This window comes from Staphylococcus sp. HMSC072H03 (genome assembly GCF_001809305.1).
Lineage (GTDB): Bacteria > Bacillota > Bacilli > Staphylococcales > Staphylococcaceae > Staphylococcus > Staphylococcus hominis.
On the sequence record NZ_KV796881.1, the window covers coordinates 168,585 to 346,992 of the forward strand.

A 178,408-nucleotide genomic window follows, 5' to 3' on the forward strand; every position below is an offset into this window, starting at 1 on the left:
TATTTCAATGTAAAATTACATATAAATACAAAATATTTTGGCAAGACTCTTGAGAGAACAGAACAAGCTGAAGACTGCAGGCTGAAGCTATTCCCTAAAAAAGCGAGCCAACAATACGCAGTATTGTAAATAAAGAAGCCAGTAAATGAATTTATAATAAACTCATTTACTGGCTATTTTTCTAGTAATTATGACTCAGGCTCTTTTTATTTTAATTGATTTTTTCGTTTTAAATATCTGCTAAATATTATACTGCTTATTATTCCGATAACGCTCAAAATTAATAGTATATAAAAATGTGGTGGTGTATAAGATAATTCAATATGAGTATCATTTTTCTTGACTGGAATAGCTGTCATAATACCGTTAGCTTGTTTTACATCTACATCGTGTCCATTAACACGTGCATGCATACCATTAGCATAGGCGATTGGTACCACTAAGTATCCAGAAGTTCCTTTAGGTTTAGTGAATGTATAGCCACTTCTAAATTGTGAAATAGTCACAGGTTTAAGTGATTTAGAAGCTTGTTTCAATGTATGATAATCTTCTCCATAGATACCTTTAATAGATAATCGATAATGTCCTTTAGTAAGACGAATCTTTAATTGATCCGAAGCTTTTACTCTCATTGTTACAGGCGTTACAAAACGTCGATATTTATAACTTAGCATATTACGATTTTGAGCATATTCATTTACTCCTATAGAATGCTCAATATCGGGAGCTAACAATTCTACATCCATTTCGACATACATATCTTTATATTGATTAGCTAACGTTTTAGGTAATGTCAATGTGATACCACCATTATTTTTTTCTACGTTTAAATGAGTTTTATCTTTCCAAGTAGCATTATTTGTAGATTGATATGCTTTACTTAATAGGTTTTTATTTTGAGTGAAAGAAGTATTCGCTTTGATTGAATCATCATCTAATACTACACCTTGTAGCATCGCTTGCTCACGATCTAATGGCGATTTGAGATCATGTTTATTAAAAATCTTATTAGTAATATGCGTGGCTGGATAATTAATAGTATTTTCTGAATGAATTAATTTATCTGAACCATTATTGATAGTATCTACCTTTTTAAAACCATAAGGCATATTCAGATCATTAGGATGTCGGAATCGATCTTGAACATCCCACATGGCTTCTAAATTTGCTCGATTCCCTAAGTATCGATATGTACTATTTTTATCAACAGGCATATTAATTTGCATTTCTTTATCATAGTATTTTAATATGTCACCATCAAAAATACTTGAGTAAAGTGAAATGCCATTATAATGGTAAATAAATGGTGAATTGAGTGCATAGGCTGACATGTAATCGATACGATGGAAAGGATTTTTATTATCTTTTTGTTTTTTAATATTATTAATTTTTTTAGCAAGTTTATGATTATAATAACTTGAATCTGTTAATGTTTTCGTAGTCGTTGCATATGGATCAATAGTACGGGCTCGTGAATCGTGTGTCATTATAATTTGTTGTACAAAGAATAGTAATACAATAGCTATTAGTATATAAGGTTGATATAACCATTGTTTTTTCCATACTACAAAGATTAAAACGATGATTAAAAATAATGGTACAATCATCCAATTGACATAAGCACTTGCAAATATATAGTGATATAAACCAAATATAAATACCGGAATTGCTACAAGTAAATATTGTTTTAATGTAAGTTCAGATAAATATTGAATATATAATGCAATTAAGATACTAGTTGAAATAGATAAAAAGTATACCCATCGACGTTGTGGTAATGAAAAGCCATTAAATGCACTATCAAAGTATTGTGATAACGATCCAATAAGTAAAAACCAAGTGATGATAGCAAAAATTTTATAATAGTAGTGACGATATAACTTAAACGTAAATAAAGCCATTAATGCAATAATCGAAACTGTGATATAAAAACCATCAGAAAAAATATGATATTTACTTTGTGTTAAATCTGTAAACAATGTAATATTAAAGTCATCATTTTGGGCTCTATCATTGTTTAGGAATGAAGATACACCTGTATAGAATCCTAAAATACTAGATAAAAGCGCAAGTATTGCACCAATAACGAGTAAATAAAATTTTTCCCATCTTGATACGATATCACAACGATATTTAAAAATGACTCTTAATATGAAATAAATCCCTAATACAATAGCTTGGTAGTAACTGAAATAAAAATTAGAAAATAAGGTCAGAGCAACTGAAAAGATAAATAGCCCTATTCTTCTTTTTTGGAAGAAACGTTCCATTCCCCATAAAGATAAAGGTAATAAAATCAATAAGTCTCCATAAAATGACCATGTATAGTTATAGTAAAGCACAAGAGTGGATGCACCATATAAAATAGTAGCGATAAGCAATGGCGCTGTTTTCAACTTTAGCCATTTTAAATAGTAAAATACAACAATAATTGTAATAATCGTTCTAGCGTAAGCGATTATTAATTGGTTAGTTGCCCAAAAGGCGATATGACTCGTTTGCCAATGAAATAAAAAATGACTTACCCAGATTATAAAAAAATTAATCCACATTATGGGAGATAAAGAATAATAATAGGCCAACCCCTTAATGTAATCTCCGCCTAATCCAAAAGATTGATCATAGGCTCCTTTGAACTTACTGTAATGTTCATATAAGTACATTTGAAATGGCATCATTTGTCTAAAACCATCTCCAGAACCACTAAATACAAATCCTTCTTTGAAATAATCTTGAATAAATGGATAATAAATTGCTAAAGAAATGATATTAGCAATTATAAATATAGATAAAAAGGTCAATAATCGATTGGACCGAATTTTATTGATCAATGTTTTTCCTCAACTTTCTCTTTTTGGTATTAACAAATCTAACAAATACAACACTTATTACTATACTGATGAGTGAGATTAAAATCATAGTATTCCAATAAGGTGGTTGATATTTAATAATTATTTTTTTAGCAGATGAATTAACAGGAACGCCTGTCATCATGTAATTAACTTTCATAGGTTTAATACGGTGTCCATCAACATACGCTTGCATCCCTTCTCTATAAGGAATATTAATTGAAGCAATCCCTTTATCATGTTTAGCTAAGTTGACTTCAACGCCGTTTTTAATATCTTTATATTTGTTATTAAAATCAGCTTTTTTATGCATTTGTTTTAATATTTTATAGTTTTCACCATTTAATTGTTGAAGGTTTAAATAAAATGTTCCTTTAGGAGATAAAGTGATATTAATGTTTCCCTTATTATCAGGTTGTGTTCGATAAAGTTGAGTATCAATACCAGTACGATAAGTAGAATTGTTAAATAATCGGTGATTTGCATAATTATTTACAGAGACTGTGTAATTACTATCAGGATTACCACGCTTTATTTTCATCGTAACGTAAAAATCATCATACTTTTGGCGTAATGATTGAGGTAAGTGTATCGTTAATGTTCCACCTTTATCTCCAATTACTTTATAGACATTACCATTTAAATGTTTTAAATTTTTATAACTCAATGATGATTGATTTAATAAATTAGGAGCTTTAGCTTTATAACTTGTGCCTTCATTGTTTAAAATCACACCTTTTAACATTGCATGTTCTCTATCAATTGCAGTCGTCAATTTTTTACTATTGTATATAGAATCAGTTACTTTAACAGATGGTAAGTTAAGTGTATTTTCATAAATACCATATTGTCCGCTTGATTTTATTTTTTTGAAGTAGGAAGGTAAGTTATTTTGATAATTTTTTAGCATCATATAACGCACTGAAAATAGACTCGCGATATTTTGTCGTCCATTCGTTGATTGATATCTACTCAATGACTCCTCAGCTAAATTAATTTTTAAAGCATCGTAATAATAATCGAGTATATTATGATGAAAAATACTTGAATATAAACTTAACCCTTTAAAATGTTGATACATCGGTGTATTATCTTGCTCGTTGACTCTCCAATCGATACGTTCATCTTCATGCTTATTTTGATTCATTTCTTGAACAAGTGCACGTTGTAAGTCGGAACTATATAAACTGGAATTAATATAAAACGTATTTCCACGATCAGTGTGATCTTTATAGTAAATTTGATTTTTAATAAATACTATAGAGACCAAGATACTTAATAATATAATTGAAACACTATATAAATAACTTAATTTAAAACGATATGTACGATCTTTAATGATAAGAACCATCAATCCAATCAAAGATACAATAGGGACTAATATGAACCATGCTAAAAATTTATGATATATCATAGCACTTATAAATATAACTAATTCTGCAATAATATTACTTATTAGATAAGATTTTGTAGTTAGTGTTTTGAAATATTTTAAAAATAATCCGATTAATAGTGTGGAATTAAAAGCTAAAATAAAATGCCAACGCTTTTGAGGCGCTGAAAAACCATTAAATACTTGGTCGATGAAAGGTATAAAACTAAATATAATAAATACAAAGGTAAGGATAGCAAATAAACGATAATAATAATGTTTATATAATTTAAAACTTAAAAGAGCTTGAATGGTAATAAATAATAATACAATTAAATAATTATCAAAGAAAATATTTGTATTAATATCTAATTTTTCAAATGTATCAACTGCTCCAGAAAAAGGTACACGACGGTTATTTAAAAAGCTTTGAGCACCATGAAAAAAGATAAATAAACTATTACCTAAACCTAACAGGGCACTAATGATTAAAGTTAAAAATGCTTTACTTCTTGAGAGAATATCTTTTGGATGTCTAAATATTATACGAATCAGTATATAACCCGCACCTATTAAACAAAGATAGTATGCAAAATAAAAGTTATTAATTAGTATTAAAGAAACAGTAACAATGAATAGTCCAAACTTCTGTTTTTGTAAGACTCTTTCAATAGAGAGTAATAATAACGGCATCCAAACAAACACATCACTAAAGAAGGGCCAATACACTGTAAAGCGATAATATAAGGGTGACATAACAAATAAAAACGCTACAACTAAGCTTAACCATTTGTTATTTGAAATGTATTTACTATATAAATAAGTGCAATACATGGCAATCATTGCTTTAATCATGGACATAATCAGTGCATTAATCATCCAAAATAATACATTATGCGTATGTAAAGGAATAAAAATTTTAATAAGTGCAATAAATACTACATTTATTATAAATAAAATATTTGTGGAGAAGTAGTAACTAAGATCTGTAAAGAAATCGCCACCTAATCCAAAATCAGTGGAATAAAACAAATTGCCACTACTCCATTTATCAAATAAATACATTTGAATTGGAACCATTTGTTCCATTCCATCATTTGGACCTGTAAATAAAATACCATCGTGAATAAAACGATAAATGACATAACTATGTCCTATGATGGACAGTGCTATAAAAAGTCCTAGATAAGTAAAGAATTTTTTCATATTAAACCTCTATAGTTAGAATGTACTATTCATAATTAAAAAATGACTACATACTAAATTGTAGAGTATTAAACTTCTTAATAAAAGTATTTATATGTTTTATAAAAAATTAGAAATTTGTTTTTAATATTAGCGATTTAATGAATATGAAATAGCATGTTAAAATATAATAGAATTGATAATAGTAGTGAAGATTTTAAATATTGATTATAATCGAACAGTTGAAATAAATTTAATGAAAGTAGGGTGAATGTCATGGTGATTCAATGGTATCCAGGGCATATGGCAAAGGCCAAAAGAGAAGTGACAGAACAACTTAAGAAAGTAGATGTGGTATTTGAACTTGTTGACGCACGTATACCGTATAGTTCAAGAAATCCAATGATTGATGATGTCATTAAACAAAAACCACGCGTAGTTATTTTAAATAAAAAAGATATGTCGAATTTAAATGAAATGCAAAAGTGGGAACATTTCTTTACTGATAAAGGTTTTTATCCTGTAGCAGTTGATGCGAAACACGGCAAAAATTTAAAAGGTGTAGAATATGCTGCAATTGAAGCGACTAAAGAAAAATTTGAGAAAGAAAAAGCGAAAGGACTTAAACCTAGAGCAATACGTGCCATGATTGTTGGTATACCTAATGTGGGGAAATCTACATTAATTAATAAGTTAGCTAAAAAAAATATTGCTCAAACAGGAAATAAGCCGGGAGTAACGAAACAACAACAATGGATTAAAGTAGGTAAAGCATTACAACTACTAGATACGCCAGGTATTTTATGGCCTAAATTTGAAGATGAAACTGTAGGTAAAAAACTAAGCCTTACTGGTGCCATTAAAGATAGTATCGTACACTTAGATGAAGTAGCAATATACGGTTTACACTTCTTAATTAAACATGATATTGAAGGATTGAAGAATCATTACAATATTGATGTAGAAACTGATGCAGAAATTTTAGAATGGTTTGATGCTATTGGACGTCGACGTGGGTTATTACAAAAAGGAAATGAAGTCGATTACGAGGCTGTCATCGAATTGATTATTAATGATGTGCGTAATGCTAAAATTGGAACTTATTGTTTTGATATTTATTCAGAAATGAAAGGGGACTTAGATTATGCCTCAAACAATTAAAGAGATTAAAGCATTATTAGACACAATTGATTCAATTGAAGCACTTGAACAACATGAATTAATGAGTGATACAAGAAAAGGGGTACAGCAAAATATAGTACGACGTCGTAAACAGCTTTTAAAAGATCAAGAAACACGAGAACATTATCAACAAATGAATAAATATGAAAATGAAATATTAAAGGACAATCCTAATGCTTTAATATGTGGGATTGATGAAGTAGGTCGTGGTCCACTTGCTGGGCCTGTTGTAGCTTGTGCAGTCATTTTAAATAAAGAACATCAATATTTAGGATTAGATGACTCGAAGAAAGTTTCAGCAACAAAGCGAAAAATACTTAACGAACAATTAAAAGAAGGCGTTTATGATTATGCTTACGGGATAGCAAGCGCTGAAGAAATTGATGAGTTCAATATTTACAACGCAACCAAATTAGCTATGAAACGTGCTATTAATCAATTAACAGAACAACCTAACCATTTACTTATTGATGCTATGACATTGGATAATGCAATTCCTCAAACTTCTATTATTAAAGGAGATGCTAAAAGTGTTTCTATTGCTGCTGCTAGTATCATGGCAAAAGAATATAGGGATGGTTTAATGGCGGAAGTAGCACTGAAATATCCTGGTTATGATTTTGAAAAAAATGTAGGATATGGCACTAAATCACACCTTCAAGGATTAAAACAATTAGGCATAACGCCATATCATCGTAAAACGTTTGAGCCTGTTAAATCAATGATATAATTAAATAAAAATAAAATTATTTGAATTTAAAAACTATTGCAAAAAGTATAACACTTTCAGTTTACAAAAGCGCTTACATTTTCTATAATTAAAGTGAACTTAACCTAAGAAACAGGAGGATGGAAGATGAATATCCACGAGTATCAAGGTAAAGAAATATTTCGTGCTATGGGTGTAGCCGTTCCAGAAGGACGTGTAGCATTTACTGCTGAAGAAGCGGTGGAAAAGGCAAAAGAATTAAATTCAGATGTTTATGTAGTGAAAGCACAAATTCACGCTGGGGGTAGAGGTAAAGCAGGTGGAGTTAAAATTGCTAAATCACTGTCTGAAGTTGAAACTTATGCTAATGAATTATTAGGCAAGCAATTAGTAACGCATCAAACTGGGCCTGAAGGTAAAGAAGTTAAACGCTTATATATCGAAGAAGGTTGTGATATTCAAAAAGAATATTATGTAGGCTTTGTCATTGATCGTGCTACTGATCGTATTACATTGATGGCTTCTGAAGAAGGTGGAACTGAAATTGAAGAAGTTGCAGCTAAAACGCCAGAAAAGATCTTTAAAGAAACAATCGATCCAGTGATAGGGTTATCACCATTCCAAGCACGTCGTATTGCATTCAATATCAATATTCCAAAAGAATCTGTAAATAAAGCAGCAAAATTCTTACTTTCTTTATATAATGTTTTTGTTGAAAAAGATTGTTCTATTGTTGAAATTAATCCACTTGTAACAACGGGTGATGGTGATGTTTTGGCTTTAGATGCGAAATTAAATTTTGATGATAATGCATTATTTAGACATAAAGATATTTTAGAATTACGTGATTTAGAAGAAGAAGATCCAAAAGAAATTCAAGCATCTAAATATGATTTATCATATATTGCTTTAGATGGTGACATTGGTTGTATGGTTAATGGTGCCGGATTAGCCATGGCTACAATGGATACAATTAATCATTTCGGTGGTACTCCAGCTAACTTCCTAGACGTTGGTGGCGGTGCTACAAAAGAAAAAGTAACTGAAGCATTCAAAATCATCTTGGGGGATGATAATGTTAAAGGTATTTTTGTAAATATCTTCGGTGGAATTATGAAATGTGATGTGATTGCAGAAGGTATTGTAGCAGCAGTTAAAGAAGTCGAATTAACTTTACCTTTAGTTGTTCGTTTAGAAGGCACAAACGTTAAACGTGGTAAAGAGATTTTAAATGAATCTGGTCTAGCAATTGAACCAGCAGCAACAATGGCTGAAGGTGCACAACAAATTGTTAAACTTGTTAAAGAAGCGTAAGGAAAGGATGGGAACACTAAAATGGGTGTATTTATAGATAAGAATACTAAGGTAATGGTGCAAGGTATTACAGGGTCTACTGCCCTTTTCCATACAAAACAAATGCTTGATTATGGCACACAAATTGTCGCAGGGGTAACACCAGGTAAAGGTGGACAAGTTGTTGAAGGCGTGCCAGTGTATAATACAGTAGCTGAAGCTAAAAAAGAAACAGGTGCTAACGTATCAGTAGTTTACGTACCAGCACCATTTGCTGCAGATTCAATTTTAGAAGCAGCTGATGCAGAATTAGATATGGTGATCTGTATTACTGAACATATTCCAGTTGTTGATATGATTAAAGTGAAACGTTATTTAGAGGGTAGAAAAACACGTTTAGTTGGACCGAACTGTCCTGGTGTAATTACGGCAGATGAATGTAAAATTGGTATCATGCCAGGTTATATTCATAAAAAAGGGCATGTAGGTGTTGTTTCTCGTTCAGGTACTTTAACATATGAAGCAGTACATCAATTAACTGAAGAAGGTATTGGTCAAACCACAGCAGTAGGTATCGGTGGGGACCCAGTTAACGGTACAAACTTTATCGATGTACTTAAAGCATTTAATGAAGATGAAGAAACAAAAGCTGTTGTTATGATTGGCGAAATCGGTGGTACTGCTGAAGAAGAAGCAGCTGAATGGGTCAAAGCAAACATGACTAAACCAGTGGTTGGTTTTGTTGGTGGACAAACAGCACCTCCAGGAAAACGTATGGGCCATGCAGGTGCAATCATCTCAGGTGGTAAAGGAACTGCTGCAGAAAAAATTAAAACGCTTAATGAATGTGGTGTTAAAACAGCAGATACACCATCAGAAATTGGTACAACACTAATTGAAGCGGCAAAAGAAGCAGGCATTTATGAAGAACTATTAACAGTGAAGTAGCAATTATGTAATTAATAATTGAATTCAAACTGTCAACAATTACTGAAATTTGTTGGCAGTTTTTCTTATATATATCGTAGACTACAATATATTATAAATGACTGAACGCTCTATTTTTCACATGTTATGAAATCAAAAAGTATACATAATCTTTTAATATTATTACTCCTTACATTTATATATCAAATTTGTCTTATAAATGAAATTTTACTGTTAATGATTCACGGTATAATAAATTAAAAGGAGACATTTACTTCATGAATGATTTTATTTTATTAAAAATGAGATGGATAGGGTATACGACCCAACATATTCATCATTTACTCAATGTATTTCCAAAATTTTTCAATGTTAATGAACATGATCAATTTGAAATGATCAATGAATGGGAATCTCTATATTTAAAAAAGAAGCGTTTTACTCAATTAACAGAGATTTCTTACGATTATATTCAAACCCAACTTTCTAGATATCAGGTTAACTATGTTACTTCATTTTCTTCTCAATATCCTTCATTGCTTAAAACTATTTACGACTATCCTTTTATATTATTTTATCGTGGAAATATACATTTATTATCATCTACGTATACTTTAGGTGTTGTAGGTTCACGTGAGGCCACAAATTATTCTAAGTGTGCACTAGATTATCTATTTCCTCACTTTATAAATATTCCACTAACGATTGTATCCGGTTTAGCGAAAGGTGCTGATAGCATAGCTCATCAATTCGCATTAAAACATCATCTTCCAACTATTGCAGTTCTAGGTTTTGGTCATTTAAATCATTATCCAAAGGAAACACGAAAGTTACGCAATATAATTGAAGAAACTGGTTTAGTCATAAGTGAATATCCTCCTTTAACAAAAATAAACAAATATCAATTCCCTGAAAGAAATCGTCTGATAAGCGGGTTGTCTCGTGGTGTATTAATTACTGAAGCTAAAATTAAAAGTGGTAGTCAAATTACAATAGATTGTGCTTTAGATCAAAATAGAAATGTTTATGTACTGCCTGGATCGATGTTTAATCCTTTGACAAAAGGAAATTTATTACGTGCTCAAGAAGGTGCAATGATTGTTTCAGAAGCAGAAGATATATTATATGATTATCGCTTTTTAAACGATTAAATATATAAATAATTAATTGTGAAAATTCAAAGGATATTTCACAAAAAAATATCTATATTGGATTAAAATATTGACAAAAACAAAATTAACCGTTTATCATTTATCTTTAGTAATTGAAAAAGCAAGGGGGAATTCACTTTGGCAGATAATTTAGTCATCGTTGAGTCGCCTGCAAAAGCGAAAACCATTGAAAAATATTTAGGTAAACGATATAAAGTTATTGCTTCTATGGGACACGTACGAGATTTACCAAGAAGTCAAATGGGTGTAGACGTAGAAGATAACTATGAACCAAAATATATAACTATTCGAGGTAAAGGTCCTGTTGTTAAAGATTTAAAAAAATATGCGAAAAAAGCTAAAAAAGTTTTCTTAGCTAGTGACCCTGACCGCGAAGGTGAAGCGATTGCTTGGCATTTATCAAAAATTTTAGAACTTGAAGAATCAAAAGAAAACAGAGTTGTATTTAATGAAATCACTAAGGATGCAGTAAAAGAAAGTTTTAAACATCCTCGTGGTATTGAAATGAATTTAGTTGATGCACAACAAGCGCGTCGTATTTTAGATAGACTTGTAGGTTATAATATTTCTCCAGTACTATGGAAGAAAGTAAAAAAAGGATTGTCAGCTGGTCGAGTACAATCAGTTGCTTTAAGATTAGTCATTGACCGTGAAAATGAAATCCGTAATTTTAAACCAGAAGAATATTGGTCAATTGAAGGTGAATTTAGATATAAAAAATCAAAGTTCACTGCTAAATTCTTACATTATAAAAACAAACCGTATAAATTAAAAACAAAAAAAGATGTTGAAAAAATTACATCCGAATTAAATGGTGATGAATTTGAAATCACTAATGTAAATAAAAAAGAAAAAACGAGATACCCTGCAAATCCATTTACAACGTCTACGTTACAACAAGAAGCAGCACGTAAACTTAATTTTAAAGCACGTAAGACTATGATGTTAGCACAGCAATTATATGAAGGTATCGATTTGAAACGACAAGGTACAGTTGGATTAATCACATATATGAGAACAGATTCAACACGAATCTCACAAACTGCTAAAGATGAAGCAAAATCATATATTGAAGAGAAGTATGGTACTGAGTATACTTCAAACCGTAAAACAAAAGGTAAACAAGGGGATCAAGATGCCCATGAAGCTATTCGTCCAACAAGTACATTACGTACACCAGATGAAATGAAAGCATATTTAACACGTGATCAACATCGCTTGTATAAATTAATTTGGGAACGTTTTGTAGCAAGTCAAATGGCTCCTGCAGTTTTAGATACTGTGGCTTTAGATGTAACACAAAATGACATTAAATTTAGAGCAAATGGACAAACAATCAAATTTAAAGGCTTTATGACATTATATGTTGAAGCAAAAGATGACAAAGATAATGATAAAGAAAATAAATTACCAAAATTAAATCAAGGTGACAAAGTAACTGCAACACAAATTGAACCGGCACAACATTTCACTCAACCACCTCCACGATACACAGAGGCACGATTAGTTAAAACATTAGAAGAATTAAAAATTGGTAGACCTTCAACATATGCTCCAACGATTGACACAATTCAAAAACGTAATTATGTTAAACTTGAAAGTAAACGTTTTGTACCAACTGAACTAGGAGAAATCGTGTATGAGCAAGTGAAGGATTACTTCCCAGAAATTATTGATGTTGAATTTACAGTTAATATGGAAACCTTGCTCGATAAAATTGCAGAAGGTGATATCGGTTGGAGAAAAGTTATCGATAATTTCTATGGTAGTTTTAAATTAGATGTTGCACGTGCAGAGGAAGAAATGGAAAAAGTTGAAATTAAAGATGAACCAGCCGGCGAAGATTGTGAAGTATGTGGAGCTCCTATGGTAATAAAAATGGGACGTTATGGTAAATTTATGGCGTGCTCGAATTTCCCAGATTGTCGAAATACAAAAGCTATTGTTAAAACTATTGGTGTCACTTGTCCAAAATGCAAAGATGGCGATGTAGTTGAGAGAAAATCTAAGAAAAATAGATTATTTTATGGTTGTTCGAATTATCCAGAGTGTGATTTTATTTCTTGGGATAAACCAATAGGAAGAGATTGTCCAAAATGTAATCATTACTTGATGCAACATAAAAAAGGACGTAGTTCTCAAGTGATTTGTTCTAATTGTGACTATAAAGAAGAAGTACAAAAATAGAGTTTTATTAAAGGAGAATGTATATGAGTCAAACTGTTAATGTTATAGGCGCAGGATTAGCTGGTTCAGAAGCAGCTTATCAATTAGCAGAACGTGGTATTAAAGTGAATTTAATCGAAATGCGTCCTGTTAAACAAACGCCTGCCCATCATACAGATAAATTTGCTGAGTTAGTATGTTCTAATTCACTACGTGGTAATGCATTAACAAATGGTGTAGGTGTGCTTAAAGAAGAAATGCGACGTTTAGATTCATTAATCATCGCAGCAGCTGATAAAGCTAGAGTTCCAGCTGGTGGTGCATTAGCAGTAGATAGACATGACTTTGCTGGTTATATTACAGATACATTGAAAAATCATCCTAATGTAACTGTTTTGAATAAAGAAATTCACAGTATTCCAGAAGGACATACAATCATTGCAACAGGCCCGTTAACAACTGAACATTTAGCTAAAGAAATTGTAGAAATTACAGGTAAAGATCAACTATATTTCTACGATGCAGCAGCTCCAATCATTGAAAAAGATTCAATTGATATGGATAAAGTCTATTTGAAATCACGCTATGATAAAGGTGAAGCAGCATATTTAAACTGCCCTATGACTGAAGAAGAATTCAATCGTTTTTATGATGCGGTATTAGAAGCTGAAGTTGCACCTGTAAATGAATTTGAAAAAGAAAAATATTTTGAAGGATGTATGCCATTTGAAGTGATGGCTGGTAGAGGTCATAAAACATTACTATTTGGTCCAATGAAACCAGTAGGATTAGAAGACCCTAAAACTGGTAAACGTCCATATGCAGTAGTGCAATTACGTCAAGATGACGCAGCTGGTACGCTTTATAATATTGTCGGCTTCCAAACACATTTAAAATGGGGCGCTCAAAAAGAAGTCATTCAATTAATTCCAGGTTTAGAAAATGTTGATATTGTTAGATATGGTGTGATGCATAGAAATACCTTCATTAATTCACCTGATGTTTTAAATGAAAAATATGAATTAATTAATAATGATAGAATTCAATTTGCAGGACAAATGACAGGTGTGGAAGGATATGTTGAAAGTGCAGCAAGTGGACTTGTAGCAGGTATCAATTTAGCGCATAAGTTACTTGGAAAAGGAGAAGTGATTTTTCCAAGAGAAACAATGATAGGCAGTATGGCTTATTATATTTCTCATGCTAAAAATGAAAAAAACTTCCAACCAATGAATGCTAACTTTGGTTTATTGCCGTCACTTGATCGCCGCATTAAAGATAAAAAAGAACGTTATGAAGCACAAGCATATCGTGCACTAGACTATTTAGAAAATTTCAAAAAAACGTTATAGATTTAAATTATAATAAAATATTTTGAAGGAATTTTTAAATTATTCACAAATTCTCAAAAGATTTTGAATTCTATAGCTAATTATTTTAGTCCCCCTCAGTTTATATGCTACAATGCATATGATGGAGGGGATTTTTAGTGGAAGAAATCCAAAAGAAATTTTTGAATATGCTTAAAGTTGAAAGAAATTTCTCCGACCATACATTAAAAGCGTATCATGACGATTTAGCTCAATTTAATCAGTTTTTAGAACAAGAACTGTTAAATTTAAGAACGTTTGAATATAAAGATGCAAGAAATTATCTAAGTTATTTATATTCCAATAATTTGAAACGTACTACTGTATCAAGAAAAATATCAACATTAAGAACATTTTATGAGTTCTGGATGACTCAAGATACATCTGTAAATAATCCTTTTATACAACTTGTACATCCTAAGAAAGAGCAATATCTTCCTCAATTTTTTTATGAAGAAGAAATGGAAGCATTATTTAATACTGTTTCAAACGATGCAAAAAAAGGATTAAGAGATAGAGTAGTAATTGAATTATTATATGCAACAGGCATTCGTGTTTCAGAACTTGTGAATATAAAGGTTATGGATTTAGATATGAATCTTCCAGGGGTAAAGGTATTGGGTAAGGGAAATAAAGAACGATTTGTGCCTTTTGGAGAGTTTTGTAGACAAAGTATTGAACAATATTTAGAAAAATTCAAACCACTTAAAGGTAAAAGTCATCCTTATTTAATTGTTAATATGAAAGGTGATCCTATTACTGAGAGAGGTATTAGATATCTTCTCAATGATGTAGTTAAACGTACAGCGGGGGTAACTGAAATCCACCCTCATAAATTAAGACATACATTTGCTACACATTTATTGAATCAAGGTGCAGACCTAAGAACAGTTCAATCTTTATTAGGACACGTTAACCTTTCTACAACTGGTAAGTATACACATGTATCTAATCAACAATTGCGCAAAGTGTATTTAAATGCACATCCTCGAGCAAAAAAGGAGAGTAAATAAATGAGTAAGACATCATTACATGCTACAACGATATATGCTGTAAGACACAATGGAGAAGCGGCAATGGCTGGAGACGGTCAAGTTACACTTGGTGAACAAGTAATTATGAAGCAAACAGCTAGAAAAGTAAGACGCTTATACGAAGGTAAAGTGTTAGCAGGATTTGCAGGAAGCGTAGCCGATGCATTTACATTATTTGAAAAATTTGAAACTAAATTACAACAATTTAGCGGTAATTTAGAACGCGCTGCTGTAGAACTTGCTCAAGAATGGCGTGGAGATAAGCAATTACGTCAACTGGAAGCCATGCTTATCGTAATGGATAAAGATGGTATTTTAGTGGTAAGTGGTACAGGTGAAGTCATTGCGCCTGACGATGATTTAATCGCTATTGGTTCAGGAGGAAACTATGCATTAAGTGCAGGAAGAGCACTTAAACGTCATGCTTCACATATGACTGCTAAAGAAATGGCATATGAAAGCTTAAAAGTGGCTTCAGATATTTGTGTATTTACAAATGATAATATTATTGTTGAGACTTTATAAATAACATATATAAACAAAACGGAAATGAATTGATATGGACATACATTAAGGTGGAGGTAATAGTAAATGGATGCAAACGGTATAAAATTAACACCTAAAGATATCGTATCTAAATTGGACGAATATATTGTAGGTCAAGAAGATGCAAAACGTAAAGTAGCAATCGCGTTAAGAAATAGATACAGAAGAAGTCTTCTTGATGAAGAAACTAAGCAAGAAATTGCACCCAAAAATATTTTAATGATTGGCCCAACTGGTGTAGGTAAAACAGAAATTGCACGCCGTATGGCAAAAGTCGTAGGTGCACCATTCATTAAAGTAGAAGCTACAAAATTCACTGAAGTTGGATATGTTGGACGTGATGTAGAAAGTATGGTTAGAGACTTGGTGGACGTGTCTGTAAGACTCGTAAAAGAGCAAAAGAAATCATTAGTTGAAGATGAAGCAACACAAAAAGCTAATGAAAAATTAGTAAAATTACTTGTTCCTAGTATGAAGAAAAAAGCAGCTCAAAATAATAATCCACTTGAATCTCTTTTAGGTGGTGCTATTCCTAATTTTAATCAGAATGACGAGGAAGAAGAAGCCCCTACAGAAGAAATCAAAACAAAACGGTCAGAAATAAGACAACAACTTTTAGCAGGTAAGCTAGAAGAAGAAAAAGTTAGAATCAAAGTTGAACAAGACCCTGGCGCATTAGGAATGTTAGGCACGAGTCAAAATCAACAAATGCAAGATATGATGAATCAATTGATGCCTAAACGAAAAGTAGAAAGAGAAGTACCAGTAAAAACAGCACGTAAAATTCTTACTGATGATTTTGCAGATGAATTAATTGATCAAGAAACTGCTAATCAAGAAGCTTTAGAATTAGCAGAACAAATGGGAATTATCTTTATCGATGAGATTGATAAAGTCGCTACAAACAATTCCAATAGTGGTCAAGATGTATCAAGACAAGGTGTTCAAAGAGATATATTACCAATCCTTGAAGGTAGCATGATTCAAACTAAGTATGGTACTGTAAATACTGAGCACATGCTATTTATTGGTGCTGGCGCTTTCCATGTTTCTAAACCAAGTGACTTGATTCCTGAGTTACAAGGGCGTTTTCCAATTCGAGTTGAACTTGAAAGCTTAACAGTCAATGATTTCTATAGAATATTGACTGAACCTAAGTTATCTCTTATAAAGCAGTATGAAGCACTGTTAAAAACTGAAGAAGTTACGGTCAACTTCTCTGATGAAGCGATAACACGATTAGCTGAAATGGCATATCAAGTGAATCAAGATACAGACAATATTGGTGCACGTCGATTACACACTATTTTAGAAAAAATGTTAGAAGATTTATCTTTTGAAGCACCAAATATGCCAAATGCAGTAGTAGATATAACACCACAGTATGTTGATGATAAGTTGAAATCTATTTCAACAAACAAAGATTTAAGTGCATTTATTTTATAATATAAATAAAGGAGAAATTTTATGAGCTTATTATCTAAAACTAGAGAATTAAATACATTATTACAAAAACATAAAGGCATTGCGGTAGACTTTAAAGATGTTGCTCAGACTATTAGTAATGTAACTGTTACAAATGTCTTCATCGTTTCTCGTAGAGGTAAAATTTTAGGTTCAAGTTTAAATGAACTTTTAAAGAGTGAACGAATTAGTAATATGTTGACTGAAAGTAAACATATTCCAAGTGAATACACTGAACTACTTATGCAAGTTCAACAAACTAAAGCGAATATTGATATTGATTCAGACTTGACAGTATTCCCTCCAGAACACAGAGATGTATTTATTAATAGTAGAACAACCATCTTCCCGATTTTAGGGGGAGGCGAACGCTTAGGTACACTGATTCTAGGAAGAGTTAAAGATGACTTTAATGAAAATGATTTAGTGCTTGGCGAATACGCTGCAACTGTTATTGGTATGGAAATTTTACGTGAGAAACATAATGAAGTTGAGAAAGAAGCACGTGATAAAGCTGCTATTACAATGGCAATCAATTCATTATCTTATTCTGAAAAAGAAGCGATTGAACATATTTTTGAGGAACTTGGTGGTAATGAAGGTCTATTAATTGCATCTAAAGTAGCAGATAGAGTAGGTATTACACGTTCTGTAATTGTAAATGCGTTACGTAAATTAGAAAGTGCTGGTGTAATAGAATCACGATCGCTTGGCATGAAAGGTACATTTATTAAAGTTAAAAAAGAAAAATTCTTAGATGAACTTAATCGAAGTGAATAAATATTTTTTAAAACTACTATCTATCTATTAAAATTAAGATAGTAGTTTTTTATTTTATGCAGTTAAAAAATGTTGCGTAATGATTCTAGATATGATATTATTATTGACGGCTATAAAGCCAATACACACGTAGTGAATGTAAATATAAAGGGTGCAGTCTTAAGTATTGTCTTTATATTAGTTTACTATGGAGGTAATTAACCAATAGGAGGAATTTAACATGGCAGTAATTTCAATGAAACAATTACTAGAAGCCGGTGTTCACTTCGGTCACCAAACACGCCGTTGGAACCCAAAAATGAAAAAATATATCTTTACTGAAAGAAATGGTATTTATATCATTGACTTACAAAAAACAGTAAAAAAAGTTGAAGAAGCTTATAACTTCTTAAAACAAGTATCTGAAGATGGCGGTAAAGTCTTATTCGTAGGTACTAAAAAACAAGCACAAGAATCAGTTAAAGCTGAAGCAGAACGTGCTGGTCAATTCTACGTTAACCAAAGATGGTTAGGTGGAATCTTAACTAATTATAAAACAATCTCAAAACGTATTAAACGTATTTCTGAAATTGAAAAAATGGAAGAAGACGGTTTATTTGACGTTTTACCTAAAAAAGAAGTTGTTGAACTTAAAAAAGAATATGACCGTTTAATCAAATTCTTAGGCGGTATTCGTGATATGAAATCTATGCCTCAAGCATTATTCGTAGTTGACCCTCGTAAAGAGCGCAATGCGATTGCTGAAGCACGTAAATTAAATATCCCTATCGTTGGTATCGTTGACACTAACTGTGATCCTGATGAAATCGACTATGTTATCCCAGCGAATGATGATGCTATTCGTGCCGTTAAATTATTAACTGGTAAAATGGCTGACGCTGTCTTAGAAGGTCAACAAGGTATTTCAAACGATGAAGTAGCTGCAGAACAAAACATCGATTTAGATGAAAGTGAAGAAACTCAAAAAGCAGAATCAACTGAAGAAAATACTACTGTTGAATCAAACTAAGATATAGTTTAAATGGGTGATAAGATGTAATGCTTATCGCCCTTTTTTTAAAATATTTATTTAAAATGGATAGTAAATTGGGTATAAATATAAAAGATAAATATTCAATTATACTTTTAAATCAGATTTTATTTTTAAAATAACCTTAATTTAAAAAATTATTAATAAATCGTAATAGAGTATTGGAAATAATAGTACCTTTAATGGTAATATTTAAATATCATCTATTATTACAATTAGACATATTGGAGGAATAATTAATGGCAATTTCAGCAAAACTTGTTAAAGAATTACGTGAAAGAACTGGCGCAGGTATGATGGATTGTAAAAAAGCGCTAACTGAAACTGATGGAGATATCGATAAAGCAATCGACTACTTACGTGAAAAAGGTATTGCTAAAGCAGCTAAAAAAGCTGATCGAATCGCTGCTGAAGGTTTAGTACATGTAGAAGTAAAAGGTAATGAAGCAGCAATCGTTGAAATTAACTCTGAAACTGATTTCGTTGCTCGAAACGAAGGATTCCAAGAATTAGTTAAAGAAATTGCTAATCAAATCCTTGAAAGTAAAGCTGAAACAGTAGAAGCTTTATTAGAAACTAAATTAGCAAGTGGTCAAACAGTTGATGAAAGAATGAAAGAGGCTATCTCAACAATCGGTGAAAAATTAAGCATCCGTCGTTTTGCTATTAGAACTAAATCTGATAACGATGCTTTTGGTGCATACTTACACATGGGTGGACGTATCGGTGTATTGACTGTTGTTGAAGGTTCTACTGATGAAGAAGCAGCTAAAGATGTAGCAATGCACATCGCTGCAATTAATCCTAAATATGTTTCTTCAGACCAAGTAAGTGACGAAGAAATTAATCACGAAAGAGAAGTATTAAAACAACAAGCATTAAATGAAGGTAAACCTGAAAATATCGTTGAAAAAATGGTTGAAGGTCGTTTACGTAAATATCTTCAAGAAATTTGTGCTGTTGACCAAAACTTCGTTAAAGACCCAGATCAAACAGTTGAAGCTTTCTTAAAATCTAAAGGCGGTAAATTAGCTGACTTCGTACGTTATGAAGTAGGCGAAGGTATGGAAAAACGCGAAGAAAACTTTGCTGATGAAGTTAAAGGTCAAATGAAATAATTTGTTCACATTATTCTAACAAGAAAGAAGACACCTTTAAGGAATTCTATATAATAAAATTCTTTTATTATAGAAGACCATTAGTGTCTTCTTTACTTGTATATATTACATATCATTAATCATAGAGAGGAAAAAATAATGGCGCAGACTTCTAAATATAAACGTGTAGTACTGAAACTTAGTGGTGAAGCACTTGCAGGTGAAAAAGGTTTTGGTATCAATCCTATCATCATTAAAAGTGTAGCAAAACAAGTCGCTGAAGTAGCTAAAATGGATTGTGAAATAGCTGTTATCGTTGGTGGCGGTAATATTTGGAGAGGTAAAACAGGTAGCGATTTAGGCATGGACCGTGGTACAGCTGATTATATGGGCATGCTTGCTACTGTAATGAATGCATTGGCATTACAAGATAGTTTAGAGCAATTAGATTGTGATACACGAGTATTAACTTCAATTGAAATGAAACAGGTTGCTGAGCCTTATATTCGTCGTCGCGCAATTAGACATTTAGAGAAAAAACGCGTAGTTATTTTTGCAGCTGGTATTGGTAATCCATACTTCTCTACTGACACAACTGCAGCACTACGTGCAGCTGAAGTAGAGGCCGATGTCATTTTAATGGGTAAAAATAATGTTGATGGTGTGTATTCTGCCGACCCAAAAATTGATAAAAATGCTGTAAAATATGATCATCTAACACATATTCAAATGTTACAAGAAGGCCTACAAGTTATGGATTCAACTGCTTCTTCATTCTGTATGGATAATAACATTCCATTAAATGTATTCTCTATTATGGAAGAAGGCAATATTAAACGTGCCGTTATGGGCGAAAAAATTGGTACATTAATTACTAAATAATTAGAGGTGTAAATGTATGAGTGAGATAATTCAAGATACAAAATCTAGAATGAAAAAATCAATTGAAAATTTATCACGTGAATTAGCTAATATTAGTGCGGGTAGAGCGAATTCTAATTTATTAAACGGAGTAAATGTTGATTATTATGGTGCCCCAACACCAGTTCAACAGTTAGCGAGTATAAACGTGCCTGAAGCACGCTTACTTGTCATTTCTCCATATGATAAATCATCTGTAGCTGATATTGAAAAAGCGATTATTGCTGCTAACCTAGGTGTGAACCCTACTAGTGACGGTGAAGTTATTCGTATCACTGTTCCTGCTTTAACTGAAGAACGTCGTAAAGAATTAGTTAAAAATGTTAAAAAAATCGGTGAAGATTCAAAAGTTTCAATCCGTAATATTCGTCGTGATATCAATGATCAATTGAAAAAAGACGAAAAAAATGGAGACATTACTGAAGATGATTTAAGAAGCCAAACAGAAGATGTTCAAAAAGTAACAGACAATTCAATTAAAGAAATTGATAATTTAGTTGATGAAAAAGAAAAAGATATTATGTCTGTTTAATATTTCATCATACTCTTCTATGACAAGATTATAAATTGTTTTAGTCTAAACTGTGCCAAGTCAGACTTTGGTACAGTTTTTTAATTTGCTTATTCAATGCCATTATTTAGTATGATAAAATGATAGATGATTTCTTAAATAACCTATATAATATAACAGAAATGATCAGGCTCGGAGGAAAGACCATGTTTAGAAAGCTAATAAAAAGAAATAAGACTAAAATCAATCAAAATGATGATTTAGATATACATAATTTACCTGAACATATAGCAATTATCATGGACGGAAATGGTCGTTGGGCAAAAAAGCGTAAAATGCCTAGAATTAAAGGTCACTATGAAGGTATGCAAACCATAAAAAAAGTGACACGTGAAGCAAGTCATTTAGGTATTAAATATTTAACTTTATACGCTTTTTCAACGGAAAATTGGTCAAGACCTGAAAGTGAAGTTAATTATATCATGAATTTACCTGTGAATTTTTTAAAAACATTTCTACCAGAACTTATAGAGAAAAATGTTAAGATAGAAACTATTGGTTTTTTAGATGCAGTACCCCAATCAACAATTGAGGCGATTAATTATGCTAAAGAAAAAACCAAAAATAATACAGGCTTGAAATTAGTATTTGCCATTAATTATGGTGGACGAGCTGAACTTGTTCAAAGTATGAAATCAATTTATGATGAACTTCAACGTAATGGTCAAAACAGTGATGATATTGATGAATTGATGATTTCCAAACATTTAATGACCCATCCAGATCCAGATCCAGATTTATTAATACGTACATCTGGAGAACAACGCCTTAGTAACTTCTTAATTTGGCAGGCTTCGTATAGTGAATTTATTTTTAATGAGAAGTTATGGCCAGACTTTGATGGTGAAGAATTAAAACAATGTATAAAAATATATCAATCTCGCCAAAGACGTTTTGGAGGATTAAGTGAGGAGTAAATTATGAAAGTAAGAACATTGACCGCGATTATAGCATTGCTTATTTTTCTACCTATATTATTAAAAGGTGGAACTATTTTAATGCTTTTTGCTTATTTGCTGGCGCTCATTGCTTTAAAAGAATTGTTAAATATGAATATGATTAAATTTTTATCAATTCCAGGTATTTTCAGTGCTATAGCGCTTATTATTATTATGCTTCCTCAGTCTGCCGGAGATTGGGTGAGTGATGTTCAATTAAAAAGTTTAATTGCAATGAGCTTCATACTATTAAGTTATACTGTACTTTCGAAAAACAGATTTAGCTTTATGGACGCTGCATTTTGTTTAATGTCTGTAGCATACGTTGGAATAGGATTTATGTATTTTTATGCTACACGTTCTTATGGTTTACATTATATACTTTTTGCATTTTTAATCGTATGGTTAACAGATACTGGCGCATATATATTTGGACGATTAATGGGAAAACACAAACTATGGCCAGTTATTAGTCCAAACAAAACGATTGAAGGTTTTATTGGAGGACTCATTTGTAGTTTAATTGTTCCACTTGTAATGATGTTTTTTGTAGATTTTCATCTAAATATTTGGCTGTTATTATTAATTACAATTATTTTAAGTGTATTTGGTCAATTAGGTGACTTAGTAGAATCTGGTTTTAAACGTCATTTTGGTGTTAAAGATTCAGGCAGAATCTTGCCAGGACATGGCGGTATTTTAGATAGATTTGATAGCTTTATGTTTGTTTTACCACTGTTAAACATTCTATTGCTACAAATGTAATAAAAAATTAACGTTTTATTTATTTATGAAAAGTATATAATGATATAATTGAGGAGTTATTGAGTTCACATTTGATTAATATTATACAATCGTGTACTTTATAGCTCTTTTTTAAAACTGTTTTTTTATACTAGAAATTATTATAAAATTTAAAATCTAAAATCTTATAATCTAGATAATTTAAATATTAAAATTAATTGAGGTGTTGTAAGTGAGTTATTTAATCACAATCGTCTCATTTATTATCGTATTTGGTGTACTCGTTACAGTACATGAATATGGACATATGTTTTTTGCAAAACGTGCAGGTATTATGTGTCCAGAATTTGCGATTGGAATGGGACCCAAAATTTTCAGTTTCCGTAAAGATGAAACGTTATATACAATACGTTTACTTCCAGTTGGTGGGTATGTAAGAATGGCAGGAGATGGATTAGAAGAACCACCCGTTCAGCCAGGAATGAATGTTAAAATAAAACTAAATGAACAAGATGAAATTACACATATTATTTTAGATGATCAACATAAATTCCAAAAAATTGAAGCGATTGAAGTTAAACGATGTGATTTTAAAGATGATTTATATATTGAAGGTATTACAGCATATGATAATGAAAGACATCATTTTAATATTGCTAAAAAAGCTTACTTTGTTGAAAATGGTAGTTTAATTCAAATTGCACCAAGGCATCGTCAATTTACACATAAAAAACCATTACCTAAGTTTTTAACTTTATTTGCGGGCCCATTATTTAACTTTATTTTAGCTCTCGTACTATTTATTGGCTTAGCTTATTATCAAGGTACGCCTACCCCTACAGTAAAACAATTAGCAGACAATTATCCAGCACAAGAAGCTGGATTAAAAGCTGGAGATAAAATTGTTCAAGTTGGACACTATAAAATTAACGATTTTAGCGATATTCAAAGTGCACTTAATAAAACGAAAGACCATCAAACAACAATTAAAATTGTACGAGATGGTCACACCAAATCACTAGATGTTACACCTAAAAAACAAGTGATTAAACAGACAAAATTAAATTCTAAAACTTCTTATGTATTAGGTTTTCAACCTGCGAATGAACATTCACTATTTAAGCCATTAGCATTAGGCGTACAACAATTTTTAGATGCAAGTGTACTTATTTTTAAAGCAGTTGGAACAATGATTGGAAGTATTTTCACAGGTGGCTTTACTTTTGATATGTTAAATGGTCCAGTGGGTATTTATCACAATGTAGATTCTGTAGTAAAACAAGGTATTATTGCATTAACATACTATACGGCATTGCTGAGTGTTAACTTAGGGATTATGAACTTATTACCTATTCCAGCTTTAGATGGTGGTAGAATTTTATTTGTTATTTATGAAGCGATATTTAGAAGACCAGTAAACAAAAAAGCTGAAACTGCAATTATTGCTGTTGGAGCTATATTTGTAGTGATTATTATGGTCTTAGTCACTTGGAATGATATACAACGTTATTTCTTATAATTTAGGAGGATAAAAAATGAAACAATCGAAAGTCTTTATACCAACAATGAGAGAAGTCCCTTCTGAAGCTGAGGCTTTAAGTCATCAGTTGTTATTAAAAGCAGGTTTAATTAAACAAAGCACAAGTGGTATTTATAGTTATTTACCCTTAGCAACACGTGTACTAAATCATATTTCTAAAATCATTCGTGAAGAAATGGAAAATATTGATGCAGTTGAGATTTTAATGCCAGCATTGCAGCAAGCAGAACTTTGGGAAGAGTCGGGACGTTGGGGCGCTTATGGTCCTGAATTAATGCGATTAAAAGACCGTAATGGAAGAGAATTTGCTTTAGGACCTACTCACGAAGAAGTAGTGACTTCTATCGTTAGAGACGAATTAAAGTCTTATAAACAATTACCATTAACATTATTCCAAATTCAATCTAAGTTCCGTGATGAAAAACGTCCACGTTTTGGTTTATTACGTGGAAGAGAGTTCATCATGAAAGATGCTTATTCTTTCCATGCTGATGAAGCATCATTAGATCAAACATATCAAGAGATGTACAATGCTTATAGTCGTATTTTTAAACGTGTTGGAATTAATGCGCGTCCAGTAGTAGCTGATTCAGGTGCTATTGGCGGTAATCATACACATGAATTTATGGCTTTAAGTGAAATTGGTGAAGATACGATTGTGTATAGTGAAAATAGTGATTATGCAGCAAATATTGAAAAAGCTGAAGTTAAGTATTATCCAAATGAGAAACATACAGACATTAAATCACTAGAAAAAATAGAAACGCCAAATATTAAAACAGCTCAAGAATTGGCTGACTTTTTAAATCGTCCAATTGATGAAATTGTAAAAACAATGATTTTCAAAGTGGATGGAGAATTCATGATGTTTTTAGTAAGAGGCCATCACGAGCTCAATGATGTGAAGGTGAAAGCATACTTTGAAACTGATAATGTGGAAATGGCGACTCAAGATGAAATTGTAAATTTACTTGGAGCAAATCCTGGTTCATTAGGACCTATTCATAATAAAGACATTAAAATTATTGCTGATAATTTTGTTAAAGATTTAAATAACATAGTGGTAGGTGCTAATGAAGATGGCTATCACTATATTAATGCAAATGTTGAGCGTGATTTTAATATCGATGAATACGGAGACTTTAGATTTATTTTAGAAGGTGAACCGTTAAGTGATGGTTCTGGAAATGCAAAATTTGCAGAAGGTATTGAAGTTGGACAAGTATTTAAACTGGGAACGAAATATTCTGAAGCAATGAATGCTAAATTTTTAGATAATCAAGGTAAAGCGCAACCTTTAATTATGGGTTGCTATGGTATCGGAGTGTCTAGAACATTAAGTGCGATTGTTGAGCAAAATAATGATGAAAATGGTATTATTTGGCCAAAGTCAGTCACTCCATTTGATTTACATTTAATTACAATCAATCCTAAAAAAGAAGAACAACTTGAATTAGGAGATAAATTATACTCAGAATTACAATCTAAATATGATGTACTTTATGATGATCGTAAAGAGCGTGCAGGCGTTAAATTTAATGACGCTGATTTAATTGGTTTACCGATAAGAATTGTTGTAGGTAAAAATGCAAGTGAAGGTATTGTTGAAGTTAAAGTGCGTCAAACGGGTGAAAGTGAAGAAGTTCATGTTAATGAATTAGACAATCACATTGCTTCACTCTATGAAAAACTATAGGTGCACATGAATAAAAATGGTTGGAACATTTTGTTGTTTCCAACCTCTTTTATTGTTTTTATTAGTTAAACTGTAATCATGAAAAATAAATGTGAAAGTAGTATAATATAAATCAAGTTTTTTAAAGTAAATGATAAGTTCGAAATAAGGTGGTTATTCTTTGTGGCAATGACAAGTCAGGAAAAATTTAGAGTACTTGCCGATCAAATTAAGATTTCAAATCAATTGGATAAAGAAATACTTGAAAAAGGTGAACTCACACGAATAGATGTATCAAATAAAAATAGAAGTTGGGAATTTCAGATTACGTTACCTTATTTTCTTTCAAATGAAGATTATTTAATCTTTACTCATGCAATTAAAGAAGAGTTTAAAGATATTGCACATGTGGACTGGCATTTTACAATTCAAAATACATCGAATCAAGATGAACATGTGATTAAATATTTTGGACATTGTATTGAACACACAGCTTTATCACCAAAAGTGAAGGGTCAACTTAAACAAAAACGTTTAATTATGTCAGGTAATGTTTTAAAAGTAATGACTTCAAATGATGTTGAAAGAAATCATTTTGATAAAGTATGTAATGGTAGTTTAGTAAAAGCATTTCAAAAATGTGGCTTTGATATAGATAAAGTAATATTTGAAACTGATGATTCGAATAGAGATGAAGATCTTGCTTCATTAGAGGCACATATTCAAGAAGAAGATCAACAAAGTGCTAAAGAAGCTACAGAAAAAATTGAAAAAATAAAAGCTGAAAAAGCAAAACAACAAGATAATAACGGCAGTAGTGTTGAAAAATGTCAAATAGGAAAGCCAATTCACGTTGAAAATATTAAACCTATTGAAACAATTATTGAAGAAGAATTTAAAGTAGCCATTGAAGGGGTTATCTTTGATATTAACATTAAAGAACTAAAAAGTGGACGTCACATTGTTGAACTTAAAGTGACAGACTATACAGATTCTTTAGTATTAAAAATGTTTACTAGAAAAAATAAGGATGATTTAAATCACTTTAAAGCCTTAAGTGTAGGTAAATGGGTACGTGCACAAGGTCGTATAGAAGAAGATACGTTTGTACGTGATTTAGTCATGATGATGTCAGATATTGAAGAAATCAAAAAGACACCTAAACAAGATAAAGCAGAAGAGAAACGTGTCGAATTTCATTTACATTCATCAATGAGTCAAATGGATGGTATTCCAAACATCAGTGCGTACGTTAATCAGGCTGCAGCATGGGGACATAAAGCAATAGCTGTTACTGATCATAATGTGGTTCAAGCTTTTCCTGATGCTCATAGTGCAGCGGAAAAAAATGGAATTAAAATGATTTACGGGATGGAAGGCATGTTAGTCGATGATGGTGTGCCTATTGCCTATAAACCTACTGATAGAGATTTAAAAGAAGCTACATATGTAGTGTTTGACGTCGAAACAACAGGTTTATCTAATCAATATGATCAAATTATCGAACTTGCTGCTGTCAAAGTTAAAGACGGCGAAATTATAGATAAATTTGAAAGATTTAGTAATCCACATGAAAAATTATCAGAAACAATAATTAATCTGACACACATTACAGATGACATGCTAGTGGATGCACCAGAAATTGAAGAAGTACTAACAGAATTTAAGGAATGGGTAGGAGATGCCATTTTTGTAGCGCATAATGCTTCATTCGATATGGGCTTTATTGATACAGGGTACGAACGATTAGGTTTCGGTCCATCAACTAATGGAGTGATTGATACTCTTGAATTATCACGTACCATTAACACTGAATATGGTAAACATGGATTAAATTTCTTAGCTAAAAAATATGGCGTTGAACTTACTCAACACCATAGAGCGATTTATGATACTGAAGCAACGGCTTATATTTTCATTAAAATGGTTCAACAGATGAAAGAACTAGGTGTGACTAATCATAAAGATATTAATAAAAAGTTATCAAATGAAGATGCCTATAAACGTGCACGACCAACCCATGTCACACTCATAGTTCAAAATCAAGATGGACTCAAGAATTTATTTAAAATCGTAAGTGCTTCTTTAGTAAAATATTATTATAGAACACCTAGAATTCCACGAACATTATTAAATGAATATCGAGAAGGCATTCTAGTAGGTACAGCTTGTGATGAAGGGGAATTATTTACAGCTGTGATGCAACGTGATCAATCTGAAGTTGAAAAAATAGCAAAGTATTATGATTTTATAGAAGTACAACCACCTAAACTTTATCAAGATTTAATTGATCGTGAATTAATTCGTGATACTGAAACATTGTATGAAATATATGATCGTATTTTAAAAGCAGGAGAAAGTACAGGAATACCTGTGATAGCTACTGGTAATGCTCATTACTTATTTGAGCATGATGCTATTGCTCGTAAAATTTTAATTGCATCACAACCAGGTAATCCATTAAATCGTTCCACACTTCCAGAAGCACATTTTAGAACAACAGATGAAATGTTAGATGAATTTCATTTCTTAGGAGAAGATAAAGCCTATGATATTGTTGTTAAAAATACGAATGAATTAGCAGACCGAATTGAGAAAGTAATTCCAATTAAAGATCAATTATTTACGCCACGTATGGAGGGCGCTAACGAAGAAATACGTGAATTAAGCTATACAAATGCGAAAAAATTGTATGGTGATGACTTACCGCAAATTGTCATTGATCGTCTCGAAAAAGAATTAGATAGTATTATTGGTAATGGCTTTTCAGTTATCTATCTCATATCACAACGGTTAGTTAAAAAGTCATTAGATGATGGATATTTGGTAGGGTCACGTGGTTCTGTAGGTTCGAGCTTTGTTGCAACGATGACAGAGATAACAGAAGTGAATCCGCTCCCTCCACACTATATATGTCCACATTGTAAGACGAGTGAATTTTTTGATGATGGGTCGGTAGGTTCAGGATTCGACTTACCTGATAAAACATGTGAAACATGTGGTGGCGAATTAATTAAAGAAGGTCAAGATATTCCATTTGAGACTTTCTTAGGATTTAAAGGAGATAAAGTACCAGATATTGACTTGAACTTTAGTGGTGAATATCAACCGCATGCCCATAACTATACGAAAGTACTTTTTGGAGAAGATAAAGTATTCCGAGCAGGTACAATTGGTACAGTGGCTGAAAAAACGGCATTTGGCTTCGTTAAAGGATATCTAAATGATCAAGGTATTCATAAACGTGGTGCGGAAATCGATAGACTTGTCAAAGGATGTACAGGTGTTAAACGTACAACTGGACAGCATCCAGGAGGAATTATTGTAGTTCCTGATTATATGGATATTTACGATTTTACACCGATACAATATCCAGCAGATGATCAAAGTGCATCTTGGATGACCACACACTTTGATTTCCACTCGATTCATGATAATGTGTTAAAACTCGATATACTTGGACACGATGATCCTACAATGATACGGATGTTACAGGATTTATCGGGTATCGATCCTAAAACGATTCCTGTTGATGATAAGGAGACAATGCAAATATTTAGTAGTCCGGCTTCTTTAGGTGTAACAGAAGAGGATATTTTATGTAAGACAGGCACATTTGGTGTACCTGAATTTGGTACAGGTTTCGTTCGTCAAATGTTAGAAGACACTAAGCCAACAACATTTTCTGAACTTGTACAAATTTCAGGTTTATCACATGGTACCGATGTGTGGCTTGGTAATGCACAAGAGTTAATTCGCTCAGGCATCTGCGATTTATCCAGTGTAATTGGTTGTCGTGACGATATTATGGTATATCTTATGTATGCTGGGCTTGAACCATCAATGGCCTTCAAAACAATGGAGTCTGTGCGTAAAGGTAAAGGACTTACGGATGAAATGATAGATGCGATGAAAGCGAATGATGTACCTGATTGGTATTTAGATTCATGCTTAAAAATTAAATACATGTTCCCTAAAGCTCACGCAGCTGCTTACGTACTTATGGCTGTACGTATTGCATACTTTAAAGTGCATCATCCGTTATACTATTATGCAGCATATTTTACAATTCGTGCATCAGACTTTGATTTAATTACAATGATTAAAGATAAAGAAAGTATTAAGAACACAGTTAAAGATATGTATTCTCGTTATATGGATTTAGGAAAAAAAGAAAAAGATGTATTAACAGTATTAGAAATAATGAATGAAATGGCACATCGTGGATTTAAAATGCAGCCGATTAGCTTAGAAAAAAGTCAAGCTTTTGATTTCATTATTGAAGATGATACATTGATCCCACCATTTATTGCTGTGCCAGGATTAGGTGAAAACGTAGCTAAACGTATTGTTGAGGCACGTGAAGACGGTCCATTTTTATCCAAAGAAGACCTTAATAAAAAAGCAGGTTTATCTCAAAAAATTATTGAATACCTTGATGATTTGGGTTCATTACCAGATTTACCAGATAAAGCACAATTGTCCATTTTTGATATGTAAATGGACAACTTAGAAGTATTAATAGTAGCTTCATTTGTTTAAGCATATAAAGTATGTTATAATTAGTTTGTGTAAAAATTTAGACTCAGGCAGAAAGAGTGGGCATATACCCGCTCTTTTCTATTTGCCAAAAAAGGAGGCCTGTATGAGTAAAATTACTGAAGAAGTAGAAACTATCATTACTCCCATTTTAGATGATTTAAACTTTGAATTAGTTGATGTTGAATATGCAAAAGAAGGCAAAGATCGTTTTTTGAGAATCTCTATTGATAAAGAAGGTGGCGTGGATTTAAATGATTGTACGCTTGCTTCTGAAAAAATAAGTGAAGCAATGGATCAAAATGATCCTATTCCTGAAATGTATTATCTTGATGTAGCTTCACCTGGAGCTGAACGTCCACTAAAAAAAGAAAAAGATTATCAAAATGCGATAGAGCAACCTATATTTGTATCTCTTTATGCGCCAATTGAAGGTGATAAAGAATGGTTAGGCATTCTGAAGTCTGTCGATGATGACACAATAACTATGGAAGTTAAAGAAAAAGCAAAGAAAAAAACAATTGAGATACCAAGAAATAAAATTGCAAAAGCACGTCACGCTGTAATGATTTAACGTGATGAGGAGGAATAATTGTGGCAAGTAATGAATTATTATTAGCAACTGAATACTTAGAAAAGGAAAAGAAAATTCCAAGAGAAGTTTTGATTGATGCAATTGAAGCAGCTTTAATTACTGCATATAAGAAAAATTATGATAGTGCTAGAAACGTCCGTGTAGAATTAAATATGGATGAAGGCACATTTAAAGTCATCGCACGTAAAGAAGTTGTAGAAGAAGTATTTGATGATCGTGAAGAAGTTGATTTAAGCACAGCTTTAGTTAAAAATCCTGCTTATGAAATAGGTGATATTTACGAAGAAGATGTCACACCTAAAGACTTTGGTCGTGTGGGCGCACAGGCTGCTAAACAAGCAGTAATGCAACGTCTAAGAGATGCTGAAAGAGAAATTTTATACTCTGAGTTTATTGATAAAGAAGAAGATATTTTAACAGGTGTGATTGATCGTGTTGATCATCGATATGTGTATGTTAATTTAGGTAGAATCGAAGCGGTTTTATCTGAAGCTGAAAGAAGTCCTAATGAGACATACATTCCAAATGAAAGAATTAAAGTCTATGTTAATAAAGTAGAGCAAACAACAAAAGGTCCACAAATTTATGTGTCAAGAAGTCATCCGGGTTTATTAAAACGTTTATTTGAACAAGAAGTTCCAGAAATTTATGATGGAACTGTTATTGTGAAATCAGTTGCACGTGAAGCAGGAGATCGTTCTAAAATTAGTGTATACTCTGAAAATCCAGATATAGATGCAGTGGGAGCTTGTGTAGGTGCAAAAGGTTCACGTGTTGAAGCGGTTGTTGAAGAATTAGGTGGAGAAAAAATCGATATTGTTCAATGGGATGAAGATCCAAACGTTTTTGTACGTAATGCTTTAAGCCCATCACAAGTTTTAGAAGTTATTGTTGATGAAGATAACCAATCTACTGTAGTGGTAGTACCTGATTATCAATTATCATTAGCTATTGGTAAACGTGGACAAAATGCGCGCTTAGCTGCCAAACTTACAGGATGGAAAATTGATATTAAATCTGAAACAGATGCTCGCGAAGCAGGGATTTATCCTGTAATTGAATCTGAAGAAAAAGCTGATGAAATAGTATTTTCTGAAGATAAAGATATTGAAATTGATGACATAAATTTAGAAGAAACAAACTTAACAACAGCTGAATTATCAGCGGAAGTTGATGAAACTTCAAATGAAGCACAAGACGCTTCAGATAATAAAGAAGAACATTAATACGTTTAAGCATATGGGGTGAGTAGTAAATGAAGAAGAAGAAAATTCCAATGCGCAAATGCATCATCACGAATGAAATGCGTCCTAAAAAAGACATGATTCGAGTAGTAATTAATAAAGAAGGCGAAATTTTCGCTGATGGTACTGGAAAACAACAAGGTAGAGGTGCATATGTTTCAAAAGATGTTAAAAGCGTAGAAGATGCTCAAAAAAATGGTGTACTCGAGAAGTACTTTAATGAAAGTCCTGAAAAATTAGATCCTGTATATAAAGAAGTAATTCGATTAATTTATAGAGAAGAGATTCCTAAATGATAAAAGAACAGATATTTAATTTTTTAGGCTTAGCGATGAGAGCTAGAAAAGTTAAAGTTGGAGAATCAGTACTCATATCTGAGATAAAAAAACGTAATATTAAACTTGTGATTTTATCTACTGATGCTTCAGATAACGCTAAAAAGAATATAAAGAATAAATGTGACACATATCATGTTCCGTTTAGAGTTTTCGGTACGAGAGTAGAATTAGGACAATCATTGGGCAAAGAAGAACGTGTAAATGTTGGCGTGACAGATTCAGGTTTTGCTAAAAAACTTATGTCGATGATTGATGAATATTGTAAGGAGTGATTATATGAGTAAAAAGAGAATTTACGAATATGCGAAAGAATTAAATGTTAAAAGTAAAGAGATTATAGATGAGTTAAAGAAAATGGACGTTGAAGTATCCAATCACATGCAAGCATTAGAAGATGGCCAAATTAAGATGCTTGATAAAAAGTTCAAATCATCACAAAATGAAGAAAATAAAAAACAAAACACTCAAAATAATCACCAAAAACAACAAAGTAAAAAAGATAATAATCAAAACAAATCTAATTCAAAGAAAAAAAACAATAAAAATAGCAAAAACAATAAAAACAACAAAAATAATAATAAAGGTAAGAATAACAAATCTGCTGCTGAACCTAAAGAAATGCCTTCAAAAATCACGTATGAGGAAGGTATTACAGTAGGAGAACTTGCTGATAAATTAAATATCGAATCATCTGGCATTATTAAAAAATTATTCTTGTTAGGTATTGTTGCTAATATTAACCAATCATTAGATGAAGAAACATTAGAACTTATCGCAGATGATTATGGTGTTGAAATTGAAAAAGAAGTTGTTGTTAATGAAGAAGACCTAACAACTTATTTTGATGATGAAGAAGACGATCCAGATGCAATTGAACGACCAGCAGTTGTAACAATTATGGGACACGTTGACCATGGTAAAACAACATTACTAGACTCAATTAGAAATACTAAAGTCACAGCAGGAGAAGCAGGCGGTATCACACAACACATTGGTGCATATCAAATTGAAAATAATGGTAAAAAAATTACTTTCTTAGATACACCTGGACATGCAGCTTTCACAACAATGCGTGCACGTGGTGCTCAAGTAACAGATATCACTATTTTAGTAGTAGCAGCAGATGATGGCGTTATGCCTCAAACAATTGAAGCAATTAACCATGCTAAAGAAGCGGATGTACCAACAATTGTTGCGGTCAACAAAGTTGATAAACCAACTGCAAATCCAGACCGAGTGATGCAAGAGTTAACTGAATATGGTTTAATTCCAGAAGATTGGGGTGGCGACACAATCTTTGTACCACTTTCAGCATTAAATGGTGATGGTATTGATGACTTATTAGAAATGATTGGTTTAGTTGCCGAAGTACAAGAATTAAAAGCTAATCCTGATAAGCAAGCAGTAGGTACTGTTATTGAAGCAGAATTAGATAAATCACGTGGACCAGCTGCGTCATTATTAGTTCAAAATGGTACGTTGCATGTAGGTGATTCAATTGTAGTTGGTAATACGTATGGTCGCGTAAGAGCTATGGTAAATGATTTGGGTCAAAGAATTAAAACAGCTGGGCCTTCTACACCGGTTGAAATTACTGGTATTAACGATGTACCTCAAGCAGGTGATCGCTTCGTTATTTTCAAAGATGAAAAACAAGCGCGTCGTATTGGTGAAGCTCGTCATGAAGCAAGTGTGATTCAACAACGTCAAGAAAGCAAAAATGTTTCATTAGACAATTTATTCGAACAAATGAAACAAGGAGAAATGAAAGATCTTAATGTCATTATTAAAGGTGATGTACAAGGTTCTGTAGAAGCTTTAGCTGCATCTCTTATGAAAATTGATGTTGAAGGCGTAAATGTTCGTATTATTCATACAGCTGTAGGAGCAATCAATGAATCAGATGTTACATTAGCTAATGCTTCAAATGGTATTATTGTTGGATTTAACGTACGTCCTGATGCAGGTGCGAAACGTGCAGCAGAAGCTGAAAATGTTGATATGCGTCTTCATAGAGTCATCTATAATGTTATAGAAGAAATTGAATCAGCGATGAAAGGTTTATTAGATCCTGAATTTGAAGAACAAGTTATCGGACAAGCTGAAGTACGTCAAACATTCAAAGTTTCAAAAGTTGGAACCATTGCTGGTAGTTACGTGACTGAAGGTAAAATCACTCGTAACGCAGGCGTACGTGTCATTCGTGATGGTATTGTTCAATTCGAAGGTGAACTTGATACGTTAAAACGTTTTAAAGATGACGCTAAAGAAGTATCACAAGGTTACGAATGTGGTATTACAATTGCAAACTTTAATGACATTAAAGAAGGCGACATTATTGAAGCATTCGAAATGGTAGAAATTGAAAGATAACTAATTTGTAAGAGGCTAAAGTGTATATGATATAGGTAGGCACTTTAGCATTCTCTTCTAATCATATGTTAAATAATAAAGAGGTGACATATCCATGAGTAATATGAGAGCTGAACGTGTTGGCGAACAAATGAAAAAAGAAGTTATGGATATCATTAATAATAAAGTAAAAGATCCAAGAGTAGGATTTATTACTATTACTGACGTTGAATTAACAAATGATTTATCACAAGCCAAAGTTTTCTTAACAGTGCTTGGCAATAAGAAGGAAGTTAATGATACGTTTAAAGCTTTAGATAAAGCAAAAGGATTCATTAAATCTGAGCTAGGTTCAAGAATGAGATTACGTATAGTACCAGAGTTATTCTTTGAATATGATGAATCAATTGAATACGGTAATAAAATTGAAAAAATGATTCAAGATTTACACAAACAAGATAAATAATACTTTATCATTGTTATTAATCAGTGACATTCAATCAAATAACTTCAGAAAAAGAAGTTTAGATGCAACATATGATGGGGGTAGGACGATAACATTTACATGAATTCAGTCCTACTCCTTTTTATATGATTAATACTGATAAAATATGGATAAGACATTAGATGATTTAATAATACATAGTGAGACATAATAAACTAAAGGGTGTGAAAAAATGTACAACGGTATATTACCAGTGTATAAAGAACGTGGTTTGACCAGTCATGATGTTGTATTTAAACTTAGAAAAATCTTAAAAACTAAAAAGATAGGTCATACTGGAACATTAGATCCTGAAGTTTCAGGTGTACTACCTATCTGTATAGGGACAGCAACAAGAGTAAGCGACTATGTCATGGATATGGGGAAATCTTATCAAGCAACCATTACATTAGGTGAAAGTACGACAACTGAAGATCAAACTGGAGAAGTAATAGAAAAAGTAAATATATCATCGAATACGATTACTTCTATAGAAGTTGATCGTGTTTTAGAAGAATTTAAAGGAGTAATAGAGCAGATTCCTCCAATGTATTCCTCTGTAAAAGTAAATGGAAAAAAATTATATGAATATGCTAGAAAAGGAGAAACTATTGAACGGCCAAAACGACAAGTTAAAATTGATGAAATTGAACGAATATCTGATTTAACATTTATAGAACAAACATGTCATTTTGATATAAAAGTAACGTGTGGAAAAGGCACCTATATCAGAACGTTAGCAACAGATATTGGCAAAGCTTTAGGCTATCCTGCTCATATGTCGTTGTTAACTCGTATAAATTCGGGTGGATTTAATATAAATGAAAGTTTATCACTTGAAAAAATTTCTGAATTACATGAGCATGAAACATTACAACATTATCTATTTCCTATAGAATATGGTTTGAAAAGTTTACAACATGTAGTCATTGATGATGACACTTTAAAGTATAGAATCTTAAATGGTCAAAAACTCCTAAAAAAAGATTTTACTCTATCATTAGAAAAGCAATTTGTGTTTATTGATAAGATAAGTGAAAAAGCATTAGCCATTTATGAACATCATCCTGACAAAATTAATGAAATAAAGCCTAAAAAAGTATTTAATTAAAGGAGCCTTTGATTGATATGAAAGTGATAGAAATAACACATCCAATACAAAATGAACAACTCATAAAAGAAGATGTTGCAATGGCATTTGGTTTTTTTGATGGTATGCATCGTGGTCACAGTAAAGTATTTGAAGCATTAGATATACGTGCAAAAGAAAAAAATTTAAAAAAGGCAGTAACAACATTTGATCCGCATCCATCAGTAGTATTAAATCCTGAACGTAAACGTACAGATTACTTAACGCCACTATCTGATAAATTAGAAATGATAGAACAGCATGATATTGATTATTGTATTGTTATCAATTTCTCATCACGTTTCGCTAACGTCACAGCTGAAGAGTTTATCAAAGACTATATTATTAATAATCATGTTAAAGAAGTTGTTGCTGGATTTGATTTTACATTTGGTAAATTTGGTAAAGGAAATATGGCCGTGTTAAATGAAATAGATGAATTTAATACTACAATAGTCGGTAAATTAGATTTAGATTCTGAAAAAATTTCAACAACATCAATTAGACAAGCGTTACATGAAGGCAATCTACAAAAAGCTAATGATGAATTAGGGTATTTATATCGAATTAAAGGCACAGTTGTTCAAGGAGAAAAAAGAGGTCGAACAATCGGTTTTCCAACAGCTAATGTCCAACCTAGCGATGATTATGTCCTTCCTAAAAAAGGGGTATATGCGGTAAGTATTGAAATAGGTGCCGAACACAAAATATATCGTGGGGTAGCTAACGTAGGTGTTAAGCCGACATTCCACGATCCATCTAAAGCAGAAGTAGTGATAGAAGTAAATATTTTTGATTTTGAAGAAAATATTTATGGAGAACGTGTAATCGTATATTGGCACCATTATTTAAGACCAGAGGTAAAATTTGATGGTATAGATGCTTTAGTAAGTCAAATGAATGACGATAAAGAACGTGCAAAATATCTTTTAGCAGTTGATTTTGGTGATGATGTATCGTATAATATTTAAAGTTGAGTTTTTGAAAAACTTATTACTATTGAATCCTTTATCTTGGCAGGTTGAAACTCCGACGCCTTGCTCAGATTAAGGTGTAAACAAAAATTAGGAGGAATTTAATTATGGCTATTACTCAAGAACGTAAAAATGAAATTATTAAAGAATATCGTGTACACGAAACAGATACTGGTTCACCAGAAGTACAAATCGCTGTTTTAACTGCAGAAATCTCTGCATTAAACGAACACTTACGTGAACACAAAAAAGATCACCATTCACGTCGTGGATTATTAAAAATGGTTGGTCGTCGTAGACACTTATTAAACTACTTACGTAGTAAAGATATTCAACGTTACCGTGAATTAATTAAATCATTAGGTATTCGTCGTTAATTTTAAATATATTGAAGGGAAAGCACCATTTAGATTGGTACTTTCCTTTTTTTGTATTTTTATCATAAACACTAATATAAAAATATATAAATAAATGATATGATGTAAGTATTAGATTTCAGAGAGGAGATTCATAATGTCTCAAGAAAAGAAAGTGTTCAAAACTGAATGGGCTGGAAGATCGTTAACGATTGAGACAGGTCAATTAGCGAAACAAGCTAATGGTGCAGTTTTAGTACGTTATGGTGATACTGTTGTATTATCTACAGCAGTTGCTTCTAAAGAGCCACGTGATGGTGATTTTTTCCCCTTAACAGTTAACTATGAAGAAAAAATGTATGCGGCTGGTAAAATTCCAGGTGGATTTAAAAAACGCGAAGGTCGTCCTGGAGATGAAGCGACACTTACTGCACGTTTAATTGATAGACCAATTAGACCATTATTCCCTAAAGGTTATCGACATGACGTTCAAATTATGAATACTGTATTAAGTGCGGATCCAGACTGCTCCCCAGAAATGGCAGCAATGATTGGATCGTCAATGGCATTGAGCGTGTCTGATATTCCATTCCAAGGACCAATTGCCGGTGTAAATGTAGGATATATTGATGGAAAATACGTGATTAATCCAACACTTGAACAAAAAGAAGTATCTCGTTTAGATTTAGAAGTTGCTGGTCATAAAGATGCTGTAAATATGGTTGAAGCAGGTGCGAGTGAAATTACAGAACAAGAAATGCTTGAAGCGATTTTCTTTGGTCATGAAGAGATAAAACGCTTAGTTGCTTTCCAAGAAAAAGTTGTTGAGCATATTCAACCTGTAAAAAAAGAATTTATTCCTGTTGAACGTGATGAAGAATTAGTACAACGAGTAAAATCTTTAACGGAAGAAAAAGGATTAAAAGAAACTGTATTAACATTTGACAAACAACAACGTGATGAAAATTTAGATGCACTTAAAGCAGAAATCGCTACTGAATTTGTAGACGAAGCGGATCCAGAAAATGAGTTGCTTATCGATGAAGTATATGCGATTTTAAATGATTTAGTAAAAGAAGAAGTTCGTCGATTAATTGCAGATGAAAAAATTAGACCTGATGGACGTAAACCAGATGAAATTCGTCCGCTTGAATCAGAAGTTGGTTTATTACCACGTGCACATGGTTCTGGATTGTTTACCCGTGGACAAACTCAAGCATTATCTGTACTTACTTTAGGAGCATTAGGAGACTATCAACTTATTGATGGATTAGGACCTGAAATTGAAAAACGTTTTATGCACCACTATAATTTCCCTAATTTCTCAGTAGGTGAAACGGGTCCAGTGAGAGCGCCAGGTCGTCGTGAAATTGGTCATGGTGCACTAGGTGAAAGAGCGCTTAGATATATCATTCCTGACACTACAGAGTTCCCTTACACAATTCGTATTGTGAGTGAAGTATTAGAGTCAAATGGCTCATCTTCACAAGCTTCAATTTGTGGATCAACATTAGCGTTAATGGATGCTGGTGTGCCTATTAAAGCTCCAGTAGCTGGTATTGCTATGGGTCTTGTCACTCGTGAAGATAGTTATACAATTTTAACTGATATTCAAGGTATGGAAGATGCTTTAGGTGATATGGACTTCAAAGTTGCTGGAACTAAAGAGGGAATTACTGCGATTCAAATGGATATCAAAATTGATGGTTTAACACGTGAAGTGATTGAAGAAGCTCTTGAACAAGCTCGTCAAGGTCGTTTAGCGATTATGGATCATATGTTACAAACAATCGATCAACCACGTAGTGAATTAAGTGCATATGCACCTAAGGTAGAAATTATGCATATCAAACCTGAAAAAATTCGTGATGTCATTGGTCCAGGTGGTAAAAAAATTAATGAAATTATTGACGAAACTGGCGTTAAGTTAGATATTGAACAAGATGGCACTATCTTTATTGGCGCTGTTGATCAAGAAATGATAAATAGAGCTCGAGAAATTATTAATGAAATTACCCGCGAAGCTGAAGTTGGCCAGGTATACCATGCAAAAGTTAAGCGTATTGAAAAATATGGTGCTTTTGTAGAATTATTCCCAGGTAAAGATGCTTTATTACACATTTCTCAAATTTCTAAAGATAGAATAAATAAAGTTGAAGACGTTTTAAAAATCGGTGATACGATTCAAGTTAAAATTACAGAAATTGATAAACAAGGCCGTGTAAATGCGTCTCATAAAGTTTTAGATGAATAAATGAATGAAGTTAAGGTTAGGACAAAATGAAGTCCTAACCTTCTTTATATATATAAAGAATGATTTTATGAAAGTATATATATTTTTATTAAAGGTCTTTTACTCCTTAGTTACAACACACTTTAATAGTGTACATCCTTCGTAAATTAAATTATAATAAATTATGAGTTTATATGGACGGGAATTAATTATAGGAGGTAACATTTTGAGTTTAGTAAAGAAAAAGAATGACGATATTCGCATTATTCCACTTGGGGGCGTAGGCGAAATCGCTAAAAATATGTATATCGTCGAAGTAGACGATGAGATGTTTATGTTAGATGCAGGATTAATGTTTCCTGAAGATGAAATGTTAGGAGTAGATATTGTTATTCCTGACATCCAATATGTAGTAGAAAACAAAGATAAATTAAAAGGGATATTTTTAAGTCATGGTCATGAACATGCAATTGGTGCAGTGAGTTATATTTTAGAGCAAGTTGATGCACCAATTTATGGTTCAAAACTTACTTTAGCTTTAGTTAAAGAAAGTATCAAAGAAAGAAATATAAAGAAAAAAGTACGATATTATACTGTAAATCATGATTCAGTGATGAGATTTAAAAACGTCAATATTACTTTCTTTAATACATCACATAGTATTCCAGATAGTTTAGGTATCTGTATTCATACTTCACACGGTTCAATTGTATATACAGGTGAATTTAAATTTGACCAAAGTTTACAAGGGCATTATGCTCCTGATATGAAACGCATGGCTGAAATTGGAGAAGAAGGTGTTTTTGCTTTGATTAGTGATTCAACTGAAGCAGAAAAACCTGGTTATAATACTCCAGAAAATGTCATAGAATCGCATATTTATGATGCATTTGCTAAAGTAAAAGGTCGTTTAATTGTTTCATGCTATGCATCGAATTTTATTAGAATTCAACAAGTATTAAATGTTGCTAGTAAATTAAATCGTAAAGTATCTTTCTTAGGAAAATCTCTTGAAAGTTCATTTAATACTGCACGCAAAATGGGATATTTTGATATTCCTAAAGATTTATTGCTTCCAATCAATGAAGTTGAAAACTATCCTAAAAATGAAGTCGTTATTATAGCAACAGGTATGGAAGGCGAACCTATTGAAGCGTTGAGTCAAATGGCCCAACATAAACATAAGATTTTAAATATTGAAGAAGGCGATTCAGTTTATTTAGCCATCACTGCTTCAGCAAATATGGAAGTTATTATAGCCAATACGTTAAATGAACTTGTTCGAGCAGGTGCACATATTATTCCAAATAATAAAAAAATTCATGCCTCTAGTCATGGTTGTATGGAAGAATTAAAAATGATGATTAATATTATGAAACCTGAATACTTTATTCCTGTTCAAGGTGAATTTAAAATGCAAATTGCGCATGCAAAATTAGCAAATGAAGCAGGCGTTGCACCTGAAAAGATTTTCCTTGTCGAAAAAGGTGATGTGATTCATTTTGATGGCTCACACATGGTATTAAATGAAAAAGTAAATTCAGGTAATATTCTCATCGATGGTATAGGTGTAGGAGACGTTGGAAATATTGTGTTAAGAGATCGTCATCTTCTTGCAGAAGATGGTATCTTTATTGCAGTAGTAACATTAGACCCTAAAAATAGACGTATAGCTGCTGGACCTGAAATTCAATCACGCGGATTCGTTTACGTACGTGAAAGTGAAGAATTAATGCAAGAAGCGGAAGATAAAGTTCGAGAAATTGTGGAAGCTGGACTACAAGAAAAACGTATAGAGTGGTCTGAAATTAAACAAAATATGCGCGACCAAATTAGCAAGCTTTTATTCGAAAGTACAAAACGTCGCCCAATGATTATTCCAGTTATTTCTGAAATTTAAAAGATATACATTTAATAAAGAGGTCGGGACAATATCACTTTTATAAAATAATTAAAAATATAAACGTTTATCATTCTTATTTATAGATTCATTGATGTATTAAATTGAAAGTATATAAAAGATAAGACATTTACCCTAACTTTTATAGTGAACTCTATAATTTTAAAAGATGATTTGACTCATTTATTTTTAATTATTTAAAAATGGGCTTAAAGGTCTATGTGATACATATTGTCTCAACCTCTTTCATACTTTTAACTCTAAAACATAACTTACATTTTTTTATATTTTTGAAAATGTCATTATTATAATTAAAAATAAAAGAAGGTGTAACATTTGCCACGAACTAAGAAAAAAACAACGACTAGAAAAACCAATTCAAAGTCGAAAACGAAAGCACGCCAAACTAAAAAGAAAAAGCAACAAAAAACAGATAGTTCTGTAAGGTATATTATTGCTATTGTAATTGTGATTATATCTATTTTAGGAATATTTCAATTAGGGCTTTTTGGTAGAATGATTGATAGCTTTTTCAATTATTTATTTGGCGCAAGTCGTTACCTTACATATATTTTAGTAAGTTTAATTACAATTTATATTGCAATGCAAAGACATTTTCCAAAAACACGTCGTACATTCGGTCTCATTTTATTACAATTTGTATTACTGATTGTTTCTCAACTCATTTATTATTTTTCTAAAGGAGAAGTTGCGAAAAGAGAACCGGTATTGTCTTACGTTTATAAATCTTATGAACATACTCATTTTCCAAATTTCGGTGGAGGTATTATTGGCTTTTATTTATTAAAATTATTTGTACCTTTAATCTCTATTGCTGGGATTATCATTGTGACTTTGATTTTACTGATATCAAGTTTTATCCTATTACTAAAATTACATCATAGAGATGTGGCGAGAAACACAATTGATTATTTTAAACGTTCTACTCAGAGTGCCTCATCTACTTTAAAAGAAAAAAGAGAAGCAAATAAAATTAGAAGAGAAGAACGATTACGTGAAAAAGAAGAACAGCGTCAAGCATTGGCACACCAAAGAGAATTAGAAGAACAACAAAGGAAAGATGAAGTCATGAAAGATGTGAGTGACTTCCCAGAAGTGAAACAGCAACATGAAGATATTCCTATATATAGCCATCATGCAGCAACGGATGAAGAAAAAGTACGATCTAAACGTAAAAAACGTCAATTTGACATAGACCATCAAGATAAAGAACCTACGCATGTGTCTGCGTCAAATTCTATGAAAAAAGATAAAATAAAACACGTTTCTAATGATGACGATACGAATAATAGTTCGATCATAGAAGCAGGAGAAGTTGGCAATGTAGCCTATCACATTCCTCCTTTATCATTACTTAAACAGCCAACAAAACAAACGACAACTTCAAGAGCTGAAGTACAACGTAAAGGTCAAATATTAGAATCAACCATGAAAAATTTTGGAGTTAATGCTAAAGTGACTCAAATTAAAATTGGACCGGCTGTCACTCAATATGAAGTTCAACCAGCTCAAGGTGTTAAAGTAAATAAAATCGTTAATTTACATAATGATATAGCTTTAGCACTTGCTGCGAAGGACATTCGTATTGAAGCGCCTATACCTGGACGTTCAGCTGTAGGCATTGAGGTTCCAAATGATAAAATTTCTTTAGTTACGCTAAAAGAAGTTTTAGAATCAAAGTTTCCAGCAAAAAATAAATTAGAAGTCGGTTTAGGACGAGACATCTCCGGAGAACCAATGACTATTGAATTGAATGAAACACCTCACTTATTAGTGGCTGGTTCTACAGGTAGTGGTAAGTCAGTATGTATCAACGGTATTATTACGAGCATTTTATTAAACGCTAAGCCACACGAGGTAAAATTAATGTTAATTGATCCTAAAATGGTAGAATTAAATGTATATAATGGTGTTCCACATTTATTAATACCTGTAGTAACAAATCCTCATAAAGCATCACAGGCATTAGAGAAAATTGTAGCTGAAATGGAACGTCGTTACGATTTATTTCAACATTCGTCTACTAGAAACATTGAAGGATACAATCAATTTATAAGACGTCAAAATGAAGAACTTGATGAAAAGCAATCAGAACTTCCTTATATCGTTGTCATTGTTGATGAATTAGCAGATTTAATGATGGTGGCAGGAAAAGAAGTTGAAAATGCAATACAGCGTATTACACAAATGGCCCGTGCAGCGGGTATACATTTAATTGTAGCAACACAACGTCCTTCTGTAGATGTTATCACGGGGATTATTAAAAATAATATCCCTTCAAGAATTGCATTTGCTGTAAGTTCACAAACAGACTCTAGAACAATCATAGGCTCTGGAGGAGCAGAGAAATTATTAGGCAAAGGCGACATGCTTTATGTTGGTAATGGTGAATCCACACAGACACGTGTTCAAGGTGCATTTTTAAGTGATCAAGAAGTACAAGAAGTTGTAAATTATGTAGTTGAACAACAAAAAGCAAATTACGTAAAAGAAATGGAACCTGATGCTCCTGTAGAGAAATCAGAAATGAAAAGTGAAGATGCACTATATGATGATGCATACGCTTTTGTAATTGAGAAACAAAAAGCAAGTACGTCGCTTTTACAAAGACAATTCAGAATTGGATATAATCGTGCATCAAGATTAATGGACGATTTAGAGAGAAATAATGTTATTGGTCCACAAAAAGGCAGTAAACCAAGACAAGTTTTAATAGATTTTGAGAATGAAGAGGTGTGAGTATGACTGAATTGAACTCAGTTTTTAAAGTAAAAGAATATATTTTTAAAAAAATAAAAAATCATTCTTTAAAACCTGGTGATAAACTTCCTAGCAATTTATCCATTGCTAGAGAAGTTAACGTTAAAACAGATGATGTCTATGAAGCGATTGGAGAACTTATTATTGAACAAGTTTTAACTGATAATTTTGAAGAAGGAACAAGTATAAAGGCTCTACAGCCCTTTTATTATCCTTTAAATAAATTATTTAGTATTAGTGAAATGATTAAAAAAGCGGGATATGAAGCAAGTACAGAATATTTGAGTTTAGAGCAGCAACCCGCTTCTTTATTAGATGCAAAAATGTTAGATATTAAAGATAAGCAGCCTATAACAATTATTGAAAGACTACGTACTGCGAATCATCATCCAGTTATTTATTGTTTAGATAAGATTGCTGAACATCATTTAACTTGTACCGAATATCAAGAAAGTGATGGATCGATGCTTAATGCAATTGAACTTAATACTGGGCATAAGGTAGCTTCTGCTGAAACTGAAATTGAAGCAATCAGTTATGAACCTCATATTTCTAGCATATTGAATGCTGAACCACATGAGGGATTAATGTTATTAAAGGTTGTCCATTATGATGAAATGGGTAAACCTATTTTATACTCATTAAATTATATAAAAAGTAGCCTAGTGAAGTTTAAATTAACACGCACAAAAATTTAATAACAGGTAAAGGAGTGATTGATTATTTTGAAACAACATACTAATCATCAAATACATATTGATATTCTTCCAACTGAGAAATTTAAAACAACGATGATCACATTTAAATTTATAGCACCACTTGATTACGAAACAATTACTGCTCGTTCATTACTAAGTAAAGTATTGGTTCGTGCCACAAAAAAATGGCCAACAGATAAATCATTTAATAAACAATTATCAGAGCTTTATGGAGCTTATATTAATAGCTTTGTTTCTAAATTTAAAGATAAACATGTCATTACTATTTCTTTAGAAATTGTAAATGAACATTATCTTAAAGATACTACACCATTATTTGAAAAAGGTTTGAATTTATTAAAAGAAGTCATCATGAATCCACTTGTTGAGAATAATTCATTCAACTCTACATTTGTTACTCAAGAAAAATCATTATTACATAAAAAAATAGAAGCGATGATTGACAATAAAGCGCAATATTCATTTATTAATTTATTAAAATATATGTTCAAAAATGAAGCTTATCGTTATTTAGCTATAGGTCAAATAGAAAATATTGCGCGTATTACAAATGAAAGTTTGTATGATACATATAAATCTATGATAAATAATGACATGTGTTCAGTGTATGTAGTGGGAAATGTAAATGAAAAAGAAGTTACATCACTCATAGAAAATTCATTTAGTCTTAGCTCAACGACGTTTGACTTTAATCATAATGTAAATACTGACTGTACCGACCAATCTACTGAAACAATCATTGAAAAAGATACCGTTGACCAAGCTAAATTAAATTTAGGTTATCGTTTTCCAACTCATTATGGAAACGAAGATTACTATGCACTTGTCGTATTAAATACTATGTTTGGCGGTGATCCTTCTTCAGTACTATTTAATGAAGTACGTGAAAAACAAAGTCTAGCTTATTCTATTCATTCGCAATTAGATGGAAAAAATGGCTATTTATTTGTATTAAGTGGTGTATCTGTTGAAAAATACGATATTGCAAAAACTACAATTATTGAAGAATTCGAGAAGTTTAAAGTAGGAGATTTCTCTGAAGAAAAATTAGCATTAGCTAAAAAAATTATCATTTCACAACGACAAGAAATTGCAGATAGACCTAAAGGTATTATTGAAGTCATGCAAAATCAACTACTTTTAAATCAGCCTCAATCAGATAAAGAATACATGGAATTAGTTAATAAAGTGACTAAAGAAGATGTCGTTAAAATGGCAAATCAAGCCTATTTAGATACGATATATGTATTAACGAAGGGAGGTCAATCATAGTGCAAGAACAATATTATGAATTGATTGATGAACGCGTCTATAAACATGAACTAAATAATGGATTACGCTTATTTGTAATTCCTAAAAAAGGATTTCAAAAAACATATGTGACCTATACAACTCAATTCGGTTCGTTGGATAATACATTTAAACCTCATCATAAAGATCAATATGTGACTGTACCAGATGGAGTAGCACATTTTTTAGAGCATAAGTTATTTGAAAAAGACAATGATGAAGATTTATTTACTGCATTTGCCAATGATAATGCTCAAGTCAATGCATTTACAAGTTTTGATCGTACGAGTTATTTGTTTAGTGCAACTGATCAAGTTGAACGAAATATTCTACGTTTACTTGATATGGTGGAAACACCCTATTTTTCAAAAGAAACAGTAGACAAAGAAAAAGGAATTATTGCTGAAGAAATTAAAATGTATCAAGAACAACCAGGATATAAAATTATGTTCAATACATTACGTGCAATGTATCATCATCATCCAATTAAAGTAGATATTGCAGGTAGTGTTGAGAGTATTTATAGTATCACTAAAGATGATTTATACTTATGTTATGAAACGTTTTATCATCCATCCAATATGGTATTATTTGTCGTAGGAGATGTGGATCCTAAACGTATTTGTAATGTTATTGAAGAACATGAAAATCGTCGTCATAAAACAAATCAACCTTCTATTCAAAGAGGAGCAATAAAAGAACCAAATGAAGTAGTTCAATCATTTATATCTGAAAAAATGAAATTACAGTCTCCACGTTTAATGCTAGGGTTTAAAAATGAACCTTTGGATGAAGCACCTGAGAAATATGTTCAAAGAGATTTAGAAATGACTTTATTTTTTGAACTCGTATTCGGTGAAGAAACAGATTTCTATCAATCTCTTCTTAATGATGATTTAATTGATGATTCATTTGGATATCAATTTGTTCTTGAACCTACTTATAGTTTCTCAATTATTACAAGTGCTACTCATGAACCAGATCAATTAAAGGATAGGTTACTTACTGAATTAAAGAAATATAGAGGAAACTTAAAAGATTCAGAAGCGTTTGAATTATTGAAGAAGCAATTTATTGGTGAATTTATCTCTAGTTTGAATTCCCCAGAATATATTGCAAATCAATATGCAAAATTGTATTTTGAGGGTGTAAGTGTATTTGATATGTTAGATATTGTAGAAAATATTACTTTAGATAGTATTAATGAAACTGCTAAACAATATCTAAATATTGATCGTCTTGTTGATAGCCGTTTGGAGATAGATTAAATATGAAGGCATTAGTATTTGGTGGTTCTGGTAGTATTGGTAGTGCGATTGTAGATCGTTTATTAAAAGAGGGATATGAAGTAGTACTTCAATATTATCAATCTGATATTTCATCCTTAGAAAAAAAGTATAAAGGTGAAGCCGTAGAATTCATTCAAATGGATTTGACTCATGATATTGATTTAAATGATATATTTAGTCATATAAAACAGTTAGACTGTTTAATTTATAGTAGTGGTACATCATTATATGGCATGCTACAAGATATGAAAGATAAAGAGATAGATGAATGTTATCATATTCATGTCAAACAGTTGATTCGATGCTGTCGATATTTCATAGACCTATTGAGAAAAAGTACAAATGGTAGAATTATTGTTATCTCATCAATTTGGGGCGAGACGGGAGCAAGTATGGAAACTATTTATTCAGCAATGAAAAGTGCTCAAATTGGATTTGTAAAGGCCCTCAGTCAAGAGCTAGCATTGACGAATGTCACTGTGAATGCTATAGCACCTGGTTTTGTTTCAGGACGTATGGCTAAAGCATTCAGTGATGAAGAAAAAGCAGTTATCTTATCTGAACTACCACAACAAAGAATGATAGCTCCACAAGAAGTAGCACATGTGTGTGCTTATTTATGCCATCCTAATGCTAAGAGTATTACAGGAACAGTCCAAAAGGTTAATGGTGGTTGGTATATTTAAAAAGTATCCTAAATTTTAAATGCAGATTTGACGATTCGTTTTTTATAATCAATGATATAATAAATTTAATTATATAAGGGGAATATTTCAAATTGTATTTAAACAAGGGGTTGGTTAGATGACTGTTGCTAAAAAAAAGGAATGGTATTTAGAATACGAGATAATTGTTAATCGGGCTGGACTTTTAGGCGACGTATCGAGTTTACTTGGTATGTTAGGAATTAGTATTATTACTATAAATGGTGTTGATCAAGGGCGTCGTGGATTACTTATTAAGACAGATAGTCTTGAAAAAGTCACACGTTTTGAAAATATCATTCATGAATTGAAAGAAATAGAAATAACAAAGTTAAGAATTCCAGAGTTACGTGATCGTTTAGCAGTGCGTCATGGTCGCTATATTGAACAAGATGCTGGTGACAAAAAAACATTTCGTTTTGAACGTGAAGATTTAGGTTTACTTGTCGACTTTTTAGCAGAATTATTTAAAGAAGATGGTCATAAATTAATAGGTATTAGAGGGATGCCTCGTGTTGGAAAAACAGAATCGATTGTCGCAGGTAGTGTCTGTGCGCATAAACGATGGCTATTTATAAGTTCAACATTAATTAAACAGACAGTTCGTAGTTCTCTTATAAAAGGTGAATATGATGCTAATCATGTTTATATTATTGATGGTGCGGTAACTGCTAGAGAAACAAATCCTAAACATCAACAGTTAGTTGAAGAAGTGATGACTTTACCGTCAATAAAAGTAGTTGAGCATCCAGATTTATTTATAGAAACAAATCAATATAGCATCGATGATTTTGATTATATTATCGAGCTACGTGAACATGAGAATCAAAAAATTGAATATGATCACATGAAACAACAAGTTAAACAACAAGCAATTAAAAGCAAAAACACATTAGATTTTGGAGAAGATGTGTTTGGCGGTGGCTTCGGTTTTTTTGAGTAATGAAGGTGGAGGCGTCAAAAGTGAAAACAATTGGTGAAACCTTAAAAGGTAGAAGAGAAAGATTAGGAATGACATTAACAGAATTAGAACAACGTACACAATTAAAGCGAGAAACGTTAAAATATATTGAAGAGAATAAATTTGATCAACTTGCCAAAGTGGATTACGCTGAAGGTTTTATTAGACGTTATGCAAGTGTAGTTAATATGGATGTAAATCAACTCATTAAAGTGCATCATGAAGAAATTCCTAATCAACATAATCAACTCGATACACTTTTACATCATTATCGACACAACGAAGTGCCCGAATATCGTACTAAAAATAAAGAACCTATTCAATTATTGATTATGATTAGTATTGTTATAATTATTACTTTTATTATGTGGGTATTAGCAGTATTATTAATATAATATACATATAAATTAAGAAATGAGGTATTAAAATGAATATACCTAACCAGATTACAGTTTTTAGAGTGATTTTGATTCCAGTATTTATATTATTTGCTCTAGTAAACTTTGGTTTTGGAAGTGTATCTGTATTAGGTGGATATGACATAAGAATAGAGCAACTTATTGCTGCTATTATTTTTATTGTAGCTTCTTTAAGTGATTTTTTAGATGGTTATTTAGCAAGAAAATGGCAACTTGTAACAAATATGGGTAAGTTTTTAGATCCATTAGCGGATAAATTATTAGTTTCTAGTGCTCTTATTGTTATGGTTCAATTAGGGCTAACTAATTCAGTTGTAGCAATTATTATCATTGCTCGTGAGTTTGCGGTTACAGGTTTACGTTTACTTCAAATTGAACAAGGATTTGTGAGCGCAGCAGGCCAATTAGGTAAAATTAAAACAGCTGTTACAATGGTAGCAATTATTTGGATTTTACTTGGTGATTTATTCTCAAACTGGATTGGATTCCAATTAGGACAAGTATTATTATACATTGGCGTATTCTTTACAATATTATCAGGAATTGAATATTTCTATAAAGGTAGAGATGTGTTTAAGCAATAAAAGTATAATCAAATAAAGTGAAATGTAATGAGAGTCGCATAAAATGACTCTCATTTTTTTGAGTTATTTTTTAGATTATATAATAGATTAAGTATAAAATATGAATTAAGACTATATAAGGGAGAGGGACATATGAATATATCTATCATAGCAGTAGGTTCAGAATTATTATTAGGTCAAATAGCAAATACAAATGGCCAATATTTATCAAAACTTTTCAATCAAATTGGAAAGAATATAGTTGAACATACAGTTATCGGTGATAATCCTGATCGTTTAGAATTTATTATTAGAGAAGGACTAAAAAGATTTGACACATTAGTGCTCACTGGTGGATTGGGCCCAACTAAAGACGATTTAACTAAACAGACAGTAGCAAAAGTATTAAATAAAAACTTAGTGACTAATGAAGAAGCATTAAATTATATTGAAGATTTTTTCAAAGAACAAGGGCAAGAAATGACACCTAATAATAAACAACAAGCACTTGTAGTAGAGGGAGCGAAAGTATTAAAAAATCATTATGGTATGGCTCCAGGTATGTTTATTGAAATGGATAATAAAAAAGTAATTCTGTTACCTGGTCCTCCGAGTGAAATGCAACCTATGGCTAAAAATGAGTTGCTTCCATTACTTATAGATAATGACAATACTATTTTTTCAGAGCAACTGAGATTTGCAGGAATTGGAGAATCGAAAGTTGAAACAGAACTTATGGATTTAATTGAAAAACAAACTAATCCTACGATAGCTCCGTTAGCAGGGAAACATGAAGTATATATTAGATTAACAGCAAATGCTTCTACACAAAGTGAATGTAAAACATTGATTCAACCTATAAAAGAAGAAATACTAGAACGAATTGGTCAATTTTATTATGGTTCAGATGACACATTGTTAGAACAATCTGTAATGGAACAAATGAATTCTACAGTAAGTATATATGACGGGGTAACGGATGGAGCGATTTATACTCGTTTAAAACGCTTTGATAAACAAAATATATTAAAAGGAATATTACCAGATAATGATATATTTTTAAATCATCATTCAAGTATTGAAATGCAATTAAGAGACGCCTCTTCATATGTAAAAGATTTATATAAAACTGAAATGGGTATAGCAATATTACATGAGAAAGAGGAAGTTTATCTAGCAATTAATACAAAAGATGATTTTAAAATGACTACATTTAAGATAACACAATCAAGAAATATACTGCCCAACAGAAGTCAAAATTATGTATTAATAAGATTATTAAATTGGCACTAAAATGTACTTAAATTAAAAAATGGTTATAATTTTCGGGCACATTTGTTCGATTTTGTATTCATTGTTCTCTTTTTATACGAACAAATATTCGCAAAATACTTGTGTTTGAATATGGTTAAGAGTATAATATATATATAATATTAAATAGATAACTATCTCATATAGGAGGTTTCGTTTTGGATAATGATCGTCAAAAAGCTTTAGATACAGTTATAAAAAATATGGAAAAATCCTTTGGTAAGGGTGCAGTAATGAAATTAGGCGATAATAAAGGTCGTCGTGTATCTAGTGTATCAAGTGGTTCAGTTACTTTAGATAATGCACTAGGTGTAGGTGGTTATCCTAAAGGAAGAATTATTGAAATATATGGTCCTGAAAGTTCCGGTAAAACAACAGTAGCACTTCATGCCATTGCTGAAGTACAAAAAAATGGAGGCGTTGCTGCGTTTATCGATGCTGAACATGCACTTGATCCAGTATATGCTGAAGCATTAGGTGTTGATATAGATAATTTATATCTTTCTCAACCCGACCATGGTGAACAAGGTTTAGAAATAGCAGAAGCTTTCGTAAGAAGTGGAGCAGTTGACATTGTTGTTGTAGACTCAGTTGCTGCTTTGACTCCTAAAGCTGAAATTGAAGGTGAAATGGGAGATACACATGTTGGTCTTCAAGCACGTTTAATGTCTCAGGCTTTGCGTAAACTTTCAGGTGCAATTTCAAAATCAAATACTACAGCTATATTTATTAACCAAATTCGTGAAAAAGTTGGAGTAATGTTTGGTAATCCAGAAACTACACCAGGTGGTAGAGCATTAAAATTCTATAGCTCAGTACGTTTAGAAGTGCGTCGTGCAGAACAATTAAAACAAGGTCAAGATATTGTAGGTAACAGAACTAAAATTAAAGTTGTTAAAAATAAAGTAGCACCACCATTTAGAATTGCTGAAGTAGATATCATGTATGGTCAAGGTATTTCAAAAGAGGGCGAATTAATTGACTTAGGTGTAGAAAATGATATTGTCGATAAATCTGGTGCTTGGTACTCATATAATGGTGAGAGAATGGGTCAAGGTAAGGAAAATGTTAAAACATATCTTAAAGAAAACCCTCAAATTAAAGATGAAATCGATCGCAAATTACGTGAAAAATTAGGCATTTTCGATGGTGATGTTGAAGAAAATGAAGATAAATCATCACAAACATTATTCGATGAAGAATAATGTTAAATTTTTAATGCTTTAACTAGAATATACTTAAAAATATTAAAATTATTTTGTGTGAGAGTGAATGATGAGTTCGAAATGAATTCAATGTCACTCTCTTTCTTTTATAAGTATGTGTAGTGAAATTGAAGTGAAATTTCATATCTTGACACTACTGAGTACATAAACGTACAATTAATATGTATATTATTTATACAATTTATAAAAAATCATAGAGATTTTAATATACAAGCAAATACCTAGAAAAAGGAGGTGTTTATGTGAATTTATTAGACCTCCTACTCATTTTGCTGGGGATTATTCTAGGGGTTGTTGTAGGGTATTTTTTAGCCCGAAATATATTACATCAAAAGCAAATTCAAGCTAGACAAACTGCTAATGATATTATCAAACAAGGACAAAAAGAAGCAGATAATATCAAAAAAGAGAAATTATTAGAGGCAAAAGAAGAAAATCAAATCATTAGAGAACAAGTTGAAACAGAGCTACGTGAAAGACGTAGTGAGCTTCAAAGACAAGAAGCCCGAAATCTTCAAAAAGAGGAAAATTTAGATCGTAAATCAGAATTATTGGATAAAAAAGATGAGATTTTAGATCAAAAAGAATCCAAAATTGAAGAAAGACAACAACAAGTAGATGCAAAAGAGAGTAGTGTTCAGACGTTAATAATGAAGCATGAACAAGAATTAGAACGCATCTCCGGTCTCACTCAAGAGGAAGCAGTTAATGAACAACTTCATAGAGTGGAAGAAGAACTGTCACAAGATATTGCAGTGCTTGTTAAGGAAAAAGAAAGAGAAGCTAAAGAAAAAGTTAACAAAACAGCAAAAGAATTGTTAGCTACTACTGTACAAAGATTAGCTGCTGATCATACAACGGAATCTACTGTTTCAGTAGTTAATTTACCAAATGATGAGATGAAAGGTCGAATTATTGGTAGAGAAGGTAGAAATATTCGTACTTTAGAAACGTTAACAGGTATCGACTTGATTATTGATGATACTCCTGAAGCAGTGATTTTATCTGGATTTGATCCAATTAGACGTGAAATCGCTAGGACTGCATTAGTGAATTTAGTCTCTGATGGAAGAATTCATCCAGGTCGTATCGAAGAAATGGTAGATAAAGCTAGAAAAGAAGTAGATGACATCATTAGAGATGCAGGTGAACAAGCAACATTTGAAATCAATGTTCACAATATGCATCCAGATTTAGTGAAAATTTTAGGCCGCTTAAACTATAGAACAAGTTACGGCCAAAATGTCTTAAAACATTCTATGGAAGTCGCACATCTTTCTGGAATGTTAGCTGCTGAATTAGGCGAGGATGTTAGTTTAGCAAAAAGAGCTGGATTACTACATGATGTAGGTAAAGCAATTGATCATGAAGTTGAAGGTAGCCATGTTGAAATTGGTGTTGAATTAGCTAAAAAATACGGTGAAGTTGAAACTGTTATTAATGCGATTCATTCACATCATGGAGATGTTGAACCAACATCTATAATTTCAATTCTAGTAGCTGCTGCAGATGCATTATCGGCCGCGCGTCCAGGAGCACGTAAAGAAACACTTGAAAATTATATTCGTAGATTAGAACGCTTAGAAACTCTTTCAGAAAGTTATGAAGGTGTTGAAAAAGCGTTCGCAATTCAAGCTGGTAGAGAGATTAGAGTTATTGTTTCTCCTGAAGAAATAGATGATTTAAAATCTTACCGATTAGCTAGAGATATAAAAAATCAAATTGAAGAAGAATTACAATATCCAGGACATATTAAAGTGACAGTTGTTAGAGAGACTAGAGCAGTAGAGTATGCGAAGTAATTTTTAAAATTAAATAGGGACTCACTGAGTACTAAAAAACCTGAGACATGTTTAAAATGTCTCAGGTTTTTCATTATTTAAGTTGTAAATCAGTTTTTTTGATTTCAGAAAGAATTTCAGCTGTATCATAACAATTTGTAGCAATATTAGAATATCTTTCTGCTAAACGGTATGCGTTAATATATAATTCTAAGCTTTCTTTGGCCATATCTTCTGCATCTTCTGATTTTGATGGGTTTGCTTTTACAACTAGTTCTGCAAATTTTTCTGGATCGATATTAATAGACATTTAATTATACAACTCCTAAATTTTTATAATATTATAATAACATATGCTGTATGCATGCTAAAGTTAAGACTGTGTAATTTTAAAAAATATGAAACTCTACCTTTAATTATATAGTTATTTCAATTACACTATATTGTGAGAGGATGAACATTAATGCGAATTTTATTTATTGGAGATATCGTAGGAAAAGTAGGGAGAAATACCATTGCTGAATATTTGCCTAAATTAAAGCAAGCTTATAAGCCTACGTTGAGCATTGTTAATGCAGAAAATGCTGCTCATGGAAAAGGTTTAACTGAAAAATTATATAAACAATTGCTTAGAGATGGCGTGGATTTTATGACAATGGGTAATCATACTTATGGTCAAAGAGAAATTTATGACTTTATTGATGATGCTAAAAGAATGATAAGACCTGCTAATTTTCCGAGTGAAGCGCCAGGTGTTGGCATGCGTTTTATTCAGGTTAATGATATTAAAGTTGCCATCATTAACTTGCAAGGACGTTCATTTATGCAAGATATTGATGATCCATTTAAAAAAGCAGATCAATTGATTGAAGAAGCTAAAAAAGAAACTAATTATATTTTTGTAGATTTTCATGCAGAAACTACTTCAGAGAAAAATGCAATGGGTTGGTATTTAGATGGAAGAGTCAGCGCTGTTGTAGGCACACATACTCATATTCAAACATCTGATGAGCGTATTTTGCCCAATGGTACAGGCTATATTACAGATGTAGGTATGACTGGTTATTATGATGGAATACTAGGGATTAATCGCGAGGAAGTTATTAAGCGTTTTATTACAAGTTTACCACAACGACATGTAGTGCCTGATAATGGTAGAAGTGTACTTTCAGGTGTTATTATAGATTTAGATAAAAATGGAAGAACCAAACTCATAGAACGCATTTTAATCAATGAGGATCATCCTTTTGATAAATAGTGTATAGTCCATTAGTATGAATTTAAATAAAAGCCACTGTTGACATAGTAAGACGGTGGTTATTTTTGTTATGATTTAGTATGAATTAATTCCACAGGAGGCTAATGATATGAAACCACAAATATCATGGAAAGTGGGCGGACAACAAGGTGAAGGTATTGAGTCAACTGGAGAAATATTTGCTACTGCAATGAATCGAAAAGGTTATTATTTATATGGATATCGACATTTCTCAAGCCGAATTAAAGGCGGTCATACAAATAATAAAATAAGAGTCTCAACTTCTCCAGTTCATGCAATTAGTGATGATTTAGATATTTTAGTTGCATTTGATCAAGAGACAATTGAATTAAATCATCATGAAATGAGAGAAGATAGTATTATTATTGCAGATGCTAAAGCTAAACCTTCTAAACCAGAACATTGTCGCGCTCAACTTATTGAATTACCGTTAACATTAACAGCTAAAGAATTAGGTACTGCACTGATGAAAAATATGGTAGCGATTGGTGCAACTTGCGCAGTAATGAAATTAGATACAACAACTTTCGAAACGTTAATTACAAATATGTTTACTAAAAAAGGTCAAAAAGTTGTTGAAATGAATATAGAAGCGCTTCATCAGGGTTATGAGTTGATGAAGGATAAATTAGATACAGTAAATGGTGATTATTTACTAGAAGATAGTGAGGGTACACCACATTTATACATGATTGGTAACGATGCAATTGGATTAGGCGCGATTTCGGCTGGTTCAAGATTTATGGCAGCTTATCCAATTACGCCCGCTTCAGAAATTATGGAGTATATGATTGCAAATGTTCCAAAAGTAGGAGGAACTGTAGTACAAACTGAAGATGAAATTGCTGCAGCGAATATGGCAATTGGTGCGAACTATGCAGGAGTTAGAGCATTTACTGCGAGTGCGGGACCAGGTTTATCTTTAATGATGGAAGCCATTGGTTTATCAGGTATGACTGAAACACCACTAGTTATTGTTAATACGCAACGTGGAGGCCCTTCAACTGGATTACCTACAAAACAAGAACAGTCAGATTTAATGCAAATGATATATGGAACACATGGAGATATTCCTAAGATAGTAGTAGCACCAACTGATGCTGAAGATGCTTTTTATTTAACTATGGAAGCTTTTAATTTAGCTGAAGAATATCAATGTCCGGTTATCGTATTAAGCGATTTGCAATTGTCATTAGGTAAACAAACAGTAAAACAACTCGATTACAATAGAATTCAAATTAAACGTGGAGAGCTTATTCAATCAGATATTGAACGTGATGAAGATGATAGATCATACTTTAAACGTTATGCACTTACAACATCTGGAATTTCACAACGTCCAATCCCTGGTGTTAAAGGTGGTATTCACCATGTTACTGGTGTTGAACATAATCAAGAAGGTAAGCCAAGTGAAGCTGCTGACAACAGACGTGAACAAATGGAAAAACGTATGAGTAAAACTGCGAACTTACTTATTGAAACACCTGTTGATTATGATGAGAAACATGAGAAAGCAGATATTTTATATATCGGATTTATTTCAAGTAAAGGTGCAATTGAAGAAGGAAGTAAACGATTAAATAATAATGGTATTAAAGTTAATACGATGCAAATTCGCCAACTTCACCCATTACCAAAAGATATTATTCAACAAGCTATTGATAAAGCTTCAAGCGTCATAGTAGCTGAGCATAACTATCAAGGCCAATTATCAAATATCTTAAAAATGAATACTGCCATTCAAGACAAATTAGTTAATCAAACTAAATATGATGGTACACCTTTTTTACCACATGAAATAGAAGAAAAAGGACTTTCAGTAGCTAAAGATATGAAGGAGATGATGTAATTGGCTACATTTAAAGATTTTAGAAACAGTGTGAAGCCAAACTGGTGCCCAGGGTGTGGAGACTTTTCAGTACAAGCTGCAATCCAAAAAGCGGCAGCAAATTTAGGTTTAGAACCTGAAGAAGTGGCATTAATTACTGGAATAGGTTGTTCAGGTCGTTTATCAGGTTATATTAACTCTTATGGGGTACATGGTATTCATGGTCGTGCATTACCTCTTGCACAGGGAGTGAAAATGGCTAATAAAGACTTAACAGTCATTGCTTCAGGTGGCGACGGAGATGGTTATGCGATTGGCATGGGTCATACAATTCATGCATTACGTCGCAATATGAATATTACTTATATTGTTATGGATAACCAAATTTATGGCCTAACTAAAGGTCAAACGTCCCCATCTTCTGCTGTTGGATTTGTAACTAAATCAACACCTAAAGGAAATATAGAAAAAAATGTTGCGCCATTAGAATTAGCACTATCATCAGGTGCTACATTTGTAGCACAAGGTTTTTCAAGTGATATTAAAGCATTGACGAAATTAATTGAAGATGCAATTAATCATGATGGTTTTTCATTTGTAAATGTGTTTTCTCCATGTGTAACATATAATAAAGTGAATACGTATGATTGGTTTAAAGAACACTTAACTAGTATAGAAGATATTGAAAATTATGATCCAACAGATAAACAATTAGCGATGAAAACTGTATTAGAACATGAATCACTAGTTAAAGGTATTGTATATCAAGACACAACAACACCTTCATATGAATCACAAATTGAAGAATTAGATGAAAGTGCATTAACTAAAAGAGATATCCGTCTTTCTGAACAAGAGTTTAATGACTTAACTGCTCAATTTGTATAATTTTTTTAAAGGCATTCTTGAAAGTATCATATGACTTCAAGAATGTCTTTTAATTTAAGTTTAAATTTATAAAAATCTTGTTAAACTTCATTTATTTATTTTTATTAGGGAAGAAAATAATATAGTAAATAAAAGGAGTGGGGATGTTGGACAAATTTAAATCAATGCAAGAATTGGAAAAAGAAACGATAGAAAATGAAGACTGGAAAATAATAACTAGAAATCGAAATAGTAGTGTTTCAATATTAGCAATTCATGGTGGAGGCATTGAACCTGCTACAACTGAATTAGCAAGTATAATTGCTGATGAAGGAGGATATAATTACTTTATTTTCGAAGGTTTACGTAGTAAAGGAAATAAAGAATTGCACGTAACTTCTACACGTTATGATAATAAAGATGCAATGAATCTGGTAACTGAAAGTAACCAAGCTATTGCTATTCATGGTTGTGAAGGGAACGAGAGCATTGCTTATGTTGGTGGAAAAGATGAACGTCTAAAATCACTCATCAAAGAACAATTAAATCATATTGGTATAAAAGCAAAAGAAGCACCAAGCCATATTTCAGGTCAACAGGATAATAATATTGTTAATTGTACAACTAGAGGTAGAGGTGTACAAATTGAGTTAACTACCTCATTACGTAAGGCTTTTTTCAAAAATAATAAAATAAATCGAAAAAGTAGAGAAAATCAGTCAAATTGGGATAAATTAATGTACGACTTTGCAAAAGCCATAAAATCTGCAATAGAAAATATAGAATAACTCAGATTTATAAAGATAATCATGATAAAATAAAATTATAAATAAATCATAGAGGTGAAATTTATGCAAGATACGTTAATGAGTGTACAAATAGTTCCTAAAACACCTAATAATGATGATGTTATTCCTTATGTAGATGAAGCTATTAAAATTATCGATCAGTCGGGGCTACATTACAGAGTAGGTCCTCTTGAAACGACTGTCCAAGGTGATATGAGTGAATGCTTAATTTTAATTCAAAAATTGAATGAAAGAATGGTTGAATTAGAATGTCCTAGTATTATTAGCCAAGTGAAGTTTTATCATGTGCCAGAAGGGATATCTATTGAAACTCTAACTGGTAAATATGATGAAGCATAACATATGTTAAAGTTAAATGAAGTTTAGTTAAAGTGGAGTAAGATTCAAGATGACATCTATTCCACTTTTTTATTCAATATTTAATAATAGAATATATTAATTTGTAAACTCTTTTTGCACTTTAATGCTAATTTTAATATAATGTACTAATGATATTAGGGCATATAGAAAGGATTTTTGTAAAGTGAATGAAGAGCAAAGAAAAGCTGGTACGATAGATATTTTAAACGAACGTAATAAAAAAGCAGAAAAAGACTATAGTAAATATTTCGAACATGTTTATCAACCACCTAATCTTAAAGAAGCAAAAAAGCGTGGTAAACAAGATGTTCAATATAACCGAGATTTTCATATTGAAGATAAATATAAAGGTATGGGGAAAGGACGAACATTTTTAATTAAAACATATGGTTGTCAAATGAATGCACATGATACTGAAGTAATGGCAGGAATTTTGCAAGCTTTAGACTATCAAGCAACTGATGATATTAATGAAGCGGATGTTATATTAATTAATACATGTGCTATTCGTGAAAATGCTGAAAATAAAGTATTTAGTGAAATAGGTAATTTAAAACATTTAAAGAAAAATAGACCTGAAACATTAATTGGTGTATGCGGTTGTATGTCACAAGAAGAATCTGTTGTAAATAAAATCTTAAAATCATATCAAAATGTGGATATGATTTTTGGAACGCATAATATCCATAAATTACCTGAAATTTTAGAAGAAGCATATTTATCAAAAGCCATGGTCGTTGAGGTTTGGTCTAAAGAAGGCGACGTTATTGAAAACCTACCTAAAGTGCGTGAAGGAAGTACAAAAGCATGGGTTAATATTATGTATGGATGTGATAAATTCTGTACATATTGTATTGTACCTTTTACACGAGGAAAAGAACGCAGTCGTAGACCACAAGATATCATTGAAGAAGTTCGAGGTCTCGCTCGTGAAGGTTATAAGGAAATTACGCTTCTAGGACAAAACGTTAATTCATATGGAAAAGATATTAAAGATTTAGATTATGGTCTAGGTGATTTATTAGAGGATATTTCTAAAATTGACATTCCACGTGTACGTTTTACAACGAGTCATCCTTGGGATTTTACAGATAGAATGATTGAAGTGATTGCAAAAGGTGGAAATATCGTTCCTCACATTCATTTACCTGTGCAATCTGGAAATAATGCTGTATTAAAAATAATGGGACGTAAATATTCACGTGAAAGTTACTTGGATTTAGTTGATAGAATTAAAGAAGCTATTCCTAATGTCGCCCTTACTACTGACATAATAGTAGGATATCCTAACGAAACAGAAGAACAATTTGAAGAAACACTTTCATTATACGATGAAGTTCAATTTGAACATGCTTATACGTATTTGTATTCACAAAGAGATGGTACGCCTGCTGCTAAAATGAAAGATAATGTTCCAACTGAAGTGAAAAAAGATCGCTTGCAACGTTTAAATAAAAAAGTTGGTCAATATTCAGAAAAAGCAATGCAACATTATGAAGGACAAGTTGTTACTGTTTTATGTGAAGGAACAAGTAAAAAAGATGAAACAGTTCTAGCAGGTTATACTGAAAAAAATAAATTAGTTAACTTTAAAGGACCACGTGAAGCCATTGGTCAGCTTGTTGATGTTAAAGTTAAAGAAGCAAAACAATACTCATTAAATGGTGAATTTTTACATTTTCATAATCAAGTTATGGTGACTAATTAATATGTATGAGAAAGAAGATATTCTAAAACAAGCAGATAGTGTATCGAACAAAATAAAGGGACTAGAATTGATTAAACAATATCAAAATGTAGAGCAACAAATTCATGAGAATTCATCAATTGACCAAAAAATGAAACAATTAAAATTGCAACAAAAACAGTCAGTAAATTTTCAAAATTATGGCAAGCATCAGGCTTATCAAAAATCTGAAAAAGAAATTTCTCAACTTGAAAAAGAAATCAATGCATTACCTATTGTTGAAGAGTTTCGGTCAGCGCAATTTGAAGCAAATGAGTTGTTGCAATTGATGGTTTCTACTATGGAACAAAGTTTAAATAAGCATAATGAAAAAGCACATCATGACTCATAAACAGAAGGGAATATTCAAAGATGAAAACTAAAAAACTTACCATTACAGCTTTACTCATTGCTTTTAATGTCGTATTTAGTAGTTTTATTATTATACCTTTAGGTCCAGTAAAAGCAGCCCCAGTACAACATTTTGTAAATGTACTATGTGCTGTTTTTGTAGGACCATGGTATGGTTTAGCACAGGCTTTGATTTCTTCTTTAATAAGAATAATATTTGGAACTGGCAGTGCATTTGCCTTTCCTGGTAGTATGATTGGTGTGTTTCTAGCTAGCATCTTCTATATGTATAGAAAGCACATATTTATGGCTGCAGTTGGAGAAGTGATTGGAACTGGAATCATTGGTAGTTTAATGTGCATTCCACTATCTTGGATATTAGGTTTGCAACATTTCTTTATCAAACCATTAATGCTTGTATTTTTAGTTTCAAGTTTCCTTGGTGCGGCGATTAGTTATATCTTACTTATAGTGTTAAAAAAACGTGGATTATTAGATAAATTCAAATAAATATTTTATTTAAGATTATCATTTCATACGCTTAATAAGTTTAGTGTTTATTAAGCGGAATAAAGAGATGATAATCTTTTATTTTTAAGTTGTAGAATAATATTCTAATTTAGATAACGAGCGCTTCAGTATGACATATGTTAAAATATACAAGTTAAAATGTGAGAAACAAGTATATATCAGTAAGGTTGTGAAAAAAATATGGCTAATGTGACACCTATGATGCAACAATATTTAAAAATAAAATCTCAATATCAAGATTGCTTATTGTTTTTTAGATTAGGTGATTTTTATGAAATGTTCTTTGAAGATGCTAAAGAAGCATCTAGAGTATTAGAAATTACTTTAACTAAAAGAGATGCTAAAAAAGAAAATCCAATTCCAATGTGTGGTGTTCCGTATCACTCAGCAAATAGCTATATTGAAACACTTATTAACAATGGATATAAAGTTGCTATTTGTGAACAGATGGAAGATCCAAAACAAACTAAAGGCATGGTTAAAAGAGAAGTAGTTAAAGTAGTCACACCTGGAACAATGATGGAACAAGGCGGAATGGATGAAAATCAAAATAATTATATTCTTAGCTTCATTCAGAATGAAAATGGATACGCATTAAGTTATTGTGATGTTTCTACTGGTGAATTAAAAGCTACCAATTTTGAAGATGAAAGCACGTTAATTAATGAAATCATTACGATTAACCCAAATGAAATTGTAGTACGAGAAGACATAAATGAAGATTTAAAAAAACAAATTTCACTTACTACAGAAACGATTACAGTTAGAGAAGAAATTTCTGATATGGAATATAGTGTCAATACATTAGAAAATAATTTAATGTTTTTGACAACACAATTATTGTTAGATTATATTCATCATACTCAAAAAAGAGATTTGTCTCATATTGAAGACGTGATAACCTATGCGGCGATTGACTTTATGAAAATGGATTATTATGCAAAACGCAATTTAGAGCTTACTGAAAGCATACGTTTAAAAAGTAAAAAAGGAACATTGTTATGGTTAATGGATGAAACAAAAACACCTATGGGTGCAAGACGCTTGAAACAGTGGATTGATCGCCCACTTATTCATAAAGACAATATTGAACAACGATTAGATATCGTAGAATCATTTATTGATCATTTTATAGAAAGAGATACTCTAAGAGGTTACCTTAATCAAGTATATGATATTGAAAGATTAGTAGGACGAGTAAGTTATGGAAATGTAAATGCTCGTGATTTGATTCAACTCAAACATTCTATTTCTGAAATTCCAAATATTAAATCACTTCTTGAACAAATGAATAGTGTGACAACAACGCAGTTTAGCACATTAGAACCATTAGAAGATTTACTGACAGTCTTGGAAGATAGTTTAGTAGAAGAACCACCTATTTCAGTTAAAGATGGGGGGCTGTTCAAACAAGGATTCAGTAAACAACTAGATGAGTATTTAGAAGCATCTAAAAATGGAAAAGATTGGCTCGCACAACTTCAAGCGAAAGAACGTGAAAGAACAGGTATCAAATCTTTAAAAATTAGCTACAATAAAGTTTTTGGTTACTTTATTGAAATCACACGTGCTAATCTTCAAGGATTCGAACCAAGCGAGCATGGCTATCATCGTAAACAAACTTTATCTAATGCAGAAAGATTTATTACAGACGAATTAAAAGAAAAAGAAGATATTATTTTAGGTGCAGAAGATAAAGCAATTGAATTAGAATATCAACTGTTTATTCGATTGAGAGAGCATGTTAAATCATATACTGAAAGATTACAAAGACAAGCAAAAGTGATATCAGAGCTTGATTGTTTACAAAGTTTTGCAGAAATTGCACAAAAATATAACTATGTTAGACCAAAATTTAGTGATGATAAAACATTGAACTTAGAAAATTCTAGACATCCTGTTGTAGAACGTGTGATGGATTATAATGATTATGTACCAAATGATTGTTATCTTGATCAAAATAACTTTATTTATTTGATTACTGGCCCAAATATGTCCGGTAAATCAACTTATATGCGACAAGTGGCAATCATTAGTATCATGGCACAAATGGGAGCTTATGTACCATGTGATAATGCAATATTACCGATTTTTGATCAAATTTTCACAAGAATTGGTGCAGCAGATGATTTAGTATCCGGTAAAAGTACCTTTATGGTTGAAATGCTAGAAGCACAAAAAGCATTAACATACGCAACAGCAGATAGTTTAATCATCTTTGATGAAATCGGACGAGGAACGTCAACATATGATGGCTTATCTCTAGCGCAAGCTATGATTGAATATGTATCTGAAACATCACATGCTAAGACGCTTTTTTCAACCCATTATCATGAATTAACAACATTAGATCAACAGCTATCTAGTTTAAAAAATGTACATGTAGCAGCAGATGAGTATCAAGGTGAACTTATTTTCCTTCATAAAGTTAAAGAGGGTGCTGTTGATGATAGTTATGGTATTCAAGTTGCTAAATTAGCAAATCTTCCTGAGAAAGTAATTGAAAGAGCTCAAGTTATTTTAAATGCGTTTGAACAAAATGGAGTATTAGATGAGAATGTCCATCGTCAACATTATAATGACAACTCTAAAGATATTGAAAATAAGAATCATTTAAATAATAAGGAAGAACACTCAACTATTAAACAAACAGATGTGTTTGAACAAACAAGTTTTGACTTATTTAATTCGAATGAAACACAAAGTGAAATAGAAGCACAAATTAAAAATTTAAATATTTCAAATATGACACCTATTGAAGCATTACTTAAGTTAAGCGAATTACAAAATCAGTTAAGATAGAGGTGTTAATACATGGGTAAAATTAAAGAATTACAAACATCTTTAGCAAATAAAATTGCTGCAGGAGAAGTGGTTGAACGTCCTAGTTCAGTAGTAAAAGAATTACTTGAAAATGCAATTGATGCTAAGGCGACTGAAATTAATATAGAAGTAGAACAATCAGGTATTTCCTCAATTCGTGTAGTCGACAATGGAACTGGAATTGAGCAAGATGATTTGCAACTTGTTTTTCATCGCCATGCTACCAGTAAAATAAATGATGATGACGATTTGTTTCATATCAGAACATTAGGGTTTCGAGGTGAAGCACTGGCCAGTATTTCATCTGTAGCTAAAGTGACACTTAAAACGTGTACAGATAATGAAAATGGTCACGAAATTTATGCTGAAAATGGTGAAATATTATCTCAAAAACCAGCAAAAGCCAAAAAAGGAACAGATATTAAAGTAGAATCATTATTTTATAATACGCCAGCTCGGTTAAAATATATTAAAAGTTTATATACAGAATTAGGAAAAATTACAGATATTGTTAATCGAATGGCAATGAGTCATCCAAACATTCGCTTTTCACTTATATCTGATGGAAAAACGATGTTAAAAACGAATGGTTCTGGAAGAACAAATGAAGTGATGGCTGAAATATATGGTATTAAAGTTGCAAAAGATTTAGTTCACATTTCTGGCGATACTAGTGACTATCATTTAGAAGGATTTGTTGCTAAACCGGAACATTCTCGTAGTAATAAACATTATATTTCAATTTTTATTAATGGTCGATATATCAAAAATTTCGCTTTAAATAAAGCTATTACTGAAGGATATCATACACTTCTAACCATAGGTCGTTACCCTATTTGCTATATCAATATAGAAATGGATCCAATTTTAGTAGATGTCAATGTGCATCCAACGAAACTTGAAGTTAGACTTTCAAAAGAAGAACAACTTTATAATTTAATTATTGAAAAAATTAGACATGCATTTAAAGATAGAATATTAATTCCTAAAAACGATTTAGATCGAACACCTAAAAAAAATAAAGTATTGCATACATTTGAACAACAAAAAATCGATTTTGAACAAAAACAACAAAATATTTCAAATGAGACAAAACAATTAGAAAATAAAAATGACCCCAACATTTCGACTAACAATACCTTTTCAACAATAAGTCATCAATATGATGAAGCACATACCTCTGATGATTCTTACACTAGAGAAGATAACGAAAATTCTAGTGTCTATAATAATAAACGTAGTATGGATAAAGATTACTTCGACATTCAAAAAGATATTTTAAATAGTTTAGATCGTGCCGAATCTTCAATCGATAACACTCGACATGATGAAACCAATATTTATAATTATGATGAAAATGATGACTTTCAAGAGAATGTTACAAATCAAGAAGAACAAGATATTAAAGGTAAAGTAAGTTCAACACCGTCTCGACGTGTGCCATATATGGAAGTAGTTGGCCAAGTACACGGTACCTATATTATTGCTCAAAATGAAAATGGAATGTTTATGATAGATCAACATGCTGCACAAGAACGTATTAAATACGAATATTTCAGAGAAAAGATAGGCGAAGTATCAAATGAAGTACAAGATTTGTTAATTCCTTTAACATTTCACTTCTCAAAAGACGAGCAATTAATTATTGATCAATATCGAGAAGAACTTGATAAAGTAGGGGTCCATTTAGAACATTTTGGTGGATATGACTATATTGTAAATAGTTATCCAGTATGGTTTCCTAAAGTGGAAGCAGAGGAAATTATTAAAGATATGATTGAACTCGTATTAAATCATAAAAAAATTGACGTTAAAAAAATGCGTGAAGACGCAGCTATTATGATGAGTTGTAAGAAGTCAATTAAAGCAAATCATTATTTAAAAAAGAATGAAATGGCAGATTTAATTGATCAATTAAGAGAAGCGGAAGATCCATTTACTTGTCCTCATGGTAGACCAATTATTATTAACTTTTCAAATTATGAATTAGAGAAATTATTTAAACGAGTAATGTAGAAGGGATGCATAGAAATGAAAGAACACGTACTACCAGCAATTCGAAATATGAAAGATTTAGAGAAATTAATTCAAACGGATTATAAAGTGTGTGTCCTTTTAGATATGCATGTAGGTCATTTAAGAAGCATTATAGAGTTACTTAAAAAACATGACATTGAAGCATATATTCATATTGATTTAATTAAAGGAATGGCACATGATGAATATGCATGTGAATATATCATTCAAACTTATAAACCAAAAGGGATTGTTTCAACAAAAACAAAAGTTATTCAAAAAGCAAAATCATTAAATGTACTTACTATTTTTAGAGTTTTTATTATTGATAGTCAAGCACTCAATCGTAGTATACAACTCATAAAGAAAGTGGACCCAGATTATGTTGAAGTACTACCAGGTATTGCTCATAAAATTGTTGAAAATGTAAGAGAAGCAACGACTGCTAAAATTATAGCAGGTGGGCTAATCGAAGAAGAAAAAGAAGTGAATGATGCAATTAATAGTGGTGCAAGTTATGTAACCACAAGTAACAGAAAATTATGGTAGAAATTATATTTTTAACCTGAGACAAAATTGATGTCTCAGGTTTTTTTATGTATTGATAAAAAATAATTATAATACGCTCTTTTAATCTATAAAATAAATTGTGACAATTTTTTTACAAAAATCATTGACAACGCTTACAATTATTTTGTATGATTTATACAAGTTAATATTTGAATGAGAGATGAAGAGATTTCTGCAACCCTAATTATATAGTTTGTAGAAGTCTCTTTGCCTTGTAGGAGGTTAAAACATGAATGCTTATTTAGCAGAGTTTTTAGGCACGGCCATTCTTATTTTGTTCGGTGGAGGCGTATGTGCAAATGTAAATTTAAAACGTAGCGCTGGACAAGAATCTGATTGGATCGTTATTGCCGCTGGATGGGGCTTAGCTGTAACTATGGGAGTTTATGCAGTAGGACAATTTTCTGGAGCCCATTTAAATCCAGCTGTGTCAATTGCTTTAGCAGTTGAGGGAAGTTTTAGTTGGATAAAAGTACCAGGATATATTGTTTGTCAAATGTTAGGAGGAATTGTAGGAGCTACACTTGTTTGGTTAATGTATTTACCACATTGGAAAGCAACTAAAGATCAAGGTGCAAAATTAGGCGTATTCTCTACTGCACCTGCTATTAAAAATTATTTTGCTAACTTTTTAAGTGAAATTATTGGAACTGCTATTTTAAGTTTAGGGATTTTATTTATTGGGGTAAATAAAATTGCAGATGGATTAAACCCATTAATTGTGGGTAGTTTAATTATTGCAATAGGTTTAAGTTTAGGTGGGCCTACAGGTTATGCCATTAATCCAGCTCGTGACTTAGGACCAAGAATTGCACATGCGATTTTACCAATTGCTGGTAAAGGAGGATCTAATTGGTGGTATGCTATTGTACCAGTACTAGGACCAATTGCTGGCGGTATGCTAGGTGCTGTAATTTATCAAGTTTTTTATAAAAATGAATTTACTTTTATGAGTGGTGTTAGCATTGTAGTTGTAATTGTTACATTACTTATTGGTTTATCTCTTAATAAATCAAATAACAATAAAGATATTGAATCAATTTATTAAAAGTAAAAATTTAGTTTTAAATCATATAATATATTGACTATGTGATTCAAAGGATACTTAACACATACAGTCAGAATGAAAGAAGGAGAAAAATTATGGAACAATACATCATGTCAATAGACCAGGGCACAACTAGCTCTAGAGCAATTTTATTTGATAAAGAAGGAGAAATTCAAGGCGTTGCGCAAAGAGAATTTAAACAATACTTTCCTAAATCTGGTTGGGTAGAGCATGACGCCAATGAAATATGGACATCAGTATTAGCAGTAATGGCTGAAGTGATAAATGAAAATGAAATTGACCCTGAACAAATTAAAGGTATTGGTATTACTAACCAACGTGAAACTACGGTCATTTGGGATAAGAAAACAGGCCGTCCAATTTATCATGCAATTGTTTGGCAATCTCGTCAAACACAACATATTTGTAATGAATTAAAAGAACAAGGTCACGAAAAAACATTTCGTAATAAAACAGGTTTATTATTAGACCCTTACTTCTCTGGAACAAAAGTAAGATGGATATTAGATAATGTTAAAGGTGCAAGAGAAAAAGCAGAAAATGGGGATTTATTATTCGGAACTATCGATACTTGGTTAGTGTGGAAACTTTCTGGTGGAGAAGCACATATTACAGACTATTCAAATGCTAGCCGTACATTAATGTATAACATTCATGAACTTAAATGGGATGATGAATTATTAGAATTACTAGATATTCCTAAAGCAATACTTCCAGAAGTTAAAGAATCTAGTGAAATCTATGCACATACTAAAGATTATCATTTCTTTGGTCAAGAAGTACCAATTGCTGGTATTGCTGGTGACCAACAAGCAGCATTGTTTGGTCAAGCTTGTTTCGAACGTGGTGATGTGAAAAATACGTATGGTACTGGCGGATTCATGTTAATGAACACTGGTGAAGAACCTGTAACGTCTGAAAGTGGATTGTTAACTACAATTGCTTATGGTCTTGACGGTAAAGTAAACTATGCACTTGAAGGATCAATTTTCGTATCTGGATCAGCAATTCAATGGTTACGTGACGGTTTAAGAATTATTAATTCTGCACCGCAAACTGAAAACTATGCAACACGTGTTAATTCTACTGATAATGTCTACTTTGTTCCTGCATTCGTAGGACTTGGTACACCATATTGGGATTCTGAAGCACGTGGTGCGATTTTCGGATTAACTCGTGGTACTGAAAAAGAACATTTCATTCGTGCAACATTAGAATCTTTATGTTATCAAACACGCGATGTTATGGAAGCAATGTCTAAAGATTCAGGAATTGAAGTAAATAATTTACGTGTTGATGGTGGCGCAGTAAAAAATAACTTTATAATGCAATTCCAAGCAGATATTGTTGATACATCAGTTGAACGTCCGGAAGTTCAAGAAACAACAGCACTTGGAGCTGCTTATCTAGCAGGTTTGGCTGTAGACTTTTGGGAAGATAAAAAAGACATTGCTGATAGATGGAAATTAGAAACAGAATTTAATCCAGAAATGTCTGAAGAAACAAGAACTAAGTTATATAAAGGTTGGAAGAAAGCAGTAGAAGCTACTCAAGTCTTTAAATTAGAAGATTAATTTTTAATTATGGCTTAGTTACAAAGAATATGTTATGATGTAATTAAGTTAATACATTAGTCGAGATTTGAGAGACCTGTTATCATGCAGTATGCTTCTGTGTGTATAGGTCTCTCTTTTTTTAATATAAATTTTGGAGGGTATATTATGGCATTATCTACTTTTAACAGGAACTTAATTAAAAAGAATTTAAGAAATAAAGAATTTGACGTTGTAGTTATTGGTGGAGGAATTACTGGTGCAGGTATTGCATTAGATGCTACACAACGTGGTATGAAAGTAGCTTTAGTAGAAATGCAAGACTTTGCGCAAGGTACAAGTTCTCGCTCAACTAAATTAGTACATGGTGGTTTACGTTACTTGAAACAAGCACAAATCAAAGTTGTTGCTGAAACAGGTAAAGAACGTGCAATAGTTTATGAAAATGGTCCCCACGTAACAACTCCTGAATGGATGTTATTACCGATGCATAAAGGGGGGACATTTGGTAAATTCACAACTAACATCGGGTTAACAATGTATGATCGTTTAGCAGGCGTTAAACGTCATGAACGTAAAAAAATGTTATCAAAACAAGCTACTTTAAATAAAGAACCTCTTGTGAAAAAAGATGGTTTAAAAGGTGGCGGATACTACGTAGAATATCGTACTGATGATGCTCGCTTAACAATTGAAGTGATGAAACGTGCTGCTGAAAAAGGCGCTGAAGTCATTAATCACACTAAATCTACTGACTTCGTATACGATGCTAAAAATAAAGTAAGTGGTATTAAAGTAAAAGATATGCTTACAGGTGAAGAGTATCAAATCAATGCTAAAAAAGTAATCAATGCTGCTGGTCCATGGGTAGACGAAGTGAGAAAGAAAGATTATACACGTAACAATAAACAATTACGTTTAACAAAAGGTGTTCACGTAGTTATCGATCAATCAAAATTCCCATTACGTCAAGCGGTTTACTTTGATACTGAAAAAGATGGTCGTATGATTTTTGCTATTCCTCGTGAAGGTAAAGCATATGTAGGTACTACTGATACATTCTATAATAATGAAAAAACAAAACCTTTAACTAATCAAGAAGATAGAGACTATTTAATTGATGCAATCAATTATATGTTCCCTGATGTACATGTTACTGATGCTGATATTGAATCAACTTGGGCTGGCGTACGTCCATTAATTTTAGAAGATGGAAAAGATCCTTCAGAAATTTCACGTAAAGATGAAATTTGGGAAGGTAAATCAGGATTATTAACCATTGCTGGTGGTAAATTAACTGGATATCGTCATATGGCATTAGAAATTGTTGATTTATTAGCTAAGCGTTTAAAACAAGAATATAGTCTAAAATTTGCGGATAGCAAAACTAAAAATACACCTATTTCTGGTGGAGATGTTGGTGGTAGTAAAAACTTTGAAAATTACGTAAATCGTAAAGTTCAAGAAGGTAAAGCACTTGGATTAAGCACAGATGTGGCACATAATTTAGCTTCAAAATACGGTTCAAATGTAGATAAATTATTCGCAATTGCACAATTAACGAATGAAAAAGATTTAAATATGCCATTAGAATTATACGTTCAATTAGTTTATAGTGTACAAAACGAAATGGTATATAAACCAACTGATTTCTTAATTCGTCGTACTGGTAAATTATACTTTGACATCAATACAGTTAAACAATATAAACAAGCAATTATTGATGAATTAGATAAATTATTAAATTATACTGCTGAACAGAAAAATGAATTTTCTAAAGAAGTTGATGAAGCTATTGAAGAAGCAACACATGGTAATCATCAACCTGCAGAAAAATAAATATAGTTAAAATAGTATAGCAACTGAGATTGGGTAAAAGCACTCAATCTCAGTTTTTTATATTTTGATAAAATTTTTAAATTTAAAGTATATATAACCTATTAAAAAGTAACAAACTATTTGATAACATTAAAGAGTATAGGTATATTAGTAGGAATAGTACGTTGTTAACATACCATTATAGAAAGAGATTGGAGGCATATCTATGGGGCAAAGTGCTTATAAAATAACTGTAGAAGATGGAACAACTTTAGAAGTTAAAGTAGATAAAGCAAACATAGCGACTTATGGTATTATACATATATTTCATGGTATGGCTGAACATATGGATCGATACGAAACACTTGTTAATGCTTTAACGCATCAAGGCTATGATGTGATTAGACATAATCATAGAGGACATGGGAAAGAGATTGATGAGAAAGAACGTGGACATTACGACAGTATGAATCAAGTTGTTCAAGATGCGTTTGAAATTGCACAAACATTATATGATAGTGAGAAAGGATTACCCTATATTGTATTAGGCCATTCAATGGGATCTATTATTGCACGTTTATTTGTTGAAACTTATCCAAATTTTGCTAATGGATTGATATTAACTGGAACAGGACAATATCCGAAATGGAAAGGAATTCCTACAAGAATCAGTTTGAAATTAATTTCTATTTTTACTGGGAAGCGCAATCGTTTAAAATGGGTCAATCAACTCGTTTACAAATCATTTAACAAAAAGATTGATCAACCACGAACTGAAAGTGACTGGCTTTCATCACAATCTACAGAAGTTGATAAATTTGTAAACGATGAGTATACCGGCTTTTTAGTTTCAAACCAATTAATTTATGAAACAGTAAAACATATGACACGTACTGCAAATTATACTCAATTAAAAAAAATGAATAAACAGTTACCAATATTGATGATTTCAGGAAAAAATGATCCTTTTGGAGAGTATGGCAGAGGTGTTAAATCCTTGGCCAGAAAATTTAAAAAAGCTGGTATTAAACATATTACGGTACAACTTTATGCAAATAGAAGACATGAAATATTATTTGAAGTTGATCAACAAATGATATGGAATCATATGTTTGATTGGATTCAAAAACAAGTATTGAAAAATAATCAGAGTGAGGCGTAATCATTGCAAGCATCAAAAAAACCTTTTCTAGTAGTTATTGTAGGACCGACAGCTTCGGGTAAAACAGAATTGAGTATCGAATTAGCTAAAAAAATGAATGGAGAAATCATTAGTGGCGATTCGATGCAAGTATACCGTCAAATGAATATAGGTACTGCAAAGGTAACAGAAACAGAAATGGAAGGGATACCCCATTATTTAATAGATATCTTAAATCCTGATGAATCATTTTCTGCATACGAATTTAAAAAAAGAGCAGAAGTGCTTATTGAAGATATTACAAAAAGAGGTAAAGTACCTATTATTGCAGGAGGTACAGGTTTATATATTCAGTCTTTAATTTACGATTATCCATTTGATGATGAAAATGTATCAGTAGAAAAAGAATTAAGAGTAAAAGAAAAATTAGATGCATTAAATCAATTGAATAATGATGACTTACATCGTTACTTAGCATCGTTTGATGAAACATCAGCTAAAGATATTCATCCAAATAATAGAAAAAGAGTACTTAGAGCGATTGAATATTACTTAAAAACAAAAAAACTTTTAAGTTCTCGAAAGAAAGTTCAACAATTTACAGAAAATTATGATACATTATTAGTAGGGATTGAAATGTCGCGCAAAACATTATATACAAGAATAAATAAACGTGTTGATATTATGTTGGGCCACGGATTATTTAATGAAGTGAAAGCACTAGTTGAACAAGGTTTTGAATCTAGTCAGAGTATGCAAGCAATTGGTTACAAAGAACTTGTCCCTGTTATAAAAGGAGAAATGGAATTAGAACCAGCTGTAGAATTATTAAAACAACATTCAAGGCAATATGCGAAAAGACAACTCACATGGTTTAAAAACAAAATGAATGTTCAATGGTTTGATAGAGAGACAATGTCACTTCAAATGATGTTAGATGAGATTACAACCCAAATAAATAAAAGGAGTTCTAAACATGATTGCAAACCAAAACATCCAAGATCAAGCACTAGAGAACTTTAAAGCAGAACAAACGGAAATTACTGTATTTTTCTTAAATGGTTTTCAAATGAAAGGTGTTATTGAAAACTTTGATAAATACATGATTAGCTTAGTTTCTCAAGGCAAACAACATTTGATTTACAAACATGCGATCAGCACTTTCACTGTGGATACAGAATCTACTGATTCAGAAGCTACAGGCGAAGGTGAAGAATAAGTTGTAATTAAAGTGCCAAGTTACTGAATTTTAGAGCGTAGTCCACGGTCGAAATGTATACGTAGCTTGCAAAATTCTCATCAATTTTTGCACTTTTGAACAAATAAAGGAAATGTTTGTAATAAAACAAAGCTTCAATATAGAACGATTGTCTATGACATAGTCATCTATATTGAAGCTTTTATTTAATTTATAGAAGTTTTTCAATATCTTTTTCAATTTGAGCAGGTTTTTTCTGAGGTGAGAAGCGTTGAACAATATTACCTTCACGGTCAACTAAAAACTTAGTGAAATTCCATTTAATTTTTTCACTTAACATGCCTTTAGCTTGACTTGTTAAATAACGGAACAATGGATGCTGGTTATCGCCTTTAACGTCAATTTTTTCATGAATAGGGAATGTGACACCGTAGTTAATTTTACAATTTTGATTTGCTTCAGCACCAGAACCAGGTTCTTGACCTCCAAACTGATTGCATGGGAAACCTAAAACAATAAATCCTTGGTCCTTATATTTATTATATAGTTCTTGTAATCCTTCAAATTGTGGTGTAAATCCACATTCACTCGCTGTATTAACGATAAGCATAACATCGCCTTTATATACATCTAATTTATAATTTTCACCATTAGATTTTTGAACTTCAAAATCATAAATATTTTCCATACTATCACCCTTTCAATTTAGCTTTAATTTAACATAGTTTTAGTCGTTAGTCTTTAAACTTGCTCTATGATAGAATATGTAAGACATGTTAGAAAAGGAGATGTATATCATGGCTCAGCAACACACTTATGATACAAAGAAAAAGCTAGAAACTGCTGTATTAGTTGGTGTACATGCTCAAAGTGATCATCAATATAATTTTGAATCTACAATGGAAGAATTAGAAGCTTTAGCGTTGACTTGTCAATTAGATGTTAAAGGACAAGTCACTCAAAATAAAGATCAATTTGATTATAAATATTATGTTGGCAAAGGTAAGATTGATGAAATTAAAGCTTTTATAGAATTTCATGACATCGATGTTGTTGTGACAAATGATGAATTAACAACAGCACAATCAAAAACATTAAATGATAATTTGGGCATTAAAATTATCGATAGAACACAGCTCATTCTTGAAATTTTTGCTTTAAGAGCGCGTAGTAGAGAAGGTAAATTACAAGTTGAATTAGCTCAACTCGATTACTTACTTCCTAGATTACAAGGACATGGAAAAAGTTTATCTCGTTTAGGCGGGGGAATTGGTACGCGTGGTCCTGGTGAAACAAAATTAGAAATGGATAGACGTCATATTAGAACACGTATGAATGAAATTAAACTTCAACTTAAAACAGTGGTCGAACATCGTGAAAGATATCGTAATCAACGCGAACAAAATCAAGTGTTTCAAATTGCACTTATTGGCTACACTAACGCTGGAAAATCTTCTTGGTTTAATGTTTTAGCAAACGAAACGACTTTTGAAAAAGATTTACTATTTGCCACACTTGACCCTAAAACACGACAAATACAAATTAACAATGGGTTTAATTTAATTATTTCTGATACCGTAGGCTTCATTCAAAAGTTGCCTACAACGTTAGTAGCAGCATTTAAGTCGACATTAGAAGAAGCGAAAAGTGCTGATTTACTTCTACATGTCGTTGATGCAAGTCATCCAGAATATCGTGCTCAATATGATACGGTTAATCAATTGGTAAAAGACTTAGATATGGATGACCTTCCACAAGCAATCATTTTTAATAAAAAAGATCAATGTTCTGAAGAAACTGATGTACCGGTATCAGGCCATCCGTCTGTATTTGTATCAAGTCGTAATAGTGAAGATAAATTAAAAGTGAAGCAGTTACTGTTTGATCAAATAAAAGCGACTTTGTCATATTACGTAGAAACTGTATCTAGTGAAGATGCAGATAGATTATATTTTTTAAAACAACATACACTTATCGAAGAAATGAAATTTGATGAAAATAATGAAAGCTATATCGTTAAAGGATATAGAAAATAATTATATATAAAGGAAGATAAATTGCATGTCAGATATTCAACACATCGTTTCTAAAGTAGAAGAAACGTTAACACCCTTATTTAAAGAAATTGAAGAAACTGCTTATATCAATCAGGAAAAGGTTCTTAATGCATTTCATCATGTTAAAGCGAGCGAGAATGATTTAGTAGGTTCTACAGGATATGGTTATGATGATTTTGGACGTGATCATTTAGAAGAGATATATGCTCATACGTTTAAAGCAGAAGATGCACTTGTTAGACCTCAAATTATTTCGGGTACTCATGCAATTACATTAGCATTGCAAAGTACACTCAAATATGGCGATGAACTGATGTACATTACAGGTAGTCCCTATGACACCTTACTTGAAGTGATTGGTGTTAATGGTAATGGTATTGAAAGTCTCAAAGAGCATGGCGTGACATATAAAGAAGTTGCATTAAAAGATGGAATGATTGATGTTGAAACTGTTTTAAATACTATTTCGAAACAAACGAAAGTTATTGCTATTCAACGTTCAAAAGGGTATGGACAACGACCTTCAATTACAGTAGATGAAATAGAAACTGCTATTTCTCAAATTAAACAACGATATCCCAATGTAATTATTTTTGTGGATAATTGCTACGGAGAGTTTGTAGAGCGTCGAGAACCAATAGAAGTGGGTGCAGATTTAATTGCAGGGTCATTAATAAAAAATCCTGGTGGTGGATTAGCAAAAATTGGTGGTTACATTGCAGGACGAAAAGATTTAATCGAACGATGTGGTTATCGTTTAACTGCACCTGGGATTGGTAAAGAAGCGGGTGCTTCATTATTTTCATTGCAAGAAATGTATCAAGGATTTTTTTTAGCACCGCATGTAGTGGGTCAAAGCTTAAAAGGCTCACTATTTACAAGTTTACTTCTTGAAAAAATGAATATGAACACAGTTCCCAAGTACGATGCTAAGCGTACAGACTTAATTCAAACCGTTCAATTTGATACAAAAGAACAGATGATTGCATTTTGTCAAAGTATTCAACATGCTTCACCAATTAATGCACACTTTAGTCCTGAACCTAGTTATATGCCTGGTTATGAAGATGATGTCATCATGGCAGCAGGAACGTTTGTGCAAGGATCCTCTATTGAATTATCAGCAGATGGTCCGATTCGTCCGCCTTATGAGGCATATGTGCAAGGTGGTCTAACTTATGAACATGTTAAAATTGCAGTAACACGTGCGGTTATGAATTTAAAAGAACAGAATTTAATTTAAGTAGTATAATACAATATTCAAAAATAGATAGTAATAAACATAATGAGAGTGAATTTCCTTTTGTATATGGATTTATTTTATGATAATATATCATGGTTAATTATACGAGATACTAATGAATAAGAAGGTTTAAATCAATTATGAAAGAAAATTTTTGGAATGAATTACCACGTCCATTTTTCATTTTAGCGCCGATGGAAGACGTGACAGACATTGTTTTTCGACATGTAGTAAGTGAAGCAGAGAGACCGGATGTATTTTTTACTGAATTTACAAATACGGAGAGTTTTTGTCATCCAGAAGGGATACATAGTGTACGAGGACGTTTAACATTCAGTGAAGATGAACAGCCTATGGTTGCTCATATATGGGGTGATAAGCCAGAGCAATTTAAAGAAATGAGTTTTGGTTTAGCAGATATGGGCTTTAAAGGTATTGATTTAAATATGGGCTGTCCTGTCGCAAATGTTGCCAAAAAAGGTAAAGGGTCTGGGTTAATTTTACGACCAGAAAGAGCAGCTGAAATTATTCAAGCAGCCAAGGCAGGTGGACTACCTGTTAGTGTTAAAACACGTCTAGGTTATTATAATATAGAGGAATGGAAAGAATGGTTAAGACATGTGTTTAAGCAAGACATTGCAAACTTATCTATCCATCTTCGTACACGTAAAGAAATGAGCAAAGTCGATGCACATTGGGAATTAATTGAAGCCATTAAAGAAATGCGCGATGAAGTGGCGCCTCAAACATTATTAACTATCAATGGTGATATTCCAGATAGACAAAAAGGTATGGAACTTGCGACGAAATATGGTATTGATGGAGTTATGATAGGAAGAGGCATTTTCCATAATCCTTTTGCATTTGAGAAAGAGCCACGCGAACATACAAGTAAAGAACTCTTGGATTTATTTAGATTACATTTAGAGTTATTTGAAAAGTATTCAAATGAAGAAACACAACAATTTAAAAGTTTACGACGTTTCTTTAAAATTTATGTGCGAGGTATTAGAGGTGCAAGTGAATTACGGCATCAATTAATGAGTACAGAAACTGTGGATGAAGCTCGAGCATTACTTGATGACTTTGAAGCAAATATGGAAGATAACCATTAATGAAACTTAAATTTTTAAAACTTAACAATAAGAATACGCTATCGTATTGATGTCTTGAAAAATAATTTTTAAATAGTAAAAAGCCTGTAGATAACTGTATCTATGGGCTTTTACGTTTATATGTAAGAAATATTTAATTTTCATGTCAGAAAACCTAACATATTTTTGTATTTCATATTAATCTATGCTAAATTATAGACAAGTTCAAAAGTAGAGGTGAGGTTATAGTGTCTAACGATACAATAAGACGTAATATGGCCGTGTTCTCTATGAGTGTTGTTTGTAAATTGACAGAGCTCACAGCAAGACAAATACGTTATTATGAAACACATGAACTCATTAAGCCCGAACGTACCGAAGGAAATAAAAGGTTATTCTCGATGAATGACTTAGAGAGACTGTTAGAAATTAAAACGTTAATTGAAAAAGGTTTTAATTTAAAAGGTATTAAACAAATAATTACAAATAATCAAGGGCACTTAACTACTGATGAACAAGAGACGAGAAAAAGAATGATTGTAGATGCAACTCAGAAACCGCGCAGTGAAGCTTTACCGATAAACCGTGGCGATTTATCACGATTTATTAATTAATAACTTGGAGGATGTCTACCATGCCAAAACATACTTTTACAAAAGAGGATATTCGCAAATTTGCAAAAGAGGAAAACGTAAGATATTTAAGATTACAATTCACTGATATCTTAGGTACAATTAAAAATGTTGAAGTTCCAGTAAGCCAATTAGAAAAAGTGTTAGATAATGAAATGATGTTTGACGGATCTTCAATCGAAGGTTTCGTACGTATTGAAGAATCAGATATGTATTTATACCCAGATTTAGATACTTGGGTTATCTTCCCTTGGACAGCAGGTCAAGGCAAAGTAGCACGTTTAATTTGTGATGTTTATACAACTGATGGTGAACCATTTGCTGGGGACCCACGTACGAACTTAAAACGTATATTAAAAGAAATGGAAGACTTAGGTTATACAGATTTCAACTTAGGGCCTGAACCAGAATTCTTCTTATTCAAATTGGATGAAAAAGGTGAACCAACATTAGAATTAAATGATAATGGCGGTTACTTCGACTTAGCACCAACTGACTTAGGTGAAAATTGTCGTCGTGACATCGTCCTTGAATTAGAAGATATGGGCTTTGATATCGAAGCAAGTCATCATGAAGTAGCACCAGGTCAACACGAAATTGACTTCAAATATGCAGATGCAATTTCAGCATGTGACAACATTCAAACATTTAAATTAGTTGTTAAAACAATTGCACGTAAACATAATTTACATGCGACATTTATGCCAAAACCATTATTTGGTGTAAATGGAAGTGGTATGCACTTCAACGTATCTTTATTCAAAGGTAAAGAAAATGCATTCTTTGATCCAAACGGCAAAGATCAATTAACTGAAGATGCTTATCACTTTACTGCAGGTATCTTAAATAATGCACGTGGATTTACGGCAGTATGTAACCCATTAGTCAATTCATATAAGCGTTTAGTACCTGGTTACGAAGCACCATGTTACATTGCTTGGAGTGGTAAAAACCGTTCTCCATTAGTACGTGTACCTACTTCAAGAGGTCTATCAACTCGTATTGAAGTACGTTCAGTTGACCCTGCTGCTAACCCATATATGGCTTTAGCTGCGATCTTACAAGCTGGTTTAGACGGTATTAAAAACAAAACTAAAGTACCAGAACCAGTAAACCAAAATATCTATGAAATGAATCGTGAAGAACGTGAAGCAGTAGGTATTCAAGATTTACCATCTACACTTTACACTGCATTAAAAGCAATGCGTGAAAACGATACAGTTAAAAAAGCATTAGGCAATCACATCTATAATCAATTTATTAATTCTAAATCTATCGAATGGGACTATTACAGAACTCAAGTTTCTGAATGGGAACGCGATCAATATATGAAACAATACTAATCGCTAAGCAAAAAGGGGAAAGACTTAGGGACATAAGAAGTTAAGGCATTTGCCTTAGCTTCTTTTTTATTTGAAAATAATCTATTTTTACTTGACCACTTTCTTCAAAAGTAGTGAATTGGTCAAGTTTTGGTCAAGTAAGTTAAAAAATATTCTTTATATACTTCTCGAAATTTTCTAGTTTGATCATAGATTGTTTAGCTTTTTTTGTTTTTTCATGTTCGTCTACCACTAAATATTTTTTCATAATATATAGCTCCTATTTTTATTAAATATATCAATAAAACCTATATGAATTATAAAAATATTATGTAAACATAAAAATATAGACCCGAAGTATGTCACCTTAAGGTCTATATTAAATAAGTTTATAATTAAATTAATTCTAAAAGTTTGTCAACATTTTCCTCAGTTGTGGCCCAACTTGTTGCGAATCTAACAACGCGATGTGTATCATCGTATTTTTCCCAAATTGCAAATTTCACTTTACTCTGAAGATCTTTAATCTTATCATCATTTAATACGAAAAACTGTTGATTAGTAGGAGAATCAAAATATACTTTATATCCTTTATTGATAAATCCTTGCTTCATTTTATTCGCCATATTAATAGCATGTCGACTAATATCAAAATACAAGTTATTAGTAAATAATTCTAAAAATTGAATACCAACTAAACGTCCCTTAGCTAGTAGGGCACCATGCTGTTTAATACGTGTAGTGAAGTGTTTAGGTTCATTATTGTTTGTAAATACAATCGCTTCACCACATAGTGCACCAATCTTTGTACCACCAATATAAAAAATATCACAGTAATTAGCAATATCTTCAATTGTGACATCTGTTTCATTACTCATCAAACCATAACCTAATCGGGCGCCATCCATAAATAATGGAATATGATGTTCCTTACAGACTTCTGATAAATTCCTAAGTTCTTCTTTACTATAAAGCGTTCCATATTCAGTAGGATGAGAAATATACACCATACCAGGAAATACCATATGTTCACGTTTGAAATCATTATAAAAAGTTTCAAGATAGGTATTTACTTCTTTAGGTGAAATCTTACCTTCATGAGATGGTACTGCTAATACTTTATGACCACTAAATTCTATAGCGCCCCCTTCATGTACTGCCACATGACCTGTATCTGCTGAAATAACCCCTTCATATGGCTCTAATACAGTATTAATAACAACTTGATTTGTTTGTGTACCACCAATTAAAAAGCGAACAGTGGCTTCAGGACATTGAATCGTTTTTCGAATTTGATCAGCGGCTTGTTTTGAAAATTGGTCATCCCCATAACCCGAAGCTTGAATATAATTTGTATCAATAAAACGTTGTAAAACTTTTGGATGTGCACCTTCTAGGTAGTCATTTTCAAAAGATATCATCGAATTCCTCCCTAACTTCCTTATGCTTATTCTAAACTGATTATTCTGAAAATTTGAATAGAATGTATTTAGTATACACTACCTTTTTAGTAATGTGAATTTAAGAGAATAAAAATAAATATGTAAACGCTTTTAAAAGACGTCCTATTATCATTGCAATTTAGTTGATAAACACATGTAAAAAGACTATGATTTAAACAAATATATGAAATGGAGTGTTATAAATGAGTAAAGTAAAATTTAAAAGAATTCAAGAACAAACAATTGAAGAATTGGAAAATGAAATTAATCAATATTTAGCAAGTGAAGAAGGTCGTCGCTATGAATTATTAAATGTTTCAATTGATAAAATTGAAGAACGCCAATTTCCTAACAATGAAGAAATATTAAGTGCCTTTTTAATATTAGCCGATAAATAAAAGTTGAATTTGAGAAGTAGGAGTTTAGAATTATGATAAGTCTTTTTGGCCCTAAAATTGGCACAATATTGAATATAATTTTAGTGCTTGGATTTTTAGGCAATTTAGTGTTGGCTTTTATTTTAATTTTTTTAGAGCGTAACAGACGTAGTGCATCTTCAACATGGGCCTGGATATTTGTATTATTTGTATTACCAGTGCTTGGATTTATTCTTTATCTATTTTTCGGTAGAACTGTTTCAAAAAGAAAAATGGAAAAAAATAATGGTAAAGAGCTAGATGTTTATAAAGATTTGATTGATGAACAAGCTCATAAAATTGATCATTACAACTATCATACAGAAAACAAGCAGCTACAAAATCATCAAGATATGGCAAGAATGCTATTAAAGAAACAAGATGCTTTTATTACTGAAGACAATAAAATTGATTTATTTATTGATGGTCATGAATTATATGACAAAGTACTCGAAGATATTTATAATGCGAAAGATTACATACATTTAGAGTACTTTGGATTTGAAATCGATGGTCTAGGAAAACGAATTATCGATGCCCTAGAAACAAAGTTAAAAGAAGGTTTAGAAGTTAAATTACTTTACGATGATGTGGGTTCAAAAAATTTAAAACGTCACAAATTTAAACATTTTGAATCATTAGGTGGAGAGGTAGAAGCATTTTTTGCATCTAAACTACCAATTATTAACTTTAGAATGAATAATCGTAACCATCGTAAGATTATTGTTATTGATGGTCAAATCGGGTATATTGGTGGATTTAATGTAGGTGACGATTATTTAGGTTTAGGTAAACTAGGATACTGGAGAGATACGCATTTAAGAGTACAAGGTGATGTTGTAAATGCACTTCAAATTAGGTTTATTCTTGATTGGAACTCTCAAGCACATCGTCCACAATTTGAATATGATGATAAGTATTTTCCTAAAAAGAAAGTACAGGATGGTCATTCAGCCATTCAAATTGGTTCAAGTGGACCTGCATATGAATTACACCAAATTGAGTTTGGATATACCAAAATGATTATGAGTGCGAAAAAATCTATTTATATTCAAACACCTTACTTTATACCAGATCGATCTTACATTAATGCATTGAAAATGGCAGCAAATACTGGTGTTGATGTTAACATAATGATTCCATGTAAACCGGATCATCCATTTGTCTACTGGTCTACATTTTCAAATGTTGCTGAATTGCTTGAATATGGAGTAAAAGTGTATACGTATCAAAATGGATTTATACATTCTAAAATGTTAATGATTGATGATGAAGTCAGTAGTGTAGGTTCATCTAATATGGACTACAGAAGTTTTGTATTGAACTTTGAAGTTAATGCATTCGTATATGATGAACAATTAGCTAAGAAGTTAAAAGAGGCGTATAAAGAAGATATAAAAAAATCTAAACAACTTACACTTGAGAAATATAAAAAACGACCATTATCAATTAAATTCAAAGAAGATATTGCCAAATTATTATCACCAATCTTGTAAAAATAATAAAACCGACAAAGCTTTGTGCTTTGTCGGTTTTATTAATATGACAAATGTCATTTGAAAATAGTGACATTTTTATCTGAAATTATAACTTGTTTGTTGATAAATTATTTATATTAACAAAAGGAAGTGATGAGTTATGATTCAAATTCGACATTTATCCAAAAAATATAATGGAAAAACAGTATTGAAAAATATATCACTAAATATAGAAAAGGGTATGAGTACTGCATTAATAGGAAAAAATGGAGCCGGAAAATCAACTTTAATTAATATTTTAATTAATCATTTGAAAGCAGAAACGGGAGAAATTATAGATATAGATCATTTATTAAATTTAAATCATATTGGTGTATTATTTCAAAAAACGTCTTTTCCTAGGTTAATAAAAGTAAAAGAATTATATAAATTATTTTGTCAACTATACAAGGATGCAATTTCGATAGATGAATTTAAAAAAATTACAAAATTGAATGATAGCCAATTGAATCTGTATGCAAATCACTTATCTGGTGGACAACAACGAATATTAGATTTTGGGTTATGTTTAATAGGAAAACCAAAGCTTCTCATTTTAGATGAACCTACTGCAGCTATGGATGTTGAAATGCGAGAACATTTCTGGACAATGATAGGGAAATTAAAAAAAGAAAATGTATCTATTTTTTATACTTCTCATTATATTGAAGAAGTAGAACGAATGGCAGATAAAGTTATATTTCTTGATCAAGGCATTATTAAGTTAAATGATTCACCTAGAAATATATTAACCAACCAACAATATTCAATAATTAAAGTACCAAATACAGTAGACAATAATTTACAGAATTTAACAAATTATTTTGATGTAAAAATTGAAGATACTATTTTAAAAATTAAAACATCTGATGTTAAGAAAGTAATATATTATTTGGAAAAATTAAATATAAATTTAAATGACATGACTATTGAAAAGCAAACATTGTTAGAAACAATTTTATTTGCTGATGTAAAAGAGGGAGGGACTAAAAATGAATAATATCGCTTTATTAAAAACAGAATTTAAAATTATTTTTCGAAAGAAACTAACAACATTCTTATCAATCATATTACCGGTAGGCTTTTATTTATTATTTACTTCTTTACTAGACTTACCAGAAGAGGCGAAACAGCAGTTCTATAAAGAATATATGTATAGTATGACAGTGTTTAGCTTGATGAGTTTTTGTTTAATGCAATTTCCTATAGAGATTATTGAAGAAAGAAACACAGGTTGGTTTAAACGATTAATGGTAACGCCTTTATCTAGTAAAACCTATTTTACTACTAAAATGATAAAAACAATATTGTTATTTTTATTGGCTATTATTTTGATTTTTACTGTTGCTCATCTATATAAACACGTAAATATGAGTATACAACAATGGTTGCTTTCAGGTGTTTCATTATGGATAGGTGCAAGTTTATTTTTAACATTAGGACTAATCATTGCTCAATTTAATGAAACACAAAAAGCAAGTAGTTTAGCCAATATAGTTAATATGGTATTAGCGATATTAGGAGGATTGTGGTTTCCAATTCAAACATTTCCGAGTTGGTTACAAAGAATTTCAAATATTACTCCAACATATCATTTGAAAAATTTTGCATTAGAATTAGCTAAAAATCAAGGTTTAAATATTACTTCATTATTTATTTTAATTGTATATAGTATACTATTTTTAATTATTACAGTGTGGATCAATCACAGAAAAGAAGTGAGTTAGATGAAAAAAAGAAAATGGAGCGTTAGATTAGGAGAGCTGTCTACGCTTATATATTTGTTATTTCCAATTATAAGTATCTTTAATGAAAAACGAGGTTCTCAAACTGTATATTTAATTGTTTTAGCTATTTTTATTGTGTCATATCTTATGCTAGTAATATATTATTATCGATTTAACAATAACGTAATATATAGCCTATTAGTGGTTCATTATGTAGGAATTATATATTTTGTTTATGCAATTAATCCAATGAATAGCTTATTCTTTTTCTTTAGCGCATTTGCATTACCTTTTATGTTTGAAGTAACAATTAAGTCAAAAGAATTTATCACATTTATAATTGCAATATTTTTATGTCTTATAATTACAAGTATTTATCAAATACAATATATAACTGTATTAGTTATCTTTTATTTAGTTATTTTAATTATTACTTTAGGGAATTTTAAAACTAAAAAAGATGGAGCATTAAAAAATGAAATAGAAGAGAAAAATAAGTATATTAATACATTAATTGCAGAACAAGAACGTCAACGTATAGGGCAAGATTTACATGATACACTAGGTCATGTATTTGTAAGTCTTAGTTTAAAATCAGAATTGGCATATAAGTTGATTGATAAAGATCAAGAAAAAGCTAAAAATGAAATATTGGCGATTAATCAGATATCTAAAGATACCTTAATTAAGGTAAGAAATATTATTGAAAATTTAAAATCTCAAAGTTTTGAAGAGGAAGTTCAATCCATAAAAAATGTTTTAAAAGATGCAAACATTCAATTTGAATTAAAAAATATAAGAAAGGTAAATGTTTTAACTCCAACAAAGCAATCGATACTATCAATGATTTTGAGAGAAGCAATCAATAATGTCATTAAACATGCAAAGGCTAGTAAGATTTATTGTGAAATGATACAAGAAGATAATAATCTATACCTAATTATTCAAGATAATGGAAAAGGTTGTAACACCACTGAAGACTTTAAATTAAAAAGTATAGAAAATAGAGTTCAACTTCTTAAAGGAAAATTAGAAATTAAATCTAAAAATGGTATGCATATACGTATTATGATACCAAGAGAGGATATTAAATGATTAGCATTATAATAGCTGAAGATCAATATATGTTGAGAAAAGCGATGGTTCAACTGATTGAATTTAACGAGCAAATGAAAGTAGTTAATGATTGTAATAATGGGGGTGACGCATTTGAGTTTATTGAAAAATATCATCCAGATATTGCAATTTTAGATATCGAAATGCCAGGGCTAACAGGTTTAGAAGTATTATCTAAAATAAGAGAATTTAAAATTGATACTAAAGTAATAATTGTAACTACATTTAAAAGACCAGGTTATTTTGAAAAAGCTGTGGCAAATGAAGTAGATGCTTATGTATTAAAAGAACGTTCCGTAGAAGATTTAATACAAACTATTAAACATGTCATGAATGGTGAAAAGGAATATAGTACTTCATTAATGACTACTTTATTCAAAGAATCTAATCCCTTAACACATAAAGAACAAGTGGTATTACGTGAAATTGGAGATAATTTAAGTAGTAAAGAAATTGCAGAAAAACTTTATCTTTCAGATGGGACAGTGAGAAATTATACGTCTAATATAATTGATAAATTAAATGCAGAGAATCGATTTAATGCTTGGAAGAAAGCAAAGGAAAAAGGCTGGATATAAAAAGTAAGAAAAATATTTAAGGAATGTATAAAAAAGACTGAATTGAATAATATTTAATGTTTTCAATTCAATCTTTTATTGAGAGTGACATTGTATGATACTCCCTTATTTACCTTTTCGTTTACGTATAATACTTTGAATAATATAAACAATAAATCCAACTAAAATGCCTAACAATACTGCTATAACAACCGAAACAATAATAGGCAGTTTATAAACGATTTGTAAAATAACGCCAACGATAATAGCAATTACGACAGCAATCATCGTGACTAAATTTTCATTACGTTCGCTCATGTATTTCACTCCTAACATGTATAATTATATCATGTTGAATATCAATTAATCATTTTTTGAAAATAAATTCAATATAGGTAGACTTTTTAGGTCGAAAGTATTGATTGATTATTAAATACATATTATATATTATATTTGAGTATTAAAAATATAATATAGGAGGCACCTATGAATTCAAAGAAAAATTTAACAATAATTGTTCTTGCTATCATTGTTATTGGCGTATTAGCATTTCAATTTTTAAATCATACAGGGCCATTTAAAGACGATAGTCAACATTCTTCATCTAATTCAACACAGATAGAACTTAAAGGAAAAGAAAAAGTCCACGTTAATCGGGTTGTAGATGGAGACACATTTGTGGCTAAGAAATCAAATGGTGAGCAAATTAAGGTACGTTTAATTGGTGTTGATACACCAGAAACGGTTAAACCTAACACACCAGTTCAACCTTATGGAAAAGAAGCTTCTAATTACAGCAAACAACATTTAAATAATAAAGATGTGTATTTAGAATATGATAAGGAAAAAGAAGACCGTTATGGTCGTACATTAGCCTATGTATGGTTAGATGAAAAAACAATGTATAACGAAGAATTAGTTAAAAAAGGATTAGCTCGTGAAAAATACTTCTCACCTAATGGTAAATATAGAAGTACATTTGAAAAAGATGAACAGCAAGCTAAAAAAGATAAAGTGAATCTTTGGAGTTAAAAAATGAGTATGGGAGAACATTCTTGACGAATGTTCTCCCATACTCATTTTTTAGTTATGAAAGTTTTCAACAATAGTATTAACTTGAGTTTCAGATAGAGGGTGTTTAGATAATTCAATAGCATTATTAATAACAGATTCTAAAGAAGATTTAGTGGATACTGTATCAATATATTTTTCTCTTTCTTCAGCACCTTCAATTATATTAACACTACCATCACTAAAATAAATGACACCAATACTTTGAACTTTATGATTAAAATATTTTTCAATGCCATCTTTTAAGATTTTTGCGTTAATAGCGGCTTGTTCATAAGGGTCATGTTGATAAAACTCATAGATAACTCGATTGTTTTGAATTTTTTCAATAAAAGTATATATTTCATTACGATTTGAATCAAATTGACTATGATATTGTTTACTAATATAATGCCCTACAATTTGTTCTACACTTTGATTATCACCCTCTAAGTGATCAGAAGTAGGTAAATCAAAATGATAAAATGTTTTTTGTTTCCAACTTTTAACGTCAATATTAATAAGACCTACGTCAGACACAACTATATAGTCAAATGTTCTTGCATACTCAAACAGTGGATGTTTAGTAGCTAAATTACTAGTCGTAATAATATTATAATATTTTAATTTTCCTAAAGCTTTAAAACGGTCTAAGATATCTTGTAATTCACGTTTAGCATTACGTTTGGAATGAGGACTAATCTCGTTATTAGAACTTAATATTTTATTTTTAAGTTCTAAATTTTCTTTACTGAGTAAAGAATTTTTAGAGACCATTTGATTTTTAGCGTAAACTTCAGTATCTATTCTATCTTGCATGTATCTTTGATTGAGTACAAATGCAAGTATAAGAATAACAATAATAATAATTAGAATAATCGTATGTGTCATATGCTCACCTCCTATTTAATATTTGTAAATTAGAAGATTAATGATTAAATTAATTTTCTATAGAAATCAATAATTAATTATAAACAAAATATATTTATTGTTCAATAAACAAAAAATGATAATTTAAGTTGAAAAAGAACATAATAACAGGATATAATTTATTCATTATTATAAATATAAAATTGTGTAAAATTATATCTCACACCCTAAAGAAGAATTAGAAGATTTACAAATTTTTCACAAATTAAAAATTGAAAACATTAAATTGTGTCTGTATAATTAACTTATGAAAGCGTTTCCTTTAAGGAGGACAGTTGTATGTCTCATCACCAAAATCATGTAGAAGAACTAGTTGGAATATTAAAAAATCAATGCCGTACAGCATTCAAATTTCACGGTGAAGTTGCTATTCAACTATTTTTAAATGAACTTTTTGAATTACCTTCGAAAGTCGATATTTGTGTAGAAAGAAAACGAATAGTAGAGGTTTTAAAAGTTATTCCTTCAAGTTATACATTTAAATATTATGATACGTCCAATCATAACATGGATAAAGATAATTTAGATATTCCATCTATTTCTCATATAAACGTTGTTAATAATGATAAAGTTATTTTAAGTATTTTTATTTATGATGTTATAAATGAGGAATGGATATTTAGACTAAACACTAATATCCGATTACCTAAAAATAGTATTTATTTTCATTCATTAACCTGGGATGTCGATTATATCAAACCTGAAATCGTATTAATGTATGATTTACTAGATTATCAACAAAACAATTCAGAAGCCAATTATAAGTCAGTTTTAGATGCTCTAAGCTATTATCAATTTGTGATTTTAAAAATGGTAGTGGGAGAGCATAAAATTAAAAAAGCACTTACACAAAAAGTTTAATATAAAAAATCTGAGACAAAATAGATGTCTCAGATTTTTTTATGTAATTGTTATTTAGGACATAAATTTTTTAAGCATACACCATGATAGCAATACTCATAAGTTGATAACACAGCTTTATCTGCATTTTCTCTTGAAATACCAAACATCATAGAAATTTCAGAAGCACCCTGATTAATCATTTTTAGGTTGATATTTGATTCTGCTAGAGCATGTGTGATTTTGTTAGCAGTTCCGACAGATTGAGTCATTCCTTCACCGACAATCATTAAGATGGCAAGGTCATGGTCAATGCTTAATTCATCAATATCACATTTTTTTCTAATCGCACTTAATACTTCATTCTCTTTATTTTTAATTTGATTAGAACGCATTATAATACTAATATTATCAATACCTGATGGCATATGATCGAAAGAGATATGATAGTTTTCTAATATTTCTAAAATTCTTCTTGTAAAACCTATTTGTCTATTCATTAAGTATTTCTTAATATTTATAACTGTGAAATCTTTATCGCAACTAATGCCAATAATTTGATTTTTATCTGTGACTTCACGATCATGGCGAATAAAGGTTCCTTTGTCCTCTGGATGATTTGTGTTTTTTATGACTACGGGTATTCTATGTTTATATAAAGGCTGTAATGCTTCATCGTGAAATACACTAAAGCCGGCATATGATAACTCACGCATTTCTCTATATGTAATTTCTTCAATAAGTTCAGGATTTTCAATTACATTTGGATTTGCCTTAAAAATACCAGAGACATCTGTAAAATTCTCATATAATGATGCTTTAATACCACGCGCTATGATTGCACCTGTGATATCCGAACCGCCTCTCGGAAATGTAACAACATAGTTATGTTTAGAAACACCAAAGAAACCTGGGATAATAATTTTTCCTTCAATTTCTCTTAATTTATAAATTTTATCATAAGCGTCTTCTAAAATTTGTGCTTGTTGTGGTAAGTCAGTTACTAAGATACCAGCATCTTTTGGTGAGAGATATGTTGTTTTAATGCCTTGTGAATCGTTGTATTTAGCGATAAGTTGAGCATTAAAATTCTCACCACATGATAACAATGCATCGTATAAACGATCATGCTTATCGTTTAATTGTTTAATGATTGTTTCAAGTGTTTCATCTATTGTTTCTAAGAGTGTAGACTCCATATGTAATTCTTCTAAAATATCTGCATAACGTTGAATAATCTCTCTTTTTTTATCTTGATAATCCAATTGATTGATTACTTTTTCATATAAACGAATAAGTAAGTCAGTCGTTTTAACATCATTCTTATGTCTTTTACCAGGTGCAGATACAATAATAATTTTTCTGTCTGGGTCATCATTGACAATATTTAGGACTTTTTTAATTTGTGTTGCATTTGAAACTGAACTTCCACCAAACTTAGCAACTTTCATAAAATTTACCAACCTTTCTAAAAAATCAGAAAATTCTATTTAATTTCCTGATACTACATGATAATATATATCTACATATTCACTTTTTCTTTTAAAAGTCCTATTCAATTAATTTGATTTAATAGTATAATAAATTTAAGTGTTTTTCAATAAAACAATTGTACTTCTCAATAATACAAATGGGAGGAAGATAAAAATTATGAAGGAATTAAACGTCGCGTTACTAGGGTTAGGAACAGTAGGCTCAGGTGTAGTAAAAATTATTGAAGAAAATCGACAACAAATTAAAGATACTCTAAATAAAGATATTGTTATTAAACATATTTTAGTAAGAGATACCACTAAAAAAAGACCTATTAATATTAGTCAATATCATTTAACAGAAGACATTAATGAAATTTTAAACGATGATGATATTGATATCGTTATAGAAGTAATGGGAGGAATTGAACCAACTGTTGATTGGTTAAGAGAATCTTTAAAAAGAAAAAAACATGTCATTACAGCAAACAAAGATCTACTTGCTGTGCATTTAGAATTACTAGAGAATCTAGCAGAACAACAAGGCGTAGCCTTAAAATTTGAAGCAAGTGTTGCAGGTGGTATTCCCATTGTTAACGCGATTAATAATGGGTTAAATGCTAATAATATCTCTAAATTTATGGGAATTTTAAATGGTACGTCAAATTTTATTCTTTCAAAAATGACGAGAGAACAAACTTCATTTGAAGATGCACTTGCTGAAGCACAAAGATTAGGATTTGCTGAAGCAGATCCTACTGATGATGTAGAAGGTATTGATGCAGCTAGAAAAGTAGTGATTACGTCTTATTTATCATTTAACCAAGTAATTAAGTTAAATGATGTGAAAGTAAAAGGTATCAGTAAAACAACATTATCTGATATTAATGTAGCTGACAAATTAGGTTATAAGATTAAATTGATTGGTAAAAGTACATATCATCATAGAGAAGTTAATGCATCCGTTGAACCAACCTTAATACATAAATCACATCAGCTTGCAGCAGTAGAAAATGAATACAATGCAATTTACGTTATTGGAGATGCTGTAGGGGATACAATGTTTTATGGTAAAGGAGCAGGTAGCTTAGCTACTGGTAGTGCAGTAGTGAGTGATTTATTAAATGTAGCACTCTTCTTTGAATCAAATTTACATACACTTCCACCTCATTTCGAATTAAAAACAAATAAAACTCGAGAATTAATGGATAATGGTGACGCAATTGCTATTGGAGAAAAATTAAATTACTATGTTGTCATTCATAGTGATGAATCAATTGATAAACTTAAAGATCAACTTAAATCAGATTTACCATTCCACAAATCACTTCAAATAGAACAACGTGATTCTAGTTCTTATGGAGTTGTGGTTATCGGATTAGACCAATCACCTGAATCACTACTTAGTAAAGCAAATTACAACATTGAAAAAATTTATCCAGTTGAAGGAGTTTAATAATTATGAAAAGATGGCAAGGTTTAGTAGAAGAATTTAAAGATTATTTACCGGTGAATGAAGATACACCTAAACTTACTTTAAATGAAGGACATACACCACTGATTCACTGTGCTAATATATCAGAAATGCTAGATATTGATTTATATGTTAAATATGAGGGTGCTAATCCAACTGGTTCTTTTAAAGATAGAGGAATGGTAATGGCTGTAACAAAAGCGAAAGAACAAGGTAAAAAAGTGGTGATTTGTGCTTCAACAGGAAACACTTCTGCCTCAGCAGCAGCTTATGCTGCACGTGCAGGTTTAAAAGCAATTGTAGTGATTCCCGAAGGAAAGATTGCTTTAGGTAAACTTTCGCAAGCGGTCATGTATGGTGCAGAAATTGTCTCAATTGAAGGTAACTTCGATGAAGCATTAGAAATCGTTAAAGAGATTGCACAAAATGATGATGATATTGAATTAGTAAATTCTGTTAATCCATTTAGAATAGAAGGACAAAAAACAGGTGCATTTGAAATTGTCGAACAATTAGAAGAAGCTCCAGATGTTCTAGCAATCCCAGTAGGAAACGCAGGAAACATTACTGCTTATTGGAAAGGCTTTAAAGAGTATCATGAGAAAAAAGGAAGTCAACTTCCTCAATTATTTGGTTTCCAAGCAGAAGGAGCCTCACCAATTGTTCAAAATAAAGTCATTAAAAATCCTGAAACAATCGCTACAGCAATCCGTATCGGTAATCCAGCAAGTTGGAAAAAAGCAACTGTTGCGTTAGAAGAATCAAATGGCCTCATTGATAGTGTGACTGATGATGAAATTTTAGAAGCATATCAATTAATGACATCTAAAGAAGGTGTATTTAGTGAACCAGCAAGTAATGCTTCAATTGCTGGTTTAATCAAATTACAACGTGCTGGAAAATTGCCGAAAGGTAAAAAAGTAGTAGCAATATTAACTGGTAATGGACTAAAAGATCCAGACACTGCTATCTCAATTTTAGATAATCCAATTCAACCGCTTCCAAACAATAAAGAAAGTATTATCAATTATATTAAAGGAACACTTTAATATGAAGCCATCACTTCACCTGAAAATACCTGCATCAACTGCTAACTTAGGAGTAGGATTTGATTCTATTGGTATGGCAATTAATAAATATTTATACCTATATGTTGAGGAAGCGGAAGGCAGTAACTGGGAATTTAAATATTTAAATGAAGAGTTAGACTCATTACCGAAAGATAAAAGTAATTATGTCTATAAAGTTGCACAACAAGTAGCTGAAAAATATAATGTAACTTTACCTAATTTAAAAGTGTCGATGAGAAGTGAAATTCCATTAGCAAGAGGGTTAGGATCATCTGCATCCGCTTTAGTTGGAGCATTATATATCGCTAACTACTTCGGTAATATTCAATTATCTAAGTATGAATTACTACAACTAGCTACTGAAATAGAAGGGCACCCTGATAATGTAGCACCTACAATTTATGGTGGATTACTCGCAGGATATTATAATCCTGAAACCAAAGAGACAAATGTGGCACATATTGATATACCTGATGTAGATGTAATTCTTACTATCCCAACATATGAACTCAAAACAGAAGACTCACGTAGGGTACTTCCAGATAATTATTCTCATGAGAAGGCAGTTCAAAATAGTGCGATTAGCAATACAATGATTTGTGCATTAATTCAACATAATTATGACCTTGCCGGAAAAATGATGACACAAGATGGTTTTCATGAACCTTATCGTCAACACTTGATTCCTGAATTTGAAAAAGTAAAAGTACTATCCCAAAAATATGATGCTTATGCTACAGTGATTAGTGGAGCAGGTCCAACGATATTGACATTGAGTCGTAAAGAAAAAAGTGGAGAACTTGTTAGAACATTAAAATCAGAAATAACAACTTGCGATTCTGAACATGCAACAATTAATAATGTAGGTGTTATTGAAGAAGTTGTGTATCCTTCATAAAATTATTGTAAAATAGATAAGAGCAAAAATGAAAGGAGAGCAACTAAGAAATGAGTAACTATAAAATGATTGTTATGGATATGGATGACACTTTAATGACAAGTGATAATGTAGTTAGTCCTGAAACCAAAGACTATTTAATTCAACTACAAGAAGAAGGATATAAAATTGTTTTAGCTTCTGGAAGACCAACTGAAGGAATGATTCCAGTAGCTAAAGAATTAAAGTTAGATCATTATCAAAGCTATATCATTAGTTATAATGGCGGTAAAACAATTAACGCTAAAACAGAAGAAATTGAAGTAAGTAAAAGTGTAACTAAAGATCATTTTGATAAAATTACAGACTATTGTCGTAAAAAAGGCTTTTTAACATTAACGTATCAAGACGGACAAATTATCTTTGATACAGAACATGAATATCGTAAAATTGAATCAGAATTAACTGGTCTACCTATGAAACAAGTGGATGATATTAAAGCGTATATTCAGTCTGATGTACCTAAAACAATGGGCGTTGATTATGAAGAAAATATTTCAAAAGCACGTAACGAATTAAATGGAACATTTAATTCTGATATTGATGTGACGACGAGCAAACCTTTCTTCCTGGAATTCATGGCTAAAGATGTTTCTAAAGGTAATGCAATTAAAGCTTTATGCGAAAAGTTAAATATTTCATTATCAGAAGTGATTTGTTTTGGAGATAGCCTCAATGACCAATCAATGTTTAAAGTTGTAGGATATGCTGTAGCAATGGGAAATGCGAGTGAAGAATTAAAAAAAATTGCAGATAAAGTTACATTAGATAATGATTCTAATGGTATACCAGTAGCGCTTAAAGAATTGCTATAAAACATTTATATAAATTAAAAAGGAAGCGGAATGAATTCGTATTGAATCATGTTTCGCTTCCTCTTTTTTATTATCATAACTAATTATTTAGCAGTATGTGTCCAGTCATGTTTACCTTTATTTCTTTTTACATGAGCATATACTTGATCAGCTGCATAATCTAAATTTGTATATACTGTTATTGTATATGCAGATTGGTTAACGTGAAATGGCTCATCTCGAAATACATCTTTTAAGTGTGTAAATAAGTTTTCCATTTGATCATGAGTTAGACTAGGATACTCACGCAATGTACGTTTCAGTAATTGTCCATTTCTTTCTTCTAAAGATTGTACGACAATAACAAAACGTTCATCACTCTTTATTACGTCATCAAATAAATTTGTTTGACCTACCATACTCAGTCACCTCTAAGTCGTTATCGTTATACTCATTATACAAAATAAACGACTATTAGAAAATATACATATTATGTTTAGTAATAAAAATAGGAGTAGAATTGTATTTAATTCTACTCCTAAATAAACGATGATATTAATCATGATAATGATGGGTTGTAAGATCCATGTGATCTAATTTTACAAATTTAGTTTTACGAATCAATTTATGCACGATAAAGATAATTGCTAAGACAATTAAAGGCATGATATTAACAAAAAAATCGCCTATATTACCATTAAATAAATCACCGATAGAATTACCAAGGTATAAGAAAATTAATGTAGCAAACACAATGATAGGGCCTAGAGGGAAAAGTGGTGATTTGTAAGGCAATAATGTGTTAATATTTTTGCCTTGACGTTTAATCCCTCTACGTAAACGTATTTGAGCCCATGCACTTATTGCCCATACAATAATTACTAAAGAGCCAATGATATTTAACAAGCTAAATACTGCATTAGCATAGAAATTAGCTAGAATAATAATTGCTACTACTAAAATGTAAGTAGTGACTATTGAACGCATCGGTAATTTCGTTTTATTATTTAATTTACTTAAAAACTTTGGTGCTTGCTTTTCATCACTCAAAGAGAAAAGCATTCTACTTGTTGTATACATTCCAGAATTCGCTGCAGATAGTAACGATGTAAGAATGACAGCATTAATAATTGATGCTGCAAATGCTATACCGATTCGATCGAAAACTATAGTAAATGGACTTTGAGATACCGATTGATTTTTATTTAATAATAAAGGATCAGTATAAGGAATAATAGCTGCAATGACGACAATAGATAAAACATAAAACAATAAAATTCTCCAAAATACTTGCTTAACAGCCCTTGGCATAGTTTTTTCAGGATTATCAGATTCACCTGCAGTGACAGCTACAACTTCCGTACCACCCACAGAAAATCCTGCTACAAGTAATACTGCTAAGAAACCAGATAAACGACCTACAAAAGGTGCTTCACCTTTGGTATAATTCTCGAATCCATATGTATGTCCACCAAGAATACCAAAAATCATTAATATACCAACAACAATAAATACAATAATTGTGATTACTTTAATTAATGATAACCAAAACTCTGTTTCGCCAAATGCTTTAACAGTAAAGATATTTAATAGGAATATAATCGTTATAAAAATTAAACTCCATACCAGAGGACTGAAAATTTTAAATACATCCCAATAAAATAAAACATTAGAAGCTACCATTACATCAACGCTTGATACTAAAGACCATAGAATGTAATACAACCATCCCATTGTAAAACCGATAGACGGATCAATGAAACGGGTAGCATATGAACTAAACGAACCAGATACAGGATAAAATGTAGCAAGTTCTCCAATAGACGACATTAAAAAATAAAGCATGATTCCTATCAATAAATAAGCTAAGATAGCTCCTCCAGGTCCTGCCTGAGAAACGACACTACCTGTAGCAACAAAAAGTCCAGTACCTATTGCGCCTCCGATAGCAATCATAGATATGTGTCTTGACTTAAGACCGCGTTTCATATTGTTATCTTCCATATAATATCTCCTAAATTAAAATTTAAAATATACAAATCATTTTAATCGTTTTAGGTCAAGTATTCAATAACTTTTGAACAATTTGTTTTAAAAATTTTAAATTTTCTGATTTTTTAAAACGATTAGTTTTTGGTACGTAGAAGGAAACTGATTAAATTAAAAGAAACTTATTGCTTAAAAATAAAGGATATGATAGAATTTTAAATCGTAAGAATTCCTAATTATATATAACAAGAAAGGATGTTATTGATGCGCGTTAATGTAACTTTAGCTTGCACTGAATGTGGCGATCGTAATTATATTACAACAAAAAATAAACGTAATAACCCTGAGCGTATTGAAATGAAAAAATATTGCCCAAGATTAAATAAATACACGCTACACCGTGAAACTAAATAATTCCTTATCTTTTAAATACGACAAAAAGATAAACTATTATAGACTCATACATGTTTAAGATGAATAACATGTGTGAGTCTTTTAATTTTAAAATAATTGTCTTTGTAATTTTTTAAAAGTATGTTAAGATATAAAACGTAATTATTACGATTTGTAAAAAGGAGATATTATATGGCTAAAAAATCTAAAATAGCTAAAGAATTAAAAAGAGAAAAATTAGTAAATCAATATTATGAATTACGTAAAGAACTGAAAGAAAAAGGAGATTATAAAGCATTAAAAAAATTGCCAAGAGATTCATCTCCAACTCGTTTAACAAGAAGATGCAAAGTTACAGGACGCCCAAGAGGTGTAATGAGAAAATTTGAAATGTCTAGAATTGCATTTCGAGAACATGCTCATAAAGGTCAAATTCCTGGTGTGAAAAAATCTAGTTGGTAACTGAAACTAATACTTTAGTCCATTTACATTGTATTTAAAAAATTGTAAAGTATATAAGGATATAAATAATAAGAGCGAGGAAAAGGTGATTTCTCGCTCTAGATTACGTTATAAATGATTTTTTAAAGCGTCAGATATTTTATTTATGTCTACAGTGTCTTTTTAATTTTTAATGTATAGGGGAAATTTAAAGTATGAAAATTTTTGATTATGAAGATATTCAATTAATTCCAAATAAATGTATTGTTAATAGTAGATCTGAATGTGATACAACTGTACAATTTGGACCTAAAACTTTTAAGTTGCCAGTGGTTCCTGCTAATATGCAAACAGTTATGAATGAATCTTTAGCTGAATGGTTTGCAGAAAATGATTATTTTTATATTATGCATCGTTTTGATGAAGCAGGTCGCATACCTTTTATAAAAAAAATGCAAAATAAAGGACTTTTCGCTTCTATTTCAGTGGGTGTAAAGGAAACTGAATTTGAATTTATAGAAAAATTAAAAACTGAGCATTTAATACCTGAATATATTACAATTGATATCGCCCATGGTCATGCTAATTCGGTTATTAATATGATTAAACATATTAAAAAACATATTCCTCAATCATTTGTTATTGCTGGTAATGTAGGAACGCCTGAGGGAGTAAGAGAATTAGAAAATGCTGGTGCAGATGCTACTAAAGTTGGTATAGGACCAGGACGAGTGTGTATTACTAAAATTAAAACTGGATTTGGTACAGGAGGATGGCAATTAGCTGCATTAAACATTTGTAGTAAAGCTGCACGTAAACCAATTATTGCTGATGGAGGTATTAGAACACATGGTGATATCGCGAAATCTATTCGTTTTGGAGCCACTATGGTTATGATTGGTTCATTATTTGCAGCGCATGAAGAATCTCCTGGCAAAACAGTTGAGTTAGATGGTAAACGTTATAAAGAATATTTTGGTAGTGCTTCCGAATTCCAAAAAGGAGAACATAAGAATGTTGAAGGGAAGAAAATGTTTGTGGAACATAAAGGTTCATTAAAAGATACCTTAGTTGAAATGCAACAAGATCTTCAAAGTTCAATTTCCTATGCTGGCGGCAAAGATTTAAAATCACTAACTACTGTTGACTATGTTATTGTAAGAAACTCAATTTTTAATGGTGATAGAGATTAATATATATTTAGTAGGTGAATGTTATTAAAAAATTCCTTTTATTTACTGCAATATTTCTGTTATTTATCATTATAAAACCCATCGAAGAAAACCAGTTTTTTATTCATTTGCAAAATAATGTAAGAGATAAAGTAGAAGTTTTATTAAATGAAGATACAAGCTATAAAAATAATGTGCTTAAAGTTCCAAAAAAACAAGAATTCGCAGTTAATAATATTCAATTAAATATGTCACAAAAGGAAGTAGAAAATAAGATAGGGCGACCAAAAAGAGTGACTTCAAATGAATATGGTACAAAATGGTACACTTATTATAATGATGATTATCAAAATTTTTTAATGGTAAGTTATATTAATAATAAAGTTAATGCTTTATTTAGTAATCAAAACATTATAACTTCTAAATCTAAAATTAAATATAATACCCCTAAAAAAGTGGTTGAACAACGTCTTGGTAAGCCAGTAGATAAAATTGCAAAAGGACGTAATCGTTTTGTTGTAAAAAATGATGAATATGATGTTTTTTATAAAGATCACATTTATACAACTGCATTTTACGATAAACATAATAAAAATAACTTAACAGGGTTGTTGCAAGTGAGTGAATCGATGGAAAACCGATTACAAAAGCAATATGGTGCACCTTCTACAACGCTAGAAAAAAGCTTTGAATATCAAAACTTTGATTTAGTTAATGCAGAAAGAAAACAACACGGATTAAATACATTGGATTACTCTAAAAAAATATCTAATACTGCAAGAAAACATAGTGAAGATATGGTTAAAAATAATTATTTTGAGCATACTGATTTAAATGGTCATTCACCTTTCGATAGAATGAAACGTGATGGTATACAATTTAATGTTGCTGCTGAAAATTTAGCTTATGGTCAACAAAGTAGTATTTATGCTCACGAAGGACTTATGAATTCTCTAGGACATCGGGAAAATATTTTAAATACACACGTTAATACATTAGGTGTAGGTGTAGATTTTAATAATAAGCGACAACCATTTTGGACAGAAAACTATGCTGGATAATGTTTGATTTATAATATATAGGGGTATGTTCTTTTTGCAAGGAAGTTGATATTATGCCTACAAAGAAAAATAAGAAAAAAGATATACTTGATAAAGTTAAAGAGATTTTAAATAAAAAATAAAACTAGAAGTGCTTAGGCACTTCTAGTTTTTTGTATATTAAACATATATATAAGAGATTTTAACGTAACAAACAAGAGATAAACTACAATTCTCTATAAAGACCAATAACTTTACCGATAACTGTTACATTATCTAAGTAAATAGGACTCATAGCACTATTTTCTGGTTGTAAACGATATCGATTTTTTTCTTTAAAAAAACGTTTTACAGTAGCTTCATCATCTTCAGTCATTGCTACGATAATATCTCCATTTTCAGCAATAGTTTGGCTTCTTACAATTACTTTATCTCCGTCTAAAATACCCGCTTCAATCATACTTTCACCGATAACATTTAAAATAAACACATCACTATTGTGTGTGGATGTTAAATGTTCTGGTAATGGAAAGTATTCTTCTATATTCTCTACTGCTGTAATTGGAACTCCAGCTGTAACTTTACCGATAACAGGAACATAGATAGTTTCTTCTCTAGTCATATCATTATTTTGATCACTCACGATTTCAATTGCTCTAGGTTTAGTAGGATCTCTTCTAATATATCCTTTTTCTTCTAATCTAGATAAATGACCATGCACAGTTGAACTTGAAGCAAGACCAACAGCTTCACCAATCTCTCTTACACTTGGTGGATAACCTTTTATTTGAACAACATGTTTAATATAATCATAAATCTCACTTTGTCTTTTAGTTAACTCTCTCATATATAGGCACTCCCTAAGTTTATTTTAATATAGTATAGCATTTTTTGATTTTTTAAACAAACATTTGTTCGTAATACTATTGACTAGGAACACTCGTTCTGTTAAAGTATTTATACAAACAAATGTTCTAGGAGTGAAAATAAATGCTTAGTAATTATACTAGTAATATCATTAAAAATATAATTGTTCTAGTAGTATCTTGCATCGTTTTTCTGGTGTTTTTTACTAACTTATATCAGAACGCTCATACGGAACACATGTACGAAATTACCGATCATACGATCCCTAAAAAAGCGATTTTAAACGATGATTATAAGAACGATATACCCGATAATACAGAACAAACAGACTATAAAGTGTTCGCCTTAGTTAAATAAATATTTAAGAGATATAGATAAAAAGTTATTACTTCTAAGAAATGGGAATATGAAGTATTATATAAAAATACTTCATTTATTTTAGAAAGAGTTTATGATGCTTAGATTTTTTATCTATGTCTCTTTTTGTTATATTAATTAAGTATTTTATATGTATTAAAGAAAAGAATAGAAAGTGTGATGACATGTCAAATAATAATTTAAATATAGATAGAATTAATGAATTAGCAAAAAAGAAAAAAGAGCAAGGTTTAACAGAAGCTGAAGCAAAAGAGCAATCTAAGTTGCGTAAACAATATTTAGATTCTTTTAGAGAAGGATTTAAACAACAAATTGAAAGTACCAAAGTCATTGATCCAGAAGGTAACGATGTAACGCCGGAAAAACTTAAAAAAATTCAAGAAAGTAAAAAGAATGATCAATAGTTAATAACATTTTAATCATTAACATTATAATCTTATCATTTACTATATTTTTAAGTTATAATATAAAAAAGATGATTAATTCTAGAAGGGAAGTATGTAAGATGTTTAATGAAAAAGACCAATTAGCTATTGATACTATACGTGCATTAAGTATTGATGCAATTGAAGAAGCAAATTCTGGTCATCCTGGTCTGCCTATGGGAGCTGCACCAATGGCCTACACGCTTTGGACTCGCCACTTAAACTTTAATCCACAATCTAAAGACTACTTTAACAGAGATAGATTTATATTATCTGCAGGTCATGGTTCTGCTTTACTATATAGTTTATTACATGTCTCTGGAAGCTTAGAATTAGAAGAATTAAAGCAGTTCAGACAATGGGGTTCTAAAACACCTGGACATCCTGAGTTTCGTCATACAGATGGTGTTGAAGTTACAACAGGTCCATTAGGACAAGGATTTGCTATGTCTGTGGGAATGGCTTTAGCTGAAGCGCATTTAGGTGGTAAATTTAATAAAGATGATATTAACGTTGTAGATCATTATACTTACGTGTTGGCTTCAGATGGAGATTTAATGGAAGGTATTTCTCATGAAGCAGCTTCATTTGCTGGTCATAATCAATTAGATAAACTTATTGTATTATACGATTCAAATGATATTTCACTTGATGGTGAACTTAACAAATCTTTCTCAGAAGATGTAAAACAACGTTTTGAAAGTTATGGATGGAACCATATTTTAGTAAAAGATGGCAACAATTTAGAAGAAATTGATAATGCGATTACTAAAGCTAAACAGCAAAATGGTCCTACGTTAATTGAAGTTAAAACAATTATTGGTTACGGCGCGCCAAACGTTAGCGGTACAAATGGTGTTCACGGAGCGCCACTTGGTACTGATGAAAGAAAACTTACATTTGAAGCATATGGATTAGATCCAGAAAAACGTTTCAATGTTCCAGAAGAAGTATATGAAATCTTCCAAACAACAATGCTAAAACGTGCAAATGAGCATGAAGATGAGTGGAAAGAAAAATTAGAAACATATACAGAAAAATATCCAGAGTTAGCTGAAGAATTTAAATTGGCAATCAGTGGTAAATTACCTGAAAATTATAAAGATGAATTACCAAAATTCAGTAGTGATCATAATGCAGCTACTCGTGCAGATTCTGGAGAAATCATTCAAGCAATTAGTAAATCTGTTCCTTCATTCTTTGGTGGTTCTGCAGATTTAGCAGGATCTAATAAATCAAATGTTAAAGAAGCTACAGATTACAATCCTAATACTCCAGAAGGTAAAAATGTTTGGTTTGGTGTAAGAGAATTTGCTATGGGTGCTGCAGTAAACGGTATGGCAGCACATGGAGGTTTACATCCTTATGGTGCTACATTCTTCGTATTTAGTGATTACTTAAAACCAGCATTACGCTTATCTGCAATTATGGGATTGAATGCAACATTTATCTTTACACATGATTCAATTGCTGTAGGTGAAGATGGTCCAACACACGAACCGATTGAACAGTTAGCAGGTTTAAGAGCTATTCCAAATATGAACGTCATTCGTCCAGCAGACGGTAATGAAACAAGAGTAGCATGGGAAGTTGCATTAGAATCTAAACAAACACCAACATCTCTAGTTTTAACTCGTCAAAATCTTCCTTATTTAGATGTAGATGAAGAAACGGTTGAAGAAGGCGTACGAAAAGGTGCATATGTTGTATTTGAAACTGAAACTAAACCTGAATATCTATTACTAGCAACTGGCTCAGAAGTAAGCTTAGCTATTGAAGTAGCTAAAGATTTAGATAAACAAGGTAAAGGTGTAAGAGTCGTTTCTATGCCAAACTGGTTCGCTTTTGAGCAACAAACAGACGAGTATAAAGAATCAGTTATTCCAAAAGAATTAACTAAACGTGTTGCAATTGAAATGGCTTCACCACTCGGTTGGCATAAATATGTAGGCACTGAAGGTAAAGTAATTGGAATCGATGGTTTTGGTGCAAGTGCACCAGGAGACTTAGTTGTCGAAAAATATGGCTTTACTAAAGAAAATATTTTAAATCAAATTCGCACTTTTTAATATTATGATTTAGTCAACATAGAGAGAGAGCGGGGAATGAATTCAAAATGAGTTCTTTCTTGCTTTTTTTTATTTTGTGCATAGCACTTTATATGAAGTTATTTATAAATATTAGTATTCGTGTTAAACAGTTTGTTAATATAAAAGCGAAGAGGTGTTATTCTAAAACTAACTCTTGAAATCAAGGTAGTTATTTAGTAAAATTCAGTAGGATATAGAAAGTGGGTGAAACAATGGCAACTTGGTTAGCAATTTTATTAATCATTGTAGCACTTATCATCGGACTAGTTGGTGGTTTCTTCTTAGCAAGAAAATATATGATGGACTATTTGAAAAAAAACCCACCTATCAATGAAGAAATGTTACGTATGATGATGATGCAAATGGGACAAAAACCGTCTCAAAAGAAAATCAATCAAATGATGACGATGATGAACAAAAACATGGATCAAAACATGAAGAGTTCAAAAAAATAATAGTTATTAAAGGATTGTATGCCATAAGGGTTTACAATCCTTTGTTTTTGTTGTAAAACATTTTTAGTTGGAGTATTTAAGAAGTATAATAGTATTAAACTTTTAGTTATGTGAGTATAAGAAGGTGTAAATTTGGCATATTTAGTTTTTTCCATAGTATTTGCATTGTTTATGGGGATTGTTGTCATAGTTATTCGTATGAAAGCACAAAAGTTCCCTGTAAATGAAAAGAAAATTATTTTACCTCCTATCTTTATGTCGACAGGGGCTTTGATGTATGTTATTCCATATTTTAGATTAACTGGGGCTGAAATTTTAGAATCTATCATTTTAGGTGTGATATTTTCATCTGTACTTATCTGGACAAGTCATTTTGAAGTTCAAGGCGCTGAGGTATATATGAAACGATCAAAAGCGTTTCCAATCATTTTAATTTCACTTTTAATTATTAGAACAATCATAAAAATATTTATTAGTAGCTCTATTGATCCAGGAGAAATCGGAGGCATGTTCTTTTTATTGGCATTTAGTATGATTGTTCCTTGGCGTTTAGCTATGTTATATAAATATAAAAATGTTAAAAAATCTTTAGTCTCATAATAGAGATTAATATTATTAGCTTATCTAAAATTAAATAAAATATTATTTTTTGATATTAAATTGAATTGAAGTTTAGAGCGAGTATGTGAGTTCATTGAGAATTCAATCTCGCTCTTTTTTAAAATTAAAGTATAATGCTTTAAAAAGTAAGGGGAATGTTATGAAAATTATACATACTGGAGATTGGCATTTAGGAAAGATACTTAACGGAAAACAATTTCTTGAAGACCAATCATTTATTTTAGAACAATTTATCCAATGTTTAAAAGATGAGAAACCTGATGTAGTTGTGATTGCTGGGGATATTTATGATACAACTTATCCAAGTAAAGAAACTATTCATCTTTTTGAAAATGCTATTCATACTATTAATATAGATATGAATATCCCTATGATTATTTCTAATGGTAATCACGATGGTAAAGAACGATTGAATTATGGAGCTTCATGGTTTGAACATTCCAAACTCTTTATTCGTACAAAATTAAAACATATGAATCAACCTATCGAATTTAATGATGTACATTTCTATGTACTTCCATTTGCTACTATTAGTGAAGTAAAAGAATTTTTTAAAGATGCTTCTATTCAAACTTATCAACAAGCAACAGAAAAATGTATTAATTATATAGTAGAAAATTTGAATAAAGAGAAAATAAATATTTTAATTGGTCACTTAACGATAAATGGAGGAAAAACATCGGATTCAGAAAGACCTTTAACAATTGGGACTGTTGAAAGTGTTACTAAATCATGTTTTAACGTATTTGATAAAGTGTTATTAGGACATTTACATCATCCATTTAGTATTAAAGATGACATTATTGATTATTCTGGTTCACTGTTACAATATTCATTTTCAGAAATAAACCAGCCTAAGGGATATAAACGTTTAGTGGTTCAAGATAAAAATGAACTATCAACATCATTTGTGCAACTTAAACCTTTAAGAGAGCTTGAAGTGGTTGAGGGCGAGTATGATGAAGTGATTCAAGGACATATTCAACCTAAAAATAAAGATAATTATATACATTTCAAACTTAAAAATATGTCGCATATTAGTGATCCAATGATTCATTTAAAACAACTATTCCCCAATACTCTTGCGCTTAGCAATATTACTTTTGAAAATGAGGGGCCTTTACATCAGACACAAATACAACAACAAGACGACCAAACTATTATTAAGCAATTTTATAAGATGATTACAGATAATGAGATGACCAAGTATCAGGAAGAAAAAATAAATAATTTAATCACTTTGGTATCGAATAAGGAGGTCTAAAATGAAACCAATAAAATTAACGTTAAATAATTTTGGCCCATTCTTACATGAAAAGATAGATTTTACTCAAATTAAAAATGATCAGCTTTTTTTAATTAGTGGTAAAACTGGTTCGGGAAAAACCATGATATTTGATGCAATTGTATTTTCGTTATTTGGAAAAGCTTCTACAGAAGGCAGAAGTGAAGCGGGATTAAGAAGTCATTTTGCAGAGGCAAAATCTCCTATGTGGGTTGAATATGAATTTCAACTTAATGAAAAATATTTCAAAATTATTCGTCAAGGTGCTTTTACTAAAGAGGGAAACACTAGTCAAACACCAGGAAAACTAGATGTGTATGAATATGATTCTAAAAGTGAAACATATGAATTAAGAGAAAGTAAAATCAGTGCTGGAAATCAATATATTAAGTCATTACTAGGCGTTAATGCTGAACAATTTAGACAGTTATTTATTCTTCCACAAGGTGAATTTAAAAAATTTTTAGTATCCAATAGTACAGATAAACAGGGGATATTAAGAACTTTATTTAATAGTATACGTTTTGAGGAAATTCAAAATTTGCTCAAAAATGAAATGAAAGAAGAGAAAAAACAAATTGAAAAAAGATACGATCAAATTAAATTACTATGGGAAGATATTGACGCATTTGATGATGAGCAATTAATTCAATTGAAACAAATCCATCATATAAAAACTCAAGAATTATTGCAGGCTATTCCCAACTTCAAAACGATAGGTCATCAACTCGAAGAACAAAGACTACATATAAAAAATGAGCAAAAAGAACAATTACATTCTATAATAAAACGCATTGATTTAAATAAAAAGTTAGAACAACAACTGATTGAATTAGAAGAATACCACCAATTAAAACATCAATTAGATGAACAGATTGAAGACATACAAGCATTAAAAGTAAAATTAAATCGATTAAAAGATACTGGCATGCTATTTAATTTATATGATCAACAACGTTTGAAAGAAGAGAAGTATCAAATAATAAAAACCAAAATAATAGAGACTGAGAATAAAATATCGCAAATAAATAATAAAATAAACATACTTGAAAAAGAACATAAACAATTAAACAAGATGAGTGACTCATACCACTTAAAAAGTGAGAATTTAGAACAATCGAAGCCTTTTTATCATCAATTGGATAAATATCAACAAGCATTTGAAGAGCAAGAACATATTATTCATAATTATAATGAAATGATGAAAGAGCAAGAGCAGTTAATTAATAAAGGACATAAAATGAGTCAATCTATTGATAGCTATAAAGTGGATAATAAAGCTATTGATGAGCTGACTGAACAAATATATCAATTACAAAAACAATTAGATGAACAACAAAGTTTAAAAGATAAGTATGAAAAGCAAGTTTCCCTAAAACAACAATATCATCAACATTCAAAAAAGATACAAAATTTAAAAAATGAGATTGATACACTCAATCAACAGTTAGAAAGCATTGATAAACGTAATATTGATTTAAATGATAAACAAACCTTTATTATTGAAATACAGTCAGCGTTACGTATTGGTGATACATGTCCAATATGTGGAAATGAAGTTGAATCTTTAAATCAGCATATTGATTTTGAAACTATTAATCAAAATCATCAATTACTTGATAAACTTTCTGATGAAATTAATGAAAAAAAACAGCATTTAAGTAAAAGCGAAACGACGTGTGAATTACTCTCTCAAAACATATCAGATTTAGGAGAGATAGAGTATGAATCGATTAATTTAGACCAAATCAAAGAAAAGTTACAATGTGCAAAGTCTGAAAAAATACAATTACAACAACAATTAGAAAAGTTAGATAAATTACAACAACAATTTCATGCGTTACAGCAAGAGAAGCATCAGCAGGAACTTAAATTAGAGAAATTAGCTTCTCAAAAACGTCAGAATCAAACTTTAATTCAAGATTTTGAAATAAGCACAGGATATTCAAGTATTGAAACTTTTAAAAATTATTACTTAAGTCTTCAAAAAGAGATTGATGAGTATCATCAACATGTTGATGATACTAATAAAAATATGCAATCATATCAAAATGCGCTAGCTTTAGAAAAAAATAGTGTTGATAATTATTTGACTACGAGTAAAGAACTACAAAAAGAATTAGATTATTTTACAACAACTATCCGAAAAGAAATGAAACGATTAGGTTTAGAAAATGAAGATGAAATAAAAAAATTAAAACATGAACTTCAAGATATAGAGCATATTGAAAAAAGAATTAATCACTTCGATAAGGAACAACATAAATATAACGTTGAAATAGAACGATTAACACGTCTTACAAGTGAAAAAGAACTTGAAGATATATCTAATCTTGAAATGCAAAAAGAACATATCGAAGAAAAATATAATCAGTATGTTAATGATGTTGTATCAATACAATATAAAATTAAGAAAAATGATGAAAAATTTGCAAAAATTGAAAAACATATTCACTATTTAGATGAAGAGTTAAAAGAGCAGCAACAAATTTTTAATTTATCTGAGGTTTTATCAGGAAAGAATCATCAAAAATTATCGCTTGAAAACTATGTATTAATCTATTATTTAGAAAGAATTATACATCAAGCAAATATTAGATTAGATATAATGAGCGGGCGAAGATATCAACTTAAACGAAGAGAATCAATATCACAAGGATATAGTGGATTAGAAATCGATGTATTTGATTTATATTCTAATAAGTCAAGACATATTAGTTCATTATCAGGAGGAGAAACGTTTCAAGCATCACTGGCTCTAGCATTGGGATTAAGTGAAGTCGTACAACAAGAATCTGGAGGGATAACGTTAGAATCAATGTTTATCGATGAAGGATTTGGCACACTTGATCAAGAAACTTTAGAAACATCTCTTGATACATTATTAAATTTAAAAACATCTGGACGGATGGTAGGAATTATCTCTCATGTGAGTGAGTTAAAACAACGAATCCCATTAATACTTGAAGTAAATACAAATCAGTATCAAAGTTACACAAAATTTAAATGGAAGTAACAAAAAACATTGGAATATTAATATTCCAATGTTTTTTGATTTATTTATTTGTTTTTAAAAGATCTCGAATTTCTGTAAGTAATACCGTATTTGTATCAATTTCTTCTTCTGGTTCTTCTTTTCTTATAATTGTATTGGCAATCTTAACAAAGATAAATAATGCAAAAGCAACGATAATAAAATCAATAATTGACTGAATGAAAAGACCATACTTAATGCCCCAAATCTGCCAATCTTTAGCAAAATCGACCGAACCGAACAGTTTACCAATCAATGGCATGATAATATAAGTTACTAAGGATGATACAATTTTATTAAATGCTGCCCCCATAACTACAGCAATTGCTAAATCTAAAACATTTCCTTTAAATGCAAACTCTTTAAATTCTTTTAGCATAGTAATCTCCTATTTATTTGATTTTTATATAATATATCATACAAAACATAAATAAATTAGTAAATATTAAAATTAATGAAATTTGATTAAGATTAAAATGTTTGTTATTATATTAAAGTAGTTTACCGAAAAATTAATTAATTATTTTTATAATTAATTGTGTATTTTTCATTTTGAAAAAATTTAATATTAAGATGAAGGGAGTTATATTAGTTATGAATTCTTCTTCTGAATCAAGTAAGAAAGGAAAGAAATTTTCGCCGGTATTTATTTATAGTGCGATTATCGTAGCGATTATTGTACTAATTGGGGCAATTGTACCGGAACAATTCGATTCAATTACTAGTTCAATAAGTGGATGGATTACTGATAAACTTGGTTGGTATTATTTAATACTTACAACTATTATTGTTTTCTTCTGTGTCTTTTTAATTTTCAGTCCAATTGGGAAATTAAAACTTGGCAAACCTGATGATAAACCAGAGTTTAATACGATTTCATGGTTTGCCATGCTATTTAGTGCAGGTATGGGTATTGGTTTAGTATTCTATGGTGCAGCAGAACCTATGTCACACTTTGCAGCACCACCAACTGCTAGTCCAAAAACGACAGAAGCCTTTACTGAATCACTTCGTTCTACTTTCTTCCATTGGGGATTTCATGCTTGGGCAGTTTATGGTGTCGTAGCTCTTGCCTTAGCATACGCTCAATTTAGAAAAGATGAACCAGGACTTGTTTCTAGAACATTACGCCCATTGCTTGGAGATAAAGTAGAAGGACCTATTGGTACGATTATTGATGTACTTTCAGTATTCGCTACAGTAGTAGGGGTAGCTGTATCATTAGGTATGGGTGCATTACAAATTAACGGTGGTTTAAATTACTTATTTGGTGTCCCAAATAATGTATGGGTTCAATCACTTATTATTGTTGTTGTTACAATTTTATTTATTATTAGTGCTTGGTCTGGTCTAAGTAAAGGAATTCAATATTTAAGTAATGCTAATATTGGTTTAGGTACAATATTAATGATTGTTGCTTTAATTGTTGGACCGACTGTATTAATTTTGAACATGTTTACAAGTTCAATTGGTAGTTTGTTCAATACATTCTTATTCAACAGTTTTGATACAGCAGCATTAAATTCTCAAAAAAGAGAATGGATGTCTTCTTGGACACTATATTATTGGGGCTGGTGGTTAAGCTGGAGCCCATTCGTAGGTGTATTTATTGCACGTGTGTCTAAAGGACGTTCAATTCGTGAATTTATTTCAGGTGTATTACTTGTTCCGGCTCTAGTAAGTTTCTTATGGTTCAGTGTGTTTGGCGTATTAGGTATTGAAATGGGTAAAAAACATTCTGAGCTATTCAAGATGTCAGCAGAAACGCAACTCTTTGGCGTATTTAATCATTTACCTTTAGGAATGATTTTATCACTTGTTGCACTTATATTAATCGGTTCATTCTTTATTACATCAGCCGATTCAGCAACATTTGTATTAGGTATGCAAACAACATATGGCTCATTAGAACCATCTAACGTGGTAAAAGTAACATGGGGTATTGCACAATCTCTTATTGCCTTCATCTTACTCTTAGCAGGTGGTGGAGATGGCGCAGAAGCATTAGGCGCACTACAAAGTGCTGCAATTATTAGTGCATTACCATTCTCCTTTGTGGTCATACTAATGATGATTAGTTTCTATAAAGATGCTAACCAAGAACGCAAATTCTTAGGATTAACATTACAGCCTAATAAACATAGACTAAAAGAATATATTGAATATCAACAAAAAGACTATGAATCTGATATATTAGAAAAACGTCAAAATCGACGTAATGCAGAGAAAGCAGAACAATAATTAAAAAAAACGCCTAAGACAACTTATTTGTCTTAGGCGTTTTTTAATATAGTTAGATCGAAATATAAAGACTTTCAAAAGAAAATCCACATCCAATATATGTTGATATTGGAGCCAAAAATTCAAAATGAATTTCTATTCTACTTTCCTTTTTATTTCATTTAGCTTATTGAAAAAAATTCTCATTTAATAAAAAATACTTATAGTTTAAATGTACTATGATAAGTATTTCTTATATTAACTGATTATAAAACCAAAATTCAAATCACTCAAATTCTAGTGATATATAGTTGTTTTAAAAAACATATAATTATACAATTTAATTAAAGAAGTATAATTATGAATTTTTAATATTCAAGGGGGATAATCAAATGACTTCTAACATTAAAGAACAAGCAAAAAAATCATTTGAAGTTCGAGGTAAATCATATACATATTATGATTTAAAAAGTCTTGAAGAACAAGGTTTAACTAAAATTAGTAAGTTACCTTATTCTATTCGTGTTCTACTAGAATCAGTATTAAGACAAGAAGATGACTTTGTTATTACAGATGATCATATTAAAGCATTAGCCCATTTTGGTAAAGAAGGTAATGAAGGAGAAGTACCTTTCAAACCTTCTCGCGTAATCTTACAAGATTTTACAGGGGTGCCTGCGGTTGTCGACTTAGCTTCATTACGTAAAGCTATGAATGATGTAGGTGGAGATATTAATAAAATTAATCCAGAAGTACCGGTTGATTTAGTCATCGATCACTCTGTACAAGTAGATAGCTATGCAAACCCACGTGCGTTAGAACGCAATATGAAATTAGAATTTGAAAGAAACTATGAACGTTATCAATTTTTAAACTGGGCTACAAAAGCATTTAATAATTATAATGCTGTACCGCCTGCAACAGGTATCGTACACCAAGTTAACTTAGAATATTTAGCTAAGGTAGTTCATGTAAGAGACGTGGACGGTGAACAAACTGCTTTCCCAGATACACTTGTTGGTACAGATTCACATACTACTATGATAAATGGTATTGGTGTATTAGGCTGGGGTGTTGGTGGTATTGAAGCTGAAGCAGGTATGCTTGGTCAACCATCATATTTCCCAATTCCTGAAGTGATTGGAGTACGCTTAACTAATTCATTACCTCAAGGATCAACTGCCACTGACTTAGCATTACGAGTAACTCAAGAGCTACGTAAAAAAGGTGTAGTTGGTAAATTTATAGAATTCTTCGGTCCTGGTGTTGCCGATTTACCATTAGCTGATCGAGCGACTATTGCTAACATGGCTCCTGAATATGGTGCAACTTGTGGTTTCTTCCCAATTGATGAAGAGTCACTTAAATATATGAAATTAACTGGCCGTTCTGAAGAGCACGTTGAGTTAGTTAAAGCTTATTTACAACAAAACAATATGTTCTTTACATCAGATAAAGAAGATCCACAATATACAGATGTAATTCATTTAGATTTATCGACAGTTGAAGCTTCACTATCTGGTCCTAAACGTCCTCAAGATTTAATTTTCTTAAGTGATATGAAAAAAGAATTCGAAAAATCTGTAACAGCTCCTGCTGGAAACCAAGGTCATGGTTTGGATCAAAGCGAATTTGATAAATCAGCTAATATTCAATTTAACGATGGTTCTGAAACAACTATAAAAACAGGAGACATTGCAATTGCAGCGATTACTTCATGTACAAACACATCGAATCCTTACGTTATGTTAGGTGCTGGTTTAGTTGCGAAAAAAGCAGTTGAAAAAGGATTAAAAGTGCCTGAATATGTTAAAACATCATTAGCACCAGGTTCAAAAGTAGTGACAGGTTACTTACGTGATTCTGGATTACAAAAATATCTTGATGATTTAGGATTTAATCTAGTAGGTTATGGATGTACAACTTGTATTGGTAACTCTGGACCGCTATTGCCAGAAATTGAAAAAGCTATTGCTAAAGAAGATTTACTAGTTACTTCTGTATTATCTGGTAACCGTAACTTTGAAGGTCGAATCCATCCATTAGTAAAAGCGAACTATCTTGCTTCACCTCAATTAGTCGTTGCGTATGCTTTAGCTGGTACAGTTGATATTGATTTACAAAATGAACCACTTGGTAAAGGTAAAGATGGTCAAGATGTATACTTAAATGATATTTGGCCTTCAATTAAAGAAGTTGCTGATACAGTAGATAGTGTTGTAACACCTGAATTATTTAAAGAAGAATATAAAAATGTATACAACAACAATGAAATGTGGAATGAGATTGATGTTACTGACTCTCCATTATATGACTTCGATCCTAATTCAACATATATTCAAAATCCAACATTCTTCCAAGGTTTATCAAAAAAACCAGGTACCATTGAACCATTAAAAGATTTACGTGTAATGGGTAAATTTGGTGACTCAGTTACAACTGACCACATTTCTCCAGCAGGTGCTATTGGTAAAGATACACCAGCAGGTAAATACTTATTAAATCATGACGTGCCTATTCGTGATTTTAACTCATATGGTTCTCGTCGTGGTAACCATGAAGTTATGGTGCGTGGTACATTTGCGAATATTAGAATTAAAAACCAATTAGCACCAGGTACAGAAGGTGGCTTTACAACATATTGGCCAACTGATGAAATTATGCCAATTTATGATGCTGCAATGAAATATAAAGAAGATGGCACTGGCTTAGCAGTATTAGCAGGCAATGATTATGGTATGGGATCTTCACGTGACTGGGCTGCTAAAGGTACTAATTTATTAGGCGTTAAAACTGTAATAGCACAAAGTTATGAACGTATTCATCGTTCTAACTTAGTTATGATGGGTGTATTACCATTACAATTTAAAGATGGAGAATCAGCTGATTCACTTGGTCTAAATGGTAGAGAAGAAATCTCTGTAGATATTAACGAAGATGTACAACCACATGATATTATTAAAGTTCATGCAAAAAAAGAAAATGGAGAAGTGGTTGATTTTGATGTCATTGTTCGTTTTGATTCACAAGTTGAAATCGACTATTATCGTCACGGTGGCATTCTACAAATGGTATTAAGAAATAAACTTGCTCAATAATACAATTATTCGAAAAAGTATTTAAAAATTTGAATGTATTTTGAATCCTTAGATGGCAATCTCATCTAAGGATTTTTTCTTCATTCGTGTCATTGAGCTATTTCAGTAATAAAAGTAGTAAATGGGAATTCTATAGCAATCATCCTTTTTATGTTAATATTGAAAGTGAACTTAATTGGAAAGAGGTACATAAATATGATTTATAGTATGACTGAAATTGAAGCGAGATACCAAGAAACAGATAAAATGGGAGTAATTTATCATGGGAATTATGCTACATGGTTTGAAGTTGCTCGTACTGATTATATTCGTAAATTAGGTTTTAGTTATGCAGATATGGAAAAAGAAGGTATCATCTCACCCGTCGTGGATTTACAAGTTCAATATAAGAAATCCATTTTTTATCCTGAAAAAGTTAAAGTGAAAACATGGGTAGAACATTATTCAAGATTGCGTTCAACGTACTGTTATGAAGTATATAATGAAAAAGGGGAATTAGCTACCACAGGTTCCACTCAGCTATTATGTATTAAAGCAAGTGATTTCAGACCAATTCGTTTAGATCGTTATTTTCCAGAATGGCATCAAGTATATAGTGAAGTCGAAGCATTGAATAACGAAGGTAAGGAATTAGAAGTCACACAACGTAGCGATTTGAATATATAAATATAAGACCATAAATATCTGTAAATATTAGATATTTATGGTCTTTTTTTAATTAGTTGTAGAATAAACAATTTCGTCTTCATGGTCTACTTTTTCAACTAGAACTTCATGATCTTCAAAATACCATAAGTCATCTTCTGAAACTACAACAATTAAATCATTATAATTTTCGTGATAACCTATCTCAACATCATTGCTCAATTCCACACGAAATGCTGGGCTAAAACCTTGTTTAAGTTGAAATTCTCCACCATACCTCACATAAAATTGTAAGACTTTATTCTCTTCAGGTAAATCTAATTCATTTTTAAACCATTCAACTGCTTCATCAGTCAATTTGATTTTCATTGTAAGAACCATCCTTTATATTAATAATTATGATATTTATAATGCAAAAATTGTTTGAATTAAAACATATTGTTCTCACTATTAAACATGAACTGTTTATCATATTTAAATTAATAGAACTAAACTGAATCTTCACATTTGGTGCAAGATCATCCATTTTACATCCATTTGATTTTTGGTTCTTCACCTTTAAAAATTCTAACAATATTAGAACGGTGTCTAAAAATTAAAATGATTGATACAAAAGCACTCATTCCAAATAATATGTAATCATGAATAATTAATGAACCTATCACACAGCTGATTGCCGCAATAATACTGGATAATGACACATACTTTGTTAAATATAAAATTCCAAAGAATATGACTGCTAAAATTAAAAGTAAGATTGGATTAACTCCTAACACAACTCCGGCACTTGTGGCTACAGCCTTACCTCCTTTAAATTTAAGATAAATAGGATAAACGTGACCAATTATTGCAAAAATACCGACAATTAATCCATGTGTGAAGAATGTACTAATTGGTCCCTGCGCATGCACTGGAAACCATAACGGGAAAAATACAGTAATGAATCCTTTAAATATATCTAAAAAAGTAACGATAAATCCAGCTGGTTTTCCTAAAACTCTAAAACTATTTGTGGCACCAGTATTACCGCTTCCAAATTCTCTAATATCTTTTTTAAAAAAAACTTTTCCTATAACATAACCATTTGGAATAGCTCCAATGAGATAGCTTAAAATCAACATGAGAACTATCATCATAATTTGTTTACACATCCCTTATATAATGTAGGTATATTTTATCACAAAGTATTCCTGACAACGATTAAAAATTGAAAAAACGTCTTATATATTAAGTTAAATGTTTATCTTATAGAACTCATACTTGCATTTTAATGCGTTTTATATAAGAATAACTATTGTAAAGTTAAAAAAACGAACGTACGTTTGTAGGAGGCGAACGCATTGGCAACAAAAATGACAAATCATTATTCAGATGATTCGATTCAAGTATTAGAAGGACTTGAGGCAGTTAGAAAACGTCCTGGGATGTATATTGGGTCGACTGATAAACGTGGATTACACCATTTAGTATATGAAATTGTCGATAACTCCGTCGATGAAGTTTTAAATGGTTATGGTAATGAAATTGATGTAACAATCAATAAAGATAATAGTATTTCAGTGGAAGATAATGGGAGAGGTATGCCAACTGGTATGCATGCGTCTGGTAAACCTACTGTAGAAGTTATTTTTACTGTATTACATGCTGGAGGTAAATTTGGACAAGGTGGATATAAAACTTCTGGAGGACTTCATGGTGTTGGTGCTTCCGTAGTTAATGCTTTAAGTGAATGGTTAGAAGTTGAAATTCATCGAGATGGACAAATTTATAAGCAATCTTTTAAGGATGGTGGTATTCCAACTTCTGGTTTAGTGAAAGCGGGAAAAACTAAGAAAACAGGTACAAAAGTCACATTTAAACCAGATTCAAGTATTTTTAAAGCAACAACGGCATTTAATTTTGATATATTAAGTGAGCGCTTACAAGAATCTGCATTCTTATTAAAAAACTTAAAAATTACATTGAAAGATCTACGTGATGGAAAAGAACGTGAAGATGTTTATCATTACGAAGAAGGTATTAAAGAATTTGTAAGTTATATCAATGAAGGTAAAGAAGTATTGCATGATGTTACGACGTTTACAGGTGCTGCAAATGGAATCGAAGTAGATGTTGCTTTTCAATATAATGATCAATATTCTGAAAGTATATTAAGTTTTGTTAATAATGTACGTACAAAAGACGGCGGAACTCATGAAGTAGGATTTAAAACAGCAATGACACGCGTATTTAATGACTATGCACGCCGTATCAATGAACTTAAAGATAAAGATAAAAACTTAGATGGTAATGATATTAGAGAAGGATTAACAGCAGTGATTTCTGTACGTATTCCAGAAGAATTACTGCAATTTGAGGGACAAACTAAATCTAAGCTTGGTACATCAGAAGCGCGTAGTGCAGTAGATTCTGTTGTTTCTGAAAAATTACCTTATTATTTAGAGGAAAAAGGACAATTATCTAAATCACTTGTGAAGAAAGCTATTAAAGCGCAACAGGCAAGAGAAGCGGCTCGTAAGGCACGGGAGGATGCACGTTCTGGTAAGAAAAACAAACGTAAAGATACTTTATTATCAGGAAAGTTAACGCCTGCTCAAAGTAAGAATACTGAGAAAAATGAATTATATCTTGTCGAAGGTGATTCAGCAGGGGGATCAGCTAAACTTGGAAGAGATAGAAAATTCCAGGCTATTTTACCTTTACGAGGTAAAGTGATTAATACTGAAAAAGCAAAACTTGAAGATATTTTCAAAAATGAAGAAATTAATACAATTATTCATACAATTGGTGCTGGTGTTGGTAATGATTTTAAATTAGAAGATAGTAATTATAATAGAGTTATTATTATGACTGATGCTGATACAGATGGCGCCCATATTCAAGTGTTATTATTAACATTTTTCTTCAAATATATGAGACCTCTTGTTCAAGCAGGTCGTGTTTTTATTGCATTACCTCCGTTATACAAATTAGAAAAAGGTAAAGGGAAATCTAAAAAAGTAGAATATGCTTGGACAGATGATGAATTGGACAAACTTCAAAAACAATTAGGTAAAGGCTTTATTTTACAGCGCTATAAAGGTTTAGGTGAAATGAATCCTGAGCAATTGTGGGAAACTACAATGAATCCTGAGACAAGAACGTTGATTAGAGTCCAAATCGATGATGAAGTACGTTCTTCTAAACGTGTAACAACATTAATGGGAGATAAAGTTGCACCAAGACGTGAATGGATTGAAAATCATGTTGAATTTGGCATGCAAGAAGATCAAAGTATTTTAGATAATACAGAAGTTCAAATACTTGATACTGAAGAATATGATGAGGAGGAAGTCAATTGAGTGAGATAATTCAAGACCTATCACTTGAAGATGTTATTGGTGATCGCTTTGGAAGATATAGTAAATATATTATTCAAGAACGTGCGTTACCGGATGTGCGTGATGGTTTAAAACCTGTACAACGTAGAATTTTATTTGCTATGTATAGTAGTGGCAATACGTATGATAAAAATTTCCGTAAAAGTGCGAAAACAGTTGGGGATGTTATTGGTCAATATCATCCACATGGTGATTCTTCAGTTTATGATGCAATGGTACGTTTAAGCCAAGATTGGAAGTTGCGTCATGTATTAATCGAAATGCACGGTAATAATGGTAGTATTGATAATGATCCACCTGCTGCGATGCGTTATACAGAAGCGAAGTTAAGTCAACTTTCTGAGGAGTTGGTTCGTGACATTAATAAGGAAACAGTGTCCTTTATACCAAACTATGATGACACAACACTTGAACCTATGGTGTTACCGGCAAGATTTCCAAATTTACTAGTAAACGGTTCGACTGGTATTTCGGCAGGATATGCTACTGATATTCCTCCACATAATTTAGGTGAAGTAATTCAAGCAACATTAAAATATATTGATAATCCTAATATTTCAGTAAATCAATTAATGAAATATATCAAAGGTCCTGATTTTCCGACAGGCGGTATTATTCAAGGTATTGATGGTATTAAGAAAGCCTATGAAACAGGAAAAGGAAAAATTGTTGTTCGTTCAAAAGTAGATGAAGAAGCGTTAAGAAATGGACGTAAACAATTAATTGTGACAGAAATTCCTTATGAAGTGAATAAAAGTTCGCTTGTGAAACGTATTGATGAGCTTCGTGCTGATAAAAAAGTAGATGGTATTATTGAAGTACGTGATGAAACAGATCGTACAGGTTTAAGAATTGCTATTGAATTAAAAAAAGATGTTAATTCAGAGTCTATTAAAAACTATTTATATAAAAATTCTGATTTACAAATTACTTATAATTTCAATATGGTCGCTATTAGTGATGGACGTCCAAAATTAATGGGTCTACGTGAAATTATTGACAGCTATTTAAATCATCAAATTGAAGTTGTAGCTAATCGTACAAAATACGACTTAAATCATGCTGAAAAGCGCATGCATATTGTAGAAGGTCTTATGAAAGCTTTATCTATATTAGATGAAGTGATTGCGCTGATTCGTCATTCTAAAAATAAAAAAGATGCAAAAGATAATTTAGTAAAAGAATTTGACTTTACTGAAGCACAAGCAGAAGCCATTGTGATGCTTCAATTATATCGTTTAACTAATACTGATATTGTTGCACTTGAAGAAGAACATGAAGAATTACAAAAATTAATAGAAGCGTACCGAAATATTCTTGATAACCATGACGCATTATTAAATGTTATTAAAAAAGAACTTACAGAGATTCGAAAACGTTTTAAAACATCACGTTTATCTTCAATTGAAGCGGAAATATCAGAAATTAAAATTGATAAAGAAGTTATTGTACCAAGTGAAGAAGTGGTTTTAAGTGTGACTAGACATGGATATATAAAACGTACGTCTACACGTAGCTTTAATGCAAGTGGTGTGACAGAAGTAGGTTTAAAAGAGGGAGATAGTCTACTCAAATACCAAACTGTAAATACTCAAGATACAGCTTTAGTATTTACAAATAAAGGAAGATATCTCTTTATTCCAATTCATAAAATTGCAGATGTGCGATGGAAAGAGTTAGGTCAGCATGTATCGCAAATTGTGCCTTTAGAAGAAAACGAGAGAATTATAGATGTATTTAACGAAAAAACATTTGATGGTAAAGCATTTTATATTATTGCAACTCGTAATGGCATGATTAAAAAGAGTAATCAATCATTATTTAAAACCACGCGATTTAATAAGCCACTCATTGCAACAAAATTAAAAAATGAAGACGAAGTGGTAAATGTACTTCGCATAACTCAAGAACAAATGATTACTGTTATTACACATAAAGGCATGTCATTAACGTATTCTACAGAAGAACTTTCAGATACAGGATTAAGAGCGGCTGGTGTGAAATCTATCAATTTAAAAGATGAAGATTATGTTATTATGACTGATACTGTTGATCAGAATAATTCAATAATTATGGCTACCCAAAGAGGAGCAATGAAACGTATTGCTAAAGATATATTACAAGATGCCAAACGCGCACAAAGAGGTATTACACTTTTAAAAGAATTGAAAAAAAATCCTCATCGTATTGTAGCTGCATATGTTGTCAGAGATGAAACATACTATACACTTTATTCAGATAAACATGCTGAAACAGGTGAAATTTCTAATATTCATCTTTCTGAACAATATACAAATGGTTCATTTGTAGTTGATACAAATGAATTTGGAAATGTAAAATCAATGATAATAAATTAATATGATTTTAAAATTTTTGTTTTCAAGTAATTCATAAGATGATAAAATTAATTTAATATTTAACTATTTATAACTCACAAGAGATTTATATTGTTGATAAGTATATCAAAGTGATGACATGAAAAACATGTACATTTTGACCTTTAATACTACAATATAAATCTCTTGTAATGTATATCATAACAATAATTTTGATGAGAGGGATTTAATTGAGAGATTTTGATAGTTTAATACCTGATTGGTTTAAATCTGTTGTTCAAGTTGGAAATGATTTAATCTGGTCACAGTATTTAATAGGTTTACTATTGACAGTAGGTATCTTCTTTACTATTAGTTCTAAATTTGTTCAATTACGAATGTTACCTGAAATGTTTAGAGCATTAGTTGAAAAACCAGAAACTTTGAAAAATGGAGAGAAAGGTATTTCACCTTTTCAAGCATTTGCTATTAGTGCAGGTTCCCGTGTTGGAACAGGAAATATTGCTGGTGTAGCAACAGCAATTGTGTTAGGGGGTCCTGGGGCAGTTTTTTGGATGTGGATTATCGCATTTATCGGAGCTGCGAGTGCATTTATAGAAGCAACACTTGCACAAGTTTACAAAGTTCATGATAAAGAAGGTGGCTTCCGAGGAGGTCCAGCTTATTACATAACCAAAGGTTTAAATCAAAAATGGCTTGGTATCACATTTGCTGTGTTAATTACTGTTACATTTGCATTTGTATTTAACACTGTTCAATCGAATACTATTGCTGAATCTTTAAGAACACAATATCATATTAGTCCAGTCATTACTGGTATTATTTTGGCTGTCATTACAGCAATCATTATCTTCGGTGGTGTACGTAGTATTGCAACGTTGTCATCTTTAATTGTTCCAATAATGGCTATCGTTTATGTTGGTATAGTTTTATTTATCTTACTAATGAATTTTGATCAAATCATTCCAATGATTGGTACAATTATTAAAAGTGCGTTCGGAATGGAACAAGTCGCTGGTGGCGCGGTAGGTACAGCGATTTTACAAGGTATAAAACGTGGCTTATTCTCTAACGAAGCAGGTATGGGTTCAGCACCCAATGCGGCTGCTACTGCTGCTGTACCACATCCAGTAAAACAAGGATTACTTCAATCTTTAGGTGTCTTCTTCGATACAATGCTTGTTTGTACAGCAACAGCTATTATGATTTTACTTTACTCAGGCTTAAAATTTGGTGAAAAAGCGCCACAAGGTGTAGAAGTTACACAATCTGCATTGAATGAACATCTTGGTTCTCCAGGTGGTATCTTCTTAACTGTCGCGATTACGCTATTTGCATTTTCTTCTGTAGTTGGTAATTACTATTACGGACAATCTAATATAGAATTTCTATCTAAAAATAAAGCAATTTTATTTATTTTTAGATGCTTAGTTGTTGTATTAGTATTTATAGGCGCAGTTGTTAAAACTGAAACCGTATGGAGTACAGCGGACTTATTTATGGGATTAATGGCCATTGTAAACCTTGTTTCCATTATAGGTCTTTCAAATATTGCATTTGCTGTTATGAAAGATTATATTCAACAAAAACGTGCCGGTTTAAAACCGGTATTTAAACCAGAAAACCTTGAGATTAATTTATTTGGTATTGAATCTTGGGGACGCGAAGATAAAATATCTAAAAAACATTAATAATTTAAATCAACACTTCTTTTCTCCATCTCTTAGAGTAATGCGAGAAAGAAGTGTTTTTTAAAAGAATGACTTTTCAAATATAATGTTTAACTATATAATTTTAATAGTAAAAAAGGATGATAATGATGAGCAAATATCATATTTCAAAAATTTTAAATAATAACGTCATCATATGCATCAATAGTAATCAAGAAGTTATTTTAATCGGTAAAGGCATTGGTTTTAATAAAAAGCCTGGAATGGTCGTAGATGATAATGCTTCTATTGAGAAAGTGTATAAATTAGATCAAAAACAACAACAAGAATATTATAAATCTCTAGTTGAAATAGCTGATGAAGAGGTCTTACAGGCAATTATTGAATCAGTTAACTATATTACAAGTACAACTTATATGAAAGATGATAAACAACTAGTCATTGCCTTAACCGATCATATTACTTTTGCATATAAACGCTTAAAACAAAATCAAATAATTAGTAATCCCTTTGCAATGGAAACTAAACATTTATATAGTGAGGCATATGATATCGCCACACAAGTTATACAGCGATTAAATGAGAAATTAGACGTCACATTTCCTGATGATGAAATAGGTTTTATAGCATTGCATATTGCTTCAAATAAAGAAGATTTACCTATGAGTGAAATATCTTTAATTAATAAAATGATAAGTAAATGTGTATTAATTATCGAAAATGACATAGGGTATCCTGTAAATCCTCGAACTGTTCAATATCAACGATTTATTAGACATATTCAATTCCTAATTCGTCGTTTAAATAAAAAGGAATACGTTCATGCACAAGATGAGTTTATCAATATGGTCAAAACATATTACCCTAATTGTTATAGTACAGCATATAAGATTTCTAAAGTTATTCAAAAAGATCTAGATATTGATATAGATGATTCAGAAATTGTTTATTTAGCTTTGCATATTTATCATTTTCAATCTCAAAATAACACACAAAATGAATAAGCTACATGGTATGATATAATATAGATTATTTTATTTTAGATTAAAGGGTACGGTGAAAATGATATGTCAATGGACCACAAAAAGGATGAAGGAAAGAAAACTAATAAGCTAAGCTTTTCTGAAACACGCTTTATGAAGTTTTTGGGTGGTAAAGATTTATTATTTGCGCTAGTTTCATTAGTATTACTTGGTATTACTATATTCATCTTTGACAAAATTTCTTATGTTTTTCAGCCTTTTGTCATTATCTTTAATACTATTGCAGCGCCAATTATTTTATCGCTTATTTTGTATTATTTGTTAAATCCAGTAATTAATTTGATGGAACGTTATAATATTCCAAGATTATTAGCAATTATAATAGTCTTTTTAGTGATTATTGGAGGCGCAACATTAATTATCGATTTATTAATTCCTGTGATTGGTGATCAAATTAAACAACTTGCAAGTAACTTCCCAAAATATATTGAAAAATTTAATAGAGCTATTGATAAAGTGACACATATGTCTATTTTATCTTCATTTTATAATCAAATTCAGGAATGGCTTGATTCTACTTCTAAAAAGATTCCATCGTTAACGTCAGATTATTTTAGTGGATTTGGAACTAAAATTAGAACATTTGCAGAAGCTATTGTGAATGTCGGTGTTGTGATTGCAACTACACCATTTGTATTATTCTTTATGTTGAAAGATGGAACTAAATTTAGAGACTATACAACTAAAATTATGCCACCTAAATTTAGAAAAGACTATCATGATTTATTAGAAAAAATGAGTGTACAGGTCGGATCATATATTCAAGGCCAAATTATTGTATCATTTTGTATTGGTATTTTATTGTTTATTGGTTATTCGATTATTGGTTTGGATTATGGGTTAGTTCTAGCTTCAATTGCTGCAGTAACGAGTGTAGTCCCATACTTAGGACCAACAATTGCAATTTCTCCGGCAATTATTATTGCGATTATTACTTCACCGTTTATGCTATTAAAATTGATTATTGTGTGGACGTTAGTTCAATTTATTGAAGGTCATTTTATTTCTCCTAATATTATGGGGAAAACATTAAAAATTCATCCTCTAACAATTATCTTTATTTTATTAAGTGCGGGTAATTTGTTAGGTATTGTAGGAGTTATTTTAGGTATTCCTGGCTATGCTATTTTAAAAGTATTAGCTTCTCACATTTTCTTATTATTTAAACGTCGTTACAATAAATATTATGGTGACGATGCAGGTCAATATGAAATTAAAAAAGAAGAACATAAAGATTACACAGAAGCAGAATAAAGCACTATATTAAAAAGCCTGAGACATAATGAGTTGTCTTAGGCTTTTTAATATAGTACTAATCATCTTGCAAAAGTGGGACGATGAATTCTCTTCCACTCTCTTTTATCTTACAATTATGTTAGTTCAATAGTCTAAAGATATATAACTAGAATATGATATGATATATTTTATATTAATATAATGTAAAGGATAATAATGAATAATGACTGAAGAACATAAAAATAGATTAATATCTATATTAAAAGTGGTATTTGCTATCACACTTTTTATTGTAGTAGTTGCTACTTTATATCATGAATTGTCACATATTAACTTCAAACAAACATTAGAAGCATTTAGTAAAATCAATCGATGGTTTTTAATTGGTTTATTTATATGTGGTGGCGCATCAATGCTACTTTTAAGTTTATATGATGTCATTCTTGTTAAAACTTTAAAGTTGAGTATACCACTGAACAAAGTATTTTGTTTGAGTTATATTATTAATGCATTTAATGCTATTGTTGGATTTGGTGGATTTATAGGCGCAGGATTTAGAACATTTATTTATAAAAATTATACTTCTGATAGAAAAAGATTACTTCACGCTATTTCAATCATATTAGTTTCAATGTTAACTGGTTTAAGCTTCTTATCTATTTTAGTCGTACTTCATATTTTCGATGCTTCTCATATTCTTGATAAAGTACGTTTTGTAAAATGGGTATTGTACGTAGTCGCTTTATTTTTACCTATTTTTATAGTGTATACAGTCGTTAAACCGGTTACTGAACATAATAAATTGGTAGGGATATATTGCACGCTTGTTTCAAGTATTGAATGGATAGCTGCTGCTGTTGTACTTTACTTGTCGGCATGGATTATTGATATTCATGTAGCTTTTACAACATTACTTGGTATTTTTATTATTGCTGCACTCTCTGGACTGATTAGTTTTATTCCAGGTGGATTCGGGGCATTTGATTTAGTTGTTTTATTAGGACTAAAATCTTTAGATATTCCTGAAGAAAAAATATTGATTGCCTTACTGCTATATCGTTTTGCTTATTATTTTGTACCTATTATCATTGCTTTAATTCTATCTACGTTTGAATTTGGCAATTCTGCGCGTAAGTACTTTGAAGAATCTAAATATTTTGTACCCGCTAAAGATGTTACCTCATTCATACTGTCTTATCAAAAAGATATTATTTCAAAAATCCCAGCATTTGCTTTATCTATTCTTGCACTATTAACAAGTTTTATTTTCTTTATTAATAATGTGACGATTGTTTATGATGGATTATATGATGCTGATCATTTTATTTACTATATCATGTTGTCTATTCATACAAGTGCATGTTTAATATTACTTGTTAATGTAAGGGGTATATATAAGCAAAGTAAGAGAGCAATTATGTATTCAATGATTTCACTTGTGTTAATATTTCTTGCAACGTTATATACGTATGCTTCTATCATGTTACTTACATGGCTCATCATTATTTTTATCTTACTTATTTTAGCTTATCGACGTGCGAAAGTATTTAAACGTCCATTTAGATTAAAAAACTTAATATTTACCTTAGTCATTAGTGTGATTGTTTTATATATTAATCATTTCATTATTTCTGAAACTTTATATGCTTTAGATTTATATCACTTGGAAATGGATACGTCATTATTAAAATACTATTTCTGGTTAACTGTGATAGTTGTTATATTATTAATTGTTGGTATTGCATGGTTATTTGGTCGTCGCTTTGAACGCCCACATCAATTACAAGAATATTCTCAATGTAAATCAATCATAGAAACATATGGAGGGAATTATTTAAGTCATTTGATATATAGCGGTGATAAAGATGTATTTATGTATGACAGTGAACAAGCTTTTCTTATGTATAGATATAAATCAAATGCGCTGGTCGTATTGGGAGATCCAATTGGAAATACAGCATCATTCCAATCATTGTTGGCTGATTTCTATAGTTATGCTGAAAAGTTAGGTTATGATGTCATTTTCTATCAAGTATCTGATCGTTTTATGCCGTTGTATCATAATTTTGGAAATCAATTTTTTAAATTAGGCGAAGAGGCTATTATTGATTTAACACAATTTACTACTTCTGGAAAAAAACGACGTGGTTTTAGAGCAACACTGAATAAATTTAATGATTTAAATATTAAATTTGACATTATAGAACCACCATTTTCTAAAGCGTTTATAGAAGAGCTTAGAAAAGTAAGTGATAAGTGGCTCGATGGACGTACTGAAATGCATTTTTCTGTTGGGCAATTTACAGAACAGTATTTAGATAAAGCCCCAATTGGAATTATGAAAAATGAAGAAGGTAAGATTATTGCTTTTTGTACATTAATGCCGACATACTATAACGAAGCAATTTCAGTAGATTTAATTCGTTGGTTACCTGAATTAGATTTACCTCTAATGGATGGATTATATCTACATATGTTATTATGGGGTAAAGAAAAAGGGTATAAAGCTTTTAACATGGGTATGGCTACCTTATCAAATGTAGGTCAACTCGATTATTCTTATTTACGAGAACGTATTGCGGGACGTGTGTTTGAACATTTTAATGGTTTATATCGTTTTCAGGGGTTACGAAGATATAAAGAAAAATATAGTCCCCAGTGGGAACCGCGATTTTTGGTGTATAGAAAAGATAGTTCTCTCTGGTACAGTATGTTAAAAGTAATGCGAGTGATTAGACATAAATAAAAAAGATATCCGAAATTGTTTTCGGATATCTTTTTTATTATGAGTTAGAACGAGGATCATAATTTGCGCGATCTCGCTGTTCTTGTGCGTAACGTTCAGGATTTTTTTTATAGAAATTTTGATGATATTCTTCTGCTTTATAAAAATTTGAAGCGGGAAGAACCTTAGTAGCAATGGCTTTATCAGAATGCATCGTTTGTTCTAAATCTTTGATATAGTTAATCGCAACTTTTCTTTGATCATCATTTGTATAAAAAATAGCTGTTTGATACTGTGACCCTCTATCTTGGAATTGACCCCCAGCATCTAATGGATCAATGACTGAAAAAAATATTTCTAATAATTTATGATAAGAAAATAAAGCAACATCATACTCTATTTTAACAGTTTCATAGTGTCCAGTAGTTCCGCTCTTTACTTGTTCATAGGTTGGATTTTTAACTGATCCTCCCATAAAACCTGATGTTACTGATTCAATACCTTCAAATTGATCAAACGGTTTTGTCATACACCAGAAACAGCCTCCTGCGAAGTATGCTGTATTAATATTCATTTACGCCATCCTTTCATAACACCTTTGTAATATTTATTGAAAACACTTGATTTTTTAAGATATTTTATATAACTTATTTATATATTATAGTATATCCGAATATTATTTTGAAGATTTTAGAGAGTGTAAGGTAGGTAAATATGACAGAAGAGAAGGATAATACAATATTAAGACGACAAACGGGGACAACGATACCTTCTAAACGACGCAAGAAGAAAAAACTTCGAAAATTACCTTTTGTAATACTGATTATTGTAGTTTTACTTATTGCAATGATTACGTATGTTGTTCATGGATATCAAAGTGGTATGAAATATGCACAAGAACATGCAAAAGATATTAAAATTCATAAATTTAATGGAGCCGTTAAAAATGACGGGAAAATCACAGTATTAATGCTCGGTGCTGACCAAGCTAATGGTGGAAAATCAAGAACTGACTCTATTATGGTTGTACAGTATGACTATATTAAGAAAAAAATGAAAATGATGTCAATTATGCGTGATATTTATGCGGAAATTCCTGGTTATGACAAATATAAAATTAATGCTGCATACTCACTTGGGGGACCAGAGTTGTTGAGACAAACACTAAATAAAAATTTAGGTATTAATCCTGAATACTATGCAGTCATTGATTTCACTGGCTTTGAAAAAATGATTGATGAATTAGAACCTAATGGTGTGCCAATTGATGTTGAAAAAGATATGTCAGAAAATATAGGGGTTTCATTAAAAAAAGGACACCATCGATTAAACGGTAAAGAATTATTAGGTTATGCGAGATTTAGACATGATCCAGAGGGAGACTTTGGACGTGTGAGACGTCAACAACAAGTTATGCAAACACTTAAGAAAGAATTGATTACCCCAAGTACAATCGTGAAATTACCTAAAGTAGCTGGTATATTGAGAGGATATATTAATACAGATATGCCAAACTCAGCTATTTTCCAAACAGGACTAAGTTTTGGAATACGAGGCGATAAAAATGTGGAAACACTAACTGTACCGTTAAAAAATTCTTATCAAAATATTAATACTAATAACGATGGTAGTGCATTAGATATTGATAAAGAGAAAAATAAAAAAGCAATAGAATCATTTTTAGACGAATAATAAATAAGCAGGCCAAAGTGGCCTGCTTATTTATTATCTATTTAACTACAATAATATTATTATGTAAACTTCAAAGATTATAATATTATTAATCTGATTTTCTTACGCCAGCTACACCGTAGTGATTTTTCTTCATTTCATCAATAACTACATGGATTGCTTCTCTATTTGCGCCTGTTGTTTTCTCTACTGCATTTGTAACCTCAGTGACTAAGTTTTTTAATTGCTCATCTGAGCGTCCTTCTAATAATTTTACATTTACAATCGGCATGATGTTTTCCTCCTTACATAATTATGTGCTTAGTATATCATTTTTAAAAAATGAACTTCAAGATATTTAAATAGAACGTTTGTTCTTTTTAATGTTGTAAGAGAACAAACGTTCTTATATAATTGAATTATCTAAGGAGGGGGTTGATATGTATGATTATAATTTACTTGAAGATAGAGACATACTATGTGTAGATCAGAAAAGTTTTTATGCTAGTGTGTCTTGTATAGAAAAAGGATTAGATCCTTTAATGACAAAATTAGCAGTGGTAGCTGACACTAAGCGACAAGGATCTGTTGTTTTGGCAGCAACACCTAAATTAAAAGAACTTGGTATTAAAACGGGATCTAGATTATTTGAAATTCCACAACGTAATGATATTTATATTATTAATCCAAGTATGAGAAGATATCTAGAAGTATCATTAGAAATTTCTAAAATTGCTCTTAAATATGTTCCAGGGGAAGATTTACATCAGTATAGTATTGATGAATTTTTTATGGATGTAACAAATAGCTACCATCTTTTTAATACTACAGTATATTCTTTTGCTAAGTGTTTTCAAAAAGAAATTTTGGATAAGACGGGAATATACTGCACAATAGGTATTGGATCTAACTTGTTACTTAGTAAAGTAGCTATGGATATCGAAGCTAAACACACCAAAGAAGGTATTACTGAGTGGCGGTATCATGACATTCCCGATAAATTATGGTGTATTTCACCATTAAAATCATTTTGGGGAATCAATAAAAAAACAGAAATAAAGTTAAATAAAAAAGGAATTATTACAATAGGTGATTTAGCCCATTATCCTCATAGATATTTGAAGAAAGACTTTGGTATATTAGGCACTGATATGCATTTACATGCTAACGGTATAGATCAAAGTAAAATAAGAGAAAAAAGTAAAATTAATAATCCAACTATATGTAAAAGCCAAATTTTGATGAGAGACTATCAATTTAATGAAACAAAAATTGTGATGCAAGAGTTGATTGAAGATGTTGCTTGTAGATTAAGAGAAAGAAAGCAATTAGCACGTACTATACATTTTTCATTTGGATATACTCAAGGTGGAGGAATACATAAACAACACACTTTAACTGATGCTACAAATCTAGAACAAGATATATTTAAAGTCGTTAATGATTATGCGAATCAGTTGTGTGATAAACAGGCTTTGTATCGTACGTTAAGTGTTTCACTAACACAGTTCATTAATGAAGAAAATCGACAATTAAATTTATTTGTAGATGAATATAAAAGACAAAGAGATGAAAATTTAGCTAAAACGATTGATACGTTACAAAAGAAATATGGTAAAGGCATCGTTTCAAAAGCAATTTCTTATACTGAATCTGGAACAAAACATAATAGATTAGGATTAATGGCAGGTCATAAAATGTAAATAAACGGAAGTAGGTCAAAACTCATTTTGAATTTTGGCCCACTTCTATTTTTATGGAATATAAGTATCAAATTCATTTAAAGCAACAATACCTAATTCACGATCTTTTGGAGTTTTAAAGGTAACTTGTAAAGCACCTAAAATATCCTCACGAACTTCTAAAATTTTTAAGTTTCTTATAGAAATATTATGTAAACTAAGTATAGAAGTAACTTTATTAATCATACCCGCTTTATCTGGAATATCAATATATAAATCATACCCAACATTGACTACACCATGTTGCTTAAGAGGTAATTGATCTCTAAAAATTTTTGCATCTTCAAAGAATTGATATATTTGTTGTTCTTCTTCATTTTTAAGTTTAACTATCATATCCTTAATATTGGTTTGCATATCTTCTAGTAAACTAATGATATTTTGTTTATTACTAAGTGAGATATCCTTCCACATTTCGGCATTACTACTTGCAATTCTTGTAATATCTCTAAATCCACCAGCAGCAAGCTGTTTGACTAAAGCATGATCATTTGCATGGCTTGAACTCAAGTGTACTAAACTAGAGGCAATAATATGTGGAACATGACTAACAATTCCCGTTACATAATCATGTTCTTTCGCATTAGTAATAATAAATTTAGCTAGTGTAGGGGAGAGCAAATCTTGTAATGTTTTAGCCGCTTGTGTATTACGTTCATCATCGTAAACTAAAATATAGTATGCATTTTCAAATAAGTGTTTTTTAGAATTAAGGACACCAGATTTATGGCTACCAGCCATTGGATGCCCACTAACAAGATGAATATTTGATTCTAATAAACGTTTTTCAAAATTTTGAATGATAAGTTTTGTACTGCCAGTATCCGTTACAATCAAATGTGATTTGGTTTCATAATTAGGTAATGAATTTAGATATATTGCTGTTTGATGAACTGGAGTAGCAAAGATAATAATATCCGCTTCCTTAACACCAAGAGCATAATCATTAATCTTTTTGTCAATTATACCAATAGACATTGCTTTATCTAATTGAGTTACATCAGTATCATAGGCAGAAATTATAAGATCAGATTGATAAAATTTTAAATTACTAGCTAAGCTTCCACCAATTAATCCTAAACCAACAAATAAAATATTTTTCATATGAGCCCTCCTTATTTCTAAATATTCAGAATATCTATATTTTAAATTAGTCATTCATTTTAAACAATACTATTCATTAGAGTTCACTATTTATCTAGGTTAAAATATATTTAAAGTATTAAAGGGGGAAGTTGAATGGAATCAAAGATATTAGAATTAATTCAAAACTTAACTAACATTAATAGTCCTTCGGGAAATGCTTATAATGCAATAAGTTATGTAAAACAAAAAGTAGAACATTTAGGATATTCAACTCAATTAACAAATAAAGGTGCATTAATTATCACAGTTGAGGGTGAAGATAATGAACGTCAACGTTGTATTACTGCTCATGTAGATACTTTAGGTGCAATGGTAAAAGAAATTAAAGAAGATGGTCGTTTAACAATCGATCTAATTGGTGGATTTAAATATAATGCGATTGAAGGAGAATATTGTCAGATTGAAACAGACTCTGGCGAAACGTACACAGGGACAATATGTTTACATGAAACAAGTGTTCATGTATATCGCGAAAATGAAAAAATACCAAGAGATATTGAACATATGGAAGTCCGTATAGACGAAAAAACGTCTTCTAAGAAAGAGACAGAAGATTTAGGAATAGAAGTAGGTAATTTTATTAGCTTTGATCCAAGAACAGAAATAACATCATCTGGATTTATTAAATCCCGACACTTAGACGATAAAGCAAGTGTAGCAATGATATTAGATTTATTAGAAAGAATAAAAAATGAACAAATTAAATTACCACATACTATTCAATTTTATATTTCTAATAATGAGGAAATAGGATATGGAGCGAATGCATCTATTTCTAATAAAATTGTAGAATTTATTGCTTTTGATATGGGAGCACTTGGAGAGGGACAATCTTCTGACGAATATACAGTATCTATTTGTGCTAAAGATGCGTCTGGACCTTATCATAAAGAATTAAAAACACATCTAGTAAACTTATGTAAATTTAATCATATTCCGTATAAAATAGATATTTATCCTTATTATACGTCAGATGCGTCTGCAGCATTAAAAGCAGGAGCAGATATTAAACATGGATTATTTGGAGCTGGTATTGAGTCCTCTCATGCACTGGAACGAACACATATTGATTCTATACATGCCGCTCAAAACTTATTATATGCCTATTGCTTGTCATCAATAAATTGAAATAAATATTGACAAGGAAGATTTATTTATGTATTATACTGAATTATAATAATATTTTAATAATTCTGAGAATTGAGTAGAAGATATGTGATGTAGCAAATAGAAAGCTAATGGATGATGTAAATTAGCACAGCATATGTTTGAATTGGACTTAGAAGATTAAATTTAATAACAGTAAAGTGAACATGTAATGTTAATTAAGGTGGCACCACGGTAACGCGTCCTTATCTATGGAACGTAATCGTGGTGTCTTTTTGGTATAAATATAGTAATTATTAGCTAGATAATCATAGAAAGTTAGTGGTTGATGAAAACTAACATCACTAATAATGAAATTGGGTTTATACTTATAAAAAATCAAATAAAAAATAAGTGAACTTTAAATATTTTGATAATTCGAAATATTTAGTTAATTAAGGTGGTACCGCGCGTCAGCGTCCTTTTAAATAAGGATGCTGATATTTTTTTGAGAAAGGATTAAAGCTTAATGAAACTATATTATGAAATACTTAGAGCAAATATTACACCCGAAGTTTTAGGAAAGTTAAAGAAAAATAAGATTATTTTAGAAAGTACCAGTCAAAAGCAAATTAAAGGTAGATATTCTATTGTAGCATTCGAAAGCTATGGTTCTGTTGTGTTAAATAACGACTTACTAAAGATAAAAACAAAAAAACAAAATGTTGAAATTACTGAAAAGTCTTATGAATATTTAAAAGATTATATCAATCAATTTAATATTCAGATTACAGATGAAAAATTAAAACATTTACCATTTGTATCTGGCTTTATTGGTACGTGTAGTTTTGACTTAGTAAGACATGAATTTCCAATTTTAAAACAGCAATCTATACAAGAAATTAAGGATAGCAATGATATTGAATTTCACATGATAGAAGATGTATATGTATTTGATCATTATAAAGATGAATTATATGTTATTGCTACAAATCAATTTTCAGAAGTAGAACAGAAAGATTTAGAAAAAAGAGTAAAAGATAGAATAAAGGAACTATCTCAAATTAAAGCTTATACAGATGATTATATTCGTCCTCCTACGCCTTCAAATATCATACCAAATGTATCAGATGATGAATTTATAAATACTATAAAGCAATTGAAAAAGCTTATAAAAGAAGGCGATATGTTTCAAGTTGTACCATCTAGAATATATAGCTACAATCATCATTTTAAAAATAATACATTGCAATTAAGTTATCAATTATACCAAAACTTAAAAAGACGTAATCCAAGTCCATATATGTACTATATTAATATGAATACACAAATTATTATAGGCAGTTCTCCAGAGAGTTTTGTAGCTGTACAAGATGGAACGGTTATTACGAATCCAATCGCTGGAACAATTAAAAGAGGTAAAACCATAAAAGAAGATAAACAAAATGCAGAGCAATTATTGAGTGATGAAAAGGAATTAAGCGAACATCGAATGCTTGTTGATTTAGGCAGAAATGATCTACATAGAGTCAGTAGAACCGGTAGTTCAAAAATTACAAAATTAATGGAAATTGAAAAATATGAGCATGTCATGCATATTGTAAGCGAAGTAAAAGGTGAGATTAAGCAAAAATTATCTCCTATGACAGTAATTGCTAATTTATTACCTACAGGAACTGTTTCAGGAGCTCCAAAACTTAGAGCAATTAGGCGTATATATGAGACATATCCATATAAACGTGGACTATATAGTGGGGGTGTAGGCTACATTAATTGTAATCAGAATTTAGATTTTGCTTTAGCAATAAGAACAATGTTAATTGATGATACTACCGTGAAAGTCGAAGCAGGGTGTGGGGTGGTTTATGATTCAGTACCAGAAAAAGAATTAGAAGAAACATTATTAAAAGCAAAAAGTTTATTGGAGGTAACACCATGATTTTAATCATTGATAATTATGATTCATTTACATATAACTTAGTTGATATAGTAAGTCAATTAGATGATGTCATTGTTAAATATCCGGACGATAAAGATGTGCTTAACTACGTTAACCAAAGTGATGGTCTCATCATATCTCCAGGACCTGGTCATCCTTTAGATAGTAACCATCTATTGAATATTATTGAAAGGTATAAATCTTTACCGATATTAGGCGTATGTTTAGGTGCACAAGCAATAACATGCTATTACGGTGGCCGTGTTATTCAAGGCGAAAAAGTCATGCACGGTAAAGTCGATATATTAACAGTTATTCAACATACTAAATTATATAACAACTTAGCAAATCAATTTAATATAATGCGTTACCATTCATTAATAAGTGATGAAATCTCTTTTCCATCACAATTAATAATTACTGGAAGGACAAAAGATTGCATTCAATCTTATGAGACAAAAAATGGATTACATTTTGGTATTCAATATCATCCCGAGTCGTTTGCAACAGACCAAGGACAACAAATAATTAAAAATTTTATCGATATCGTAAAGGAAAGAGGTAAATATGATGACCTTAACATTACTCAACCAAATTCAAAGTCATGCAACACTCTCACAACATGAAACTACTGAATTTATTCAATATCTCATCAATCCAGAATGTCATACTCAAGATAAAGTAAAGTTATTACAAGCTTTCACAAATAAGTCGATACAACAAAAAGAATTAACTTATATAGTGAAAAGTCTTATTCATACGATGTATTCAACTCAACCTGAATACAAAGGAAGTATATGCGTTTGTGGAACAGGAGGAGATAAATCAAATAGTTTCAATATTTCAACGACAGTATCATTTGTAGTAGCAAGCGCAGATGTTCCAGTCATTAAACATGGAAATAAAAGTATTACATCTAATTCTGGAAGTACCGATTTATTACAACAATTACACATTCCTACTACGAAAGTAGCAAATGTAGCCAAACAAGTATCTAAAACACATTTAGCATTTATCAGCGCTATGGAATCTTATCCAATTATGAAATACATTCAACCTATTAGAAAACGTATTCATGAACCAACTATTTTCAATATTGTCGGACCATTAATCAATCCTTTTAAATTAGATTATCAAGTAATGGGGGTCTACGATGCTTCCCAATTACCCATGATTATTAAAACTATGAAAGATTTAGGACGACGAAGAGGCATCGTACTTCATGGAGCGAATAGAATGGATGAAGCAACATTATCTGGGGATAACGAAATATATGAATTACATGAAGATGGGACTATTTCACATTATGTTTTAAATGCACGAGATTATGGCATAGCTCATGCAAATAATATAGAACTTCAAGGTGGCACACCTGAAGAAAATAAAAACATTACCATTGACATATTAAGTGGAAAAGATCATTCCCCTAAAAGAAATGTCGTAGTGCTGAATGCAGCATTAGCCTTATATATATCAAATAGAGTGGATAGTATTAAAAAGGGCGTTGATTTAGCAAAAGATTTAATTGATAGTGGCAAAGCTTTAAAACAATGTCAGTTAATGAAAGGGGAATAAAATTGACAATATTAGATGAGATTGTACAGTATAAAAAACAGTTACTAAACGATGGGTATTATACAGATAAAATAAAACATATTAAAAAAGTTGATGTATCTTATAAGTCAGCTCTAGAAACCACTTTGAAAAGGGAATCAACATTGAGTATTATTGCAGAAATAAAATCTAAAAGTCCTTCTGTAAAAGCATTCAAGGACATTAACTTAGAGCATCAAATTGCTAAATATGAAAATCATGGAGCAAGTGCTATTTCAATTTTAACCGATGAAAAATATTTTGGAGGAAGTTTTGAACGTCTACAAACGTTAACACAACTCACACATTTACCAGTATTATGTAAGGATTTTATCATTGATCCGCTTCAAATTGATCTTGCTAAGAGAGCCGGAGCTTCTATTATTTTATTAATAGTAAATATTTTAACCAATGATACACTTCAGTCTTTATATCATTATGCAATATCTCAAAACTTAGAAGTCTTAGTTGAAGTTCATAACAAAGAAGAGTTAGAACGCGCTTATCAAATTAAACCTAAAATCATTGGTATAAATAATAGAGATTTAAAAACATTTATTACTAAAGTAGAACATACTAATGACATTTTGGAAATGAAAAAAGAAGGTTATTACTATATTTCTGAAAGTGGTATTACAACTTTAAATGATGTAAAAAAATTGTAAGTAGTGGCATAGATGGATTACTTGTGGGAGGAGCTTTAATGAATAGTAATAATATATCATCGTTATTACCTTCATTAAAACTAAATAAAGAGAAATGAATATACTAAAATTTTGTGGTTTTAAAACAAAAAGTGATATTTTAAAAGCCAATTCCTTAGACATAGATATGATAGGTTTTATTCATTATCCAAAAAGTAAACGTCATTTAAATATAGAACAAATTAACTATTTAAATCAATTTGTAGCAAAGCACATTCATCGAGTTATAGTTGTTGTGAATCCTACATATAAAGAATTAAATACATTGTTGCAACAAACCAATGTGAACGGCATTCAATTTCATGGTAATGAAACAATTGAATTAATCCAAAAAGTTAAATTAAATTTTAAGAATATTAAGATAATTAAAGCGTTGCCGGCTACAGAAAACTTGAATAGAGATATGAATCAATATAAGCCATGGGTAGATTTATTTATTATTGATACCCCTTCAATTCAATTTGGTGGTACTGGTCAAACGTTTAATTGGAAAATATTAGAATCAGTAAGCCAAGACATTCCTTATCTTATTGCAGGAGGAATAAATATAAGTGCTATTCAACAGATTGAAAAGCTGAATTTATCACATAAAGGCTATGATATATCCAGTGGTATAGAGACAAATGAATGCAAGGATAAATTGAAAATGGAAACAATTATAAATTACGTTAAAGGGAGCTTAGAATATGAAACAGATACAAACGGAAGCAAATGAACTAGGTTTTTTTGGTGAGTATGGAGGACAATATGTACCGGAAACATTAATGCCAGCTATCATTGAATTAAAGAGAGCGTATAAAAAAGCAAAAAATGATCCTAAATTCCAACAAAAGATAGCATATTATTTAAAGGATTATGTTGGGAGAGAAACACCCTTAACTTATGCGAAATCATATACAGAAACATTAGGTGGGGCTAAAATTTATTTAAAAAGAGAAGATTTAAATCATACTGGTGCCCACAAAATCAATAATGCCATAGGTCAAGCATTGCTCGCTAAACGAATGGGCAAAAATAAACTTGTTGCAGAAACGGGAGCTGGACAACATGGAGTTGCAAGTGCCACAGTGGCTGCATTATTTGATATGGAACTGATTGTTTTTATGGGAAGAGAAGACATCAAAAGACAACAACTTAATGTATTTAGAATGGAATTATTAGGAGCTAAAGTTGAAGCTGTGGATGAAGGTCAAGGAACTTTATCTGACGCAGTTAATAAAGCGCTACAGTATTGGGTAAGTCACGTGGAAGATACACATTATTTATTAGGATCAGCTTTAGGGCCGGATCCTTTTCCAACGATGGTTAGAGATTTTCAGAGTGTAATTGGTCAAGAAATAAAATCACAAATATTAGAGAAAGAACATCGTTTGCCAGATGCAATAGTTGCTTGTGTAGGAGGAGGTTCTAATGCAATAGGAACATTTTATCCTTTTATCGAAGATGATGTGAAATTATACGGTGTGGAGGCAGCTGGCAGAGGTAAGGATACTAATCAACATGCACTTGCGATAGGGAAAGGAAAGGCCGGTGTGCTTCATGGATCAAAAATGTATTTAATCCAAGATGAACATGGACAAATTGAATTGGCACATTCTATCTCAGCAGGATTAGATTATCCAGGTATTGGACCTGAACATTCATATTATCATGATATTGGAAGAGTAACCTATGAATGTGCTAGCGATGAAGAAGCAATGGAAGCACTTGTCCGCTTCACCAAAATAGAAGGTATTATCCCCGCTATAGAAAGTGCACATGCATTAAGTTATGTAGAAAAATTAGCACCTAAAATGAAACAAAACGATATATTAGTAGTGACAATATCTGGACGCGGAGATAAAGATATGGAAACGATTCAACAATATATACAACAGAGAAAGGAGGATAAAAATGAGTAAATTATTTATTCCTTACATCATGGGTAATAGACAATTTTTAGAAAATGTAAAATTACTTGATAAAAGTGGAGCAGATATTATAGAAATTGGTGTTCCATTTTCAGATCCTGTAGCTGATGGACCCATCATTATGAAAGCTGGTCATGAAGCACTTAAAGATCATATAACAATCGACTATATATTTGATGAGTTAGATAAACATCAAAATGAAATTAATTGTAAATGTGTTCTAATGACATACTATAATGTTATTTTAAGTTATGGAGAAAAAGCCTTTTTTAAAAAATGCGATGATATTGGTGTTTATGGAGTAATTATTCCAGATTTACCATTTGAATTAATAGAACAATTAAAACAACAATTAAATCATAATAGAGTAGTAAAAATAATTTCATTAATAGCAATGACGACAGATATAAATCGTATACAAAATATAGCAAAACATGCCGAAGGATTTATCTATACTGTAACGATGAATGCTACTACTGGAGAAGATGGAACGTTTCATCCAAAGCTTAAAGACCAGATAAAAATGATTAAATCTTTTACATCTCTCCCAGTTGTAGCAGGATTTGGAATAAGAACTACAGACCATATAAAAGATTTGGTAAAAGATGTAGATGGTGTTGTTATTGGAAGTGAAATCGTTCGAAGATTTCAAAATGATGACTTAAGTCAAACAGGAGAATACTTAAGGGAGATTAGACAAACTTTAGATAATGGTTAGCATAGTATAAAATAAAAATTATTTAGAGTATTCATAGCATGAAATACTTAAGAATTAGTAGCAATGTAGTATTAATTGATTTAAAATGAAATTAGATATGAATTTAAGAGCTGAAAAAGAATGATTTTCAGCTCTTATTATTTGGAGAAGATAGAAGAAGCCAAGAATTTAAGAGCATTTAGGTTAATTGGAAGTATATACAGGTTTATATTTTAGTTTTAACCTTATCTAGTGTATACTTATTGAGATTAGACCGATGCGTATTCACAACATATACATAAGCTAAAATTTTAAAATTAGTCAACTCAAATTAAATAAAGATTCTAAATTAGGAGTTATAGAGATAATGAAGTTTACAAATTTAACAGCTACAGAATTTGGCGATTTTACTGAAAAAATGCCATATAGCCATTTTACACAAATGACTGAAAATTATGAGTTAAAAGTTGCCGAGAAAACTGAAACTCATTTAGTAGGAATTAAAAATAAAGATAATGAAGTCATTGCTGCTTGTATGCTAACTGCTGTACCCGTTATGAAAATTTTTAAATATTTTTATTCAAATCGTGGTCCAGTCATTGATTATGAAAACAAAGAGCTCGTTCACTTTTTCTTTAACGAATTAAGTAAATATTTAAAACAGCAACGTTGTTTATACGTACGTATAGACCCTTATTTGCCTTATCAATATCGTAATCATGATGGTGATATTACAGGGAATGCTGGGAATGATTGGTTCTTTGATAAAATGAAGCAATTAGGATATCAACACGAAGGGTTTACAACAGGATTTGATCCAATATTACAAATTCGGTTCCATTCAGTTTTAAATTTAAAGGATAAAACTGCTAAAGATGTATTAAATGGAATGGATAGTTTACGAAAAAGAAATACTAAAAAAGTCCAAAAAAATGGTGTTAAAGTAAGATTTCTTACTAAAGAAGAATTACCTATTTTCAGATCATTTATGGAAGATACATCAGAGACTAAAGAATTTTCTGATAGAGAGGATAGTTTCTACTATAATCGATTTGATCATTTTAAAGATAGAGTATTAGTACCTCTCGCATATATAAAATTTGATGAATATCTTGAAGAACTTCATGCAGAACGTCAGACATTAAATAAAGACTTAAACAAAGCTCTAAAAGATATTGAAAAACGACCAGATAACAAAAAAGCACAAAATAAAAAAATAAATTTAGAACAGCAATTAAAAGCAAATGAGCAAAAAATTGATGAAGCAACACAACTTCAATTAGAACACGGTAACGAATTACCAATATCTGCTGGATTCTTCTTTATTAATCCATTTGAAGTTGTATATTATGCAGGTGGAACGTCAAATAAATATAGACACTTCGCTGGAAGTTATGCAGTTCAATGGACTATGATTAATTATGCAATTGATCATGGCATTGACCGTTATAATTTTTATGGGATTAGTGGTCATTTTACAGATGATGCTGAAGATGCAGGTGTTGTGAAATTTAAAAAGGGATTTAATGCAGATGTAATTGAATATGTTGGTGATTTCGTTAAACCTATAAATAAACCAATGTATTCACTATATACAATACTTAAAAAAATTAAAAAAAGATTGAATTAAGAGGGGAATAGTGCGAATATGAAATTTACAGAGTTAACAGTTAAAGAATATGAAACCTTCGTACAAAATCCATCATTAGAGAGTCATTACTTCCAAGTTACTGAAAATATAAAAACTAGAGAAAATGACGGATTTGAAGTTGTGTTATTAGGTGTAAAAGATGAAAGTAATAAAGTGATTGCTGCAAGTCTTTTCTCAAAAATTCCAACTATGGGAAGTTATGTATACTATTCAAATCGTGGACCAGTGATGGATTATTCCGATTTAGGTCTTGTTGATTTTTACCTACGAGAATTAGAAAAATACCTACACCAACATCAATGTTTATATGTAAAACTTGATCCATATTGGATTTATCAAATTTACGATAAAGATATCAATTCGGTAGAAGGTCACGAAAAAAATGATGCTTTAGTTAATTTATTTAAATCACATGGTTACGAACATCATGGTTTCACTACGAAATATGATCGCTCTAGTCAAGTGAGATGGATGGGCGTAAATTATCTAAAAGGTGAAACACCTGCATCATTGAAAAAGCAGTTTGATAGTCAACGTAAAAGAAATATAAATAAAGCGATAAACTATGGAGTAAAAGTAAGATTTCTTAAAAGAGATGAACTAAATATTTTCTTAGACTTGTATCGTGAAACAGAAGCACGTACTGGTTTTGTATCAAAAACAGATGAATATTTTTATAATTTTATAGATACATACGGCGATAAAGCATTAGTGCCATTAGCATATATTGATTTAGATGACTATATTAAATCATTGCAAACCTCTTTAAATGATAAAGAAACGCGTCGTGATCAAATGATGTCTAAAGAAAATAAAAGTGACAAACAGCTAAAAAAAATTGCTGAATTAGATAAACAAATAGAACACGACCAAAAAGAACTCTTACATGCAAGTGAATTACGTCAAACTGATGGACAAATTTTAAACTTAGCTTCTGGAGTATACTTTGCAAATGCTTATGAAGTAAATTATTTCTCAGGTGGCTCATCAGAAAAATACAATAATTATATGGGACCATATATGATGCATTGGTTCATGATGAATTATTGCTTTGATCATGGATATGATCGATATAATTTTTATGGTTTATCTGGTGATTTTACTGAAAATAGTGAAGATTATGGTGTTTATCGCTTTAAAAGAGGGTTTAATGTGTATATCGAGGAGTTAATTGGGGATTTCTATAAACCAATTAATAAACCTAAATATTGGCTATTTAAAACATTGAATCGTATACGTAAGAAGATTAAAAAATAACAATTAGAATAAAAAGCATATTGGCAATCTTGCCAGTATGCTTTTTTATAATTAGTGATAGAGACTAATTATAAATAGTGTAGGTAAATTCTAAGTTGTAAATACAAGTTGCATCCTACAAATTAATAATAGCATATCAATTATTTTTATCAATGATACACCAAAAGAAATTTATTTTTAATATTTTATAATAAATGAAATTTATAGTGTTTTATAATTTGAATAATAAATACATAGTTATGATATCATTAAATAACTAATCTAATTGGAATCATTCCGCTTTAGATTGTTTTGAGAAATAATTAAGAACGATTGTATGAATCGTAATGCCAATATCCATGATTCAATACTTTAGATAATGATTACCGAACTGTAGAAAAAATAACTTTAAATAAATACTACTAAAATTAGAATGCATGGGCATATGTAAACGAGTTAAGGTATATATTAAAACTTTAAATAATCTGTATTGTGTTAAAAAGCTTAAATTGAAGATATTCATATAAAAATACAGATTTCGACAATTTAGTTTACATAATATATATTATAGGAAGTTGTATATATAACGATCAGGGGACCTATTCTATTTTAATGACACTTCAATGATATATTTTAGTTATCATTCTTTGGTTAACATTGATCTATCTAAAATGATTGACTTAGTTATAATTTGTTATGATAAAAATCAACTACATTATATGTATTATATATAATGTAGAAAATACTAATATGAATTTAGTGTTCGATATTTGTGACATAATTTATTTTGATAATTAATATAGTAATGAATCAATTATTGAATGCTTAGCTAGTTTACATAATGCAAGATACCATATGAATTTGCAGATAAATAATTTATATCTTTTGTTCTACCTTATCAATTTAAAGATTATCGGTGATATTGGAACCATTATTTCTAATAACAATTATTTCAAAGAAAGACTTTAATATCATAAAAAGTGATCCATTCTTATAAGTTTGACTATCGTCTCGTCTATTAACACGATTTTACTAAATATACCTTTCCAGTATTATGAGCAACATACCCCTTTTAAAATCATCAAATAAGTCAATAAGGCTACTTATTTTAAGTCTAATATACATGTTAAAGAAATCACCAACAATATAAAAGGAATATGTAATATTTTAGGTAAAATAAGATAATAAAATGTAAATATTTAATTGATAATGATTATCATTTTCTATTATAATACTTTCTAGGAGGTTAGAAAATGCAAAAATCATTTAAATATATTCTATTAATTTTATCAGTTATTTTAATCTTATCAGCATGTGATAAGCAATCGGATTCAAATTCTTCATCTAGTAAAGATACCATTACAGTAAAAAATACATATGAATTTAAGGATAAGAATCATACACATAGTAGAGGCAAAAATAAAACAGAAACAGTTAAAGTACCAGTTAATCCGAAACGTGTAGCAGTACTAGATTATGGCGCGTTAGATATTATGCAGCAAATGGGACTTCAAGACAAAATAGTTTCTATTGCTAAAGGACAAGGTGCTTCATTTTTGCCTTCTTCCCTTTCGGAATTTAAAAACAGTAAATATACAAATCTAGGCAATCCAGGAAGACCTAATTATGATGAATTAGCTAAATCAAAACCTAATGTTATCTTTGCTTCATTTAGACAAGCACATACGAAAACAATAGATGAAATGAAAAAAGCGGCGCCTAATGCTAAGATTTTATTTGTTAGTCCCGATAATGATAATTATATTTCATCAATTAAAGAACATACGACATTGTTTGGTAAAATTTTCAAAAAAGAAGAAAAAGCAAAAGCACTTAATCATAAATTAAGTGAAGAAGTGAAAGAGGCTAAAAAAGTAATTAATAAAGATACCGTATTACTTTTAAATGTTGATGATAAAGGCATTAGTGCCTTCGGACCAACTGGTAGATTTGGAGGCTTCTTAAATAAAGATTTAGGAATTAACCACGCTGATCCTAAAATGAAAGCAAATTCAGCTGGTAATATAGTTACTAATGAGTATTTAAATAAAATTAATCCTGATAAATTGTTTGTAATTAATCGAACTAAAAATGCGGATGACAAAACGTTACCTTCTGCTTTGAATAATCAAGTGATAAAAGATATGAAAGCAATAAAAAATCACCAAGTCTATCAATTTGAAGCTAATGCTTGGTATTTTAGTGAAGGTGGCATTGAAACAACTATTCATCAATTAAACAAAATTGAAAAAGCCTTTAAAAAATAATCCTTTTATACACTATTAAAAATATAAATGGGAGTGGGATAACGAATTCAAAATGAATTCTATCCTACTCCCTTATATTTATCTTCTATCACGACGACGATACATGTACTCGTCGTTATCATATTTTTTCATCTCTTTTTCCAATTGCTTTTCTTTACGTTCTCGGCGCCATCCTCTTGTAAAATACCATAAAAGGAAACTAATCATTAAACTGATAATGGCAAGAAAAGCGGCATAGCCTAATAAAGGCTGGAACGTTATATTATAAAAATTAGGAATAAAGAAAGCTAATACTGCTAAAACAACGAAGGTAATTACTGCTGCTGAAAACCATTTTTTCAGTACCAATGTACAAAAGACAGTTAATACCATCATTGCTAGGATTGTGATCCAAAGATAATTTGGCATATCAAATATCGTCATAAAAAACGCCTCAACTTTTATATTTTATAATATGTAATATACAATACTTTTATAAATAATTATACCTTCTTAATTATTAAAATGACTCAGACTAAAGGCTTAAAACTGAGTTTACAAATAATATTATGTATAATATATATGAGAATAACTATTTAGGAGTGAATAAAATGAACACAGGCTTACCACTCAGAAAACATGTTCCAGATAATGAAAAATGGAATTTAGAAGATTTATTTACGAATGATGAAGCATTTTATAATACTTTAAATGATGTATTAGAGAAATCCGCTCAATTTAATCAAAAATATAAAAATAATTTATCAGAAACTAAAATTATTCTAGATGCACTTAAAGAATATGAAGACTTACTTATACAATTTGATCGATTAGGTAATTATGCTGAACTTAGATTAAGTGTTGATACTACAAATGAATTAGCGCAAACATTAAATGCCAAACTATCAACATCTTATGGTAAGATATCTAGTTTATTATCATTTGTTGAATCTGAAATAATGATACTCTCTGATGATAAATTAAAAGAGCTAAAAGAGCAGTTCAATAGTCCTCATTATCTAGAAAAATTAATAAAACGTAAACCTTATCAATTATCTTCAGAAGTTGAAGAAGTGCTTGCCAGTTTGTCGCCTACTTTTCAAAGTGCTTATGAACTCTATGGAACAACTAAAATGCTTGATATTGCGTTTGAATCGTTTGAACATAATCATGAAATGTATCCTTTAGATTATGCAACTTTTGAAAATGAGTATGAAGACAGTTCAGATCCAGAGTTTAGACGTAAAAGTTTCGAAGCTTTTAGTAATGCATTGCGTAAATATCAACACACAACAGCTGCAACATATAATCAACATGTACAACAAGAAAAAATTGAGGCTAATTTAAGAGGCTATGATTCTGTTATAGATTATTTACTACAAGAACAAGAAGTTACACGTGAAATGTATGATAGACAAATTGATGTCATCATGAGTGATTTAGCACCTGTGATGCAAAAATATGCTAAAATACTGCAAAGAATTCATAACTTAGATAAAATGCGATTTGAAGATTTAAAAATATCAGTTGATCCTAGTTATGAACCAGATATTTCAATAGAAGACTCAAAACAATATATTCACGGTGCTTTAGGTGTTTTAGGCGATGACTATATTAAAATGGTTGATAATGCTTATAATCATCAATGGATTGATTTTGCTCAAAATAAAGGTAAAGATACTGGTGCGTATTGTGCTAGCCCTTATTTTACGCATTCATATGTATTTATTTCATGGACAGGTAAAATGGCAGAAACTTTCGTATTAGCGCATGAATTGGGTCACGCTGGTCATTTTACATTGTCACAAAAACATCAACATTTATTAGATTCAGAAGCATCTATGTATTTTGTAGAAGCACCTTCTACAATGAATGAAATGCTGATGGCAAACTACTTATTTAGTAATAGTAATGATGCACGGTTTAAACGATGGGTGATTGGCTCAATTATATCTCGCACATATTATCATAATATGGTCACGCATTTACTGGAAGCAGCATATCAAAGAGAAGTATACAAAAAAGTTGATAACGGTGAATCTTTAACAGCACCCGTTCTTAATAAGTTAATGAGAAACGTTTATGAACAATTCTTTGGTGATGCGGTTGAACTTACTGATGGAATGGAATTAACGTGGATGAGACAACCACATTATTATATGGGATTATATTCATATACGTATTCAGCTGGATTAACTATTGGCACAGTGGTCTCTCAAAAAATTAAAAAAGAAGGACAAAAAGCAGTCGATGCATGGTTAGAAACGTTAAAAGCTGGAGGAAGTAAAAATCCAGTTGAACTTGCAAAAGTAGCAGGCGTTGATATAACAACAAATGCCCCACTTAAATCTACTATTGCGTATATTTCAGAATTAGTAGATGAAGTAGAAACACTTACAAATGAAATTGAACATAATTAATATATTATAAAGGAGTGAGACACGATTCAAAATGAATCGTGTCTCACTCCTTTACTTTGATTTTTTTAGTTTGAATAAAACTATCAACGATAAAGTAGTTTAACGATCATATTTATCAAAATGTTCACCAGTAAAGTAATAATAAATACTTTCTGCTATATTTCTTACATGATCCCCTACTCTTTCTAAGTTACGTGCAGCTAAATGCGCTTGACCAGCTACAAATGGATCATTATCAATTAGATAAGTTGTGTTAACAATATTCACGTATAAATCATCAATATCTTTATCACGTTCGATAATTTCTTTAATCAATGTTAAATCTTCACTTTTAACAGCAGTATTTAAGTCTTCTAACATTAATAATGCAAGTTTACCCATTGTTTTTAAACGTGTTAAGACATAATGATCTGTAATTTTTACTCTTAGTCGAATATGAGCGATATTTGCAGCATTATCCCCCATTCTTTCAAAATCAGTAGAAATTTTTAAAGCTGCCATCATCATTCTTAAATCAGTAGCAATTGGTTGTTGTTTCGTAATTAACATGATTACTTGTTCGTTAATGTCATAATCAAATTTGTTAATTTCTTTATCTTTTTCAATGACGTGTCTAGCAAAGTTTCTATCATCTTCACTTAATGATTCAATAGCATTGTTAACATTTGAATAAACACGAAGACCAAGACGACGAAGTTCTTTAATTAAATCGTCCAATTGGCCTTCATATTTTTGTCTAATAATTTTCATTAAGCATTAACCAAAACGACCAGAAATATAATCTTCTGTTTGTTTGTCTGAAGGATTAGAGAAGATTTTATCAGTATCGTCATATTCATTTACATAACCATTAAGGAAGAATGCTGTTTTATCAGAAACACGTGCAGCTTGTTGCATGTTGTGTGTAACCATAATGATAGAATAATTTTCTTTTAATTCTTGAACCAGTTCTTCAACTCTTAAAGTAGAGATAGGATCTAATGCTGATGTAGGTTCATCCATTAAAATAACATCTGGTTCAATTGCTAAACATCTAGCAATACAAACACGTTGTTGTTGTCCCCCAGATAATCCATACGCATTTGTATGTAATCTGTCTTTTAATTCATCCCAAATTGCAGCACCACGTAATGACTTTTCAACAATTTCATCAAGTAATTTTTTATCTTTAATACCATGGATTTTTGGACCATAAGTAATATTATCATAAATTGATTTAGGAAATGGATTTGGTTGTTGGAATACCATTCCTACATTCGTTCTTAATTTTTCTTTTGAATAGTTGTTATCAAAAATATTTTGTTCTCTGTATAAAATTTTACCAGCAGTTTTAACTGATGGTACTAATTCAACCATACGATTTAATGTTTTAATATACGTTGATTTACCACAACCAGAAGGACCGATAATAGCAGTGACATTATTTTCTAAGATATCTAAATTGATGTTTTGTAAAGCATGATTTTCACCATACCATAAATCTAAATTTTGAGTTGAATAAACTACTTTTCTTTCACTGTCAGGTTTAATATTTTTTTTATTTTCGCTATTAGTTGTTACAATTGTTGTCTTTTGAGACTGATTGTCGTTTGTTGGATGAGTGTGATTTGAGTGTTGATCAACAACATCATTTGTATGTTGTTCAATGTTCTTTTTCTTTTCATCTACGTTGATTTTTGCCATATATAAAACTCCTTTTATTTTAAGAGAGAAAGCAGAAATCTTTCTCTCTATCCCAAATAACTTTAATAATAAAATGCTTAATATTTTCTAGAAAATTTATTACGTAAGAAAATTGCTAAACCGTTCATTAATAATAAGATAACAAGTAATACGATAATACCTGCTGAAGCCACGTTTTGGAATTCAGCTTGTGGCATTTTAGCCCAAGTATAAATTTGAGTTGGTAAAGCAGTAAACATTGAGAATAAACCAGATGGTACTGCTAAGAAAATAGTTGGAATACCGATTAAGATTAATGGTGCTGTTTCACCTAATGCACGTGAAAGTGATAAAATAAATCCCGTTAAAATACCAGGTAAAGCAGCGGGTAAAACCACTTTTCTAATTGTTTGCCATTTATTTCCACCTAGACCATAAGATGCTTCTCTTACAGAATTAGGTACGGCACGAATCGCTTCCTGGCTTGAAACGATAATAATCGGTAAGATAAGTAATGACATTGTTAAAGCAGCAGCGATAACAGTATTTCCTAAAGATAATGATTCAATACCAGCGCCACGTACAAATAATGTTAATCCTAATAAACCAAATACAATTGAAGGCACACCAGCTAAGTTAGAAATACAAATTTTAACGAAACTTGTAAACATATTATCGCGTGCGTATTCTTCAAGATAAATTGCTGTACCAACACCTAAGATAATAGAGATTGGGATGATAGTAATCATTAACCATAATGTACCAGCTAATGCGCCTTTAATCCCAGCTTGTGATGGTGTTGAAGATGAGAAACTTGTAAAGAATTCAGGTGTTAAATGTCCTACACCTTTTACAAGTGTTTGAATCAGTAATGCGGCAAGAACGATTAAAGCAAATACAATACATGCAAAGAATAGCCATTTATTAAGACTATTTTTTTTATCGCGACTAGATAGGTTTTTTTCGACTTTACTTTTGTCAACTAAACCTTTAGCTCTTGGATCAGTCGTTGCTGTCATATTAATACTCCTCTCTATAACGCTTAGAAATCCAGTATGAAATTAAGTTCATAATTAATGTGAAAATGAATAATGTGAAGCCAACTGCATAAATACTATAGTAAATATCTGAACCGAATGTCGCATCACCTGTAGCAATTTCAACAATATAACCTGTCATTGTTTGAATAGAACTTGTTAATGTTAAAGATGATGTCGGTGAACTACCTGCAGCTAATGATACGATCATTGTTTCACCAATAGCACGAGAAATACCAAGTACAATTGAAGCAATTACACCAGAAGCGGCAGCTGGTAATACGACTTTAGTTGCAACTTCAAATTTAGTTGAACCTAAACCAAAAGCACCTTCACGCATTTTATTAGGTACAGAAGCCATTGCATCTTCACTCATACTTGTAATAATTGGAACAATCATTATTCCAACCACGATACCAGGACTGATAGAGTTAAAACTATCGAGTTGAGGTATAAATGTTCTTAATAAAGGTGTTACAAAAGTTAAAGCAAAGAAACCGAATACGATAGTTGGAATGCCAGCTAAGATTTCAAGAATAGGTTTAATAATACGTCTTGCTTTATCGCTTGCATATTCACTTAAGTAGATTGCAGCGCCTAATCCGATAGGAACAGCTACTAAAGTACCAATGAAAGTAATTTTTAAAGTACCAAGAATTAATGCCCAAATACCATATTTAGGGTCAGAACTTGTAGGATTCCAATCTTTAGTAAAAAGAAACTCAGTAATTGAAACACGTGTAAAGAATGTGATTGTTTCAGTGATTAATGTAAATAATATACCGATAGTTGTTAAAATAGAGATGGCAGCAATAATTCCTAAAATAATTGGCACGATTTTATCAGAAAATCCACCTTTTTTAGCGTTATTTTTAGCTATCATCTCTCTAACATTAGTGTTAGAAGCCATATATAACCCTCTCTTTTTATTTCTCCCAATAGATTTTAAAAAAAGAGCAGGAAATTATCAGGTAACGAATGAGTTCAAATTAATTTAAAACACTTTAACAATCACCCATGTATATATCCTGAACAACTCATGTAAATGAATGTTACATGAGTTGTTAATTCCCAGCCCTTTATATTAATAATGATTATTATTTGTCAGAATCTTTTTTGTATTTATCTAATTCTTTAATTTCATCTTTATAAACTTTGCTTGGTGAAGCAACGTATCCAGCATCTTCAGCTGATTTACCTTTGTCATCTAAAGTGAATTTCAAGAATTCTCTCATAACATCATTATCTTCTAATGATTTTTCTTTAACATATAAGAATAATGGTCTACTTAAAGGATAAGAACCATCTTGGATAGTCTTTTTAGTAGGTTCTACAGATTTACCATCGTCACCTTTAATTTTAACTTCTTTTAATTTATCTTTATTTTGTTTATAGAAGTTATAACCGAAGTAACCAATACTTTCTTTGTTTTTCTCAACTGATTGAACGATAACGTTAGTATCTCCATTTTTTTGAGCTTTGATATCTTGTTTATCCATAACTTCTTCTTCCCAGAAGTCATAAGTACCATGACTTGAGTTTGGAGAGAAAGCTTTGATTTCTTTGTTAGGCCAGCTAGAATCTACATCTTTCCAAGTTTTAGCTTCGCCACTGTAGATTTTTTTCAATTGATCTTTAGATAATTCTTTTACAAAGTCATTATCTTTATTAACAGCAACAGTTACACCATCTTGTGCAATTTTAAATTCTTTATATTTAATGTTTTTGTCTTCTAATTTTTGTTTTTCTTCATCTTTGATAGGTCTAGAAGCTTGTGAGAAGTCAGTTTCACCAGCGATGAATTTTTCAAAACCAGCACCAGTACCTGCTTGACCAGATGAAATAGTTGCGCTTGGATGATCTTTAGACCATTTTTCATTTAATTTTTCAACGATTGGAGCAACAGTAGATGAACCTTCACCTTTTGCAGAACCTTTAAGGTCTTTTCCATCTCCTGAACCACTGCCGCCACTATTTCCACCGCCACATGCGCCTAAAAGAACAGTAGCACCTAAAACAGTTGTACCAACTAATTGCCATTTCTTCATTAAAACATCCTCCTAATTATAGATAACCCAAAATGTTATATGTATTTCTTACAATGCTTATATTACATACCTTTTGTTAATATAAAATAGAGTAATTGTAAATATTTTGTTAATTTATAAAAAACTTATGTTTTATATAAATAAAATCCATAAAAAAACCACTGAAAGTGTGACCTTTCAATGGTTTTAAACTATCTATATAATATGGAAGAAACTCGATTTTCATGAACTCATTATTCTTGAATAAGACTTTTACCTTTTTTAGTTAATGTGATTTTTCCAGTTTCAATATTTATAATTTTTCTTTTATATAAATGACCAATTGCACGTTTAAATGAACCTTTACTCATGTTAAATACTTCTTTAATTGCTTCCGGACTTGATTTATCCCAAAATGGAAGTTCTCCATCATACTCTACTAACAAATCAAAGATAACTTGACCATCCTCATCTAAACGTTCATGTGCGAGGGGTAAGAATGAACCGTTCAATTCACCTTTTTCATTATGTCCGATAATACGTACTTCTACAGCTTCGCCTAATCTTGGCTCATGTTTACGTTCAGACTCATGTACAAACACTTTGTAACCATCCTCAGTTAATAAAAAAGTCCCGATACGTAATAAACGATATGGTCTTGCTTTTAATACTTGATTTTGCATATCATCATTAGATACAGGTGTAAACATTTTTTCCACAATTGTTTCACTAGCTAAACGTGCGAACATTTGATGATTTCTATCGATTCTTAATGTGACTAATACATAATCTCCTGATTGAGGCCATAACGATTTAACTTTAGGTAAATCTTCCCATGGAATAAGCACCTCTCTTGGTAAACCAACATCTACTCTTGCACCATCTCTATCTGTTTTTAATACTTTTGCAAAATCATATTTATCTTTTGTAATGTCAGGCATATTTTGAGTAGCAAATAATTCACCTGAACGGTTTGGATAAATGAAGAAACTGTATTCTTCTCCAATTTCGAATTCATCTTCCTCATTGATTTCTGACTGATTTAACTTCACTTGTTCACCATTTGGACCTTTTAATAAATAAGTAGAGCCTTCCAATCCAAGAACTTCTAGAAATTCAATTGAACCAACGATATCTTTGTCTAATGCCATAGTTGTCTCCTTTAAGCAGTTTATTTCTAAGTATTATAACATGAGTTTTATAAAGTATCATTGGCATAAATGATATAAGGTCGAATATAGGAACATTATATGATATAATTTTTTGCGTTAGATAAACGATGAATAAAGGAGTAAATGAATGTTACAAGTTACGGATGTAAGTTTACGTTTTGGTGATCGTAAACTATTTGAAGATGTAAATATTAAATTTACTGAAGGTAATTGTTATGGACTTATCGGTGCGAATGGTGCAGGTAAATCTACTTTCTTAAAAATCTTATCTGGAGAAATTGATTCACAAACGGGTCATGTTTCTCTTGGAAAAGATGAACGTTTAGCAGTATTAAAACAAGATCACTTTGCTTATGAAGATGAACGTGTATTAGATGTAGTTATAAAAGGACATGAACGTCTATTTGAAGTGATGAAAGAAAAAGACGAAATTTATATGAAACCTGACTTCAGTGATGAAGATGGCATTCGTGCAGCTGAATTAGAAGGTGAATTTGCTGAAATGAATGGATGGAATGCCGAAGCAGATGCAGCTTCCCTACTATCAGGACTTGGTATTACCCCAGATTTACATGATAAGCAAATGTCAGAGTTAGAAAATAATCAAAAAGTAAAAGTATTATTGGCACAAAGTTTATTTGGAGATCCAGATGTTTTATTACTCGATGAGCCTACCAATGGTCTTGATATTCCTGCCATTAGTTGGTTAGAAGATTTCTTAATTAACTTTGAAAATACTGTCATTGTAGTATCTCATGATCGTCATTTCTTAAATAATGTATGTACACATATTGCAGATTTAGATTTTGGTAAAATCAAAGTCTATGTTGGTAACTATGATTTTTGGTATCAATCAAGTCAACTTGCTCAAAAAATGGCTCAAGAACAAAACAAGAAAAAAGAAGAAAAAATCAAAGAATTACAAGACTTCATTGCTCGTTTCTCTGCGAATGCGTCAAAATCAAAACAAGCAACAAGTCGTAAGAAGCAATTAGAAAAAATTGAACTTGATGATATTCAACCATCTTCAAGACGTTATCCTTATGTGAAATTCACCCCAGAAAGAGAAATTGGTAATGATTTATTAGTAGTTGATGGTATCTCAAAAACAATTGAGGGTGAAAAAGTTTTAGATAATATTTCATTCACTATGAATCCAAATGATAAAGCTATTTTAATTGGCGATAGTGAAATTGCTAAAACTACCCTATTAAAAATACTTGCTGGTGAAATGGAACCAGATGAAGGTTCATTTAAATGGGGAGTGACAACTTCATTAAGCTATTTCCCTAAAGATAATTCTGATTTCTTCGAAGGCGTAGATATGAATTTAGTTGAATGGTTACGTCAATATGCTCCTGAAGATGAACAAACTGAAACATTTTTACGCGGTTTCTTAGGACGTATGCTATTTAGCGGTGAAGAAGTTAAGAAAAAAGCAAGTGTATTATCAGGTGGAGAGAAAGTACGTTGTATGTTAAGTAAAATGATGCTTTCAAGTGCCAATGTTTTACTACTTGATGAGCCAACGAACCATCTTGATTTAGAAAGCATTACAGCTGTTAACGATGGATTAGCTTCATTCAAAGGATCAATTATCTTTACTTCATATGACTTTGAATTTATTAACACAATCGCTAATCGCGTGATTGATTTAAACCAACCAGGTAGTTTATCTAAAGAATTGCCATATGAAGAATATCTAAAAGAAATTGGTGTGTTACAAAATTAAAATAATAGGATTTTAATAAAGCATCTTCTATTTTTAAAATTTAGAATATGCATAACACTGTCGCTAAATAACGAACTTTAGCGACAGTTTTTTTATAAAATACTATTATTTTCGAATTATTGTTATTATTTATACAAATTACTTATTATTACTATCTCTTTTCTTTAACAGTAATATTACTTCAATAATTTTCAGTTTATTTCAAAAAATCACAATAATCGGTTTACAGTTAAAAGGTGCTTATGTATAATTAAAAACATAGTAATTGAATAAGAAATTGATGAGGCGCATCAATCATTAGTATATATTAGAACACTGTCTGCCACGGCTAATATAGAAAGGGTGCGATGCCGAAACGAATTGCAACCGCAGTAAGCGTTCGTTGGACTTTGTGGTTAAGAGCTGAGAGTTTGTCATTATTATTTAATAATGGAGTGCATCACTTGTATATAAATTACGAGCAAGTTCGCACATTCCGAACTTGCTCTTTTTTATGACGTGTGCCCCTAAATTCTAGGAGGTAAAATCTTGAAACGACGTGTTTTGAAGTTCGGTGGTTCATCTGTCGCCGATTTTACAAAGATAAAAAATATTGCAGAAATGCTTAAACGCCGTGTAGATGACGGTGAACAACTTATTGTTGTCGTAAGTGCTATGGGCAAAACAACAGATCAATTAATGGAAAATGTTTCTCATCTTACAACAACTCCAAAAGATGAAGAACTTGCTCTATTATTAACAACTGGTGAACAACAAACAGTTTCTTATTTGTCGATGGTATTAAATGATATTGGCGTAAGTGCTAGAGCTATGACTGGATATCAAGCAGGTATCAAAACAGTAGGTCATCATTTAAAAAGTCGAATTGCAGAAATTAATCCTGAAACATTTAATAAGGAATTTAAAGACAAGGATGTTTTAGTTGTAGCAGGTTTCCAAGGAGTGAACGACGAATTAGAGTTAACTACACTTGGTCGTGGTGGTTCAGATACGACTGCTGTTGCATTAGCAGCTAGTAATCAAATCCCTTGTGAAATTTACACTGATGTTGATGGCGTTTATGCTACTGATCCAAGAATTTTGAGTGAGGCAAAACGTTTAGATTATGTGTCTTATGAAGAAATGATGGAAATGAGTGCTTTAGGTGCTGGTGTGTTAGAAACAAGAAGTGTAGAACTTGCTAAAAATTATGATATCCCCTTGTATTTAGGTAGAACGTTATCAAATGTGAAAGGAACATGGATTATGCCAAGAACAGAAATATTAGAAAAAAAAAGCCGTAACTGGAGTTGCATTAGATACACATATGATGCATGTAACAATTAGTTACCCTCTTCCAGATAATCGCCTTCTAACTCAATTATTTACTGCTTTAGATGAAGGTTCAGTTAATGTGGATATGATTTCTCAAATCGTAAATGTTGAAGGTTTACAACTATCTTTTTCTATTAAAGATAGTGATGTACAACAAATTTCAAGTATCTTAGAGGAACTTTCTACAACATTTGATGCTTTAGATTATAAAATTAATGAAGCTTACGTCAAAATTTCGTTAATTGGTTCAGGAATGCGTGATATGTCTGGTGTAGCTTCAAAAGCATTTATTACGTTAATTAATTCTAATATTCCATTTTATCAAACAACAACTTCTGAAATTAGTATTTCTTATGTTATTGATGCAGAAAATGGAAATAAAGCGGTTGAAGTTCTATACGATGCTTTTGATATTTAAACTTAAGTTAAAATAAGTAATTCAAAATTCAATTAATATTTAAATGGAGTGATTCTTTTATGACAAGATTAGCAGTAGTTGGAGCAACAGGATTAGTCGGAACAAAAATGTTAGAAACAATTGATCGTAAACATATCCAATTTGATGAGTTGGTATTATTCTCATCAGCAAGATCAGCAGGTAAAGAAATTGAGTTTCAAGGGAAAACATATACAGTTCAAGAACTTACAGAAGAAGCAGCAAGTGAAAAATTTGATTACGTGCTAATGAGTGCAGGTGGCGGAACAAGTAAACAATTTGCCCCTATTTTCGAAAAAGCTGGAGCAATTGTTATTGATAATTCAAGTCAATGGCGTATGACAAACGATGTGGATTTAATTGTACCAGAAGTTAACCAACCAGAATTTAAACGTGGTATCATTGCTAATCCTAACTGCTCAACAATTCAGTCGGTCGTGCCACTTAAAGTTTTATACGATGCTTTTGGATTAAAACGTGTAGCTTATACAACATATCAAGCAGTTTCGGGTTCAGGGGTTAAAGGTAAGAGAGACTTAGCTGAAGGTGCGAATGGTAAAGCTCCAGAAGCTTATCCACATCCTATTTATAATAATGTTTTACCACATATTGATGTTTTTTTAGAAGATGGATATACAAAAGAAGAGCAAAAAATGATTGATGAAACACGAAAAATTTTAGGACAACCTGACTTACGTGTGACTGCAACATGTGCACGTGTACCTGTTCAAGATAGTCATAGCGTAGAAATTGATGTTACTCTTGATAAAGAGGCAACAGTTCAAGAAATTAAAGATTTATTTGAAAACGATAATCGTGTTGTTTTAGTAGACAATCCTGAAAATAATGAATATCCTTTAGCTATTAATTCAACAGGTAAAGATGAAGTGTTTGTAGGTAGAATTCGTCGTGATGACTCACTTGATAATACTTTCCATGTTTGGTGTACTTCAGATAACCTACTTAAAGGTGCAGCTTTAAATGCAGTTCAAGTGTTAGAACAAGTCATTAAATTAAAAGGAGCTAGATAATATGGCACATATTTTTGAAGGTGTAGGTGTAGCGCTTGCTACTCCATTTACTAATAATGAAGTTGACTATAAAGCATTAGAACGACATGTTCAATTTTTACTTGATAATAATGTTAAAGCAATTATTGTAAACGGCACTACAGCAGAGAGCCCTACTTTAACAGAAGAAGAGAAAGAAAAAGTACTTCAAGCGGTGATTAAACAAGTTAATCATCAAGTGGCTATTATCGCTGGAACTGGTACAAATAATACAGCTAAATCTATTCAAGCTTCATTACGTGCTAAAGAATTAGGTGTAGATGGTATTATGTTAATCACACCTTACTATAATAAAACGAATCAACGTGGCTTAATTAAACATTTTGAAACCATCGCGAATGAAGTTAAGTTACCTGTTGTTTTATATAATGTACCTTCAAGAACGAATATGACAATTGATCCTGAAACAGTCGAAACATTAAGTCATAATGATTACATTGTAGCTATTAAAGATGCTACAAATGACTTTAACTATTACGAAGAAGTGAAAAAACGTATTCATCAAGATGAATTTGCTTTTTACAGTGGTAATGATGATAATGTCGTAGAATTCTATAATCGTGGAGGTAATGGCGTAATTTCTGTCATTGCTAACGTTATTCCGAAAGAATTTCAAGCACTTTATGATGCTAAACAAAATGGGAAAGAAATTGAGAAAGACTTTGAACCGATAGGTCAATTGTTAGATGCACTTTCAGTTGATGTCAACCCTATTCCAATTAAAGCTCTAACAAGTCATTTAGGATTTGGAAATTATGAATTAAGATTACCTTTATTACCACTAGAGAAAGAAAAAGCAAATGTATTAGTGAATGCTTATAAAGCATTTAAAACGGAGGAATAAAAATGAAAATTTTACTCATTGGATATGGCACAATGAATCAACGCGTTGCCAGATTAGCAGAAGAAAAAGGTCATGAGATTGTTGGTACAATTGAGCCAGAAGAACATCAACATTCACCATATAAAGCTTATCATCATATTGCAGACGCACAAAATGAAGCCGATGTAGCGATCGACTTCTCTAATCCTAATCTATTATTACCTTTATTAGATGAAGAGTTTGAATTACCTTTAGTGATTGCTACTACTGGTGAAAAAGAAAAACTGATTCAAAAATTAGAACAATTAAGCGAACGTATGCCTGTTTTCTTCAGTGCAAATATGAGTTATGGCGTCCATGCATTAACTAAAATTCTAGAAGCAGCTGTTCCCCTTTTACAAGATTATGATATTGAGTTAACTGAAGCTCATCATAATAAAAAAGTGGATGCGCCAAGTGGCACACTCGTCAAACTTTATGATGTTATTAAAGAATTACGTGAAAATGTAACGCCTGTTTACGATCGACATGAGCGAACTGAAAAACGTGAAAAAGATGAAGTCGGTATTCATTCAGTTCGTGGCGGTACAATTGTAGGCGAACATGATGTTTTATTTGCTGGCACAGATGAAACAATTACCATTTCTCATAAAGCGCAATCTAAGGACATTTTTGCAAATGGCGCAATTACAGCTGCTGAAAAATTAAACACAAAATCAAATGGTTTCTATACATTTGACAACTTATAAAATAACTTAAGGAGACTCTAAACTATGGTACAACACTTATCTGCACAAGAAATTATTCAATATATTAGTGATGCTAAAAAATCAACACCATTAAAAGTATACGTAAATGGACAATTCAATGACGTCACTTTTCCTAATACATTTAAAGTATTCGGATCTGATGATTCAAAAGTAATATTTTGTGAAGCGGATGATTGGAAAACATTTTATGAAACCAATCAATCACATATTACTGACTTAGAAATTGAAATGGACCGTCGTAATTCTGCTATTCCTTTAAAAGACTTAACTAATACAAATGCACGTATTGAACCAGGTTCATTCATTCGTGAACAAGCTATTATCGAAGACGGTGCCGTTGTGATGATGGGAGCAACAATCAATATTGGCGCTGTTGTAGGTGAAGGTACTATGATTGATATGAATGCAACATTAGGTGGTCGTGCGACAACAGGTAAAAATGTTCATGTAGGTGCCGGTGCAGTATTAGCGGGCGTTATTGAGCCACCTAGTGCTTCTCCAGTAGTAATCGAAGATAATGTATTAATTGGCGCAAACGCAGTTATTCTAGAAGGTGTAAGAGTTGGCGAAGGCGCTATTGTAGCTGCTGGTGCTATCGTGACTCAAGATGTTCCTGCTGGTGCGGTTGTAGCTGGTACACCTGCTAAAGTCATTAAACAAACATCTGAAGTTCAAGACTCTAAACGAGAAATCGTTGCAGCGTTAAGAAAATTAAATGATTAATGACAAACTTGAATAATTGAATGCTAAAGGCTGGGACAACATGTTCTCAGCCTTTACGATTAAATAAATACATAAGTTGAATAATAAATGAATAAAGGATTGATTAAGATGAGCGAATTAGAATTTGTCACACAACATAGAAGACATTTACATCAACATCCAGAATTAAGTCTTCATGAATTTGAGACAACTCAATATATTACTCGATTTTTAGATGAATTAAATGTATCTTACGAGCAACCTCTTGAAACGGGTGCTATTGCATATTTAGAAGGTAATAGTGACCATACAATTGCATTTCGGGCAGACATTGATGCCCTACCCATTTTTGAAGAAAATAATGTCGATTATCGTAGTCAAACAGATAATGTGATGCATGCTTGTGGTCACGATGGTCATACAACAGCATTGATGTTATTTGTTAAACGATGTAAGGCGATGGCTGATCAACATCAATTACCTCATAATGTCGTGTTTATCTTCCAACCAGCTGAAGAAACAGGCGGTGGCGCAAATCGCTTAATTAAAGCCGGTGCTTTTAATCAATATCCTATTGAAGCAGTATTTGGCATTCATGTAAATCCTTTCGCTGACGAAGGACAAGTCGTGATACGCGATGAAGAAATTACAGCAAGTGCCACTGAATATCGTTTTTTCTTAAAAGGATTATCTAGTCATGTAGCTGATAAAGAGCAAGGTCATTCATGTGGCGAAGCACTGATTCATGTTTTAAATCAAGTTGGTCAAATACAGCAATATCATTTAAATGGACTAAAACGTAATATTGTTCATATGGGCCACTTTAATGCAGGTGAAGCAATTAATACGGTTCCTAGTAATGGTTATTTAGAAGGAACTATTCGTACTTATGATGCCACTGATTTAAATATCGTGAAAAATCAAATGAATAAAATTGCAAAAAGTGTGAAATTATTATTCAATGTTGATTGTGAAGTCAAATTTGAAGAAGGATATCCTGCTACAATGAATAGTCCTAAACTACGTCATATCGTTGAACAATCTATTCTATCTGCTAATTTAAAAGTTATTGAAAAGCCTCTGCCATTTTTATTCGGCGAAGACTTTAGTTTTTATGGCCAACAATTAGCACCGTCTTACTTTGCTTTTGTAGGAACTCGAAATGAAGATAAAGGCTTTATCACAGGCTTACATACATCGCATTTAAATTTTGACGAAAAAGTGCTTATTGATGTTGCCAATTACTATGAACAAATATTGAACCATTATGGAAAGGAGTAAATTAAATTGACAGCAGTTTGGTCAGTTGATTCAAAAATCTTTTTAAGAAATGCAACTAAAGTAAAGAATAATCAATCAATAATGGCAGTTGTAAAAAATAATGCTTATCATTATGGATTAGAGTTTGCAGTAAGAACATTTTTAGAAGCAGGTATCCATACATTTAGTACGACTTCCTTAAAAGAAGCAGTGAGAGTTCGTAAACTTGCACCTCATGCTACAATTTTTTTAATGAATGCAGTTTATGACTTTGATACAGTTCGAAATAATAATATTCAAATGACGCTTCCCTCTTTAGAATATTATTATCAGTACAAAAGTGAATTAAAAGATATTAATGTTCACTTAGAATTTGAAAATTTACTCCATCGTTCAGGTTTCAAAAATCTTGATGAAATTAAAGAAGTACTTCATCATCATGAAAATGATAATGGAAGTGAAATGAATATCGTTGGCCTATGGACACATTTTGGATATGCAGATGAATTTGATGTTCCAGAATATGGGATTGAACGTGAAGCATGGTTAAACGTCGTTAATACATTATTAAATGAAGGATACCAATTTGAACTTATCCATGCGCAAAATAGTGCGAGTTATTATCGTGAAGGACAACAACTTCTTCCCTATCATACACATGCACGTGTAGGTATCGCTTTATATGGTTCAAGACCATATAGCAAATTAGATGAACATGAGATTGAACAAGCCTTAACCGTAAAAGGAAATGTAATTCAAGTTCGTGAAGTAAATAAAGGTGATTATTGTGGTTATAGTTTTGCATTTGAAGCAACGCATGATCATACACATCTTGCAGTTGTTGATATTGGCTATGGTGATGGTATTTTAAAAAAACGTGCAACACACGAAGCATTAATTAATGGCAAACGTTACCCTATTCGAGCATTAATGATGAGTCATATGTTTGTTGAAGTCGATGATGATGTTCATGCACAAGATGAAGTGATACTATATAATAATGATATACGCATTGATGAATACACATTCAAAGGTGTTGGCGCTAATTCAGAACAACTTAGTGCGATGAATCACGATTCTCTTATAAAGGAGTTTAGATAAAATGTCAGTTAAATATAATGATTACGGTGAATTAACAATGGCGGGTACAAGTTTGAAAACACTAGCTCAAAGTTTTGGTACGCCTACCATTGTTTATGATGAAGATGAAATTCGCAATCAAATGCGTCGATTTCATAATGCTTTTCAAAAAAGTGGATTAAAATACAATATTTCATATGCTTCTAAAGCCTTTACTTGCATTCAAATGGTAAAGTTAGTTCAAGAAGAAAACTTACAATTAGATGTCGTATCTGAAGGCGAACTTTATACAGCATTAGAGGCTAAATTTGATCCTAGTCGCATCCACTTCCATGGCAATAATAAAACGAAACGTGAAATACAATATGCTTTAGAAAGTGGCGTTGGTTACTTTGTTATTGATTCTTTAGAAGAAATTGAATTAATCAATCGCTATGCAAGTGATAGAGTTAATGTTGTCATTCGTGTGAATCCTGGCGTAGAGGCTCATACCCATGAATTTATTCAAACTGGTCAAGAAGATAGTAAATTTGGTCTTTCAATTCGACATGGTCTTGCAATTCAAGCAGTTGAAAAAGTCAAAGCATCAAAACATCTTCATTTAAAAGGAATACATTTCCATGTAGGATCACAAATTGAGGGTACTGAAGCTATGATTGAAACAGCTAAAATTGTTTTAAATTGGCTTAACGAGCATCATATCCAAGTTGAATTACTTAACTTAGGTGGCGGTTTTGGTATTAAATATGTCGAAGGTGATGTAAGCTTCCCTATTGAAGAAGGTATTGCTGAAATTACAGATGCGATTAAATCTGAATCAGAAAAATTAAACTACGACGTTCCTGAAATTGGTATTGAACCAGGACGTTCAATTGTTGGCGAAGCGGGTATTACGTTATATGAAGTTGGAACAATTAAAGACATTCCTGAAGTAAATAAATATGTTTCTATTGATGGTGGTATGAGTGATCATATTAGAACTGCTTTATATGGAGCCAAATATCAAGCATTACTTGTAAATCGTCATGAGAAGGCAGACGAAACGGTAACTATTGCCGGAAAATTATGTGAATCTGGAGATATTATTATCCGAGATGCTATGTTACCTTCTTCTGTAAAACGTGGAGATTATTTAGCCATTTTATCTACTGGCGCATACCATTACTCTATGGCATCTAATTATAATCAAATGCAAAAACCACCTGTTTTCTTCTTAAAAGATGGAAAAGCACGTGAAGTTATCAAACGTCAATCATTACGTCAATTAATAATTAATGATACAAAATAAAATAACGAGAAAGTTTATATTTACCCGTTCAAGTTGCACCATAATAAAGAAGCCAGTAAAAGAGTTTTTAAAAACTCTTTTACTGGCTATTTTTTTTGAGATTTATGTCCCAGCCTCATTTATATATAAAAAACACCCTACATCTTGGTAAGGTGTTACTAAAGTCAATTTTTGCAATCTATAAATTATAGTTTAACAACGTTTGCAGCTTGAGGACCGCGATCGCCTTCAACTACTTCAAACTCAACTGATTGACCTTCTTCTAATGATTTATAACCTTCTTGGTTAATTGCTGAGAAGTGTACGAATACGTCGTTTTCTCCTTCAACTTCGATGAAGCCAAAACCTTTTTCAGCGTTAAACCATTTAACTGTACCTTGTTTCATAATTGTGAAACCTCCAAGACTAAAATTCATTCAATATGCATTATTCGCATATTACAAAAAATACGTGTTATAAATATGTATAAATAACAAAATGCTATCAATCAATATTACAGATATTCTTTGCAATATGGAATAAAACTATTGCTTGATAACTATTATATGTTAGTTTGAACTAAATTGCAATACAATTATAGAAAATTCTCTTTTAATTAATTTTTGGTAGATTATAATAAACTTCTTTATTATTTAAAACAATAAAACTATAAAATATTTGTAAATCTTCATCACAATCTTCACAAAAATTTAAATCACAATTATTATAAAATGCATAAATATTATATTTCCCAATAACATAATTATTATAATATTTTTTACTTTTTTTAATAATTGATTGATAATCTTCTAACATTTCTTCATAGTTACTATAATGATGTTGTTCTACGATTTTTTCTGTCCAGTCGCTAAATAACCACCATCCCTCGTAGTCAGCACGAATCTTTGCAACTGTCCACATGACTAAGTCCCCTCTCAAATTAAAACTCTAATAAATATTGTAACTTTTTTTTAGACGAATTCAAGCTTAAAGACTCCGTTCTTTTAATTGAGATAAAGATGATATGTATATTAATTATTAGTTTTTTGTAGGAAAAATACGTATAATATAATGTAGAGGTGATAATGATGCAACATAAACATATACAAGTATTTGGAACTGTCCAAGGTGTAGGGTTCCGTCATCATACTGAATTAATTGCAAAAAAACTTGATATATTTGGTACTGTTCAAAATGTTGAGGATTATGTAGATATATATGCTCAAGGTGACGAGGAACAAATAAAATCATTCATTGATAAAGTGATTGCTGGTGCTGCTCCTGCATCTTCAGTTTCTGATTATAGTATTGAAGATTTAGACGTAACAAATAGATACTCAGAATTTAAAACGATTTATTAAATAAAGGAAGATGAATATTGAGATATAACCTTTCTCGGCTTCTGGGTGTTTTAGTAGGAATTCCAATAGCTATTATCTCATGGGTGACAAGTGTATTTGGATTTGATTTATCCTTTATACTTGATGCCCTAATAGGTATTGGAATGTTTTTTGTATCTTATTTTCCTACTCAAAGATTGACATCCAAAAAATATTTAAATGAAATTGGATTATCACGTAGAGACTATCGTTTTGTTAATCAACAACTCAATCAATCACATAATAAAATTCGTAATATTTTAAAATCATATATTAATATCAGATCGATTAAAGATTTTCGTCAAATTAATGATATTTATAAAATTTCTAAGTCTATTCATTTTGCTGTTAAACAGAGACCTTCATCATTTTTCAAAGTAGAAAGTTTCTTTTATTCGCATATAGATAATGCACTAAATTTAATTGATGCATATACCCGTTTATCTAAAATGCCAAAAAAATCTGCTGAAGAAAAGCAAAAATTAGAGCAAACACGTATTACTTTAGATGAGGTGAAACGTACACTTATTGCAGATTTAAAAAGACTTAATGAAGATGATTATGAGCGTTTAGATATTGAAATGGAACTTAATCGGTTACAACACAAGCGATATAAAAAATACTAATTTAAAGTTAAGATAAGAATGGAGAGAATTTTTAAATGAATCAAAAAGACCAATTTATTAACTCACATCCATTAGATGATTATATAGATCATCAAACGCATGATGTTTCAACTCAAAATGTTAAGCAAGACTTTGAACAACAATTTAACGAACAAGATTTAAAAAAAATTGATTCAATTAGTCAACAAATCAAACCACTAGATAGTGAAGGCCTATTATCTTTTGGGACACATCTACAACAGAACATGTCTCAATTTTCACATCAAATGTTAGATGAAGTTCAATCGAAAGATGTGGGTCCTATTGGTGATACTTTAAATCAATTAATGTCTAAGTTAAGAGAAGTTAATCCTGATGACTTGAATCAAGACAATCAATCTAAACTTAAACGTTTATTTAGACGAACAAAAGCTTCAATAAATGAAGTATTTTCTAGAATGCAATCTGTAAGTTCACAAGTTGATAGAATCACCATTCAATTGGATAAGCATAAAGGAAATTTAACTAAAGACATTCAGTTACTCGATCATCTTTATGAACAAAATAAAGTATATTTTGAGGATGTTTCTCTATACATTGCTGCTGCACAGCGTAAAAAACAAGAAATAAATGCTAATGAATTGCCTAAATTGCGTCAACATGCAGAACAATCTGGTAATCAAATGGATATTCAAAGTGTCGCTGATATGGAGCAATTTGTTGATCGATTAGATAAAAAAATTTATGACTTACAATTATCACGTCAAATTGCAATTCAAACAGCGCCGCAAATTCGTATGATTCAAAATGTGAATCAAGCATTAGCTGAAAAAATTCAAAGTTCTATTCTCACAAGTATTCCTTTATGGAAAAATCAGATGGCTATTGCCCTCACTTTAATGAGACAAAAAAATGCTGTAACAGCTCAGCGTGCAGTTACTGATACCACAAATGATTTACTTACACGAAATGCAGCCATGTTAAAACAAAATGCAATTGAAACGGCTACTGAAAATGAACGTGGTATCGTAGATATTGAAACGCTTAAAGCGACTCAAAATGACATCATTGAAACGATTGAACAAACACTGCAAATTCAATATAATGGACGTCAAAAACGTCAACAAGCTGAAAGAGAATTATCACAACTCGAGAATGAATTAAAAGAACATTTACTTACTATGAAAAAAGAATAGATAAAATTAAAACACCGATTGCTCTCATTTAAAGAAGTAACCGGTGTTTAGTATATCTATTCCTTTTGATAAACAATATACGATTGATTTATAAACTTAGATACGATATACCCTATTATGATTGAAATGATAGCTATAGGTAACCATTCTAAAGAATATTGCTTAAGGGGTAAATGATTTATAACATTTAATTTTATTAAACCTAATGTATTTATTGTACTTACAATTGAAACAAGACTAACAATAATAATAGGTATTTGTTGCGCAATAGGTTTAGTTGGAATAAAACGCGCAAGTAAAATTAAAATAATCATAGTAATGGCTACAGGATAAATAATACTTAACACAGGAACAGACATGTTTATAACAGAATTTAATCCTAAATTAGCCAATATAAAACTGATAATTGTAAAACCTATAACATATACCTTATAACTAATTTTTGAAAATATACTATAAAAGTATTGACTCACAGATACAATAAGTCCACAAGCTGTAGTTAAACAAGCTAAAGCAACAATGATACCTAGTAAGTATTTTCCTAGAATACCAAAGCCGTTTGTAGCCATGGTAGTAAGTAAATAAGTTCCTATATTTTGATTTTTAGCCATTAGAGATGTAATCGTATTTTGACTTATTCCCATATGATTACCAATATAGCCTAAAGAAACATATATAAAAATTAATGCTAAAGCGGCAATAAATCCAGCTATAACTGTTTGTTTAAATATTTGATTGGTGTGTTTAACTCCTGTTGCTTTAATGGCATTAACCACAATCATTGAAAATGCAATTGCTGCAATTGCATCCATTGTTAAATACCCTTCAATAAAGCCGTGTGAAAAACTTTCTATATTTGAAGAATATATCTCTGGATTTCCATGAGATGAACTGTGTCCCTTATAATCTACAAATCCTTTAATAATCATGGCCAAAATTGTAATTAATAATAAAGGAGTTAATAAAGATCCAATTCGATCTACTATTTTACCAGGATTAATACATAAATATAAAACAACAATAAAATAAATAAATGTAAAAATGAATAAAGACATATTACTATTTGAATGCGTAATGGGTGTAATAGTCATTTCAAAAGACGTAGATGCAGTACGTGGTATAGCAAATAGAGGTCCAATGGTTAAATAAATAATAATGAGAAAGATAACTGAAAATCTCGGTGACAGTTTATTAAAGGCACCAATATATCCTTGTTTATCAAGTGCCCCAACGACTACTCCAAGTAATGGTAAGCCTATTCCAGTCAAACAAAAAGCTAAAATTGCTGGCCAGAAATAGGCACCACTTTCTTGTCCTAAATTAGGAGGAAAAATTAGATTACCTGCGCCAAAAAACATAGCAAATAGCGTAAAGCCGATAATCCAAGTATGTTTATTCATAGAATTGCTCCTTTTTATGTATATGTTTGCAATATTTAACATTCTAGCACAAAAAGAATTGACAAGTCTATGTATGTCACAAAAATTTGAATATTATAAATCAATATACAGTTTAATTATTAGAAAGATTTTAATAATAATTTTTTTAGCAATGGTGATAAGTGACTCGGTAAATTTTCAACACCTTCTACAAATAATGCAAATTGTCCATAAATATTATGAATGGTTTCTTCAATATCTTCAGTAATAGGATCTTGGCTTAAAAAGACATTAAATACTTCGATTCCAAATTTACGCGCCATTTCCACAGCTTCATACGTATCTAAAATACCGTCTTGAGCATAGTTATACGCTGAAGGTTCCCCATCTGAAAAGATAATTAAGAAACGTTGTTGATGACTTCTTCTTAATAAACGTTCACTTGCAATTCGTATAGCTACGCCATCTCTATTATCATCTTGAGGATGTAATGACATAATGCGTGGTCCGCTTTTTTCCATGATTGAACGATCGTAATGAACGATTTCATCAATGATATTGGGTTGTTTTCGATCATCAGAGTCAAAAGCATCTTCATTAAAAGCAAGTATCTCATGTTTAACGTTGAGTGCTTTTAATGTTTCATGAAATAATACGACGCCTTTAATCGTTTCTTCCATTTTATCAAACATACTAGCAGATACATCAATCAGTAATGTAAAAGTCGCATCGAATGTTTTACTAAGGTCTTGTTTTTTATAAAACAATTTATATTGATCATCAATAAACCAATTGGTTAAATCACGTTGAAGACGACCTTTAGTCAAATTATGACGTTCGTCAACATGTTCTCTATCGATGGTTTTCTTTATAATCTGAATTAAATCTTTAGTTTCAAATTGTACTTCATTTTTAACTTGCTGGTAGCTTGAAATATACTCTGGCTCTATATCAGGTACTTTCCATTCTATTTCGACATTTTCATTAATACCACGTAAAGCAAATGATGGATTAGAACCTATAGAACCGCCTTCATCACGATCAAGTGCATGATTAGAGCCACGTCCTTTTTTCGTCATCATATCTGTCATATCATCAGTTGAATCACCTTCACGTGCAGTGTCGTTATCACTCATAACATCACTATTTTCACCTTCATGTAATTCCATTTCAAGATAAGCGCCACCTTCAGATTTACTATCTTGAGCGTTTGTTTCAGCTTCGGCTGATGTAGTGTCAGTTTCTTCGTTTGTATTATCTTGGCCATCAACATTACTTGCATCCATACGTTTAATATCCTCGTAAGACATTTCGTGAATAGCTTCATATACTTTTCTAGGAAGATGATAATATTCATTTAACATATCATGTGATAACATTTCATCGATTTGGAACATGATACGTTGGGCAAGATACATATTATCTTCAGATGATTCATTTTGGAAAAAATCAGGTAAATATTGAAACATGTGATTTAATATGTCATCTAATTGTGGATGTATCGTGGGTATATCAAAGAAGTTTTGACTTAAAAATGCGCGCTCTAAATATAAGAAAAGTAAATCTGTATATACCGTTTTTGTTTTATAGAATTTAATTTGTGATTCCGTATAAGATAATCGAGTTTTCACTCTTAAATCAATTTGTTTAGCAGTGCTAGGTCGCTCCTCTTTAATAAAATTAAAAACGCGCATATCTTCTAGCAATCTAAAGAGTTGATGATAAAATTTAGAATGGCTAAATTCATTATCATGAAGAACTTCATTTACGATAGCTTCGTCCATCATTTTATAACCATATGCAGCGAGCATGACATCTGTTTTTAACCCTGCACTTTCAATATCTTTTGGACGATGAGACCAAAACCAACTTGTAATTAAAGTATTATTAATAGGATCATAATAAGGGAACTTTTGAATTTTTACTTTAGTTTGTTCGTTTTTCAGTAGTAAGCGCGCTAAATCTTGTAACATCATGACTTGCTTAGCATCTAGCTGCTCATCATTAAATTTTATAAAACGATCACTCATAATAATCCCTCTCTAAAAGTTTAGTTCGATTGCATTTCTGATGGCTTGCTGTTCGCGTTCATCTTCAAGTTTATCGATAATTGTACGCTGAATTGCTCTCTCTATTGGCATAACTGTAATTAAGTCACTTAAGTCAATTAACGCACGAATACTAGCTGCTTCTTCTGAAATTTGTCCTTGTTTTGACATTGTACGTAAGTCTTCATTAAATTTAATGATTTTTTTAATTATATCATCATCTTGAAGCTGGCTTTGTTGTTTAATGACATCTTTAAGAATGTCTCCTCCAATGTAATCAACTTGTATGACAATAAAGCGGTTTTTTAATGCTTCATTCATTGGTAATGTACCAACATAGCCTTCATTTATCGCAGCAATTACATTGAAACCAGGGGCTGCTTTAATTACTTCTCCAGTAAATGGATTGGTTAACTGACGTCTATAGTCTAATACGCCATTTAAAATAGGTAATGTTTCAGGTTTAGCCATATTGATTTCATCAATATATAAGATATGACCTTCTCGCATGGCTTTTATAACTGGGCCGTCAATAAAAATAATTTCTTGTTGACCTTGTTCATTTGTTTTTATTGTTTTAAAACCTAATAAGCTCTCTGCGTCTAAATCAACAGAACAGTTAACTTGATGCATCGGCGTTTGGACTACTTCACTTAAAGTTTCAGCTAATCGTGTTTTACCAGAGCCTGTAGGGCCTTTTAATAAAATATTTTTATTTAAATTAAACAATGCTTGTGCATCATTGAATACAGATTGATCTGAATTGATATAATGATTATTTGGCATTTTAATATTCTCCTTTATAAGATGAAAAAATAGACCGAGAGCGTGTATAAATGTATAGATATTGGTACATCACTCTGAGTCTTAATTTAATCGTTATCTTTTAGAAATTGAATGTATTTAAACTTCTTTAAAATAATCTTTGTAATAACCACCTACTAGACCAGAGTTATCAATGATTTGATAATATTCTTCAGTTTCATTGATGACATCATATTGCTTTCCAATAGTAAGCATATCTGATACTGTGAATTTTTTTGCATCAGTATTAACTACCATCACTTGTTTAATTGGTGTGCGTGATTTCCAATCTTCATGTAACATTGCCATTTTAAATCCTCCAATAAAATGAATTATATTATTTTTTTTCTAAAGTATATATGAAAGAGATGCCGCTACCTTCAGTAATGCGTAACGATTGAGCATCACCTTGATTTAATATTTGATAAGGAATACCAATTTCATCCAGTTCTTTTCGTGCATGTTCAAAGTCTTCAGTTGAATTTGTACTGAATTCAATTTGTTCCACAATTCCTTCTTCTTTTAATTCAACTTGTTCATTAGATTGATATAAATGAATTTCTCCACCAAGTCCACCATCTCCGATTTTAAATACCTGGACAGTTTGATCAGGAAATTCAGTAGATTCATATTCAGCATAATGCGTTAAATTAAATACATTTTTAAAGATAGAAGTTGTAACCAATAATTCGTTTACTTTAATAATTACTGGTCCCAACCCTTGAATTTGGTGAAGAGGATTAACAGCACTTTCAAAAGTAGGTGTGCCTAATCCAATACCAACATTCAGTTCATTAGAATAGATATCAAAAATTTGATGATTATCATCTTTAAAATTAAAGTGCTGATTACCGTTTAATTCAGTGATTGAACTAAATTGAATATTATTTTTTTCTAATATTTGTTGATATTCTTCTAAACCAGCATTCGATGGTGTTCTTAATCCCACGCTTGATATATGTACATTTCTATAATTAGGATTAGGAACTTCTACAAAGTGAAGTCTTGTACCAGGATTTAATTCAGCATCACCAAAACGTAATGCCTGTCTTTTTGTTGCAACATTAAGACCTAAAATATTATGAAATAAATTCTGTGTTTTTGAGAGATCACTTGTTCCAATCGTAACACTTCTTAGTCCACTCATTCATCGACACTCCCATTTATATATCTTTTCTTAAACATTATAACGTATTTTATATATGAATAATATGTTGAACGCTTAAATAAGAGTATTGTTTTTTATTATAAAATATACATAAATAAAAATATTATAAATGATTAAAGTTTGTATAATAAATAACATATATATAAGATAATATATATGTTATACCCCTCCCCTACCTTGTTTTATAAAGGTAGGGGGGTATATCATAGGTTATTTAATTGTCTAAAAACAAACTTGATAAATTATATAAAGTTCGTTTTTAACTTATTGTAGTTTTAATAATTATTATTTTTTAATAGATTCTTTTGTAATACTCTTAAGAATATTTGCTGTTTTTTGTCCAAATATAATACTTAATTTATCATTTTTATACATGTTAGCATCTGCTTTGGAAAAGTCATAAATGGATAATGAGGGATGCGCTTCTCTGCTATTTTTTATATTCTCATTATTAGAATACATTTACGTTATCTTCTTTTATTTCTATATTACATATTTATTTTTAACTAATGATAATATCGAAATATTCTAGCGTAATTTTTTTAATGCTAATATAACTAAAACTTAAAAAGAGTAGAATAAATTCATTATGAACTTATTCTACTCTTTATCAATTTATGATTAAGATTTCAATATATTTAGCGCTTTAATAAATGAAATTAAGATTCTAATAATAAGTCTTCTGGGCTCTCGATCAGCTCTTTAATTGTTTTTAAGAATCCAACTGCTTCTTTGCCATCAATAATTCTATGGTCATAGCTTAATGCAATGTACATCATTGGTCTGTTCTCGATTGTATCTTTATCAATAGCAATTGGACGAGTGATAATTGAATGCATACCTAAGATAGCAGCTTGATTACCATTAATAATTGGTGTACTCATCATAGAACCAAATACACCACCATTAGTGATTGTAAATGAACCATTTACCATATCATCTAATCCAAGTTTTTTATCACGTGCTTTTACTGCTAAATCTGCAATTGATTTTTCTAGTTCAGCAAAGTTTTTCTTATCACAATCTCTAACGAATGGTACTAATAATCCATCATCTGTTGAAACAGCAATACCAATATCATAGTATTGTTTAGTAATCATATCGTCTCCATCAATTTCAGCATTAACTTCTGGATATTTTTTGAGTGCTGCTACTGCTGCCTTAGTAAAGAATGACATAAATCCTAATTTAGTGCCGTCATGATCTTTAATAAATTGTTCTTTTTTACGTTTTCTTAATTCCATTACATTTGTCATATCAACTTCATTAAATGTTGTGAGCATTGCGGTATTATTAGATACTTCTAATAATTTTTTTGCAGCTGTTTTCTTTCTTCTAGACATTTTTTCACGAATCACTGGTTTATTAGGCGTATTAGCAGTTGATTTTTTAGATGTTTCTTGTTGTGAATTAGGTTGAGTATTTTGATTAGATTGACTTGTTTTTTGACGATTATCAACATCTTCTTTTCTTATCACATCGCTACCTTTTCCAGCTACTTCATTTAAATCAATACCATTTTTACGAGCATGACGACGTGCTGATGGCGTTGCATTCACTCTTTTATTATTGATTGATTCTGAGTCGTCATTTGAACTTGTATCGCTACCTTGTGCTTCAGTAGAAGTGCGTGGTGTTGAATGATTAGTTTCTGCAGAATCTGTTTTTATGTTTTCATTTTCAGAAGTTGAATCGTTATTTTGTGATTTGCTTGAACTACTTGTACTACCTTTACCTTCACCGACAATTGCAATAGCTTGGCCCACTTCTACAGTGTCGCCTTCAGATGCAAGTTGTTCTTGAAGTATACCATCTTCTTCAGATACAACTTCAACATTCACTTTGTCAGTTTCTAATTCAAGAATAGCGTCTCCTTTTTCAACATTATCCCCTATGTTTTTTAGCCACTCTGCAACTGTACCTTCTGTAATTGATTCTGCTAATTCTGGAACTTTTACCTCTGCCATTATATTTCCCCCTAGTTATTTTTGACACTATTTTCAATAATTTTATGTTGAACAAGTTTGTGAATTTCTCCATCACCTTCGGCAGGTGCTGCACGTTGTATTCTACCCTGATAACTTAAATTATATTGATGTCCAACAATAGATTTAAGATATGGGTAAACAAATAACCATGCGCCTTGGTTTTTAGGTTCTTCTTGAACCCAAGCAACAGATTCTAAATTTGGTAATTCTTCTAAAGCTTTTTTAATGTCTTCCTCTGGGAAAGGATATAATCTTTCCACAGCAATAAGTTGTATATTTTCATTAGGTTCTTTTGCTAATGTTTCTTTTAAATCAATAAACATTTTTCCAGAAGCTAAAATGACTTTTGTTACTTTAGCTTTTTGAGCATCTTCAACAATAATTGGTTTGAAACTGCCAGTTGTAAATTCACTAATTGGCTTAGCCACTGTTTTATTTCTTAACAAACTCTTAGGTGACATCACAATTAATGGTCTCATCGCTTCAGTATTTAAACTTTTAGCTTGTGCACGTAATAAATGGAAGTAGTTACTAGAACTTGATAGATTGACCACTGTACTATTATTTTCAGCCGCCAGTTGTAAGAATCTTTCTAAACGTGCTGATGAATGTTCAGGACCTTGACCTTCAAAAGCGTGTGGTAAGAATAAAGTTAGACCACTACGCTCGCCCCATTTGGCTCTGGCAGATGACATAAAATTATCAAAAATCATTTGTGCCATATTTGAAAAATCTCCATATTGGGCTTCCCAAATATTCATACTATTTTTATTTTCAACATTATATCCATATTCAAAGCCTACGACTGCAGCTTCTGATAATGGACTGTTATGCACTTCAAATGTTGCTTTTTGATTTGGTACATGGTGAAGCGGTGTATACGTATTGCCATTGTCTTCATCATGTAGTACAGCATGTCTGTGACTGAATGTGCCACGTTCACTATCTTGACCTGTCAAACGAATTGATATGCCATCTTGAACAATTGTTGCAAAAGCTAATTGTTCTGCTTGAGCCCAATCAACTAGGCCATTTTCATTTTCAAAAGGTTCTCTACGTTTTTCTAATACTTTATTTAATTTTCTAAATACCTGGAAATCTTCAGGATAGTTCAACATTGCATCATTAATTTCTTTCAAATGTTCAAAGCTAAACTCTTTTTTATCACTTTGTAAAGGTAACTGAAGCGATTCAGGTTTATTCATTACAGTACTATTCATTTTATCTGATTTATCAATTTTATCTTGAGCAGTACGCATTTCTTTTTGTACAGAATCAATGATTTCAGACATTTGTTCTTTCGTTAAAATACCTTCATCTACAAGTTTATTTCCATAAATCACTTCAACTGAATCATGCTGTCTAATATTGTGATATAACGTTGGATTTGTAATAGATGGTTCATCCATCTCGTTATGTCCATATCGACGATAACCTACTAAATCAATGACAAAGTCTTTATGGAATTCTTTTCTAAATTCCATAGCAATATCAATTGCTTCAATTGTCGCTTCTACATCATC

153 protein-coding genes, 4 pseudogenes and 1 riboswitch are annotated in these 178,408 nt (G+C 31.1%); of the genes and pseudogenes, 124 read left to right on the top strand and 33 right to left on the bottom strand.

Going from position 1 to position 178,408, the window contains the following annotated elements; genetic code table 11:
• Nucleotides 1-206: 206 nt before the first annotated feature.
• Together HMPREF2578_RS03735 and HMPREF2578_RS03740 are read right to left on the bottom strand one after the other, a co-directional pair.
• Nucleotides 207-2,831, bottom strand: coding sequence for a YfhO family protein (locus tag HMPREF2578_RS03735; RefSeq protein ID WP_017174589.1), 2,625 nt, complete (start codon nucleotides 2,829-2,831; stop codon nucleotides 207-209).
• A complete protein-coding gene (locus tag HMPREF2578_RS03740; protein ID WP_017174590.1) occupies nucleotides 2,821-5,427 on the bottom strand; it encodes a YfhO family protein in 2,607 nt (868 codons plus the stop codon). Before HMPREF2578_RS03740 ends, HMPREF2578_RS03735 begins: the two co-directional genes overlap by 11 nt.
• Before the next feature lie 255 nt (nucleotides 5,428-5,682).
• Here HMPREF2578_RS03740 and ylqF point away from each other — a divergent pair, with 255 nt between their 5' ends.
• From ylqF to rny, 44 genes and pseudogenes are all read left to right on the top strand, one after another.
• Nucleotides 5,683-6,567 (top strand): ribosome biogenesis GTPase YlqF, encoded by an 885-nt coding sequence (gene ylqF / locus HMPREF2578_RS03745; protein WP_017174591.1) that lies wholly within the window; start codon nucleotides 5,683-5,685, stop codon nucleotides 6,565-6,567.
• Nucleotides 6,551-7,318: a ribonuclease HII gene (locus tag HMPREF2578_RS03750; RefSeq protein WP_017174592.1), complete on the top strand. Its 768-nt coding sequence runs from the start codon at nucleotides 6,551-6,553 to the stop codon at nucleotides 7,316-7,318. The genes ylqF and HMPREF2578_RS03750 overlap by 17 nt, the downstream gene beginning before the upstream one ends.
• 126 nt (nucleotides 7,319-7,444) lie before the next feature.
• Complete coding sequence (gene sucC, locus HMPREF2578_RS03755; protein ID WP_017174593.1) at nucleotides 7,445-8,611, top strand: ADP-forming succinate--CoA ligase subunit beta; 1,167 nt, start codon at nucleotides 7,445-7,447, stop codon at nucleotides 8,609-8,611.
• A 21-nt stretch (nucleotides 8,612-8,632) separates the two neighbouring features.
• Nucleotides 8,633-9,538, top strand: a complete 906-nt coding sequence (gene sucD, locus HMPREF2578_RS03760) for a succinate--CoA ligase subunit alpha (protein ID WP_037540990.1) — start codon at nucleotides 8,633-8,635, stop codon at nucleotides 9,536-9,538.
• Nucleotides 9,539-9,795: 257 nt separating this feature from the next.
• Nucleotides 9,796-10,668 (top strand): DNA-processing protein DprA, encoded by an 873-nt coding sequence (gene dprA, locus HMPREF2578_RS03765; RefSeq protein WP_019835580.1) that lies wholly within the window; start codon nucleotides 9,796-9,798, stop codon nucleotides 10,666-10,668.
• Between the two features lie 138 nt (nucleotides 10,669-10,806).
• The gene (topA, locus tag HMPREF2578_RS03770) at nucleotides 10,807-12,876 is read left to right on the top strand and encodes a type I DNA topoisomerase (RefSeq protein ID WP_017174596.1); all 2,070 of its coding nucleotides are present in this window, start codon (nucleotides 10,807-10,809) and stop codon (nucleotides 12,874-12,876) included.
• A gap of 23 nt (nucleotides 12,877-12,899) precedes the next feature.
• A complete protein-coding gene (trmFO, locus tag HMPREF2578_RS03775) occupies nucleotides 12,900-14,207 on the top strand; it encodes an FADH(2)-oxidizing methylenetetrahydrofolate--tRNA-(uracil(54)-C(5))-methyltransferase TrmFO (RefSeq protein ID WP_017174597.1) in 1,308 nt (435 codons plus the stop codon).
• 137 nt (nucleotides 14,208-14,344) lie between these two features.
• Complete coding sequence (gene xerC / locus HMPREF2578_RS03780; RefSeq protein WP_017174598.1) at nucleotides 14,345-15,238, top strand: tyrosine recombinase XerC; 894 nt, start codon at nucleotides 14,345-14,347, stop codon at nucleotides 15,236-15,238.
• Nucleotides 15,239-15,784: an ATP-dependent protease subunit HslV gene (gene hslV / locus HMPREF2578_RS03785; protein ID WP_002448739.1), complete on the top strand. Its 546-nt coding sequence runs from the start codon at nucleotides 15,239-15,241 to the stop codon at nucleotides 15,782-15,784.
• A gap of 66 nt (nucleotides 15,785-15,850) precedes the next feature.
• The gene (gene hslU / locus HMPREF2578_RS03790) at nucleotides 15,851-17,251 is read left to right on the top strand and encodes an ATP-dependent protease ATPase subunit HslU (protein ID WP_017174599.1); all 1,401 of its coding nucleotides are present in this window, start codon (nucleotides 15,851-15,853) and stop codon (nucleotides 17,249-17,251) included.
• Nucleotides 17,252-17,272: 21 nt separating this feature from the next.
• Nucleotides 17,273-18,049, top strand: coding sequence for a GTP-sensing pleiotropic transcriptional regulator CodY (codY, locus tag HMPREF2578_RS03795; RefSeq protein ID WP_037540991.1), 777 nt, complete (start codon nucleotides 17,273-17,275; stop codon nucleotides 18,047-18,049).
• Nucleotides 18,050-18,118: 69 nt separating this feature from the next.
• Nucleotides 18,119-18,250: a hypothetical protein gene (locus HMPREF2578_RS11295; RefSeq protein ID WP_256096029.1), complete on the top strand. Its 132-nt coding sequence runs from the start codon at nucleotides 18,119-18,121 to the stop codon at nucleotides 18,248-18,250.
• Between the two features lie 19 nt (nucleotides 18,251-18,269).
• Complete coding sequence (gene rpsB / locus HMPREF2578_RS03800; protein WP_002448842.1) at nucleotides 18,270-19,058, top strand: 30S ribosomal protein S2; 789 nt, start codon at nucleotides 18,270-18,272, stop codon at nucleotides 19,056-19,058.
• A gap of 260 nt (nucleotides 19,059-19,318) precedes the next feature.
• On the top strand, nucleotides 19,319-20,197 hold the full coding sequence (gene tsf, locus HMPREF2578_RS03805) for a translation elongation factor Ts (RefSeq protein ID WP_017174601.1): 879 nt from the start codon (nucleotides 19,319-19,321) through the stop codon (nucleotides 20,195-20,197).
• Between the two features lie 138 nt (nucleotides 20,198-20,335).
• Entirely contained in the window at nucleotides 20,336-21,058 is a 723-nt protein-coding gene (pyrH, locus tag HMPREF2578_RS03810; RefSeq protein WP_017174602.1) for a UMP kinase, read from the top strand.
• Nucleotides 21,059-21,074: 16 nt separating this feature from the next.
• The gene (gene frr / locus HMPREF2578_RS03815; protein WP_017174603.1) at nucleotides 21,075-21,629 is read left to right on the top strand and encodes a ribosome recycling factor; all 555 of its coding nucleotides are present in this window, start codon (nucleotides 21,075-21,077) and stop codon (nucleotides 21,627-21,629) included.
• Between the two features lie 185 nt (nucleotides 21,630-21,814).
• Complete coding sequence (locus tag HMPREF2578_RS03820) at nucleotides 21,815-22,585, top strand: isoprenyl transferase (RefSeq protein WP_017174604.1); 771 nt, start codon at nucleotides 21,815-21,817, stop codon at nucleotides 22,583-22,585.
• A gap of 3 nt (nucleotides 22,586-22,588) precedes the next feature.
• Entirely contained in the window at nucleotides 22,589-23,371 is a 783-nt protein-coding gene (locus HMPREF2578_RS03825; RefSeq protein ID WP_017174605.1) for a phosphatidate cytidylyltransferase, read from the top strand.
• Nucleotides 23,372-23,582: 211 nt separating this feature from the next.
• Nucleotides 23,583-24,869, top strand: coding sequence for an RIP metalloprotease RseP (rseP, locus tag HMPREF2578_RS03830; RefSeq protein WP_017174606.1), 1,287 nt, complete (start codon nucleotides 23,583-23,585; stop codon nucleotides 24,867-24,869).
• 16 nt (nucleotides 24,870-24,885) lie between these two features.
• Nucleotides 24,886-26,586, top strand: coding sequence for a proline--tRNA ligase (locus HMPREF2578_RS03835; protein ID WP_017174607.1), 1,701 nt, complete (start codon nucleotides 24,886-24,888; stop codon nucleotides 26,584-26,586).
• 168 nt (nucleotides 26,587-26,754) lie between these two features.
• A complete protein-coding gene (locus tag HMPREF2578_RS03840; protein ID WP_104993115.1) occupies nucleotides 26,755-31,065 on the top strand; it encodes a PolC-type DNA polymerase III in 4,311 nt (1,436 codons plus the stop codon).
• Nucleotides 31,066-31,210: 145 nt separating this feature from the next.
• The gene (gene rimP, locus HMPREF2578_RS03845; protein WP_017174609.1) at nucleotides 31,211-31,678 is read left to right on the top strand and encodes a ribosome maturation factor RimP; all 468 of its coding nucleotides are present in this window, start codon (nucleotides 31,211-31,213) and stop codon (nucleotides 31,676-31,678) included.
• A 20-nt stretch (nucleotides 31,679-31,698) separates the two neighbouring features.
• Nucleotides 31,699-32,925 (top strand): transcription termination factor NusA, encoded by a 1,227-nt coding sequence (gene nusA, locus HMPREF2578_RS03850; protein WP_019835114.1) that lies wholly within the window; start codon nucleotides 31,699-31,701, stop codon nucleotides 32,923-32,925.
• Between the two features lie 29 nt (nucleotides 32,926-32,954).
• Nucleotides 32,955-33,239: an RNase P modulator RnpM gene (gene rnpM, locus HMPREF2578_RS03855; RefSeq protein ID WP_002448835.1), complete on the top strand. Its 285-nt coding sequence runs from the start codon at nucleotides 32,955-32,957 to the stop codon at nucleotides 33,237-33,239.
• Nucleotides 33,236-33,553: a YlxQ family RNA-binding protein gene (locus HMPREF2578_RS03860; RefSeq protein WP_017174611.1), complete on the top strand. Its 318-nt coding sequence runs from the start codon at nucleotides 33,236-33,238 to the stop codon at nucleotides 33,551-33,553. Before rnpM ends, HMPREF2578_RS03860 begins: the two co-directional genes overlap by 4 nt.
• Before the next feature lie 4 nt (nucleotides 33,554-33,557).
• The gene (infB, locus tag HMPREF2578_RS03865) at nucleotides 33,558-35,654 is read left to right on the top strand and encodes a translation initiation factor IF-2 (protein WP_019835113.1); all 2,097 of its coding nucleotides are present in this window, start codon (nucleotides 33,558-33,560) and stop codon (nucleotides 35,652-35,654) included.
• A gap of 94 nt (nucleotides 35,655-35,748) precedes the next feature.
• Complete coding sequence (gene rbfA / locus HMPREF2578_RS03870; RefSeq protein WP_002448740.1) at nucleotides 35,749-36,099, top strand: 30S ribosome-binding factor RbfA; 351 nt, start codon at nucleotides 35,749-35,751, stop codon at nucleotides 36,097-36,099.
• Between the two features lie 211 nt (nucleotides 36,100-36,310).
• The gene (gene truB, locus HMPREF2578_RS03875; RefSeq protein ID WP_017174613.1) at nucleotides 36,311-37,228 is read left to right on the top strand and encodes a tRNA pseudouridine(55) synthase TruB; all 918 of its coding nucleotides are present in this window, start codon (nucleotides 36,311-36,313) and stop codon (nucleotides 37,226-37,228) included.
• A gap of 17 nt (nucleotides 37,229-37,245) precedes the next feature.
• Complete coding sequence (gene ribF / locus HMPREF2578_RS03880) at nucleotides 37,246-38,217, top strand: riboflavin biosynthesis protein RibF (protein ID WP_002448787.1); 972 nt, start codon at nucleotides 37,246-37,248, stop codon at nucleotides 38,215-38,217.
• Nucleotides 38,218-38,327: 110 nt separating this feature from the next.
• Nucleotides 38,328-38,597 carry a 30S ribosomal protein S15 gene (gene rpsO, locus HMPREF2578_RS03885; protein WP_017174614.1) on the top strand — a complete coding sequence of 90 codons (270 nt, stop codon included), beginning with the start codon at nucleotides 38,328-38,330 and terminating at the stop codon, nucleotides 38,595-38,597.
• Between the two features lie 136 nt (nucleotides 38,598-38,733).
• Entirely contained in the window at nucleotides 38,734-40,830 is a 2,097-nt protein-coding gene (gene pnp, locus HMPREF2578_RS03890; protein ID WP_017174615.1) for a polyribonucleotide nucleotidyltransferase, read from the top strand.
• A 205-nt stretch (nucleotides 40,831-41,035) separates the two neighbouring features.
• Nucleotides 41,036-42,709, top strand: coding sequence for a ribonuclease J2 (gene rnjB / locus HMPREF2578_RS03895; protein ID WP_017174616.1), 1,674 nt, complete (start codon nucleotides 41,036-41,038; stop codon nucleotides 42,707-42,709).
• Nucleotides 42,710-43,045: 336 nt separating this feature from the next.
• Nucleotides 43,046-43,718 (top strand): annotated as a pseudogene (locus tag HMPREF2578_RS11435) (cell division protein FtsK); the annotation flags it as partial.
• A gap of 77 nt (nucleotides 43,719-43,795) precedes the next feature.
• Nucleotides 43,796-45,469 (top strand): annotated as a pseudogene (locus tag HMPREF2578_RS03900) (DNA translocase FtsK); the annotation flags it as partial.
• A gap of 2 nt (nucleotides 45,470-45,471) precedes the next feature.
• The gene (locus HMPREF2578_RS03905) at nucleotides 45,472-46,188 is read left to right on the top strand and encodes a GntR family transcriptional regulator (protein ID WP_017174618.1); all 717 of its coding nucleotides are present in this window, start codon (nucleotides 45,472-45,474) and stop codon (nucleotides 46,186-46,188) included.
• A 93-nt stretch (nucleotides 46,189-46,281) separates the two neighbouring features.
• On the top strand, nucleotides 46,282-47,481 hold the full coding sequence (yfmF, locus tag HMPREF2578_RS03910; protein WP_371089537.1) for an EF-P 5-aminopentanol modification-associated protein YfmF: 1,200 nt from the start codon (nucleotides 46,282-46,284) through the stop codon (nucleotides 47,479-47,481).
• Nucleotides 47,481-48,767 (top strand): EF-P 5-aminopentanol modification-associated protein YfmH, encoded by a 1,287-nt coding sequence (yfmH, locus tag HMPREF2578_RS03915; protein WP_017174620.1) that lies wholly within the window; start codon nucleotides 47,481-47,483, stop codon nucleotides 48,765-48,767. Before yfmF ends, yfmH begins: the two co-directional genes overlap by 1 nt.
• Nucleotides 48,768-48,769: 2 nt before the next feature.
• Complete coding sequence (gene ymfI, locus HMPREF2578_RS03920) at nucleotides 48,770-49,474, top strand: elongation factor P 5-aminopentanone reductase (RefSeq protein WP_017174621.1); 705 nt, start codon at nucleotides 48,770-48,772, stop codon at nucleotides 49,472-49,474.
• Nucleotides 49,475-49,592: 118 nt separating this feature from the next.
• Nucleotides 49,593-50,435: a DUF3388 domain-containing protein gene (locus tag HMPREF2578_RS03925; RefSeq protein ID WP_002448864.1), complete on the top strand. Its 843-nt coding sequence runs from the start codon at nucleotides 49,593-49,595 to the stop codon at nucleotides 50,433-50,435.
• Between the two features lie 20 nt (nucleotides 50,436-50,455).
• Entirely contained in the window at nucleotides 50,456-50,848 is a 393-nt protein-coding gene (locus tag HMPREF2578_RS03930; RefSeq protein ID WP_017174622.1) for a helix-turn-helix domain-containing protein, read from the top strand.
• A gap of 32 nt (nucleotides 50,849-50,880) precedes the next feature.
• Nucleotides 50,881-51,456 carry a CDP-diacylglycerol--glycerol-3-phosphate 3-phosphatidyltransferase gene (gene pgsA / locus HMPREF2578_RS03935; RefSeq protein WP_017174623.1) on the top strand — a complete coding sequence of 192 codons (576 nt, stop codon included), beginning with the start codon at nucleotides 50,881-50,883 and terminating at the stop codon, nucleotides 51,454-51,456.
• Nucleotides 51,457-51,588: 132 nt separating this feature from the next.
• Nucleotides 51,589-52,728 carry a CinA family nicotinamide mononucleotide deamidase-related protein gene (locus HMPREF2578_RS03940; RefSeq protein ID WP_019835105.1) on the top strand — a complete coding sequence of 380 codons (1,140 nt, stop codon included), beginning with the start codon at nucleotides 51,589-51,591 and terminating at the stop codon, nucleotides 52,726-52,728.
• 176 nt (nucleotides 52,729-52,904) lie between these two features.
• The gene (gene recA / locus HMPREF2578_RS03945; protein ID WP_002448773.1) at nucleotides 52,905-53,951 is read left to right on the top strand and encodes a recombinase RecA; all 1,047 of its coding nucleotides are present in this window, start codon (nucleotides 52,905-52,907) and stop codon (nucleotides 53,949-53,951) included.
• A gap of 263 nt (nucleotides 53,952-54,214) precedes the next feature.
• The gene (gene rny / locus HMPREF2578_RS03950) at nucleotides 54,215-55,774 is read left to right on the top strand and encodes a ribonuclease Y (protein WP_002448856.1); all 1,560 of its coding nucleotides are present in this window, start codon (nucleotides 54,215-54,217) and stop codon (nucleotides 55,772-55,774) included.
• Nucleotides 55,775-55,847: 73 nt separating this feature from the next.
• On the opposite strand, the gene HMPREF2578_RS03955 is transcribed toward rny, so the two are convergent.
• Nucleotides 55,848-56,063 carry a hypothetical protein gene (locus tag HMPREF2578_RS03955; RefSeq protein WP_002448781.1) on the bottom strand — a complete coding sequence of 72 codons (216 nt, stop codon included), beginning with the start codon at nucleotides 56,061-56,063 and terminating at the stop codon, nucleotides 55,848-55,850.
• A 153-nt stretch (nucleotides 56,064-56,216) separates the two neighbouring features.
• Here HMPREF2578_RS03955 and HMPREF2578_RS03960 point away from each other — a divergent pair, with 153 nt between their 5' ends.
• From HMPREF2578_RS03960 to hfq, 17 genes are all read left to right on the top strand, one after another.
• The gene (locus tag HMPREF2578_RS03960) at nucleotides 56,217-57,011 is read left to right on the top strand and encodes a TIGR00282 family metallophosphoesterase (RefSeq protein ID WP_017174625.1); all 795 of its coding nucleotides are present in this window, start codon (nucleotides 56,217-56,219) and stop codon (nucleotides 57,009-57,011) included.
• A gap of 109 nt (nucleotides 57,012-57,120) precedes the next feature.
• A complete protein-coding gene (locus HMPREF2578_RS03965; protein ID WP_017174626.1) occupies nucleotides 57,121-58,881 on the top strand; it encodes a 2-oxoacid:acceptor oxidoreductase subunit alpha in 1,761 nt (586 codons plus the stop codon).
• On the top strand, nucleotides 58,882-59,748 hold the full coding sequence (locus tag HMPREF2578_RS03970) for a 2-oxoacid:ferredoxin oxidoreductase subunit beta (RefSeq protein WP_017174627.1): 867 nt from the start codon (nucleotides 58,882-58,884) through the stop codon (nucleotides 59,746-59,748). It abuts the gene before it with no gap.
• 146 nt (nucleotides 59,749-59,894) lie between these two features.
• Nucleotides 59,895-60,515, top strand: coding sequence for a poly-gamma-glutamate hydrolase family protein (locus HMPREF2578_RS03975; RefSeq protein ID WP_017174628.1), 621 nt, complete (start codon nucleotides 59,895-59,897; stop codon nucleotides 60,513-60,515).
• 63 nt (nucleotides 60,516-60,578) lie between these two features.
• Nucleotides 60,579-60,875 (top strand): thiamine-binding protein, encoded by a 297-nt coding sequence (locus tag HMPREF2578_RS03980; RefSeq protein WP_002448768.1) that lies wholly within the window; start codon nucleotides 60,579-60,581, stop codon nucleotides 60,873-60,875.
• 184 nt (nucleotides 60,876-61,059) lie between these two features.
• Nucleotides 61,060-62,604 carry a tRNA (N6-isopentenyl adenosine(37)-C2)-methylthiotransferase MiaB gene (gene miaB / locus HMPREF2578_RS03985; RefSeq protein ID WP_017174629.1) on the top strand — a complete coding sequence of 515 codons (1,545 nt, stop codon included), beginning with the start codon at nucleotides 61,060-61,062 and terminating at the stop codon, nucleotides 62,602-62,604.
• A gap of 1 nt (nucleotide 62,605) precedes the next feature.
• Complete coding sequence (locus HMPREF2578_RS03990; protein ID WP_017174630.1) at nucleotides 62,606-62,974, top strand: YlbF/YmcA family competence regulator; 369 nt, start codon at nucleotides 62,606-62,608, stop codon at nucleotides 62,972-62,974.
• 20 nt (nucleotides 62,975-62,994) lie between these two features.
• On the top strand, nucleotides 62,995-63,483 hold the full coding sequence (gene thiW / locus HMPREF2578_RS03995; RefSeq protein ID WP_017174631.1) for an energy coupling factor transporter S component ThiW: 489 nt from the start codon (nucleotides 62,995-62,997) through the stop codon (nucleotides 63,481-63,483).
• A gap of 201 nt (nucleotides 63,484-63,684) precedes the next feature.
• On the top strand, nucleotides 63,685-66,306 hold the full coding sequence (mutS, locus tag HMPREF2578_RS04000; RefSeq protein WP_017174632.1) for a DNA mismatch repair protein MutS: 2,622 nt from the start codon (nucleotides 63,685-63,687) through the stop codon (nucleotides 66,304-66,306).
• A gap of 12 nt (nucleotides 66,307-66,318) precedes the next feature.
• Nucleotides 66,319-68,343 carry a DNA mismatch repair endonuclease MutL gene (gene mutL / locus HMPREF2578_RS04005; protein WP_037540998.1) on the top strand — a complete coding sequence of 675 codons (2,025 nt, stop codon included), beginning with the start codon at nucleotides 66,319-66,321 and terminating at the stop codon, nucleotides 68,341-68,343.
• 15 nt (nucleotides 68,344-68,358) lie between these two features.
• Entirely contained in the window at nucleotides 68,359-68,892 is a 534-nt protein-coding gene (locus HMPREF2578_RS04010) for a glycerol-3-phosphate responsive antiterminator (protein ID WP_017174634.1), read from the top strand.
• 250 nt (nucleotides 68,893-69,142) lie between these two features.
• On the top strand, nucleotides 69,143-69,961 hold the full coding sequence (locus HMPREF2578_RS04015; protein ID WP_017174635.1) for an MIP/aquaporin family protein: 819 nt from the start codon (nucleotides 69,143-69,145) through the stop codon (nucleotides 69,959-69,961).
• A 95-nt stretch (nucleotides 69,962-70,056) separates the two neighbouring features.
• Nucleotides 70,057-71,556 carry a glycerol kinase GlpK gene (gene glpK / locus HMPREF2578_RS04020; protein ID WP_017174636.1) on the top strand — a complete coding sequence of 500 codons (1,500 nt, stop codon included), beginning with the start codon at nucleotides 70,057-70,059 and terminating at the stop codon, nucleotides 71,554-71,556.
• 147 nt (nucleotides 71,557-71,703) lie between these two features.
• Complete coding sequence (locus HMPREF2578_RS04025; RefSeq protein ID WP_017174637.1) at nucleotides 71,704-73,374, top strand: glycerol-3-phosphate dehydrogenase/oxidase; 1,671 nt, start codon at nucleotides 71,704-71,706, stop codon at nucleotides 73,372-73,374.
• Nucleotides 73,375-73,579: 205 nt separating this feature from the next.
• Nucleotides 73,580-74,515 carry an alpha/beta hydrolase gene (locus tag HMPREF2578_RS04030; protein WP_037540999.1) on the top strand — a complete coding sequence of 312 codons (936 nt, stop codon included), beginning with the start codon at nucleotides 73,580-73,582 and terminating at the stop codon, nucleotides 74,513-74,515.
• 3 nt (nucleotides 74,516-74,518) lie between these two features.
• Nucleotides 74,519-75,517 carry a tRNA (adenosine(37)-N6)-dimethylallyltransferase MiaA gene (miaA, locus tag HMPREF2578_RS04035; RefSeq protein ID WP_037541000.1) on the top strand — a complete coding sequence of 333 codons (999 nt, stop codon included), beginning with the start codon at nucleotides 74,519-74,521 and terminating at the stop codon, nucleotides 75,515-75,517.
• Nucleotides 75,471-75,713, top strand: a complete 243-nt coding sequence (gene hfq, locus HMPREF2578_RS04040; protein ID WP_037541001.1) for an RNA chaperone Hfq — start codon at nucleotides 75,471-75,473, stop codon at nucleotides 75,711-75,713. Before miaA ends, hfq begins: the two co-directional genes overlap by 47 nt.
• 190 nt (nucleotides 75,714-75,903) lie before the next feature.
• Here hfq and HMPREF2578_RS04045 read toward each other — a convergent pair whose 3' ends face one another.
• On the bottom strand, nucleotides 75,904-76,380 hold the full coding sequence (locus HMPREF2578_RS04045) for a glutathione peroxidase (RefSeq protein WP_037541002.1): 477 nt from the start codon (nucleotides 76,378-76,380) through the stop codon (nucleotides 75,904-75,906).
• A 109-nt stretch (nucleotides 76,381-76,489) separates the two neighbouring features.
• Here HMPREF2578_RS04045 and hflX point away from each other — a divergent pair, with 109 nt between their 5' ends.
• The 5 genes from hflX (at nucleotide 76,490) to glnA (ending at nucleotide 82,061) form a co-directional block, all read left to right on the top strand.
• Nucleotides 76,490-77,728, top strand: a complete 1,239-nt coding sequence (hflX, locus tag HMPREF2578_RS04050) for a GTPase HflX (RefSeq protein WP_037541003.1) — start codon at nucleotides 76,490-76,492, stop codon at nucleotides 77,726-77,728.
• Nucleotides 77,729-77,753: 25 nt separating this feature from the next.
• Nucleotides 77,754-78,992 (top strand): methionine gamma-lyase family protein, encoded by a 1,239-nt coding sequence (locus HMPREF2578_RS04055; RefSeq protein ID WP_017174639.1) that lies wholly within the window; start codon nucleotides 77,754-77,756, stop codon nucleotides 78,990-78,992.
• A 140-nt stretch (nucleotides 78,993-79,132) separates the two neighbouring features.
• Entirely contained in the window at nucleotides 79,133-80,107 is a 975-nt protein-coding gene (locus HMPREF2578_RS04060) for a tRNA dihydrouridine synthase (RefSeq protein WP_017174640.1), read from the top strand.
• Between the two features lie 224 nt (nucleotides 80,108-80,331).
• Nucleotides 80,332-80,700 (top strand): MerR family transcriptional regulator, encoded by a 369-nt coding sequence (locus tag HMPREF2578_RS04065; RefSeq protein WP_025987220.1) that lies wholly within the window; start codon nucleotides 80,332-80,334, stop codon nucleotides 80,698-80,700.
• A 20-nt stretch (nucleotides 80,701-80,720) separates the two neighbouring features.
• Nucleotides 80,721-82,061, top strand: a complete 1,341-nt coding sequence (gene glnA / locus HMPREF2578_RS04070) for a type I glutamate--ammonia ligase (protein WP_017174642.1) — start codon at nucleotides 80,721-80,723, stop codon at nucleotides 82,059-82,061.
• Between the two features lie 374 nt (nucleotides 82,062-82,435).
• Here the strand turns inward: glnA and HMPREF2578_RS04075 are convergent, their stop codons facing one another.
• The gene (locus tag HMPREF2578_RS04075; protein WP_017174644.1) at nucleotides 82,436-83,461 is read right to left on the bottom strand and encodes a threonine aldolase family protein; all 1,026 of its coding nucleotides are present in this window, start codon (nucleotides 83,459-83,461) and stop codon (nucleotides 82,436-82,438) included.
• A gap of 224 nt (nucleotides 83,462-83,685) precedes the next feature.
• On the opposite strand from HMPREF2578_RS04075, the gene HMPREF2578_RS04080 reads away from it, so the two are divergent.
• The 6 genes from HMPREF2578_RS04080 to HMPREF2578_RS04105 all read left to right on the top strand — a co-directional run bounded on the left by HMPREF2578_RS04080 (nucleotide 83,686) and on the right by HMPREF2578_RS04105 (nucleotide 88,836).
• The gene (locus HMPREF2578_RS04080; protein WP_017174645.1) at nucleotides 83,686-83,880 is read left to right on the top strand and encodes a hypothetical protein; all 195 of its coding nucleotides are present in this window, start codon (nucleotides 83,686-83,688) and stop codon (nucleotides 83,878-83,880) included.
• Between the two features lie 32 nt (nucleotides 83,881-83,912).
• Nucleotides 83,913-85,394, top strand: coding sequence for a cardiolipin synthase (gene cls, locus HMPREF2578_RS04085; protein ID WP_017174646.1), 1,482 nt, complete (start codon nucleotides 83,913-83,915; stop codon nucleotides 85,392-85,394).
• Between the two features lie 142 nt (nucleotides 85,395-85,536).
• Complete coding sequence (locus HMPREF2578_RS04090; protein ID WP_017174647.1) at nucleotides 85,537-86,415, top strand: ABC transporter ATP-binding protein; 879 nt, start codon at nucleotides 85,537-85,539, stop codon at nucleotides 86,413-86,415.
• The gene (locus HMPREF2578_RS04095; protein ID WP_017174648.1) at nucleotides 86,408-87,142 is read left to right on the top strand and encodes an ABC transporter permease; all 735 of its coding nucleotides are present in this window, start codon (nucleotides 86,408-86,410) and stop codon (nucleotides 87,140-87,142) included. Before HMPREF2578_RS04090 ends, HMPREF2578_RS04095 begins: the two co-directional genes overlap by 8 nt.
• Entirely contained in the window at nucleotides 87,143-88,237 is a 1,095-nt protein-coding gene (locus HMPREF2578_RS04100; protein ID WP_017174649.1) for a sensor histidine kinase, read from the top strand. It abuts the gene before it with no gap.
• Entirely contained in the window at nucleotides 88,234-88,836 is a 603-nt protein-coding gene (locus HMPREF2578_RS04105) for a response regulator transcription factor (protein WP_017174650.1), read from the top strand. Before HMPREF2578_RS04100 ends, HMPREF2578_RS04105 begins: the two co-directional genes overlap by 4 nt.
• A 105-nt stretch (nucleotides 88,837-88,941) precedes the next feature.
• Here HMPREF2578_RS04105 and HMPREF2578_RS04110 read toward each other — a convergent pair whose 3' ends face one another.
• On the bottom strand, nucleotides 88,942-89,133 hold the full coding sequence (locus HMPREF2578_RS04110; RefSeq protein ID WP_017174651.1) for a hypothetical protein: 192 nt from the start codon (nucleotides 89,131-89,133) through the stop codon (nucleotides 88,942-88,944).
• 168 nt (nucleotides 89,134-89,301) lie between these two features.
• On the opposite strand from HMPREF2578_RS04110, the gene HMPREF2578_RS04115 reads away from it, so the two are divergent.
• A complete protein-coding gene (locus HMPREF2578_RS04115; RefSeq protein ID WP_017174652.1) occupies nucleotides 89,302-89,847 on the top strand; it encodes a thermonuclease NucI in 546 nt (181 codons plus the stop codon).
• Nucleotides 89,848-89,898: 51 nt separating this feature from the next.
• Here HMPREF2578_RS04115 and HMPREF2578_RS04120 read toward each other — a convergent pair whose 3' ends face one another.
• Entirely contained in the window at nucleotides 89,899-90,756 is an 858-nt protein-coding gene (locus HMPREF2578_RS04120; protein ID WP_017174653.1) for a hypothetical protein, read from the bottom strand.
• A 318-nt stretch (nucleotides 90,757-91,074) separates the two neighbouring features.
• Here HMPREF2578_RS04120 and HMPREF2578_RS04125 point away from each other — a divergent pair, with 318 nt between their 5' ends.
• Nucleotides 91,075-91,656, top strand: coding sequence for a hypothetical protein (locus tag HMPREF2578_RS04125; RefSeq protein ID WP_017174654.1), 582 nt, complete (start codon nucleotides 91,075-91,077; stop codon nucleotides 91,654-91,656).
• 50 nt (nucleotides 91,657-91,706) lie between these two features.
• Here HMPREF2578_RS04125 and HMPREF2578_RS04130 read toward each other — a convergent pair whose 3' ends face one another.
• Nucleotides 91,707-93,086, bottom strand: a complete 1,380-nt coding sequence (locus tag HMPREF2578_RS04130; RefSeq protein ID WP_019835493.1) for an aspartate kinase — start codon at nucleotides 93,084-93,086, stop codon at nucleotides 91,707-91,709.
• A 199-nt stretch (nucleotides 93,087-93,285) separates the two neighbouring features.
• Between HMPREF2578_RS04130 and HMPREF2578_RS04135 the strand changes: the two genes are divergently transcribed.
• From HMPREF2578_RS04135 to HMPREF2578_RS04150, 4 genes are read left to right on the top strand one after another with little or no spacing between them, the layout of a single operon-like run.
• On the top strand, nucleotides 93,286-94,563 hold the full coding sequence (locus HMPREF2578_RS04135; RefSeq protein WP_017174656.1) for a homoserine dehydrogenase: 1,278 nt from the start codon (nucleotides 93,286-93,288) through the stop codon (nucleotides 94,561-94,563).
• A 5-nt stretch (nucleotides 94,564-94,568) separates the two neighbouring features.
• Complete coding sequence (gene thrC, locus HMPREF2578_RS04140; RefSeq protein ID WP_017174657.1) at nucleotides 94,569-95,630, top strand: threonine synthase; 1,062 nt, start codon at nucleotides 94,569-94,571, stop codon at nucleotides 95,628-95,630.
• A 1-nt stretch (nucleotide 95,631) separates the two neighbouring features.
• Nucleotides 95,632-96,549 carry a homoserine kinase gene (gene thrB / locus HMPREF2578_RS04145; protein WP_017174658.1) on the top strand — a complete coding sequence of 306 codons (918 nt, stop codon included), beginning with the start codon at nucleotides 95,632-95,634 and terminating at the stop codon, nucleotides 96,547-96,549.
• A gap of 50 nt (nucleotides 96,550-96,599) precedes the next feature.
• Entirely contained in the window at nucleotides 96,600-97,403 is an 804-nt protein-coding gene (locus HMPREF2578_RS04150; RefSeq protein ID WP_017174659.1) for a Cof-type HAD-IIB family hydrolase, read from the top strand.
• Nucleotides 97,404-97,486: 83 nt separating this feature from the next.
• On the opposite strand, the gene HMPREF2578_RS04155 is transcribed toward HMPREF2578_RS04150, so the two are convergent.
• On the bottom strand, nucleotides 97,487-97,801 hold the full coding sequence (locus HMPREF2578_RS04155; RefSeq protein WP_017174660.1) for a hypothetical protein: 315 nt from the start codon (nucleotides 97,799-97,801) through the stop codon (nucleotides 97,487-97,489).
• Between the two features lie 136 nt (nucleotides 97,802-97,937).
• Entirely contained in the window at nucleotides 97,938-99,386 is a 1,449-nt protein-coding gene (locus tag HMPREF2578_RS04160; RefSeq protein WP_017174661.1) for an amino acid permease, read from the bottom strand.
• A gap of 249 nt (nucleotides 99,387-99,635) precedes the next feature.
• Between HMPREF2578_RS04160 and rpmG the strand changes: the two genes are divergently transcribed.
• The 4 genes from rpmG (at nucleotide 99,636) to HMPREF2578_RS04180 (ending at nucleotide 102,438) form a co-directional block, all read left to right on the top strand.
• A complete protein-coding gene (gene rpmG / locus HMPREF2578_RS04165; protein ID WP_001265708.1) occupies nucleotides 99,636-99,785 on the top strand; it encodes a 50S ribosomal protein L33 in 150 nt (49 codons plus the stop codon).
• A gap of 171 nt (nucleotides 99,786-99,956) precedes the next feature.
• Nucleotides 99,957-100,226: a 30S ribosomal protein S14 gene (gene rpsN / locus HMPREF2578_RS04170; protein WP_002449108.1), complete on the top strand. Its 270-nt coding sequence runs from the start codon at nucleotides 99,957-99,959 to the stop codon at nucleotides 100,224-100,226.
• Nucleotides 100,227-100,420: 194 nt separating this feature from the next.
• The gene (guaC, locus tag HMPREF2578_RS04175; RefSeq protein ID WP_017174662.1) at nucleotides 100,421-101,398 is read left to right on the top strand and encodes a GMP reductase; all 978 of its coding nucleotides are present in this window, start codon (nucleotides 100,421-100,423) and stop codon (nucleotides 101,396-101,398) included.
• A 14-nt stretch (nucleotides 101,399-101,412) separates the two neighbouring features.
• Nucleotides 101,413-102,438 carry a CAP domain-containing protein gene (locus tag HMPREF2578_RS04180; protein ID WP_017174663.1) on the top strand — a complete coding sequence of 342 codons (1,026 nt, stop codon included), beginning with the start codon at nucleotides 101,413-101,415 and terminating at the stop codon, nucleotides 102,436-102,438.
• 205 nt (nucleotides 102,439-102,643) lie between these two features.
• Here the strand turns inward: HMPREF2578_RS04180 and lexA are convergent, their stop codons facing one another.
• Nucleotides 102,644-103,264 (bottom strand): transcriptional repressor LexA, encoded by a 621-nt coding sequence (lexA, locus tag HMPREF2578_RS04185; RefSeq protein WP_002449099.1) that lies wholly within the window; start codon nucleotides 103,262-103,264, stop codon nucleotides 102,644-102,646.
• Nucleotides 103,265-103,407: 143 nt separating this feature from the next.
• On the opposite strand from lexA, the gene sosA reads away from it, so the two are divergent.
• The 7 genes from sosA to sbcC all read left to right on the top strand — a co-directional run bounded on the left by sosA (nucleotide 103,408) and on the right by sbcC (nucleotide 111,554).
• Nucleotides 103,408-103,641: a DNA damage-induced cell division inhibitor SosA gene (sosA, locus tag HMPREF2578_RS04190; protein WP_017174664.1), complete on the top strand. Its 234-nt coding sequence runs from the start codon at nucleotides 103,408-103,410 to the stop codon at nucleotides 103,639-103,641.
• Between the two features lie 185 nt (nucleotides 103,642-103,826).
• Nucleotides 103,827-104,066, top strand: coding sequence for a DUF896 domain-containing protein (locus HMPREF2578_RS04195; RefSeq protein ID WP_017174665.1), 240 nt, complete (start codon nucleotides 103,827-103,829; stop codon nucleotides 104,064-104,066).
• Between the two features lie 101 nt (nucleotides 104,067-104,167).
• Entirely contained in the window at nucleotides 104,168-106,156 is a 1,989-nt protein-coding gene (tkt, locus tag HMPREF2578_RS04200; RefSeq protein WP_017174666.1) for a transketolase, read from the top strand.
• 233 nt (nucleotides 106,157-106,389) lie between these two features.
• Nucleotides 106,390-106,632, top strand: coding sequence for a YneF family protein (locus HMPREF2578_RS04205; protein ID WP_037541068.1), 243 nt, complete (start codon nucleotides 106,390-106,392; stop codon nucleotides 106,630-106,632).
• A gap of 132 nt (nucleotides 106,633-106,764) precedes the next feature.
• The gene (locus tag HMPREF2578_RS04210) at nucleotides 106,765-107,232 is read left to right on the top strand and encodes a CcdC family protein (RefSeq protein WP_002449105.1); all 468 of its coding nucleotides are present in this window, start codon (nucleotides 106,765-106,767) and stop codon (nucleotides 107,230-107,232) included.
• A 160-nt stretch (nucleotides 107,233-107,392) separates the two neighbouring features.
• Complete coding sequence (sbcD, locus tag HMPREF2578_RS04215) at nucleotides 107,393-108,517, top strand: exonuclease subunit SbcD (RefSeq protein WP_017174667.1); 1,125 nt, start codon at nucleotides 107,393-107,395, stop codon at nucleotides 108,515-108,517.
• 1 nt (nucleotide 108,518) lies between these two features.
• Complete coding sequence (gene sbcC / locus HMPREF2578_RS04220; RefSeq protein ID WP_017174668.1) at nucleotides 108,519-111,554, top strand: exonuclease subunit SbcC; 3,036 nt, start codon at nucleotides 108,519-108,521, stop codon at nucleotides 111,552-111,554.
• Nucleotides 111,555-111,594: 40 nt separating this feature from the next.
• Here the strand turns inward: sbcC and mscL are convergent, their stop codons facing one another.
• Nucleotides 111,595-111,951, bottom strand: coding sequence for a large conductance mechanosensitive channel protein MscL (gene mscL, locus HMPREF2578_RS04225; RefSeq protein WP_017174669.1), 357 nt, complete (start codon nucleotides 111,949-111,951; stop codon nucleotides 111,595-111,597).
• 215 nt (nucleotides 111,952-112,166) lie between these two features.
• Between mscL and HMPREF2578_RS04230 the strand changes: the two genes are divergently transcribed.
• The 3 genes from HMPREF2578_RS04230 to menI all read left to right on the top strand — a co-directional run bounded on the left by HMPREF2578_RS04230 (nucleotide 112,167) and on the right by menI (nucleotide 117,556).
• Nucleotides 112,167-113,813, top strand: coding sequence for a glycine betaine uptake BCCT transporter (locus HMPREF2578_RS04230; protein ID WP_017174670.1), 1,647 nt, complete (start codon nucleotides 112,167-112,169; stop codon nucleotides 113,811-113,813).
• Nucleotides 113,814-114,184: 371 nt separating this feature from the next.
• Nucleotides 114,185-116,890, top strand: a complete 2,706-nt coding sequence (gene acnA, locus HMPREF2578_RS04235; protein ID WP_017174671.1) for an aconitate hydratase AcnA — start codon at nucleotides 114,185-114,187, stop codon at nucleotides 116,888-116,890.
• 195 nt (nucleotides 116,891-117,085) lie between these two features.
• Entirely contained in the window at nucleotides 117,086-117,556 is a 471-nt protein-coding gene (gene menI, locus HMPREF2578_RS04240) for a 1,4-dihydroxy-2-naphthoyl-CoA hydrolase MenI (RefSeq protein ID WP_017174672.1), read from the top strand.
• 48 nt (nucleotides 117,557-117,604) lie between these two features.
• Here the strand turns inward: menI and HMPREF2578_RS04245 are convergent, their stop codons facing one another.
• A complete protein-coding gene (locus HMPREF2578_RS04245) occupies nucleotides 117,605-117,904 on the bottom strand; it encodes a HesB/YadR/YfhF family protein (RefSeq protein WP_017174673.1) in 300 nt (99 codons plus the stop codon).
• Nucleotides 117,905-118,062: 158 nt separating this feature from the next.
• Nucleotides 118,063-118,671 carry a glycerol-3-phosphate 1-O-acyltransferase PlsY gene (plsY, locus tag HMPREF2578_RS04250; RefSeq protein ID WP_029376749.1) on the bottom strand — a complete coding sequence of 203 codons (609 nt, stop codon included), beginning with the start codon at nucleotides 118,669-118,671 and terminating at the stop codon, nucleotides 118,063-118,065.
• Nucleotides 118,672-118,887: 216 nt separating this feature from the next.
• Here plsY and parE point away from each other — a divergent pair, with 216 nt between their 5' ends.
• The 6 genes from parE to mprF all read left to right on the top strand — a co-directional run bounded on the left by parE (nucleotide 118,888) and on the right by mprF (nucleotide 129,946).
• Complete coding sequence (gene parE, locus HMPREF2578_RS04255; RefSeq protein ID WP_037541070.1) at nucleotides 118,888-120,876, top strand: DNA topoisomerase IV subunit B; 1,989 nt, start codon at nucleotides 118,888-118,890, stop codon at nucleotides 120,874-120,876.
• Nucleotides 120,873-123,272, top strand: coding sequence for a DNA topoisomerase IV subunit A (gene parC / locus HMPREF2578_RS04260; protein WP_049413831.1), 2,400 nt, complete (start codon nucleotides 120,873-120,875; stop codon nucleotides 123,270-123,272). Before parE ends, parC begins: the two co-directional genes overlap by 4 nt.
• Before the next feature lie 209 nt (nucleotides 123,273-123,481).
• On the top strand, nucleotides 123,482-124,942 hold the full coding sequence (locus tag HMPREF2578_RS04265; RefSeq protein ID WP_017174677.1) for a glutamine transporter AlsT: 1,461 nt from the start codon (nucleotides 123,482-123,484) through the stop codon (nucleotides 124,940-124,942).
• Nucleotides 124,943-125,070: 128 nt separating this feature from the next.
• Nucleotides 125,071-125,925 (top strand): glucose PTS transporter transcription antiterminator GlcT, encoded by an 855-nt coding sequence (gene glcT, locus HMPREF2578_RS04270; protein WP_017174678.1) that lies wholly within the window; start codon nucleotides 125,071-125,073, stop codon nucleotides 125,923-125,925.
• Nucleotides 125,926-125,988: 63 nt separating this feature from the next.
• Nucleotides 125,989-127,218, top strand: a complete 1,230-nt coding sequence (locus HMPREF2578_RS04275; protein ID WP_017174679.1) for an AI-2E family transporter — start codon at nucleotides 125,989-125,991, stop codon at nucleotides 127,216-127,218.
• A 205-nt stretch (nucleotides 127,219-127,423) separates the two neighbouring features.
• Nucleotides 127,424-129,946, top strand: coding sequence for a bifunctional lysylphosphatidylglycerol flippase/synthetase MprF (gene mprF, locus HMPREF2578_RS04280; protein ID WP_037541011.1), 2,523 nt, complete (start codon nucleotides 127,424-127,426; stop codon nucleotides 129,944-129,946).
• Between the two features lie 37 nt (nucleotides 129,947-129,983).
• Here mprF and msrA read toward each other — a convergent pair whose 3' ends face one another.
• On the bottom strand, nucleotides 129,984-130,499 hold the full coding sequence (gene msrA, locus HMPREF2578_RS04285) for a peptide-methionine (S)-S-oxide reductase MsrA (RefSeq protein WP_002449832.1): 516 nt from the start codon (nucleotides 130,497-130,499) through the stop codon (nucleotides 129,984-129,986).
• A 140-nt stretch (nucleotides 130,500-130,639) separates the two neighbouring features.
• On the opposite strand from msrA, the gene HMPREF2578_RS04290 reads away from it, so the two are divergent.
• The gene (locus tag HMPREF2578_RS04290) at nucleotides 130,640-131,617 is read left to right on the top strand and encodes an LCP family protein (protein ID WP_017174681.1); all 978 of its coding nucleotides are present in this window, start codon (nucleotides 130,640-130,642) and stop codon (nucleotides 131,615-131,617) included.
• An 88-nt stretch (nucleotides 131,618-131,705) separates the two neighbouring features.
• Here the strand turns inward: HMPREF2578_RS04290 and HMPREF2578_RS04295 are convergent, their stop codons facing one another.
• Nucleotides 131,706-131,888 (bottom strand): 2-hydroxymuconate tautomerase, encoded by a 183-nt coding sequence (locus HMPREF2578_RS04295; RefSeq protein WP_070436430.1) that lies wholly within the window; start codon nucleotides 131,886-131,888, stop codon nucleotides 131,706-131,708.
• A gap of 148 nt (nucleotides 131,889-132,036) precedes the next feature.
• Here HMPREF2578_RS04295 and HMPREF2578_RS04300 point away from each other — a divergent pair, with 148 nt between their 5' ends.
• Nucleotides 132,037-133,299 (top strand): Y-family DNA polymerase, encoded by a 1,263-nt coding sequence (locus HMPREF2578_RS04300; protein ID WP_017174683.1) that lies wholly within the window; start codon nucleotides 132,037-132,039, stop codon nucleotides 133,297-133,299.
• Nucleotides 133,300-133,350: 51 nt separating this feature from the next.
• Here HMPREF2578_RS04300 and HMPREF2578_RS04305 read toward each other — a convergent pair whose 3' ends face one another.
• Complete coding sequence (locus HMPREF2578_RS04305) at nucleotides 133,351-134,442, bottom strand: prephenate dehydrogenase (protein ID WP_017174684.1); 1,092 nt, start codon at nucleotides 134,440-134,442, stop codon at nucleotides 133,351-133,353.
• A 135-nt stretch (nucleotides 134,443-134,577) separates the two neighbouring features.
• Between HMPREF2578_RS04305 and HMPREF2578_RS04310 the strand changes: the two genes are divergently transcribed.
• The 11 genes and pseudogenes from HMPREF2578_RS04310 to HMPREF2578_RS04360 all read left to right on the top strand — a co-directional run bounded on the left by HMPREF2578_RS04310 (nucleotide 134,578) and on the right by HMPREF2578_RS04360 (nucleotide 147,567).
• Nucleotides 134,578-135,612 (top strand): M42 family metallopeptidase, encoded by a 1,035-nt coding sequence (locus HMPREF2578_RS04310; protein WP_037541014.1) that lies wholly within the window; start codon nucleotides 134,578-134,580, stop codon nucleotides 135,610-135,612.
• A 487-nt stretch (nucleotides 135,613-136,099) separates the two neighbouring features.
• On the top strand, nucleotides 136,100-137,509 hold the full coding sequence (locus HMPREF2578_RS04315) for an anthranilate synthase component I (protein ID WP_017174686.1): 1,410 nt from the start codon (nucleotides 136,100-136,102) through the stop codon (nucleotides 137,507-137,509).
• On the top strand, nucleotides 137,506-138,135 hold the full coding sequence (locus tag HMPREF2578_RS04320; RefSeq protein ID WP_017174687.1) for an anthranilate synthase component II: 630 nt from the start codon (nucleotides 137,506-137,508) through the stop codon (nucleotides 138,133-138,135). Before HMPREF2578_RS04315 ends, HMPREF2578_RS04320 begins: the two co-directional genes overlap by 4 nt.
• Nucleotides 138,080-139,084: an anthranilate phosphoribosyltransferase gene (gene trpD / locus HMPREF2578_RS04325; protein ID WP_017174688.1), complete on the top strand. Its 1,005-nt coding sequence runs from the start codon at nucleotides 138,080-138,082 to the stop codon at nucleotides 139,082-139,084. Before HMPREF2578_RS04320 ends, trpD begins: the two co-directional genes overlap by 56 nt.
• Before the next feature lie 2 nt (nucleotides 139,085-139,086).
• A pseudogene (trpC, locus tag HMPREF2578_RS04330) lies at nucleotides 139,087-139,865 on the top strand (indole-3-glycerol phosphate synthase TrpC).
• Nucleotides 139,862-140,521 carry a phosphoribosylanthranilate isomerase gene (locus HMPREF2578_RS04335; protein ID WP_017174690.1) on the top strand — a complete coding sequence of 220 codons (660 nt, stop codon included), beginning with the start codon at nucleotides 139,862-139,864 and terminating at the stop codon, nucleotides 140,519-140,521. Before trpC ends, HMPREF2578_RS04335 begins: the two are co-directional and overlap by 4 nt.
• Nucleotides 140,493-141,707 (top strand): tryptophan synthase subunit beta, encoded by a 1,215-nt coding sequence (gene trpB / locus HMPREF2578_RS04340; protein ID WP_017174691.1) that lies wholly within the window; start codon nucleotides 140,493-140,495, stop codon nucleotides 141,705-141,707. The genes HMPREF2578_RS04335 and trpB overlap by 29 nt, the downstream gene beginning before the upstream one ends.
• A complete protein-coding gene (trpA, locus tag HMPREF2578_RS04345; protein ID WP_017174692.1) occupies nucleotides 141,700-142,434 on the top strand; it encodes a tryptophan synthase subunit alpha in 735 nt (244 codons plus the stop codon). The genes trpB and trpA overlap by 8 nt, the downstream gene beginning before the upstream one ends.
• 346 nt (nucleotides 142,435-142,780) lie before the next feature.
• Nucleotides 142,781-144,043 carry an aminoacyltransferase gene (locus HMPREF2578_RS04350; protein ID WP_017174693.1) on the top strand — a complete coding sequence of 421 codons (1,263 nt, stop codon included), beginning with the start codon at nucleotides 142,781-142,783 and terminating at the stop codon, nucleotides 144,041-144,043.
• 18 nt (nucleotides 144,044-144,061) lie between these two features.
• The gene (locus tag HMPREF2578_RS04355; RefSeq protein ID WP_017174694.1) at nucleotides 144,062-145,321 is read left to right on the top strand and encodes an aminoacyltransferase; all 1,260 of its coding nucleotides are present in this window, start codon (nucleotides 144,062-144,064) and stop codon (nucleotides 145,319-145,321) included.
• Nucleotides 145,322-146,553: 1,232 nt separating this feature from the next.
• On the top strand, nucleotides 146,554-147,567 hold the full coding sequence (locus HMPREF2578_RS04360) for a siderophore ABC transporter substrate-binding protein (RefSeq protein ID WP_017174695.1): 1,014 nt from the start codon (nucleotides 146,554-146,556) through the stop codon (nucleotides 147,565-147,567).
• A gap of 78 nt (nucleotides 147,568-147,645) precedes the next feature.
• Here the strand turns inward: HMPREF2578_RS04360 and HMPREF2578_RS04365 are convergent, their stop codons facing one another.
• The gene (locus HMPREF2578_RS04365) at nucleotides 147,646-147,990 is read right to left on the bottom strand and encodes a membrane protein (RefSeq protein WP_017174696.1); all 345 of its coding nucleotides are present in this window, start codon (nucleotides 147,988-147,990) and stop codon (nucleotides 147,646-147,648) included.
• Nucleotides 147,991-148,157: 167 nt separating this feature from the next.
• Here HMPREF2578_RS04365 and pepF point away from each other — a divergent pair, with 167 nt between their 5' ends.
• The gene (pepF, locus tag HMPREF2578_RS04370; protein ID WP_017174697.1) at nucleotides 148,158-149,966 is read left to right on the top strand and encodes an oligoendopeptidase F; all 1,809 of its coding nucleotides are present in this window, start codon (nucleotides 148,158-148,160) and stop codon (nucleotides 149,964-149,966) included.
• A gap of 99 nt (nucleotides 149,967-150,065) precedes the next feature.
• Here pepF and phoU read toward each other — a convergent pair whose 3' ends face one another.
• The 6 genes from phoU to cvfB all read right to left on the bottom strand — a co-directional run bounded on the left by phoU (nucleotide 150,066) and on the right by cvfB (nucleotide 155,843).
• Nucleotides 150,066-150,716, bottom strand: a complete 651-nt coding sequence (gene phoU / locus HMPREF2578_RS04375) for a phosphate signaling complex protein PhoU (protein WP_017174698.1) — start codon at nucleotides 150,714-150,716, stop codon at nucleotides 150,066-150,068.
• A 6-nt stretch (nucleotides 150,717-150,722) separates the two neighbouring features.
• On the bottom strand, nucleotides 150,723-151,649 hold the full coding sequence (gene pstB / locus HMPREF2578_RS04380; protein ID WP_017174699.1) for a phosphate ABC transporter ATP-binding protein PstB: 927 nt from the start codon (nucleotides 151,647-151,649) through the stop codon (nucleotides 150,723-150,725).
• Nucleotides 151,650-151,726: 77 nt separating this feature from the next.
• Entirely contained in the window at nucleotides 151,727-152,647 is a 921-nt protein-coding gene (pstA, locus tag HMPREF2578_RS04385) for a phosphate ABC transporter permease PstA (protein WP_037541016.1), read from the bottom strand.
• A 1-nt stretch (nucleotide 152,648) separates the two neighbouring features.
• Nucleotides 152,649-153,575 carry a phosphate ABC transporter permease subunit PstC gene (gene pstC / locus HMPREF2578_RS04390; RefSeq protein WP_017174701.1) on the bottom strand — a complete coding sequence of 309 codons (927 nt, stop codon included), beginning with the start codon at nucleotides 153,573-153,575 and terminating at the stop codon, nucleotides 152,649-152,651.
• 187 nt (nucleotides 153,576-153,762) lie between these two features.
• Nucleotides 153,763-154,713: a PstS family phosphate ABC transporter substrate-binding protein gene (locus HMPREF2578_RS04395; protein ID WP_017174702.1), complete on the bottom strand. Its 951-nt coding sequence runs from the start codon at nucleotides 154,711-154,713 to the stop codon at nucleotides 153,763-153,765.
• Between the two features lie 233 nt (nucleotides 154,714-154,946).
• On the bottom strand, nucleotides 154,947-155,843 hold the full coding sequence (gene cvfB / locus HMPREF2578_RS04400) for an RNA-binding virulence regulatory protein CvfB (protein WP_017174703.1): 897 nt from the start codon (nucleotides 155,841-155,843) through the stop codon (nucleotides 154,947-154,949).
• Nucleotides 155,844-155,991: 148 nt separating this feature from the next.
• On the opposite strand from cvfB, the gene HMPREF2578_RS04405 reads away from it, so the two are divergent.
• The 9 genes and pseudogenes from HMPREF2578_RS04405 (at nucleotide 155,992) to lysA (ending at nucleotide 166,339) form a co-directional block, all read left to right on the top strand.
• Complete coding sequence (locus HMPREF2578_RS04405) at nucleotides 155,992-157,596, top strand: ABC-F family ATP-binding cassette domain-containing protein (protein ID WP_017174704.1); 1,605 nt, start codon at nucleotides 155,992-155,994, stop codon at nucleotides 157,594-157,596.
• 272 nt (nucleotides 157,597-157,868) lie between these two features.
• Nucleotides 157,869-158,044, top strand: a riboswitch (Lysine riboswitch).
• 77 nt (nucleotides 158,045-158,121) lie between these two features.
• Nucleotides 158,122-159,328: pseudogene (locus tag HMPREF2578_RS04410) on the top strand (aspartate kinase).
• A 59-nt stretch (nucleotides 159,329-159,387) separates the two neighbouring features.
• Nucleotides 159,388-160,377, top strand: coding sequence for an aspartate-semialdehyde dehydrogenase (locus HMPREF2578_RS04415; RefSeq protein ID WP_017174705.1), 990 nt, complete (start codon nucleotides 159,388-159,390; stop codon nucleotides 160,375-160,377).
• 1 nt (nucleotide 160,378) lies between these two features.
• Nucleotides 160,379-161,260: a 4-hydroxy-tetrahydrodipicolinate synthase gene (gene dapA, locus HMPREF2578_RS04420; RefSeq protein ID WP_017174706.1), complete on the top strand. Its 882-nt coding sequence runs from the start codon at nucleotides 160,379-160,381 to the stop codon at nucleotides 161,258-161,260.
• 2 nt (nucleotides 161,261-161,262) lie between these two features.
• Nucleotides 161,263-161,988, top strand: a complete 726-nt coding sequence (dapB, locus tag HMPREF2578_RS04425; protein ID WP_017174707.1) for a 4-hydroxy-tetrahydrodipicolinate reductase — start codon at nucleotides 161,263-161,265, stop codon at nucleotides 161,986-161,988.
• 24 nt (nucleotides 161,989-162,012) lie between these two features.
• Complete coding sequence (dapD, locus tag HMPREF2578_RS04430; protein WP_002449858.1) at nucleotides 162,013-162,732, top strand: 2,3,4,5-tetrahydropyridine-2,6-dicarboxylate N-acetyltransferase; 720 nt, start codon at nucleotides 162,013-162,015, stop codon at nucleotides 162,730-162,732.
• Nucleotides 162,733-162,840: 108 nt separating this feature from the next.
• Nucleotides 162,841-163,992, top strand: coding sequence for an amidohydrolase (locus tag HMPREF2578_RS04435; RefSeq protein WP_019835541.1), 1,152 nt, complete (start codon nucleotides 162,841-162,843; stop codon nucleotides 163,990-163,992).
• 6 nt (nucleotides 163,993-163,998) lie between these two features.
• Entirely contained in the window at nucleotides 163,999-165,072 is a 1,074-nt protein-coding gene (locus tag HMPREF2578_RS04440; RefSeq protein WP_017174710.1) for an alanine racemase, read from the top strand.
• A gap of 1 nt (nucleotide 165,073) precedes the next feature.
• Nucleotides 165,074-166,339, top strand: coding sequence for a diaminopimelate decarboxylase (gene lysA / locus HMPREF2578_RS04445; protein ID WP_019835542.1), 1,266 nt, complete (start codon nucleotides 165,074-165,076; stop codon nucleotides 166,337-166,339).
• 185 nt (nucleotides 166,340-166,524) lie between these two features.
• Here lysA and cspA read toward each other — a convergent pair whose 3' ends face one another.
• Together cspA and msaA are read right to left on the bottom strand one after the other, a co-directional pair.
• A complete protein-coding gene (gene cspA, locus HMPREF2578_RS04450; protein ID WP_001831260.1) occupies nucleotides 166,525-166,725 on the bottom strand; it encodes a cold shock protein CspA in 201 nt (66 codons plus the stop codon).
• A gap of 205 nt (nucleotides 166,726-166,930) precedes the next feature.
• Nucleotides 166,931-167,239 (bottom strand): regulatory protein MsaA, encoded by a 309-nt coding sequence (msaA, locus tag HMPREF2578_RS04455; protein ID WP_017176340.1) that lies wholly within the window; start codon nucleotides 167,237-167,239, stop codon nucleotides 166,931-166,933.
• Between the two features lie 167 nt (nucleotides 167,240-167,406).
• Between msaA and HMPREF2578_RS04460 the strand changes: the two genes are divergently transcribed.
• Genes HMPREF2578_RS04460 through HMPREF2578_RS04470 form a run of 3 tightly spaced genes read left to right on the top strand, consistent with a single transcriptional unit; the run spans nucleotide 167,407 to nucleotide 169,498 of the window.
• Nucleotides 167,407-167,679, top strand: a complete 273-nt coding sequence (locus HMPREF2578_RS04460) for an acylphosphatase (protein WP_037541019.1) — start codon at nucleotides 167,407-167,409, stop codon at nucleotides 167,677-167,679.
• A gap of 17 nt (nucleotides 167,680-167,696) precedes the next feature.
• Nucleotides 167,697-168,323 carry a 5-bromo-4-chloroindolyl phosphate hydrolysis family protein gene (locus HMPREF2578_RS04465; RefSeq protein WP_017176338.1) on the top strand — a complete coding sequence of 209 codons (627 nt, stop codon included), beginning with the start codon at nucleotides 167,697-167,699 and terminating at the stop codon, nucleotides 168,321-168,323.
• Nucleotides 168,324-168,358: 35 nt separating this feature from the next.
• The gene (locus tag HMPREF2578_RS04470) at nucleotides 168,359-169,498 is read left to right on the top strand and encodes a toxic anion resistance protein (protein WP_048762438.1); all 1,140 of its coding nucleotides are present in this window, start codon (nucleotides 168,359-168,361) and stop codon (nucleotides 169,496-169,498) included.
• Nucleotides 169,499-169,554: 56 nt separating this feature from the next.
• Here the strand turns inward: HMPREF2578_RS04470 and brnQ are convergent, their stop codons facing one another.
• From brnQ to HMPREF2578_RS04505, 7 genes are all read right to left on the bottom strand, one after another.
• A complete protein-coding gene (gene brnQ / locus HMPREF2578_RS04475; RefSeq protein WP_037541021.1) occupies nucleotides 169,555-170,898 on the bottom strand; it encodes a branched-chain amino acid-like transporter carrier protein BrnQ3 in 1,344 nt (447 codons plus the stop codon).
• Between the two features lie 119 nt (nucleotides 170,899-171,017).
• Complete coding sequence (locus HMPREF2578_RS04480; RefSeq protein WP_017176335.1) at nucleotides 171,018-172,907, bottom strand: vWA domain-containing protein; 1,890 nt, start codon at nucleotides 172,905-172,907, stop codon at nucleotides 171,018-171,020.
• A gap of 12 nt (nucleotides 172,908-172,919) precedes the next feature.
• On the bottom strand, nucleotides 172,920-173,711 hold the full coding sequence (locus HMPREF2578_RS04485) for an ATP-binding protein (RefSeq protein WP_017176334.1): 792 nt from the start codon (nucleotides 173,709-173,711) through the stop codon (nucleotides 172,920-172,922).
• 117 nt (nucleotides 173,712-173,828) lie between these two features.
• The gene (locus HMPREF2578_RS04490) at nucleotides 173,829-174,032 is read right to left on the bottom strand and encodes a DUF6501 family protein (protein ID WP_025987180.1); all 204 of its coding nucleotides are present in this window, start codon (nucleotides 174,030-174,032) and stop codon (nucleotides 173,829-173,831) included.
• Nucleotides 174,033-174,066: 34 nt separating this feature from the next.
• Nucleotides 174,067-174,876: a VOC family protein gene (locus HMPREF2578_RS04495; protein ID WP_017176332.1), complete on the bottom strand. Its 810-nt coding sequence runs from the start codon at nucleotides 174,874-174,876 to the stop codon at nucleotides 174,067-174,069.
• A gap of 680 nt (nucleotides 174,877-175,556) precedes the next feature.
• Complete coding sequence (odhB, locus tag HMPREF2578_RS04500; RefSeq protein WP_017176330.1) at nucleotides 175,557-176,864, bottom strand: 2-oxoglutarate dehydrogenase complex dihydrolipoyllysine-residue succinyltransferase; 1,308 nt, start codon at nucleotides 176,862-176,864, stop codon at nucleotides 175,557-175,559.
• A gap of 11 nt (nucleotides 176,865-176,875) precedes the next feature.
• Nucleotides 176,876-178,408: thiamine pyrophosphate-dependent enzyme (locus HMPREF2578_RS04505; protein WP_256275847.1), on the bottom strand; the 1,533-nt coding region annotated here is incomplete at its 5' end.

Coding starts and splice junctions, on each gene's coding strand:
- mutL (WP_037540998.1), top strand. CDS start 66,319: ATGGGTAAAATTAAAGAATTACAAACATCTTTAGCAAATAAAATTGCT.
- acnA (WP_017174671.1), top strand. CDS start 114,185: ATGACTTCTAACATTAAAGAACAAGCAAAAAAATCATTTGAAGTTCGA.
- HMPREF2578_RS11295 (WP_256096029.1), top strand. CDS start 18,119: ATGTTGCGTAATGATTCTAGATATGATATTATTATTGACGGCTATAAA.
- codY (WP_037540991.1), top strand. CDS start 17,273: ATGAGCTTATTATCTAAAACTAGAGAATTAAATACATTATTACAAAAA.
- ribF (WP_002448787.1), top strand. CDS start 37,246: ATGAAAGTGATAGAAATAACACATCCAATACAAAATGAACAACTCATA.
- msrA (WP_002449832.1), bottom strand. CDS start 130,499: ATGAATATTAATACAGCATACTTCGCAGGAGGCTGTTTCTGGTGTATG.
- HMPREF2578_RS04275 (WP_017174679.1), top strand. CDS start 125,989: ATGTCAATGGACCACAAAAAGGATGAAGGAAAGAAAACTAATAAGCTA.
- rpsB (WP_002448842.1), top strand. CDS start 18,270: ATGGCAGTAATTTCAATGAAACAATTACTAGAAGCCGGTGTTCACTTC.
- HMPREF2578_RS03980 (WP_002448768.1), top strand. CDS start 60,579: ATGCAAGATACGTTAATGAGTGTACAAATAGTTCCTAAAACACCTAAT.
- HMPREF2578_RS04125 (WP_017174654.1), top strand. CDS start 91,075: ATGTCTCATCACCAAAATCATGTAGAAGAACTAGTTGGAATATTAAAA.
- thiW (WP_017174631.1), top strand. CDS start 62,995: ATGAAAACTAAAAAACTTACCATTACAGCTTTACTCATTGCTTTTAAT.
- sbcD (WP_017174667.1), top strand. CDS start 107,393: ATGAAAATTATACATACTGGAGATTGGCATTTAGGAAAGATACTTAAC.
- cls (WP_017174646.1), top strand. CDS start 83,913: ATGATAAGTCTTTTTGGCCCTAAAATTGGCACAATATTGAATATAATT.
- sbcC (WP_017174668.1), top strand. CDS start 108,519: ATGAAACCAATAAAATTAACGTTAAATAATTTTGGCCCATTCTTACAT.
- lysA (WP_019835542.1), top strand. CDS start 165,074: ATGTCAGTTAAATATAATGATTACGGTGAATTAACAATGGCGGGTACA.
- mscL (WP_017174669.1), bottom strand. CDS start 111,951: ATGCTAAAAGAATTTAAAGAGTTTGCATTTAAAGGAAATGTTTTAGAT.
- infB (WP_019835113.1), top strand. CDS start 33,558: ATGAGTAAAAAGAGAATTTACGAATATGCGAAAGAATTAAATGTTAAA.
- brnQ (WP_037541021.1), bottom strand. CDS start 170,898: ATGAATAAACATACTTGGATTATCGGCTTTACGCTATTTGCTATGTTT.
- pstA (WP_037541016.1), bottom strand. CDS start 152,647: ATGACAGCAACGACTGATCCAAGAGCTAAAGGTTTAGTTGACAAAAGT.
- HMPREF2578_RS04490 (WP_025987180.1), bottom strand. CDS start 174,032: ATGTTACATGAAGATTGGAAATCACGCACACCAATTAAACAAGTGATG.
- odhB (WP_017176330.1), bottom strand. CDS start 176,864: ATGGCAGAGGTAAAAGTTCCAGAATTAGCAGAATCAATTACAGAAGGT.
- HMPREF2578_RS03960 (WP_017174625.1), top strand. CDS start 56,217: ATGCGAATTTTATTTATTGGAGATATCGTAGGAAAAGTAGGGAGAAAT.
- HMPREF2578_RS03740 (WP_017174590.1), bottom strand. CDS start 5,427: ATGAAAAAATTCTTTACTTATCTAGGACTTTTTATAGCACTGTCCATC.
- lexA (WP_002449099.1), bottom strand. CDS start 103,264: ATGAGAGAGTTAACTAAAAGACAAAGTGAGATTTATGATTATATTAAA.
- HMPREF2578_RS04360 (WP_017174695.1), top strand. CDS start 146,554: ATGCAAAAATCATTTAAATATATTCTATTAATTTTATCAGTTATTTTA.
- HMPREF2578_RS04095 (WP_017174648.1), top strand. CDS start 86,408: ATGAATAATATCGCTTTATTAAAAACAGAATTTAAAATTATTTTTCGA.
- pstC (WP_017174701.1), bottom strand. CDS start 153,575: ATGGCTTCTAACACTAATGTTAGAGAGATGATAGCTAAAAATAACGCT.
- sucD (WP_037540990.1), top strand. CDS start 8,633: ATGGGTGTATTTATAGATAAGAATACTAAGGTAATGGTGCAAGGTATT.
- pgsA (WP_017174623.1), top strand. CDS start 50,881: ATGAATATACCTAACCAGATTACAGTTTTTAGAGTGATTTTGATTCCA.
- HMPREF2578_RS04025 (WP_017174637.1), top strand. CDS start 71,704: ATGGCATTATCTACTTTTAACAGGAACTTAATTAAAAAGAATTTAAGA.
- msaA (WP_017176340.1), bottom strand. CDS start 167,239: ATGTGGACAGTTGCAAAGATTCGTGCTGACTACGAGGGATGGTGGTTA.
- HMPREF2578_RS04030 (WP_037540999.1), top strand. CDS start 73,580: ATGGGGCAAAGTGCTTATAAAATAACTGTAGAAGATGGAACAACTTTA.
- HMPREF2578_RS04155 (WP_017174660.1), bottom strand. CDS start 97,801: ATGGTAGGTCAAACAAATTTATTTGATGACGTAATAAAGAGTGATGAA.
- HMPREF2578_RS04055 (WP_017174639.1), top strand. CDS start 77,754: ATGTCAGATATTCAACACATCGTTTCTAAAGTAGAAGAAACGTTAACA.
- cvfB (WP_017174703.1), bottom strand. CDS start 155,843: ATGGCATTAGACAAAGATATCGTTGGTTCAATTGAATTTCTAGAAGTT.
- parE (WP_037541070.1), top strand. CDS start 118,888: ATGACAAATCATTATTCAGATGATTCGATTCAAGTATTAGAAGGACTT.
- HMPREF2578_RS04075 (WP_017174644.1), bottom strand. CDS start 83,461: ATGATATCTTTTGAAAATGACTACCTAGAAGGTGCACATCCAAAAGTT.
- HMPREF2578_RS04160 (WP_017174661.1), bottom strand. CDS start 99,386: ATGGAAGATAACAATATGAAACGCGGTCTTAAGTCAAGACACATATCT.
- HMPREF2578_RS04305 (WP_017174684.1), bottom strand. CDS start 134,442: ATGAAAAATATTTTATTTGTTGGTTTAGGATTAATTGGTGGAAGCTTA.
- HMPREF2578_RS04350 (WP_017174693.1), top strand. CDS start 142,781: ATGAAGTTTACAAATTTAACAGCTACAGAATTTGGCGATTTTACTGAA.
- HMPREF2578_RS04115 (WP_017174652.1), top strand. CDS start 89,302: ATGAATTCAAAGAAAAATTTAACAATAATTGTTCTTGCTATCATTGTT.
- HMPREF2578_RS03840 (WP_104993115.1), top strand. CDS start 26,755: ATGACAAGTCAGGAAAAATTTAGAGTACTTGCCGATCAAATTAAGATT.
- mutS (WP_017174632.1), top strand. CDS start 63,685: ATGGCTAATGTGACACCTATGATGCAACAATATTTAAAAATAAAATCT.
- HMPREF2578_RS04310 (WP_037541014.1), top strand. CDS start 134,578: ATGGAATCAAAGATATTAGAATTAATTCAAAACTTAACTAACATTAAT.
- phoU (WP_017174698.1), bottom strand. CDS start 150,716: ATGAAAATTATTAGACAAAAATATGAAGGCCAATTGGACGATTTAATT.
- HMPREF2578_RS04080 (WP_017174645.1), top strand. CDS start 83,686: ATGAGTAAAGTAAAATTTAAAAGAATTCAAGAACAAACAATTGAAGAA.
- hslU (WP_017174599.1), top strand. CDS start 15,851: ATGGATGCAAACGGTATAAAATTAACACCTAAAGATATCGTATCTAAA.
- HMPREF2578_RS03965 (WP_017174626.1), top strand. CDS start 57,121: ATGAAACCACAAATATCATGGAAAGTGGGCGGACAACAAGGTGAAGGT.
- glpK (WP_017174636.1), top strand. CDS start 70,057: ATGGAACAATACATCATGTCAATAGACCAGGGCACAACTAGCTCTAGA.
- HMPREF2578_RS04150 (WP_017174659.1), top strand. CDS start 96,600: ATGAGTAACTATAAAATGATTGTTATGGATATGGATGACACTTTAATG.
- HMPREF2578_RS03860 (WP_017174611.1), top strand. CDS start 33,236: ATGATAAAAGAACAGATATTTAATTTTTTAGGCTTAGCGATGAGAGCT.
- dapB (WP_017174707.1), top strand. CDS start 161,263: ATGAAAATTTTACTCATTGGATATGGCACAATGAATCAACGCGTTGCC.
- sucC (WP_017174593.1), top strand. CDS start 7,445: ATGAATATCCACGAGTATCAAGGTAAAGAAATATTTCGTGCTATGGGT.
- tsf (WP_017174601.1), top strand. CDS start 19,319: ATGGCAATTTCAGCAAAACTTGTTAAAGAATTACGTGAAAGAACTGGC.
- glnA (WP_017174642.1), top strand. CDS start 80,721: ATGCCAAAACATACTTTTACAAAAGAGGATATTCGCAAATTTGCAAAA.
- HMPREF2578_RS04315 (WP_017174686.1), top strand. CDS start 136,100: ATGAAACTATATTATGAAATACTTAGAGCAAATATTACACCCGAAGTT.
- trmFO (WP_017174597.1), top strand. CDS start 12,900: ATGAGTCAAACTGTTAATGTTATAGGCGCAGGATTAGCTGGTTCAGAA.
- pstB (WP_017174699.1), bottom strand. CDS start 151,649: ATGGCAAAAATCAACGTAGATGAAAAGAAAAAGAACATTGAACAACAT.
- ymfI (WP_017174621.1), top strand. CDS start 48,770: ATGAAGGCATTAGTATTTGGTGGTTCTGGTAGTATTGGTAGTGCGATT.
- hfq (WP_037541001.1), top strand. CDS start 75,471: ATGATTGCAAACCAAAACATCCAAGATCAAGCACTAGAGAACTTTAAA.
- tkt (WP_017174666.1), top strand. CDS start 104,168: ATGTTTAATGAAAAAGACCAATTAGCTATTGATACTATACGTGCATTA.
- dapD (WP_002449858.1), top strand. CDS start 162,013: ATGGTACAACACTTATCTGCACAAGAAATTATTCAATATATTAGTGAT.
- pepF (WP_017174697.1), top strand. CDS start 148,158: ATGAACACAGGCTTACCACTCAGAAAACATGTTCCAGATAATGAAAAA.
- HMPREF2578_RS04105 (WP_017174650.1), top strand. CDS start 88,234: ATGATTAGCATTATAATAGCTGAAGATCAATATATGTTGAGAAAAGCG.
- HMPREF2578_RS03925 (WP_002448864.1), top strand. CDS start 49,593: ATGACTGTTGCTAAAAAAAAGGAATGGTATTTAGAATACGAGATAATT.
- rnpM (WP_002448835.1), top strand. CDS start 32,955: ATGAAGAAGAAGAAAATTCCAATGCGCAAATGCATCATCACGAATGAA.
- yfmF (WP_371089537.1), top strand. CDS start 46,282: ATGATCACATTTAAATTTATAGCACCACTTGATTACGAAACAATTACT.
- HMPREF2578_RS04205 (WP_037541068.1), top strand. CDS start 106,390: ATGGCAACTTGGTTAGCAATTTTATTAATCATTGTAGCACTTATCATC.
- dapA (WP_017174706.1), top strand. CDS start 160,379: ATGGCACATATTTTTGAAGGTGTAGGTGTAGCGCTTGCTACTCCATTT.
- HMPREF2578_RS04405 (WP_017174704.1), top strand. CDS start 155,992: ATGTTACAAGTTACGGATGTAAGTTTACGTTTTGGTGATCGTAAACTA.
- plsY (WP_029376749.1), bottom strand. CDS start 118,671: ATGATGATAGTTCTCATGTTGATTTTAAGCTATCTCATTGGAGCTATT.
- HMPREF2578_RS04485 (WP_017176334.1), bottom strand. CDS start 173,711: ATGCCAAATAATCATTATATCAATTCAGATCAATCTGTATTCAATGAT.
- HMPREF2578_RS04245 (WP_017174673.1), bottom strand. CDS start 117,904: ATGAAAATCAAATTGACTGATGAAGCAGTTGAATGGTTTAAAAATGAA.
- HMPREF2578_RS04470 (WP_048762438.1), top strand. CDS start 168,359: ATGAATCAAAAAGACCAATTTATTAACTCACATCCATTAGATGATTAT.
- HMPREF2578_RS04135 (WP_017174656.1), top strand. CDS start 93,286: ATGAAGGAATTAAACGTCGCGTTACTAGGGTTAGGAACAGTAGGCTCA.
- HMPREF2578_RS04130 (WP_019835493.1), bottom strand. CDS start 93,086: ATGAAAGTTGCTAAGTTTGGTGGAAGTTCAGTTTCAAATGCAACACAA.
- thrB (WP_017174658.1), top strand. CDS start 95,632: ATGAAGCCATCACTTCACCTGAAAATACCTGCATCAACTGCTAACTTA.
- HMPREF2578_RS03905 (WP_017174618.1), top strand. CDS start 45,472: ATGACTGAATTGAACTCAGTTTTTAAAGTAAAAGAATATATTTTTAAA.
- mprF (WP_037541011.1), top strand. CDS start 127,424: ATGACTGAAGAACATAAAAATAGATTAATATCTATATTAAAAGTGGTA.
- HMPREF2578_RS03990 (WP_017174630.1), top strand. CDS start 62,606: ATGTATGAGAAAGAAGATATTCTAAAACAAGCAGATAGTGTATCGAAC.
- HMPREF2578_RS04300 (WP_017174683.1), top strand. CDS start 132,037: ATGTATGATTATAATTTACTTGAAGATAGAGACATACTATGTGTAGAT.
- HMPREF2578_RS04230 (WP_017174670.1), top strand. CDS start 112,167: ATGAATTCTTCTTCTGAATCAAGTAAGAAAGGAAAGAAATTTTCGCCG.
- menI (WP_017174672.1), top strand. CDS start 117,086: ATGATTTATAGTATGACTGAAATTGAAGCGAGATACCAAGAAACAGAT.
- HMPREF2578_RS04015 (WP_017174635.1), top strand. CDS start 69,143: ATGAATGCTTATTTAGCAGAGTTTTTAGGCACGGCCATTCTTATTTTG.
- HMPREF2578_RS03750 (WP_017174592.1), top strand. CDS start 6,551: ATGCCTCAAACAATTAAAGAGATTAAAGCATTATTAGACACAATTGAT.
- HMPREF2578_RS03820 (WP_017174604.1), top strand. CDS start 21,815: ATGTTTAGAAAGCTAATAAAAAGAAATAAGACTAAAATCAATCAAAAT.
- pyrH (WP_017174602.1), top strand. CDS start 20,336: ATGGCGCAGACTTCTAAATATAAACGTGTAGTACTGAAACTTAGTGGT.
- HMPREF2578_RS03835 (WP_017174607.1), top strand. CDS start 24,886: ATGAAACAATCGAAAGTCTTTATACCAACAATGAGAGAAGTCCCTTCT.
- thrC (WP_017174657.1), top strand. CDS start 94,569: ATGAAAAGATGGCAAGGTTTAGTAGAAGAATTTAAAGATTATTTACCG.
- HMPREF2578_RS04395 (WP_017174702.1), bottom strand. CDS start 154,713: ATGAAGAAATGGCAATTAGTTGGTACAACTGTTTTAGGTGCTACTGTT.
- HMPREF2578_RS03955 (WP_002448781.1), bottom strand. CDS start 56,063: ATGTCTATTAATATCGATCCAGAAAAATTTGCAGAACTAGTTGTAAAA.
- sosA (WP_017174664.1), top strand. CDS start 103,408: ATGCTTAGTAATTATACTAGTAATATCATTAAAAATATAATTGTTCTA.
- HMPREF2578_RS04320 (WP_017174687.1), top strand. CDS start 137,506: ATGATTTTAATCATTGATAATTATGATTCATTTACATATAACTTAGTT.
- HMPREF2578_RS04355 (WP_017174694.1), top strand. CDS start 144,062: ATGAAATTTACAGAGTTAACAGTTAAAGAATATGAAACCTTCGTACAA.
- dprA (WP_019835580.1), top strand. CDS start 9,796: ATGAATGATTTTATTTTATTAAAAATGAGATGGATAGGGTATACGACC.
- HMPREF2578_RS04335 (WP_017174690.1), top strand. CDS start 139,862: ATGAATATACTAAAATTTTGTGGTTTTAAAACAAAAAGTGATATTTTA.
- HMPREF2578_RS04060 (WP_017174640.1), top strand. CDS start 79,133: ATGAAAGAAAATTTTTGGAATGAATTACCACGTCCATTTTTCATTTTA.
- rpmG (WP_001265708.1), top strand. CDS start 99,636: ATGCGCGTTAATGTAACTTTAGCTTGCACTGAATGTGGCGATCGTAAT.
- HMPREF2578_RS03825 (WP_017174605.1), top strand. CDS start 22,589: ATGAAAGTAAGAACATTGACCGCGATTATAGCATTGCTTATTTTTCTA.
- HMPREF2578_RS03940 (WP_019835105.1), top strand. CDS start 51,589: ATGAATATATCTATCATAGCAGTAGGTTCAGAATTATTATTAGGTCAA.
- rpsO (WP_017174614.1), top strand. CDS start 38,328: ATGGCTATTACTCAAGAACGTAAAAATGAAATTATTAAAGAATATCGT.
- glcT (WP_017174678.1), top strand. CDS start 125,071: ATGAGCAAATATCATATTTCAAAAATTTTAAATAATAACGTCATCATA.
- hflX (WP_037541003.1), top strand. CDS start 76,490: ATGGCTCAGCAACACACTTATGATACAAAGAAAAAGCTAGAAACTGCT.
- hslV (WP_002448739.1), top strand. CDS start 15,239: ATGAGTAAGACATCATTACATGCTACAACGATATATGCTGTAAGACAC.
- HMPREF2578_RS04110 (WP_017174651.1), bottom strand. CDS start 89,133: ATGAGCGAACGTAATGAAAATTTAGTCACGATGATTGCTGTCGTAATT.
- HMPREF2578_RS04100 (WP_017174649.1), top strand. CDS start 87,143: ATGAAAAAAAGAAAATGGAGCGTTAGATTAGGAGAGCTGTCTACGCTT.
- HMPREF2578_RS04290 (WP_017174681.1), top strand. CDS start 130,640: ATGACAGAAGAGAAGGATAATACAATATTAAGACGACAAACGGGGACA.
- trpB (WP_017174691.1), top strand. CDS start 140,493: ATGAAACAGATACAAACGGAAGCAAATGAACTAGGTTTTTTTGGTGAG.
- guaC (WP_017174662.1), top strand. CDS start 100,421: ATGAAAATTTTTGATTATGAAGATATTCAATTAATTCCAAATAAATGT.
- frr (WP_017174603.1), top strand. CDS start 21,075: ATGAGTGAGATAATTCAAGATACAAAATCTAGAATGAAAAAATCAATT.
- HMPREF2578_RS04460 (WP_037541019.1), top strand. CDS start 167,407: ATGCAACATAAACATATACAAGTATTTGGAACTGTCCAAGGTGTAGGG.
- HMPREF2578_RS04045 (WP_037541002.1), bottom strand. CDS start 76,380: ATGGAAAATATTTATGATTTTGAAGTTCAAAAATCTAATGGTGAAAAT.
- HMPREF2578_RS04120 (WP_017174653.1), bottom strand. CDS start 90,756: ATGACACATACGATTATTCTAATTATTATTATTGTTATTCTTATACTT.
- HMPREF2578_RS04435 (WP_019835541.1), top strand. CDS start 162,841: ATGAGCGAATTAGAATTTGTCACACAACATAGAAGACATTTACATCAA.
- HMPREF2578_RS04415 (WP_017174705.1), top strand. CDS start 159,388: ATGACAAGATTAGCAGTAGTTGGAGCAACAGGATTAGTCGGAACAAAA.
- HMPREF2578_RS04090 (WP_017174647.1), top strand. CDS start 85,537: ATGATTCAAATTCGACATTTATCCAAAAAATATAATGGAAAAACAGTA.
- rpsN (WP_002449108.1), top strand. CDS start 99,957: ATGGCTAAAAAATCTAAAATAGCTAAAGAATTAAAAAGAGAAAAATTA.
- truB (WP_017174613.1), top strand. CDS start 36,311: ATGTACAACGGTATATTACCAGTGTATAAAGAACGTGGTTTGACCAGT.
- cspA (WP_001831260.1), bottom strand. CDS start 166,725: ATGAAACAAGGTACAGTTAAATGGTTTAACGCTGAAAAAGGTTTTGGC.
- HMPREF2578_RS04480 (WP_017176335.1), bottom strand. CDS start 172,907: ATGAGTGATCGTTTTATAAAATTTAATGATGAGCAGCTAGATGCTAAG.
- HMPREF2578_RS04010 (WP_017174634.1), top strand. CDS start 68,359: ATGAAAGAACACGTACTACCAGCAATTCGAAATATGAAAGATTTAGAG.
- trpA (WP_017174692.1), top strand. CDS start 141,700: ATGAGTAAATTATTTATTCCTTACATCATGGGTAATAGACAATTTTTA.
- HMPREF2578_RS04495 (WP_017176332.1), bottom strand. CDS start 174,876: ATGAGTGGACTAAGAAGTGTTACGATTGGAACAAGTGATCTCTCAAAA.
- trpD (WP_017174688.1), top strand. CDS start 138,080: ATGACCTTAACATTACTCAACCAAATTCAAAGTCATGCAACACTCTCA.
- HMPREF2578_RS04365 (WP_017174696.1), bottom strand. CDS start 147,990: ATGACGATATTTGATATGCCAAATTATCTTTGGATCACAATCCTAGCA.
- pnp (WP_017174615.1), top strand. CDS start 38,734: ATGTCTCAAGAAAAGAAAGTGTTCAAAACTGAATGGGCTGGAAGATCG.
- HMPREF2578_RS04295 (WP_070436430.1), bottom strand. CDS start 131,888: ATGCCGATTGTAAATGTAAAATTATTAGAAGGACGCTCAGATGAGCAA.
- rimP (WP_017174609.1), top strand. CDS start 31,211: ATGAGTAAAATTACTGAAGAAGTAGAAACTATCATTACTCCCATTTTA.
- HMPREF2578_RS04195 (WP_017174665.1), top strand. CDS start 103,827: ATGTCAAATAATAATTTAAATATAGATAGAATTAATGAATTAGCAAAA.
- rbfA (WP_002448740.1), top strand. CDS start 35,749: ATGAGTAATATGAGAGCTGAACGTGTTGGCGAACAAATGAAAAAAGAA.
- ylqF (WP_017174591.1), top strand. CDS start 5,683: ATGGTGATTCAATGGTATCCAGGGCATATGGCAAAGGCCAAAAGAGAA.